Source organism: Candidatus Zixiibacteriota bacterium, from assembly GCA_029860345.1.
Taxonomy (GTDB): Bacteria; Zixibacteria; MSB-5A5; order GN15; family FEB-12; genus JAJRTA01.
In genome coordinates this window covers 173015-396040 of sequence record JAOUBJ010000002.1, presented here as the reverse complement: position 1 = coordinate 396040, position 223026 = coordinate 173015, and the positions used below count along the sequence as shown (strand labels likewise).

Sequence of the window (223026 nt, the reverse complement as noted above, 5' to 3'; positions counted from 1 at the left end):
GGAACACTTCGTGCATTTCATACAGGCGTACAATAACACGCCCCGAAAATGTCTGGACTTTTGGACCCCGGCAGAGGTATTTTGGAAGGAACTGTTGCACTTCAAATGTGAATTCACCTTCCCGCCTTCGCGGGAATGACACCCATAAATGGGTTTCTCGCGCTTCGCGCGCAAGAATCACGGCTGACCGTGTCATAGTGAGCGGAGTCGAACCACAGGCAAGCCTGTTTTTTGCGCTTCGCGCGCTTTTGGGTCAACGCGTGGCATAGCCACAAGAACACGGCTTGACCGTGCACCCTTCGACTGCGCTCAGGGTGACATGGGCGGGTGATAAAGAGTGCTACCCGAACACGCGCGAAGCGCGATGAAACTGGCTTTCCTGGCCTTCGACTGCGTTCAGGATTAGGTGATGAGTCGTTTTTCTTGTGATGGTCGAGTCTTCAGACTCGGCCACCACAGCCCACGCGATCTGAAGATCACGCGGGCACAAGTCACTGCCTTGATAGTCTGGTGGGCAGGACCCTTGTGATCCTGCCACGGTCAAGCCACCCATGAGCGGGTATCATGCGCTTGGCGCCTCTCGGATGTGTCGGGCGAGGTCGCCCGACACCACGCAAGCCAAACCTTTCCGTTCACCCTTCGACTCCGCTCAGGGTGAGGTGGTGGCGTGGATACCCTGCGAGGTCATACAATGTCGTCAAGTACTGTTTCACCTACAAGTCAATCGTCAGTGACTTATTCCTCGCCTTGATCGCTTCGAAGGTCACCTTGGCTTTGCCCTTGCCTCTGACAATCCACTGCACATCACGCCTACCGAAAGATGGCACACTGGTGAAAATCATGTGCGGCCGATGCTCCAGCGACGAGACTCGGTTGAGGAACCTATCCTCGATGATACCACCGGAGACAACTTCGACACCGTCGATCCTGAGGATGTCCTTACGATATATCTTGTGCCTTACGGCAGTGCTCGACAAGGTCGGGATTGCATTTCTGTTCGACGCCCGAACGCGCACACGTTTGAGACCGCCACCCAGATCCGTGACATCCAACAGCTCCAGTGAAACCACCGGTGCGTGCCGTGCCGTGAAGATCACCATCGAGGCATTACGGTGGACCATTTCAAGCATCAGAAACGGTGGTGGCATACGCGTCGTGAATGTTCGCCATCCACCTATTTCAACTTCGCCGAATTGCGGATGATCGAATTTCTTCCAGGGCGTGTACATTTCCCCCTGGGTCAAGTTATCGCTGAACAATTGCCGTTCTTCGGCGGGCGTACCGCCATAATACTGCGAGTCATCTTCATCTTCGGACTTTTTGGGTTCCTGTTTGCGGTAGCGCTCCTGCTCACTCATAAACAGTTCACCGACAAAGCCAAAGATGCCGTTGTTCGAAAACATCCATTCGTCGAAATCGCCGTGTGTGGTGTACATGTCCTGTCCACCGATTATATAATCATAACCGGGTGTGATTTTCTCACCTTCCTTGCCGAGAAAATCATACACTTTCACATCAGAGGGTGGATAAAAGCCAGCCAGCTTGGAGCCGGGTCCACGCACCCACATGCCGCCTGAGTTGTGAAAAGCAAAATTGAAGCAGATGTTCGGCTTGGTAATAATAAAGTCAGATGTCGCCTTGGTCGGCTTTGATGACATCGGGAAATCCCCGGCGCCGGACTGCACGTAGGGCGGCTGCCACTTGAATCCGTAGTTGCGATTCATGTCGAGATAGCCGGGGCCGTCCTCGTTGAGTCGACCATCACCGTCGTTGTCGATCCCTTCACTTCCCAGGCGTCGCCACTGGCCGATCTCACCCGGCTCGACACGCACCATTACGCGCGGATCATCCGGATGGGTCTTGTAGCCACCGAATGGATCGGCCACGCGCATTCGAAGTATCTCACCGTCACCGTCCAGGTCTTCCGATGAATCTTCATCAGCCAGGCCGTCACGGTCGTCATCATAAGGTACCATGGCAGTGCGACCCTTGTTGTAGTGGCCGGCGTCGGTGAAGAATCGCCAGCGTTGGTCCACATTGACCACCGGTATAATGTAGAAGGCGCGGCTGTCGACAAGTTCTTTGATCGACTCATTCGAGTCATAGCTTTCCAAGAGATACCAGGCCAGATAGAGACAGACTTCGGCGGCCTGAACCTCGTTACCGTGAATGGTACCGTCGACGTAGACACCCGGTTTCTCCGTGTCTTTGCCTGTCTTGTTGTTGTTGATAGTAAGCAAATGAATGTCGCGGCCTTCTTCACTGGTGCCGATAATCCGGAGTTCGGTGAGGTTCGGGTAGGCTGCATTGAGCTGTTCCAGGCTGCGAGTCATCTCCGGACCGTCGAAGTAATGATCAAACGACAGGGTCAGTTTACCCGCTTTGGTGGCCGATGCGGTGGAGGCAACAAGCAGGGCCAGAGTAAGAAAGATTCTAAAAGCAATCATCGTGTGGCCTCCTTAAGGGTTACGACCTTTTTGTCGGCGCCGGCCGAGAAACTGTGTGCTTCGATTGTGACTTCGCTTCCGTCTTTTGCCTTGACCAGCCAGCTGACTTTTTCCACACCGCCGGAGCCGCCCAGCAGACCCAACGGTCGACGGGGTCGCCCTTCCAGGAAATCAACCGGCCGGCCGCTGATCTTCGCGACTGCCGGTGCCGGGCGTTGGCAGCGTTTACCCTGATGGGTCGGATATGGCAAAAAGCCTTCGTTGGCGATCCACGCCTCGACATGCCAAACATCTGCGCTTCGCCGCGTCGTCTTGACTTTCTTGATGGTAAGCTGTGGCGTGAGCTTGGCAAGGTCACGGATGAATGGCAGTTGCTTGTTGATCATTTCGTCAGCGGTCTCTGAAGGCGGCGTGATATCCGACATCGGAATCATGCCGCCGATCTCGACTTCACCCAGGGTCGGGTGACTGTACGGCTGCCAGGCCACGAACGCATCCGGATTAAACGCAAACAGCGCTTCGTCTTTCTCGTCGGCGCCGCCTTCGTCATCGTCTTTTTGGGACTTGCGCATCATCTTGGCCATCCGCTTAGGGTTCATCATGCCGCCCTCAAGGCCCTTGATGACCATCGCCGCCGTGTATTGCTCGGGAGCATCCTGAGCCTTGAGAAAGGCGGCTATCTTTTCCTCACCGAGCGCAACCACCTCTTCGGTGGACATACCTTCCAACTGGTCCAAGGTCAGGCTGGAGTCATCCGCTTTCTTTTCTTCCTTCTTGGGTTCCGGCAAAGTCCAGAAGTTGAGGCTGAAACTCGGAACACCATACTGATAGTAGGCCCACTCCTCAAAACATCCATCGGAGAAGCCGGGGGCGTCAAGGGCCTTGCCATCGAGCTCGTTTTCTTTGAGGAAATCGTTGAATCGTTTGCTGATCTCTTTCCAATAGCCTAAGTCGTTCTTATCCGGGTTGACCTTGGCGCCGGCATCGAGCCACTGGAGCAGCATATCTTCGGTCAGTTCTTTATATCCCGTGAAGTCGCGGGCCATCGGCAGGAGCACTTTCATGGGGAATTCTTTTTCGGGATCAACGCCCATCCGCTTGGCCCATCGTTTCGGCAGTTTGAACTTGTCACCGCCGGCTTCGGCGCGACGGTTGCTCTCCGGCACATTTTTTAGGCTGTTGGTTCGTCCCAAGGTCAGCGTCATCGCGATTTCAGAATGGTCAAAACAGTATCGCAACAGTGCCCGCGACTCTGCTTCGCTGGCCGACCAGGGGCCGTCGGTTTTGGTGTAGTGCTTGAAATTGTGTGGGAAGTTGTGACCGGGATTGACGCCGCCGGGTCCGTCTTCGTTCAGTTTGCCGTCGCCATCGCTGTCGACACCTTCTCTGAAGAGGCGATACATGCCCACCTCACCCTTGGCGTTGTCGACCTCGCGCATGAAGAGCGGATTATCGGTTACCTCGACATAAGTGCCTTCCGGGTGAGCCTGTCGCATCGATGTGATATAGCCGTCGCCGTTGAGGTCCTCGGGTCCGTCTTCGTCGGTGGCGTCATCTTTGTCGGCGTTGAAGGGACGTTCGTTCACTTGAGCATCGGCCAGCGGTTTGCTGAAATATCGCGCATAGCCGTCCGGGTTGCCGCAGGCCAGAATATACCAGCGATGCGTCGCGAGTTCATCGTTCCAGTCGGTTAACAACAGTCGCGCCAACTCAAGGGCCGCTGAACTGGCCATCGGACTGTTGCCTTCCATATTCGCTACCACCAGGATGGCCGGAAGTTTGCTGTCGTTGGCGCCCAATTCGAGCATGTATAGCTCACGGTTGCCGGGTGTGCGCGTCAACTCAGCCAGCGCGGCGCTACTCTTGTGCTGGTTGGCCAACTCTTTGAGGGTCTGGTTGATTTCTTTGGGGGTACGGTAAGCTGCCTCCGCTGAAGTTACGCCGCCGATTGCGATGGAGACCAAAAGCGTGAGGGCTACCGTCGTGGCCAGGAGTCGTGTCATCGTTTCCTCCGGTCTGAGATGCGAGGGTCTTTTCTTCCTTTTTCAGAAGTAGCCAAGGTACGGCAATGCACCGGTCCAATCAAGCCGATTTTTGTTTTGGTTGGCTGGCTGAGAATCTATAAAAACATTGACAGTGTAAGTCCACAACCGTAAGCTGGGAGAAGCATGAGTACGATGCGGACCGCTCTGCGTTAATCACCACTGTCCGAAATCCTCTGCTTTGCTGGATGTGGTGTCCCAAGTTGGCCCAATACTGAGGTCTCAGATGAGTTTTAAGCCGGGAGATTTCTTCATCGGTGTCATCGATTTCTTTTCGGTCATTTTGCCCGGTGCGATTCTGACGATTTATCTGCTGTATATAAGTGAATACCCGGGGCCAGAGATCATCATGTTGAAAAACGGTGACAGCCTGAATTGGCTGACGCTTGGGCTTGCCTCGTACTTTCTCGGCCACCTGCTCTTTGCCTTGAGCAGCCACCTGGATTGGTTCTATGATCGCTACTATGTTCGTAACAGACCAAGTGGTAAGTACCTTCTCAACTGTGCTGAGTCGTACAAGATCGACGATTTCGCAAAGGAGCAGCGCGCACCGCTGAGTCCGGCGGAGACGCGGGAAACGTCGAAGAATAGGCATAAGCGCATCACTAACCTGTTTAAGTGGGCCAGCGTCAACATAGCCATCAATGAGCCGGCCTCAGCCTCTGAGGTTAATAGGCTGCAGGCAGACTCCAAGTTCTTCCGATCGGTTGCCGGCTTGATCATTCTCGTGTTACTACTCGAATTGACTACTTCCTGCGTGAATTGTTGCCTTGACCGGGATTTGGGGCAACTCGGGCTGTTTTGCAGCCTCCCCACGATCTCCTTGACAGTTCTTGTGCTGTTCTTCTGTGGGTGGCGTTACATGGAGCTTCGCATGAAGGCTGTCGAACTGTGTTACCGTTATTACATAGCGCTGCGAAAGCGGCGAGGGTCTGGTTCCGACTCCTCACCTTCCGGCTGACCGGCTGGACGCATCTGTTTTCGCGGGGCCGATGCAAGTTTGTTGTGTTGAACCCTGGGGCTGACGCAGCGTGAAGTTTTTACTGTTGCCCGCGTCGTTGCAACCACCTATCTTGCAATTGTAACGACTGTCGGGTCGACGCGAGCCGCTTGACTGTTTGTGAATGACGATCGAGTCGACACGAGTCACTTGAGAGTTTTAGATGCCCCCGTAGCTCATCTGGATAGAGCATCTGCCTTCTAAGCAGAGGGTAGCAGGTTCGAGTCCTGCCGGGGGTATTTAATTTGTGCCGCCACCTATCCCACCACCAAACCCCTTGCATAAACCCTGCTACAGCGTATATTACCTGCAGACCCTACCTCACACGCGACCTTCACCGCTTCGGTGGTTGCAGGCTTCGAAGACAAGACAGAATCTGGAAACCCGATCAAAAGTTCCACGTAAAGTCACACATAAAGTCAATTATCGAGTGAAGCGGTCGAAGCCCGGGACCCCGCCAAGAACAAACCTCACATAAGGAGGTCGCATGTCGCGAGTCGTTATTGCTATCATTGTTTTGGCATCCGTAGTCGCCGGGCTTGCCGGAAGCAGTCCGGCCCAAACCTATCTCGACTGGCCGCTGGATCCGGACAGTTCTACGCACATTGTCTCCGGTTTCTACGGCGCCTGGCAAGCCATGTGGCGGGCCGAGTGGGGCCGAAACGTGAACTACTTCCACCCCGCAATAGACATACCGGGCGATACCATGGAAACGGTCTATGCCGTTGAGTCGGGTTACATCAAAGCAGTGTTTACAATCTTCGACAGTGATGCGCATTGGCGTATTGTCATCGCCGACTCGGCCGGAACTGAGGAATGTGAAGGCTGGTTGTATGCGCATTTATTCGAGTGGTCCATGCCCAGTTGGATCGGTCAGTGGGTGGACGCCGGTGATTCTATCGGCGTGCTGGCCACCTGGCCGAATCCGAACACATTGGTCCATCTGCACTTCTCCCGAGTCAGATACTCAGGCGATGCCGATGCCTGGCATGACGGTTTTTGGGACTACGAGTTTATGGATAATCCAATGAGCTACCTGGGACCGGCCGGGGACACCGATCCGCCATTCATGCAAAACGCAATCGGTGATCAACTCTTTGCCATCTGCACCGATCAGACCAGCGACTACTTTGATGTCGGCCAGCCGATCTCCGGTGATGTTGATATTATATGCGCTGCCTACGATTACTGCGGCATCTATCAGTGGAAGAACTCCCCCTACCGGATAGAATACAAGATCGAAGGCGACTCAGTCATACCGTGGACACTTGCGTTCGAATTCTCTGGCTCCATCGACTCGTACAACGGCGAGATGGAAGCACTCAGCCACACCGTGTTCAAATACGACAGCCAGTGCCCCACCGGTTACAGCGACAGCATGTTTCAATTCTATATAATGACCAACTCCGACGGTGACGCCTTGCTGGAAGCATCGGACACTTCCGGCTGCTGGCCTACGACGCTGTTTCACAACGGTGACTACACGATCAGTGCCCGGCTGACCGACTACGACGGCAACTCGTTCGTTGACTCCATGTCCGTAACGGTCGAGAACCTATATGATCTGACAGGCAGTATCGGTCTCAGCGACGGTGGTCCGCGACTGTCGGGGTCACTGATCACGATTGAGCCGGATGGTTTGAGCGACACCACCGATGCCGCCGGTGCGTTCCATTTCCCTGCCGTTGGTGGCGGCTCACAACTGCTCACCATAACACGGCCGGTTTATGAAACGGTCGACACCGTCTTTCTGATGACGCAGGACAGTTTGCTCGACGTTACGGTGCTTCTGGGTGCCTTTGTTTGCGGCGATATCGACGGCAACGGCAGCACGGTGGTCGACATTGCCGACCTGGTATTCTTGGTCGACTACATGTTCGCAGGCGGTTCCACACCCTGGGCGATGCCGGCAGTCGATGTCGACGGCTCTGGCGGGGTGGACATTGCCGACCTGGTGTACGTGGTGGATTTCATGTTTAGCGGTGGACCCGCTCCGGTGTGTCGGTGATCGTGCTGGAGGGACACTGATCTACCTGCAGCGCGAAAGGTAGCAGGTTAGTCAGCCGCTGGATATCTATGTTGTAAAATGGCTCTCGGCCATTGACAATCGATACGCATTGCGCTACATTGGGTCCATACATCTGAGTTAGGCATCTCTGGCTACGAATATTGTTCTCGATGATGGGTTGCGTGTCGGTGAATAATCGACCGATTCGCGAAGTACTAATCGTATGGATGTTTATTCGATTTTCGTAGGAGGATGAAGGCAATGACAAAGAAGATAGGTATCTTGTTACTGGTCACGGTTCTGATGGTAACAGCCGTACCCCAAAAGGTGGAAGCAAAGGGTGTTCTGAATGCTTTGCATCTACTGATGAGATTACTGGGACAATGGCCAGGCGGCAAACCTGTTGGTGACTTTGCCGGTCGTACTTCATTGGCCAGACGGATTCGGGAGGCCAGACTTGAGATAGGTGTTGCCAAGAAGCAGATACAACAAGAACCGATCATCATCAAATCATCGGAGGATCACCAAAGAACCGAGATACTGGACAGGTTGGACAGGTTGGAAGCGGCCATGGGCGAACTCTATCAGCATGTCTTCGACGGTTCTCTCTCAAATGACGAGTTGTTGGAAATCTGCAAGTCAAACCTTGAAGATCGCATCAGGCCGCTGGATCAAGAGTTGGATTCATTAGCGGGACACTTGATGAGAATCGAGAGTACCGAGAACTTCATCCTTACCGAAGTAAGGGGTCTCAAGAGCGAGAGCCTAGAGACAGCGGAGCGCGTTAATGGCATGGAAGATCAGCTAGTCACTGTGCTCGTTACTCAAGCCAATCTGGATAAAAAGGACAGAGTGATTATCAAGGAGATTGGTTACTTGAAGCAGGAGCTTAGCGCCGTGAACAAAGACATTCGGCGTATCGACAACGAAAACGTGATAAGAGACGATTGGATTAGAAAACTTTTGTTCAGAACCAGAACTCTTGGACTAGTAGGGATGCAGTACCAGCTTTTCAAGTTCTCTGAGTCAGGCTGGAATGATCGTTATGAGTCTCTTCCCTTCGACATTCAATCGGCTGGACCTTTTCATTCAACGCGAGTCTCCGCCGGCATCTGGTTCAAGCAGGTGATATACATTGAGGGCGGCCTAGATTATATCCCCTATCAACGTCAGAGGATCAGGCAGGATGGCCAGGGGACTCACTACGATCTCTATATGGAGGGACTCGGCTGGTCGGCTGTAGGACTGATCTCGGTGACCCTGATTCATCCAATCAAACTCGAGTTTGGTGGCGGCATCACCCGGAATAATTTCGAAATCAGTTATAGGGCAGTCGACAAATACACGCAATTGATGTCTCAGAAAGAACATCTGCACCGGCGCACCGAGGACCCACTGGTGATAGCCGGGCTACGTATAGGCGGCGATCACCTGTCTGTTATTGCGAGAGTTGACGCCGTTGTCATTGATGAAAAGGTCAGAGGGTACTTCGCACGTTTCGGACTCCAAGCCGTTCCATAACCAAGGAATGGTGGACCCGCTCCGGTGTGTCGGTGATCGTGCCGGCCGGCCGGGACGAATGATCTGTCGCTGACCAACTTCGTTGTTGACTTACCTATCTCCGTTTGCCTATACTACCGGCAGAAGGAGGAGACACCATGTTCAAATGCATCACTGTACTAATCTTGACCCTAATGTTCAGTTCACAGGTTTCGGCTGAAATCATGCTGAAGAAAAGTCTCTTGAGCGGTTGGAAATACTCTGTCGACGGCGGAGAGTATCAGAAGGTCGGCATGTCCGGCGGTGATTTGAGGTACGAACTGGGCGGTAACGACGAAGCCATGGCCTACATGGATAAATACGAGAGCGCCAATACCTGGGCGGCCGTAACCGGCATCCCCGGCGGATTCCTTGTCGGCTGGCCACTGGGCGGATACATCGGCAGCGGCGGAGAATGGAAGGACAGCTACACCACAATGGTCGCCATCGGCGCCCCCTTGAGTATCATATCGATGGTGCTGGAAAGCTCGGCGGGTCGGAATCTCAAGAAAGCGGTCGGCTTGCACAACGACGCTGAAACGCAGTCGCTGGGACTCAAGCTGAATCTACAACCTCACACAGAAGGGCTGCTTCTGTCGCTGAAATACGAGTTCTGACGAGTCTCCCGTCCCTGTCTGGGAGATACGCACTATTCATAACGTCGGAACGCAGGCTGATGCATGATGGACGGTGGTGGCTGCGCATGCCCCCGGAGCTTTAGCGTCCCCCCCCCTATGAACCGAATTATCATCATTGGATCAAGTTGCGCCGGGAAGACGACGCTGGCGCGCAAGCTCTCAGCGAAGCTAAACATGCCGCATATCGAGCTGGATCAGTTGTTCTGGCTGCCCGAATGGAAACAGCGACCGCAAGACGAGTTCCGCTCGCTGGTTAGCGACGCAATAGCCGCTGAACGATGGATCAGTTGCGGCAATTTCACCGAGCTGCGCGAAATCCTTTGGAATCGCGCCACCCACGCTGTATGGATGAACTACTCCTTCCCGCTGGTTTTTTCACGCGCAATCAGGCGAACGGTCAGGCGTTGTTTCGTCAAAGAGGAACTGTTCTCGGGCAACTACGAATCTTTCCGGCAATCGTTTTTGAGTCGTGATTCGATCCTGTGGTGGGTGCTGACAACATTTCGAAGAAGGCGTCGGCAGTATCGGCAACTGTTCGACGACAATGTACACCCCAGCTTGAAACTGATCGAGTTACACCACCCCCGCGACGCTGAGAAACTACTTGAGAATCTCGACTCTGGATGATATCAGACAGTCAATTGATAGTAGCATAGAAAAGACCACTGCCGGCCAGTTTTTGCGGCGGCCGTCAGTGGTCTGTCAATCTCTAATGATGCGTTGAATTGCGGGCGGCTACTTGTGAGAGCCAACTCTCTGGCCGGGTTGGACCATGACAAACTCGCGACCTTCCTCGGTCCTAATCTGTTTGAACACTTCGCAGCTCAGACAGCTTGCCTTTTTCTCAGCGAAAGAGCCCTGTACTACTCCCCCACACAGGGTACCGGCCACCGCCCAGCAAAACCGCCCGCCGTTTTTGCCGCCATTGAGTCCGTCACTGGTTCGATCAGTGGCCGCCGTGCATATACCCATTTCGGTAGCCTTACTACCCCCTGGCTCGCGCCCACATGCTTTCAATTCCCAACAGTTCTTCTTCATAAGGTTGCTCCTCCGCTGTCGTACAATGGTTGATCTTGTGTACTCTATCGGTCGGTCGGTGGTCTGCTTTAGCGCGTTGGGCGGGCGTAAACGGGAGTGTGGCGATCTACTATGTTGTCGTTATCGGGATTCTTTTCCTACCTGATAGGTAGCCGTCAGTCGCCGACGTTGTATTCCAGGGTCACCATGCACTAAGATAGAACTTGCAATCGATTTGCATGATCGGTAGATTTCGCCAACGCAATTGAACCAGACAACGACAACTGTCACCCCGAGCGGAGTCGAGGGGTGCTCAAAATATTCGTCTTGTAGGTCAGGACCCCTTGCGGTCCTGACAAGAGTACCCACCCGCCCATAAATGGGTCTCTCGCGCAAAGCCTCTGGGTGGGGTACCAATGAGTAGGGCAGCATCCCTGTGATGCTGCCACCGCGCGTCGCGAAAGATAGGCTAACATGACCGACGACAAAGAGAACAACAAGCCCGACACTCCGCCGACTAACAGCGGTGGCGCATCTGAGAGTCAACCACTCCGAAAGATATCGGATGAAGAGTTGCAGACCATCCTGGAGGAACATAAGAAGTGGGTGGAAAGCAGCGAAAAGGAAGGTAGCCGAGCTGATCTATCTCATTGCGACCTGAGCCACAATCATTGGGAGTTGACGACCATACCAGTCGACCGCCCAGGTGGTCTGCTGACACTTGGACCGACGTTGAACAAGGCCATTATGGTGGGCACCAAACTCTGCGGGGTTGACCTTCCAGGTGCACGTCTGAAACATGCCAATCTCATAGACGCCGACCTGAGTCATTCCCAACTTGCGCGGGTCGAATTAGAGGGCGCCAGCGCCATACGATTACAACTACAACACTCCACGATGCGTGCGGCGTTGCTTCTGGGAACAGATCTATCTGGGGCTAACCTTTCGGACGCAGACCTGACAGACGCGGATCTGAACCTGGCGAATCTTACTGGTGCCACCGTCGCACGAGCGAACTTCGAAAAAGCTAATTTGCAGAAGACGAACCTAACCAAAGTGGAGGGGCTAAACCAATCCAAACTTCACGACTGCAACCTCTGCGGGGCGACCGGGCTGAAAGGGACCGAATTCGCACGAGCCGATATCACCGGCGCGAAACTTCCAGAGGACCTGAAGGAATTCAAGTCGCTGGCAGTGGTCGAAGAGATTTCCAAGAACGCGCGCAAGATATTTCTGGCTATGCTACTGGGATGTGCATACGCCTGGCTAACGATCCTAACTACTACCGATGCCAGACTAATCCTGAACTCCGTTTCATCGCCGTTGCCAATCATCGGCGCAGAAATTCGCATCGCCTATTTCTATTACGCAGCACCTGTCATCCTCCTCGGATTGTACATCTATCTACATCTTTACTTGCAGCGATTGTGGGAGGGGCTATCCAAACTCCCGGCCATTTTCGAGGACGGCAAACGGCTTGACGAACGCGCCTACCCCTGGCTTCTCAACGGCTTAGTGCGGAGGCACTTCGACAAGCTGAAAGGTGGGCGCTCTGGCATCGAGAAAACGGAGGAACTTGTGTCTCTCTTTCTGGCTTGGTGGGTCGTGCCGCTGACCTTTGGTTTGTTCTGGTATTGGTATCTCGTGCGCCACCATTGGCCGGGAACTGGCTTGCATATCGTTCTCATCAGTCTTTCGATAGCTTGTGCCATCCTATTCTATCGCAAGCATGCTGATAGCCTCCGCGGATCGGTTCGACCAGCTTTTCACTGGAAGCGCTTTTACCGCACGCGTACTTTCCAATCTATGTCGGTTGTTGCTCTGTGTGCCGTAGTTTCATACGGCGCTATTGAGGGACTGTACTTCGAGATGGAGCCTGACCGATGGTATGGTGATACGCCTAGTTGGGCGCGTGCTGATTTGCGTGAGGCTCAGCTTTCGACCATACCACCTAGCTACTGGTCCATGGATTCGGCGATCCGGGATGATGCGGTCAGGGGTGCGAATCTCAGGGGAGCCGATCTGCGGTACGCTCATATGCAAGGTAGCTTTCTGGTTAACGCTGACTTGAAGTACGCGAACCTGGAGGGAAGTAACTTGTGGTTGAGCAACCTGAGTAATGCCAACCTTGACAGTGCCAATCTCACTGGAGTTGACTTAACTGATGCAGAACTGCCTGGGGCAACGCTTCGTTTTGCAAAACTAAGTGACGCCGAACTCGACTATGCCAACCTGAGCGACGCCACGATGATGGGTGACACCCTAATCAGAGCCGTCCTGAAAGCCACCAATCTGACCGACGCAGATGTGCGCAATTCGAATTTCGATTCGGCGAGACTGACCGACGCAATCCTAATCAGAGCCGATCTACGACATTCCAGGTTTGTGGGTACCGTATTCGACGGTGCTTATCTTCGCGGCACGAAGCTGGCGGCAACCAATCTGACACGGACCTCGGGCCTGACCCAGGTGCAGATATATCAGGCCTGCTGCGACACACTTATTACCAAACTACCACCGGGGTTGACCATCAAGCAATGCCAAAAGTAAAGCAGCATCCCTGTGATGCTGCCGCCGCGTTAGCAGGTAAGAACAGCGCAAGGCGCTGTGTCGGGACCACAAGGGGTCCTGACCTACAGTAAGACTGTCACTCACGGCGGGTCCGAAGACGGACCCACCCTACTGAACTACGGGTAAGAGAAGATGAGATTGCCGGACTCGCCCTTCGACTGCGCTCAGGGTGACAGGGTGGGCCGGATGTGTTCGCGGACATGCCATTGGCGGCGGGTCCGAAGACGGACCCACCCTACAAGACAAACCAAGCTGACGCCGGAACAACAGACGGATAGGTCCCTCGTCGCATAGCATCTTTCGGAGACAAATGTGGCCCATTTATCCTCGCTTGGCCCGGCTCCTAATAGTATCTTCGGATACTGCCGATACTCAAAGGTACAGATTGCTCTGTGAACCTGTTGCAGCAGGAGGACCGAAAATGCGCGATCGAAGAAAACAAAAACGAAGCAGTACTAAAGACTTTCTTAAGGTCATCAATCTGGATACAGGAATACGTCTGGGCGGGCTGGCCAATGTGTCGGACGACGGCGCTATGATTGTCGGCGAGGAAGCTGTCGCGGTGGGCAAAGCCAGTCGTTGTAGAATTGATCTGGATAGACCTATACTGGGCAGATCAGAGATACAGATCGATGTCAAAACCCGCTGGTGCCGCAAAAACCTTGAGAGAGGTTGGTGGGAATCGGGGCACACTCTCAAATGCGCCACCAACGAAGACACCGAAGCGCTTTCATACCTGATTCTGAGATTCTCCATGGGCGAATGGGATGTCCCCGGAACCGGCAAGATCAAAACGGTACCACTACCGAACCGACGCCGGCACGCCCGGTTTGAAACCACCGACTTCTTTCCCGTGCGCGACCAAAACGGTCTCAAACATATCGGCGGGCTGGCCAATTTGACACCGATGGGCGCCATGCTTACGTCGATTGAACCGATCAAAGAAGGGCGCATACTCCACTGCCGAGTAGACCTTCCCCAGCGCATATTCCAACGCGATTACCTCTTTTTCGAAGCCGAATGCCGATGGTGCAAACAGAATCCGGAAAAAGGCTGGTATGAGTCAGGCTACAAGCTGACCAAAATCTCCGAACAAGACGCCGTGATCATTATGCACCTGGTGATGCACCATCTGGAAGTACAGACAACCGAAGAGCAAGTCGACGTTGTCGGATAAGTAGCACAGCAGTGTATATCTTACTGCAGACCTGCCACGGCCGGTAGGTTTGAACAAAAACCCGCCCCACGGAAACGCGCACGTGCATCTACTCGCAATGTAGCGCACGAGGACGTACACCACGCACATTAATCATGACGTAGACCCACCCGCTCACAAATGGGTCTCTGGCGCAAAGCCTTTGGAGGGGTAGCGAGTAAGAGAAGATGAGATTGCCGCGTCGGTTCCACCTGGCCCGAGGTCTCCTCGCAATGGCCGAGATTGGATTCCTGCCTTCGCAGGAATGACAGAGAGTAAAGCCGGGAAAAACGTTGCCAAAGGGCGTAATTGTTTTATATTTGCATAGTTACGCGCGCTGATTAACATCCGGCGTGAACCGGTATTCACCGGAGTGTACCGGTGAACCCCGGAGTGAACCGGTGAATACCGGCGTGTACCGGCTGGAATCAGGTTGGGATGCCCCCGCCGGAATTCGAAAATACGAACCGCTGACGCTCGACAAATGAACAAACGTCGGCATGACTACGTGAAGAAAACGACCATCGAAGATACAGCCAAGACGGAGAGCCTACCATGACCCAGCGCTTCAGCTACAGAATTTTATGTCTTAGTTTCACGGCCTGCCTTGTCATCGGACTTGCAGCCACGACCCTGGCCGAACGGGCCACCGTTCTCGAAGCCGATATGGTCAGCCAAAACTGGTTGTCCTATATCGTCAACCAGAAAGGCGATTGGGCCGGTAACTCTGCTCCGGAAATCTCGCGGATGGAAGAAATCATGGAGAACGATACGTTGGTCGGATACCTCTATCACATTAAACCGACCGGCTACATCGTGGTGCCGCTTCTGAAAGAACTGGCGCCGGTGAAAGTGACCTCAGAAGAAAACGGTATCGATATCACCGAGCAGGGCGGCATGGCGGCCTTGATTCGCGAGGGACTTATAGATGCGGTGCGAGCCTTCGATTATCTGTATGGCAATCTCGATGCATCGTTGCCACCGACGGGCGAGGTATCTTTTGGCCGTGAGTATCGCGCCCAATGGGATCGCTACGCTGTAACAGCGGATGAGTTTGAGAGTTCGCTCAAGAACGGCAGTCGCGACACGTTGGTCTCGGTCGGTCCTCTGTTGACCAGCCGCTGGCATCAGGGATACCCTTACAACATGTACTGCCCGCAGGGTGATGGTGGTCAGTGTGTAGTCGGTTGCGTGGCCACGGCGACCGCGATGATACTTGATTACCACGAATGGCCGCCGTTTGGAGTGGACTCGGTTAGATACTTCTGGAACGGTGATCAAAGTTGCAATGGAAACTCGCCCGGCGAATGGCTGGTCGCTCATGTCGATGATCAATACGATTGGCCGAATATCCCGGACCATGCACCAAGTTACGCTCTAGATGAAGTCAAGGCGGCCGTGGCGGAATTGAACGTTGAGGTTGCCATAGCCTACTGGATGCATTTTGGGAAGTGCGGTTCGGGATCGTATGTTACGCATGGCCACCGGGTTTTTCCTGAAGTGTTCCGGTATCGGGATTCGGTGGTGCAGACAGATCGTCCCGGCATCACCGCTCAGGAATGGTTTGAAGCCTGTCATGAGGACATCGATCTGGGACGACCGATCACATACCGAATAACCTCGCACAACATTGTGCTGGATGGTTATCGAGTGGTCGACGGCATTAATCAGCAGCACTTCAACTACGGCTGGAACTCAAGCCACACCACCTGGTACACGGTCGACTATGTCTACTGTCCGTGGGAGGGATGCAGCCCCGGGGATCAAATGATGCTGACCAAGATCATTCCGGATCGAAGCGTCATGTTCACGGTCGACACATCGATCGGATGGTTGCCGCTGACCGTGGAGTTCTCCGGCAGTTCGGACCTTGAAGTTGATAACTGGATATATGATTTCGGCGATGGCGACACCTCGCGCGCCCAGCAAACATCGGTACACACTTATGACACGCCCGGCTGCTATGATGTCTGCCTGGAAATACAGGCCGGCGCCGACACTTGCTCGCTGGTACGTCCACAGTTGGTGATTGCCATTGCCGACACGATCACAGCTGAGAGTGCCGGAGGTGCTCCCGACTCGACCGCTGTACTCATCATCAACGCCCGGAACTCCGCTCCCTTGAAAGAACTTCGGATTCCCGTCGAGTATGCCGGTGAGGCGAACCTGACCTACGACTCCTGTTCGACGATTGGATGTCGTACCGAGTATTTTGAGATTGTGGATCAGATTCAGTTTAGCCCGGCCGGCAAACGCATGACGATGAGGCTGCTGACCACCAATAACGATGCCCAACCCGACCTCAGCCCCGGCGCCGGACCTGTTTTGAAGCTCTTTTTCTCGGTCGAGGCGGCAGCCGTTCCGGGTCAGTCGGTATCTATTGAGTTGGATGGTTACAACACGTATCTACCGGGATATTTCGGCCGGATACTCGACTATCAACCAGAAACATCAACAGGTTCGATCGATGTGGTCAGTTGCTGCACGGGTCATCGAGGCAACATCGACGGCGACCCGGCCAATGAAGTTACTATCAGTGATCTCATCTATCTGGTCGATTACATGTTTTCAGGAGGTCCAGCACCGAGTTGCCCGAAGGCGGCCGACATTAACGGAAGTCTCAATCTTGATGTGTCGGATCTGATTTTCCTGGTGGATTATATGTTCACCGGCGGCTATCCCCCGCTCCCTTGTTGGTAGCGATTAGACCATAGACAGATTTCACACAAGACGACCACCCGGTACACCCTTCGGGTGGTCGTTCTGTGTTGATACCATCACGACAGCAATTGGCCGATGAACCAGTCGCAAGTAGGTCAGGAGCCCTGTGCTCCTGACTTTTTCACTCACCGAATTCTCCATCAAAGCAGGGTCTTTTGAGCACACCCCAGTCTTGGGAGTATACTCCAATGTCTTGGAACTTGCCAAAGGACGAGTGTTCCCACTCTGATGGGCTGTCCACCAATCCATGCTTGACAGCATTATAATGAATGTAATCGATATGGTTGTTCATATCCTCTTGATCGCGGATCATGTGGTCCCAATAACGATGCTGCCACACACGACCCGATGACAAACCCATTTTCTTGCGGAACAACATACCAAAACTCATTTTGGCTCGTTGCATGATCTTGGTGAAATCCCCCTGAAGAGGATCAAGAACTAAGTGGAAGTGATCCGGTAATATTGCATAGGCATTGACTTCAAAGTGAGTCTGTTTTCTCACATTGTGTACTGCTGTCCAGAGCAAATCAACATGTTCCGCAAGGATCGGCCGACGCTGGTATGTGACACAGGTGATAAAACAGATACTGTGAGTGCTGTGAAATCGTCTCAGGATGGACATGGATTAAGATATCTGGAGCGATTGTGCAACGCAACAGGTTTTGTCAGGAGGACAGGCCTCCTGACCTACATAAGACTCAGTATGGACATGCGCCTGAATATCCGTTGCCGACTTGGCGAGCAGAATATCTTGTCAGGAGGACAGGCCTCCTGACCTACATAAGACTCAGTATGGACATGCGCCTGGATATCCGTTGCCGTCTTGGCGAGCAGAATATCTTGTCAGGAGGACAGGCCTCCTGACCTACTTCGGAACTGTTGGTAGCGATTAGACCATAGACAGATTTCACACAAGACGACCACCCGGTACTCCCTTCGGGTGGTCGTTCTGTGTTGATACCATCACGACAGCAATTGGCCGATGAACCAGTCGATCAGCCCGGTCGACTTAAACAGCACATAGAAACAAAGAACCTGAAATAACAGGACGAGAACACGGACCAGCGGCGCTTCCTCGTTTGCCAGCACGTCATAGCCCGCTTTGCGCAACATGTTGAGAGGCAGCAAAGGTAGGTAGGCACTCACCTGCAAAAGCCAGAAGACCGGGTTAAACAACTGTATTTTCTGCTGCCACAGGCGGGTTCGGTATTTCACGATACCGGTATCGAGGACCTTCATCGGCGCGCCATCGTCGAGATTGTAATCCCTGATCACCTTATCTCGGAAAATCGCTCGGATCAGATTGATCCTGATCTTCTTGCCGCCTTCCGCCGGCGCATTCCTGGTGAGCATCGAGCCCAGTTTTACTCGCTTGAGTGAGTCAACGGTCATAGCCGCCAGAGGCTCCATCTTTCCGCGAACGATCTCCGCCGCCGGGTTGGAAAAGCGGTTGGTGAAGTCAAGGTATTCCGAATACAAGCGTCGAAACTCGAGCAATACAGCCAGCCGTTCTTTGATTTCAAAATAGGTCACAGCTTTGTTGTCATGTCCTCTGTTAATGCATAACCGATTTGTGCAAGGCCAGGGGCAACGTACACGTTAGTGTTATAATCGTCCACCATGTTGAACCACTCCATTCTGTATGTATCGACACCCCAAGGCAGCTTTTTTACCGTGGCAGGCAGGCCATGGTCCGGGTCCCGACGACCCCGGATGGACTCTACATCTTCGGATGCAACAACCAGGCGATTTACACGTCACTACCAATAGTGATGACAAAGAGACACCCAATCCCACCGATGGTTTAGCGGCATGTCCCCGAATCGGTTCTTGACCATCGCTCTGCTGTCGGTATCGCTTATCGCCCTGGAACTTTCTTGGACCAGGATTCTGTCGGCCGAATTCTTCTACACTTTTGCCTTTCTGGTGTTATCGCTGGCCATACTCGGACTCGGACTCGGTGCGTTGGTTCTCAGGTTGTGCAGGTTTTTCAACCACTCCGGCTGGATCGGCGTGTCGCTTTGGTTGAGCGGGTTGATGATACTGATCGGACCGGTGGTCGTGTTTCAGCTTGGATTGGACTTCTCCACTTTGTTCTCCTCGGGTGCTACGATGGTCAAGATGCTGGCCGCTGTAGTTACACTAAGCTCCCCGTTTTTCTTTGCCGGCATCGGGTTGGCACTAATGTTCAAACAGAACCACCGGGACATGCCCAGGCTGTACATGGCCGATCTGTGCGGCGCAGGCGGTGGCGTCATCGTTGCAATCGTGCTCATGAATCACTTTGGTACGCCCGCCGCTTCGGTCCTGATAGCAGTTCCGATACTGGTAGCTTCGATGATTGCCGCCGAAAGGTGGATGAAACTCGTGCCGCTCGTTCTTTGCGCCCTGACAATCGCTTTAGCTCCTAGATCCGCATCGTGGCTGGAAGCCGAGCGTCGTGAGCGCGGACCGGTGATCTACAAACACTGGGACGCCATGGCCAAGGTGAAAGTCTTCGGCTTCAGCCCGGAGTACCGGGGTATCGAGATCGACAACGTGGCCAACACGCCGGTGATTCAATTCGACGGTGACTACTCCATTGCCGACACGGCCGACCTCGACTGGGGTATTAATGTAAGCTATCTGATAGACAAGTTCGATTCATGCACTTTCCTGTCGTTGGGCGCAGGCGGTGGTGGCGATGTGTTGCAGGCGTTACTTGAGGGTGCTGCCGAGATTCATGCCGTCGAAGTCAATCCGCATCTCAACCGGATGATGCTCTTCGGCGACTCATCGGGTTACATCGACATCGAACCGACCGTACCGGATTCGCCGGCCGATGATACCACCGCCGTCGCCACTATTCCCCCCGGCGCGGATTTTCGCGACTCGACCGGGAGCATCGTGACGATGGACGAGTTCTCCGGTTACATCTATCATCATCCGAAGGTCAAGGTCGTTACCGAAGACGCCCGCACATATATTCGGCGGTTCAACGGGAAGTTTGATATTATATACTCGCTGGCCTCGAACAGTTGGGCGGCGCTGGGGTCGGGTTCATTCGCATTGGCCGAAAACTATCTGTACACGACCGAAGCGTTCAAGGATTATTGGTCAGCATTGTCCGATTCAGGTTTCATGTCGATGGAACATCAGGTTTACATGCCGCGCATCGTGTGCGAGTTGATGCAGGCGCTGGAGGAGCTTGGTGTTGCAGACCCAATGTCACACTTTGCCGTCTATGATCTCACCAGTCGACGACGCAAGTTACTCTTGATATCGAAGCGACCGCTAAGCGAGGAGATTCGGAACCTGGCCTACGGCGAGCTGTCCGACTCAACATACGACCTCATACACCTTGTCTACCCGGCGCCGGATTCTATACAGGACAATCTTTACAACCAGATCGTCCTGAACGGCTGGCGGTCCCTTGCCGACACCCTGCCGATTGACATTTCGCCCTGCACCGACAATCGTCCGTTCGTGGCGCAGATGGGTAGATGGGACAATCTCGATTTTGAGCGTGCTAACAAACTGGGCAAGTGGGCGGAGTTCTACGGTTTCCCAATGTCAAAACTAATCATCTTGTTCATAATGGCGGCGGTGTTAATCGTTATCGTGCCGCTCAACATTCTCCCCTACTTCAAGAAAGGTGAGAAACTGAAAGCCGTGCCATGGTTGTATTTCTTCGCAATCGGGATGGCCTTCATGATGCTGGAGATCGTGCTGATCCAGAAGTATGCGCTGTTTATCGGTGCATCGGTCTATAGCATCGCGACCGTTCTGCTGACACTGTTGCTTGCCTCCGGGATCGGCAGCCGGTACTCGCGCAGGTTTGGTGATGCCGTGCCGTTCATTGGGATCGCGGTCTGGTTGCTGCTGGACATCTTTGTGCACGGATTTGTCACGGGTGCACTTATTGATCTTGCGATGCCGGCACGCGCGGCGGTGACGGCTGGCTTGGTGTTCCCGCTCGGTTTCTTCATGGGGATGCCGTTTCCCAAAGGAACCTTCCGGGTGGGTGCGTTGGTCGACTGGGGCTTTGCGGTCAACGGTGCGGCGTCGGTATTGGGTTCGATGGTGGTGTTACTTGTGGCCTTTGCTTACGGCTTCACTGTCGCGCTGATACTCGGTGGATTGTGCTACCTGGGCGCGTTGGGTTTGATGTCGTTGAGGAAGGCGTGGTAGAGGGCTTGAATCGAACCGAGCGGACAGTTCCCATGTAATGGATACTAGAAGACCGGCCGCCGATCAAAGCAGCCGGCCTCCCGGCGCAAGTTTAAGAAATCACTTTGGAAAGGCGATCCATGCTATGGACAGGGGAAGCTGTGACATCCAACCTGCGTACAATCACATAGGCCGTTGCTGATAGAACAGCGACCGGTGCACCAAAATACCGGATTGTCACCCGGGTAGTTCCTGCAGTGGCCACCACAACAGTCAAAGAAGCCCATGGGCTCCTGCTGCGTCACGCAATCTCCGTCGCCGCTTCCGCAATTGTTTCCACAATCCTCTGCGGCCGACAGGTACTCTCCCGGCATGTGCGGCATTACGAAGCCGAGAACAGCCATGCCGAAAAAGATGCCCAGAACTGTCAACGTGCGTTTCATATTTCACCTCCTTTCTCCTGTGGGTATTCTTGCGCCGTTTGACAGGTCATATTCAAGGACTATATCTCTCAAGCCAATCTGCGCCGAGCCCTGGGGGCGGGTCCTTCCGCCGCCGTGAACTTGAGGGCCGACCACCTGCAACAGCGGCCGGCCTCCCGGCGCAAGTTTAGAGTATCCTTCTGTCAATACTCTCTATGCTACTGGCAGAAATTGTGACAGCCCATCTGAACGCAGTTGCAGAAGACGCCGCTTACGGAGCATTGTCCGTAACACAAAAAGTGTGGGTCCTCGCCTTCATATTGGTTGCAGTGTCCACCGCAACATGCAGCTACAACTCTGGGACCCGGGAATGGGGGCAGCGGATCGCAAGTACCGTCACCGGGACCACACCAAAGACCGCAATCCTCGGCAGCCGACAGGTACTCTCCCGACATGTGCGGCATTACGAAGCCGAGCACGGCCATGCCGAGAAAGATGCCAAGCACCTTCATGGACAATCTCATATTCTCACCTCCTTTCTCCTGTGAGTATTCTCGCGCCGTAGTACAGGTCTCGTTAACATGCTATTTCCAATAACCGTTCTGTTCCAAGCGGGAGATCGGGTCCTTCTGTCGCCGGGGATCAACGGGCCGACCGCTCCGGTGAGCGGCCGGCCTCCCGGCGCAAGTTTAGGAGTGTACTCTACGAAAGCGAACTAGCCACCGCAGTTATTATGGCATGCTACCTGAGTACAGTTACAGTAGTCTCCCGTCACGGAGCACTGGCCGGCACAAATCCACACGGGATCATCCCCCGGATAACTGCTGCAGTATCCACCGCAGCATGTGTAGACAAATCTATGGCCGGGCGGGGGCAACGAGTCACAAGTCCCGCCACCCCCACTGCATCCGAGACCGCAATCGTCAGTGGCCATCACGCTCCCTCCCGGCATATACGGCAGTAAGAAGCCGCATACCACCATGCCAAGAAAGAACCCAAACACCTTCACCACTGTTCTCATGTTCTCACCTCCTTTCTCCTGTGGGTATTCTTGCGCCGTAGTACAGGTCTCGTTAACATGCTATTTCCAATAACCGTTCCGTTCCAAGCGGGAGATCGGGTCCTTCTGTCGCCGGTGATCAACGGGCCGACCGCTCCGGTGAGCGGCCGGCCTCCCGGCGCATGTTTACAACAGCATAAAGGCTAACAAACGTATGCTATGGACAACGGGTGTGACATCCGGTTTGCGTACAGTCACAAAGTTGGCCGGTGGTGGAGCACGAGCCGGTACAATACCAAACCGGATCGTCGCCCGGATAACCACCGCACCACCCAGCGCAGCATGCGAAAATGGAGTAGGGCTCCAGTAGGTCGTTGCATATACCGGGAGAACTGCACCCGATACCGCAATCCTCTGCAGCCGCTAAGTATTCTCCCGGCATGTGCGGTACCAAGAAACCCAGAACCGCCATGCCAAGAAAGATGCCGAGAACTTTCGTTGAGAGTCTCATGTTTCACCTCCTTCCACCTGTTAGGATTCATGCGCCGCATTACAGGTATTGTTCAACTTCCTTGTCAAATGCCGTCCTGCACCAAGCAGATGTACGGCTGTTTCCGTCATTACAGTCCAGCCACTAACAGATGGGCAGGCTGTGGCACCCGATCTGCGTGCAGTCGCAAACATTGTTGCCGATACTGCAACGTCCCCAACATTCAAACACCATGTAATCACCTTCATATCCCTGGCACCCTCCAGCGCAGCAAGACAGGTAGCCAAGAGGCTCCTGCATCGGTTCACATGTGCCTCCTCCTCCCCTAATGCACTCTACTTCTTCACAGCCACAACCGGCATAGATGTCCCCACCGGGCAGGTGCGGCAACAAGAAGCCACATACGGCCATCCCCAAAAAGAGGCCCAGAACCTTCAAGGATAGTTTCATGACCTCACTTCCTTTCTCCGGTTAGTATCAATGCGCCGGGGTTACAGTGGTCGCCGATGAAATTACCGCCACTTCTCGCCACAAGTGACCCCGATAGGCCGCCGAGCACCTTCTCTAATGATGTCAACTCAAGGATGTATGAATCTGACGCAAAACTCAAAAACGGGTCTCTGACCGCCCGAGAACATGGCCTCTGTCTGCCTGCGAGTCTAATAGCCGACCGCTCGCACGAGCGGCCGGCTGCCCAGCGCAAGTTTGTTAAAACGGTTTTCTTACTCGACCTAATCTACGGACAGATGGGCAGACTATGACAACCGATTTGGTTGCAGTCGCACAGCTTATCGTTGATGCTACAGCGACCCCAACACTCGAACACCGGATCATCGCCTTGATATCCCGAACAATGTCCTCCACAGCAGGCCAGGAAGGTCATGGGCGGAAGCGGCAAGTCATCACACGAGCCTCCTCCTCCGGCGCACTCTATGCCGCAATCTTCCCCGGCCAAGGCGTTACCATCGGTCATGTGGGGCAGCAAGAAGCCGCATACGGCCATGCCGACAAAGATACCGAGTACCTTCAATGTTAGTCTCATATTTTCACCTCCTCTCTCCTGTGCATTTTCATGCGCTGGGTTACAGGTATTCTTCGACGTATTCATCCGTGATAATCCCCGAAAACCCGCAGCTAACAAACTGGATGGTCGCGTCCTCGCCGATGCCGATCATGGTTGGCACCATGTCGATAGCTAACTCTTTCTGCAATTCTTCTGAGACACGAAAGACCGGCAGCACATAGTTGGCCAGGTCATCCTCCGGCTTCACGGATAAGAGCAGAATCTGGTAGCCCTCTGAGGCCAGCAGTTCACTCCCTTCGAGGAACTTGATAAACTGCTTACAGGGTCCGCAAGTCTGGGACACGAAGCCGAGCACGGTTTTTCGTCCCACTAGCACCGACTGCAAGTCCATCGGTTCTCCATCCTGGTGATAAGCCGTGATCGACGGCATTGTCTGACCGATCTCCAGGTTTGTGGAGTTTCGCAGACTGGCCGGCAGCACCTCGGCGCCCCTGCTTCCAGCTCCGGTGTACTTGATCGACAAAGTCATACCGGTAAAGACACCGGCTGTCATGATGACAAAGATGCCCACCCACTTGAGAATGGATTTGCCCGCTTTGGTTTCACCCATCTTGATGTCCTCCTTCCGCTCGATTGGCACAATGACAAAACCAATATATCAGTGATTGTCAGGAGCTTAGAAAGCGGCTCTGCCACAGTTTGGCAGTGAAGGGTGAGAAATCTGTCTTTTTTTTATCTGCACACTATAACCCTGGTCGTGCGTCGGCTGGTTTCGTTTGGCCGGAGCCTGTGAATACCCGTCTGCACTGCAATCACACCCATAAATGGACTTCATGGACGTCGGGCTGCCGTAGACATTCAGGCTGTGTCATAATGCGGTTTCGCAGGGTCCTGAGCCTGCCGAAGGCGTGATTGTGACCCGACACCTAACTCCATACCGGACCGCGGCGGCGGGTCACACGAATCCGCTGGCGTCCGTCGCGGCGCACAGGACCCACCGCAACATGGAAGAGGGACTTTTTCAACAAGCCCCAAGGGGATGGGCCACCCGACCCAAGGCACTTCTTGAGGATGTCGCAGGCCGCGAAGCGGCAATAGGGTGATTTATCACCCTTCGAATGGGCTCAGGGTGACACTTGTCTGGTGCATGGTGTACGTCCTCGTGCGCCAGGTTTGAGACATGGACAAGCCGTGCCGGTCGCCTTTCGGATCAGGGAATCCGAACTCCGCTGCCGTGTTCTGGTGGACGGTCCGTAGGCCAGGGGACGATTCTGCCACAGCTTGTCAGTGAGCGATGGGCTCAGCCGCTCTTTGGTCGGTGTTCTTAGTCCGGAGGCACAGGGCCGCAATTGGAGGACGGTTGGGTTCTCCCTGTCTGCCACTTAAATCTCTTGGATGCGATCCGGGAACGGACAGTTGCGGAGATCCACCGCGCCTGAGACACAAAGATGGACTGCCACCCGTTCCTACTTGTGCACGTTTTTCAGGAAGGCCTCGACCTCGGGGACGCCACCCTGAAAGATCAGGTAGCCGTTGTAGGGTTCCCGCTCAGTAATTTCCGCAGCAATCGGCGCCAGCATGATCTTTCGGACTTCGTCCAGATCACTGGTTTGTCCCAGTGCCCAGCCAAGTTTGACGTAGGCCACTTCCGGCAACATGTTTTCGGTCGGGATGATCCCCTTGGCCATCAGATCACGCCCGGTGTCATAGACGAACATGTGCACATATCCCCACAAAGTCTGCACCGTCATGTAAATGGCGACACCGGCTTTGGTCGCCCGTTCGATAGCCGGGTAAACCGGTTTGTTGACATGCCCAAGCCCGGTCCCCGCGATGACGATTCCCTTGTAGCCGTTTTCCACCAGCGAGTCGATAATGTCCGGCATCATGTTCGGATAGTAGTAGACCATCGCGACTTTCTCTTCAAACAGCGCCGTGATCTTGACCTTGCGGTCGGTGCGACGGCGGTTGTAGTTGTCGGTCAGCGGTGTGATCTTATCGCGGTCGATCATAGCCAACGGAGTGGCTCCAATAGTCCGGAAAGTCGAACGATAGGACGAATGCATTTTACGCACTCGCGTGCCGCGATGCAAGAGGCCGTACTCATCGGACGTGGGGCCGAACATGCAGACCATCACTTCGGCGATATCAGACGTAGCGGCGGCCGTGGTGGCATGGATAAGATTCAGGGCGGCATCCGATGACGGCCGGTCCGAAGACCTTTGCGATCCCACCACCACGATCGGAACCGGCGAGTTTTGAATCATGAAGGCCAGGGCCCCGGCCGTGTGGTGCATAGTGTCGGTGCCGTGCCCAATGACGATGCCGTCGATGCCATTCGCAATCTCCTTGCCGATAGCGTTGGCAAGTTCTATATACTGCTGCGGACCCATATTCTCTGAGAACACGGCGAATAGTTTCTCGGTGGTCAGGTTGCAGATATCGGCCAGTTCGGGGACGGCGCCGTAGAGTTCGCCCGGTGAGAAGGCAGGTATCACAGCGCCGGTACGATAGTCAAGCCGCGAGGCAATGGTACCACCGGTGCCGAACAGTTTGACGTGCGGTTTACCCGGTGCTGTTGGGAACTCTTTTTCAGGTATCTTGTAATGGGCCTCTTTGTAGCCATGTTCGCTCATGTCGGTGATGGTGTCGACATTGATTCCGACGTTGTATCCTGTGGCCAGTTTGAGCACGATGTGCCGGTCATCATCGTTTTCCGAGCGCGGCAGAATGATCCCACTGAAATCGCCGCGACTGGTCTTGATATGGGCTTCGCTCCATACCCTCACGCCGAACTCTTTGAGTGACGACAATGCTGCCCCTTTGTATCCTTTGAACAGATCAGCCACCGCTCACCTCCTTGTCAACAATCCGGCGAAGCTCGGCCAAAGGCATATTGCCGAGGGCAAGTTTGCGAAGGTTTCCCATGATCCAGTCGGCGCAGGCGTTGGGCGCAGAACTGGTGCAAACATCCTTGAACTTCTCTTTCAGAGCAGGTACATGCTCGAGCACCTCCTGCACTTGGACGGGTCGGTAGCCGATTGTTGTGAGCACCGACTCAAACACCATGTTGGGATGCTCATAGACGACCGGTAACAGAGCAGGAAGAATGTCTTTGTCCAAGCCGCGATCTTTTACGAATCGGGCAAGTCCGTAGACCTTGCTGTTACTGAATCCCACTGTCCACGGCTTACGACCTTCAAGCACCTTGAGTGCATGTCCCAGTAGGGTGCCGACAAACCGAGCCGACAGATCACACTCGCCGACGATCCTCTCGATAACCGGCACCAGGTTACGAGTGAGCAGGTAATGATGGGTATCCGCCGGGATATTCCATTCGTTCAGTTGCCTCATACGGTCACAGATTTCGCAAGGGAGATCCATGCCGAGTCTTTCAATGGCATCGTCGGAGATCGGTATCGGTGCGCTGTCCGTATCGGGGTACATCCGATCAGCGCCCGGCAAGACACGCTCGAAGAGAGTTGTACCGTCAGGCAAGGCCTTTCTGGTTTCGTTCGGTACTCCGACAAAGGCCAGGCGGCATCGTTCGTCGATTGTTTCGACGGCCGTTTCAATGTCTTCGGGCGCTCCCCACACGAGCAGTTGAGCATCACCATCCTCGGCCTTCAACAGCCGCCGCACCGCGTCCAGGTCGGTACCCGACATCACTAACTCGTCGCGCACATGCTCCGAGACCAGGAGATTCGGTTTTTCCAGACAGGCAATCACCTTCAGCCGGTCGCTCAGTTCATCGGCAAATACTTTTCCCGGTTGCGTGAAGAACGACAGGGCGCCTGCCCAGCCCGCGAGATTGACTGCGACAAACCGATGATCATGCGGCAGGTCCGGTTTGGATGCATAAAAGCCGCTCAACAATCGCGGCGGGACGTCTGTGACCGCCAGTTTCCATTCGTTCGCGTCGACACGACCGGTAAGTCCGGCTGCGATTTCAAGCAGCGCTTTCTGACGAAAGGCCTCGTTGTGTGTCAGTTCAGGTATCCAGGCGATGTGCGCCACGCCCTTGATCTCAACGCGCGTACCACCGGTGATACTGACATTGACATCCTGCCGCGCAGCGCCCATTCCCGAACGCACAAGCCCGGAGCTGCGCGTGAGGAATCTCAGATAATGTCCGGCTTCGGCGGCTTCGTCGGGTGTGAGCATGTCGGGATAGGTAACCGTCTCAATCAACGGCATTCCCAACCTGTCGGTGGTATAGACCCGCCAATGTCCGACATCGGATACTTCGCGGCAGGAATCCTCCTCCAGGCTCAATTGGATGATTCGCACCTTCTTGTTAGTCAGGGGGATCTCTCCTTCGATCCCGATAATTCCGGTGCGCTGAAAGCCGGTGGGGATACTTCCGTCGAGATACTGCTTGCGAGTGATGTGCAATTCACCGACGATGTTGGTCTTGAGCATTAGGGCGATGCGTATGGCAATATCAAGAGCCTGCTGATCGATTCGAAAGGGCGGCGTGTCGTCGACTTCATAGGTGCAGGCGGTGGCGTTCTTCAAATGGTAGACGATGTTCTTCTTCGTCCGGAACTCCATCAGCGCTGTTCCGTCATACTCACCCAGTTCCGAAAGGGTCGGACGCATGTGCCTGACTACTTCGGCGTCGTAATCCGCCTTATCGTTGTACAGACCGGCGGGACAACGACAGAACAGCTTTCGATCCGTCAACAACTGCTGGTGGATTTCCAGCCCGCACATGAAGCCAAGGTCGGCGTATGTTTCGGCCGTAGCTTCAGAGCGAGATACGTAACCAAGATGCTGTTTTGTCTCTTCGTAGTTTGTGCTCAAATCCGGACTCTAATTCGCTTGCTTCAGGCGTCAAACATCGGCGCTGAAGGTAACTGAAAACGGGTTTCCTGACAAGTGATTCCTATTCCGGACCGACCGGCACCGGTATCCCAGAGAGCACCACTGCCTTCAGCCCATGCCCCCGCACAAGACCGGGAGCGGGAATTCTCCCTTGACTAAACATGGTGGTGTATGTATACTTTAATGAATCTACGGATCGAGACCATATAGAAATCAAGCAAAGGCATCAGCTATGAAAAAGTGGATGTTCCTATTTGTGCTGCCGCTAATGTTGGCTGGTTCTGTCCAGGCCGAACCGGCGTGCGGTGATTTTGACCTCAGCGGGGTTATTGACATTTCCGACATTGTCTACCTGGTCGACTTCATGTTTTCCGGTGGACCACCGTTGCCCTTCCCTGGCACGGCCGACTGTGACGGCGCCGGAGGGGACATTGACATCTCCACGCTGATCTGCTGGGTCGAATGCTGGTTCGTGTTTGAGGGCATCTGTACTCCGCAGTGTAGTTTTGTGGAGTTCAACGACCACTCTGAAAACAGCGGTCAATGCCTGGACAGCATGGGGGCCGACAGCGGTCCGGCCCGGGATCGTGGTATGTATATAGTGGCGGTCGGCAACGAGATTCATGTTTATCATCCGGAGGCGTACTACCAATGCTGTCTCGGCTATAATGTTCAGTACTATCGGTACGGCAATCATTTCATCGGATACGAGGCCGACACCAACGAACTCTGTGATTGTTACTGTCCTTTCGATCTGGAATCGACCATTCACAATCTCTCGCCGGGCGAGTATATAGTGACGCTGATCGACATAGACGGGAATCTGGAGGGTGTCGACACGGCGGTGGTTGCTACGGGAGCTATCTACTTCGACGTTGGCGAATGCGTTCCTGATCCCAAAGGTCCACCGGAATGGGGTGATCCGATCATCTACTATCTTTGGCAATCCGGCGTCTTGACCATGGTTCACGAAAACGCCTGGTTCAACTGCGCCGCTGATTTGATGCTGGATTTGGAGATTGTCGGCGACACCCTGCGCTTTCACGAGCGGAATGTGAACGGGGATTTCCCGGTGCCGTGCATGTGCTATTATGAACTGACTTCAATCGTGGAGGGCCTGCCCCCCGGATCGTATGTGGCCGAGGTCTACAACCAGGACTATCCCTGGGAGGAAAGTCTGCTGTTGGACCGGCGAAATATCCACCTTCCGGCCGGAGATTCGAGCATGTCTGAGTTCGGCGACAGCGGCTGTTTAAGTCGAGGCGGCGGTCGTTCTGTTGTGAACTATGAGTACAATGGTGACACCCTGAACCTGCAACACTTCGACGCTACTTTCAATTGCGGCGCCGTTATTGAAGTCGGTTTCAACGCTGTCGGGGACACTCTTCGGTTTTACGAGATCAACATCTCGGAAGAATATATGGCTTGCGACTGTTCTTTCGATGTTACGGGTCGCGTGTACAACATAGCGCCCGGTAGCTATGTGGCCGAAGTGTATGCACGGAATGAGCCCGATGATCCTCTACTACTCGTCGACCGGCAGACGATTGTGTTGGAGTAGTCAAGCCGTCGGCCTCGAGTTCAATTGCCATGATCTGAGGCTTGCACAACCTGTTCCAAGACCGCCTTTGCCCGGTCATACCGATCTTGCGAAAACGAGGCGAGATTTTCTGCAACAGCCTGGGTGTCGCCAGACAATAGCTCCAGCGCCGCAGCACAAGAAACTGCTCTGCGTTTTTTCGACATTCGGCTACCCTCCGTCTCTGATCTTCGACTCTCTACAAAAATGTCAGACGCCGGCCACTATTGCGATTCGGAACCGGCTTCCTGTTTGGTTTTGAGTAACTCCCTGGGTTCAGCATCGCGGACATACGTGTCCATCCAGTCGGTCATTTCCCACAACATGTGCATGACCGATTCACGACCTCGATAGCCGTGACTCTCGTGCGGCAGCATCACCAACCGCGCCGTGGCGCCGTGGCCCTTGAGAGCGGAGTAGTAGCGCCGGCTCTGAAGCGGGTAGGTCCCAGAGTTGTTGTCGGCCTCGCCGTGAATCAGCAGTATGGGTTCGTTCACTTTTTCGGCGTGCATGAACGGTGACATGGCGAAATATATTTCCGGTGATTCCCAAAGGCTGCGTTCTTCAGCCTGGAATCCGAACGGCGTCAGGGTTCGATTGTAGGCGCCGCTGCGAGCGATGCCGGCGCGATAAATATCGGAGTGGGCCAGTAGGTTAGCCGTCATGAAGGCGCCGTAGGAGTGTCCACCTATGGCGATGCGATCGGGATCGGCAACGCCGCGACGCACGACTTCATCGACAGCCGCCTGGGCGCTTGATACCAGTTGTTCCACGAACGTATCGTTCGGTTCTTCGTCACCTTGCCCGACTATCGGCATAGCCGGATCATCGAGCACGGCATATCCATGCACCAGCCACATAAGGGGCGAATACCAACCGACTCGCACAAACCGATACGGTGAGTCGGTCACCTGTCCGGCCGCGTCGGCGCTCTTGTACTCCTGCGGGTAGGCCCACATCAGCATCGGCAGGGGACCATCCTCGGGTTTGTAGTCGGGCGGCAGGTAGAGCGTACCGGTGAGGTTTACGCCATCCTCACGTTGATATCGAATCAACTCCTTCTGTACGCCGACTAACTGCGGCGTGGGATGCGGAAAATCCGTTACCGGTTCAAGCGAGCCTTTTTTCAGGTTCCGAAGGTAATAGTTGGGTGGCTCGGTGATCGATTCGCGCCGGGTCAACAATTGGCGTTTCTTGACATCGATCAGACGAACCGGGCTTTCATAATTCGGTTCCTCTGAACGAAAGAGCCGTTTGTGCTCATCGGTCTTAAGGTCCCACTCATCGAGAAACGGGCGATCTCCCTCAGGTGAGGCGCCGCTTGAAGTCAGAAAGAGAGTCCGCCCCTTGTCGGCGGTCAGCAATACCGAAGTGCCCCGTTCGGTCCTGCGATGCATCGGTGAACCGGGGTCGTTGTAACGATCTTCCCAGGATCTATCTTCGAGCAACCTCGGCTTCTTCGATGGGTCTCCCGGTTCAACCAACCAGGTTTTGATATTACGGGTCTGCCACCACCACCCGGAGACCAAGGCCAATTCGTCGCTGGCCCATTCAACATTATCGTAACGCAGCGGCATCGTAATCAACGAGGTTGGATCGGCGTCGAACGGTGCCGCGAGCATGAACACCTGGTCGCGTTCGTCAGCTTCGGCGCCGGCATCGCCGCCGTCGAGAGCCTCAGCCCAGCAGAGTGTGGCGTCGGCATCAGCACGCCAGACAACTTCGCGTCGGCCGGTGCGTGTCGAGCCGAAGGCCATCGGAATATTGTCGGCCAATGGAGCATCCGCAACCTGGTAAACCACGTTACCATCTGAGTCCCACACTTCGGTTCTGACCGGGAAGCGGTAGGCCGGAACCGTATACGAGAAAGGTCGATGGATCGTCGAGACCAGGATCAGTTTGCCGTCGGGCGAGGGTCCGAAGCTCTTGATGATACCGGATGGACCTATCTGGGTTTGGTTGCCTTCGAGATCGACTTTGACCAACTGGGAACTGAGGTAGTGCTCGAACAGTTGGGCATCGAACTCGTTCTTGAGGAGGTCCTGGTAGGTTCGGGCGGGAGCCTTGCGTCCCAGGTTTTCCTGCACGATTGGTCCGCTCGGCGTCAGTGGCTCCTGCGGCGCGCTGCCACGACCAGGCGTAATCGTTCTTGCTATCAGGGTCTTGTTGTCGGATAACCACCGGATCGGGCTGCCGTAGGCAGCATTCAACGGCGCAACCGGCAGGCGGCGCGCCTGGCCGGTGACCACATCAGCTATCCAGAGTTCCAGCCCTTCAGCGCTACCGTTGACAAACGCGATCTTATTACCATCGGGCGACCAGCGAGAGTTGGTGACCTTGGCTCCAGCCGGTAATCCGGAGACCGGGAGCACGGAACCATCGGATATCTTCCTGAACGACAATTCATAGAAATAATAGCCTCGACTGGGGCCGTTGGTGCGCGGGTTGATTCGCAGACCGCCGATGCGCAATTCCGGCTGCGATACTTCTTCTATAGAGACCAGCGGCGGGTATTTCAGTTGCAGCATCCACTCATTGGTCGGGCTGATCGAAACCGAGGGTGTACGCGCTGCTTCGGCCAGGTCGGCGATGCTCTTGGGCGGCATCTGGTAAGTTTCGCTTTCGACCGAAAAACCGGGCGACGCGCCGACCAGCAGGGAAAGCATAAAGATTAACGATACTAAGTTGCGGGTGTGACTTGCTTTAGCAAACATCGGGACCTCCGAAACGCTTGAGGTTTTTCTTTCGGGCGTTACTATAGTCTTTCGCAGCCGACATGACAAGCTGTTTTGTCGCACAGGTCAATGGGTATGGAAACAGTTTGGTGAAATGGAGATAACGCCCTATATTTGGGTGATATAGGTACTACAGGCAACGACAACAGGAGAGAGTATAATGATTCCGAAATCAACTGTTGGTATAGGGTTTGTGTTATTGGCTGTCATCATAGCCCTGAGCTTGCCCCCGCTGGCGATAGGCCAGGGAATCTCCGGCGAACCGATCTGGACCTTTGACGGCGAGTGGGCGACCAAACATGTCGAGACGGCCGATCTCAACGGCGACGGCACTTTCGATGTTATCGGCGGTGAGTACTCCAGCGACTATTATGGCTACCCGCATCAAGTGGTGGCTATCGACGGCAAGACCAACGACACCCTTTGGATATATTGGTTGCAGGACGGCGTGCGCTCGATGACTATCGGCGACGTCAACAACGACAACGTGATGGATGTAATCGCCGGCGCTTCGTACAACTCCGGCAACACGCCGGACGGTGATGTCCACGCCATCAACGGTGCTACCGGCACCGCCCTGTGGGTCTTTCCTATCGACGCCACTATCCAGGACGTAACCACCGCCGATTTGGACGGGGATGTCTACCTCGATGTCGTCGCGGCTTCGTTCGATGATTCCGTGTACGCCATCGACGGCGAGACCGGGGCCAGGCTTTGGGCCAGGTATGTCGATGGCCTTTGGATCAACGCCGTGGCCACCGGCGACGTAACCGGTGACAACATCGACGACGTTGCATTTGCCAATGAATACTTGACCGGCTACGACAACTACTGTGGCGTGATCAACGGCGCCACCGGCGCCTTCATCTGGGATTCCACGGTTGCTTACGTGGTTTTGGACGCCATGATTGAGGACATCGATGATGATGGTACGCCGGAGGCTATTTTCACCGGAATCGACGGCGCCGACCAGGGGCACCTGTACGTTCGCAATGCCGCCGACGGAATTCTCGAATGGAGCTACGACTTCGGCGCCATTGACCACACCAACGGTCAGATTGATTTGTACACTTACGACATCGACAACGACACCGATCTCGATCTGGTAATCGGAAACTTTCTCGGCTGGCGCCGGGTCATAGCGCTGGACGGCACGGAACCATCACTGATGTTCGAATCGGATAGTCTTGAGAGCTTTCCGCGTGACCTGGCCTTTGCCGATGTTACCGGCGACGGCGACTTGAACATCGTTGCCGCAACGTGGGACCGGGTGTCGGTGGTTTCGGCCGTAGATAGTTCGTTGGTCTGGTACTATGCAGTTTCGGGGACAATGTATTCGGTGGCTGTGGCCGAGTTCGACGGTGATGCCATTGTCGACGTCGCCGCCGGTGGTGGCGCCGAGTTTGTCGGTACACCACCGAATCCCGGTAAGTCCATCTGGGCGCTCCGGTCGGCTGAGTCCCCCATGCTGTGGGAGTACGCCTTCGGTGAGTACGGCAATGCCCTGGCCATCGCTGATCTGAACAACGATGACTGCGAGGACGTACTGGTAGTGGCCTCGCTTGACGATTGGGTGTGGGCCATCGATGGCTGTACCGGTGACACCTTGTGGCACTGGACCGGCACCCAGAACCTATACGCCGTGACAACGGGAGATTTTGACAACAACGGACAGATCGACGTAGCTGTTGCCGGTAACGACGACATGGTAACCGCTCTTTACGGCAACGACGGCAGTGTCATGTGGCAGTTCACCGATCCGGCCGATCAGATTTATCGCAAGAACCTGCAAGCCGCCGACCTTAATGGAGACGGCGACGTCGACGTGATCGCGGGTAGCGACGACGGCACGATCTACGCAATCGCCGGTACGACTCGACTCGATTTGTTGTGGTCACGATCATTCACCGGCGGCGATCCGGAAGAAATCGAGATTGCCGAAATGAACGGCAACGGGCTACCCGACGTGGTGGCGATTGTAGGCGGCAAGATGGTTGTCCTGGAGGATTCCACCGGTAACACTCTTTGGGAATACGCTATCGGCACCCAGTATGCCGCCCACTGCGAAGTCCTGGATGCCGACGACAACGGCGTGCTTGATGTCGCTATCGGTATCAAGAAAATGGGCGCCACGATGGGTAAAGTAATCATGGTCAGCGGTGTCACGCACGACGAAATGTGGTCCAGCGGACCGCTGGAACCGTCATCCGACTACGCCATGTCGTCCGGACTGGTCAACTGGGACAAAGCCGGTGATGTCTTGATCGGCACCAACTACAATGACCGCAAGGTTTACGCATTCGACGGCACCAACGGCGCCGAGCTGTGGTCGTTCACGGCCGGTGATGAGATCAACTGCGTAATCGGCTACGACCTCAACGGCGACGGCCAGGACGATGCACTGATCGGCTCCGATGACGGGAATGTTCGGGCCATAGACGGCGCTACCGGTGATGCCTATTACGAACGCAGTTGCGCCGGAGATGTGATGCATGTCGGTGTCGGTGATATCAATGGCGACGGCGCCGGGAATATGGCCTGTGTCACTTTCGGCTCGTCCGGCGTCGTGTACGCATTCAACTCGATGTATGACGCCGGATGCTGTCTGGGTTATATTGGCAATATCGATGGCGACTTAGGCGATGTGATCGACATTTCTGATTTGGTCTACATGGTCGACTTCATGTTCAACGCCGGTCCGCCCCCGCCGTGCTGGGAGGAGGCGGAGTTGCAGCCGCCGTTCGGTGATGAAGCACTGTCGATTTCAGATTTGGTATACTTGGTGGATTTCATGTTCACGGGCGGACCGCCGCCGCCTGATTGTCCGTAAGTGAATTGTGGAGGGAGTTGTGAAGCGTTATCTGCTCGTTTTGTTCGTGTCAACGTCGCTGTTGTGCGGTGTTGGCTATGGTCAGGATCAACTGATCACACTTGACACCGTGGTGGGACTGATCACCGACAGCGCTGTGGTTAACGGCGGGGGGTTGACATTTTATATTCGTACTGCCAATCTCGAAGAGCATGATTTCATTGGAATCACCAATGGTTTCAGAATATACTCACCCGACGATTTGACCTGGACCGGAACCTCGGCGACTCTACTTGCAAGCATCGACTGGGACTCCAACTTTATGGTATTCGTGGCCAACCCTGTCGACGCTGATGGTATTGATGCCGACACCGTAGGATTCGGTGGGGCTGCCTTGGGAGTTCCGCCTTCCATCGGGATGCCCGCGCATTTCGATGACACCACCTACTCGATTTCAATCGGCCCCATAGTTGCAAGCGGACCAGCACAACATATATGCATCGACTCCTCCTACTTTCCCCCAAGCGGCACTTGGCAATGGGCTGCCGGGGGTGGAGTGGGAACAAGGTTTCCCACCTGGGATGGTCCCCACTGTTTTGTAGTGGTCGATACCATGGACTCCGATGAGGATGGTATACCGGATGCGACAGATAACTGCGTCGATCTCTTCAATCCTGATCAAATCGATTCGGACGACGACGAACTCGGTGACATTTGCGACGATTGCACCGATGTCGACGGAGATGGCTTTGGTGATCCCGGTTTTGTTAATACTTGCCCCGATGACAATTGCCCGGCCGTCCATAACCCGGATCAAGACGATACCGACTCGGATGGCGTTGGTGATGCGTGCGATGAATGCACGGACACCGACGGCGATGGTTTCGGCGATCCCGGCCACCCGGCGAACACTTGTCCTGATGACAATTGTCCTGAAGTTCACAACCCCAATCAGCTGGACACTGACAGCGACGGCCTCGGAGATTTGTGTGACGCCTGCATCGATACCGATGGCGATGGTTTCGGCAACCCAGAATATTCAGGCAACACCTGCCCGGAGGATAACTGTCCGCACGTGCACAACCCCGCTCAGACTGATAATAATTCAGATGGCGTAGGCGACGCATGCACTTTTGCGGGCGGATTTCTGGGTGAGTACACAGTCTTGGAGTATGACTCCGGCAACGAATACTCTCAGAGAATCAGATGGCTTTTTGATGGTGCCGATTACCACATGTGGTTGGACACCAGTTATGTCGTGTCTACCTGTTTTTGCGTGGTCCACGGCTCTTTCACATTTGGTGAGAACCTCACCCTCTCAGAGGATGTTTCGTTACCCGATGATGCCGCCGGATGCCCATCGTGCAATCCTGACCTTAATCCAGAGGGAATCTTCACTCATTCCTGGGAAGATCAGGCGCACCTGCTGACCAGAGACGATGGTGTGTATCAGAAAACGATATCGCTGTACGTGGATTGTTGCGTGCAAAGAGGTGACTTCACCCATGATGGCGGGCCGGTAGATATTTCAGACCTTATTGCCCTGGTCAGCTACATGTTCGATGGTGGCCCGCCGGCTGTATGTAGGCAGGAAATGAACATAAACGGCGTTGATGAAATCATCGACATCGCTGATTTGGTTTTCATGGTTTCTTTCATGTTTGACGGCGGCCCGCCCCCGCCGGCGTGTCAGTGAGGGCCTGCGCGAAGTGCGCCTCACGGCATGCGCAAGGCTGTGGTGAAAGTAGAGGGACCCTATCGATGATCAAACAGCTTGACAAAAAGGCCAATAGCAGGTAGTTTGCCAACGTAGGTCTTCATATACGTCGTTTACGCCACCGAGGATGCCGCAGCACACGGCGCAAATAGCAGGAAGGGTTGGTGTTGTCATGAATAGAGCTTTTTTCGTTCTGGGAGCGGTCGTTTTGGTCCTGGCAGTTAGCGCAATCGGATTAGATCAAGACAACCAGATACAGACTCTTCGCCCCGATAGAATGGTTATTACACCCTCGCTATCTAATGCACAGGACACCTGCTCCATCTGGCATCACTGGATCAACGACACCATCCTCGGATATAGCCACGGCTACGATAGCGCCCATCGCACCGTGTCGTATTTCGATCCTGCCGAATGTGGCTCCCCCACCTATCCATTCGCCATCAGTGCCGTCTCGTTGGGCTTTCTCGATCCACCCAACTTCGTCGATGCCCGCCCGTACCAATGGCCGCTAACAGTGGACATCGTTGTGTATCAGGGATTCTCCAACGACCCGACCTGCATCGGTCCGGGTCCCGAGTTGTATCGGCATCAGGTGGTTGTAGATTCGGCCGGATTCAACTTTCCCAATACGGGCACGGTGACGCTGCCGGAACCATACTGTATCACTTCGCAGGTTTACGTGGGTGTTGAGTATCCCGGAATCGGACCCGGCCCATATCCATCGATCATGTACGATGTCAGCTCAACTGTAGATACGTGTGACGTCTTTTACTTCCACCCGCTTTCAGGTATTTGGCAGAGTTGGTATGCCTACTGGGTGATGGTTCCCGGCTATCCGTTCATCTGGTTGCATGGTGAAACCGTTTCAACCAGTTGTTGTGACGATACCGATGATGACGGCTACTGTGACGAAGACGACAACTGCCCTTCGGTGGCCAACCCGACTCAGGCCGACACCGACAGCGACGATTATGGCGACTTGTGCGACAACTGTCCCAATGATGCCAACAACGATCAAGCCGACGGTGACGGTGACGATGTCGGCGACGTCTGTGATAATTGCCCTGACGATCCAAACCCGGCTCAGGATGACGCCGATGGCGATGGTATCGGTGATCTCTGCGATAACTGTCCGTTAGATTTCAACGTGTCGCAAGCCGACGGTGATCTGGACGGCGTGGGTGATGTCTGCGATCCCTGTCCCGGCGATACTATTAATGACGATGATGAAGATGGTATCTGCGGGTATGATGACAACTGCCCTTATGTTTTCAATCCCGGGCAGGAAGATGCCGACACCGACGGCCAGGGTGATGCCTGCGAAACAATTGACGTTTGCACCGGTGATCGTGGAAACATCAATGGAGACATGGGCGACATCGTAGACATTGCCGATCTGGTCTATTTGGTCGATTACATGTTCAATGGCGGACCGCCGCCGCCGGTGATGGAAGAGGCCGACGTCGACGGCAGTACTGTTCTGGATATCGCCGACCTGGTCTACCTGGTCGACTACATGTTTAGCGGCGGTCCACCGCCTGTCCCCTGTCCTTGATGCCGGCACCGAGGGGATTGCTGAGTCAAATTTCAATAACCGTGCCAAGCCCATTCCGGACGGCACGATCGTAGGCGAGCTTGGCGGTGGCAGTATCCTGCACGGCCAATCCATTAGACTTGAATAGTGTAATCTCGGCGTTGTTTTCCCTGCCAATCCTTTGATCAGTGATGATCTCGCCCAGTTCGGCGTAGACATGCTCAGGCAGGAGCCTCCCCTGTTCCAACGGGATCAGCAACTCGCCTGATTCCTTCATGGCCGCTGTTCTGGAATCGACCACGAACTTCGAATTGACAATCGCCGCTGTGTCCAGTTCGCGCGCTTCCGGACCGTGCGCACCGACAGCGTTGATATGCGTTCCCTGATGAATACCTCTACCATCGAACAACGGCGTCGAAGATGTCGTCGCGGCAGATACGATGTCGGCCTCCAGCGCCTGCTCCGCAGAATCGACACAGGTAATTGGTATTCTCAGCTCCGCCTCAAGTTCTGTGCGGAATCCTGCGGCAGCCTGGTCACTGAGGTCATGCACCAGAGCTCGTGACAGGTGTCTCACCGCCGCAATTGCGCGCAGTTGCATCTTACCCTGAACGCCCGCTCCGATCACGGATGCGATCATACCATCTTCATCGCGGGCCAGGTATTTGGTGGCCAGCCCGCTGGCCGCGCCGGTGCGGATCGCCGTAAGATAGGCGCCGTCCATTAACGCAATCACCTCGCCGGTTTCCGGGTCCTGCAATAGCAGCGCACCGGTCGTCGACGTTAGTCCCCGCTCAGGGTTGTTCTTGAACACACTGACAACTTTGCAGGCCAGCGCGCCCGCAGCCGCAAGATAGCCGGGCATGTAGAACGAAGTGCCGCCGGGCGTCGTGATCGTCATCCGCTGGGGCATGATGGCTTGCCCGCTCGACAGCTCGACGAACGCCTGCTCGATTACAGCCAACACATCCGGCATCGTTAGAGCCGCTTTCACGTCCTCGTGGCTTAATACCAACACGATGTAGTCCTGCCTCTGTGTCCCGATTGTAGACCAAAACGATCACTCATGGTGGGTAACTTGCAAATTCCCGACAATTTCTTACCTTCCGGCGTTCATTAGTGTTCGAACCTTGACGATAGGATGGATGATGAGTCTTGTCAAGCTGCAACAATTGGCCAAGAAACGCTCAGTCGAGTTCGTTGACCTGAAGATATCCGACCTTCCCGGGCTGTGGCACCACATCACAGTTCCGGTTTCATCGCTGAACCGGAATCTGTTCTCATCGGGCGTCGGCGTTGACGGCTCCTCTCTGCCGGGGTTCTCGGCGATCGAGCGAGGTGACATGATCGCCCTGCCTGAAGCTACTACCGCATTTATGGACCCGTTCTTTGAGCGCCCGACGCTCTCGATGATCTGCGATATCAAGGACGTTGGAGAAAAGATCATGCCCTACAGCCGTAACCCCCGAAGGGTTGCACGTGACGCCGAGAAATACCTATCCAAGATAAAACCCGGGCTGCGTTCCATTGTTGGGCCGGAGTTTGAGTTCTACGTTTTTGACAAAGTCAATTTCTTCCAGGGTCCGGAGCGCGCTTTCTACTTTCTGGACTCCAAAGAAGCCGAGTGGACGTCCGAACAGGATGACGAAAATCTCGGATACAAGATTCCCTACAAGAAGGGCTACCACGTCGCACCGCCGATGGATCGAACGTTTAACCTGCGATCCCAGATTTGCGCTATGCTCACCGAGGTCGGGGTTGACATCAAGTACCACCATCATGAAGTCGGCGGCGGCGGGCAGCATGAGATCGAGACGACGTTTGTGCCGATGATGAAGATGGCCGACCAGTCGATGTTGGTGAAGTACTTCGTCAAAAACCAATGCTTCCGGGAGGGCAAGTCGGCTACTTTTATGCCCAAGCCGCTTTTCAATGAACCGGGATCGGGTTTGCACGTGCACCAGTATCTGGCCGACAAGAACGGGTCGGTGTTTTTCGACAAGAAAGGACCGGCCAATTTTTCGAAAATCGGTCTCCATTATATAGGTGGCGTACTGAAGCATGTCGACTCGATCCTTGCTTTTTCAAATCCCTCGACGAATTCGTTCAAACGGCTTGTGCCGGGATTCGAGGCGCCTGTGGCCGGGACGTACTCGGTCGGCAACCGGACAGCTTGCATTCGCATACCCGGTTATCAACGGAATCCCAAAACCATGCGGTTTGAGTTCCGGCCCGGAGATGGCACCATGAATCCCTATCTTGGATTTGCAGCGATGCTAATGGCCGGTATCGACGGCATCAAAAACAAAATTGATCCCGGACTGCCGCTTGACAAAAACCTGGATGAGCTTCCACCCGATGAATTGTCACAGATACCTCAATTGCCGACCTCGTTGAACAAAGCACTCAATGCCCTTGAGTCCGACTATGATTATCTTATGCCTGGCGGCGTTTTTACCGAGGACCTGCTGGCCAACTGGACCAAGATCAAGCGTGCCGAGGTCGGTGAGATCCGTGTGCGCCCCACACCATACGAATTTCAGTTGTACTACGATATCTAGGTGCTTGCCGGGATACCTCATTCGACCCATTGCGTGGTCCCGACGTGAGGTTTTTTGAAGAAATCAGTCGAGTGTGTTGCATTGCAGGTGCTGTCAGGCGACTCGCCTGACGGCAAGCGGGTTGGCTGGCAGGTGTCGGGCGGGGTCGCCCAACACCACCCACAACAAATCAGCCATGAATGGCTTCTATGGGTTGCGCGACCCATGGCCTCACAATAAGGCATTACAACCTCACCCTGAGGCTTCACAACCTCACCCTGAGGCTTCACAACCTCACCCTGAGCGGAGTCGAAGGGTGAATCCGTCCTTATCCGATGTGTGGCAGAACCGCAAAAAGGACTTTGTCCTACAGGTCCAGAGACTGGATTCCTGTTTTCGCTGGAATGACAGATGCTGGTAGAATCAGATTGCCGCGCTTCTCCGCCAGTGGCGGATGGTTCGTAATGACGAGGGCACGGACGTCTTGACCGCTCCCCTGAAGACTCAGCCACATCGTGAAGACTCCCCGGCCTGCTCTCTATTGCTTGGTGAGACTATACTTGACCACAAAGCGACCTTCGTTTGGCGGGCACCAGGTCTCGGTTGAGGTCATGTTTATTTCGTAGGCGCCACCTGCGTTCCGAACGATGGTGGTCAAGTACTCTGTAGTGTCGGAGTCAACGCAATCACAACCGGTGGTACCTCCCTGAGACCAGTTGTTGATTTTGACCAACTCCACACCCAGGCTCGGCCAGATCTTACCGCTCCAACTTGTAAAGAAATGGTCCTCGTTGGCTGAGACATATCCGTCGGCGTCGACAGTCCAGTAAAGGCGAGTGTCGTTGATAAGGAGCGTGTCTTTGTTGTTGAGTTGGCAGTCGCCGGCGCGAACGATCCGGATCGAGCCCTGCCAGGTACCTTGGAATTGAGTCAGATTGACCGGTGGATCACCTTCGGGAGTCGTCGCTTTTTCACACGACCATCCAGCCGCGGACAATACTATCGCAATGATCAAAGCAATCTTGGGATTAACAGTCTTCAACATCTCATTACTCCTTGTCTTCGTAACGAAGATAAGATCATCGACATCATGTGTCAAGCCGGAGGGACATACTAACGACCGACTAAGGTCTCATACAACTCGCGCGCGATCAACCGATGGCCCTCCCTGGTGGGGTGACAATGATCGATAAACAGTGACTCGCCGCCGTTATCGGTAAAGATCGTCGGCATATCGATCACCTCAACGCCTGGATTCTGTCGGCCAAGGCTGTCGATCTGGTTTAGATAGGTGCGCTTCACCCTTAGCGACAGATAATCTGCTTGTAAGGCGGAATCGAGATGAGCCATCGCCTCAGCTGTGTCTGGTGCCGAGGACAGTCCGGCGGCAAGTAGGTTGATACCGATGTTGAACAGAAAAACCGATCCCAACGCCTGTGATACTTCGGTTGACGGAGCAACCGATTCTTGAACGTATGCCTGTCTGGCCACTCGCAAGCAATGATCGGCACTATCGTATTCACCACGCTCCCAGTGAGCAACACCAAGGTTGTTGAGCGAGATTGCGGAGTTTGGATCGGCCTTTAGTTTCTTTCGGTAGTAGGCAACAGCCGAGTCGGGGGCCAGCTTGTCCCTGTAGGCCGAGGCATAGATCAATCGTGTTATCCTGTTGGGCTCACCATACCAGGCGGGCATTCGGTTGCGTTCCAGGCAGTATCGAATCGGTCGGTTCAAACTGGCGGCCAATGTCGGCGCTACTATAAGGTGTCCCACTGAGTCTTTTACCGTGGTGAACATTTTGAACTGAAGTCCGGCCGGCCACATGAGTGGCACCGGTGGTTTGACCACGATGAGCATACAACCCAGGCGTCGGCATTGCTTCGCTATCTGTGTCAGGTTCTCGCCAAATCGCCGCGGTGACACCCTGACCTTAAACTCCCGTCCATCGTATGAAGTGGCCTGTCTGTCCCCACCGACAATAGCGCGCACCATTCGAAAGAGAGCCAGGCACGATAGCTGTTGTCGCAGCCATTTTAAGCGCTGCGTTTCCAACAGTTCTTGATCGGTACAAAAACCGGAAATCGAGGCGTCGTTGTTTCCACAATATAGAATGACCACATCCGGTTCCAGTATCTCGCCATGCATTGCCAGGTAGCGCCTGAGTTGTTCGCTGGAGTAACCGGCCACTGAGGCGTTGACAAGTTCGATCCTTCGATCTGACCCTAATGAGTCCTGAAGAAGCCGCTGCAGCTGGACCCCGAAACTGTGATCATAGGACTTAAGACCCAATCCCAAAGGGGATGAATCGCCCAATATGAGTATACGCCATGTATTGGCTGGCTTGGGAATAGCTACTTCTGGTCCAATGGTGTGGCTTGAGTTGGTGCGAATGTACTGGTTGTTCAGATCGGGCTTCAGCCGCCACAACAGTTCCGGGTCGGGCTCATGCCAATCGAAGACATTGGCGAAGAAGCCTTGCTGCCAACCGCTTGGGATATCTGCACGATCAGCCTGTTCACTGACATTCTCTTCAACCTGCCGAGCCGCCAGTTCGGCCAGCGCCAGCAACAGGACAAACGACACAACCGAGAAGATCAGCTTCTTCCACATACCTTAAGGTAGGGTTTGTGGGCTTGGCGGTCAAGAATGGTGCGCGGGCACCATACTGTCCGAGTGTCATTGCAACGAGACTTTCAAGGGCGAGGAGTCGACCTCCCACTGTCCCTTACCGATGTTGCGTGTTCCTTTGAACACGAGCAACGAGTACTTACCGTAATGCGGAATCAACTGTCCAAGTCTCGGTAGCGATGCGAAGTCGGTTGTGATGATCACCATACACCGGTCGTGCCCCTCCCAGTTCTGACCAGTCAGCACCAACGTGTGTCCTTTGCGCGGGTACTCGGTTCCCTGGATAGTCGCGGTCTGACTGGTGAGGACAACCTTGTTCTTCAGATACTCGGGCAGTTCAGCCGGGTTGAGTACAATCTGAGCGCAGGTTTGGTCGGCGTTCGCAAAGGCGCTCATCGTCTGAACGGCAACACTGTCATCTTCGATGTTCGTGCCAAATTCTGCGAACAATACGACCACGTCTATGCGGCTATCCGGTGTGAAGTATTGACGATCATCTTTCCCCATAACCGATGAGACAATGGGTTCGACTTCTTCCGGGTAGAGTTTTCGGAAAAGATGGAAGTCGGGATCAATTTCGAGGGCCGAAGAACTGCCCTGAATGACCGCGCTAAAGTCGGTCGAGGCACCTGTCAATGCGAAGGACGTATCCATTGCAACGTCGGGTCCGGACAAGCGGACTGGTATTTTGATCCTGTAAATTTGCTCCGCTGACTGCGATACCACGGCGGATACATTGTCGTCACTTTTCCTTGCCCCGCCCAGCGCGATCGTAGGCGCCCCCGCCCGGTCGATCCACTGCGGGATGATGTGAGAGAGGTCCGCTCCGCTTGTTTCTTCAAAGGCGGCGATCCACTCTTCCCAGCCGATCTTCTGTTCGATGTGACGCCTGTAGACAAGCTTCCACGCCTCGAAAAACGGCTCTGTGCCGATCTCTTCTTCAATCATGTGGAAAACCATCATCGCCTTGCCGTAGCCGATACTGCGCGTGTCGGGACTCGAACGCGAGGTGAACTCGCGCAGAGGAAAATCGTTCTCACTATTAACGTAGCTGACGAACTGCTTGAGGATATCTTTGCGATAACTCTTGGCCGCATCTTCCGATTGCATCAGCTTGTAGCGATAATCTGCTCCGTACACGGTCAACCCTTCGCACCAGTTGCCGCGGTCGTAATCGACATAGACCGAATTCCCCCACCAGTTGTGAAGTACCTCGTGTCCCAACGACGTCTTGACAATGAACGGCATCTGTAACACGCGCTGACCGAGCAGTGTCCAGGCCGGCATGCCGTAACCGGTCGGGAAGAAATTCTCGGCGACGGTGAACCGCTGGTACGGGTATGGACCGATCAACTCGGTGTACATTTCAATATAATCTGCCGTAGCCGGGAGATACTCTTCGAACAGTCCGGTGTCGGCCTCAAAGAAGTAGCACCAGACTTCCACGCTGTCGACCATGACGGACTTAAGCACATACGGCGCGGCCATGAACATGCATCCGTCGGACTTGAACGGATTCTCCCAGGTCTGAATCTTGCGACCGTCACGAGACTCCGATGTAACCTGGTTGCCATCGCTGATCGATTCCCAGGTGTCGGGGATATCGGCGGTGAGTTTGAAACTGACAAGGTCTTCATCACCCGTCGGATAGAAATACGATCCGCCGCTGAGATAGGCACCTTTGTCGAGAATTGTTCCCGTTACCTCTCCCCCGACTCGTTCACGGGAGAAGCGCATGTTACTTGGGTCTTCGTTGAATTCCGAAGTGTAACGCAGTGAGAATTCGACCGAGGCATCTTTGTCACGCTCGAATCGAACCACGTGCACTTTCTCATCCATCTCTCGCTCGCGTATCTCTTCAGCCAATTTATCGGTTAAAGGCGCATCGGCCACACTGGAGGCAAAGAAACTGGTCACCGGTGTTCCATCGAGCGCGAACGATTCGATCTCTGCTGAGTTGCGCAGGTAGAACAGGTTTGTTCCTTGGGTTACCTTCATCACGCCATTGTCGGCGATTGTCGCGCTATGTGCGGGGACATCGAGCTTGATCTGAATGTGGTGGCTTTCAAACTGGACCAGCGACGCACTGACTGCGTGTACCAGAGCACTGCCCGGCAGTAGGCTGGCGGCTGCAATGAACGAAAGAACTAAGCCTCTTGGCATTTTGGACTCCTGTGTGGCAAGCCACTTTTTTCTGTGATGGTACTTACTTGCGCCTGTCTTGCTATCTCAGCCCACGAGAGGCTGGTTTGCATATCAACAGCCGAGGTCGGAGTGGCAGGCCACTTTCCTTAGCTACAATACTTCTCAAAACCACACCGAGTTCTCCTGCTTCCAAAAAACTGATTTATCAGTCAGTGCCGGAGGCCGGAGTGGCGAACCCTTTTCTTTGGTTGTTCTACCTCTTGAGACCACACCGAGTTCTCGTGCTTCCAAAAAACTGATTTATCAGTCAGTGCCGGAGGCCGGAGTGGCAGGCCACTTTCTTTGCCTACAATACTCCTCGAAACCGCACCGACTCTTCCGAATTTCAAAAGACCTGATTTATCAGTGCCGGAGGCCGGACTTGAACCGGCACGGTTCTAACGAACCAAGGGATTTTAAGTCCCTGGTGTCTACCAATTCCACCACTCCGGCAAACCTTCGTACGATAAGCACTTAACCAGGATTCCGCAACCTGCTTTTTAGGCCCGGTGTCCATAGAGTGTCCATAGTTGAGCCAAATCAAGGCAAACAGGGGTTAATACATATGTATAAGTAATCGCTGTATTCCCCTGACGTACATCAAGTTTCGTTGTGGCGCAGTCACTTGCGATTTTTGCGATTTTCCATTTTAAGTCCAAAGTGATCCAAGTCAGCCCAAATCGGTCCAAGCCAAGGCAAACGATCTTCGACGCTCCCCGGGACGTGAAGTCCCTGGTGTCTTCCATTTCCACCACTCCGTCAAACGTGCATACGATACGCGCTTAACTGAGAGCCCGCAACCTTGAAACTGTTGTCGGTTGAGCGAAGATGCCTCAGGAGCTTAGCCCAAACCCCTAACAGTCCGCGGAGATTCTACGGACTGCACGGTTGAATGCATGCGAAGACTCGCAGCATCATTCCTACCAAATCAAGTACGAAAGCGACGCATCTGTACCCGCCGATCACGCGAGGCGATCCGCGGGACAGCAAGGAACTCAGCCACTTCACTTCGGTCCGAAGCGGACCTCAACGCCAGATACAGCGTTGTCGGGCTTACCATCACTGAGTTGCAGCTTACCTGTTCCCCTCGTTTTCTGAGCACTCACCAAGATAAACCCATTGTTGGTTATCTTGCTGTCCGCCCACAACTGCAGGATCTCAGAGATATTGACGCGTGCCTTATATCCTTTCTTCGCAGAAACAGGAATAGCAATACCAACATCATCGTGGAAGTCGCCGCCGGCTTTGGTCAACCCCGATGACCACTTGACATTCTCAGACCAGGCCTCCTTCATGGGAAACAGAGTTACTACGAAATGCTCAGCACTGTCAGTGGGAGTGGCAAACTGCACTTCGATAACGGCATAGTTGATATCCATTCCCAAAACCGTACTGTCCAGCTCAAACTTTACCAAACTGCGCGTATCGGTGCTGTCAGTGTTCGTGATAAATGCGGCCTTAGTAACCTCAAGATTTCCTTTGTACGACGCCTCAGCACTACCGCCAGTCATTAGCGTCGCTACCATTAGTATACAGAATAATCTGATTCTCATGACAATCATCCTCTCTCACTACTTTATGAGCATCATCTTCTTGCTGCTTACGTCGAAGTCGGTTTCAATGCGGTAGAAGTACACGCCTGAAGCCACCGGCTTGCCGCCACCACTTCGACCGTTCCAAACTACTGAATGCCAGCCTGCAGGCATGACACCATCCTTAAGTGTAATCACTTTCTGTCCCAAAAGATTGTAGACAACCAAGTGTACGTCGGTTGTCTTTGGCAGATCGAACCGAATAGTCGTAGAGGGGTTGAAAGGGTTAGGGTAGTTTGGATATAATTCAAATCGCATCGGTAAGTTTGCCAGTTCGCCGGTCACCTGAGCTTTACCCGCCGGTGCATGGGGGTCAGTCTCCAGACAAGCGCTGTCCGACACTATGTAAGTACCGGCCAGACGGTACAGGGTTGTATCTTCATGTGGACACGTAACCCAGTAGTTGCCATGTGCCAGAAGATTGGGCCCACTTGTTGGCCCATCGACGGCATACGACGGTTCGTCATCAGTGTGGATCGAGTTGTTACCGTGTGTCCCCTGCGTCGTGTCATAATCACCCAAGTTCCACTCGTCACTCTCGCCTTGAAAGATGCAAAACCCCGCGTAAATCCCGGCTGCATCGTAATTGTGGATAGCGGTCTCTCGCAATTTCACGTCGTAAGTGAGTGAGGCCAGGATTCCATAGTCTGATCTGGTGGAATCGGTGGGTGATGCAATGACACAATTGTTGATTTCAGCGCTGGTTGCATCCAGGTATATGTGTCGGGTGAAACTACCGGTGATCTCCAGGTCGGTCAGATGTGCAGCACTGTCCGAAGTGGCCCAGACATGTACACCGGTTGCGCCCGGTCCAACAATGACACAATCCTCAAGAGTCATTTTGCTCCGCTTAAGGTATATACCTTCCTCACACGCGATCACCGAGTCGTCAACCAGACTCGGTTGGCAGGAGTCCACATATATCCCGTAACCGGTCGTCATGTCTTTCACAGTTGTGTTCTTGATCAGAAGATCGGAGTTCTCTGTCCGAATACCGTAGACGTCACTGTTAGAGATGACACAGTTTAGAATCGTATCGGTACTGCTTCCTTTGTCGTAGACACCGGCATAGGCATACTTGATGTCGACATAGTTCATTGAGATACTGCCGCTATCAACAACTATACCATACCAATCTCCAGCGGTACCGTCGAGTGAACTAAAGACAATGTGATTGGAACTGGTGCCTTCTATACTCAGGTGACCTTGTACCGTCAACTCTACTTTCGTAGTATCACCACCTGCGCGCCCAAAGTCGTCATCATGTGAAAGTACTACCGTGCCTGCCTTAACGGTGAGGGTATCGCCTCCTGAGATAGTAAGATCCCCGTACAAGTAGACAGTATCGCGCCAGGTAATGTTGGTATCGATTACACCCATCCAGGGCTGGCGGTAGCAGCCGGTCATGTATGTGTCATGACGGTACAGCGGCCATTCTTGCTTGGGGTTGGCATAATCCAATTGCAGGCATCGCACACTAGCGGACCTGTGCATGTCGGTCCCGACTGTCCACCTGCATTCGTCGGACGTGATAATCCAGGTCTTGTTCCCATCCGGAACCACTGCCGTCCCCATAACTGGTGTGTGGAGGTATTGGCCTCCGCTCATAAACGGAGCCTGCTGCGAACGGAAATCGAAGACTACCCTGAGACTATTGCCGAACAACGGATCTCCGTCGATATTGTGTCCGTATAGATAATGACCTCCGACGCAGCTATACAGCATATCCATGTCACTGTCTCCATCGAGATTGCAGTATGTAACATGACTCATGCTATGTTCTGTCAGGTCATTTTGTTGAAAATGGTTGAATGATTTCAGGAATTCTTGATTATCCAACAGTGTTTGTTGCCCGCCTGCAGAGTCAAAATACATCCAACAATCTGCATATGATGCATACTCCACCTCAAGATTGTTGATAGCTGTTGCGTTGGGAAACCCATTGCCGGTGACATCGGCGAGTGAGTAGCCATCAAAGCCACAAGTATCATTGTTGCGGGGCAAAAACGGCCTAGTTGGGCTGCCGTATAAAAGTGTATCCTTCGTCGTGAAACCGGAGTCTGCGTCATATGCAACAACTACCAAGTGTCCAAGCGTGCTATCTGGAAAGACATCGGGAACCAGTAGCTCCAACCTGCCATCGATGTTAATATCACCCATTTTCGTGTTGCGGTTTCCAGAAAAATCCGTGTTGATATAACGAGATGTATCGCACAGAGCGTCGAAAATCTCCAGACCGCCGTCACTAACGAAGGCCAGCTCTGGAAACCCATCTCCGTCAAGATCACCCACGCTTGGCGATGTTTTCGGCGCGTAACCGGCCGTAGCCTTCGGAAAACCGGATACAGCATTGCCCTGGTTATCGAAACAATGCAACGAATCGCCGGTGACCAGGATAACATCCAATGAACCGTCCATGTCCAGGTCCGAGATAACAGGGGAACACAAGTGCCGAGCTGAGAACGTCTTGGTGGACCAGCCTGTCAAGGCGCTACCGTCGCCGTCAACGACAGTAATTGAGTACTCTGAGGGGCTGTAAAGAATGTCCATTGCTCCGTCTCCATCTAAATCGCCCAGGGCCGGTGAGACGATACCGTTTGTTTGAGATGGGACGATGTCACAGTATTTGGGAAAGCCTGTTTCCGCGACTCCCGTGCCCAGGTCAAGGCAGTAGAGCGAATCAGTCTTGTAAAAGAGAACTTCCAGACTCGCATCGGCATCAACATTGGCCGCTGTTGGATACGCGTAAAATGGTGGAGGAATTTGTGTTGGTGATGTCGTTAGGTCGGTTACCGAGTATTCCGGCCTTGGACACAGTACAATACCCGGAACTGAAATCGTGTCAACGTAGCCATCGGAACCAGACATGACCAGCATCAGTTGGTATGGTTCGTTGGCCTCCGCACTCAGCGGCACTACAAAACTTAGTGTATCCTCATACACAGAGCTTCTGGCCACGTCTTCGAACAGGGTGGTGGCATCAATGAAATCCAAGGTGAGGTCTGGAGAAATGAGCGTGACTCTCACACTATCAAGGTCTTTGACGTCACACTTCCAACCAAACACCAATGTCAACGAATCGCCCGCCCAATAGGGACGTTTAACGGCCTCGAGAGTATCCAACAGCGTCAAGCGCTGATGACTCAGCCGGTAAGCGTTGTAAGTGCCCCTTACGGTCATGGCCTGATAGACATTGGGGTATCCATATCCAAATCCACCGATCACCTCCGGGGGAGCATTGACCAAAAGTGGCTCAATGGGTGTACACGATGCTGCTAAGCGGTTAGTTATTGAATCGATGGTCCAGTCAATAGTATCGTTGTGCAGGTCATAGGACATCATTAGGCCATAGATTCCGGCCATCATTGGACTGGCGGCGGAAGAACCTCCAAAACCGCCGTACCCAGATTGCATCCTGGTGGTCCAATAGACGTCGCTGGCCGGTAGTGCGAAGGCAACATCGTGACCAGTCGAGTAACTTGCGACAAGCAGAGAGTTGGAATCAGGTACCGTGTCAGCAAAGCCGAAGCCGGCCACACAGGTCGGCGCACCACTGCAACATGCCAAGCCCACATAGTTGCCGCCAGATTTGCAGTAAGTACCGTTCGAATCAGCCAATTCCTCGAGAAAGTCATTAAATAGTTTGTCTTCGCTTCTTTCTCTACATACCCGGCTCTTGTTTAGGATACGCACGCCTTCGCGAATCAGCATCTCGGGCACGCTGTCAGCATCCTGATGCCTCGACCAGCCAGCCAATCGACAATCGGGGCAAGCTCCGCGTCCCCCCTTAAAATTGTCCACAGCAGCGGCGACTCCCGCCGAGGGAGTCTCATGGAAATGCCCAACGGTTTCCGCCTCTTTGATGTCGTCTAAACTATAGTATCCACCTATCAGATTGTCTATGAAGCCATCGCTGTCGTTGTCCAGGCCGTCGAAATCGCCGTAGACACCGTTTGAGTCCAATGTGTCCCACCACGGCTCCAATGTCCCGTTGCTGTTAAGATCCTCACCTGGATGAACCCAGAGATTCGGTTTGAGGTCCTCGTGTGACCATTGATAGGGATCGCCGGCATAGATTGCGATGATAATCGAAGTGTCACCTGTTTCGATCATGTGAGCTGAGTCGAGGTTGAGGAAACGAAAGAGGAACTCCTGGTTGTCTTTATAATCTGGATCATCGGGTGGCCAGCTGGTTTCCTCGCACACACATCCGGTGTCGTAATAATCTACTGTTTCAATTGCTCCCAGCGCCAGCATAGTGTCTTCGAGATTCCCCAGTTCCGGTCGCCCGGAGTGGAAAGCAGTATACCATTGGGCCATATTGCAATTCTGGAGAACTGAATACCATTTTTTGAGAGAATCACAGTTGTAGTCATTCAGTAGATCATAAACATCAGAATCAAGTGAGTCGTGCTCCAATACGTCGCCGGTGTCGGTATCAAATGGCGGTATGGAAGCGAATTTGATAAAAAACCGGTCGTTGACCCGTGTTTCCTCCCCAAGAACACTTGCACTTATGACAGCCAACAGAGCGATGGCTATCATCCACACAATGGCTAAACCTCTTCTGATCTGCATTCGATTCCTCCTCCGAAAAATGCGGTTCGACGGATACCTTGCAACATTACCGATCAAATTGCACATCTTCCCACCCTGCTCTACCGCCCAAAGGGGTCTACAGTGGACCTTTTTGGCAACAGCCGGGGCCCTGGTTGAGAATATGGTTAGTATTTCAACATATGCCATCAGCCAGTCCGTGTCAAGTCACAAATCTCATTTGTCCATTTTTTTTGCCTGACTTTTGCTTCCAAGATGCTTATTCTAGCTGTGGCAATAAATTCACTCAATAAACCTATCCACCAACCTTTTATCATCGCGGAGTAATTATGCGAATGAACACGAGCAGTAGCAGCAACCTCACCGGCAAAGCCGAAAAGCGAGGAGGGTGGTTTTACTTCCGTTGGGAACGGTGGCAACCGCGCAAAAAGTACTGGAAGCTAATCGGCGCCGGTATCGCTGCAGTTTACACGATTTACCGGATGTGGTTATCGTAGCCGCCATAGACACAGTTAACTCTCCCGGCTGAAGCCCTGCCACGCGTTGGCAGGGCTTTTTGTTCGGCAGAAACCGTGGTTTCATCTGCGGCGTTGCACGACCACCGTAAACACCGGATCAGGTTTAAGCTCAAGCTGAGACTGCCGCAGCCCATCCGGATTATCCGGATACATTCCAAGCGGAGTCCTCTCTGGACAGGGCCGAATGTGAACTACACCACAATCAAGTACTCACCTGATTGCGTCACGCTGTGGGAGAGTGTTCTGAACTTCCCCACCGGTTACCAGCATGCCAGCGATCTGGTTGTTGATGAGTTCGGCAATACCTATGTGACCGGGCACATAGTCTACTTGAAAAGATGTCTGATATCATAATATAATACACCATCTGCCACAGTGTGTCAAGTCACAAATCTCATTTGTCCATTTTTTTTGCTTGACAACTTTTCAACATGGTTTATAATGCTCCTGCAAGACTCAGGATGATACAACTAAGCAGGGATGATGTCGGGTAGACTTTTGTGTTCGGAGCTGGTGAATCACATGAGGGGACCGTTATGACTAAGAGGATGTTTAACATGAGAATGCCAAAGAGCGTATGGCGTGCATTGGGTATTATTTTTACACTACAGTTAGGGGTAGCCGCAAGTGCTCAGAACGTGGAGCTGGACTGGACACGTCAGTATCCCGTTTACAACGGTGCCTTGGATTGGGCCCGTGCTCTGGCCCTGGACGCAGACGGCAACCTGTACGTGACAGGCGTGGTGGCCGGCGCATCAAGTGATGATCTGGCCACAGTGAAGTATTCGCCCACGGGACACCGGTTCTGGATCGCGGATTACGACGGGCCGGGTGGCGACGACGACGATGTGGTAGATATTGAGGTGGGTCCATCTGGAAACGTGTTCATACTGTGCACTGTTTCCGGAGTCGAACACAGCGCCGATTATGCCACAATCAAGTACTCTCCTGACGGCGATACTGTCTGGACGAGGCTTTTGAACCTCCCCACCAATTACCAGAATCATGCCAGCGACCTGGCTGTCGATGCACTCGGCAATGCATATGTCACCGGGCACATAGGCCAGAACGATGGATTCCTGACAGCCAAGTATCTTCCTAACGGAGACACTGCCTGGGCGAGGATTTACAGTCCCGGTGGATTGAATGGACGAGAAGCGATAGCCGTTGACGCCTCGGGGGCGGTCTACGTCGTCGGAGAACAGATCACCATTAAGTACGATGCCGACGGCACCTTGCTGTGGTCGAGAACTCCGGGGGGCTCGTGCATCGTGCTGGACAACGCGCAGTCTGTTATAGTCTGTGGGACCGGTATTGCAAAGCTCTATCCAAATGGGGACACGGCGTGGGTAAACCCATCCTTAGGAACCGCTATACCCAATATAGGTGTCGACAGCGAAGACAATCTAATCATCGCTGGAGGCGCACCGGAAGAGCCCGATCACGACTTTAGAACGGTCAAAATATCCGGGAGTGGCGACACGTTGTGGATTCGCTATTATAAGAGCCCGGAACACTCTATGGACATTCTTCGAGACATGGCTCTGGACAGCGACGGAGGCATCTATATCACTGGTTATGACGGGGAACAAAACTACGGCGATTTTCTCACTATCAAATATGATAGAGACGGCAATGAACGGTGGACCCAACGATACGACGGACCGGAGAGTGATACTGACCTTTCGGAGGCCATTGTCGTAGACAATACCGGGGCTGTTTACGTAACCGGCTTATCAGTTTACCCCAGCGCCTCTTATACGAGTGACTTCATAACTTTGAAGTACCTTCAGGACTACTGCTGCACCGGCATAGCAGGGAACATAGACGACGATCCAGCCGATCAAATGGATATAGCTGACCTGGTCTACCTGGTCGACTTCATGTTCTCAGGTGGCCCCGAACCGGATTGCTACGATGAAGCCGATGTAGACGGCAGTATGGGACTATTGGACATTGCCGACTTGGTTTATGTTGTGGACTACATGTTCACGGGAGGCCCCGAACCCGTTGCTTGTCCGTACTGATTCTATTGCTCACCACCCAATGCCGGTACTGTGGCCGGTGGTGTTGGATCTAGAGACTTATCACCTTGCTATCATACCCCCTCTCCGCTATCCGCATTAAGTCTCCGGCAACCCATTGAGTGATCAAGAATGACTCTATTTGCCTGACAGCAGCTAACTCGCATGCGCCGATGCACCGGTGTCCATACAGTGTCCATAGTAGGGCCAAATCGAGGCAATTAGGAGTTAATACATGCGTGTAAGTAAACGTTGTATTCCCCTGGTGTACATCATGTTTCGTTGCAGTACAATCACTTGCGTTTTTTGCGATTTCCCTTTTTAAGTCCCTGGTGTCTACCAATTCCACCACTCCGGCAGTGCTTGTAGGATAGGGGGTCAACCGTGGTCGCGCAAGATCGAATATGGCCCAGGCGGCCACACCGAGCCTGATTGTCTACGAGCCTCACATTTGGCCAAATCAAGGCAACCAAGCGCCCGGAGAATGAAGTGCAGATATCTCAAAATGTACTCACACTTAGACAATAATCGATACCGGTAGGTCCCGCCGATATCACTCCAGACCATCGCGGTGAAAGCGCGTTTAGTTTGCGAAACCGAGGACACGAACGTATGTTGCAAAGATGCCGGACCTAGACCATGGTGTAGGCATTGTGGGAGAAACTGTCTATCCTTAGGAGTTCAGGCAGTTCCAAAACACGGCCAGATGACAAGACGCCGATACGGACGGCTTTTCTGAATTACACTACTGCCGGCAATTCGGTGTGGCGCTATCTGGTTACACGAAAGTGAGCGAAATGACCCGAGTTTTCTTCAGCTATTCACATGATGACGCAGAGCACAAGGCCTGGGTCCTGGGTGCCGCTCAGGATCTGGCAAGTCGCGGTTTGGAAGTTGTTCTTGACCAGACCGACCTGAAGCCCGGTTACGACATTCACAGGTTTGCCGAAGCGGCCGTCGAATCTTCACGCTTCGTCCTGCTGATCTGCACGCCAACCTATGCTCAGAAAGCCAATAATAGAGAGCGCGGAGTCGGCATGGAGACAGCGCTTATCAACTCGGAGATTTATGCCGGGGCGGAGGAGAAGTTCATTGCGCTCCTGCGAAAAGGTGAGTACGAGGAGTCGATTCCGAAGTACATGAAGAGCAAGCTATTCGTCGATGTCAGGGACGATCAGGACAAGGAGGCCTGGGAAGGTCTTTGCAAGCACCTTATTGGGAACGGCCCGGTTGCCGAAATCGGAACACTCGTTTATGAAGCGCTATTCAGCTACGACAAGACCCATATTCATGACCAGCCGCGGCTGCCAGAACTGAAACGGTTCACGCAGTTCGTTGAGACCGGCCAGAACGACGACAAGCGCTGGTACGTCGTCCGTCGCGACCCGATCAAGAATGACGTAGCGACAATCCTTTTTCAGGACCCCAAAGAGGCAAGCTAACGTAACGATCCGGATGGAAGCCAGTTCGATCACTCTGCAGGGGCTCTGGCATGGGCTGTTGTGCAGCCACCACAAATGCCTCCCAACCCGCCAACTAGTCCGGACTATCCTGCCTGGCAATCAGAGGGAGCGTGACCGTGAAAGTTGAGCCTTCGCCGACTACACTCGCAACCTCGATTTGCCCGCCGTGCTTCTGAACCATACTGTGCGCGGTCACCAGACCAGCGCCCATCTTTACCCGTGATGTGTCGGTCGAGAAACTGATATCGAACAACTTCTCCAATCGTTCCGGTGGAATCCCAACGCCCGTGTCCGTAATGTCGATTACTACCCGGTCCCCTGCTTGATGGGTCCTGACGGTGATTGAGCCGGACTCGACAATTGCCTGTGCGGCATTGCTGATGAGATTGATAAATACCTGGTTCAGAAGTCCGGGATAGCACCCTATCAGCGGCAGGTCGCCAAACCGTTTGACCACATTGGCATGCCCGAGTTCCTTGTGTCCCAGGAGAGTCAAACTGCTCTCAATACCTTCATGAATGTCGACAACCTGGTATTCGGCCTCGTCAAGTCTGGAGAAGTTTTTCAAACTTTGAATTATGCTCGCAATACGCTGACTGGCTGTCATCGTAATCTCGGTGCTTTTATTAAGCGTGTTTATACACAATTCGAACTCCGGATCGACTTGCAGGTCTGAATGCGAGGTTCCACCGGCAAGTTTGTCTTTCAGTTTCTTCAGAGCTCGTTTGGAAGTGTCCATGGACCCGATAACAGTTCCAATCGGGTTGTTTATCTCGTGCGCCAGACCTGCCACCAGTTTTCCCAGGCTGGCCATCTTCTCTTTCATAAGCAGCTCTTCTTGAGCTTCTTTGAGGCGCACCAAGGCCGCCTCAAGGGCTGCGTTTTGTTCTCTCAGACGTTTAGCTTGTTGCTCGGTCTTGGCCCTTGCCTGGCGTATCGACAGCGCCATGTGATTGAACGACTGACCGAGACTGCCGATTTCGTCATTCCCGGAGACATCGAGATGAACGTCGAGATTGCCTTCGGAGACATGCTCGGTAGCTGTGGCGAGTTGCTGAAGTGGGCGGGCGATCAAGCGGGTCATGCTCACCGCAATCAGGGCTGAAAGGGCCATCGATACGAGCAGTAGGAATCCAAAGACCTTTCGGGTGGAATGATGACGTTCCTCGGCCCGGCTGACCGCGTTGGAAGACGCCTCGGTGATATGGTCGACCAGTTCCTCCAGATGCTCTCGAATGTTTTCGTGGAGCATGGCCCCGGTTCCGGCGATGAGTGCTCTGGCAGCTTCATTGTCATCTTGTCGTGAGAGTTGTATCCATTCCTGAAAGACAGATTGGTACTCATCCCAATCCGAATCGAACATCTCATAGAGAGAATCTTCGGTGGCCGACACCAGTCCACTCTCGCGCGATCGGCCTCGGAGTGATTCGTATCTATCCAGGTAGTCGCCGATCTGATCGATCTGCAAACTGATTAGCCTTTCGAGCGACGATTTTGCCGACGCATCGGTTGTGAGGGTGTGCTGGAGGGCAAGCGTGCGGTAGTTACTGATACCCCGACTCAGCTCGGCAATGGCCACAGATCGCGGCAACCAGTTGATCGCCACTTCGTCGAACGACTCCGTCAGAAGGGTCATGCGGTGAAAGATGAATCCGGCGGCCGTCGTTACCACGGCCAGAACCAGCGCGAATGCAACTAGCTGCTTGGACTTGAGACTTAGGTCCCTGAAACGCATATTCTCACTGACGAGAACGGAGTGGACACGACAGGGCGGATAGGCCTTGTCCTACTCATCGCACTGAGTCGTCGGCCCACTGTTGACACCCAATCGATCCCATTCTACTCTTCTTCAATGACCAGCAGGAGCTTAACGCGGTCGTCCACCAACTCCTGGTTTACGTATCCAATCGCCCCAGGTGTGCCGATAATCTTCTCGAGCATCTCCTCCTCGGACTCAGCCACCTCGGGAGGGTCGCCGTCGCCGGTTAGGAGCTTTTTCATCCACAGAGATTTCATGCGAGAAGGCCTCTTTCCGATGAACTCGTAGAACGCCTTTCGGGTCGCGCCGCGCTCACCCAGATCCCACACCATGATCTTGGTGTCGTCGTCCCATGTCTGCACATCACACCTGTACACATCGAAGAGCATCTCCTTGTCGAGACTCTCAATCGGAACCGATGTATTGGCAATCACGGCTATCTGTGCCTTGCCAACGGCGAACGTCGCAAGAACACAGAAGAAGGCGACTACACTACGATACTTATACCAGTAGGTCTTCATGGCTAGAACATCACCGACACGGCTGCTGCAAAAAACCTAAGCTCATCCAATTCACTCACGTACTTCGGTGTTACCGTTCCGTCGTATTTGCCGTATTGGAGTTTGAGTACGATTCTGTCGTTGATGGAATATGTGGCCCCGGCGACCAGAAAAGTGGATTCGGCGTTGGTTCTGAATGTCACTATCGTCGTATCGGCCGGGCTGACCGAGTCGTCGATCTCCCGTCGTGCGTTCCCTTCATTGCCGTCCGTGTATTGCAGGTTTCCGTAAACAAACAGTTGCTCGCTGAAGTGATAGCCCAGGGTACCATAAAGATAGGTCATGTCCAGATCAAAATCTTCCTTGTCCTCCTCAACGGTCACATAGATCGCCTCGCTCTCCCAGTATATGTCACGCCACTGAAACGAGAGGTCGCCGCCAAGCCTGAGCCTGAGAGCACTTTCGAAACGCGACACATCCTCGCCAAGAGGATCGGCCAGCGGCGCCAGCATATTGGTTTGATCGCGCGTGATCGATACACCGATCTTTACGTCTTCGCGGACATTAAGACCAACCCTCCCGCCTACCAAAAAGCTGTTGGTGGTATCAGCGCCGCGCACAAAATGTTCGCGCCCGCCGGCGCTGTCGATGTCGGGACTGTTACCCAGGTAGGCCGCGAACTCGAGTTTATCCGGCCCCAGAGGAAGATAGCCGTCCACCTGCACGAAAGCTCGTTGCGGCGCCATCGCCTCGATGTTTATGATCTCGCTAAATGAAGATTCGTACGGAAAGGGACGGAGGATATATGGCAGAAGCGGCATCTTCGTCTTGATAGCATTCAAGTTGTTGAATATCGGAATCTGCAATCCGAATCGAAAGCTGAGACGGTCGTTTGGTTTGTATCTCAGCCAGGCTTCTTCGAGATTCATATCTCCCCAGTTACGCGCCGATGAATACGTATTGAGGAACTCGAAATTGACATGCGTTCGCCATCGATCTCCGATATCCTTACTAAGTATCAGATTGAGTTGTTGCACGAGAAACGAGTTCTCATTGTGTCCGGGGGGAATATTGATGTGACCGAGTTTAGTTTGAAAGTAGCCGAATATCTTGATAGGTTGTTCGTCCGCTGATGCGCTGATCGGCAGGAGGAGCGCAATTGCTACGACGAAACCGAGAAGACACTGTCTTGGTTTGGACATTTTTCACTTTCTTCGTTTGGACAGACTTTGCTGCACACTAGCGGATTTACCGGCGGCTGTCAAGAAAAACTGGTGGGGGGCAAGAACCAATGATATCGCGAATGTACACAGATCAGACATGATCAGAACGGATACCCGCTGTAAGGGGAGTGTTGAAAAAGGCCTCCAGTCTGTTGCGGTGGGTCTTGTCCGCCGCGGAGGACGTCAGCGAATCCGTGTGACCGGCCGTTGATTGACAAGGAGTGGTATACACAAAGAAGCCCGGCGATGCTGGTGCACCGCCGGGCGTAGAAAAGCTGTGTGGTAAGATCAGAAAGTCTGGGTGACACGGGCGATGGCCAAACGTCCAAGTTCCGGTCCGCCGACAAACTCGATATGCTTTTCATCCAGGACATTCTGAATGGTAAGCGAAAGATTAGTAGCCTCAAAGAGCTTCACGCCCACATTCAGATCGAACAAGTAGTACGACTCGACGGTCGACCCGAAGAAGGGACTGTCCATGTCGAATTCATCCACCCACCGGAAGCGCGTCTGAGCATTCAGACCATGCTCCGGATGCGCCCATCGAAGCGACAAACCAACCTTATGCCTGGGAGCGTTCAGGTTGATGTCGTGTACCTGGTCCTCATTCTTCTCAAAGAAGTTCTTGGAGACATAAGAGTAAACACCGCCAAGGTCCCAGTTCCGGTGAAGATGACAGGCAAAGGCGAAATCCGCGCCGTAAAACGAAACGTCGCCAAAGTTGCGATAGGTTACCATCACCGCATCCGGCACATAAGCCTGCTCCGGACTGGCCGTACCAAATGGAATCCCGGCTGCGCCACCGACGAACATGGCGGTCAGTTCATCGACCGGGCCGTTGCCGTTGGCGTCAAGATTATCCAGCGCCGCCTGGGTGGCTGGGTCGGCTGCGGCATAGTTGGCCGCGAACTCTGGTCCCAGATAAGCAGCCAGGGTGGCCGGGTCCATGAAGATGTTCGGTGTTTCAACAGTTAAAGGGCCGATGAAATTGTCTTTGTTGGTGCGGTAGGCATCGACTGAGAAACTGAACCGGTTACCGACGTTACCCTTGTAGCCCAGCTCGAATGTCTGCGTAATGGTCGGTTCCAGCCGCTCAATGTCGGCAATATCGTCGACCGTCGACGGCACGAAGGTCCCGATGTCCGGGTCCAGCGTCATCAGAGTGTTGTTCACGCCGGTCACCACGGGCGGTGTCACAGAGGCAACCGCGGTCTGCAATCCGGCCGGGACTGCGGCCAGCACGGCTCCACGGCCGACTGTCCACATGACATTGGTGAACGCCGGATCGTTGAATGCTATGTAGTCGGACGATGTAAGACCGGCCAGCGGCGCAAAGGGCGAACGGAACGAAGGACCGGCATCGGTCATCCGCCAGGTGAAACCTGTCTCGGGCACACCCTGCACCCGCAAGTCGATATTCGGCTCATAGCCCAACACTCCTGAGAAACTCGCGCCGATGCCAAACACGTCCGGCTTTTGTAGGATGTCCAAAAAGAGGTTGTTGTTGTCCGGCGTACTGTAAGCACGATTGTAGGTCGCGCGGAAGTTCTGACCGGGTTTCGGCTGGTAGACCAGGGCCGCACGCGGTGAAAAAACCATATCCTTAAGTCTGTTGTTGTCATCGACACGAGCAGCGGCGATCAGCTTGAACTGGTCGTTCAATTTCATGTCGGATTGCAGATAGGCGCCCAATTCATCGATGCTGTCATCGTCCTCATGACGACCATTGATAGTCGCCTCGGTGTTGGGGCGTGTATAGATGGCATCCAAACCGTAAGTGAGGTTGACTCGTTCGGACGGCGAGTAGCGATGCTGCAACTGAGCCACCCAAAGCCGAGACTTATCGACGATCAGGCGACCGCTGGTCAAAAGATAGGTATCCCCGGCATCGCTCATGTTTACGAATCCCTGAACAAACAGGTCTTTGTATTTCATGCGAGCCTGGTAATAGTTGTAGGTCCAGTCAATGGCCTGTCCGGCACCGAGACCTGTAAGTTCGATACTGCTGGCCCGATTGAAGCCTGAGTTGAGTCTGAGCGAGAGGTCTTCATTGACGAGGAAGTCAACGCGGGCGTCGGCGGCGATTCTTTCGATATCAAAATCGCGGCTGTTGACAATTGAATCGCCGATTGTTTCCTCGCCGGAGGTAGTCAGCCGAACCAACTGGATTTTCTCGGGCTCTGACGGCTCAAACGATTCCCAGTCGTTACCCTGATAGTACTGACCGGAAATCTTGTAACCGATGCGGTTTTGGTAACTACCGGCGTGGCGAAAAGAGCCGATGCCCAAACTGCGTTCACCGCGGCCGAGACTAACAGTGGTTCCCTGCGACTCAAAGGGCGACTTGGTCACCATGTGCATCACGCCGTTGGATGTGTTAGGTCCATACAGAGCAGAACCCGGACCGGAGACTATTTCAATACGCTCAATGTCCTCGTTGGGCGTTGAAATAAAGTTATAGGCGTTAAACCTCAGGGAGGGCACTCTGGCCAGGCGATCATCGACCAGCACCAGAAGAGCACCGGAGAAAATATTGTTGAAACCGCGCACGACCGCGTTCGACTGGTTGAGACCGGTGGAGGCAACATCGACCGCCGGCAGACCCTTAATATGTTCGGTCGGTGTCAGGGTGGTCCGCTCCTGGATTTCTTCTGACTTGACCACACTCACCGAAGCAGGCGCGTCCACAGTTTTCTCCGGAGTACGAGAGGCCGTCACCGAAACCACACCAAAATTCAACAGAGCAGGCTTCAAGGCAGCGTCCAACGTTTCAGACGCAGACTCGGAATCAAGATTCACCGTGTACGACGTGGTGACGAAGCCCATGAAAGTTACTTTGACCGTGTACTCACCGGCAGGTAAGTTCTTGAGTTCGAAAGCACCGCTTTCAGAGGTGGCTTGTTGGACCCAATCGACCGTCTCATCAGTAGGTATCGCGGTAACAGTCGCTCCCAATAAACCATCACCACTTGTGACATCCGAGACGTTGCCGCTTATGGTTCCACCGCTTATGGTTGCGGCCGCGCACAACACGATCAGTGTCAGACCTAGAACCAGCTTGCTTACGGGCCAGAGCATTTGACGATCTAACATTTCGGGTTCTCCTTTGTTGCCGAGCCTGTGAAGAACTCGGGTCTCCGTCAGGCACCGCGGTGAAAAAACCTGCTTGCCGACCCCGAAGTTTAGATCGAGGGTCAGCTCTTTTGATGTGGAACATCAAATATCTGGCCGGTCTTCGGCCATGTCAACAAAATTCCTACAAAGTTGCCCCTGATTGGCCTTTCATTGTGTGACGAAAGGCACCACTGGGGAGTGGTGAATGAGTCCAGATTCTCGTCATTGCGCACGATCCCCGCCGCAGGCGGAGCGGAGAAGCGCGGCAATCTCATGCCTGGACTCACCTCGGCATGACGGACTCGTATGTTGCGGTGTGCACCACGCAAATGGCAAGCCACTAGCGCCTGCCCAAAAGAAAGCCGGGACCACACTCGATAGTGTGTATCCCGGCTTCACAGATAGATTCGCTGTTGCTCTAACAGGAGGGTGGCGCCGGTCCGCTGTTGAACATGTAATCAACCAAATAGACCAGATCGGCAATGTCGATGGGCGGTGTACCGCTGCCATCCACGTCACCTTCATCAAAACATGGCGGTGCCGGTCCTCCGCTGAACATGAAGTCGACCAGGTATACCAGATCGCCAATATCGACAGGCGTGCCGCCGCCTGAGTTGTCGACGTCGCCACGATTGGCACAACATGTCATGTTGGCCAGTGCGGCGTTTACATCAGGCCGGGGTCCGATGTTCTGTGAAACAGGATAGGTTCCCGCCTGCTGTGGCGAACCGGTCGAGACCAACAGGCTCCGCATCGTGGCCGGACTGATCGGGACTCCGGCCGATGCCTGCTGGTTGACGCCCTCAATGATCGCAACTGCCGAAGCAACAATCGGCGAAGCGCTTGAGGTACCGCTGAAGTCGTGCGTGTACCAGTAGTTCTTGCCATCGGCTGAATACAGGTTGCCATAACCGGTCGTGTAGACCCGTTCGCCCCAGCCCTGGAGGTTAACGCGCGAACCCCAGTTGGAGAACCACAATCGTGACCGGTCAACGTCAGAGCCGCCAAATGCACCCGGTGCGGCTCCCGCTCCGACAATAATGGCCCCGGAGTTGTTGGCAGGCAAGAACGGCCAGTGACCGCCGTTCAGTGTCGAGTAAACCGGGTTGTCGAGGTCTTCGCGTCCGTTGCCGGCTGCTTCCACGACATGAATCCCGTTGCCAACAGCCGTGACTATGATGTTGTACCACGACAACCACCACTCGACCGGAATCAAACCGTCCTGGGTACCGGGCGGGCTTCCGGTGTAATTCGGCCCTTGCATCTGTTGCTCGATCAACCAGACGTCACCCGCGCTGGTCGCACTCAACATCCAGGTCATAGCAACGCCAAGTTGCCACGCGCCGTTCAGGTAGGTTGGCGATACGGCCATGGAGGACGCATAGACCGCGCCGACAGTACCCAGACCGTTGTTCATACTGGCCATTTCGCCCAGTACCGCGGTACCATGATTGTCATCGCTAAACGGATCTGAGGGTGTGTATGAGGGATTATAGGTGTACCAAACAGAGGGGAGATCAAGGTGGTTGAGATTCCAGGAGTACTCGAAGTCGACGATCCTTATCGGTCCTGCCGCGGGCGGCCACCCGGTTCCGCCGGTAGTGGCCCAGGCCGTGGAGGCACCTATGCCGGTGGTAGCGTTATTGAGATATCCCTGGTTGCTCTGATAGTTGGGCGGGAGAACAGGCAACGGCGCGGGCAAAGGCATCGCCACAGCAATTTCCACTTCCGCGAGTGAGTTGAGCTGGTCCAGCCATTCTTCGGTTCGGATGCCATCCGGAACGGTGAGGATGAAGTAGTTATTCAGGTCGGCAATGTCACGGTCCAGGTTTTTCTCGGCGTTGTTGACCAAGTCGTCCATCTCTTCCTCCGGAAGCGAGACCATCCGTTTCCAACTTCCCCCGGCATCAGCGATGGTTTTGATAGCGCTCTGAGCCGGCGCCGATTTGAGCGCCCGGTTGCCCCTGTCAATCGGCGTGTTGTCCGCCGATAGACCGATGTCCATCTCATCGATGAATTTCACCTCGACATGACCGCGATCATAGCCTGAGCCAATGCTCGCTTTGTCCGGCTTGGTCGGAATCGTTCGTTCCTTGAACGCATCCGCCGTCCCGACAATCAACAGACAGCAGGACAATGCTACCGTAGTCAACTGAGTCAGCTTCTTCATTTTGAAGGTCTCCTTTTTCACGCACAAGGTGGCGGCGGTGGTCCACCCGTGAACATGTAATCTACCAAGTACACTAGATCGGATATATCGATCGGTGGTGATCCGCTGCCGTCAACATCACCTTCCTCGAAACAGGGAGGTTCGGGACCACCACTAAACATGAAATCGACCAAATAGACCAGGTCGGAGATGTCGATCACATCCCCGGGATCATCATCTACATTGCCGGCGATGCCAACGCAACAGCCGCCACTGCCGGTGGTGAAGTTTTGCCAGTAACCATGATTGAGTCCATAGTTGGGAGAGCTTCCACTCCCTACCGTCAGCTGTCCGGCGGTGCCTTTCAGGGCGTAGTTGGTGGAACTGCCGTCGGTACCACCTGAGGCAATTACCTGCCAGTTTATCTGCTCGTTGGCTCGCGCCGTGATTGCGGCGCGGGCAGTCTCAAGCATTTGATCAACTTCGGCTATCTGAGCGTCATTTGTCTTGAGGGGCCTTTTGGAACCGGACTTTTCGGCCAGAGAATGCGATGCGAAGACCAGAAGTATGGCCAAGGATCCGAGAATGAATCTTGATTTCGACATTGTTCAATTCTCCTTCGATGTTACGGTTTGGCAGCCAGTTCGGTGGACTTGCCGGTTGTGGAACGCTGTTGTGCCAAAATGTCTTTCAGCAAAACTTTCATCTGGGCCATCTCCGCCTTCAGGTCTTCTATTTCATTAGTCTTGGTTTCCAACTTTTGGTTCGCTCGGTAAAGCTCTTTTATTGCAGCCAGGGCGACACCCGAAGGATCGAGTGTTGCGATTGTTTCGTCGTTGTCACCTATCTTGAAGATGGAGTAGAAATCCTGGGCCATCGGTCCGATGTGCTGAATGGACGCATCCTGCTCCTTGTAGCTCCAGCGATAAATCGGCAACTGCGAAATACGTTCGAGCATTTCCCTGCCTTCAACCGCCTGGACAATACGCTTTTTGTTGCGGTCGGAACCGGCCAGCCATTGCGACCCGCCGGCCGGAAGATAGACTCCCGTGCCAACACCGGTGGCCGGATCGAAGAGCGAATCACAAGAGGTAAGGAAGTAGAAGCCGCCGGTGGCTCTGGCGTTGAAGGTCCGAGCGCCGCTTGAATAGTAAGGAGTGGAGTTGATCTGGCCTGGCTCTATGCAACAATCAGCCCAGACGAACGAGCATGAATCAACCGATTTTGCCTTGATCCCGGCCGCGAAGCAGAAGTCGGCTGAGGCTTCGTTTTCAAAACCGCCCGGAACGGTGGAGTTGATCCCAGGTCCGGTCACGTTGCTTGTTCCACCACCCACGGCATCGCCCTCAGCCCCGGCAATGTTGCCGGCGCCGCCGAGAACGGCCGAGAAGTTGCCGGTGACGGTATTACCTGCGCCGCCTCCGATTGTTGCCGCCGGACCAGTGGCAATATTGCCTGCTCCTCCACCGATGAAGGTGGTGTCCCCCTGGGACTGGTTGTTGTGTCCTCCAGCGATTGTCGCCACGGCGCCGAAGGCGGAGTTTAGCTGGCCGCCACCGATGGCCGCCGTCCAATTGTTGGCATGGTTCTCGAGTCCGCCCGCCACTACCGAGGCATGACCATCGGCCACGTTGTGGTTGCCGCCGCCGACAAAGGTGAACTCATTGATGGCCTGGTTGTCCGAGCCGCCGCCGACCGTTGCCCAGGTGAAGGCTTCGTTATTCAGACCGCCGGCAATCGTGCCATACGGGTCGGGCACATAGTTGTTTTGTCCGCCACCGATGGTCTGGTGATTGTTGAATTGCGTGATGTTGCCCTCACCGCCGCCGATTGTCGAGTAGGTTCCACCGGCTTCGTTGCCAATGCCGCCGCCAATGGTGGCGTATTGCGTCCAAACTATGTTGGTGTCGCCACCGCCGATAGTAGCAAAATCGGCCGCTGCTGCGTTGCTCCTGCCGCCCGAAATAGTCGTGTAAATGGCATTGATCTCAATACCGTCGTTGGAGCCGGCCTTGTTACTGCCGCCGCCGCCAATAGTACCGTAATCGTCCCACACTTCGTTGTTGGTGATTGGGTTCGTGGGGTCCGATCTTCCGCCGCCCGATATTGTCGCCATTTGAGCTACTGCGTTATTGTATTGACCTCCTCCGACCGTTGATCCGTCTCCATTGGACAGATTACCCAAGCCACCACCGATTGTACCCGTTTGCTGAAGAACAGTGTTGCGAAGGCCGCCTGAGATTGTCGCTCCGGATATACAACTCTGAATCCTGTTACCGAAGCCACCACTGATAGTGGAGTAGAGCCCGTCATTTGTGTTCAAGAAGCCACCAGCGAGGACCGATGCGTAGCCGCACCAGCAGTTGGTGTCACTGGAGATGGAGTTTCGAAAGCCACCGCCAAGGAAAGAAAAGTGACCGGCCGAGAGATTTCTAAAACCACCGACAGTTGCTGAATAGGCGCACCACGAAGTGTTCCCGAAGCCGCCCCCAACCACTGTTAGGACGCCGTGAGCGTGGTTCCCCCATCCACCGCCAATAAACGCACCCCATCCGGTGGTCGAAGCATCCGGCGGTGAGGGCCCGCCGCCCGGTGGATTGAAGATATCTGATGTATCCGGTATTGTGTCGGCATCGACTTGGGCGTCGGCCAGGTTGCCAAGGCCCCCGGTGATCGATGAATAGTCCGACAAAACCGTGTTACTATCGCCAGCCAGTAAACTGTAAAGACCTTCATCGACATTGTTGGGGCCGGGTGAGAACCCCTCCACCCCGGCCGCGGTTAGCGCCCACGGCACCGAGACTACACGAGTGTAGGGAAGAGATTCGCCGCCGACGTTGACGCCCAACCAGCGTTGGTCATTGGCAAAATCGACGCCGGTGAACGGTGTTATCGAGCCCAGCAGGACATCAAAGAGTCCATCGGTAACAACGACATTTGGATGCACCTCGGTCCATGAGCAAGCGGACCCCAGTGAATCGGCACAAATACTGAACACGACCTGCACGGTAGTGTCCACCGGATCACCTGACGGGTTGGTCAGACGACCCTGGTAGTTTATCACCTGAGGTACGTCGGCTACTACGGTTGCAGAGATCGCGGTGATGGCGACGACTAAGACCATTAGATTCAAAAACTGCTTCATAGTTAATTCCTCGATGCACTTCCTTGTTGGGCACTCGCTACCGACTCTCCGCCGGACGGTGTGCCGTTCTCATTTGATGTTACGAGTTGTTCAATCAGGCTGGACAATTGAGTTACCTGATCCTGTAGTGTATTCAAGCGATCGTTTGAACTCGTCTCGGATTGGGCGAGATCAGATTTTAACTGGACGTTCTCGGCCTTGAGTTCTTTGACCGCCTCAATCAGCAGAGCTACCAGCCGGGCGTAGTCGACCGAACGCGCATCGGAGCCGTTTTCTTCGTAGGCTACCACTTCTGGTATGACTTCGCCCACTTCTTCTGCAATAAGGCCGATGTCATGCTTACCGTCGGCTTTCCAATCGTACTCGACACCGCGAAGCTTGCCCACCGTGACGAGTGCGTTGTTGATCGGCGATATGTTTTTCTTCCAGCGTCGTGAACTGTAGGTTCCCCAGGCGTCGGCGACCGGATCGGTAGCCGAGTTGCGGGCCACTTCCAGTATGTTGGCCGGATTGGAAACGCCGATGCCGACGCTGCCGTCTAAGGTCAGGTCGTAGTCACCGTCCCAACTGAGATCACCGACAAACAGTTTACTGCCCCGGGTTGGACCACCGGGTAGTTGTTTGGTGGTGATAACCACCGCTGAGTCGCCGACCGAATCAGTCAGGGCCATGCAGGCGCCATCAGGATCGACCAGGAAGCGGACTCCGTCCAGCCCTGATGATCCGATGTTTGAAACCACCAACTGACCGTTACGGTTCAAAGGCTGCCCGCCGCCGCCGGTAGTACCGGTGCCGATATCGATTGATACACCATCCAAACCTGACGAGCCGATGTTGGATATGGTCAGGTGCCCACGCGCATCAAGCTGACCCACCGGATCAACGGTGCGAACAGTGCCGAGATCAACAGACACACCGTCCTCACCTGAGGAACCGATGTTGGAAACGACGAGTCCACCGCCGGATGCCGTGTCTCCCCCGCCACCACCGACACCGAGTTCCGCCCGGACGCCGTCGAGACCGGATGACCCGATGTTCGAGACGGTCAGATGGCCGTGGGCGGAGCTTGTCGCAGCCAGGACTTCCACAAGATCATGCTTGTTCATGCGCAACGTCGTGCTGTCGGCGCCGACGTCGATGGACACACCATCTTCGCCGGAGGAACCGATATTGGAAACGGTCAGATGAGAACCGGAGGCATCGGCCGATATGATCCCTGCTTTCGTAATCCCAAAGCCGGGGTCGGAGTAGACTACGGCCGATGAACTTCCGCCGGTGTCGGAACGGGCTTCCAACCAGGTGGAAGTACCATCGGTGTTGTTCTTGGCAAAGGACATAGACGTACCCGAACTATCGACCAGCCTTTCGTAACCGGGCGTTGTGTCCGGAAGAGCGGCACCCACGACCCTGAAAGGAGAGTGCACTCGCACACCGGTAGCGCGGCCCCTGACGTAGTTGCGATCAGCAACTTCATCTTCGTTGGCGTTTTCATAGAATCGCACCACCTCTTTGACCTTGCTGCCCACCACGACGATTTCCTTGGGTTTGCTGGTGCGAGGACGACCGCCGTCATCGATTAAGCCGTAATAGGTCATTCGTGTTTCCAAATCACCGGACGAGTCTCGGCCTGCCTTCAATTCCACCGAAACGCCGTCTTCGCCTGACGAGCCGATGTTGGAAATCACGAGTTGACCGTTGCGGTTGGCGCTTCCTCCCTGATCACTGCTGCTGGCACTCAGTTCCACCGAAACGCCGTCGTCGCCCGAGGAGCCAATATTGGAAATGACCAATTGGCCGTTGCGGTTCAGCTCCGTGCCTGATTCCGTGCTGATGGTGCTGAGATCAACCGAGACACCATCCAAGCCGCTGGAACCGATATTCGATACCGTCAAACGCCCTCTGGCATCATACGAACCGGGGGCGCCCGTCCGATCAGTCCCGAGTTCGACTGAGACGCCGTCATCACCGGAAGAGCCGATGTTGTTCAGGACTATGTCTTCCTTGCCATACGAAGCGGTAGTGTCATCGTTGGGGTCCGTGAGGACCATTCCGGATGTCGAGACATCGGCAAAGCCGTTGGACTTGAGATAAAGATGAACGGTCTCAGCCTTGGTGTTGGACACGCCAAAAAACGCGACGGTATCTCCGAGCCCGCCAGGGTCCATGATTTCAAGACTGGCCGGACCGGTCACCACATCACCCAACAAACGTTCGGCCACGCGCGCAAATGGTGCAGGCAACAGTCGTGTGCGCGGGGAGATAGATTCGCTATCGAGTGTGATGTCAAGGTAGAGAGCTTTGGTTGTGTCCCCGCCGCCGACACCGAAAACGTCGAGCGGGATCGGCACCGATGCGCCGAGCATGACGCTGCCCAATCCACCTTCGGTTTCTACCGTTTGCGATTCGCTCCAAAGCATGGCACCGCTGCTGCCGGTGTCATTCCAGATTGAAAACCCGAACAAATGAGGACCATCCGGGATTGGCTGACCATTGTTGCCGGTCCCCTGGAACTGATAGCTCAGCCCATCCAAGGTCCGGAAGTGTGGCGCCACCGATAACATCGGCGGCAAAACGGCTTGTGCTGCCAGGGCAGAGCACAGAACCACGATCGTCAAAAAGACCATTCTCATGATAACTACTCCTGCAAGTGGGGGTCTTGCGGTTTGAACGCGTTGATTGGAACTACTCCATTTTCTCATACATTGAGTTCATCCACCGATTTAGTCTCTGTTTAAGGCCAATGGTTCGGCAAAAACTCCTGCGGCGGAGCGGTTTGACAAAGAAAAATAGGATTATTGTGCGTTCTCGAAGAAAAGATAACAGGAAGTTGTTTAATTGTCAACAAAATAGGTCCACGTAGCCCTCTCTACTCCCCGAATTTGACTCCGAATCCCGATATCTGGGGACGGTGCGACCGGCTGAGGGCTCAGCGTGACCTATCGCATGGAAACCAGTCGACTGGTTCAGATATTCAAAGGGTCTGTGGAGGTGGTTTTGGTTCCGGGGCGAAGCCGGTTTACGGTGTGGATCAGGTCCCGGGGTCGGAATGGTTTGCCAATGATAGCCTGGAACCCATAGTCTCGATAGCTTGCCAAAATAGGATCGTTCGAGTAGCCGCTACAGACAATGGCCGGGATGTTTGGATCGATCCGCCTTAATCGGTCGACGGTTTCAATACCGCCCAGACCACCCGGTACGGTTAGATCCAGAATCACGATGGTAAACGGTCGACCTTCGGCACGAGCATTGACAAACAGATCGATAGCTTGCTCGCCATCGACGGCTGTATCGACCTCAAAACCCTTGCGCTGGAGAGACCTCAAAGCCACTTCGCGTACACAGGCTTCATCGTCCATGACCAGAATTCTCCCGCCGGCGTTTCGAGCTGGAGGGGGGTCTTTTGGCTCTTTTTCGGCCATGGCGCTGGTGGCGGGCAGATAGACAAGGAACTCCGCCCCACAACCCGGGCTTGATTGAACCTCGATGTGTCCCCCATGGTTTCTGACAATCGAATAGGTGGTGGCCAATCCCAGACCGCTGCCACGCGGCTTGGTGGTGAAGAAAGGATCGAAAATTCGTCGCTGGACCGCCTCCTCAATACCCACTCCCTGGTCTCGGACGGAGATGCAGATGTATTCACACGGCGAGAGGGGCAACGAGGAATCTGCATCGACCGAGTGGTTTGAAGCATTTAGGAAAATGGTTCCTCCGGTCGGCATAGCCTGATCGGCGTTAATGATCAGGTTGTTGATCACCTGGTTGACCTGGCCGATATCGACTTCGGCGTTAAGCAGGTCATCCTGCATCGACAGTTCACAACGAACATTGGACCCATGCAGAGCAAAGCGCGATGACTGTTCGATGACCTCCTTGATTGAGGCGGTCCTTTTGACCGGTGCTCCACCTTTTGCGAAAGTAAGTAGCTGGTGGGTCAGATCGGTTGCCCGGGCCACAGCCTGATCGGCATCGCTGAGACAGAGTCCGGTTTCGCTGTCGGGATCGACATCGCTCAAAGCCAGTTGGAGGTTTCCGGCCACACCGGTCAGGACGTTATTGAAATCGTGAGCTATTCCCCCGGCCAGAACGCCAATCGAGTCGAGTTTTTCGTTGTTGGCAAGTTCCGCCTCCATCCTCTTGCGATCGGTGACATCACGAATCACCGCTTGCGCTCCGATGATTTGACCGTCTTTGCGTATCGGAACCGCGTTCACTTCGACATAGGCCATCGTGCCATCCTGCCTGATGAACGGACACTGGGTGCCCTCGACCATCTCGCCTGCGGCCGTCATTCGGAAGGTCTCGCGAAGAGACACCAACCCGGACTCAGGAATAAAATCTGATATCGGTTTATCGATAACCTGGTCGGGGCTGTACCCAAATACTCTTTGAATAGAAGGCGACACGTATTTGATCGTCGAATCGAGTTCTGCGGTTATGACGACATCAAAGAGCCGTTCGGTGATGCGGCGGAATTTCTCCTCACTTTCGCGCAAGGCTTCTTCGGCAGCCATGCGATCAGTCACATCCTGCGCCATCGACAAGACTGCCGTAACTCGTCCATCGGCGTCACGCACCGGCGTATTGTGCCACAAGCACGAAATGAGTTCTCCGCCTTTGCGAACATTATTGTCTTTGGTGGAATAGGATGACGGCTTCCCGGCAATCAGTTCCTGAGCGACACCATCAACCAGTGGCCGTGCCGCGTCAGGTACCACGAGATCAAAAAACGGCTTACCCATGGCCTCGTCACTTGAGTAGCCGAATATCTGTTCGGCCGCTCTGTTCCATTCAATCACTTTCTTGTCGTAGTCCCACAGGATGTAGGCGATGGGCATTTGGCTCACGCTCAACTGCAACTGGTTTGTGATCCGCTGGAACTCTTCTTCGGCTCGCCTGCGTTCAGTGATATCAGCCAGTACACCATTCCAGAGGATGCCTTGCTCACCCAGTGAGCTCGGGTTGGAACTTCCTTTAAGCCAGGCAATCCTCTTATCCGGCCTGACGACTCGGAATTCGAATTCCCAAGTCGTCATGGTTCTTGCAGACTCGGCAATAGACTCAAGCAGCGCCTGATGGTCATCGGGATGAATGAGGTCGAACATCCGGTTCGCGTCATCCATCAGGAGCCGGGCCGGTACGCCCGCCATCGATTCCAGGACATCGCTCATAAACGGGAATGAGAACTGCCCCTCTTTATCCATCATGAACTGATAAACCGCTCCGGGCATGCTGTTGGCAATATCGCTGAAACGCTCTTCACTTTTGCGCAACGCTTCTTCGGCGCGGACACGCTGCGTGATATCCAGCACCAGGGAGGCCACGCCACAAACCTTGCCGTCTCTGTCCAAAAGCGGCGTATTGTTCCAGTCACAAACGATAATCCGGCCGTTCTTGGTGGAGTTTTCGTTTTCACTGTGGTAGCCACCTTTGTTTTGCAAAAGGTTCGTCCAGACGGTGTTGACATGGTCTCGCGCTGACTCAGGCACTATCAGACCGGCGGCATGCCTGCCCATAGCTTCACACTTGGTGTAGCCGAAGACTTGCTCTGCGGCGTGATTCCATTCCGTAACTTCAAAATCCAGATTCCATTCAATGGCCGCGACGGGAGTGTTCTGCAGGTGTGACATCAGTCTGCGTTCAGATTCTATCAGGTCGCTCTCGCCCTGTTTGCGCTGGGTAATGTCTGTCATTACCGACAGTGCTTTGATCGGGACTCCGTTCTCCGTTTGTACAGTCACCGAGTCAAAGAACCAGACGGTTTTTCCATCGGCGGCAGTCATTCGATATTCGAGAGAGTGATTCTCGCCTCGTGAAATGGCCTCTGCGCAGATCTGGATTTTGTCCATGTCGTCCGGATGCAGCAGACCGGACCAGAAACCGACCGGACCCTCGGGATGGTTGAACCAGTCTTCGACCGGGTAACCCAGTAGTTCCTGAACCCGACCGCCCACGTAGTAGATGTCGAAAGGGTCGCCTTCGAGGATTATGGCATCGACGTTCGCCAGCAGCGAGTCCAGCTGCTCGCGCCGATCTTCTGACTTCGCTTCCAACTCCTTCCGCCTGGAAATATCTTTGGTAATACCGACCACTGAGATCGGATTGCCTGAAGTATCCAATATGGCGCTTAAAGACATTTCCCCCGGGAAACTGCTGCCGTCTTTGCGCAACATCCTGAATTCCACATCCCGAACCGGGCCATGCTCCAGAACCTGTTTGAGGCTTCTCTTGGCCGTGTCGATCGCATCCGAGTGAAACAGATTCCTCGCCTTCACTCCCAGCATCTCGGCCCGGGATGAATAGCCGTGGATAATTGCCGTCTGTACGTTGCAGTCGAGAATCATACCATTCAGATCGCAAACAGTGATGGCGTCCGGAGATGACGCAAGAACACTTCGCAGCTTCTCCTCGCTCTCAACCGCCTTTTTGACCATGGGGTTGCCGATCCGGAAGAAGATTAGCGAGCCTAAACATATCAGGGCTACAGCCAGGGCCATGGCAAGGCCGCCTGTTCGGATGAATGGATCGCGGATTTCGGCCAGGTCGATCTGAGCCACCACGCCCAGGTTGTAGACGGCAACCGGTTCATAGGCTGCCAGCACCTGCTCACCCCGATGGTCCAGTCCAACAACGATTCCGGAGTTACCCGAAACCGCGCGCCGCATAGGCTCTGCGTTTGGTGAAGAAAACGGAACCGGGAGACGAGGTTCCTCCAAATCATCGTGTCGGTGCCTGAGCAGAAAAACGATTTGATCACCCTGTAGTCGGGCCAGCATTAACTCACCCGTTTCGCCAATGCCACGAAAACGCCCGTGGGCATCCTCCAACTGGCTGAGTGTTGCCTCAAGAGCGGAATCGGCCAATTCGGCTTCGGCTGGTATGTGCTGACTTGCCGGATCAAGGCGATGGTGTGTCTGGTGGTCCTTTAGGTCATAACGGGCGATCGCTTCCATAAGCCGGGCCTGACATTGAACCGTTTCCACCAAGCGTTCCCGCTGTTGCTCAAAAGCTGTCTGGTAGAGCACGTACATTGTCGTGCCCACCACGACAAACGCAGCCACTGTCATGATGGCCGCCAGCAGTAACAACCGCATTCTTCCGCTGATTAACATGGGCTTAACAACCTCTATTGCTCCCACACAGGCCGATTGGATCGGCGCCGGCTCATCGCACCATGGTTGACAGGTGGAGCCTTAACCAAGATATCTCACACTGTGATGCTTCATTATAGTATCGACAAAACCAGAGATACGTTGACCCCAGCGCCTGCACGTTACTCTGGATGTTCTCACAGAGGGTCGTCCACACCGACTCTGGGCGGGTTGAAAAAGGTCTGGGGCGCGGGAGGTGTTGGGCAACCCCGCCCGACAGCACCGTCACCGTGTAGCACGTCAGCCGGCGACTCAAAGGGCTTATTGACAAGCCCCTTTGGGTGGGCCTCTCCGTGTCGGGAAGACTCAGCCCGGGAAGTTCAGGTTGCGATTATTCGGCAGGCGTCATCGTTCTGCGCAGGAGGTGCCTTGAGAAAAACAGGAAAAACAGCGATGATGGTTCAGTAGTATCCTCCGGTCCATACTCTCGCGTAGCGTTGGACCCAGATCAAAGCGAGCATCGTCGTCCACCAAGGTGCAGGCGTAAACGGACATGCGGCCGTCGATTTTAAGAACCATTTTGCTGAAGGCACACATGAAACCTGTGCGCTCCTCGGCGGTTTTGTGGGTAGTCATACAGTTCTCGGTAATACCGGGAACATCCACGTGGGCCTTGGGCGGGTGTAGTTCGGGGAAGGTAACGATGTTGATATCATCGGGAAGGTTGACCGACTTGAAATACTTGCGAAATGCGCCGTCGACGTCAGCCGCATCTTCGTTTTCATCAGCGTGCCTGGCTATCGAGACGGCGAAACCGATTTCGTGCAGTTGAGACAGAGTCTGTAAAGCCAGGTCAAAGCTACCTTTCCCTCTTTCGGAATCGTGTCGATCAGGATCGGGGTGATCGAGACTGACGCGGAATTTCAGAGGGTTCGGCCATTGACTTAGAGAGCGCAGATCATCCAGACGATTCCTGATCGGCCGCGTACCGTTGGTGAGCACCAAAGTGGGGCGATGTTGTAAAGTCATACGAAGAATGGGGATCATGTCACGGTTCATGAACGGTTCCCCACCGGTGAACGAGAACCTCCGGACGCCGAGATCAAGGGCTTCATCGATCAGCGGGGCAATGTCGGCGGTAGCAATGGTCTGGATTCGATGAACATCCGGTCCCGAACCTTCCAGACAAAAAGAACAACCGAGATTGCACACCGTCCCGGTGTGAAACCACAGTTCTTCCAGCGTGTGCGGCAGAATGTACCCGACAGAATCCGTGGTCGGCTTGGCATCCAGGTCTGTTGCTCCAGGTTGTCGGTTCAATGTCGTCTCCTGTCCGGCCGTGGTGTTACTCAAAGCAAACCGCATCACGGCATGCGGTTCACACTAATTACTCCCGTCGCCGCGAATTGTTTGAGGTCATCAAGATCGTCCAGATCGCGCAATTCGGGCAGCAGGCGTACCGCCAGCCCGAGTTGTCCACAGATGGTCAGTGTTTCACTCAGAACCGATGGAGTCCCCCACGCGACCGCCTGAAAAAGTCCAGCCTTAACCTCTCGCATACCGATCAAATAGTAGCCGCCGTCAACAGTGGGGCCGATCACACAGTCGTGATCATCGAGCGCATCTGATGCCTGTTGGATTATGTCACCATCGATTTCGGGGATGTCGGTACCGATCAGAATGGCTTTATTGATGTTGGGCAGGCTGAGCAAGAGTGCCAGGGCTTGATTCATTCGCACGCCGAGATCACCTTCCGACTGAGACCAGTAAGCATCAAGCTCCGGGTGATCGTTCTTGAACTGATCTCGCAGGTTGGACGGTGTAACAAAGACGGCACGCCCGAAATGGGCCTCTTTCAGGTCACTCACTACGGCAATTGCCCGGCTGAGCAGATCGTTATAGACACGCAGGGCTTCATCGGCGCCGATGTCGGCCGCCAGACGGGTCTTTACCTGACCACGTTGGGGGTACTTAGCCATCAAGCCGACTGCACACTTAGCCATGGAGTTCCCTGATTGATACCACGCTGTAATAGCTGTAGCCGAATGCAAAAGTCAACAAGAACGGCACCGATGCCGCCAGACCGGCATCTACGGCACAACCCACCGCGCACACCGCGTACATGGCCAGCATAGTCTCTACCCACACCGTGTGATCGAACGGTACTTTGTACTCAGCCGGTAGTTTGGTCCGGTCTTGTTCTCGGCATCCACTTTTGGGCGTGCGGACGAAGTGTCGACGGCGTCCGAACACTGCCCCCATGATGGCCAGTGAATTGTTTACCGAAAGGCCGATGCCCAGCGATGTAAGTAGCGGCAGAATGAGTTTGGACCAACCGTTTCCGGCCGGGCTGCCGCGCCTGTAGGCCAGCCCATAGAAGATCGACATCGACCCGGCGCCGGCCAAGAATATGGGCAGGTCTATCATCAACAGCTTCCAGGCACCTCCTTCAATGCGAAAGTACAAAGCCGGCACCAACATGATCGACAACAGCATCAAAGCAACGGCTACCGATTTTTGGGTGAGATGAAACGAGGATGCTATCTTTGATCGCATCGGCAGCTGAGAACGCCAAATAGCCGGCAGCAGTTTCAGACCGGTCTCCATGGCGCCTCTCGCCCATCGATGCTGTTGTGTTTTGAAGGCGCGGATGGAGCTGGGCAACTCTGTAGGCACTTCGACATCATCGACAAACAAGAACCGATAGCCGGCCAGCTGGGCGCGGTAGGAAAGATCGAGGTCTTCGGTGAGGGTATCGAATTGCCACCCACCGGCCTGGTCGATGGCCTCCCGCCGCCAGATTCCGGCCGTGCCGTTGAAGTTCATGGGCAGGTCGCCACGGGAACGTGCTGCTTGCTCCACATAGAAATGGGCATCGAGAAACAAAGCCTGCGCCCGACACAGCAGCGATTGGTTACGATTGAGAAAACCCCAGCGCGCTTGCACCAAGCCTACCGACGGATCTTTCAGGTACGGCATCAGCCGCCTAAGAAAGTCCGGATGCGGCACATTGTCGGCGTCGAACACGGCTATGAATTCGCCCTTGGCTGAAGCCAGTCCTTGTTGCAAAGCTCCTGCCTTGAAGCCGTGGCGATTGGTGCGTTTGATTTGCTTGATCCTGATTCCCTTTTTGACGAGCCTGGCCGCTTCTTGCTTAATCAGCGAGGAAGTAACATCATCGGAGTCATCCAGCACCTGGATTTCGAGTTTGTCGGTCGGCCAATCGAATCGTGCCACCGCCTGCATCAAGCGGACCACCACCGCCTTTTCATTGTATACCGGTAGTTGGACGGTTACCATCGGACGAATCTGGGTCTCCTCGGGTCGCCTATGTGGATTGTCACGCTTGCGCATGTACAGAAAGACAAGCCAGTAAATCTGGATGCCGTAGAAAGCGATGTAGAACAGCAGAAAGAAGTAGAAGCCCACAAACATCTCACGCATCGAGCATGCTCCTTCTGCGCTTGCGCACGGCGAAGAGAATCAGCAAGGCATAAAAAGGTATGTACTCGACCAACCCGGTCCAGATGATCGGCGTCCACTCACCGGTAGCGTAAAAACCAATGTGAACATGGTATGATAACAGGACGCTGCCCGACAAGAACACAAAAGCGGGCGAGAGATTTCGCAACAGGAACGGATACATCCATACAAAGTACCACGGAAACAGCGTTGTGGTCAATACAATATAACCGGCCATGGCGCCAAACATACGTTGCAGGAGGTCAAGCCGTCGAATGAACAAATAGACCAACCAGAGTACAAGCAATCCGGCGGCCAGGTGGCGCGCCCATGAAAGACCCAACACGTACTTGAAAACAAAGAATAATGAGGCGTTGAATTGCCAGCTGCTCAGATACTCGAACAGCGAACCCAGAAACGCCCACCGGCCGTCGATTGCAAACGGCAGATACGATGCCACTATGAAGGCGAGATAGACCGCGATAAACCGTATGCGTTGGCGCCCTCTGAACTCCATGAGTATGTAAGGCACAAACAGCAACCCGTAGAACTTCACCAGAGTCGCCAGGGCCAACATGATGGCGGTAGTGCCCGCACGTTTATCGTGAGCAGCGATGAGCGTTGTCACCAGAAACGGCATGGCCAGAATATCTATGTGCGCCGACATGTAGAATTCGATCAGTACCAGCGGTGCGAACAGCCAAAGCAGAATGTGAGAGCGGCTGATCCCATGTTGCCGAAACCATACCAGCAAAACCAGCAATGTCAACAGTTCAAAGAAAGCACTGATGAGCTTGAAGCCCCAGGCAGAGTCGCCCGATAGCTGGTAGGCGGCGATGAAGACATACTGGGCCAACGGAGGATAGATGGTTGGCAGCCAGGCATGGTTGATTTTGGGATGGATTACCGTGTCGACAAGATGCGCAACCTCACCGGCACGCGGGGAGTACAGGTAAGGATTGACGCCGTGCGACGCGACCTTACCGTCCCACACGTAGCGATAAACATCGTCTGAAAACCAAAAACTATCCCCCGGTCCGAAGAACATGACCGCTCTGATAACCACGGCGAACACGAGAACGATGTAGAACAACGGCCGATCCCGCTTGTCGAAGTCAAACTTGCGTCCAATCGCGAATAACGCTATCGACAAAGCGAACATCACCTGCGCAATGATCACAAACTTGAGAACTCGTGGCGACTCATTGTCGGGATAGAACATCAGGGCGGCGGCCACGATCAGGAGCACCATGCAAACTATCAAAAGCAGATTGCGGTTCATCTGGTGACAGCCTCGCGCAGGAAAATCCACAGGAACTTCACCCCGGCCCGAATGGAACCGGAAACTGTACCCGAGATTTTGGAGACACCAATGCGTGGACGGTACGACACCGGTACCTCAAGGCAGCTGAGTTTCTGTTTGACCGCCTTCACCTGCATTTCGGTGGTCCAGCCGAAATTACGATCACGCATCCCCAGTCTCTGATAGGCCTCAAACCGAATTGCCCGGAAGGGACCTATGTCGGTGAATCGAATCCCCCACCTGATGCGGATCAGCCACGACGTCAACCAGTTCCCGAATGCGGCTACCGGCGGTAGTGAACGATGGTCTTTCAAGGTCATCATCCGCGATCCGATCACCATGTCGGCCTCACCTTCGACAATTGGATTGATGATGTCGATGGCTTCCTGCGGGTAGTCACTGTAATCGCCGTCGATGAACAACAGAATATCGGTATCCCCGGGCACGGCCGCCACCGCCTTGAGACAAGCCGCTCCATAGCCACGTTCCGGTTCCGTCACCACCTTCGCCCCGGCATCTTGAGCAATTTGCGCGGTTCTATCGGTGCAACCATTGTCGCACACAATTATACAGCCGACCATGTCCGGCAAATCCGCAATGACCTTGCCGATGGATGCTTCTTCGTTCAAAGCAGGAATGATCGCGACTACCTTGAGACCCTCCCGCATTGTGCAGCTACTCCAGATCGTTCAGCGACCAATCGTAGTCATTGTACGTAATGTCGAACGTCACCCGGCTGTCCTCGCCGCCCGGTGGTAATTCAAGATGCATCAACAAGAAATTGAGCGAAGCGTTTTCCTTCTTTGAGGTGCCGGGGAACCTGTCCGCATCGTAATACCGTTCTGCAAAATCATCACCGAACCAATCAAAGATGGCCGACACTTGCGCCCTACTCTCCTTAAAATCAAATGAGTTGTGCAATGACGACGACGCAAACCGTCGTGATGAAAATTCCAACTGGGCATCGACAGAATCTGGATAGTACGGCGCATTCAGCAACGGCGGACAACCAATCGAGGCGCAGTTGACGGCGACGTGAATCCGGGGTTCGTCGAACTTCTTGCGCAGTATCTCGTGCTCGATATCGTTCAGCGTCAGTTTATCTGAAGCCACTGTCCAATGCGTTTTATCCCAGACGCCGTCGATATCTTTGATGGACTCTACCGGATAGGCGTCTATGACAGAGCGCAGCGTAAGAATGTTGTAGGCGTTAATGTAGAAAGCCAGTTTCTGCGTAGCGGTTGCCTGACTCAAGTCGGCCGAGGCAAGGGTCTCAACCAGCGTGTCCAGGCCCGCCCGTTCTTCCTTTAGCGAAGCGTAAGCTATCCGTTCGTCGATCACGAACTCGGAAAGAAGTTTGGCGTAGGATCGGTAAGTGAAGTCGTAGGGCTTGAGTTCGACATCGGTGCGCGCTTCCTGACCACCACAGGCAGCCAGTATCAACAGCGGCAGGATTGGAACCAGTTTTTTCATCCGTATCTCCTTCGCGGTAACCGGATCACAGATCGGTCACGTTCTGATTGCTTTGTCGGCTAAGCGGGCTGACATCCCATTTGTTCTCCAGTTTCAGAACCCCCCGCGGGCATACATGGGCACATATCCCGCAACCGACACAGGCGGCTCGTTTGAAACTTTGATTGTTCTGTGCGTACATACGAACGTCGATGCCCATTTCACAGTAGGTGCTGCAATTGCCGCATGAGATGCACATGTCGTCCTTGACCGTGATGCGAAAACGTCCGAACTTCTGAATCAACCCCATGAAGGCCGCCAACGGACAGAAAAAACGACACCAGACGCGGCTGCCCAACAGCGGATACAACCCGACGCCCAACACTCCGGACAGAAGGGCCACGACCACAAAGCCGTAGATGCCTTGTATCTTGAAGACGACTGCCGAAAATGTCGCGAAACGCGGCGCCATCTCGCCCGACGCATCCACGTGCCCCAGGCTCCAGTTGACAATCACCAAAGCGGTGGTGACAAAGGCGAACAGCATGATTCCGTGGATCGATAGTTGCTCGAATGTCCATGCGCGTGGTGATTTGCTCGACAGATGCCTGAAGGGATCGCCGGCAGTCTCGGCCAGTCCGCCGCACCCACACACCCAGCTACAGTACCAACGCTTGCCATACATATAAGTCAAAAGCGGCACCAGAAGCACGAAACCGAGAAAAGCGTACAACACCAAAGGCAGAGGATACTCCAAAATGTACGATGGATAGAAGTAGTCTATTTTGAGCGGCCAGAAGAGATTCAGAATAAAGCCGCGTTGTCCGAACAGTTCCATGAGCATCGGGATTGAGAAGGCGAATACTACCTGAAAAAACATGACACTGATCGTTCGCCTGCGCTGATACCTACTATTGCCATATCGCTTGAGGAAGAACAGCCCGCCGACCGTCACAGCCAGCGTGTAAAGAATGCCGTAAATAGTCCAACGGCTGCCCAGGCCGAGCGCTGTAGCCAACGGATCGAACAAGCTGGTGAAATACATTACGACATAGAACGCAAACAGGATCAGCGATGCCACCCAGGCCGCTGTGCCGCGTGAGGAAACGGATTTTTTGTAGGTGGAAAGCAATCCGGCTTGCATCAGGCCCCCTGCCCAATCGCCGGTGGCTCAAAGTTCGGCATGAACTCTTCGTCAAAAAGCGCTTCTTCCAATCGACCAAGGACCCAATCCAGCGAGCGTTTCTCCTGGATCCAGCCAACCAAAACACGATGATCCCAACGTCGACCGATCATGTTGAAACCGGCCACACAGTTGTCCGGTCGATAGGTGACACGCATCGAGAAGCATGTACCCGGCTCGCGGTGATACCAGTTCTGTTCGCCGTCCAGATCGAAATTCACCAATCCGGCCGTTGTGTATTCAAGATCGAAAAACTTAGCGGAATTGTACAGGGTGCCACGCTTGTAGACTTTCCGTGATCCACACATGTTGGCCCCGGCGATCAGACCCTGGTCGCGCGAAGTGTACCAAAGTTGCTCGGGGCGACGAACGCCGTTGAACCAAACCACCGACGCACAATCCCCGGCCGCCCAGACGTCGGGTGCGCTGGTAGTGAGTTGATCGTCGACCACGATCCCGCCGGAGTCGTCGAGCACCACACCGGAATCTTTCAGCCAGTTGGTTTGCGGCATAACTCCAATGGTGAAGACGACCATATCACAATCGATGATATCTCCCTTGTTCGTTTTCAGCCCGACCACCCGTCCGTTCCTCCCAATGATCTCCTCGCACTCGGTCTTTAGACGTAACTTGCATCCGTGGCTTTCCAAATGCTGCTGGACCATCTCCCCCTCGCTCTGATCCAAAGCTATCGGCCAATACCAGTTTTCGCGGATAACCATCGTGACATCAAGCCCGGCCTGCAACAAAACCTCGGCCACCTCGACACCGATCAACCCGCCGCCGACAATCACAGCCCGTCTGGAGGTGGCAGCTTTCTCGCGCATCCACTCGAGATTCTGCCACGTCACAAAATTGCCGACACCGTCCAGGTCTGCACCCGGCCAGTCCAACATACGTGGTACCGAACCGGCGGCGATCAATAGCCGATCGTAGGAAAACAGGCGACCGTCGTCCAGGACCAGCTTTCTTTCATCGACAAGGAGCGAAGTTACTCGCGCTCTGACCCGATGGAATCGCATCCGGGTATAGTGATCCGGCCCGAAGGGACGAACATCCGCTTCGCTCATCTGGCCGCAATGAACATACATCAGAGCGGTACGCGCGAAGAAGTAATCGGACTCACTTGAGATTACGATGATGTCAGCGCTGTCGTCACGGCGCCTGATCGCGCCCGCAGCGTTGATTCCGGCCACGCCGTTGCCGATGATGACGTAACGAGTTGGATTAGATTTGGTCAAGCGTCACTCCTGAAGGCTTTGAGCCGAATCTATCGGCCAGGCATAAGTCTGTTCAGCCTAAGACATCGTTCACCAATTACAACCGCAGGCCAAAAACAAAGTTCACGGAACGAATCCAATAACCGTAAAAGTTTGACTAATATGCAGGCACATGTCTACAATAATAATCTTGACCGACTGAGTTAGATTTTCACATATTCGTTCAGCAGGCAAAGAGCGACCGTGTTTTGACATCTTGGTGTGGGAAGACTCGTCTTGGACAGAACTAGCTTTGTCTATCACAAGTAAGGAGAAAGGATACCCTGAAATGTCAAGAGACCTGACTGACACTTTAGTGCATTGTGTCCGGAGGATTCTGGTACGGCTGCGATCCGGATTGCTGTTTGTCATTGTACTCGGCACCGTTTGTGTTGTTCTGAGTTCGGATGCCAGTGCGGGTAAGTTAGCCGGGCAATACAAGGAGATGAATCCGCAAGACTTCACCGCAAGCGTGCAGCATGGACCTGTAACGAGGAATACACGTCATATTGTCTCGGCCAACGCACCGTGTAATTTCAAAGATAAAGGACACTGGAAGTGGGATGGTGAGATAACGGAGCTAGAGAAGAATCCTGCTGGAGGTGACGTTGTTTGGTTCGAGTTCGTTGCGCTCCATGAAACTAGCCCACATGCTGGGGAAGCAACTCCGAATCTCAACCCGTTGGCTTGGATCCCGATCGTAATCGCGGGGAGTCCTTCCTATACTAAAGGACTCAACGCGATCGGACCTGTTATCTCAACGGCAATACATATTGGCGGGGAGCATTACGACGAAGGGGTTTTGCATGGAAACGTATGGGTGGCAAACAACAACTTAGACATCCACTGGTTTGTGATCAGCATCGCGGGCAACCACTCCAAAGATAGCAAGCATTCCTATAAGGGCGGCGGCGGGATCGATCCTGAGGAACCGGTCGACAGCGCCTTTGGCGCAGCATCTTGGTGCGTTCGTCCATCAACCGGTGACTTGGTAATGGGAATGTCAATAATGAATGTTACGCTCGGCGAGATTTCTGCGGCTCACTGGCGGGTGGGTTCGCCAGATGCACCCGGCCCTGTCATCTATAGTGTGGACGCCGAGTTGTTTGAGGCTGTTGATACCACCGGTGTGAGTCTCTCGATATCTGACGGCAGCTTTCCTCTGGAGTATGTCGACAGCTTGGTCGCGGAGAGAACCTACCTGGAGATAGAAACACCCGATGGCTTCCTAAGAGGACAGATGCTCATTGGGGTGGAAGACCCGCCTCCTCCGGAATGGACAATAATATGGGTGGTTGTGGTTCTTGCGGGAATACTATTGCTGCTGGTGGCCCTGTACATTTGGCGCCGGAGGATAGCCGTGAGGGCTGCCGGATAGTCCCATGCGGCAGCACACTCCGATGTACTCAACGCGCAAACGACGCGTATGGCGCATCCTTCGACTCCGCTCAGGATGACCCGGTCAAGCCGCGTTTCTTGGCGCATCGCGCCCTTGTCACATTTTAAGGCAGGTCGATGCGCCTGGTCCGAAGGGTGACAGCCTATCGGGACGACACAAGGCCGCCCCCTACGCGGGACAACGGGGCGCACGAGGATGCTCACCACGCACGACAATCCGAATGTGACAAACAGTGCGCCCCTCACGGACAGTCCGGCGGTGGCGGGCCGCCGGTGAACATATAGTCGACCAGGTAAACCAAATCTGAAATGTCGACACGCTTGAAAATATCAGCATCAACATTCGCTTCATAACCACACGGAGGCTGGACTCCCTGTGCGAACATATAGTCGACCAGGTAAACCAGATCGGCTATGTCAATAGCATCTGATGAATCGTCATCAACGTTGCCCCTGATGCCGCGACAGCAAGTGGTGTAGGCCACCAGCCCATCGACGCCCAGGGCCAGGTACTCTGTTTGTGAGCGGGCAAAGACCGGTTCGTGGCCGGTGTATCCGTCAAGGGAGAGGATCGTTTGTTGGCCGGGAGAGGCATTGCCTTCGATGTGCAGGTATATCGTCAACACTTCTCCGGTACCGGGCGACAGGTCGTGCTGGCTCCAATGGACCGTAGTTTGCATTTTGATCGTCGTTCGTTTTCCCGCTGGTGAGTAGTGAATCTGCGATTGGCTACCAAAGTACTCGGTGCGGCATCCGGCCGTGGAGAAAGAATCGTAAACCAAGCCCACAGCGCCCGCGTATTCGAGTGGAATTGTGAGCCTGTTGAGCGGGATCGTATTGGTGGCAAAGATATGCACCTCCACCGTCGAGTCGGTCGCTGTTACTGTCACGGTGTCGGTGACGAGTGTATCGGCCAACACCACGATTGCGGCGGTGTCGGTGTAGCCGTGCATCTGTCCATCGATGTCGGCGGTAACGGTAACGTCATAGATGCCGCGTTCGGTGTAGGTATGCATGGGAGCGACGACAAAACCGGAGTCACCGTCACCGAACTCCCAGACCCAGGCGTCCACGCTGCCGGGGGACCACCCATTGAAGGCTACATCGAGCGGCGCCTGCCCGAAACTTGAATCGGCAAAGAACCAGACCGGTGTCTCATCGTGTATCCATTGTATGGCCGAGTTGATAACATTATCTTCACCCGCCGCCACTCCCTCCTGTGTCAACCAGACATCAACGTCGATCAGCGGTAGCGGGTCGTGGGTCAAATAGTGTCCGGGATTACTGGCCAAGTATGCGTCGCCGATGGAGTGTTGCATCGTGTAACCGTTGCCGGGCGAAAACTGTGTGGCAGCATTGAAGGCCGCCGCCGTCGGCTTGCCGAAAGTGCGTGCTTCCGGATGTAGCGACAGGGCCAACGGGGTCTGATCACCCGCGCTTACTCCGCCCGGACCGCACAGAAGAGCTATCGGTCGGTCATAGTAGGTATTGGGATCGGCGTTGATTGCATAGTTGATCGGCGGGAAAATCACGCACAACGAATCCCTGATGTTGGGTTCGCAACGCTGGCCAAAGCCGACCGTCTCGGTGTAGCTGTTGAAAAGGAGCTCCATCGCAGGGTACGCCTCGAATATGCTCCCCCCATAGTTGAACCGACAATCGATAATCAGGCCGATGGTCTCATGGTGGAACATAAGCGAATCGATAGCATTGAAGAATTCCACGCCGGACGGTTCCAGCCAGACCAAGCTGGTAACATATCCGATATGCGTTCCTTGGATCATACCCCATGAGACCGGATGGTTCCAATCGGGCGTCGGTATACCGGTCGGCAGAATCATCTCCGTGCCGTAGCAGACCATGTTCTCCCCGGCCAGTAAACCGGTCGGCAAGTGCATCGTATCCCCGCTCTCATACTTTACTATGTCGATGGTGTCATATAAGTGCCAGTTGGCACCGCACGAGATCATCACCGAATGGGCGAACGAAAGAGTCGAACTGCCCCACCAACCTTCGTCGTAAATCGGGAGTTGTGCTTCCAGCAATTGCGGATAAAGCTCCGTCCAGGGTATTCCATCATAGCCCAGCACGAGATCACCAGTCACCAGCCCGAGCGGGTGATTCTCAATCACCTGGTATACCAGTAGCGTACTGTCGGAAAGCGGCGTGAGGGCAGCCCCGAAGTGATGGTTGCGATTCCATCCGACGATTGACATCAGAGGCACTCCCGGCAGTCTGGCGGTATTGGCCACCACGTTGTGCTGACAATAGGTGTGACTCTCCATTAACGCAATGCCGCTGTGGTTTAACATGGCCCCAAACCGACCCTTGCTGGGATTGGAGATCACTTCCATGATGTTCGTGGTGTAGACTGAGTCCCAGTCCAGTGTCATGTCCTGAAAGCATGGCCAGATAGTGTCGATGCGTTTCCAGAACCGCTGGTAGACATCAAACTGCTCTTCCATAGGATCACCCGGACCCCAGGTTGAATCTATCACGGCTGCCCAATCATCGGTCGAATAATGACCCGGCTGTTTGGCCACGTAGTTCGGCGGGGCTACATCCGGTTCAAACTGAAGTTTCAGCCATGGCAGAGCCTCAAGCTGGCTCGGTGAGGGTTGTCCGGAGCCGGCTTCAGCAGCGGCCTTGTCGGTTGCAGTCTTGGCGTTGCCCAGTGTTGTTGCGACGACGATTGCGAAACAAAGAAGTTTCGCAGTCATGGCGATGACCCGTTCACGCATTTTGTACCTCCTCGTGCGTTGAAGGGCATCTGAGGTATGGGCTACACAACGAAGATACGATAGTCTTGATTGTCTGACAATCCGAATGTGACGAACGGTGAAACTTCAGGGACAAGCGGGAATCGGTGGGCAGCGGACGTTTTCGTCTGTTCCTGCTTCGACTAGGCTCACCCTTCGACTGCGCTCAGGGTGACATAGAACGTAACGCTGGATGACACGGTCGTAGCGCACGGGGACGTACACCACGCACAAGAGATGACTCCGATGCGCTTCCCGCGGAGCCCTGTCATGCCGAGCGGAGTCGAGGCATGAGCCATGGTCATGGGATTCACCCTTCGACTGCGCTCAGGGTGACATAAGACATAACGCTGGGTGACAAGGTCGTGGCGCACGAGGACGTACACCACGCACAGATATAGCTACCAGTAAAACTTCAGGGACAAGCGGGAATCGGTGGGCCACCGGTGAACATGAAGTCGACCAGGTAAACCAAATCGGAAATATCAATACCGCCGCTGGCATCAATATCACCTTGAGTGTTGCATGGAGGAGCCGGTCCGCCTGAGAACATGAAGTCGACCAGGTAGACCAAATCCGAGATGTCCGGCTCTCCACCGCTGTCGTCAACATCACCACGAACCTGACAACACTCCGGACCGATCACCACAGTTAGCTCCGGTGACCAATCGGAGACCTCTTCCCAGCTATCCTTGACGCGCACTTTGATGCCGCAAGTATCAAAGGTCGGCCAACTGTGCGAGGCCAGACAGTTTTCCCCAGAACCAACCGGTCCCAGCCAACCCGAGACATTGCCATCGCCCCAATCCCACTGGTAGAGCAGTTGATCGTTGTCGCCGTCGGACGTGCTGGCGCGGAACTCATACACCACATCAACCAGACCCTGCGACTCGCCGACAGGTGCGTTGGGATCGGTCGGCGCAACGTTGGCCGGCATACCGTTGGTGATTCTGAGCCGTATCTCATAAGTGTTGTCTTCGGCCGGTTCCATAGTGAGAATCAAACCCATCGGCGGGACCACTCGATTGCCGCAGTCGACGACCAGATCGGCAAACTCCTGTGAATTGTCCGGCGCATCGGCGTAGATGCGGTATCCGCCACCGAAAAAAGTGCTGGGATAGAGTGCGAAATTGTAACCGAATACGAGCCGGTCATACGCTTTGGGATTGCGGTCCCCGACCAACGTGCAATAGAGAAAGTTGTAGCTCCCTGAGTTGTAAACCGTTGCAAGCGCGGCCCGCGCTTGAGGACAAGTCGTTCAGCCGCCGGAGCCGGATTGCTCCACCCAGGCGGTGTGGGTAAATCCCAGCGCCGTGCTGTTAGCGCTTATTTGCCCCGGTCGCACCTGAGCGGCAGCGTCGGTATAATGTGCGTCGAACAGGTATCCGTAAGGTGGGTAAGAATCCTTCTCGATAAAATCGGCGTTAAACAATACGGCCTGAGCCATAACGTTGCTGGGCGACACCGTGAATCCGGACTCACCGGGATTGAACACAACCGTCTGCTCCCAGGCTTCATAGTCTTTGATTTCGACATCTTCGACCAGTGCGAAGTCAAGCAGACCGAAACCATAGGCAGCGCCGTTGCCGTCGGCCCAGCGCGAAACCGGCTCGACGATGAACACTCTTATTGTACCGGAATAGTCATCGGCCACCAAACGCGGCGGCGCGGCGAGCGATGCCAGCAGCAGAACGGCCAGACCAACGATGATTGTCTTCATAGATGTGTCCTTACCTCGACTGTCCTTTCACGTAACGGGCGTGATTACACACCAAATATATCCGTTTTCAATTCTAAGTCAAGGTGGGAGTTGTTCCGGTTGCAAATCGGGCCAATCTGTGCTATGTTTCTCCCACTGCAAAAAGGCAACTTGCTATTAGTCGAATTCGCTTCCGGGAGGAACCACGTTACACCGAACGATTCCAACTGTTCTCCTTTGCGCCACCTTGAGTTGCTTGATGTCCTGTGCTACCGTGACTAAACGCATGCCTAATGAACTGGAAGGAATGCACGACTTCCTCACCCAAGATGACTCCGGCACGTGCAAGAAGTACCATTACAATTTCGAACGCCAGGCCCCGCGGCTTTATGAGGACAACCAGGTGGACTCGGTTTTGGATGTGATCGACTACATTCGTTCAGAATGTGGTCCGGCGGGTAGCCTCGAAGTCACACGGATGCTGGTATTGACCGATCATGGGTTTTTCAACGATTCTCTTGTCGGTTCCTCAACAATACCAAATATGCTGTGGTACAGAAGCGAACAAGATTATATGGCCGGATGGCTATGGTGGAGTGTGCTTTATGGTCACAATCAGCCCACAGATAATACTCACGACAGCTTCATCAGCTTCAGGAGTGATCTGGCTGAAAAGATTTCGCTGAAACCGGAGGCCTCTGTAACCGAACAATCGTTGGGACAGTTCTACGCCGGTGAGTTTGACTCCGCCTTCGCCAACATCCAGGCGGACGGAATGCAAGGGACGGCGCTACGCAAAGAGTATGATGACTTTGTAGTCCAGACGAAGAAACGTTTTCCGGGTCGCGGGCATTTTGGAATCGTCCTTGGAAGTTGGCGACCGCAAGGGAAGAACAGCATACTGGGATACCATCCGGTAATCGGACTACAAATGGGTGGCGAGGGACATAGATGGCGCAGTGATCTCGTGTTGAACTACCGGTTCCTGTCGGCCAAAAACAAGTATCAGGTCGATAGCCTGGGCCACATTGTGGAGACGGATCGATTTGGCAGTTGGCTGGTCGGTCTCGATCTCGGTCTTAAGTTCATAGACCATGGCAGATTCAGCACCGACTGCTTTGTCGGCGTGGGTTACAACGCCATCAGAAGTGTGAAAAAGGCGGGTGACCCGGAGACGGTCAAAGTGCACTCATCCTTTGCCGCCAGTGCTGGGCTGCGGCAACGTGTGTTCTTGAGCCGACGTACAGGCTGGTACCTGGGCGCGCAGATCAGGCACAATTTCGTGGACTACTCTAATGCCGGCGGGACTGACCTGTCGGGCCACACCATCACAATCTCGGTGGTCACAGGTTGGAGTCTGAACGCGACCTTGAATCAGTTCTTGTCCAAACTCAATTACAAAGGAAGCTGGCGAAAGTAACAATGCCCCATAGGAGGATTCTGATCTGAAACCCGCCCACCTACATCTTGTCCCAGCTCCAGATGGCGTAGCGGCTGGCTTGATCCAGGGGGTGCCCGCACTCTTTGAGAGTTAGCAGGATGTTACCACGATGATGACTCTCGTGGGCGATGAAGTAACTGAGCATCGAGATCACACCCTTCTTAAGACAACGGCGCCGGGGAACCTGAGCCAGACAATCGTGCAGAAACGCCTCTACCCTCTCGCATGAATCTTCGAAGTTTTCTTTCAGCTTCGTGCGGTCCGGTTCTTCGTGGGTCTCGAACTTGTAGAGGTCCTTCGATAAATCACGCGCCCGGCTTTCAAGCTGCCACACCCGGTTGTTGTGCATGTGGGCAAACTGACGGACGACGTTGCGGCCGCCCCGTTTGGAGAGTGTGCATTTCATGCCGTCGCCTGAGATGTTGTCTATCAGGAACAGATTGATTCGGTTGTTGGTGCGCCAGGCTTCAAGCAGTTGTTCGATCATAGCAATATTGCCCTGTTTGTGAGAGACCCATCCGCTTGCTGCGGGTTTCTTTGTATCTTTTTAAGCAGTCTGCCGGCGTGTCAGTTTCCCCAACACGTGCCTTCCAATCAGATATCCCAAGAATATCTCCAGCGCACCGATAACGACATCGAAGTAATCCGTTTCGAACAAACCACTAACGTCATTATCAATAAGAGTCAGGAATTCCTGATTGCTGATCGATATATCCAGCGACATAACGAAGGCATTAGACCAAAACAACCAAAGTAAATAAACAGCAAAAACAAAAAGACAATCCCAATACCAGTACTTCTTGTTGATTCCAATGAACCGGAAAAAGATGTACCCACATGTACCCCACGCTAATGATTCCAACAATAAATCCACTGCGCCAAAAATAATCAGTTCCAGTAGTATTGACATAATTAGTTACCTTCTCGTTTTCCCTTCATATACCTAACGGCCATCCAAGTAATGCGTGGTTTGGCCTGGACGGGCTTTGTTGTCCATTTGGTAGCCGGGGCATATGTACAATCTATCTTCCGGTCTTCTATTGGTCAAGCTGGAAACCCTGTCCGGCAGGTGCATACCTTTTGAGATATGGAAGTGGTAAATATGTGATTGGACAGTCAGAATTTTTCCGTACCATATACTGCACAAATGAGCAGGCCGACCGATAGGATATAGAGTCGACAGGCAAGCCTGTCTCTGGCGACAAGTTCTGTAGGTCGAAACCCCTGGTCCGAAGGACTGTCCTGAGCGCAGTCGAAGGGCAGGTTTCGACAGCAGATGTCTATCATTTGTGTCCGTGTGATCTTCAGATCGCGCGGGTGAACAGCAGTTGTTTCTGTGACTGAGTCTGAAGACTCAGCCACCACAACGAAACAGGCAAGCCTGTCTCTGGCGCTACGCGCCCCCTGTGCATACAAGGAGGCGAAGCCTCAGAAACACGGCTTGACCGTAGAAGCACGGTTTGCCCGTAGAAACACGGCTTGACCGTAGAAACACGGCTTGACCGTAGAAACCCGGCTTGCCCGTAGAAGCACGGCTTGCCTGTAGAAGCACGGCTTGACCGTAGAAACACGGCTTGACCGTGTCACCCTGAGCGCAGTCGAAGGGTGAGACATTGAACGATCGGTCTTGTACGGCAGGTCTCTCTTCTTCTTGGAGACCTGCCAACAAAAGCGGGTTCACGCCGCGGCGCGCAGGCGAAGACGGACCCGCCCTACAAAATGAAATAAACAAGGTGCAAGGCACCAGAAAGTAGTTTGCTACTCTGTGAACACTGACAACTCCACCCACACGTCATTCCCGGCCACCTCTTCGTCATCCCCGGCCACCTCTTCGTCAGTCCCGGCCACCTCTTCGTCAGTCCCGGCCACCTCTTCGTCAGTCCCGTCCACCTCTTCGTCAGTCCCGTCCACCTCTTGTCATTCCCGCGAAGGCGGGAATCCAGTCTGTTCCTCCGTCGGTTCAAAAAAGAAGATGGACCCCCGCCTTCGCGGGGGTGACAGAAAAGGCGGGGGTGACAGAAAAAGCGGGGGTGATGGTGATTTATCACAGCGTGATTTATTACCACGTGATTTATCACAGCGTGATTTATCACAACTGCGACAGTTGATAATCCAAAAATGGCCCGAGGCTGTTTTGTCGAAAGACGGATTGTCGGAGCCGATTTTCCACACCGGTATCTCACGCCTTGATGCGCTTTTCCCCCGGCAGGGTATCCCCTATGGTCAACTGATCGAGATCACCGGCGCTGTCGGCTGTGGCAAGACAAGTTTGCTTTTTATGATGCTGGCCACTCTGACCAAATCGGGGACTGTGGCCTACATTGATCTTTCCGGTTCGTTCTTTCCGGCCGCGGCGGCCTCGTGTGGAGTTGATATTGAAAAACTTTCCGTCGTCAAGCCGGACAATTTCGTTATGGGCCTGCGTAGCGCGGAGTTGCTTTTGTCACATCAGATGGTCGATAGTGTCGTCGTTGACCTGACTTGTGCTCACCCTTCGACTGCGCTCAGGGTGACAGGCAAGCCTGTTTCTCGCGCTTTGCGCGCTGTGAAAACCACGAATCTTTCTTGTAAGGCGGGTCCGTCTTCGCCTGCGCGCCGCGGCGTGAACCCGCCACCATCGTCCAATCTGTTGCATCGGCTAAGGCAACAAGTCTCTCGTTCAAAAGCGTTGGTGATCTTTTTAACCGACAACTCAAGCGATTCAAGACAGTTCCTTCCGGCCAGCATGGTGGCCTTGCGGCTGGAAGTGTCGCGTCTGGTGACAACCAAAGACTCTTACTCCGCAACATTATCTCAACGCGTGGGGTCGGGGCTTGACCCCGACCGATCAGAAGGTGCGACACAAGGCCGCACCCTACGCGAAGAAAACACTGCCTGCTCACGAATAAATGTCACCGTCACCAAAAGCAGAATATCCGCAGAAGGTGCCCACGCCGAGGTATTGCTGAATGAATAACAAACGTATCGCCTGTATACTGATCGACACCTTTTCACTGGAGATGTTTTACCAAAAAGAACCATCGCTGGCCGCACAACCGTTCGTGCTCATCGAAGGCAGGCACAAAACAGCGCCGATTGCCGCCATGAACCAGCCGGCCCTGGAATATGGCGTACTCATAGGCAGTACCGCTCCACAGGCGCACGTAATCTGCCCCGACTTGATCGTCAAAGTGCGCAACACCGAGAAGGAAACAGATGAATCACAGAAATTGTTAAACGCGCTTCGCACAGTCGGCCCCTTTGTGGAGGACGGCATTTACACAAAAGGCATCTCCGGTGCGCTTGGTATCTTTTTGGAGGTAAGCGGGCTTATACTACTTTATCAAAATGAAACTACTATCGCTGAAAAGATAATCGTTGTTGTCAAGGCACTCGGTTATCCGGTAAAGGTAGGTATCGGTGACAACAAATTCATCGCCAGGGTTGCCGCAGAAACAACCGAGATCGACCATCACACTATTGTAAAGCAAAACGGTGGTGACACGTTTATACGGAATCTGGATATTTCACAACTGCAGCTATCCTCGGACACTCTCGAATCATTACGCAATTTGGGTCTCAAAACGATTGGACGGCTGGCTGAGTTTCCATCGAATGAAATGGCTCAGCGCTTCGGACATGAAGGGGCAACATTGTCGCATCTGTCGCGCGGCGATGATCGACAACAGTTTGTGCGTATCCATCCGGGGATGGATATTTCGAACAAGGTGCATCTCACCTATCGCATCTACAACACAGCCGCCATTGTAAATCACACCGAAAAACTACTGGCTCCCCTGTTGGCCCATCTGAAAGAATCAGGGCAAGGTTTAAGTCGGCTCACACTGACCCTGTTTCTGGACAACCGTCGCGAAGAAACCGTGATTGTATCGACTGAAAAACCAACTCTCTCCCTTACGAAACTCACACGACAATTACATTCCCAACTGGAACGTTTGCAACTCACCTCCGGTGTCACCGACCTGATCGTACTTATCCCACAAAATGCAACCGCACCGCTTCCTTCACGACAGCTTGGTTTCGATCATCGGCATAAACATCGAAAGGACGGCCCCCCTGGTAAGAACACTGTCTTGCCAAACCGCAACCTGTATACCGTAACCCTTAACCCGGCGCTGCTTCCGGAACAGAATTATTGCCTCTCCCCCATTGATGACACCAGGCGCAGCAAGCGCTCAGGCTCTGTCTCCACAGACAATTGTTCCGCCTTGGCCACGGTTGCATACTGTAATCATAACATTGGCGGGCTGCGACTTTTTCCGACACCGATAGAAACTGAAGCGATCATTCGCAACGGTAGACTGTCGGCCATTAAACATGGTCACGGTGCCATACAAAAGGTCGACCGATGGTTCGGTCCCTGGCGGCTTTCCGGAGGTTGGTGGCAGAGTGGTTTTGACCGTCTCTACTATGAGCTACACACCGACGACCGGCGTCAGTATCTTTTCTTTTTTGATCGCACATGTTCACAATGGTTTTTGCAAGGTGTTTTCGACTAGTGCACACAAGTGTGTTACTGTGCGTGGTGTACGTCCTCATACGCCACGCGGATTTGTCTGTGCTGTCAGGTGACTCGCCTGACAGCCTTTGGACTATACAACAAGTGTGTTACTGTGCGTGGTGTACGTCCTCATGCGCCACGGTACCAGTAGGGCAGGATCCCTGTGATCCTGCCGAAGTTGGCGGATTCGAAGACGGACCCGCCCACGAGTCATGGGTGGCCCATAGCTTGCTGTGGGGTTTTTGGTTTGTCGAGACCCGTCCTTCGACTGCGCTCAGGACGACCCTTCGGGCCAGGGGTTTCGACCTACAAAACCGTGCGCGTTGCAACCTCATGCTTCGACTGCGCTCAGCATGACACTACAACGCCGCCAAGCGCGAAAAAGTGATTTATCACCTATGAACTACGTTGAACTACACGCCCACACCAATTTCTCCTTCCTTGATGGCGCCGTACACCCGGAAGACCTTGTCGTGCGCGCCGCTGAGTTGGGCTATGGCTCCCTGGCCATCACCGACCACAACGGTTTATATGGTATCGTCAGATTCCACCAGGCTGCTGTCGCACATGGGATCAAACCGATTTTCGGCGCCGAGATCACACTCACCCACGGACACCATCTTGTGCTGTTGGTCAAGAACTCAGTCGGCTATGCCAACCTATCGCAATTGCTCTCAGAAGCCCATTTGCAAAACAAAAAGAACGAAGCAACAATCACTCGCGACATTTTGGCGCGACACTCTGAAGGATTGATCGCGCTCTCCGGTTGTATCCTGGGAGAAATACCGACGGCCCTATTGAACGATGATTATACCGAAGCACGACGTATAGCCGCACAATATCGCGACCTGTTCGGGCTGAACAATTTCTACCTGGAACTACAACACCATAATCTACCAACACATGAAACCCTGTGCGACCAACTGACACAACTCGGACACACTTTGTCGATTCCAACCGTGGCGACCAACAATGTCCATCACGCCACTCGCGACGGACGCCGCTTGCAGGATGTGCTTACCTGTATCAAGAACCACACCACGCTCGACGCGGCCAATGACTTGCTGTATCCCAATGCCGAAAGATACCTGAAAGCACCATCGCAAATGGTACGGCTGTTCCGACGCTACCCCGAGGCAATCGCCAACAGCGTTGCTATCGCCGAGCGCTGCAACTTTTCTCTGGAAGAGTTGAACACGACGTTACCCGACTTTGAAGTGCCGCCGCATGAAACTACACACAGCTATCTCAGACGCCTCACTTACCTGGGCGCCGACCGCCGCTACGACCAGATGACGCCGCAGGTATTCACACAACTGGAACATGAACTGCACATAATTGAGAAACTCCAATTGTCCGGATACTTTTTGATCGTCTGGGACATCGCTCGTTTCTGCAATGAGAACGGTATTCTCTGCCAGGGACGCGGCTCGGCGGCCAACTCGGCCGTTTGCTATTGTCTTGAGATAACCGCGGTCGATCCGATCAAGCTAAAACTTTTGTTCGAGCGATTCGTCTCCGAGGAGCGCACCGAACCACCCGATATCGATATCGACATCGCCAACAACCGGCGTGAAGAAGTCATCCAGTATGTTTACAACAAGTACGGTCGTCGTCATGCCGCTATGGTCTGTGAAGTAATCAGCTATCGTGGACGCTCGGCGGTGCGCGATGTCGGCAAGGCGCTCGGGTTCTCTCTGGACGAAGTCGACAAGCTGGCCAAGCTGCTGGATCATTTTTCGAGCGGCGATGATATGGATGAACAGATTATCGACGCCGGTTTCAACCGCCGCGACCGTCGCGTACAACTCCTGGTGCATCTCTGCGCCGAGATCGCCCGCTTCCCGCGTCACCTGGGTATCCATGTCGGCGGTATGATTATTACCAAACAACCGTTGTGGGAGGTGGTGCCGATCGAGAATGCCACCATGCCGGAGCGGTCCGTTATCCAATGGGACAAAGACGATGCCGAGGCAACCCGCTGCGTGAAGATCGATCTACTCGGACTGGGCATGCTTTCGCTTTTGGACGAAGCGTTCACACTGATCAAAGAGCAACGCGGCGTCACTATAGACCCGGCCAAACTGTCCTACGATGATCCACGGGTGTACGATCTGATTTGCGCCGCCGACACGGTTGGAGTGTTTCAGGTGGAATCGCGCGCCCAGATGAACCCCCTGCCCCGCCACAAACCGCGAAGGTTCTATGACCTGGTCGTCGAGGTCGCCCTGATCCGACCGGGACCTATCCAGGGTGACATGGTGCATCCCTATCTCAGGCGACGCAACGGCGAGGAAGCAATCACCTACCCGCATCCCTGCCTCGAACCGATTCTCGAACGGACTTTGGGTATCCCCCTGTTTCAGGAACAGGGGATGCAGGTTGCTGTGGCCGCGGCCGGATTCACACCCAGCGAGGCGGATGAACTGCGCCGCGCCATGGGGCACAAACGTTCGCACGAAAAGATGCGAGCCTTGGGTGAACGGTTGATCAACGGCATGAAAAACAAAGGTATCCCCCACGAAGCCGCCCTGCGCATTTTCGATCAACTGTCCGCCTTTGCCGATTTCGGATTCGCCGAATCGCACGCTGCCTCGTTCGCTCTTTTGGTTTATGTCTCGGCTTATCTCAAAGTGTACTACCCGCAGGAATTCTATTGTTCGCTTTTGAACTCGCAACCGATGGGCTTCTACAATCCGTCGACCGTGGTCTACGAGGCGCAACGACGCGGTTTGGAATTCTTGCCGGTCGATGTTGCGATAAGCCGATGGGATTGTACCGTGGAAGGCAAATCGATTCGCCTCGGGTTTTGCCAGGTGAAGAGTTTGGGCGAGGCGGCCAGGGATCTGATCGAGCGGGAGCTTGACGCCGGGCCGTTTGCCTCGATCGAGGATTTTATGCACCGCACCAAACTCAACCAGGGCGCGCTGGAACAACTGGCTATGACCGGCGCTTTTGATTGTTTCGGATACAGCCGCCGTCAGGCGCTTTGGCAAATACTCTCACTGGTGCACCAGGAACAGGGCGCTTTGTCGATGGATACCGATGAGCGGGGTGACAAACTGCTTGATGAGATGACCACGATGGAAACATTGGTCGCCGACTTCAAGGGACTGGACTTGTCGACCCTGCCGCATCTGATGAGCATGATGCGTCCATCGCTTAAAGCGCGCGGTATTGCTTCGGCGGCTGATCTTTTTGAGATGTCGACAAGGAAGATCGTTCGAACGGCCGGGGTGGTAATAATCCGTCAACGTCCGATGACGGCCAAGGGGTTTATGTTCATCACACTTGAGGACGAGACCGGGTTTGCCAATATCGTGGTCAAGCCGAACATGCTGACTCGTTTCCGCAAGGTGATTGTGCGTTCGCGGGCACTTTTGGTAAAAGGAACACTTGAAAAAAAGGACGGCGTAGCCAACGTGATCGGCGTCCACTTCGAACCAATGACCTTGAACGGTGAAAGAATCAAGTTAAAGAGCAGGGACTTTCGGTGACATCGAGTAAAACGCCTTGTCATTCCGGGCTTTGACCCGGAATCCAGTCTTCGCACAGACAACTGGATGCCGGATCAAGTCCGGCATGACAGAAACCGACAAGTCTGCTGATATCTCATCATCTCGAAACCCGGACTAAAGTCCGGGTCACCCCCCCACCAAAACAACGGCAGCACCATAGAGATGCTGCCGTCCAATCATCCATCAGTCTTCGAGGACAGGAGTGCCCTCACTCCTGCCGCGTGTGGCAGGTCTGCCGGGTGCCCCACAGCTTGCTGTGGGATCTCCGGATGTCGAAACCCGCCTCCGGCCGTCCTTCGGACCAGGGGTTTCGACCTACATAAGAATCCGGTCGGCTACTCACCCTTCGGGAAAGTGATCATGCCGAACGTCGCGCCGCCCGGGTCCTGAACGACACAAAAACGACCAACACCCGGAATGTCCGCCGGTCCGTGCATGACCTGGCCGCCCAGTTCCGGCGCTTTGGCCGCAGCCGCATCAACATCGTCTACGGTAACATATGACATCCAGTGCGCTGGTACTTGTTCCGGGACTTCCGGCGGCATCGTCATCATGCCACCGGCATCTTTGTCACCGACTTTCATCAGCGTGTATTTCATGCCGGGCATGCCTGAGTCGGTCGGGCTCCAGCCCAACAACTCGGAGTAGAACTTGGAAGCGCCTTCGGTGTCGCGGGTCATCAATTCGTTCCAACAGAACATACCGGCGGTAGGTTTTCCTTCTGACATTAATTACTCCTTTCAAATTGCCAAGCCGAAACCGACTGAGCTTCGACCTACACGATTGGTTAGTGATGTCAGCAAGTATACGTACAGGGGAGCAGGAAGTCTATCACATTTTTTGCACCAGCATTCAGGTGCTGTTGGGCGACCCCGCCCGATAGCTACCGTGCTACACCGAGAAAGGCAGGCACGTCGCCTGACTGCACCTAACAACTGTTAAGGCCGGGTACCCGATTCATAGCCCGCACACTCAGGTTGACCGAAGGCTTCGCAGGTCGTAACTTGTGCGCAGAAGTAGGGCAGAACCGTTTCTGGTTCTGCTGTTCCTCCATGGCGGATTCACGCCGCGGCGCGCAGGCTAAGACGGACCCGCCCTACTTGGACCGCCGATGGTGAAACCGCTGAGATGGTTTCATTGTACGAGATCAAAGATTGGATTCCTGCTTTCGCAGGAATGACACACGTCAAGAAGGAACGTTTTATGGTAACACTGATGCGATGGATTGACCGCAAGTTCAACTTTGATTTCCCGGTCGGGATGCTCCCCTGCATAGTTGAACGATTGCGTGGCATGCCGTTCAGGTTGGAAGAGATGACGCAATCACTGTCGGAGGAAGCTCTGGGGCGGCATATTGACAACGGCTGGTCGATCAAAGAGCACATCGGGCATCTGTCCGATGTACATCCGTTGTGGGACGCACGCCTTGAGCAGCTATTGTCGGGTGTCGACGAATTGGTCGCGGCTGACATGTCAAACCGCAAAACACAAGAAGCCGATCACAACGCGCGTGCGCTGCCGGACCTGTTGGCCGACTTCGGTCGGTTGCGTTTGAACTTTGTGGCCCGGCTGGAGCGGTTATCGGATGACGATGCCGCCCGCTCGGCCATGCATCCGCGGTTGAGTCAACCGATGCGAATCGTCGACCTCGCCTTCTTCGCCGCCGAACATGACGACCAGCATGCCGCCCTGATCACACAGTTAATCAAAGCCCTGCCCGGTGGAACGAAGTGACCATGGCGACGGTTATCAAATGGCGTGACCGAGCCTTCACGTTTGAAGCTCCCGCGGGATTGTTCCCCGGCTTTGTCGAGCGACTGCGCGGTACTCCGGTCCGTCTGGAAACTCTGGTGCACTTTTGTCCTAAGACTTCAATGACCAGAAGACCGGTCGGTGGCTGGTGCCTCAACGAGCAGCTCGGCCACCTGATCAATGCCGATGTCGTGTTCAACCGGCGCCTTGACATGTACCTGGAAGCAGCCCAGCCGGAGAGTCTCATCGACGTAATCAAAGCGTTGAAAGAGGTTGCTGATTACCGCGACGATGCGACGACTGAATTGTTAACCGAGTTCCGACGGCAGCGCGAGGCCTTCGTGCGCAGGTTGGAAAAACTCGACGAGGCCCAGGTGCTGAAGTCCATCGAACTTCCCGACATTAAGATGACCATGCGGCTTTTGGACCTGGCCTGGTTCATCGGTGAACACGACGACCAACATCTGGCGGAAACAACAAGACTGATTCGAAGCCTATCGTGAGTCGCCGGGCAAACTGGTGTCACTTGCAATACCGTCGCCGGGTTGGTACTCTTCCATCAATTTGCTGTCCGGATGACCACCAAACCAGATGTTCCAGGTGGTGTTGAGAAACGGCATTGGTTGCACCATACGTCCGGCGTACTGACCGGCGATCCCCCATAGTACGCAACCGCAACCGAACCCGGCCTGACCCAGATTGACCGGATACCATATTGTCTCGGTCTCGTAATCATAGAGGACAAACAGATCGTCATACAGCCACCCGCTGGCCGACAGAGTGAGGACATTACCGTCTATCTCGCGGCCGTACACGACGGCCTGCCCGGCTATCGGTCAGTAGGTGGCGGCAACGAAGATGCTGTCGAAAAAGTCGTCATCGACGATTTCACGCGACAGCATGTCCTTGAGCTTATAGGCTCGGCTCTCACCCAGCAGAGTGATACCAAGCATGGGAAAGTCCTCGTCCGGTTCCGGATAATCGCCGTCACCGGGCGAGGAAAACACCGGGTCTATGATCGGTTCCAACGAGAACGGCCCGTAACCACCATGGAAATCGTGCACATCCATACCGTAATAATGTACACCGTATGAAATGTCCCATGGCTTGCCGGTATTGTCGACTATGACCACCGTGTCGTACACGTCGATTCGTGCCGGTGCACACGCCGGGGGCGGCGAACCGTTGCGCATCATGAAGTCGACCAGGAACACCAAATCGGCAATGTCGATACGTCCGCTGGCGTCCAGATCGGCTTCGTTGGTGCAGAATGGATGGGCTCCTCCTGTGAAAACAAAGTCGACCAGAAAGACCAGGTCTGCAATGTCGACGCTCTCGGCAGTATCCCCATCGACATTCCCCGTTGATCCCCCACAACAGGGATACTCCACAACGAACACATCGGTATGCTCCGCTCCGGCCTGCCAGTCTCCGCCCTCCGGCGCCAGCATCTGCAGGTAATCGAAAGTTACCAACGATTCCGGCTGATCAGCCGCCCATTGCGCATAGCTCCATCGTTCGCCCGAGTACCAGGCCCATCTGCCTTCAACGACAACATCGGAGCCACCTATCCAAGCCGTATCCTCGGAGGCCAGCAAAGCTAAGACCAAATCCTGCTCGGCCTGAGATGTGATGGCCGCAAGCTGTCCCCCCAGCGCGAGGGCCGAGTCGCGCGCTACGAGCCATGAAATCGGTTCATCGGTGCGAACTACCTGGTAGTTGGATTCGGACGCGGACGCCGACTGGCAGGCAGAGGCTGCCCAGCAGAACACGGCCAACGACAAGATAGCCACGAACACCCCGGAAGACCCTGCCAATGAAGATTTATCTTTCCCACCCAAAGTAGCTCGGTCGCTCATGATGCACGTTCCTTGTTGCTGGTGAGCGTATACTCTGTTGCTACAGTTGGTACGTTATCATGCAACCATTGGTTGGCGGTTCGACTGATGGGACGAGCAGCTGGTGTCTTCTCAAATGTTGGGAATGGCACCGGCAAGTTCGGTGAGGTCGGCCAGCTCTGCGTCCGGTCGGATGGTGTCATCGCCTGTCCTGCCGTCGCGGTTGATCCACGCTGAGAACATCCCGATTCCCAACGCCCCTGAGATATCCGTTCTGAGATTGTCACCGACCATGACCGCAGCATCGACCGTCAGACCCAATCGTTTCAACGTCAGGTCGAATACTTGTCGATCAGGTTTGCCGATGCCGATTTCACCTGATACTGTAACCACTTCGAAGTGGTGTCGCAATCCGGACAGGTCCAGCTTCTCGTTTTGAAGACCGACTTCGCCGTTGGTAAGTAGAGCCAGGCGGTACGATTCCTTGAGGTGATTCAGAACAGTTTCAATCTCCGGAAATGGACCGGCTCGCCTTCTTCGTTCGGTTGGAAAGGTCGCCGCCAGATGTTCGGCAAGACCTTCTTCTTCGATCCCCTGTCGTTTCAGCGCCGAACGCCAGGCATGAAGGCGATACTCAGGCAACCATTCGCTTAGCTGTCGAGCTTCATCACTGTTTGCCACAGGCGTGGCCCATAGTCCTTCATACGAGGCTATGCCTACCCGTTCGCAGTATGGGTGTAGGTCCGATGCGCGCCATATTTCGCGAGCCGTACTTCGCATGGTCACCACCAGTTCATCCGGCGCTTTGTCATAGCGCTCAGCCACCGGCGTCAGCGTTGCGCTTAGTGCTCTGAGGACATCTCGCACACTGGGAATCAGCGTGTCGTCCAGATCGAAAATCACAGCTTTGGTTTTCACTTTTCTCTCAGTTGAAGTTGTTGGGGATGGCGAGATATCCTATGTGAACGAACAGATCGGCGGCACATCATCCGAACATCTCGCTGACACTTTCGCGGTTGTAAATACGTTTCATAGCATCACCGAATAGCGGCGCCACCGACACCGTCTCAATTTTGTCTGAAAAGGTCACCGGCTGATTCTCAATACTATCAGTAATCAATAGCTTGGTGATGGGGCTTTCGTGAATTCGCTCGATGGACCCAGCCCCCAGTACACCATGAGCCACCATCGCATACACGCCGCGCGCGCCATGCTTGATAAGCTGCTCCGCCACAGCCGTCAATGTGCCGCCGGATATAGTGAAGTCATCCACGATCAAGGCGGTCTTGTCCCGGACATCGCCGATGACCGCCATCACCGCGGCCGTCTCATCGTGGGCGGTCCGTTCTTTGTCGGCGATGGTCAACGAGACCCCGAGATGCCGGGCGTACTTGCGCGCCTGCTTAACGAAACCTGAGTCCGGAGAGACAACCACCAAATTGTCCAGCCCGAGTTTTTCCACGCGGTCACACAGCGCCGGTAGCGCGTACAGATTGTCGACAGGGACACGAAAGAACCCTTGAATCTGCGGGGCGTGCAGGTCCATCGTCACAACCCGATCGACGCCGGCCGCTTCGATTGCATCGGCCACGACGCGCGCTCGGATCGAAACGCGCGGCTCGTCTTTTTTGTCACCTTTGCCGTAGCTGAAATACGGTATCACCGCCGTCACCGACTCGGCACTGGCCCGTTTGAAGGCATCTATCCAGAACAGCAGTTCAACCAGGTTATCATTGGCCGGGAAAACCGTTGACTGTACGATGAAGACATCTCGTCCGCGCACGTTTTCAAGTATGCGCACAAAAGTGTTACCTTCGGAGAACTGAATCGCTTCACCATTCCCCATCGGCACGCCGAGCCAGGTGCAGATCGCCCTGGTGAGCTTACGACTGCCGCTGCCCGCAAAGATCATCATGTTATCACCATTCATGTTCATTCTACTGCCCTTAGATACACCTCCGGCCGGATGCCCCGCGACCAGATGCAATGATCATCGACCCAGAGGTATCTTCCATTTAAGTTCACCTACCTGTCCCTCACTCTCACGAATAAACGCTATGTGGTCAACGACAAACCTCCAGTTGTAGGTCTCAAAAGCCAGTTCGCTCATAGCCTGCCGAAGATTCTCTCTGTCTACATCCTCGTAGGCAAGACTAATGTGGGGCACCCATACTTCGGGAGCGTACAACAGGCTTAGGTCATCGCATGCCCCTGCGACCGTTTGCCAAAGCTGTTTATGCAGACCGGATAGAGCCTCATTTCGGACAACCACCATGTACACCACCGGATTCTCGCCGGTGAACAGCCCCAGCCCGGCTGTGCTTGCTGGAAAGGGAGCTATATCCGTGGATAGCTGCCGGACCAAATCTTCCAACCGCTCGAAGTCATAATGTTCGGCAATATTCCAGGAAAAGTGCGGGTACGGCGTAACTCGAATCCCGTTCAGTCCGCACCGTTGTTCAAGGCGATCCCAGATCGCTTCGACCTGTTCGTAGAATGGATCCGGCAACAATGTGACCAGTCCGTGCATCGTGCCCGCTCCTATTCCTTCTGTGCCATAATCGCAAAGTACTTCTGAACATGCTTTACCATGTGCTCCTCGGTCCCCGGTTCCGGGTTTGACAGATGATAATGGTGTCGCGGGTCCTCCCAGACACCGTCAATTCTGAATCCAAGTTCACAAAGACCGTTGAACACATCGGATAGGTGATGGCGGAACTCTCTTCCATCAGCCTCCACCATCTCGCCACCGAAATAGATGCCCTTGACAACGTAACCGTCATCGCACACAGTTGTATCATCCACAACCTGCGTTGCTGCCAGGCAATGGCCGACTCGATAGCAACCGCCCGGTTTCAGAACGCGACTAACCTCACGGTAGACTTCGCGAACATCAGGCACGAATACGATTGAGATCGCTTGATAGACCAGGTCGAATGAAACGTCCTCGAACGCTGACAAATCACGCATGTCCCCCTGGATTGTCGTGGCATGGTAGCCGTGATGGGAAGCCGCTTCCCGATCGGCGGCCAACTGCTCATCGGTCAAATCAAGTATTGTCACATCGGCACCCAGCAATCCGAACACAGCCGACTGCTGACCGCCACCGGTAGCCAGACAAAGAACTTTCTTCCCTGCAACCGCTTCCAACACTCGGCGTGGATACACATACATGTACGGCCTTGGCAGTACTTCGATACGCCCTTCAACGAAGTCCTCCAGCAGGTCCCTTTTCAGGTCCAGCCAGGGAGTTGTGTATTGGTCGTTGTCGCCGGCCCAACTCTTCCACAACGCCTTGTTAACCTGGGCTATGTCATCGCGCTCGTTCACGGTGTCAGTCCTTCGGCGTTTCATAATAAAAGCGACTCTTGGCGCACTCTTCATAGCTGTCGGATAAGAGCTTGCCTTCAACGCCCACATTATCATAGGGATGCTCACACAGATGGATGACCGGTAACCAGTGCGTATGTCCGACACATTGGGTGAACGCCTGAGACAGAGTTGCTGCCAGTTTCTGTTTGACGGATCGTTTCAATCGCGGGCTGTACAGCAGAAAGTGCAGATACGGTCGCGTGTCTCCGCCGTCCCACAGCGTGCCGCCTGCGGATGCCGTGCCCGGTTCGTATTCGCGAAAATGAACGCCGAATATCTCAGCCGGAAAGCCGGAGGCTGCCGCGAAGGCTTCCGTCAGCTTGTCGGCCAGTTGCACCTTCGTCTCCCTGTCGACCTTCGGCATTGCTATCTCAAGACAAGGCATATTGATCACTCCATTCAATGGTTGGGTGCAATATACAGGCTGTCGTAACAAATGGAAGTGAAATGATCGAGGCCGTTGCCCAGGCTACGGATATTTCCTGATCCGATGTACCAGTATATGGTGCTTGGCCAGTTTCCCCAGCTCTGAAGCCAGCCGTTCCGACAGGTGGACATTTCGCAACGCTTCCTGGGCCACATCGTAACCATCGCTGTAAGTTGCTTCGATTATAGCCAGGTCGGCATCTTTAACCAATGCTTCCAGGTCGGCATTGCTGCCGGTGTCACCGCTGATCGCTACTGTCTCGTCGGCGGACGATATTCGGTAGCCATTGGCCGGGATTGGCGCCATTACGCCGGAGCCAGAGACGCTTCCACAGTGGATGACATCGAATGCTTCGATAGTCATACCTGCGCAGCCAAATGTCTCGCGGTCGCCAAGTTCGTGGATGTTCACACGAAAGGGAATTGAGTCGGGGTAACTGCGGTGGAAGTTTTCGACGATTCCGAGCATCTCCGTACAGTTCTTTGGTGCGATCACTTCAAGCGGTTGGTCACGTCCCACCATACGCAGGTATCCCAAAAGCGAGTGCAAACCTCCGACATGATCGAAGTGGCCGTGTGTGATAACAACTCCCGTAACGCCTCGTGGATTCAGCCCTTCGGTCAGCATATCACGCAGTGTTCCATCGCCGACATCCACCAGCAAACCGCCGCTTCCGCTATCTATCCAGATTTGCTGTGCCACCCCCGCGGCGGTAAAGAGGACTTGTACCGAGAGGTCGTTCCCGCGCCAGTGGGTATCGGGGTTGTCTGACATCCTGTTCATACCCCCTACACCTTAACTGTCAGCCAGCGTCCCCGCCGGTAATAAATGTAGAAAACTACCGAGATAAGGGCGCCGGCAATACTGATCGTCCACCATATAGCTCTTTGATCAAATCCCAAAATGTTGGTAAACAAAAGAATAGGACCAACCTGAAACACCCAGGCGTGAATGATGTCCATGACCATAGCCGGGGTGTTGAGTCCGACGCCGAGATGAATCTCCTCGATCATCATATAGCCGCCGAAGAACGGCAGGCCGAGCGCCATGATTTTCAGCATGGTGACTCCGTAACTGATGGTCACTTCGTTTTCGAAGAACATTTGCATAATAGGACGGGCAAACAGAAACGATACGGCGCCGAAAAACACCATGGTGCCGATCCCCAACAGCACCGCCTGGTCGGCCGTTTTCTTGGCCCGCTTTAGCTTTCCGCCACCCATGTTGTGGCCTATCAAGGCCGACAAACCCAGACCGATGCCCACAAGGATCATGATACCGAAATGGGTAACCTGGTTGCCTACCCCATAGGCCGCGACCACCTCGGTGCCGAACACCGCGATCAACGGCGTGATCACCAGCCGGGCGCTGGAGAACGACATCGACCCCAGCCAGGCCGGAATACCTATTTTAAGCATCTTCCACATCGACTCAAATGACACCGGGACTCTGCCGCTCAGGGTCAGCCTCACATTGGTGTGACCCCCATACATCAAAAACAGACCGACGGCAAAAGTAATGGAGTATGCGATTACCGAAGCCCACGCTGCACCCTCAATACCCATCGCCGGCAGTCCGAACCAACCGAACATCATAATCGGATCGAGCACCATGTTGAGTCCGTTGGAGGCCACCATGAGGATCATCGCCATGGCCGGGTTGGCCACCGAGCGCATGGCGGTGTAACATGAAAAAGTGGCATACATGATGCCCATCCCCAGAAACATGATCCGCCCATAGACGGTCCCGGCTGCGAGCGCTTCCCCTCGTGCACCCAGAAGATAGAGCATGTAATGAACCGTGAAAAAGCCGACAACACCAAAGATCAACCCAAAAAAGAGCTTGAGCAACAGCGTTTCCTTGATCGCTTTCTCGGTACGGTGATACGCTTGTTCACCATAGCGCCGCGAAATAATCGCCACCGAGCCGGGTCCGACCAATTGGTTGAACGAAAAAAAGAACCAGAGTATGGTGGCAAAAAAAGTGACCGCCGCCACCCCTGTCTCTTTTATGGGTAACTTGGAAACCCAATAGGTGTCCACCAACGAATAAACGTTCTGGCTCAAAAAACCGAACATCGACGGCAACCCCATTTTGAGGATGGACCCTATTATGGAGCCTTCGGTGTAATCGGCCCGCTTCTTCTTTGCGGTGTCGGTCAGGTTGACTTTTGTCACGGAGGCAAAGGTAGTCAATAGGCAGCAGCTGTCAAAGCGATATCGCTCAGACGGCTGAAAACGTGATGTGAGTGCGCTCTGATTGGTGGTCGGCGGAGGTCGATCGAACTAAGGCGTGTTGTGCGCGACCTTCTGCTCGGACATTAGCTGAAGCATAACATAAGTCAAAAGATCCTGGTCTTGTTCCGAGATATTTCTTAGCCTGTATCCAGATTCATACCAACCGCGGGTAGTGTCTTTCTTGCACCAAACGCATTCAGCGTCAAAAACGAATTCATCGCAATCGAGAATAACTCGGGGCAATTCAACACGGCACTTTGCAGTTGTTGATATCTCGACTGGTTCCCTGGTGATTATCATGGCGCCTTCCGGCGTCAGGTTGGCCAGTCCACCGATGTGTTCATCTGTTTCCCGATTGAAGACCATCAGCAGGTCCTCGGTTTCGTATCTGGGGTATTTTCGCGTTTCGGACATAATTACCCTCCTGGGGGCTTAAAGTCACAGAGCATCCTACCATATCAAAATCGGCAGAAAGTCGTATTCCTAAAGGGACGAATCGACCCACAATCGCCATGAATTGCGACGCGCTGCAATTACGCTAACCGACTGCACTAAAATATGTTACAAGCCTAAGCCGAACAATGACTTTAGGTCATGCAAAGTACCCGGCGGTACAGGTAAGTTAATTTGAAGAAGCGAACCGGGGCTGTGCCAGCATCTGGTTGCAGTCGGGATAATCGCAGCAGGTATTACACACTCGCTTGTGTGAATCGAAGCCGAGCAGTTCGATCTCCGGGGCCAGGTAGCCGTCACGCACCGGTTCTTTGCGAAGAAGATCAGTGCTGAGATACTTCTTGTTGCTGTCGGCAAAAAGCGTGACTACGATCGTTTCGGGCGACATTCGTTCCTGCACTTTGAGCGCCGCGATGAAATTCGCCCCGGACGAGATACCCACGGCCAGCCCTAACTGCGCAGCCAGTTTCTGAGCCATGATAATGGCATCACCGTCGTGAACGTCTATGATCTCATCGAGAAAATCCAAATCCAGAATCGAGGGAATGAATTCATCTGAGATGCCTTGAATTCGATGCTGTCCAATCTTGTGACCGGTGCGCAAAGTAGGTGATTCAGCCGGTTCCATCGGGTGAGCTTTGATATCTTCCGATTGCGCCTTCAGGAAACTGCCCACCCCCATAATACTGCCACCCGTCCCCACGCCGGCCACGAAGGCGTCCGGTTTAAGCTGCATGAAATGAAGTTGCCACCATAGTTCCGGACCGGTCGTCTCAGCGTGCGCTTCGATATTGTCCTTGTTTGAAAACTGACAGGGAAGAAAACTGTCCGGATTCTCTTGGGCCAGCTTCTCGGCCATCTCAATACTCCCCAGAAAGCCACCCTCCTGCCGGGTGACCGGACGAATAACAGCGCCAAGGCTTTCGATCAAGGCCACCCTCTCACGGCTCATCCAATCGGGCATGAAAATCGTCACCGGATGGCCCAGCGCCCGACCGATTCCCGCAAACGATATTCCGGTATTGCCAGAGGTCGCTTCGATGATCGTCTGTCCCTTTCGCAGCTTCCCCTTCTCATAGGCTCGCTTGAGAATATGCAACGCCATCCTGTCCTTGATGCTGCCGGTCATGTTCATGTGCTCGGCCTTGACAAAAAGGCGACGACGGCTGCCTTTGAACTCGAAGGAAATCTCCAGAAGTGGAGTGTTGCCTACCAGATGGCTGAGCGACTGGAATCTACAGTCAGTCTCCGTTTTCATCTGTCAATCCTTCGTTTCACGGCAGCTAAGATAAAAAGAATTGACCATCTGTCAACTAGAACCGCCGATCTACGGTTGGAATAGCGCCGGACTGTCACCCCGAGCGGAGTCGAGGGGTGCACACGCCATACACTCTTTGCTTTGGGTGGCCGACTCAAACCTTGTTTGGGTCGGGTTACTGCCGGATTCACCCCCAAGCAAGGCTTGAGGGTGCCACTCTAACACATTTGGTGCGTGGTGTACGTCCTCGTGCGCCACGCGGGGCGGTGTCGGGTCACACCCACGCCTTCGGCGAGTCCAAGACCCGACACAACGGTACAGGGTGCAGACGGGGCCAGCTGCCACCCCCGGAAAGGATTCGCCGTAGCAGGTTTGCGCGTTTAGGGTTATGGCAGATTGGGTTCGTTTTGGGTACTTTTGTTTTTTGTGCTAAGTGACCTCCTCGTGCTTTGCGAATCTGGGACCTTACCCTTACCGAGACGGTCATGGTTTTGCGCAGGAATTGCCGGGAAATAGCAAGCACAGTCACCCCGAGCGGAGTCGAGGGGCGCTTACCACTAATACTTGACAGAAGAGACCACAACATCTTATAGTACAACCCTGTAGTACGAACGACATTGGGATGCGACTTTGCAACTAATCCAAGGGAGTTCTACATAAGTGGCAGATAGAGGACCTAATAAGGCAATTGTGGGCGGGGCTCGCGCAGCGGTGCTTTGGCAGAGTCACTTGGGATAGGCTTGAGGGGAAAAGTAGGTCGAAACCCCTGTGGTTTCGACATCCCGCGCTTCGCGGGATTCTTTGCTCTGGTGACCTCAATTGTCGAAACCTCGTCCTTCGACTGCGCTCAGGACGACCCCTTCGGGACAGGAGTCCTGACCTACGATATAGAAGAGGCCACAAGAGAAGACGAGATTGCCGCGTCGCTTCGCTCCTGGCAATGACGACCGCCAGCCCGCTCCCACATTTCCCCCACAACTTTGGTGTAGAATGTATCTGCAGACTGTTCTGAAAAGGATAGGTCTATGGCGGCGAGTAAGAGACAAATTGCGTCCAACAGGCGGAATGCTCAAAAATCGACCGGGCCGGTCACGCCCGAAGGGAAGTTGGTGGCCAGTCGAAACGCAATCAAGCACGGGCTTCATGCCTGTGATGCGATTCTCAAATCGGCTCACCTGACCGAGGATAGAGAACAGTATGAAGTACTAGTTGACTCGCTGGTGGAGGAGCTTAAACCGGTAGGTATCCTTCAGGAACATCTCGTGCTGAAAATCATCAACGCGATGTGGCGTTATCGACGTGTTATCAATGCCGAAACCTCACGTATCAACCGTCAGTTGGAAGATGCCGCCGATGATATCGAACGTGGCAACTTTTTCGGATTCCAGGGCGATGCCGATGAGATCGATGATGAAACTGTCGCGCAACATAACGCGAATCTTGTCGGTTCCAAGTCTGTGCCGGGGGAGTCGTTTCGCAAGAGTCTGATGTTCTATGAGATGCGTCTTGATCGGCAATTGACGCGGGCGATTCGGCTGCTGCAACGGTTGCAGGAGAAGATGGATTCCGGGTCAAAGCCCGGAATGACAGAGACGGAGAAGATGGATTCCGGTGCAGGTCACCCCTCGACTCCGCTCGGGGTGAAAAGTGATGAGGGGGACCCTTCGACTGCGCTCAGGGTGACATCCATGAATCGTCCTTATGGGTTACGGGGGTGGCCGGGGCCACAGGAGTCCTGAACTGGCGTAGGCGAAGGCTGGTTTCTGGCCTTCGCCAGAATGACTAAGTAGAGAGAAGATGGACTCTGGCCTTCGCCAGAATGACTAAGTAGAGAGAAGATGGATTCCCACCTTCGCAGATAACTAAACTGGGTTCATGCTTCGACTCCGCTCAGCATGAGGTTGTGCCGCCTTGCCTGACCGACAATGACATTGCCTTTTCTGGCTTTTCCCCTATATTAACAGGATGAAGAACAGTCGCCCGAGACACTGTTTCGAGTAGCTCGGGGAGTTTGGTTTTGCTGCGCGATATTAAGCTGAGAGGTGCCTGTGCGTGTAGTTGCCAAGACAATAGCACTACTGATCGTCGGGGGAGCGCTGATGGCGTGGGCACAAGTGCCTACCACCATAGACGATTTCTTCTTGCCGGGATCACAGCCGGGTGAGACTGGCAATCTTGAAACACCGGACAAATGCGATAACTGTCACGGCGGTTATGACCCGACCGTAGAACAGGCCTTCGTCTGGCGCGGCAGCATGATGTCGCAAGCTATGCGAGACCCGCTGTTTCTGGCCACGATGACGATCGCCAATCAGGATGCTCCGGAAAGCGGCGATCTGTGTATTCGCTGTCACACACCTCAAGGTTGGCTGGAGGGTCGCTCGATACCCACCGATGGATCGGCTCTTACTGCAAGCGACCGGGAAGGAGTTACATGCGATTTCTGCCACAAGCTGGTGACACCGTCGCCGGTGGGCGTGAATCCGTACCCCAACGATTCCGCCTATAACGCAGAAACATTCGCCGCAGATCAAAACTACCTGGCCACCATGAGTACCATCCCGACGCATGCTGCCAACGGCATGTACATCACAGATTCCGACAATTCCAAACGCGGCCCGTATGTCGAGGCTGAGGCACGGCATCAGTATCTTTACTCTCCCCTGCATCCTTCGTCGGCATTATGCGGAACCTGCCACGATGTCAGTAATCCTGCCTTCACGCGGGACAGTAGTGGCGCTTACGTTCCCAACACTTTCGGTTCACCCGCACCTGATTTTGATCCACGCAGTATGTTCCCGGTTGAGCGCACCTACAGCGAATGGCTACACAGCGCCTACAACACGCCCGAAGGAGTCTATGCCCCACAGTTCGGCGGTAACAAAGACACGGTGAGGACGTGCCAGGATTGTCATCTTAAAGATGTCACCGGCGTTGGCTGCAACAAGAACGGCGCGCCGGAGCGCGACGATCTCCCGCTGCATGACATGACCGGCGGCAATACTTTCGTGCCTCTCATCATTGAGTCTGTCTTTCCCGGTGAGACAGACCCGGCGGCATTGGATGCTGGTATTGCGCGAGCGCGGGGTATGCTTCAGAAAGCAGCCAGTATGCAACTGACAGTTACGGAATCAGGCGACAGTCTCGCCTTGACAGTTCGTGTTGTGAATGAAACCGGTCACAAACTGCCATCGGGCTATCCGGAAGGGAGACGTATCTGGCTCAACATCCAGGTCTTCGACAGCAGCGACCAGTTGATCTATGAGTCAGGCGCCTACGACAGCACCACGGCAGTTCTGACCCACGATGCCGCGGCCAAAGTTTACGAGATCAAACCGGGTATCTCAAACAGTCTAAGCGGCATCATCGGCTTGCCCGCAGGTCCGTCATTTCACTTTGTGCTGAATGACACCGTGTATAGCGACAACCGCATTCCACCGCGCGGGTTTACCAATGTCGACTACACCACAATACAATCTCCTCCGGTAGCCTATAGTTATGCCGATGGACAATTCTGGGACGACACCGACTATATGATTTCTCCAGGCGCAGTCAGGATATTCGCGAAGCTTCTGTATCAGACTACGAGCAAGGAATACATCGAGTTCCTGCGCGACGAGAACGTGACCGATGACTGGGGTGATACTCTGTACAGCCTCTGGTCGACGTTTGGTATGTCGGCGCCGGAGGTCATGCTGTTCGATAGCTTGCTGGTCACACCGCCGAGTGAGACTTGCTGCGAAGACAGGCGTGGTAACGTGGACGGCATCATCGACGGCAATGTCGACATCGACATCGGCGATCTGGTTTGGTTAGTCGACTACATGTTCACAGGAGGGCCGGTTCCGCCGTGCACCGAAGAGGCCAACATCGACGGTAGTTGTTGTGCCGTCGGGACGGCTGAAAGCCTGTCCGACATTGATATCGCCGACCTGGTCACTCTTGTAGACTTCATGTTCACCGGTGGTCCACCGCCTGTGGATTGTCCGTAGATGCGGCACGAGAACCCGGTAGCGCCAGGGTCGCATCTCTGCGCCGAAGGTCCGCCGCAGGAGGGGTGCCCCATCCGCTTGCGGTGGGAGATTTGGGTGGTGTTTGCACGGGAGGCGTCGGGCGGGGTCGCCCAACGCCACCAAAGAAAAGCGACTTAATCAACCTGCCCCAAAGTCCGGGCCACGCCCATTGGCGGGTTCACGCCGCGGCGCGCAGGCGAAGACGGACCCGCCCTACGAAGACTAAAAATCCATATTGGCTGGCTCGAAATGCTCAAGTCCATGAGCGCAGCAGGGACACTTGCCCGGTGGCTCGGTGCCTTCATGAATGTATCCGCAGACCGAACATTTCCACTTGATCGGCTCGTCGCGCTTGTACACCGTCCCGGTCTTGACCATCTCAAGAAGCTTTCGGTACCGGTCTCGATGGTGGGCTTCGATCTTGGCGATCAGTTTGAATAGCGCCGCCGCTTTCTTGTTGCCCTCTTCGGCTGCTTCCTTGGCGAAAGTCGGATACATCTCGACTGTCTCGTAATGTTCACCCTCGGCGGCTGCCTGCAGGTTGGCGGCAGTGTCGCCGATTCCGTCGAGCAGGGCGAATTCGTCTTTGGCGTGACGCATCTCGTTGGCCGCTGTTTCTTCAAAAATCTTGGCGATATAGTGGTAGCCCTCTTTCTTGGCTACTTTCGCCCAGAATTGGTACTTGTTACGGGCCTGCGATTCACCGGCGAAGGCGGCTTTTAAGTTTTCCTCTGTCTTGCTCATTGTATTCCTCTCTGTCTATTGGCGACTGCTTCATGTTTTCAGTTTTTGGCGGGTTCACGCCGCGGCGCGCAGGCGAAGACGGACCCGCCCTACAGGATCAGGGTCTTTGGCGGGTTCGAGGCCCACCCTGCCGGACTATCGAGTAAACGTCATTGCCGAGTCGGTAAATATCCATAAACTGCTGTCGGATATGTGCCCTACCAAAGCATCGAACCTGAGTGTGGTTGCGTCGGTCATTTGAACAATTGCCGTCTTGAGCAAAAGGTCATGGTGATCCATCAGATGATATCCATGCACCTGCCCGTCGGGTTCTATCTGATCAAACCGGCGGTTCAAAGCACCATCGGTGACCGGCGTGAATTTGTAAGTTCCGGCTGGAAGAGCATGTACCGACGTCCCCATCGATATCACCTGCCTGGCGGCTTCCTGGTTGTGCCAGACCAAGGCCAAATGCGGATCCTCCGGGTAAGGACGAGGTGAATCCGGATTGAACCAGATTCCCTGGGCGGTCCCGGCAACATCCTGGGCGATCCATCCACATGGATAGTTGTCTCCGTGGACGGTGTCGCGCTGCATGATGGCGTAGAGTGATTCTTTGACGGCGCCGGGTGCATAATACTCAAGCGGACAGACGGCGTGGAGGTAGTTGCTGTTTGTCCAGGTCCCGGCCGCCGCCGCGGTAGCATGAGTCACACGGGTGTCATAGACTCCGATGTCCAGCGCTCCTTGACGAGGATTTCCTCCCGCTGTTCCGAGAATCGTGCCGGCCGAAAGGACTGTGTCGGCCGGTTTGCGCCACATTCGATAGGTCTCTCCCCCGGTTGTATATTCCTGCAATAAGGTAAAACCGGCGAAACCGGTAACATCGCCAAAAACCGATTGTTCGAGAGATGAAGCATGAGAGAACTCAAGTGTTACGCCAGACTGCAACTCAAAGCCAATTCGGTAATCGGTGATGTTGGCGCCAACGTGTTCAAAGGCGTTGATTTCAGTTAGCCGCAGATTTCCGGGGCAATATAAAGTCACCACGTGGGATCTGTAAGCGCCAGGGTCGGTGGGCAGGTACATGTAACAGTGGTCGGTAGGGAAAACGTGTCCACTGGGATTGAGATTGCCCAAGGGGACAAAACCGGTAACGGAGTCAATGGACAGTGGTGATACGGTGAGCAGAGTGTCGGCCGCGATGGTGTCGCCCGGGTTGGTTGAGTTGGTTGGAGATGTGTCCTCATCGCCGCATCTAATCAGGATCACACTCAACGACACCAACATCAGAGTGATAGTATCTCGACTTAGACCTGTTCTACAATACTTCACACTACTACCTGCCTGCCTCGCTCATTAAGACTTTTTGCCGCTCGACGGCGCTCAGGGTGACACGATCAAGCCGCCCATAAACGGGTTTCATGCGCATCGCGTGTCTGAATAGTCTGCGACCGGCTATATGGTGAACTTGCCGTTCTTGTAGATCACCTTGCCGTCGGCGGTGATCTGGCTGTTCTTCTTCAGATCGCAAACCATGTCCCAGTGTAAGGCACTTTGGTTCTTGCCGCCGGCCTCAGGGATACCCTGGCCAACCGCCAGGTGACAAGTGCCGCCAATCTTTTCATCAAAAAGAATGTTCTTCGAGAACCGTTTGATCTGGTAGTTGGTCCCGATGGCAAACTCGCCGAGGAAGCGCGCACCTTTATCCATGTTGAGCATGGCGGTCAAGTAGGCCTGGTTTTTTCCGGCCGACTCGGCGATCACTTTGCCTTTCTTGAACTCAAGCCGTACATCTTCGACTTCGCGTCCGCCGTAAACGGCCGGGAAGCTGTAGTGGATGTACCCCTCGGCAGTGTTCTCAATCGGGCTGGTAAACACTTCGCCATCCGGGAAATTTTCGGTCCCGGCACAGTTGATCCATTTGCGACCTTTGACGTCGAGTCTCAGGTCGGTGTCTTTGGCCTGCACATGAATCTTGCCGCATCGGTTGAGAATCTTAATCAAACGGGCCTGCTCTTTGGCCACTTTCTTCCAATGGGCCACCGGGTCCTTGGCAGTTATATGCCCTGCGCCATAGACGAAATCTTCGTAATCCGACAGCGACATCTCGGCTTCCTGCGCGTCGGCCAAAGTGGGAAACTGCGTACCCACCCAGCGCAGTTCACCGGCGGCAAACCGCTTGAAGAATGTCTGCATGATCGACTTGGAGGACAGGCGGTAAAGCGCCTGACGTTTGGGGTCGACTCCGGACATGTTCCGCGTGTTTTCCGAACCCCAGATGCCTACATAAGCATCAATCTTCTTGATCTCCATACTGGCCATCGGCGGCAGATACTTCAACTGCGCATCGCTGCCCAATTTCATCAAGGTCTCTTCGTTGTCCGACACTCTGATCTGAGTGATCGGGTGCGCGCCCACTTTGACTGCTTCTTTGAACACAGCCTTGATTAAGGGCAGCCCGGCCGTTTCACCGACGATTTTGACCAACTGTCCCTTTTTCAAGGCGATAGAATAGTGTACCAGTACTTTCGCCAGTTTTTCAATGCGCGGATCCATCTACAATCTCCAGTTCACAATCAGGTTCTATTTGCGTTGAGAACGATACACGAAAACGGGGTTACCCGTTTACATGCTTCCTTCCAGTTTCAACAGTTTCTTTTTCAGCGGTAGACCGCCACCGTAACCACCCAGACCGTTGGATGCCACTACTCGGTGGCACGGAATTACCAGCGGCAGGTTGTTTTTTGCATTGGCACTGCCGACGGCGCGAGCCGCACCAGGGCTGCCTATTGCATGGGCAATCTCACCATAGGTGCAGGTCTTGCCGTAAGGAATCCGTGACACCTGCTTGAGCGCCTTCTTCTGGAAGCTGGTGCCGATGATTTCCAGGGGCAGATCGAATTCGGCCAGTTTACCATCAAGGTAGGCAGTGATTTGCTTTTCGGCCTTCCGATTGATCTTGCCGCCCTGAGCCAGCGTGTGATCACCGAACAGGGTTGCGATTCTGTCTTCGTAGTACTTGCGGGACTCACTTGGCAGTGTGATCAAGACCAATTGTCCGGCGGTGGCAGCGGTACGCACAGTGCCTACACTTGTTTTGAACGAGTTTAGATACAACCTCTTCATGACGACCTCCGAAAAAGCAAACTTCCACACACAAGTCTGTGGGCGGCAGATGTCCTCATCGGCTCCTGTTTCGACTGCGCTTACCCTTCGACTGCGCTCAGGGTGACATGCGCCTGACTCTGAGGACGTACACCAGGCACAAGTTTTCGGTCCAGCCCAATCACAAGTTGTGCGTTCACTTCTTTTTCATCCTCCCTTGTTTTGATCCAGCCCCAACAACTGGGGTAACTGCCTAATGTCTTCGATATAGTGATCCGGTCGAGATGCAACCAGTTGATCGCTCTTGCCGTATGGAGATGCCACCGCCGTAACGGCCATCGGCACCGCCCTGGCTGCCAGGACGTCGTTGATGGTGTCGCCGACTACCATAGACTCGGACGGATGAGCGTTCAAGCGCTTAAGAGCAATGTGAAATATGGCCGGGTCCGGTTTGAATCGAACAGCTTCGTCCCCTCCGACCGATACATCGAAATAGTTCTGCCACCCCAGTTTCTCCACGATGCCATCGACATGCACTTTGATCTTGGTGGTAGCCACTGCCAACTTGAAATCAGTTTCATGCAACTGCGCCAACAGTTCCTCAACATGAGGCAAAGCTGTGGTCGAGGCCACCACTGTCTCGGCCGCCTTCACTTTGAAGTGCGCGTAGAGTTCTTGATATGGGGCCTCGGTGAAATCGGGATACATCTGTTCAAGTGGAAAGCCGATATAGGGCTTGATGACTTCGGGAGGTTGCTCAGTCTCGCCCATTCGGATGAGCGAATAGTTAACCGCTTCGACGACTCCATCGGATGAATCAATGAGGGTACCGTCGAGATCAAAGATCAGATGTTTGTACATATCAAAACAGCTTGTCTACTTTGCCGAGCAGTTGCGTCAACTGGACCTCGTACACGTTTTCAACCGATCCCAGGTTGACCGTTGCCACCAAGATAGAGTATCGCCCGGCCAGGGTCAACGGCCAATCTCCCCGCAGACTGATACCCAGCGGACCATCACGCACATCCGGAACGCCATCGACCACCAGCAATCCGTCGGCGATCACCACCTCCTCCGCGGGTAATCCGACGATGAGTCCGGTGCGACGACGGCCGCCGTCATCGACAAAGCGCACAATATCGAATCGCTCCGGGAAACTGTGCAGTATGGGCAGGTCGACAAAAGCTATATTGACCGTGTAGTCCAGCCTGTCCGCCTTGAGAATGTCGCCGGTGGCGAATCTGGGGTTGAGCCGGTTGTTCTGCATGGTATAGATTTCCGGTCTGTTGCGCCATCCAAAATTGAGCATCGCTGCCGGCGACACGACCTGATAAACCAAGCCGACTAACAGCATGATAATCATCGAGCGAGCGGAGCGATTCAACGAGGGACGTTTCAGCTTGACCGTGCGAGCCAGGTCCACAAAGGTGAAGGCATAGAAAAGAATGGGTAGCCACAATATCAGGAACTCGGCATACCAAGGCAAAGGAACAAAAAACACGGCCACATATAAAACCGATGCCAGCAGTGCAATCAGATAAATGAACAGCCCGAATGAGAACTCCCGCCAATAGAAATGGCCCAGCCCCGGTAAGAGGAGATTCAACAACCAGGCAAGAATGAGACTACTTGGGAACCGCATACGCTTTTATCATACGGGATTGTTCACGGAATGGACATTCTTTTTTGCCGAGGTTGCCGTCAATCAGGATAAACCGATAGACTTAAGTAGCTTAGTCCCGTTGGTCCTTTTCGGAGTCGAAAACGGCCCCTCGGATACTTGTTGCGATTTGTATAGCGCTTTGTTAAACATTTGAAAGGCAATGAATTGCCGGGAATCGACCGTCTCAATTAAACACGGCGGCAACCAAACCGGCGTGATAAGCGTATAAAGTTCAAAGAGATACACATCGTCCTCAACCGGCGTCTATCTTGACAAAGCACAACATAGTGTTATTTTGGTGTCGAGTTGAAGCGAGCACCCTGTTTTGGAGGTTTTGATGATTCGTTATAGCGTCATTTTGTTCGGAATTACGGTTTTCGCCCTCGTAGCTATTTGGCAGATTGGGTCCATCGAAGCCTCTCAGTCAAGTAACGACGAATCGGTGCTGTGGGCAGATACATCTCATATCAAAATAGAGTCCGGCAGCGACAATCCCAAGGAGTCACCCCGAAAAAAACGAGACAGCTTTCTCAAAGAAGTGAAAAAGCTCTCATCGACTGCCTTCAACATCCGGAATCAGTACATGGAAGAGGTCGACACCGACGAGATTATCAAGGCCGGGATTCGTGGCATGATGACCGACCTGGACAGGTACTCTGTCTTGCTGGAGCAGTCGTCGTATGAAGCCCTGATGGAATCCACTCACGGCAAGTACGAAGGTCTGGGTATGCAGATCGATTCTCGTGAGAACCGAATCATCATCATCACTCCCATCGAAGGGACGCCGGCCTACCGCAAAGGTCTGCGGGCCGGTGACATAATTTGGGAAATCGACGGCAAGTCCACCGAAGGGATGAAAACATCCGATGGCGCCAAACTGATGCGTGGTCAGGCCGGGACATCGGTCATTTTGACGATTAAGAGGGCGGGCATCGCCGACATGATGGAGTTTGAAGTTGATCGGGCCGTGATTGAATTGAAGTCGGTGCCCTACGCCGGAGTGATTCCAGGGACCACTATCGGGTATGTTCGTCTGTCGCGGTTTGCCGAAGAGACATCGCATGAATTGAGAGAAGCATTAGCCGACCTGAGCGATCAGAACGTCTCAGGTTTGATCTTCGACCTGCGCAGCAACGGCGGCGGGCTTCTGGATCAGGCCAAAGAAACGGCCGAACTGTTCCTGCAGGAAGGCCGTGAGATCGTTTACACCAAAGGTCGTTATGAATCCAGCGAACGGCATTTCTACTCCGAACGAGCGCCACTCTTCGCCGACAAACCGCTGGTGGTTCTGGTCAACGAAGGTACCGCCTCGGCCAGTGAGATTGTTGCCGGGGCCGTGCAGGACTGGGATCGCGGGCTGATTGTAGGCGCGCCGACCTACGGCAAGGGGCTGGTTCAGCAAATATTCCAGATTGCCAACGACGGCTCGATGGCCCTCAAGCTCACCACAGCCAAATACTATGTGCCGTCGGGACGCTGCATTCAGAAGCCGGAGAAACAGGCCAAGCGCGGTTCGCATGCCGACCAGATGCTGGCTGAGGAAGCTGAGAAAGAAGGCGATACGCTGGCCGTTACCGAAGAAGAAGATGTTTTCTATACCAACGGCGGTCGGATCGTCTATGGCGGTGGGGGGATCATTCCGGACACCGAGATTGAGTCGGACCTGTACAAACCGATCGAGATAAACCTGGAACGTAAGTCTTTGTTCTTTGATTTCGCCATCAAGTATGTGGCCGAGCATCCTGACATCAAACCGGGATTTGAAGTCACCGACGCGATGGTCAGTCAGTTTCGTGATTTCACGGTGGAAAACGAGTTCGAGTATAAGACCTCGCTGCAGGTTGCTTTGGAGGACCTTCGCGAAACGGTGGCGGAAGAAGAGTCAGAAGAATTGTTTGCGGGCAGCCTGGCCGACATGGACAAGCTGGTTGAGCAGGAAAAGAGTGAAGATTTCGAACGGTCCAGAGAGTACATCAAACGCTCGATCAAACGAGAGATTCTCTCCTCAATTGTGGGTCAGCGTGGTGTCTATGATGAACTGATTCTCAAAACCGACAAGACGGTGCTCAAAGCGGTTGAAATCCTCTCGACCCCGGGCCAGTATTCGGATATGATCAAACGCGGTCAGACCAAGGCCGAGCTTAACTGAGTCCGAACAACGTAGATACTTCCAAAGAGCGCCCTGGTGGGCGCTCTTTTTTTTTATGCGCAGGTAGGTCGAGACCCCTGGTCCGAAGGACCGCCGCAGGCGGGTTTCGACATCCGATGCAAGATAGTAGCTCGGGACCCGCCACCGTGTATCGTGACCCGCGCTATTGGGTGGCACCCTCAAAGCTTCTTTGGGGGTGACTCTTGCTCGTCTCCCGGCCCAGACAAGGTTTGAGGCGGCCACCAAGCGCTCGGCATGAAGCTGCAAATGTAGGCACTCTTGAAAAATCCTATAGCAAGCTGTGGGCCATCTCGTCACCCCGAGCGGAGTCGAGGGGTGAACAGCCTCAAATCTCGCTTTGAAAATAAGACATCCTCTGCTGAAACTTCCATAAGTGCCGCCCGTAGAACCATGTAAGCCCCGCAGGTGACAAGAATTAGTTGACATTGAACAAGCATTGGTGTTAGATCGTCAATAGACACAAAGACAGATAGAGTGTTCACCTCATTCGCGGGGTCAGTATGCCTTCACCGCAAACTTTAACCAGAACCATAACGTTGGTTGCGCTGGCCGTTGTTATCGCTGCCGGCAGCACTTTTTCACAGGAATTCACGCTTTGGGGCAACCTTGAACCGGGCCAGTACGGTGTCGGTTTCGAGACCCTCGAACAGTACGACCGGTCACGCACGTTCCGCAGTCCCACCGACTATTTCGGTAACCCGCAGGATGGTCAGACAGCTCGGCCGATCCAGGCCTGTATTTGGTACCCGGCTCAGGCGTCGGACGGCCAGCTACCCATGGTCTACGGCGAGTATGCTTTCCCGTATCCGTCCGACGGCGAGTTTTTCAATCTGGCCTCGGCCATGCATAATCGTGAACTCCGCACGGTAGGCATGTTTTTGCGCGGCAATGCCAACATGCTGAAGGCGATGGACCTTACCCTGATGGGGGTACGAGATGCCGCGTGGGCCGATGGCTCTTTCCCGGTGATTGTATTCCATCCCGGATTTCGTGGCGCCTACTGTCAGAACGTTGTTCTGTGCGAGTATCTGGCCAGTCACGGTTTCGTCGTGATAACGACGCACCCGCTGGGGACCACGGTCAACGACGCCGCAGCCGATCTACGCGATCTGGAAACCAGTGTGCGTGATAAAGAATTCGCGGTCAGCCTGCTCACTCAGCGCCCGGGCGCCGATCTCAGCCGTATCGGTACGCTCGGATTTGCCACCGGCGGACTGGGTGCGTTGATCCATCAGATGCGCAACCCGGGTATAGCTGCGGTGGCTATCATGCAGGGAGACTTTGCGCCCGATGCAGCAAGCGACCAGGGATTGGTCAATCCGTCCATGGATCCGTTGGCGGCCGGCAGACCACTTTTGCATATCCACGTCGGGAGCACTCCGGAAGATTTTCACGACTACATTGACACGCTCCAATATGCGCATCACCATCTGATTCAGCTTGACGGACCCACCGCCCTGGACATGACTTCGTATGGTCTATTGGCCTTGACCGTGCGCGACAGCACCGGACCGCCGCCTGCGGTTACGCGTAATACTTACGAGGCAGCTTGCACCGCTCTCAACAGTTTTTTCAAAGCGCACGTGGACGGCAACGAGAAGGCGGACGATCCGGAGCATGGTCCCAAGTTTATCCAAAGCACGATGGATAGATTCAGCAAGATGGAGAACCCGCCCACGGTGTCCCATCGCCCCGGCGATCCTGTGCCGCCCACCGCCGTGCAGTTCACCCGGATTGTTCGGGAGAATGGTCCCGATGTGGCTGCTGAATTGGTCGAGAAGTTTGACCTCTGCAATCCGGAGCATCCTATACTGCCGGGGCCGAATTTCACGGGCCTCGGCTACGAGTATCTGCAATCCGGCCGGACCGAGCCTGCTTTGAAAGTATTCAAAATGGGTGTCACGGCCTATCCCAACTCGGCAAACGCCTGGGACAGCTATGGTGAGGCCAACTCGGCAAACGGCGAGTTGCATCAGGCTGTCACCTGCTATGAGAAAGCGCTGTCACTTTTAGATTCCGACCCTCGGATTACTCCGGGGTTGCGAGATGCAATAAACACCAATGCGCCTCAGATCATCGCACGCCTAAAAGAACGCATCGCCGAGCAGGATGCCAACCAATAGCACCGGCTTGGTTATGATTACGAGAATAAAGAGTAATATCCGAGATACCCTGGAGAAACACCATGAGTGAGCAAAACTCAGACTTCACCCGGAGGAAATTCATTGCGACCTCTGTCGGCTGCCTGGCCGCCGCGTCTCTGGCCGGCGTCGCGCCCGGTGTAGCCACCGCCGAGGACAAAAAGAGCACAGCGACCAAAGGCAAAATGGTCGAACGCAAACTGGGCAAGACCGGCTTGACCCTGCCGATAGTTTCGATGGGTGCCGGCGCCGCCAACGACCCCGGACTGGTGGTTGCCTGCTACGAAGCCGGGATGCGCCACTTCGACACCGCCGTGTCGTATGCATACGGGCGCAACGAGCAGATGGTCGGACAGGCATTGGCTAAGATGGGCGTGCGCAAGCAGTCCGTCATCGCCACCAAACTGCACACCACCGCCCAACGAGCCTCGATCACCTCGCCTGCCCAATCGAAAAAGATGATGGCCTCCACAATGGAGGCATCGCTCAAGCGTCTCAAGACAGACTACGTTGACATCCTGTACATCCATGACGTTCGCGACGCCGCCACCTGCACCGACGAAGCTATCATGGAAGGCTTAGCGGAGATCAAAAAGCAGGGCAAGGCGCGGTTCATAGGTATCTCCACCCATTCCGACATGGCCAATGTAGTCAACGCCACCACCGACGCAGGTATCTATGATGTTGTTCTGACATCGATCAACTTTACCATGGTCAACGACACCGCTCTCTTGAATGCCATCAAGAAAGCGGCCGACAAAGGGCTCGGTGTTATCGGCATGAAGACACAAGCCGGTGGCGGTAACTTCCCCAACCCGGACACACAGCGGGACTATTCGGGCGAAGTGATCAACTCGGCTGCCTTTAAGTGGGCCATGCGCAACGAGAACATCTGCACCGCTATCACCGGTATCAGCAATCATGACCACATGCGGTTCAACACCGGCTATGCAGCCGATCTCGATATGACAGCCGAGGAATCGAAGTTCCTCGCCGACAACAGTATTATTCTCAGCATGGGTTTCTGTAGTCAATGCCGCCAATGCCTGGCCAGTTGTCCAAAGAACAGTGAGATACCTGATCTGATGCGGACACACATGTATGCCACGCAATATGCCGACTTCGCCAAGGCGAAGAGAACTCTCAAGACAATCCCAAACGGATTGGGACTGGATGCCTGCGCTTCTTGTCCATCGTGCACGGCGTCATGCGCGAACTCGGTGGACATTCCGAAAAAGATCGAGCAGTTGAAAGAGATTTACGCGTAGGGAATTGACGACACCATCGTTGATAATTCAAAGGCAGGAGTCTCAGGCTCCTGCCTGTTTTGTGTGGGCGGTCCGCATTCTGTCATGCCGGACTTGATCCGGCATCCAGTCTTTGACTTGAGTGGTGTTGGGCGACCCCGCCCGTCACAGGCAGACCTTCTTCGCCCGTTTTACACGGAAGATGGATTCCCGCCTGCGCGGGAATGACGGAGGGACGCGGGAATGACGGAGGGACGCGGGTATGACATAGCGCCTGACCGACGTCCTCCTCTGCACCAGATTCATGCTTCGACTTTGTGTGGTCGGCAAGTGGAAGCCACTTGTGGCCGTCCTCGTCTGCCCCAGATATAGTGCCTGGCAGATGTCCACATCTGCCGTGGTTTCATGGTTCGACTCCGCTCACCATGACACGGTCAAGCCGCCCATTTATGGGTCATTCATGCCTTAACGCTGTCACCGGGTCGACTCGGGCGGCGCGACCGGATGGGTACAGACCGGCCAGCACGGCGACTACAACACCAACGGTCAATGCAGCCAGAATCAACCAGAGCGGCATGGCAAACAACTCGACCGGGTCGACACCCTCACGTTCCATTATCGTCCGCGCGATATATGACGCCAGCCGTGCAATCAACCAGCCGAAAACAATTCCCGCCCCGGCGCCGACCAAACCGATGACACCGGATTCGACCAGGAACAACAGCCGGATATCGCGCTCGTCGGCACCGAGCGATTTGAGCACACCGATCTCGCGGGTGCGTTCCATGATCGACATAACCATAGTGTTGACAATGCCCAACGACGCGGTCGTGAGTGCGATCAATCCAATCATGGCCAAGGCCATGTTGAAGTAAATAAAGATGCGTCTAATCTCTGCAAACTCTTCAGCGTAGCTAAAGGCTTCAAAACCCATCGCCTCGACTGAATCGCGCACCGGCTCGTAGGCTGCGGTAGGTTCCAGATCGAGAGTAACGCGGGGGTAGCTTCGGGCAGAGGCGTTATTGTCATCAAGAAAAGCACCGCGTCTGATGGCCGAGATCAGTTCGATCGGATCGGCGGTCAAGCCACCGGCATCCAGTTTGAGCGCAGTGGCCAACGGAATAATCAAAGGTTCTATACTGGTGCGGCCGTGGCGGCGCTCCTTGAGGACGCCACTTATCGTCAGTGTGTCGCTGATCGTTTCCTGGGCGTTCATATAACCGTCGAAAAACCGCTGGGCGGCGGCGCTGAACTCCTGCCGGGCCAATCGTTCAACGAATTCGCCGTTCATGAGTGAATCGAATCTCAAGCCGCGCAGCCGCTCTCTGACTTTGCCGCCTTTGTCGTAGAAAATATGGGCCAGCCCACTGTCGAGACTCGACAGGGAGATCGACAGCACAATCGGTAGGCCGATTGCCGAATCGGCATGTTCGATGCCGACCTGTTCGAGCAGTTCTTCGGTCACGAGAGCTTGATCTGTCGAGTCGGACTCGATTGAATGGCCGGCCACCAACTGCGAGAGCAGCTTCGTTTGCAAGGCGGCGACCGGCAGAGTTTGTGCTTTGGTTTGGGCTGAACTATCCCCTATTTGTACCGTTAATCCAAACGCCTCCAGCGGATAGGCAAGCTTGACGCCCGGGACTTTCGATAGCCTGGTTACAACGGTTTGGTCCAGCACCACTTTGGACGTGTCGCCGTTGGACTCGGTTTGACGCTGCGGATAGACGATGACCGTGGAGAGCAGCCCCAGTTTTTCAAACTGCTCGGTGACCAGTTTCTGATTGCCGGCCCCGAACGAAAGCATCGACACAAAAGCTGCTATGGCGATCACTACACCCGAGACAGTCAAAAACGACCGGAGTTTCATCCGCCACAGATTGCCCAGCGAGATAGCCAACCTGTCATAAGTCGTCATGCTGTCTCCCCCGCCTCCGACTCAGGCGGCACGACGCGGCCGTACTGCATTCGGTATATCTGGTGGGCATGCTTCCTGGCCAGTTCGAGATCGTGCGTGACCATGACCACGGTCAACCCATCTTTGTTAAGTTCGGTCAGGAGGGCAACGATATCGCGGCTGTTTTCAAAATCGAGATTGCCGGTCGGTTCGTCGGCAAAGAGTAGTTGCGGTTGCTTGACCAGAGCGCGCGCGATAGCCACGCGCTGCTGTTCGCCACCGGAAAGATCGGCCGGTCGGTGGTCCAGCCGGTCACTCAAACCGAGCCGTTCGAGTATCTCGGTGGCTTTTTGTTGCCGAGCACGGCGTGGCGTATCGTCGAAATACAGAGCCAGTTCGACATTGCCAAGAGCTGTGCGATGTCCGATCAGGTTGAATGTTTGAAAGACCATGCCCACTCGTTGAGCACGATACTCCGACAGTTCGCGGCGGTTGAGAGATTCCAGGGTGGCTTTGTCGACCACGACCGAACCCGATGTCGGCGTGTCCAGCCCGGCCATCAGATTCAAAACTGTCGACTTGCCGGAACCTGAGGCGCCGACAATACCGACGAATTCGCCGCGATTAATCGAAATGTTCACGTTGTCCACAGCCCGTACTTCGTGCGGGCCGGGTCGATAGTAGCGACAGAGGTCGACGGTGCGGACGAACACAGTGTTGCTCGATTTGGTAGTGTCGTTGGACATTATAGTATATTACGGGAGTTGCGACAAAACGGCTACAATAAATGATGCCAGGACTTCACCCTTCGACTCCGCTCAGGGTGAGGTGGCAAGGCGCGGTCTTGTAGGTCAGGTCCTTTCCGGACCTGACACCATGTCAGGACCACAAGGGTCGTGACCTACTATCTGCGCGTAATGCTATTCGGAGGGCTGGGTAGTGCAAAAGATGCGGCAATTGCCCTGGTCGAGCTGAGCAAACGGTTGAAATAGGGACTCCTTGACAACTCAAAGCGCTTCTGGTATGTTTGTGAGGTTCAAGAGGACATGTTAGGAACTTGCGACAGTCAAAACATTGAAAGTTTTTTGTCAATGTGGAGATGACCTTGTCGATCATTCGGACATGGCTATTCGAGTTCAGACGCGATAGATGCAGGCCAAACAGCCACGAGCCTCGAGGGTGAGCCGTACCCGTGGAGCAAGCAACAACCTTGGTTTATGTTACAGCATGGCCTTAAAGTGGCAAGCAAACGAAGAACGCTGGGAGATGTGTAATGAACAACCCGAAGAACAAGCAAGGCGCCACTGATCCCGAAAGCCCGAAGGGCTCAACGAAATGGCAGGAGAATCTTCTGCCTTTTCTCCAGCGCGTGGTACTACTGCTAATCCTTGCCTTCCTGGTGGTTTCCGCCATTGAAACGTACACCCTGAAGAAACACATATACAACAACAATGCGCAATCACTGCCGGAGTCACTCGCGGCGCTCGACAGTCTTTTCACGAAAGGTCGGCAACTCCAATCGGCCGAGGCCATGAACTGGTACACGCGCGTGGCCCTTGAAGAACAGGCATTAACGAAGCGATACGACCAGGCACGCTCGGTCCTTTTGTTCAGCATCTATACGCGATTCCTGGGTTTTTATACGGGCATGATCCTTGCCCTGGTGGGGACGTTATTCGTACTTGGCAAAATCGAAGATTCCGGCTCAGAAATCGAAGTCGAGGGAGCTTTTGGTAAGGCCATGGCGCAAGGCTCTCCGGGTATTATCATGGCTGTGCTTGGAACCGTGCTTATGCTCACGACAATTGTCAAGGAGTTTGAGATACAGGTCACCGACCTGCCGCTCTTTGTCGGTGACCAGAGCATCGTTATTGAAGAAGCTGATTCCGTACCTATTATCCGCCCGCCGGCGGCCCTGTCAAAGGATGGTGAATAAAGGAGAATCGTGATGGTTTTACTTAAGCAGTCCAAATCTACGACTCATTGTCTTGTGGCTATCATAGTTCTGTTGGCATCGGTAATTGCAGACGCCGACCATGCAAGAGGAGATTCGTGTACCAAAAGCGCCAATGAAGCGTGGGAAGGTGAGCAATACAAACAGACTGTGGAGTTGTTGGCAGATTGTCGAGCAGACGAATTCGGACGAAATCTGGACGTCGATTACATGCTTGCCACGAGCTATTGTAGATTACCCGACACCAAGGACCTTGGCATCGAGTGGTTTAAGTGGATTCTTGACAGGTACGCGCTCGACAACACAACAAAAGAGATAATCGAAAGTGAGATGGAGGAGTGTGGAAAAAGCACTCAGGGCCGATTCAGAGGTCGACACGTCCGCAAGATAATTGCACACATTGCGGGTGGCCGCGCCGCAGGGATCGACTATAGAGGAAAGACATTCTTCAAGCCGGGCGTATCTCCGCTTCGTGGATCGCCACCCGAGTTTGTCGACCCAAGATCGCTCGAAGAGCTTCGAGATCGGATTGTGCCGCTTCGGGACTCCGCCGATGCACTCAAGCGATTGAATGCCGTTCTGGGAGACAGCCAGGACGCGGCCGGGAGCTTCAAAACCGAACATTTTCTGGTGAAGGCAATTGGAATGGGGCATATTAGCGAGTCCCATGTCGCCCAAGTCTTCGAACATGCGTATGTCACCTTGCTCCGACAATTCCAGGTCTCTGAGTTGGATAGCTACATAAACATCTATCTCGCGACCGGCCCCGATATGGTGGTACAACTGGCCCGGGACTTGCACGGTCTCAGAGTGGGCAATGGAACACTCGGTTACTCCTTCCGAGATGACCTTTGCCTGGTGGCATCGGTGGGGTACGAGACAGAATACCTTGGGACAGTTGTGCACGAACTGTTTCACTTGATGCTTCGTTCCAGCTTTGGCGACGTTCCCCCCTGGTTGGACGAAGGACTTGCTTCACTGTTTGAAGTTTCTGAGTATGATGGCCGGGATGTGATCAGAGGTGGACGAAACGAGTGGCGTGAAAATGTGTTGAACGATGGGTGGGAGGACCGTCCCCCCCTCAATGCTCTGGTGCGCATGAACTGGGATCGATTCGACGCCAGAGGAGCGGCCGAACAAGCATCCATTGCGTCATTGAACCAGGCGTATGCGCGGTATTTTCTGATGTATCTTCAGGAAAGAGGAAAGCTGAGGTCGACCTATCAAGCGATACTCCGCCAGACACCTGATTCGTTGAGGCCCAATGAATCATCAGGAGATTTGGTGGCCCGTGTATTGTCGGAGTCGCTAGACCAATCTGTTGACGAGGCTCAGCAAGACTTTGAACAATGGTACAACACAGAAATCCGAGATCGCTGAATACTGATAACCACTCGTTTTAGTTTCTCTCCGTATCATTGGCCACACGTCTGACGTCGTCATAGACCACATCAAGCGGTACGCCCGCACGCCGGGCGGCATCGCGGCAATCATCGTATTCCGGCGCATAGTTTCTCACTCGTTCACCCATCCGGCACACCTTGACCCGAATATCGCCGTAGCTTGTGGACACCGTGATGATCTCGCGCTCCAGCTTTCGACGCTCCATCCTTTGAACGCGCACACCCAGCGAGGTTGTCTGGGCCAGAACGATCTCGATCAAACGGTCGGCATCGTCGGCCGCCGCCAATACTGACAGCATAGTGGCCGGGCGGTTTTTCTTCATCTGAATGGGCGTGAACCAGACATCGAGAGCGCCGGCATCCAATAGTTGCTCGAAAACATAGCCCAGATGCTCACCGGTCATATCGTCGATGTTGCACTCAACCAGCGTTGCCTGATCGGTTTCAAGAGGGGCGGAAGAAGGTGTCCGACGCCCACAGATTACGCGCAGCAAATTCGGTATTTCCAAATCGCGACTGCCTGCGCCGTAACCGGTATTCTCAATGAACATTGGCGGCATCGGTCCGAACTCCCGGACCAACGTTTTGAGTATGGCCGCACCGGTCGGGGTGGTCAATTCTGACCTGATGCCGGTAGAAAAAGTCGGTACACCCTGCAAAATCTCAAGCGTGGCCGGTGCCGGCACCGGAATCTTGCCGTGCTCACACTTCACAAAACCGGTGCCGACGTGGATTGGTGAAGCACTCACCTGGTCGACCCCCAACAACTCAAGCCCTGTCACCGATCCTACAATGTCAATGATGGCATCCAGAGCGCCTACTTCGTGGAAGTGGATCTTGTCGGGCGTGGTATTGTGAACTTTGGCTTCAGCAGCGGCTAATGTCTGAAATATATCCGCGCTGCCGGTCTTAACGTTTTCGGTGAGATCACTTTTCTCGATGATCTCGGTAATATCTCTCAGATGTCGATGAACTTTTTGTTCCTCGGTAATAACCTCGATCTTGGTGCCCGAAATGCCGTTCTTGACCACTTTGTTCGCTTCAAGTTTGAAGCCTGTCACCTTGAGCTTGGCCAATTGGGCCGAGAGTTGGTCCAGACTCAGGCCGGCATCGACCAGGGCACCGAGAATCATGTCTCCGGCCACACCGGCGAAACAGTCGAAGTGGATCGATTTCACTTTTTGACACCCATCAGGTTAGTGACTGCCGCGAAATACCCGGCGCCGAATCCGTTGTCGATATTGACCACCGCGATGCCCGGCGAACAACTATTCAGCATTGACAATAGGGCGGCCAGTCCGTTGAAACTGGCCCCGTAGCCAATCGATGTCGGCACAGCAACCACCGGGCAATCGACCATCCCGCCCACCACTGAGGCCAACGCACCCTCCATACCAGCCACTACCACGACAACATTGGCCTTAAACAGAGTTTCCTTATTGTGTAGCAGGCGATGAATACCGGCAACGCCGATGTCGTAAAGCCGATCAACCGGGTTGCCCATGGCCTCAGCGGTCACGGCGGCCTCATCGGCCACCGGGATATCTGAGGTCCCGGCGCTTACTACCGCGATCTTCTTCTCGGTGCGCGGCTTAGGCAAGGGGCCGGTCAGAATAATCCCGGCCGATTCTTCATACCGAGCCTTCGGATGAGCCGTTTTGACCGCCGCGTACAGATCGGGCTCGGCTTTGGTGGCCATGACAATGCGATCACCGGTGGACAGCTTGTCGATAATCTGGATTACTTGTTCGGTGGTCTTCCCTTTGCAAAAAATCACTTCGGGAAAACCGCGCCTAAGATCGCGGTGGGTGTCAAGCTTGGCAAAGCCAATGTCTTCATAGGGCAGACCTTTTAGCTGCTCCAAAGCCTGATCTATGTCCAAACGCTGGTCCCGGATGCTCTCCAGAAGGTGGCGCAGCTTATTCTTGTCCATGTCGCTCTTTCGGCAAAGATTCGTTCAGGCTGCCGCTCCGAAAACCGAGCAGATCAACCGCTACGTAGCCATATCCGAATGACTTGAATTTCTCAGTGATTTCGCCCGCTCTGGCGCCTGCAAACAGCCTGCCGATATCCTCGACCGGAACTTCGATGCGCGCGACCTCGTCGTGGTCGCGCACGCGCAGGACCGAAAAGCCCAGTGTGCGCAGGTAGTTTTCACCTTGTTCGATACGGGTCAGCTTTTCTTTGGTGATGGGTGAGCCATACGGAATGCGCGACGACAGACATGGCGCCGCCGGCTTGTCCCAGGTGGTCAGGTTTATCTGCCTGGACAGGGCGCGGATATCTTCTTTGGTCAACCGAGCCTCTTTGAGCGGGCTGCTGACTGAGAATTCATCGACCGCCCTGAAGCCCGGACGGTAATCACTGAGGTCGTCAAAATTCGATCCTTCGACCACATTGGCCACACCGAGTTCTTCGGCCAGTTCCGTTAGCCGACCAAACAGCGTTTTCTTGCAATGGTAGCAGCGATCCGGCGGATTGGCCACGAATTCAGGGTCGCACATTTCATCGGTTCGTACAACCAGGTGACGAACGCCGAAGGCTAAAGCAGATGCAGAAGCGATCTCCAGTTCCGACGAAGCCAGTGTGTCTGACTCTGCGGTCACGGCAATGACCTGACTACCGAGCACTTCGGACGCGACTTTTAAGAGGAATGTGCTGTCCACGCCGCCGGAAAAGGCGACAATTACCGACCCATGATCGGCCAAAATCGATTTCAGTCTTTCCAGCTTGTCCATCAACTCACTACTGATCTGGTTGCTCGGTCTATCGGTTCGCTGTTGCGTCATGTCGTTTTTTCCTCAGGTTTTTCGTTCACAGCCTCAAGATACCGGATGAGGCATCTGCGGGCAAGTCCGTATAAGAGCGAGGCAGGGATAGCCGGTACTGCCCAAAAGACGTTGCCCGGTCCGCTTTATTTGTTTGACGGCTTTCCGGCCGTCCGGTTGTCTTTTTTGCGATTAACGGCGTCAGAGTGTGATAAACGGTGATCGCCGTCCGGGGTTTTCGTTGCCTACGGTGGTTGGGCTTCGAATTCTGTGTGGAATGGTTTTCAGGTTGGTCTGAAAAACCACGCCAGGAGGGCTTTTTTCTTAAAACAAAGCGACCCGTAAGTCTGTTTATATGGTAGGAACTTAACGGAGCTTCGCGTCACCGGTTGCCCAAAAGGGCGTGGGGGGCGTGACGTGAGTTCCTGATCGTGGTTGGGAAAGATGAATCTTAGCGAAATTAGAGTAGTTAAAGGGGGAAATTTTAGGCTTTTTTTGATTGACAAGGGTTGGCCGTATAGCGCACCCTTATATGTGCGAAAACTTACTTGTGGATATTTACGACCGCATGGATGTTGGACATATTTTCAAAGGAGGAAGAACACATAAGGAAGTAGCTAATTGTCCGTAACAGGAGCGTACGGAATATTAGAATCACACACAATACAATAGGAGCAATGTAATGAGACTGAAACTAATCCCGATTACCGTTCTTTTGCTGTTTCTGTCGGGCAGTCTTGTGTTCGGATCGGTGGTCGGCAAGATCACTGGTGAGATCACAGACGGCGATAGTGATCAGCCCGTTGTTGGTGCAACGGTAGCGGTGCAGGGCACCGACCTGGGAGGGGTCGCCGATCAGGACGGTGTCTATACTATTCACAACGTACCAGTGGGAGCTTACACACTGGTAATCACCGCCGTTGGTTTTGCCAATGTGGAAATCAGCAATGTCGAAGTGTCGGCCGATCTGGCCAGCTACCACGACATGGCTATGAGTTCCAAAGCGGCTGATCTCGGCACTACGATCAAAGTAACTGCCGAACGTCCGATGGTGATCAAAGACAAAACCACCACAGTGAACATCATCAAACGTGATGAACTACTATCTATGCCGACCCGTGGCATGGAGCAGGTAGTGGGTATTCAAAACAGTGTGGTGCGGGCCAACTCCGGCAGTTTCACTACTCGCAACAGAGGTCAGCGTCCGGGCGCCGAGTCGGCAACCGGTCAGGAACTGAACTTGCGCGGTGGCCGGCCCTCTGAAGTGGCCTACTACGTTGACGGATTCTCCCAGCAGGACCCGCTGACCGGTGCTTCAACGGCCAAGATCAACCAGAACGCCATTAAGGAAATCTCGGTCACTTCGGGCGCCTTCTCGGCTGAGTATGGCCATGTTTCCTCAGGCATCGTCAACGTCGTCACCAACTCCGGTTCCTCCGACTACCACGGCAACGTGGAAGTGGTGACCGACAACGTCCTGAGTGAAAACTACGATCACAACTACTACACCGCCGACATTGGCGGCCCCGTGCCTGGCTTGGAGAATGCCTTCTTCTTCCTCTCGGGCGAGCGCCGTTTCCTGCGCGACAGGACACCGTCCTCTATGACTAAGGACATGCACGAAGCGCAGGGCATGGAATTCGGACTTGACACTCTGTACGAAGACGATCCGCAACGGCTGCCGGCCAACAGCCACAGCGGTTGGTCCTACCAGGGTAAGATCGACTATCGCATGGGACCTAACACCAAGTTGCAGTTTTCGGGCACCGGCTCACAGGACTTCTGGCGCGAGTACCGTCAGCAGTGGGCCCTCAATACCGAACACATGCCGCGATTTGAAGACAAGAACATCGGCCTGAATGCCAAGATCGTGCACACTTTGAATGCCAATACGTTTTTCAATCTGAGCGGATCTTACTTCATGACCGAACGTCTTCGTGGAGACGGCGTCGTGTTCGACGACTATGAAGCTTACGAGCGCCAGTATATCTGGGATGACGGATGGGTCTCCGACGTTAGCAACCCTGAATACGATGAGTACGATCTATTCTGGATTACCGACGAGGACCTCAACGTCTTTTCACGTCCTGACACCACGATCACCGGTACCGACACCGTGATCACTATTGACACGACGGTTGTAAACCGAGATTCATACTACGGCGGATATCTGCATCGCAAGTCGGCCTATATCGGTGTCAAAGGTGACTGGAACAGCCAGGTTGATGAGCGCAACACTCTGAAGTTCGGTTTCGATTTCCAGCGGCACACACTCCGCTATTTCCGGAATCTCGACGCCACCAAGGGTTTTCATGAAAACCGCGTCAATCGCTACGGTTTTGACAGCCTGGGCAATGAGTCGGATGATGAAGGTATCTTCAACGATACTAAACATCCGATCAACCTGGGCACCTATATTCAGGATCGTTTTGAATGGCGTGGCGTTATTATCAACGCCGGTCTGCGCTTTGACTACTTCGATTACAAAACGAAGCGCATCAAAGACTCCATCAATCCTATGATTCTGGGAGATGATGAGAAGAAGATCGACGAAGAAGACCTGGAGGACAGCGAGAAGTTCTATCGGGTGTCGCCGAGGTTGGGAGTCTCCTTCCCGGTCTCAGACGTGACACAGATGTACATGAACTTCGGCAAGTTCTACCAGCGCCCTGACCTGGACAAGCTGTATGTCGGTTACGATTTCTGGGGTGAGCGAGTGGGAGCCGGTTCTTACTTCCCATTTGCCAATCCAGGCCTCAAGCCGGAGAAAACGACTCAGTACGAAGTTGGTGTGACGCATCAACTGGCGGAGAATCTGGCCTTTACTATCGGCGCTTACTACAAGGATATCCAGGACCTGACCCAGATTCATACCGTGGACAGTGTCGGCGGAAATCTCCAGACTTACTCGATCTTCGACAACATCGACTATGGCACAATCAAGGGACTTGATGTGTCGATGACGATGCGTCGGACACGCAATGTGCGTCTGGACCTGAAATACACTCTCAGCTATGCCACCGGTACCGGTTCTTATGCTCAAACCGGGTACGTCATCAACTGGTCGAACCCGAAGGGCACGCCTAAGACCACCAACCCGTTGGCTTACGATCAGCGTCACAACTTCACGGGTCTCTTCGATATGCGCCTGGGTCGCCAGGAGGGTCCGCAGGTCGGTGATGTTTTCCCGCTTGAGAACACCAATCTGAACTTCATCCTCTATGCCGGCAGCGGCACCCCGTACACTCCGCTGTTGATCGATGATGAAGTCACGGAAGCTGCTTTCAAACCTACGCCTCGCGCTGGAGTCAACTCGGCCACCAAGCCTTGGATCTTCCAGCTTGACGTTAAGCTCGAACGTTCGTTCAGGATAGGCAATTACGACTTGATCCCATACGTCTGGGTCAAGAACCTGTTCGACCGCGAAAACGTCATAGGTGTATACGAAGGCACCGGAGAACCGGGAACGACAGGATATCTCGGGACACCGGCCGGCCAGACGGCTGCCGCCTCCGGAGATTATCAAGAGAGATATGAGTTGAAGCAATTCAACGCCACCAACTGGTCCAATCCGCGTATGGTCTTTGTTGGCATGCGTGCGTCCTTTTAACGAATGAGGTATTGGACAATGAAAACAAAACTACTAGCATTTTTGCTGATGTTCATTGTGGCACTGCCGTTGTCCGCGGCTCCGCCATACAAGAAACAAACGCCTGGTTATATGTCGGCATCGGTTGACAATGATACTTATATCAATGTAAACCGGATACTGATGTTCGTCACAAACCATGGTAATTTCGGGCGCGACCTCTCGGGCGTCTTTGGGCTTGATGCCGGGACGTTCTTCCCCTACAGCACCAACGAGGCCATTCAAAGCGGTCTCAGCGCCAATTACTGTCTGTATGCAAGTGGACTTTGGATTGGCGGTAAGGTTCAGGGGCAAACACGCGTCGCCATATCGGAGTATAGCTCCGAATATGTACCCGGCCCGATGCAAAACGGCACCTTCTCGCCCGATAAAGCGGAATACAAGGTGTACAAGTTGTATCGAGACAGCCTGGCCGACAACCCGAACCAGGACTACCTGAACTGGCCTTATGATCAGGGCGCACCGGCCACTACGGACGGTGATGGCAATCAGATCCCCGACATGATCGGTGATCAGATGCTTTGGTCGGTCTGCAACGATGCCGACCCCGACGAACACAATAACGATGCCGGCGAAACAGAACCGCTGGGATTGGAGATTCGTCAGACCACCTTCGGCTTTGACCGTCAAGGTGCCTTGGGTAACATCATCTTCGTTCGGTACCGCGTCTACAACAAAGGCGCGAACACTATCAATAATTGTTACATTTCGCTCTGGTCCGACCCGGATTTGGGTGAATACACAGACGACTTCGTGGGTTGCGACACCAACCTGTCACTCGGTTACGTGTACAACTCGGATGACGACGACGCCGGATTCTACGAGGACAAGGCTCCTTGTACCGGTTACGACTTCTTCCAGGGTCCTCTCATTGAAACCGGTAACAATGCCGACACCGGCCGCATGTGGGGTGAGTTGTGGCCCGGCTATACCAACATGGGTATGGTTTCGTTCAATAAGTACATCAACGGTACCGACCCGAACGACTTCAACGAGACCTACAACTACCAGCAGGGTCTCGACGCCAGTGGCGAACCTTATGTGTACGCCGGCGACACTCTGCTTTATATGCACAGCGGTGACCCGGTGGAAGGAACCGGTGACTTAGACATCGATCCGGCCGACCGTCGCTGGATGCAGTCGACTGGTCCTATCACCTTCGCGCCCGGCGATTCGACCGAGATTCTCGCGGCGATCATTGTCGGTCAGGGTGGCAACCGCTTCGAGTCGATTACCGTCACCAAGGAACTTGACGATTTCGCGCAGCGGGTATACGAGAACAACTTCAACCCGCCACGCCCACCGGCCAAACCGATTGTAGCGCCTACCCATTGGCCGGAAGAAATCGTCCTGACCTGGGACGACATTTCCGAACGTGAACCGGGCGATTTCGCCTTTGAAGGTTACTCGGTCTGGCAGGGTGATGGTCCTACCGGCCCATGGACGCTGTTGAAGACCTTCGACCTGGCCTCAACTACTGAGTTGGCCTTGATCGACTCCGTTCGTGATCCCGATGCCGGTCTGGTTATTCCGTGGATCAGAAGAGCCCTGACCAACCAGGGACTGGAGTATAAGTACCACATTACTGAGGACAAGGTCAACGGTGGCCCCTTGAGAGAGCAGAAGACCTACTATTTCCGGGTGACTGCTTTCTCTTTCAGTTTCTGGCAGTTCTTCGAGAACGGCGACAGCGCCCGTGTCCCCAATGCGGACAGATTGCTCGAAAGCCAGACTGTAATGGCTATCATTCCGCAACCGCCGCCGGCCGGAGAGCATACCGACTTCGGGCCGGTGGATACTCTTCCTGTGGTCCACACAACGGGACCGTCTCAGGGTAGAGTATATCCAATCGTTACCGATCCCAGAAATCTCACCGGGCATACCTACCAGGTGGTCTTTGACACCCTGGCTGACGGTACCCCCTTCTGGAACCTGGTGGATGCTACCTTGGGCGAGGTGGTCATGGACAGCATGTTTGACCAGTCCGGCGCTCCGGGTTTGCGCATCGTTGACGGCATGTACCTCGATGTTCTGGGTGCAGCGGTCGACTTCCTGAGTTTCCAGGTGGTGGCGAACGGCGCCGGTGACCTCGACCCGCCGGTGGCCGGCGCACTTGATTTCGGCGGCTTCCCGACCGGCGTCGATGCCGACGGCGTAGCCCTCCGACCTGATGAGACTCAGCAGGTCGGCGACGGTATGTGGGGCTTCCACACGGCTGACAACGGCGGTTCGTCCGGCGGCGGAGAGCGGGGTGGTTATTCCGCCTTCCTGTCTCGCGCCACTCGTGACGGCGCCAATTTTGATGTCATCGGCTCTTTCGACTATGAAATGCGCTTCACCGGCGACAACGCCACGCCGGGCACCGGCGGCAGTTACGCCATTGAAGCCTTCAATGATGACAATGTCTTTTGGGTACCGTTTGAATTGTGGAACATCGGTATGGACACACCCGATGACCCCAGTGACGACGTCCGCCTGTTCCCGCTTATAATCGACGATGGCGATGACAACACCTATAACCTCGAATCATGGGGAACTGCCGCCAACGGTGGCGGTGATCTTGAGCACTCGGTGTCGGGCGCTGACAACGATCCGTTCACCGATTGGGTCTATTGGTATACCCCGACCGACATGTCACCGGGTGAAGCCGGATACCTGGAAAACGAAGCCGATTTTCTCGGTGCGAAAACGTACAATTTCTTGGCTGACGAAGTCCTGGCTCGGACCGTCCTGGTCAGTTGGAACGGTGGCGATGCGCCGCCATTCACGCAGGATCTGCCCGAACAAGGCACTGTGTTCCGCTTAACGACAACCAAGCCGAACACACCTCTGGATACCTTCACGTTCGTCGCTTCGGCGCCGACGATGGTTGCAGCGGAATCCGAACTGGATAACATCAAGGTCGTGCCGAACCCGTTCTACCTGTTCGGTCCCTACGATCAGGCGGTTGGCGCTTACGAAATCAGGTTCCATAACCTGCCGGCTGAGTGCACAATCACCATATACAATTTGGCTGGTGAGTATATCCAGACCCTGGAGAAGGACGACGCAGCTACCAACTTCGCCACGTGGGACGCTCTGACACAGAACGAACTACCTGTGGCGTCGGGTATCTACCTGTGGGTGGTCGATGCACCCGGGTTCGGACAAAAGATCGGTAAAATGGCAGTCTTCACAGAAGTCGAAGTTCTGAAGACTTACTAGGCGAAAGGACACAAACTGATGAAAACGAAATATATTCTGCTTGTGCTGGTTATCCTCGCCGTAAGCCTCACTTCGGCTTATGCGGGAAACTCCAGGCGGATGGGAACGGCAGGAGCAGTTGAGCTTCTGATACCTATTGGCTCACGCGGCACCGCTATGGGCGGTGCGGTGGTGGCCAATGTGTCCGGACTTGAATCCGTATTCTGGAATCCGGCCGGGCTGGCATCGCTTGAGGGGACTGAGGTGATGTTTACGCATCAACCCTACCTGGCGGATGTCGACGTAAACTTTGGCGGTGTGGCCACTTTTATCGACGGATTCGGCACCATTGGTCTGTCGGCCAAAGTGGTTTCAATCGGCGACATGGAGGAAACGACCGAAGACTTCCCGAACGGTACCGGGCGGGTCTTCTCCCCCACACTGGCCGTTCTGGGCTTTTCATACGCCAAGGTTCTGACCTCCAACGTATCGCTGGGCCTTACAGGTATGTATATCCGAGAGGACATTTTTGAAGTCCAGGCATCGGGTATGGCTTTTGATATCGGGTTTATGTACGATCCACGCTGGCGTGGATTCACTCTGGGCCTGGCTATCAAGAACTACGGTCCGCAGATGTCATTCTCGGGACGTGGCTTCGATGTCGACCTGGAGGGCCGTCCCGGATCGGCTGAGTCCAAACCGTTTGAGCTTCCCAGCTCACTCAATATGGGCATGGCCTACGATTTCCTGGATGACGGACCAAACCTGGCCACGGCCTCGGCTAACTTCCGTTCAAACAACTTCTCTGATGACTACTATCAGGGTGGTGTGGAGTATGTGTACGACGGCAAGTACTCACTGCGGGCCGGATACAACTACGCCGAACAGGATGAGTGGCTGTATGGTGCTTCGGTGGGCGCAGGCGTCAAGTTTGCTTTGGGCAATACCGATTTGGCTATTGAGTATTGCTGGACTCAAACTGAAGTCTTCGATGCCAACCAATACTGGACATTGAAAGCCAACTTCTAAAAACGGCTTCGATAAAGCAGGAAAACCGGGTGCTTCGTGCATCCGGTTTTTTTTGTGTGTTGTATCAGGATCAGCCCGTCTGTTTGCTTTCGGCGATGAGAACACCTGTCAGAACGATCAGTCCACCCACCAGGAATGTTCCGGTCAACTGTTCACCCAGCCAGAGGGCCGCAATAAGGGTGGCCAGTACCGGCTGCACATTATGGAAGATGGCTATGCGCGACGCCTCCATGTATTTCAGCACCCAGTACCATAGCACATAGACCACCAACGACAAGCCCACGGCCATGTAGACAACGGCGGCCCATGCTTCGAGCGTAGCGACACTATAGTCGAAGCGAAGGGCATGATAGAGACCAAATGGAAAGTAGAGCGCCGACCCGGAAGCAAGGGCGTATGCCGTTATACGTAGCGCGCCGTATCTGCGCACCAACCGCTTGCCGATAATCGTGTAGTATGCCCAAGCCACCACCGACACCAAAATGATCAGATCACCAACCAAATACTGTCGCCTTACCTCGATATCGCCCGACAGCATGATTGTGGCAACGCCGGCCAAAGCGGCAATCACACCGATCAGTCGACGGTGGGTGTAGCGTTCACGCAGGTGGATCATGGCCAGTATGAAGATAAACATCGGTGTGGTGGCAAAAATGAAAGCGCCATGTCCGGCGGCGGTCATCGATTGCCCCAGCAGAAAGAGAGTCTGGTTGAGCGGTATTATGAGAACACCCAACAGGAAGACATGCTTGTAGTCTCGTTTGTCAATCGGCCTGTCGTGCTTCTTCAGGCGCGTCAGTAAGAGCAACAAGGAAGATGACAGCACGAATCGGTAGAAGGCAAAGGTGAACGGCTCAATAATGGCCAGGCCGTATTTGGCAATGGGATAGGCGAACGATGCCACAGCCTGCAAGATGCCAATAGCAGCAATAAGACGAACTGTGGAAGGTCTTGAAGCGCCGTTGATCCGATCACCCGCTTTCGAAATTAACAAACACCTATAACAAGCCGCGATGCAAACCGCCATCGACGGGGATACTGGCGCCCGTTATGTAGGCGGCTCTATCGCTGGCCAGAAAGGTGATCAGAGCCGCCAATTCGTCGGGTTGGCCCAGGCGACCGCTGGGTGCATTGTCGGCAAACTGCTGAAAGACGTCATGCCTGGACAAATTCTGTTCGGCGGCGATAGAATCGGCCAGGCTACTCAGCCGTTCAGTTGCTGTGTAGCCGGGGCAAACGGTGTTAAAGGTTACACCGTGCCCGGCATAGTTGTTGGAGAGAGTCTTGCACAAACCGGTCACTGCGGACCGGTAACTGTTCGACAGTATCAAATTGTCGATAGGCTGCAAAACGGCAACCGAGGTGATATAAATCACGCGGCCCCACTCATTCTTGATCATCGACGGCAAGGCGGCGCGGGTAAGGTGGGTGGCAGAACCAAGCAGCAAATCGTGGGCTTCATTCCACTGCTTAGCCGACATGTCAAGAAACTGACCCGGAGGAGGTCCGCCGGTGTTGCACACCAGTATGTCAACATCGCCGACACCAGCGACAACACGTTCGACATCGTCGGGCTTTGACATGTCCCCGATCAAGGTATGCGGTTTAACCGTAGTGGCCTCGGCAATTGTCTCCGCTGCCTTGTCAAGTCGGGCCTGATCGCGCCCGTTGATATAGACTGTGGCTCCCTCCAGGGCAAGCTGCTGTGCCGCCGCTGCGCCGAGACCGGTTGAAGCGCCGGTGACGAGCACACGTCTGTCGTTCAGGTTGAGATCCATCGTTATTTTACCGCGGCCAGGGCATCCGGCAATGCCGCCGCAGTTTTGCATCCACGTTCAAAATCGACGATCCGAAATCGTTCGTTGGGCGAATGCGTGTTATCGTCGTGTTGGGCAAAACCGATCAAGAGAGTATCCAAACCGAGCGTCTGTTTGAAATCGTTTACTATCGGAATAGACCCACCCTCCATCATGAAGACCGGCTCCTTGCCGAAGCCCTTCTTGATAGCCGCTGTCGCTCCATCGAGCCAGCGACTGTCGGTGGGGACAACCACCGCCTTGGCGCCACCCTGTTTGGAGACCGACACCTCGACCGAGCGAGGCGCGATCTTCTTCAGGTATTTTTCAATTTTATCACAAATATCATGGGGGTCTTGCCCCGGAACCAGCCGCATGGTTACTTTGCACGAGGCGAGTGAGGGGATAATCGTCTTGTGTCCTTCCCCCTGGTAGCCGCTGGTGATACCATTGATTTCGCAGGTCGGTCTCGCCCAGGTTCTCTCAAAAGGTGTGAATCCACTCTCACCGCCGAGAGCCTTGACCCCGATCGATTTCATGTGAGCAGCCTGGTTAAAGGGGAGCTTTTTGAACTGGGCTTTCATCCACTTGTTCGGCGGTTTGACTCCGGTGTAGAACCCGGGAATGCTGACCCGACCATTTTTGTCGTGCAACTGCGCCACCATATTACACAGCACGGTCGCCGGATTGGCAACTGCGCCGCCGAATGATCCGGAATGCAGATCGCGATTGGGTCCCTTCACAAACACTTCCACCGCCGCAATGCCGCGCAGTCCAAATGTCACTGCCGGTAGTGTCTTGGAAAACTGAGCGGTGTCGGAGACGACCACGATATCCGCTCTGAGCATCTTCTTGTGTTTCTTCAAGAAGGCCGGTAGATGTGAGGGATGGGTTTCCTCTTCGCCTTCGATGACCATCTTGACATTCACCGGCAGCGTACCGGTCGCTTTCAGTACTGCTTCGACTCCTTTGATCTGAGCGAAGGTCTGCCCTTTGTCATCGACCGCACCGCGGGCATAGATATATCCCGCGCGAATCTCCGGTTTGAATGGGGACGACTTCCACAGGTTGAGCGGTTCCACCGGTTGCACGTCGTAGTGACCATAGTAGAGCACGGTCGGGAGTTTCTTGTCGACAATATACTCGGCATAGACAATGGAGTGTCCGGCGGTGGGATAGACTCTGGCCTTGAATCCGATGCCGCTCAGGTGCTTCTTCAACCAGTCGGCACAGGCCACCAGTTCTTTTTTGTATTCGGACCGGGCCGAAACCGAAGCAAAGCGCAACCAGGCAAACAGGTCGTCCATGCGCTTCTTCTCTGTTTTTTTCAAATAATCAAATGGTGTCATTTTTTACTCCTTTAGGACTCCTCAACACACTTCGGGGAATATAGGCAGAACCGACCGACCTGTAAAGCGCGGCGATAACGATTTCCCCTTGCAAATTGTAATCTAATAGTCTTTGCGGTTGAACATAAACACAGTGACGTACATCAGCACCAGGGCAAAGGCTACCGATGTGTAAAACGGCATCCAGTCCACGGGATTGCCGCCGGCCAGGCGCAGAGTTGCCTCGGAAATCTCAATGGTCTTGGGAACTACGTAGTAGAAGACATCGACCAGCTTCCCCCAGAACGGGGAGTCGATGAGCTCACTAAAAGCATCATGCCAGGACAGTATCTGTTGCAGTATCCACATCAGAAACACCGCCAGAATACTCATCGGCGCCGAAGAACTCCAAACACCAGCGAAAGTGGTTACGACCAGCCAGATGAAGAAGGCTAGAAGATTCGAAAGCACGATGTAACCAAGGCCGGTATCGACAGCGCCAAAGGCCCACGCCCCCACCGAGCCGACCAGGATCATGATCAGGACCATCAAGCCGCCGTACACCATCCATACCGCGGCCATCTTGGTTAGAAGGTGTTGTCGTCTCGACAGAGGTTTCGATAGGTAAAAGTCAACTCGCCCCTTGGATAACATGTTTGGAATCAGTCCGGCCGTCACCAGGACCGACAAAAAGACCATGTAGTACATGAACTTATTGTAGAGCCAGAGGCGCGGTGACCACAGCTCGTTCATGGCCTGCATATTCAGACCCTCGGTCTGAAACTGCATTTCGACTGAGCGTGTTACCAGAATGGCCAACAGCCCCAGCAAGGCGACACCTGAGTAGACCCAGACCATTTTACGGTCAACCATCTCTGAAACAGTATCAGCCAGAATGCCTCTCATGGCTGGTTCTCCTGGTCGCTGGTGATTGTCTCCAGAAATGACTGCTCGAGGCTGACCTTGACCGGTGTGACCGCGGAGATGGGAATCTTTTTCATCCTCAGCATGTCGATGATGTGGTTTATGTATTCTTTTTTAGTCAACTCGACAGTCATGCTGCGAGCCGTTACGACGACAACTTTACCGATCTCCTCAGGAATCTCGATCAACCGACTGCCCATGTCGGCCTCAATGTCATACTGACTCTTGCGGCTGGTCAGTTCTTCGACTGTCCCCACCCTGACCAGACGTCCGCGCGACAATATGGCCACTCGGTCGGCGACCGACTCAACTTCCGAAAGCAGGTGGCTGTTCAGCACGATTGACTTGCCGCCGGCACGAATCCTTTCGAGCACTTTGCGCAGTTCTATTTTTCCCAGGGGATCGACGCCATCGGTAGGTTCATCCAACAGCAGCACCTCCGGGTCGGAAATCATAGCCTGGGCCAGCCCGATGCGTTGCCCCATACCTTTGGAGTAGTTTCTGATTTTGGTGTCGGCCCATTTGGTCATGCCGACCAGTTCCAGAAGCTCATCGGCGCGATGCTTGAACTCCAACGGCGGTATGCCATACATCCGGGCTGTGAATTCAAGCAGACCCATCCCGGTCAGGTGAAACGGAAAACGATGGTTTTCAGGCAGGTATCCGATCTGACTGCGCGACCGTGCCTCGACAGAGGGGCGACCGAAAATCTTGGCACCACCTGAAGTGGCTGCCGTAAGGCTCAACAAAACCCGGAATAGTGTTGTCTTGCCTGCGCCGTTGGGACCCAGCAGACCGAAAATCTCCCCCATGCCGATATTCAGGGTGAGGTTGTCGATGGCCACAATATCCCCTTTGCGCATGCCGGTGCGATATATTTTGGTCAGATCCTGTACTTCGATGACGGCCATTTATAAAATCATCCGCTGTTTCATACCATCAATACGCCTGTCAATCTAAGAGGTTGCTGTCTGGAAAGCAAGTCTGTGATTCCGGTAGTTGGCGCCCCTCATTCTTACCGCCCCGACCGCCGCCGGCGGAGTAGGGCGGCAATCTCATGCCTCGACTCCGCTCGGCATGACACGTGTGCAATGAATTGAGATTGCCACGGCACGCCAGGCGTGCCTCGCAACGACGTAGACCAAAGTTTATCGACAAGCCCATCGGACGGGGTGGCCACGACGTTAAGTCTTCACAACCCCACCCTGAGCGGACAGACTGTGTCGCAATCGTTTGCTCCATCGGTTCCTGCGTTTGCCGAAGGCGAGCGTGTGAACCGGTGGTTCTTGAGGTTGCTCTCTCACAACACGATGCCGAGAATCGCAGGGTCACAATCCCGACTGCGTCGAGATCAGGACCCTGCGAAACCCTATTGTGACACAGCCTGGGAGTCGAAGGGTGAGTCCGTCCGTGACTGACCTGAGGTTATGTGTCGGATCACAATTACGGCTTTGGCGTGCTTAAGACCCAACACAACGTAATCAGGTTGTATAAAAGTGAGATTTAGCCAGCGACCGGGATCGAACCGATGACCTGCTGATTACAAATCAGCTGCTCTACCAACTGAGCTACGCTGGCTGACCTTGGCGTGGATCAAGAAAATGATTTGTGGCCGGTTGTCAAGTATACACTATGGCCGGAACGGAAGACCAGCTTTACACTTTACGCTTATAACGGACCCCCTGCGGCGTATCCTCAAGGACAATCCCCTGGGCCAGCAAGTCGTCGCGAATCTTGTCGGCCATCGCGAAGTCTTTGCTCTGGCGCGCCTCTTGACGTTTTTGGATCAATATTTCGATCTCGCCATCAACCGCTTCGGCTGTTTGAGTGAAGTTCAACACGGTATCAAATCGTCGAATCGTCTTAAGCGCCTGGTCACGTTCGGCCACGGTCAACTTGTCTTCGGCCTTCAACCGGTTGACATCGCGAATAAAGTCAAAGACAGCCCCAAGCGCTCCTGAGATGTTCAGATCGTCATCCAGAGAGTCCTCGAAAGCAGTGGTGGCCTTGGCAATAAACTCAGCCGCTTTACCGCCCGAATCACTACCGGGGTAGTCGGTGAGATTATTGACAAAATCGTTGTAACGTTCCAGCGCTTTGGTCGCGGCATCCAATCCGTCGAAGGTAAAGTTGAGTTGCTGGCGGTAATGCGTGGCCAGTAGCAGGTAGCGTACCGCCACCGGCGTGTAGCCCTTGTCCAGCACATCGCGCAAGGTGTAGTAATTGCCGAGCGACTTTGACATCTTGCGCCCATCAACAATCAGATATTCACAGTGCATCCAGTAATCGACAAACTTCTCCCCGGTCGCTCCTTCTGTCTGAGCGATTTCGTTTTCATGGTGCGGGAACATGTTGTCAACACCGCCGGTGTGAATGTCGAAGTGGTTTCCGAGATACTTGGTCGACATGGCCGAACATTCGATATGCCAACCGGGCCGACCCTTGCCAAGTTCCGTCTCCCAGAAAACGTCGCCATCGGCCTCATCCCACGCTTTCCACAGCGCAAAGTCGGAAACCGAGTCTTTCTCGTATTCGTCCGCCGCTACCCGCGCCCCGGCCTTCAACCCTTTCATGTCCAGATTGGCCAACTTACCGTAGGCTGGGAACGCGGATATCTTAAAGTAGTGGTTGCCGTCGATTTCATAGGCCAAGCCGTTTTCGGTGAGCATCTTTATGATAGTTACCATCTCGGGAATATGATCGGTCGCGGCCGGATAGTGCTCTGCGCGCTCGATGCCCAGAGTGTCCAGGTCCTCGAAGAACGCCTTGATATAGCGATCGGTGTACTCTTTTAGCGTGATCCCTTCCGCTTGCGAATCGCGGATGGTTTTGTCATCGATATCGGTCAGGTTCATCACCTGGGTGACGTCGTAACCCTTGTACTTCAGATAACGCCTCAGCAAATCCTCAAACATGTACGCTCGGAAGTTACCGATATGGGCAAAGTCATAGACAGTCGGTCCACATGTGTACATGCGCACCTTGCCCTCTTCTATCGGTGTGAATTCTTCTTTAGTGCGCGTAAAACTGTTTTTGAACCTGAGGGCCATCTTCGGTTATCCTTCCGTGAACGACTGCACTGTCTTCTTGTCGAGTTTCTTGATCACTTCGGCGATTAGCTTCACCGTATTATCATAATCGGTCCGGTTCATGATTCCATTATGGGCATGAATATACCTGACCGGTGCACCCATATAAATGGTAGGCACACCCAAACGGGACAGATGCACCGGACCGCCGTCACCGGCGCCGCGTTCCATCACGGTGAGATGGAAGGGGATTTTCTTATCTTCGGCCGTCTTGACCACCAGGTCTCTCAGACCGAGGTTGGGAATCATGCGAGCATCATACATCAATACCGATGGTCCACCGCCCAGTTTTTCTCGCTTGGAAAAGGGTTCCGGCGGCAGGTCCTGGGCCACGCCGACATCGACACAGAAACAAACGTCGGGATCGATCAAATGGGCCAACGTCTGGGCGCCGCGCAGACCGACTTCCTCCTGCACCGTGCCCCCGGCAAAAATGGTGTTGGGATGTTTGGCACGTTGAAACTTGCGCACGACATCAAGGGCAACAGCGCAACCCATCCGGTTATCGAATGCTTTGCTGAGATACTGTTTGCGATTACCCATGACAGTAAACTCGCTGTCCGGTACTATCGGATCGCCTTCTTTGATGCCCAGTTTGGTGCGAACATTGAAACCCTGCTGAACGCCGACGTCGAGGATCATATCGGAGACCTTCATGACTTTGGCCCGCTCATCAGCCTCCAGAAGATGCGGCGGCTTGGAACCTACCACGCCGACCACCGGGCCTTTGGCCGTAATTACACGCATGCGCTGGCCCAAGGCGACATGCGGCCACCAGCCACCCAGAGGGAGGAATTTGATGTAGCCGGCCTTGGTGATTTCCTTGACCATAAAACCGATCTCATCCATGTGGCCGATCACCATAATGCGGGGGTCATCTGAGTTGCCCCGCTTGCGACCGACCACGGAGCCGGTCTTATCGCGAAGAATTTCGTCGACATTGCCTTCCAGTTCACGAGTCATGATCTTGCGGATCTCGTGCTCATACCCGGGGACACCGTTGGCTTCGGTGAGTTCTTTCAGAAGTTCTTCAGTGCGATCCATATCAAATCCTTGTAGTGTGTTGGCTGCGTCTCAGATTATCTGGACGGAATTGACAATTATACACGGACTCTACGGGTATGTCCATCGAAAAGTTTGTGGTGATGGTGCCGGGCAGGTCAATAATCGAAATGGTGCTCCAGGTCCGTGAGCGCCAAAACCTGCCGGGTCTCACCGAAAGGGTCATCCGGATAGTCGCGTCCTTCCTGAAACCTCAGGATAGCCGGCATCCCGATTTGGTTGGGACCGGAGATATCTTCAAGGTATCGATCTCCTATATAAACACACTCGCTCGGCGAGAAGCCGGCCAGATTGGCCGCCTTGTAGAAAATATCCGGGTGCGGTTTTCTAAGTCCAAAGGTCGAACTGAACAGCTTGAATGTCAGAAGCGAATCCAGCCCGAAACGCTTAAGCTCCTCCAGATGGATACGTTCCGGAAAGACAGTGTTGGAGACCAAGCCGACAACGCCATACCGGGCCATGATCCTGGTAAGTATCTCACAGGTGTCCTCGTACACATAGAGATACTGTCTGACCGGTTCGTAGTATGCATCGAATAACCTGTCCGCCGAGCCTTCATCGCCGTCTAAACCAAGCGATTCCAGGAGTTTCCCGATAACTTGCGGTACCGTCCATTCGACCAGCGTCTCGGCTGCAACGGCGCGGTGTTCTTGTCTGATCTGCCGGTATGCTGCGTAGAACGCTTCATCGTCGGGAACGTTCTGATTGGTGCGAAGAATGACCCTCCTGACAGCCGCCATGCAATCGACACTGACCTCCTCCCAGGTAGTTGATGGATAGTCGATCAGTGTTGAGCCAAGATCGAAAATGACAGCTTTGGGCGTGAGCTTATTCATTCTATCGATTTCTGTTGCCTAAAGCTGAGTCGAGGGCCATCTGCATCAATTGTGGAAAGTCAATTCCGTCGGCTTTGGCTGCCATCGGCACTAGCGACAGGTCGGTCATCCCGGGAACGCTGTTGAGTTCCAGACAGTAGAAGATACCGTCTCCTGAGAGCATGAAGTCCACACGCGCCAGCCCGGCGCATCCGATGACGCCAAAGAGTCTAGCCGCCGCCGCCTGCACACCCTCCGCTATAGATTGAGGTATCTCGGCCGGGCAGATATACTTCGATCCACCCTCGGTGTACTTGGCTTCATAGTCGTAAAGACCGCTCTTGGGGATTATCTCCACAACCGGGAAGGTGCGACCGTCCAGAAGCGCAACAGTGATCTCGCGCCCGTCGATATACTGCTCGACCAGAATGTCGGGAGACTCGGCCAGGGCCAGCTTCAACGCATCCTGTATCTCGTCGGGATGCTCCACTTTGGTAAGTCCAACAGTGGACCCGCTGTCGTTCGGTTTAACTATGATCGGCAGGTTGAATCGTTCGACTATCCCAGCGGCGAGACCATCCGGGACCCTGCCCTCCGGCATACGAAACTGCTCCCACTTCGGAGTTGGGATACTCTCGTTTTCGCAGAGCCGTTTTGTGATTGCTTTGTCCATAGACACGGCGCAAGCGGCCATGTTCGATCCGGTGAACTTTATCGAAGCCAGTTCCAGCAGGTTCTGTATGGAACCGTTCTCCCCCGTCCCACCGTGCAACGCGATGAAGGCAACGTCGACATCCCGCACGTCTTTGTGGTCCAGGCGCTGGGGAAACGATAGCGAGGTGGCTTCAGTGGCAGGAGCCATGTCGGATTTGCTGTCGTATCCCAGAAAGGACCCATCGGCTGCAAGCAGAGATTGACCCGAGGCCGGATCGACAGCCACCACCGAGTGACCAAGTTGCGCCAGGGCGTCGTGGACAGCCTTGCCGGACGTGAGCGATACTTTGCGTTCGCTGGAATTACCACCGGCTAACAACAGCACCTTCATGCGGGTTTCTCTTCCTTCCGTCTTGCGCGTACCTTGCGAATGACCCAAAAAACAATCAGCGCCGCCAACAGTGACAAGACTATCTGATTGTAGGTGCGAATATAATACTCTATCGTTTCCAGGTTCTCAACAAGTTTGAAGGCGGCAATGAACAACAGGGCGCAAAATATCAGATAAGATATCGTGGAGAAGACAACCATCCGACCAGCCGGATAGCGACTGATGCCGGCGGCCACAGCCAGTACGGCGCGCATTCCCACCATGAAACGTGACACTACCAGAACCAAAGCGCCCCATCGTTGAAACCGCGTGTCCATACGATCTATATCGGCCACTGAAAAGTATTTGAAATTCTTGCGGATGAAGTATCCCCGACCATACCGTCGGCCCAGACCGTACATGACCATCACCGAACCCATCCCTCCCAATATGATGACGAGCAGACTGATTACCATGTCCAGCCGACCGAGCGCCACCAATCCACCGGCGGCGACTATAAACGAATCGCCGGGAAACGGTGAGAACAGGTTCTCGGTGAAGCAGGCGACAAAAATCGCCAGGTAAACCCAGAAGGTTCCGTAGGTGAAGACCTGATCGAGAAACTCGTTGATCTGTAAGGGACTGTCAGTCATCGGATGCTATCAAACAGACGGCTTCGGCGACCATACCTTCCTCGCGCCCCACGAAACCGAGTTCCTCGGTGGTAGTTGCTTTGATATTGACACGTGACATTTCTATCGACAAAGTCTTTGCTATCCGCTGGCGCATGGTTGGCACATGGGGCGCCATCCTGGGTCGTTCGGCCATGATAGTCGCATCGATATTGACGATGGTCTTGTATCCTGCCGCGCGCACCAATCGTCCCACCTGCTGCAAAAGATCGAGCGAGACGACATCTTTATATGCTCTGTCCGATGGCGGGAAATGCTGACCGATGTCACCCAGACCGGCCGCGCCGAGAAGGGCGTCCATAATCGCATGCAACAACACATCGGCGTCGCTGTGGCCGTCCAAACCCATGTGGTGCTCTATCTCAACGCCACCGATGACCAACCGTCGTCCTGCTGTCAGCCGATGCACGTCGTAACCGTGTCCAACTCTCCATTCAGCCATCGCCGCGCTCCCGGATTATCATCCTGATGAGTTCAAGATCATCGTGGGTGGTCACTTTGAAATTAGGCGCGGAGGGAGCGACTACTTTCACCTTGAATCCGGACGCCTCGCACAGGGCGGCATCATCGGTGTAGCTTTCTGCGTTTCCTTCTGCAATTGCCTTTTCGCAGGCCGCCTTGAACAAATCGTATTGAAACACCTGCGGTGTTTGGGCCAGATACAATAACGAACGGTCCAGCGTGGCCAGTATAAATCCATCCTGGACACGTTTCACCGTATCGGGAACAGGAGCGGCCAACATGGCCGCCCTTTCCTGCTGCGCGGTTTGGACCACTCGGTCGATATCGGACGGCAGCACCAAAGGTCGGGCGCCATCATGGATTGCAACAAAACCGGTTGATAACGACAAGGACTTGACTCCGTTCCAGACCGATTCGAACCGGGTGGAGCCGCCCACCACGATTTTGAGAACCTTACCGAAATCGTAGGGGTCGACTACCCGCTCGCTGGTGTACAACAAATGCTCTTCGGATACGACCACGACGATCTGATCGATGCTGGAAGCGGTCTCGAACCGACTGACCGTTTCGGCCAACATGGGACGTCCGGACAGCTCCCGGAATTGCTTGGGGACGGTGCCGGCCATCCGGGTCGAGCTTCCGGCGGCGACGATGACAGCGCAGGTTTTCATAAGTTGGCAATATACGTCGTCGGTGAGCGGTTAGGCAACTGTTGAAACGGGGTGGTGCGTTGATATTGTCATTGCTTGGCTTTTCTGTCACCTGCGCGCCGGCGGGGGTCCATCTCGGCCCGCTTCCCGTAGGTTTACCCGTCGGCAAAACTCGCAAACCCACCGCGACAATAGGCTTCCGGAGCAACACTTTATGTTGCTCTCTCAGAGTTGAGGGCCTACATTAGAGCAATATGTGAAATGGCAACTTCAGAAGGGAGAAGGATATGGCAAAGAGCGTAGCTGACTTGCCGAAGTCGAAGGCACTTGGCGCTCGCCTGATTCATGCAGCATTGAGCGTCTTGTGCGAAAACGATAGAGAACTTAAGAGCAGGCAAGTGCTAGCTGAGGTAGAGAATCAGATGGACCTTGACGACTGGGCCAAGGAGCGCTATCAGAAGTCTGGATACATAAGATGGCAATCTATTCTTCACTTCTACAGTATTGGTTGCGTTAAAGCAGGTTTCATTGTGAAGAAAAAGGGCGTTTGGTATCTGACAGATGAAGGATACATTGCTGCCCAGTTGAGTGAGTTTGCTCTATATACTACCGTAAAGGAAGGATATAGCAAGTGGAAGGCCGAGCGGGATCAGTCCGGTACAGCCGACGATTCCGACGAAGAAGAAAGCGGAGACTCCATTGATCCAGCTATAACTGTGGATCGAGTTCAGCACCTTGCAGCCGACGGTATTAAGGAGTTCATAGCCGCAAAGAACGCTTATGAGTTCCAGGACCTTGTCGCAGCTCTTCTGAGAGGAATGGGCTACTACACCCCGTTCGTTGCACCCCGAGGCAAAGACGGCGGTGTGGATATATTGGCATACAGGGATCCATTCGGAATTGAGTCGCCAAGAATAAAAGTGCAGGTCAAGCATCGACAGGATTCCGCTTCAGTCCAGGAAATCAGACAACTAATGGGTATTCTACAGAAGGATGGGGATGTTGGAATATTCGTTTCAACTGGCGGTTACACTTCGGATGCTAAGTCGACCGCCACGGGGTCCCATATTCACGTGCAGTTGATCGATTTAGACGGCTTCATAAACCTATGGACAGATTTCTATCCAAAGCTGACCGATGAAGACAAGAGCCTGTTGCCGCTTACATCTGTGTATCTGGTCGCTCCCACGGACTGACAGACAGCAGGGTCACACCTTCACCTGCTGTGAAGCCAGGACCCTGCTGAACGTTCTAAGCATTGATCCGGACCATACAGCCCTCAGCCCCCAGTAGGTTGGAACCCCCTTGTGGGTTCCGACTTCGCAGTCTCAAGAGCAGTCTCAAGAGTCGGAACCGCTAAGAGGGTTCCGACCTACGGGACTGTCCCGCACCCCCAAACCGAGTTTGAGGGTGCCATCCGGCCCTCGATTCCGCTCGGGGTGACATGGTAGGGCAGGACCCTGTGATCCTGCTAATCCCGGCGGCATCGAAGGACTGTCCGACCTACTAAAATGAAGATGGATGCCGGATCAAGTCGGGTATGACATGTCGTTGCCATGGGGCGTCAAACTGTCAATTTTATCTGGACATTTTTCGAAAATCAGGTATATAATAAGTACACAGGAAAGGAGGTGGTCGGATGAATTATGACAAATGTGAGGTGACTGATACTTAGTCGCCCTAACCGCGCTGGTTGGAGCGCTAAGTAAATACCAACAGTTTACCGACCTGGCGGTTTCTACCAAGCCGCCAGGTTTTTTGTGCCATAGAATATTGACAAGTCAATGATTGCGACCACATTATAAAGCATGACCTTCCGCAAAATAGTCCTCCCGTTTATCACTTCCTTCCTGTTTGCCGGGAGTTTCGTGGCCGGCAAGTATACCAATATCGACCTGGGACCGCTGACTACGACACTTTTGCGGTATCTGATCGCCCTGCTCTTTCTGGCCTGCCTGTTGTTCAAATACGGCCGGGACTCGCTCAAAGTCCGCCGGAAAGACCTGTGGCAGATGTTTCTGCTGGGCGCTTTCGGAGTGGTTGGCTACCACTATTTCTTCTTCTCCAGCCTGCTTTACACCGATGCGGCCAACTCAGCGATAATCAACGCCACCAATCCGATCTACACCGGCACGCTGGCCGCTTTGTTTCTCGGAGAACGACTATCCCTGCGCAATTATCTGGGTGTTCTGGTCGCTATGGCCGGTGTTCTGTTTCTTTTGGTGCGAGGCGACTTGAGCGTGCTCACCAGGTTCGATTTCAATCGAGGAGAAATCCTGATGTTGCTCGGGGTGTTCTGCTGGGTGATCTATTCACTGATGATCAAAGGGCTATCGAAAACCTACTCGGGCTTTACTCTAACCTGGTACGCAGCAGTCTTCGGCGTCGTTCAGTTGTTGGTACTGGTCTTCTTGGAGCAGCCGGTCCAGCAGGTGCAACAGTTGTCGACCGCCTCGGTTTTGTCGCTGTTATATATGGGTATCCTCGCCTCCGGCGTGGGGTATTATCTGTTTGTGCTGTCGATCCAGGAAATAGGCCCCACCAGAACAGCCGGCTCGGTTTACAGCACGGTACCGGTCTTTGTCGCCGGGTTGGCCCTTATGTTCTTCGGTGAGCAGATCACCTGGATCATGGGAGCGAGCAGCCTGGCCATCATTGTCGGCCTGCGCTTTGCCCTGGTTGACAGGCCGATCAACTCCGGTCCTCGGCCCTGACCAATCGAACTCCTGAGTACAACCTGCTCCGATTAACGCTGTTCCTGCCGATAACTGTAAGGACACATGCGAATGAAGGGAATAGCGCGATGGCCATAATCAAGGGTTCACAACTCAAATCGGATCAGCCGACCGACGGCACGCCCGAGCAATCGATTTATGTTTCTAACTCCAAGATCGACAAAGAGGGCGAGGCCTGGACACGGCAAGCAGTCTGGCTGAGGCAGGAACACTTAAACAAACTCAAAGTGATTGCACATTTTCAAAACAAAACTATCGAGCAATTGCTTGACGGCGCGCTGGGTGACTTTGTCAACCGGATATGGGATAATACAATGGCCCGTGAGAAGTTGGTTGGAGACGGCACCGGTAAAGTCAAAACGCCCAATGAGCCCGGCCAATAAACCCAGCAGACCGAGCGGGTGGCGTCACAATCCGGACTATTGTGCCACTCTTGAACAGACAGCCTCGACCAGATCAATTCCCCCTGGATAAAAGCCGATAAAACCACTGTAGCTGCGGTGCGCCAAGACGCACCAGTAAGTGCAACCAGCAACTCCTGACCGGAGGTCCTTGATGTTGAAATCTGTGTTCGCCGTTATTGTATGCCTGGTCGTCCTCAGTCCACCAGCCGATCAATGTCGGGCCGAGGTTAACCTCGGAATATCAATCGATGAGGAAGGCGTTAAGGGATTCTACCTGGCCATCGGAGAGCATTTCGAAGTCGAGGCGCGCCGTGTCACCGCAGTCAAGAAAGCAGAGATCCCCGACGAAGAAATGCCGGTCGTCTTCTTTCTGGCCAAAAGATGCTACGTATCACCGAGTATCATAATCCGACACCGCCAGGCTGGTCTGAGTTGGATGGATATCTGTCTCAAGTATGGCCTCACTGCCGAGATATTCTGGGTCGATCTCAAGCAGACCCCCGGCCCCCCCTATGGCAAGGCGTGGGGACATTTCAAGAAGAAAAAGAAGAACAAGTGGGGCTCGATTCGCTTTACCGATATCGAGATCGTGAACTTCGTTAACCTGAAGTTCGTCAGTGAGCACTATGGTCACTCACCGGATGAAGTTGTCAAGATGCGGGGTAAGGGAACCAGCTTTGTGAAGATCCACGGCAACGTCAAGAAGGCCAAGTCCAAAAAGAAGGACCACGCCGGTCCGCCGCCGCCCAAGAAAGCCGGTAAACTCAAAGGCAAGCCGAAAAAGCGGTAAACGCTCGTTATCATCGAATTATCTACAACCGTCGGGCCGAAAGGCCGGGCGGTTTTTTTTATGCGATCTTGTTCAAAAACAGGACTAAAGCCGGGCCTGATCACACCGATCTGCACCTACAGGGCAGGTAATCGGCCGGGGCTCCCGCAGAACATGGAGTATGTCGACCAATTAAGAGCCTGATTGGTCGTGGTTATCCGACGCCCAACTCAAAAGGTGGTTAGTACGGTGATTGGCCGCCCGTTGAAGCGGCGGCAGTCTATTGAACAATAAGTTGTACCAACGTTACCAAACGGAAGGGGTCCCCATGAACGTTCTTGGAAACATGCGAATCAGGAGCAAACTGGGATTAATGCTGCTCTTGCCTCTGCTCGCACTTCTTTACATGTCGGTCAGCGAGCTGTCGTCGAGGTGGTCACTGAGCACGGAGATGGACAACCTGCGCTCGATGTCCGGTGTGGCGGTCAGCGCCAGCGCTTTGGTTCATGAACTTCAGAAAGAGCGCGGAGCGACAGCCGGTTTCATCGGCAGCAAAGGCAGCAAGTTCGGCAAGGAGCTCAACAGTCAGCGACGGGATACCGATTCAAAGCTGGCTGCATGGGAAAAAACATTGGCCGGTTTTGAGTCTGATCTGCTGCCACCTGGGGCGAGAAGCAAGCTGACCTCAGCGGTAAACGACCTTGCGAAACTCACCAATATCCGAAACCAGACGGACCAACAGAGTATTGCCGCCAAAGACGCCATTGGTTTCTACACCCGCACCAACGGTGAGTTCATTGACATGATCGGCGGCATGGTGGCCAAAACGTCCGATGCCGATTTCTCTCGGCAGCTTTCGGCTTATGCCAATTATCTGCTCGGCAAAGAACGAGCCGGGATCGAGCGGGCAGTCATGTCTAATACCTTTGCGGTGGGTCAATTCGACGAAGGTGTCTTTGCCAGATTCGTAAAACTGATCGCCCAACAGGACAGCTACATGCGTGTGTTCAATGCTCTGGCGATCAAAGAGCATCAGAACTTCTACAGTACCACCATGCGCGGCAAGAGTGTCGATGAGGTTGCACGGATGCGTCAGATCGCCATTGACAAGTCTGCCGATGGCGATTTCGGCGTCGATGCTACGTATTGGTTTCAGACAATTACGGCCAAGATCAACCAGTTGAAACAAGTCGAGGATTTCCTGGCCGCTGAACTCGATGCGCAGGCGGAAACACTGAGCAATAGTTCAAGCAGGACCTTTTGGCTGACTGCAACTATGGTTGGCTGTGTCCTGTTGGTCACCATTTTACTTGGCATTACCGTCGCAAGATCAATCTACGTACCTCTCAACAAAGTTGTGAAACTGACGGAAAAGATGAACAATGAATTCGCCGGATTTGAAACCGTTGTTGAAGCAATTGCTGCAAACGACCTGACCCAGCAACTGAATCAGACAGAAATGGAACAAATCGGCATAAACACAAAAGATGAGGTGGGTGAACTCGTGGCGTCGGTGGAAGCTACATTAGGGGCGAAGGATCGCATGGGCAGTTCGCTGACCAAAATGTTGGAGAATCTCAACAGCATGGTTTTGCAATTGACCGACAATGCCCGCGAATTGGGCAGCGCCGCCACCGAGATCGCATCAACGTCAGAAGAAATGTCGCGCGGTTCAACCGACCAGGCCCAGCAAGTAGCGCAGGTTTCTACCGCTATCGAACAAATGAGCGCCACTATTGTCGAGTCATCCAGAAACGCCGGTGAGGCCACCGAGGCTTCTCGCGGCGCCTCCGATACCGCCACCAGCGGAGGGCAATTGGTTAACGAGACGATTCAGGGAATGCAAAAGATTTCCGATGTCGTTCGTGAATCGTCCGAGTCGATCGGCAGACTGGCCAAGTCGGCAGATCAGATCGGCGAGATCGTCGGTGTTATTGATGACATCGCCGACCAGACCAACCTGCTGGCGCTGAATGCAGCAATCGAAGCAGCCCGCGCCGGCGAACAGGGCCGCGGTTTTGCCGTGGTGGCCGACGAAGTTCGCAAACTGGCCGAACGAACCGGCAAGGCAACCGGCGAGATCACCGACATGATCAAGGGTATCCAAACCGAAACTGAAGAGGCGGTTCAGTCGATGGAGACCGGTGTAACGGAAGTCGACAAGGGGCGTGAACTGGCCGACAACGCCGGCAACAGTCTGACTGAGATCGTCAACATGTCACAGCGTGTGATGGACATGATTCAGCAGATAGCCACCGCGACCGACGAACAGTCCACCGCCGCCGAGGAGATATCCAAGAACGTGGAAAACGTTGCATCGGTGACCAAAGAGACGGCTACCGGCGCCGAGCAGGCGGCCGCAGCTGCCGAACAGATGAATAAGAACGCCGAGGGTCTCCAACAGATCGTGGCGCAGTTCAAAGTGACGAGCGCGTCTTAAGATCGATATTTCGCTGTCCGCATCGCCGGGTGTAGACACCATGGCGAATAATGCTTGGTGGATCATTACGTCTTCGCTATATTACAGCGACCGCCAGAACGCAGAAGGACTCCGTGAAGCATTGGTCTATTTCGTGCATAGTTTCATGCATGGTTTTGTACAGTACCGGTTCGGTTGCAGCCGGGGTTATCCACGTACCTTCCGATCAGCCGACAATCCAGTCCGGCATTGATACCGCAACCGAAGGCGACACGGTGTTAGTTGCGCCGGGGACATATTTAGAGAATATTGACTTCGACGGCAAAATGCTTGTCGTTACAAGTTCAGGGGGCGCAGGCGCGACAACTATCCTTGCTTCAAATACGAGCATGGCGGTCGTGTCTTTTATTGGGGGGGAGCCCAAGGGCACGGAGATTTCCGGTTTCACCATCACAGGCAGCGGAGCTTGTGGCGTTTTCTGTGACGGTTCATCGCCGACAATCAAAGAAAACATTATCACGGGCAATACAAGCAGCAGGGACAATGATTCCCCCGGTATTGACCTGGACAACACTACCGGCGTCCTGATCAAGGGAAATGTGATACACTCCAATAACGCGAACACGTATGGGGCGGCGATACACCTGGAGTATAACAACCATGACGATACCATTTGCTACAATGTAATGTACGGGAACACAGGCGTCGGAGAAATCAGAGCTTTGGGCATAGCTTACGGCACCTTGATATACAACAATACAATCTCAGTAACAGTGCACAGTGGAATTCTTAATCAAAGCAGCGGCAGCCTAGATGCCCGAAACAACATCGTATTCTTTGCCCCAGCGTGGGCAATGAAAGGTGAATTCGTAGCCGAATACAACTGCACTTTCAACAACGCAAATGACTACGAATTCCCACCAGGTGCGGGCAACATCTATCAGCCGGCCCTGTTTGCAGATACTGCCAATCATGATTACCAACTTCTCCCAGCATCACCCTGCATCGATGCCGGTGATCCCGACCCTCAGTACAACGATTCGGACGGCACCAGAAACGACATGGGGGCGCTCCCGGCCGATTACAACTATCCAATCCCGGTGGGGCTCCATCTTTCGGCAGTGGATAGTATGCATGTCCTGAATCACACGCCAACCTTCTACTGGTCTTTTTTTGACACGATAGGCATGCAGGCGGCTTACGAGATCGAGGTTGGTACGGACGTGGATTGGGTAGTAGCCGAGATGTGGGCGTCGGGAGAAGTCTATTCTGCCGATAGTGCTGTGGTTTACGCCGGCGCACCGTTAATGGATGGTATCACCTACTTTTACCGACTGAGAGTGAATAATGGATCGGTATGGGGCGATTGGGTCGGGAATTTCCTGAGAATGAATAGCAGGCCAACCGTACCAGGTTTGGCCTGGCCAACGACATCGACTCCTTTGCGAAGAGAAGGCATAAGCTTGTTTGTGGACAATTCATTCGACGCCGAACTGGATACTCTGCTCTACGATTTTGAAGTATACAGAAATTCTGAGTTGACAGACCTTGCAGCCTTTGATTACGGCGTGGCAGAACAAACGGATCGTACTCAATCGAGAAATCTACCCGAGCTGTCGAGTGGCGTTTATTACTGGTGGCGGGCAAGGGTCACCGATCAACTTGAATACTCCGATTGGTCAATGCCGGTGTCATTCACAATGCCGGCCGGCCCTGTCTTCAACGTCCCAGCCGATGTCCCGACAATTCAGACAGCTATCGATATTGCGACCGACGGCGACACGGTATTAGTTGCGCCCGGAGTTTATCACGAGAATCTGGTTTTCTCACAGTTCTCAATCAGCGTGATAGGTGCGCTCGGCGCCGATTCTACTTTTCTTGAACCGGCCGTCCCGGACAGTACACATATTTTCTTCGGATCGGGTGACGGTGCCGGGACCGAATTGGCCGGGTTCACGATTTCAGGCAGTACCGCTAAGTACGGACTGTACGTGAACAATGGCTGCAAGACCTTGATACATGACAATGTCTTCCACGGTTACGCGGGAAGTCGCAACTTGATTCGGAGTGCCGGAGACAGCGCCTACAGCAGGATTTTTCACAACGTGTTCTGGGGAAACGGTGGAACCGCTTGCATCGGCCTGCTTGGTCTCGGTGGGGCGGCGGTGGACGTCATCAACAACACTTTTGACGGGAATAGCGGAGGGATTTACACTTTTGGCGGCATGGCCATAAATAATATTGTCACCAACACTCAGAGTACGGCCATTTCCGGGTTCTACCCAGTCGACTACAATTGTGTATGGAACAACAACCCGGACTACGACTGGGGTCAGCCTGTAGGTTATAGCAATCTGTCGGCGGACCCTATGTACGTCGATGCCGCCGCGCATGACTATCGATTGTTGCCGGGCTCACCCTGCGTGGATATGGGCAGTCCCGACCCGCTTCTCAACGACCCCGATGGCTCCAACAGCGATATCGGGACCTTTTCATACCAACACACGATCTACCCGGTGGCGACTACCATCGATTTTGCCCCAGAGCTTGACGATAACCGAGTCGGTTCGGAAACGCCGGAGATTATGTGGACCTATCTCGATACGGCGGTCACCGCTCAAACGCAATACCATCTTCAAATCGGCCATGATGACGATTGGAGCGAGGCCGAACTTTGGGACACCGGCCCCGTAACATCATCCGTCACTAATGTCCTGTACGACGGCGCCGTTTTGGAAACACACCACCGGTACTTCTTGAGAATACGAGTGCACAATGGCCTTGACTGGGGTGACTGGCGGCATAAATCGTTCGTGGTCTGGACCTGGATTAACTCCTTGATCCGAGTGCCGACGGACTTTCCGAACATAGGCGCGGCAATGTTCGTGGCTCAGCATGAGGATACAATTCTGCTGGCTCCGGGTACTTATTCCGGCGATGAGAACCGGGGATTTAACCTGGTCGCGCGACATATCACTTTTCTATCGGAAGCCGGGCCGGACAGCACGGTGATCCAGTTGGACGGTGGTTGTTTCCTGACGGCAGGTTCCGATACCCTTCCGGATGTTCAGCCTCTCGGTATTCCACACGGGGCAGGTCTTGCAACGATTAAGGAAATATGCTTTGAAAACGGAAACCCGTCGCTCAAGTATAATGGTTACTGGGTCTGGGGATCCATCAGTGCGCACCAGTGCCTCTTTCGACAGAATCCAATGGCGATGTTGGTTGAATATCCGGGTGCTGGAGGAGCCTTCGAGTGTCGGTTCGACAGTAACGGCACGGCTATACTGCTGGACGGCTTTCCGGAGTTCTTCCAGGCCTCCAACTCTGTGTTCGTCGGTAACACAATGGGGATTGTCTGCGAGAGCGTAAACAACTTCTTCACCGACAACATATTCGCGCATAACTCAGTGGGTTTCCAGTCCTTCGGATGGGGCACCGTTTTTCTCCATCGTAATGTTTTCTATGCCAACGGCGCCAGTGTCTGTGGATCACCGGATATGAGCTGTAACATCGTCTACGGTCATCCAACCGATTACTGCGCCGCTGCAGAACAGATTGGTCTGAACGGCAACATATCCGCGGACCCGCTCTTTTGTGATACAACATTAGCCATAACAGACGTCTACGCTCTCTCTCCCCTGTTGCCTGAAAACAACTCGTGCCAGGAGAATGTGGCGAATGTGGTTCAGGGTTGTTTCGACTGCGGCGACGTTGACGGATCGACCGGGCCGGCCGACATCGCCGACTTGGTCTACCTGGTCGATTACATGTTCACCGGCGGACCAGCGCCACCGGACATTAGCGCCGCCAACATGGACGGGTTCGGAACCGTTGACATCGCCGATCTCGTTCATTTGGTTGATTTCATGTTCACCGGCGGCCCACCGCCGGTGTGCCTCTGATGCCGCAGACCGATCACGCTCCTACAGGCATAATTCACCGAATCAGCATGGCATCGCCGTAACTGAAGAAGCGCATGCGTTGCTGGATCGCTTCGTCGTAGGCAGCCATGATCCGTTCGCGCCCGGCAAAGGCGCTGACCAAAATCAACAGCGACGACTTGGGTAGGTGGAAGTTGGTGATCAGATGATCGATTGTGTTGAAACGATGACCCGGCTTGATATACAGATCGACCATGCCTGAAAATGGCTGGATCTGACCGCGCAAAGTCTGAGCCGATTCCAAGGTGCGCACACTGGTGGTCCCGACGGCCACTATCTTGCCGCCTCGCTTGCGAACCTTGTTGATTGAGGATGCGGCTTGGGGCGACAACGTGGCCATCTCCGGATCGACAACGTGCTCATCGATGTTATCGACTTTCACCGGTTTGAACGTACCCGGCCCGACATGCAGACAAACATCAATCAGGCTGACTCCCTTACTCTTCAGCACGTCAAGCAAGGAACGAGTGAAATGAAATCCGGCCGTCGGTGCGGCCACGGCGCCAGTATTGTAACTGTCTGCAAAAACCGTCTGGTAGCGACGCAGATCGGAAGGCTGGTCGTCGCGTTTTATATAGTGCGGCAACGGTACATGACCAAACTTGTGAATGATTCTGTCTCGCTGTCTTTCACCGGCAAATGAAACCAGCCACCGGCCGCCGCCAATATCGGCATCCAGCCGCACCTGCGTGGGTCCAAACTGGATCATCTCCCCTTCCCGTACTCGTCGCGAAGGAGATACCAAAGCGATCCATTCAAGTGGCCGATCCGGCTCTACAGTTCGGACCAAAAACAGCTCGACCTTGGCGCCGGTCGGTCGGCGTCCGAACAATCGGGCTTTGAAGACTTTAGTGCTGTTGACGACCAGCGCGTCACCGGGGTTGAGGTAATCGGCGATGCTTTTGAAGGACTTTACACAGGTACCCGAAGTCTGTCGGTCGAGGACCATCAGACGAGACTGATCGCGGCGACGGGATGGAGTCTGTGCAATCAACTCGGGAGGGAGGTTGTAGTCGTAGAGCGAAATGTCTGATGGTTGTTTGATCATTTGGCTGAACTCAAGCTGACGCGCCGCAGTCCATTGTCGGTGTGGTGACCGACGCCTTTCCACGCGATCTGAAGATCACTTGGGCACAACGGCGCGTAACCGTCTCACACCATGTTGGAACGGAAATCAGCACAATAGATTCACCCTTCGACTCCGCTCAGGGTGAGGTTATTTACGCGCGAAGCGAGAGAGCGTGATTCATCACCCCCAAAGCGACTTTGAGGGTGCCACCCAAGTCCGTCGGGTCGCGCACACCAACGCCAGGTCACACATACCTCTCACGCGGACTGGCAAGTGCTGACGCAACTGTGTATACCGCGTAGGGGGCGGCCTGGTGTCGCCCCTCCGCAAGCCAAATGTGTCCGGCGGACACATGGCCCGCCGCTACGCGATAGAAACAGTGGCTTGTGACACAGTCGCGTATCGCCCACTGCACAAGGTACGCTTGGAATCGCTGGTCCGTCACTGGTTGGCTACTCGTTTCTATTCTCTTCCGGCTCCAACAGTCGCGATTGCCACACAGCCAGCAAAGCCTGCTGGTCGTCGCTGAGTGGTTCTTCCGATATGTGTCCGCTCAGCCAAGCCGTCAAAGCGGCCAAAGCCGTCGTGGTATCCCCGACCGTAAGTGTTCGTCCGGTACTCTCCATGATCCGGTCGCGAAGTTTTACTGTCTCATAAATCAGAATAGCCAGCGTCGGGCTGGGATTGTCCTGATGGGCGAACGGTTCGAACAGCTTCTTGAGTTCCTCTTCGTTCATGAGCACTTTCCGCGTAGGGACGACCGCGACCTCGAAGAAGCCCGAGTCAAAACATAGACTGCTGCCCGTCCGTTGGAGGATTGACACCGAGGTGTTTCATCGCCTCGGGTGAGGCCATCCGCCCGCGCCGTGTGCGCTGGATGAAGCCTATTTTCAACAAGTACGGTTCGACCATATCGACCAGCGTATCGACCTCTTCGTTCAAGGTAGCACCGAGGGCCTCGATTCCGACCGGGCCACCTTTGTAGTATTCGACGATGACCTGGAGGAGTTTTCGATCGAGATTGTCCAGGCCAAGGGCATCGACCCCTTCGGCATCTAGCGCTTTGACCGCGATGGCGTCGCCGATGGCGCCGTCGGACTTAACCGCGGCATAGTCTCTGACTCGCCGCAAGAGGCGGTTGGCAATGCGGGGTGTACCTCGTGATCGTTGGGCAATAGTCAGGGCGGCATCAGCAGTAATCTCGGTCTCAAGCAGCCCTGCCGAACGAACGACAATCTGGGCCAGGTCTTCCGGCGGGTAAAAGTCAATGTGGTAGTACAAGCCGAACCGATCTCGCAACGGCGAGGACAACATCCCGGCCCGAGTGGTGGCGCCTATCAGCGTGAACCGCTTCAAAGGGACGTTGATCACCTTGGCGAAAGCGCCTTTGTCGACCACAAAATCAACTTTGAAATCCTCCATGGCCGGATACATGAACTCCTCGATAACCGATGACAATCGATGGATTTCATCTATGAACAGGATGTCCCCTTCTTTTAAGTTGGTCAGAATGCCCATCAGATCACCGGTGCGCTGCAAGGCCGGGCCGGAAGTAGCGAACAGTTTGGAACTCATCTCGTTGGCGATAATGTGGGCCAGCGTGGTCTTGCCCAAGCCGGGCGGGCCGTAGAAAAGAATGTGTTCCGCCGCTTCTTTGCGCTGTAGCGCGGCATCAAGTGTTACTTTAAGTTTTCCGCGTAATTCTCTTTGGCCAATATACTCTGCCAGAGACTTAGGTCTCAATGAAAGCTGCGCCTGGTCCTCATCGTTGACAATCTGCTCACCTGCGATTATCCGTTCACGTTCCATCATCCACCTACCTCAGCCGTATGCTGTGACTTGAAGATGGAACTTATCAACTCCTCGGCGTTCTTGATCTTTGGGTTATCTTCAAGCGCCTTCTCTATCATCTGCTGCGCCTCGCCTGCTTTGTACTGTAGCTGGAGAAGCACTTCGGTTGCCTCATCGGCAAAGGGCGGGGTCGGTGTTGATGCCCTGGCCAGTGGCTCGTCCTTTTTGGATAGGGCGAATTTGGCTGTCTTACCATGGAGCTCGGCGATGATTTTCTCGGCCAGTCTGGCCCCGACCCCCGGCAAACGATTGAGCCGGGCCGCGTCTTTGGTTTCAATGGCCGTTGCGATATCCCGAATGGGCATGACCAGGGATTTAAGCGCCTTTTTGACACCCAACCCCGGCACTTGAATGTAGAGCGAGAAAAACTCGCGGTCGAAGGCATCATCGAACCCAACCAGGCGCGGGTAATGACTGGACTTTTTATCGCCGGCTTCGATGTAATAGATAGTCTCGAAGGTTATCTCCTCCCCCACGGCGGGTCCCTCTTTGAGCCGTTCGGCCAGGGCCGAGGGCACCAGGACTTCATAGGAAACGCCGTTATTATCCACCAGTGCGCGCGTCTCGTCTATGGTGCTGAGTTTACCGCGTATCCGCCTGATCATACGGTCACCATTGGGTTGTCGTGCATCAAAGCTCGGCAATGGCAGAGAGCTACGGCCAGCGCATCGGCCACATCGGGCGGTTCCGGAATTTCTGAGAGACCTAAGGTGGAAGCAATCATCAGCTGCATCTGACGCTTGGAGGCGCGTCCGTTGCCGGTGAGAGACTTTTTGATACGGGTGGAGGCGTAGGGAAAGACCGGCAGCCCGGCCTCGGCAGATTTGAGAAAAATCACGCCGCGTGCATGGCCCATGATTATGGCCGTTTTGGGGTGACCGTAATGAGAGTAAAGTTCTTCGACGGCCACCGCCTCGGGCTGGAACTGGCTTATGATACTCTCGGTTTCGCGCGCGATATGTTGCAAGCGCTCGGCCATCGGGGCTTTGTTTCCCGCCCGTATGACTCCGGCCTCGACGACAGAGATAGAATCATCCTCGCCGCTCAAGATACCGTAACCGGTAATATTCAATCCGGGATCGACACCGAGTATCCGCATAGTGCCGATAGATAGGCGTTTGCAGGGCAGATATCAATTAAAATATGGGCGTGTTGTCACAATGTGAAACTCCCGGCAGGCAACTTTTCCCTTGGAATTGCGAATCTAATTTGAGTGATTATGCCCTGTATACCGAAACGTAGCGCCCATGACTAAAGCAACCAAACTGTTCAACCGTAACTTCGTCCTCCTTTGGCAGGGGCAGTTTGTCTCGCAGATGGGCAACCAGGCGTTCTCCATCGCCTTGATGTTCTGGATCAAGCACGAAACCGGCTCCGCGACTTTGATGGGCCTTATCATGATGGTCTCGCAGATACCGGCGGTGATACTTAGTCCCATCGCAGGTGCTTTCGCCGACCGCCATTCACGCAAGTCGATTATCATTGTGAGCGACATGGTGCGCGGTGTGACTGTGCTGGCGCTGGCCGCGTTGATTTTCTTTGCGCCCGACGAGTCCGACATGATCCTGGCCGCTCTCTTCGTAGTGGCGATAATAGCCTCGTCGATGGGCGCGTTTTTCCGGCCGGCCATCTCGGCAGCTATCCCGGACCTGGTACCCACCGAACGAGTAGCCGCAGCGAACTCGATGAACCAGTCATCGATGCAGGCTTCGATGTTAGCCGGACAGTCGGTGGGTGGTGTGCTTTTTCGAATCATGGGTGCGCCCTTGCTGTTTATGATCGATGGCGTCACCTACCTGATCTCGGCGGTCAGTGAGATGTTCATCAGTATTCCTCAGAAAGCGCCGAAGCCCTCAACCGGCTCAGCCTTCCAACGCTTCAAAGTGGACACCATCGAAGGGATGCGCTTCGCCTGGAAACATCCGGGCCGCAGATCACTCACCCTGGCCGCTGCCTTTATCAATTTCTTTCTGGTACCGTTTCTTATCCTGCTTCCCTTCTATGTCGAGGACACGCTGGGCGTCACGGTCGATTGGTATGGGTTCATGATTGCAGCGTTGGGCCTGGGTTCGCTTATTGGCTATCTCGGCGCAGGGACAATTAAGGTCAAAGGTCGCACACGCAGTTGGATGATGATCGGTTCACTGATTCTTATGTCACTTGCTTTCGCTGCCCTGGGACTGACGAAGTCTCCACCGGCGGCGGTGGTTCTGATGTTTTTGGCCGGTGCTGTCAACGGCTATATCAACATTAATATCGCCACGATCATGCAGTTGACGACACCCTCCGAGATTCGCGGTCGCGTGTTCGGATTGTTGGGTACAATGTCGGCCGGTCTGACTCCGATTTCTATGGGCCTGACCGGATTCGTGACCGACCTGCTCGATCAAAACATTCCCTTGGTCATGATATCTTGCGGACTGATCACGGCGATCCTATCGATCGCGGTGTCTTTTGGCCGCGAGTTCCGCCAGTTCTTGACCTGCGATGTGGAGGAGGCCACTGATGAAAATCCTGGCCCTTGAGCCATACTACGGCGGGAGTCACAAGGCGTTTCTCGATGGCTGGGTGCGTCATAGCCGCCATGATTGGACCGTGCTCGGGCTGCCGGCCAGTAAGTGGAAATGGCGCATGCGGCATTCGGCTATCACTTTCTCTGAGCAGATCGCCACCCGGCTGAGTGGCGGCGAGTCGTGGGACCTGCTGTTCTGCTCTGACATGCTCAACCTGGCCGAATTCAAAGGACTGGTCGACCAACGAATTGCACGGTTGCCGTCGGTGGCCTACTTTCATGAGAACCAACTGACCTATCCGGATAGGTATCCCAAAGAGTGGGACCGACATTTTGCTATTACGAATTTCACTACCTGTCTGGCCGCCGACGCTGTCTGGTTTAACTCCATGTTCCACCGACAGCAGTTCCTGGAGGCGCTACCAAAGTTTCTGCGCCGCATGCCCGACCACCGTCCGCTTGAGGCCGCCGAATCTATCCGGCCCAAGATGTCGGTACACCCGCCGGGCGTCGAACAGCTACCGCCCCGTCCTGTGCGACCCGAAGGCCCGATGCGCATCCTGTGGGCGGCCCGATGGGAGCATGACAAAGGACCGGAAGTCTTCTTTGAAGCGTTGAGATTGCTGAAACAACGCGGAGGCGAGTTTCGCATGAACGTCGTCGGCGAACAGTTTGAAGAATCACCCGAAGTCTTCACCCGTGCGAAAGACGAATTCTGCGATGAGATCGATCGCTGGGGATGGCAGGAGTCGCGCGATGAGTACATCGCCGCCATGCATGAGTCCGATCTGATCGTGTCGACCGCCGATCATGAGTTTTTCGGCATCAGCGTGGTCGAGGCAATCGCAGCCGGCGCTTCTCCCCTCTTGCCTGAACGGTTGTCTTATCCGGAGATACTCAGATTGGCCGAAGACAAGACCATGCAAGAGTTCTTCTACGATGGCAGCGCACGACAGTTGGCCGACATGTTGGCCGCGCGCGCTGAGCAGATTGCACGTGACTCTTCGTGGCAATCAAGTTCGGAAAAACTCAAGGATTGCATCGGACGGTTTCTCTGGGGTAACCTGGTCGGAGACATGGACGATGGCCTCGACAAAGTGGTCACCCGGTTGTGACAAGAGAGCCGAGTGATTAGCGAGATACATTTCCCCGTCGGGCCGGGCGACACAAGGCCGCCCGTCGGGTGGCACTCTCAAAGCTGCTTTGGGTGTGTTTCCTCCCTCGCCCCAAACAGAGTTTGTGGCGGCCACCCATCTCCCGCTGAGCGGTGATAGCATGCGATATCGGCTGCAACAGGTAGCAAGCCGTCACTCGTGTCTATTCAGTGCCGACCAGTCCGGCGCGAAACCTGCCCGCCAACCACCGCACAGCCATCGCCAGTCCGTAACAGGCGCCTGCAATCAGAATAATCGTAGCACCAGCCGGGAAGTCTGATTGGTAGCTGACGGCCAGACCCGAGAGAGTGAAGAAAACGCAGCAGGCTATGGCACCAAACATCATTTGTCGAAACGTCCGCGATAAACATCCAGCCACCGCCGCCGGCAGCGTCAACAAGGCTATCACCAAAACGATGCCAACCACGGTGACCAGTAGTACCACTGTCAGTGCTGTCAGGCAAAGAAGCAACATGTAATACCAATGGACCCGCATTCCACGAGCGCGCGCAAAGTCCGGATCAAAACAAACGGCAAGAACCTGGCGGTAGTAAAGGTAGGTGAGTACGACGATCAAAATGTCGAGCGCGATTAAGATGCTGAGGTCGGTGTCGGAGACCATCAGGATGTTTCCAAAGAGGTAACTCATGAGTTCCTGGTTGTAGCCGGGAGTCTGTGAAATGAACAGTATGCCGACTGCCATTCCGACCGCCCACACGGCCCCGATAACGGTATCTTCCCGCTGACGAGCACGAACTGTCACCCAACCGATAATCAACGCTGCCAGCAGAGCGGATACTATCGCGCCGTAGAGCGGCGAGAGTACGTCCCACTGACGGACGGCAATCAGGTATCCGGCAACACCCATGCCACCGAGGACACTGTGGGCAATGCCGCCGGCTACATAGGTGATCCGCCGCGCCACCACGAAACTGCCAATCACCCCGCAGGCAAGCGCGGCCAGTAGGCCGGCGCTCACTGCGTTGCGCATGAAGGGATAATCGAACACTGCTTGCAGAAAGTCGGGCATCTCAATCACCTACCTCATAATGCCGGTCGTGGCGGACAATGCGCAGGTCCCTTCCGCGATACCATTCACCCATCTTCTCGGCGCTGACCTCGCCGGTGGGATGAATCTCGACTGTCCGATTGACACATACCACGTGTTTCACGAAGCGGCTGACAAAAGCAGGATCGTGCGACACCATCACAACGGTCAAGGAGCCACGAAGACGTTCCAGTAGTTTATAGAATTCCCGTTGCAGTACTTGATCGATGTTGGCCGTGGGTTCGTCCAGGATCAGCAGGTCCGGTTGACAGACCAAGGCTCTCGCGATGAACATCCGGCGCTGTTGGCCTCCTGAAAGTTCGGAGAACAGAAGCTGCGACTGCTCGGACAAGCCTACTTGTTCGATAGCGCGTTCGGCCGCCCTTTGATCCGCTCGACCGTGGCGCCCCCGCCATCCCTTGCCGCCCAGCCTGCCCATCAGAACGACATCCATGACCGTTACCGGAAAACGTTGGTCCAGCGACACATGTTGCGGCATGTAGCCGATACGCTCCCGGACCGTTTTCGGCGCTTGCCCGAAGAGCTGCACCTTACCGACCGAAGGCGCCAGCAGGCCGAGGATGAGTTTCAACAAAGTTGTCTTACCGCCGCCATTGGGTCCCACAATCCAGCAAAACTCATTGGAGGATACTGTTAGATCGACCCGATCCAACACCAACCGATCGCCATAAGAAAACGAGAGATTCTCAATAGCTATGGCCCGACCATCGTTAGTCATTGACTTCTCCGCCGCCGAGGATTCGCGAGAGCTTGGCCGCAATATCCATCATATTCGCAAGGTAATCTCCCGACAACGGATCCAGTTCTATCACCTCACCGCCGATGGCCTCGGCTATCGTTTCCGCCGATCTGCGGGTAAACTGCCGCTGCACAATTACAGCTTTTACTCCTGCGGCTCTGGCTTGATCTATTAACCTGGTCAATTGGGCCGGTCCCGGCTCTTTGCCGTCGACTTCAACCGCCACTTGGGTGAGGCCGTAAGCCTGGGCAAAGTGACCGTAGGCCGGATGAAAAACAAAAAAGCTCTTACCCTTTGCCGGTTCCAACTTCCGCCTGATGGCTGCATCCAGGCTGTCCAGATCGTTGAGCAGTGCATTGAGACTGTCCTGGAGATCACGCCGTTGCATAGGAAGTAAACCATGTAGGCTCGTATGAACCGTTTTTGCCATTGTCTTCACCTTAATCGGGTCCAACCAAACATGCGGATCGGGGCCACGATGATCGTGACCGTGGCCAGAGTGATCGTGCAGGTGTTCAGTAACCTGGTCGTATGATCGCAAGCCGGCGCGCATGTCCACCACTGTCAGATCATCATGCATAGTTTGAATCTTCGGCAACAAAGCCGCCTCGAAAGGCACCCCCGTGTGGAAATACAAGTCGGCCTTTTGGAGTTTGACCATCTGCTGAGGAGTCGGTCCATAAGTGGCCGGCGACTGACCGGGGCCGACCAACACATGGACGTCGACATACCGACCGCCAACCCGCTTAACGATATAAGCCTGTGGCTCGATACTTACCACGACCCGAACCGGCTCAGTTTCGGTTGAACGCATTTCGAGTTGCGGGGCGGCGGTCACCAGTAGTGGCAGCACAAAAACAGCGATCAGCAGGGTCTTAAGGGTAGCACCCATTTGTGCAGACTTCATACGTCAACCCCCTACCGATGACCGTTTGCTCCGAGTCACCCGGTGTGCCGATTTACGCCGTGGTTGCTTGGCACAGACCAGGTGGAACTCATGACACTGTCGACACTCCCTGACCGTGTGGTCCTCGGCAAAAGTGTCCCAGTGTTTCTTCTGCTGAGCCGACAGCACACCGGTCCCTTTGCACAGCGGGCATGAACTTTCGAGCGCGGCGATAACAGCGTTCCTGATGAAACTTGAACGATTCGGGATGCCTGACATAGCCTTTCGCAAGGACTCATCGACTTTGAAACTGATCATCTCGGACTTGCCGGTAGTAGCCATAGTGAACTCTTCCTTTGTAACCCGTTGCCGCGTGCCTGGCCTTCAGGCAGCGTTTATTCGCACCCAGAGTATTACTTTGTATTACCCGTATGTCAAGGATATTTTACCTTTTCTTTCATGCCATCCGTGTTCTACGCCCTCTCAACATGACGCATGTACTTCAAATTGTCTTGACCGGCGGTGCGGTCAGTGCTATCCTAAAATAGATGCATAAGAATATTTTGACAATCGCGCTGGTATTGATCACGTTGACTGTGTACTCTCAGGCGCTCGGACTCGAACGGCCGCCGGTGGTGGCCGGGGCCTTTTATCCGGCCGACAGCACCAGCCTGGACTCGATGGTGCGGGATCATTTGCGGAGCGTGCGCGCCAGGCAGGATATTGACGGCGCCATTGTCGCTATGATCGTTCCGCACGCCGGACTGATTTACTCCGGCGCAATTGCGGCGCATTGCTACAAACTTCTCGAAGGTTCTGAGGTCAACAAGGTCGTTCTCTGCGGCCCGTCGCACCGGTATCCCTTTCAGGGGGCCTCAGTTTACGGCGCCGGCATAGAGTGGCGTACGCCGTTGGGACTGGTTTCGTGCGACGACGAACTTTGTGAGGCCGTGGTGAGGCATGATGGTGTCAACGTGGTCCCCGCCGCTCACAATCGCGAACACTCGCTGGAAGTCCAGCTACCATACCTGCAAACGGTCCTGCCGGGCGTCAGGATTGTCCCCATAGCGATCGGCCACCAAACGGAACGAGGAATCGGCACACTGGCCACCGCGCTTGAGAGTCTTGAGTATGATACTCAGACCATCATGGTGGCATCGACCGACTGGCAACACTACAGGCCGGTATCGGTGGGCGCACCGATGGACTCTTTGGGCATTGACTGCCTGCTTGATCTGGACCCCACTCGGTTAGCTTCTCTTTTGGCATCCGGAGAAGTCGAGATGTGTGGTGGCGGCGCGGCCGTGGCTGTCACCCGGGCGGCCATGGCCAAAGGAGCTAACCGTGCGCAACTGTTGCGGTATGGAGATTCCGGTGAACAGACCGGTGACAAAAAGTCGGTGGTCGGCTATGCCGCGATTGTGCTCTACCGGCAGCACGACAGTACAGAAAGGGCCGCATCCACAAGCAGCGATCAGGAGGAGCCATCCGTGAACCAAGAGGAACCATACCGGCTGAGTGACACGCACAAAAAGCGGTTGTTACAGATCGCTCGTCAGTCCATCGCGAGCTTCTTAAAGAGCGGCAAACTGCCAGCCTTCGAGGTACCGGACATCCTGGCTGAGCCGGGTGCTGCCTTCGTCACGCTTGAGAAGCAAGCGACGCTCCGTGGTTGTATCGGCTTTACTCACGCCGTCCAGCCGTTGTATCGCACGGTAGCGGAGTGTGCGGTTAAAGCGGCCATCCAGGATGATCGATTCTCTCCGGTGACAGCCGAGGAATTGCCCGATTTGCATATAGAGATTTCAGTTCTGACACCTATGGAAGAAGTCAAGTCGCTGGATGAGATCAAAATCGGCCGCGACGGGTTGATGATCGAACTGGGGCAGCGTCGAGGCTTGTTGCTTCCGCAGGTTGCGGTCGACAAGGGTTGGAACCGGACGGCTTTCCTTGAGAAGACCTGTTGGAAAGCCGGGCTTCCCGAAGAGGCCTACAAATCGCCGGAAGCGGTAATCTACCGATACCAGGCTCTGATCTTCGGCGAGTAAGGTCTGAGATTCAACCAAGACTCTCTTCGTGCAACAAGCGATCTATGGTTTTGGGCAGTTCTTCCTCCCGCTGTATCCCGTTTCTCTTGATGATGCGCGCCGGCGTTCCGACCACCGAACAGTTCGATGGAATGTCGCGCATTACCACGAAAGTGTTGGCGCCGATCTTGACATTGTCGCCCACTTCAATAGGTCCCAGCAGAGTCGCCCCGGTGCCTATGAATACATTGCTGCCTACCGTTGGATGCCTTTTGCCATGATGTTTGCCGGTGCCGCCGAGGGTTACGTTGTGAAAAAGAACGCAGTTGTCACCAATCACCGTGGTTTCGCCGATCACCACCCCGGCGCCGTGATCGACAAAAAAACCGCGCCCAATGGTCGCGCCTGGATGGATTTCAAGCCCGGTCACAAACCGCGACACTTGAGATAGCAGGCGCGGGACAAAGGGTATTCTCAGTTTCCACAATAAGTGGATCAACCTATGGGCCAGGGTAGCCTGGAATCCAGGATATAGCAGAAACTCGATGTTTCTGACGGCCGGATCGTTGCGATAGATCGCTCTGATGTCATCCAGAATAATGGACATTTAATCGTGCTGTCTCTCTGAGGGGTTTCCGTCGCCTTAAGACTATTCCAGATGCTCAAAGAGGGCGGTTGACAGATAGCGTTCGCCGGTGTCTGCGGTCACCGTGACGACGGTTTTGCCTTCACCCAATTTGGCCGCAACTTGCAGTGCAGCCCAAACGATAGCGCCTGAGGATATCCCGACCAGTATCCCTTCCTTGGCCGCCAGCGCGCGTGACGTGGAGAGAGCATCTTCGTTCTTGACCCTGACGACCTCGTCTACTACAGCGGCGTCATAATTCTTCGGAACAAACCCGGCGCCAATTCCCTGAATAGGGTGCGGACCGGGATCGCCGCCCGACAGCACCGGTGATGCGTCCGGCTCAACCGCAACCACCTGACAGCCATACTTGTCTTTCAATACCGCACCGGCGCCGGAAACGGTACCACCCGTCCCCACACCGGCCACGAAGGCATCCAGAGTCAGGCCGTCCAGATCGTTGATAATCTCTACTCCCGTTGTACGCTTGTGCACATCCGGGTTGGCCGGATTGCTGAATTGCTCCGGCTGGAAGAAACCTTCCTGTTCGGCCAGTTCGGCCGCTTTGGAGATAGCTCCCTTCATCCCTTCCGGGCCGGGAGTCAGAACGATTTTGGCTCCGAACATCTTCAGAATAGCCCGTCGTTCCACACTCATTGTCTCCGGCATGGTGAACACGCACGAATACCCTTTGGCCGCGGCGACCATAGCCAGAGCAATGCCGGTATTACCGGATGTCGGTTCGACGATAGTCACACCCGACTTGAGCTGACCGTCCTTTTCGGCGGCTTCAATCATGGAGACGCCAATCCTGTCTTTGACCGAACCGCACGGGTTGAAACTCTCCAGCTTGACATATAGCGTAGCCGAACCCGGCGACGTCAGCCGATTGATCCGGACAATGGGTGTCCGACCAACGGCCTCGGCAATGTTGTCAAATCGCATGTTTAATCTCCTTGGGCAATGATGTTCACTTCATTCTATAAGGGGCCGTGGCTGTCGATAGTTCCCCGCCATCATCGCGACATCATCGCGGTGAGCGTTTGGTAAGGTCATCGACGAACCTGGGCTGTCTGTGATGGTCGACCGGACGCCGCCATTATATGCCAATTGGCATCGATTTGCAACAGTCCGAACAACTATTGAGTTATCGACCGATAAGCCCGGGACTTTTGAGAAAACTAAGACACGGCCGATCCTATTTACTGTTGACAAATCGGTTTCAAAGTCTCATACTATTGCCATCAGGGGTGGCAGGCCGGCCCCGGGGGGAGCCAAAACGGCCGATCGGCGACGACGCACTTTTAACATTGCGCTTTACTGCTATGAAATTTCCGCCCGCACAATCTTCAGCAAGACAAAATAGAGGAGTATGCAATGGCTCAATGGACCCGACGAGACTTCGTAAAAACCGGTGCCATGGGACTGGCAATGGCCGGCGTGCCCATGTTTTTCAAGGGTAATCCGCTGGCGGCGTTCGCTGCGTTGCCACCGGGAGAGGGCGGCATCAACGCCTACCTGGAACATTTCACGGTTACCGAAGCCCAGATCCGTGAAGTTATGGCGGCTGCAATGGCCCATGGCGGTGATTATTGCGATGTATACTTCCAGCATGCTATCAGCAACACGGTGATCCTCGAAGATAATCTGGTCAGCCGGGCCTACTCCAACGTGGGAATGGGTGTCGGCATCAGAGTGATTGAGGACGACCGCATCGGCTATTCGTTCACCGAGGAGATTACGCCCAAGGCGATGAAACTGGCTGCTCGCACGGCGGCTAACATTGCGGGACAAGGGCAGTCTACACCGCCTTCGGATTTCTCTTTCGCCGGTATGCCGGATTATTATCCCATCGGCGTGTCATGGGAGAAAGTGGGCATCGACCAGAAAATCCCCCACCTGCAGACGCTGAACGAAAAGGTCTTCGCCCAGGACAAACGGGTTATCAAGTCGCAAGTGTACTTCCTGGACAATACCAGCTACATGATGGTGGCCACGTCCGACGGTCGGATTGCCTGTGACTATCAACCGATGACGCGGGTATTTGTAAGCTGCACAGCCGAGCAGAACGGTCAGCGCGAGCAAAGCGGGTACAACCTCGGTGGGCGTCATGGAATTGACTATTTCACTCCGGAACGGCTCGACCGGCTGGCTTCGACGGCGGTGCGACGCACCGTGGACCTTTTCGATGCCGTTAAGCCGGAGGCCGGCGAGATGCCGGTGGTGATGGCTCCCGGGTTTTCCGGTATTTTCCTCCACGAGGCAATCGGCCACGGCATGGAGGCGGACTTCAACCGCAAAGAGGTGTCCATCTACGCCGACAAAATCGGAAAACCGGTGGCCGAGAGTTTTGTCTCTATCGTTGACGATGGGACCAACCCGAATATGCGCGGCTCGATCAACGTCGATGACGAAGGCAACCAATCGGAAAAGACCTATATGGTACGCGACGGGATTCTCGAAAGCTATTTGCATGACCGCATAAGTTCCAAACACTATAAGCTCAAGCCCACCGGCAACGGGCGGCGACAGTCGTTCAGACACCAGCCGATGCCGCGGATGCGCAATACCTACATGCTGCCGGGACCACACAAGCCGGAGGAGATTGTCGAATCGGTCAAGAACGGCATCTACGCGGAAGCGTTCACCAACGGTGAGGTCTACATCGGAGCCGGAGATTATACTTTCTACGTCAAATCCGGTTACTTGATCGAGAACGGCAAGAAGACACGACCGATCAAAGATATCAATATCATTGGTAACGGCCCCGATAGTCTGACCAAGGTGACAATGGTCGCCGATGACATGGAGCTGATGGAGGGCGGCGGCACCTGTGGCAAGAACGGTCAGTCGGCGGCGGTGTCGTTCGGACTGCCTACTATCAAAGTGTCGTCGATCACAGTTGGTGGAGTCTCCTCCTGATGGACATATCAGACATGCAAAGCAAAGAAGGTTTAGACCATGAATAAAACAGAGACGTATGAACTGGCCGGCTGGATCGTTGCTCAAGCCAAAAAGGCCGGTGCCGATGAGGCTTCAGTGAATATCTCCAAGAGTCGGGATATCGAAATAGACTGTCGGGAGCGAAAAGTAGAGAAGCTGAAAGAGTCGACACAGAACTCGTTGAGCCTTTCTATCTATGCCAATAGCCGTTACTCCAATCATTCCACCAATGACCTGAGCAGGGCAGCCTTAGGCACCTTTGTCTCGGAAGCGGTGGCCATGACCAAGTATCTCTCCGAAGACCCTTTTCGGACTTTGCCCGAAGCCAAGTATTATCAAGGCCGCGAGACTCGCGACCTGCACATTTTTGATCCGTCCTATGAAGGACTTTCTTCAGACGCGCGTGTAGCCCTGGCGCGCGAAGTGGAGGATGCCGCGTTGGCCGAGAGCGATAAGATTATCTCGACCACGGCCAGTTTTTCCGACAGCTTCTTTGAAACCGTAAAAGTTCATAGCAACGGTTTCGAAGGGGACCGTATCGGTACTTCTTTTTCAATCGGCGCCGACGCGACGGTAAGAGGCAATGGCGATGCCCGACCTGAAGACTGGGATTGGCGCACGGTGCGTTTTCGCAAGGATCTACCGGCGGGTGAGGTGATCGGTAAACAGGCGGTTCAAAGAGCGCTTCGCAAAATCGGTCAGACCAAACTGGATTCCGGCCGCTACGACATGATTGTCGAGAATCGCGCCGGCAGTCGCCTGCTGGGGGCGCTGATCGGCCCCATGAACGCCAGGTCCCTCCAGCAAAAGCGCTCTTTCCTCGAAGGGAAACTCGGTCAAAAGATAGGCTCCGAGAAACTGACCATAATCGACGATCCCTTTATCGACTATGGTATGGGCTCCAGGTTGTACGATGGCGAAGGGATGGCCACCCGCAAAAGAGTCATGATAGACAAGGGTGTGCTTAAGTCCTACTATGTCGACACTTACTACGGCAAGAAACTCGGCATGGAACCTACCACCGGATCCACCAGCAATCTTGTGTTCGACTATGGAGACCAATCGCTTGACGAGATGGTGAAGGGCCTGCAACGAGGTATCCTGGTGACCAATTTTATCGGTGGCAATTCCAACGGAACCACCGGTGATTTTTCCTTCGGGATCATGGGTATTCTCATTGAAAACGGCGAGCCGGTAAAAGCTGTCAACGAGATGAATATCTCCGGCAATTCAACCGAGCTATGGAATCAGTTAGTTGCTTTGGGCAACGATGCCTACCCGTTCTCATCGTGGCGGCGGCCCAGCCTGTACTTCAAGGATGTTCAATTCGCCGGCGTTTGATTTCCTGGCGCTGGAATTGAAAACGATAAACACCGGACGGGTCACTGACTCGTCCGGTTTTCTTTGGCCGGCATTACCCGGAGGTTTGTTGGTCAACTCTCGTCGTCGTCATTGCCAGGGACGACGCAGCTGTCTCGGCCGGCAGTAATCGTGTCAGCAGCAACTGGACCCGGTCGTCCCGTCGCAGCTGGGTTCGGTACCGCGTATGGCTCCATAGATTATAGCCGCGGCACAGCCGACACCGGCGCCAACGGAGAGAGCGCCTTCTGAGCAGTTTTTGGCACAGGCACCGCATTCCATACAAGCATCGCGGTCATCGATTCGGGCGCGTTTGTCCACCATGACGAATACGGCATGAGGACACACTTCAAGGCACCGGCGACAACCGTTGCATTTGCTTTCATCCAACTCAAGCGTAACGACATTTGTCAGATATCGCAGTCCAGGCATCCGAATCTCCTACGCATTATTGTATTCACACCGACATCCTCACACAAAACGGGCCGCCACCCACAGTCCCAGACCCAGAACGGCGCCACCAAGCTGCAACGGTACGGCCACCCGCATCTCGCGGCGCACGCCGGACAGCGAAGTATAAGTAGAGGAACCGGTGAAATTCATCCCGATAAAACTTGCGACTGCCGGGATCAGAAGCGTCCAAGCGACTATATCGAAAACTCCCGGGACCGATTCAGTATATTTCCACAGTCCGAGGGCGGTCAGCAAAAGCATCAATAGACCGGCCATAGCACCCTTGAGGGCAAATGACCGACCGGGCAGCCACGGCAATAACACAGGCATCAGCGCAACACCGGCCAGGTAGCCGGACAGCGCCAACAGAACCGTTATCGGACCGACCACCAACATGCGATCAAGTGAGAACAAGTCGCGACCCAACCCTGATAGTATAAAAAACACTGCCGCTGCCGCCAGAAGGTATCCAAGTGACATCATCAGTTCCACCGGGATCAACACCAGCCGGTCCTGCCACGCAAAGTGAACAACGCGCATCTCATCGCTTGCCTTCATTCCGTTATCCAGAAACTGAGGCAGGTCACTTGCTCGTATGGGTCCATAGGTCACTCTGAAACCGATGCGATCTTTGACCTCGTGCGCACTTACACCGGGCCCGCCGAGCTGCGGCAGGATGAGTCGGCGGTGCGCCACGATCTCCTTCAGCCGTGTCATCTGGACCTGTTTCACGATCTCCTCGGTACCGAATGTCCCCTTCCCCGCCGCGCACCAGACGTTGATACCTTTGGTGTCCAGCACCAGGAGCCAGCCATTGCGACCGTGCAACTCAGCGCGCAAAGAGTCGAAACTCATTTTGTAATTGGCCGTAACGAAGACTTCGGAGGATTCATCAGGCCGCCCCACAGCATACAGCCCCGGAGCGATCAGATAGCTCATCCGTCCCATACCCCAGCGTGCTTTCCAGCGACCCAGTAGGTCGGTAAGCTTCAGCTTGGTCGGTACGCGCGGAATCTCCCCTACCGGCGTGGTTACGCAACCATCAGCTACTTTGGCGGTCAGACCCATCGGCGGTGGGCTACAGCATGATGGCGATGCGTCAAGCGTGTTCAACAAGGGCGGTGTGGTAGGGTCGGGATTGACTTCCGGGATGTTGTGCTCGTTGTGGGTTGAATCATCGTTCATGCTAACCGCTCATCAGTCTGTTCGCCGGTTCTCTGTTTTGTGTCATGGTTATCATTACCACACTGTCCGTCATTATGCCCACAGCAACAAGTAAAACCCTACGCCGATTAACAGCACACCTGCGCCGTACTTGATAGCCGGCGCGAATCTTTGTAACACCGAAGTCAGTTTGCCGAAACCATAACCCAGCCCAACCAGACCGGCCGCCAACGGCAGGCTGTAGCCAATAGCGAAGGCGCCAAGCAACAACGCACCCCACCACGTTTGTCCCTGTAGTGTGACGACGCCAAGAACCACCGGCAGGACCGGGTTGCATCCGACCGAGCAAGCGGTCGTGCCGCCGCCTAATGCCAAACCGTAGACTATAGCCTTGGTCGGCCCGGCTGATGATTGTAGAGCCACGCCCGAACCAAACGAAGGCAGAGCAAACGGCACCAGGTCAAGACTTACCACTCCGAAAAAGATCATCACCAGTCCGGCGAATACTTTCCAGTACACTCCCATAGCAGTTCCAATTGTCTGACTGACAAATCCTGTAATCGCTCCCAGCCCGGCCAGCGCAGCAATGGTTCCGATCATGAAGAATCCGCCACTGAGCAAAATGCTGCGACGGTTCTGTCCACCGCCTTCGGCGCCCGAGTAGCCGGCGATAGCAGCCAGCACCGGGAGACCGCAACAACTGCCCACCGCGCCAACCATCCCCAACAAAAATGCCGCCAACAAGACAGTGATGTCCAAAGTGGGCGTCTCGAGAACCTGCAGAATCCACTCCTGCATTAGTTAGCTCCTGCCGGGGGAGCACAGCCGGGACTGCCGGGCGCACACCCTGGCACCGGGGTGCTCGCTACCACGAAAGCACGAAGGAGTTTTAGCTCCGATATTTCATCGGGTGCAAGAAACGTGTAGGCGCCCTTACTTCCCAACGCGGCGAGGGTGGGGAACGACTCCACCCGGCCCAGTTGTACAAGTCCCACATAACCGGGCGAACCAGGAACGAAAGCGACCGGTTTGACCGTTTTCCCCTGGGCCCTGAGATTGTCTACCACCCTTTCAAGCTCGGCCGCAGCATTCTGTGCAGCATCGTTGTCCGATCCGGTTAGAAGCACGAAGGCTACCTCCACATCAGAAACCACGCCGGTCAAGACAGCAACAGCAACCGGAGAGATAGTACTATCCCCTCCGAGGCCGAATAGGCTGGGTGCACAGCCGCTGTTGGCCGTTGAACAGGGGGCAGCCGCCCCGGTTGGATCCGCAGGTTCGGTGGAATCTGAATTGTCGCGGATGATCGAATAACCGGCGGCCGCCACAGCCGCAACAAGCACCACACTTGCTACCAGAGTTTTCCCCCAGGAGCGGCCGGGCGGTTTGCCTGTGCCGTCTGTACAGCAACTGCTATCCGACGCCGTGCAATCACATGCCAAACTGGTGAGTGGTTTTTCTCCTTCGGTATCACCCTCTTGCCGATGTTCTGACTCTGTCATTCGTAGTAATCTCCTCAAAAAAACTTAGAAGTCGCTCAATAGCTCCGGCATCAATCGAACAATCCATCTTCTGACCGTTGCGCCTGACCTGAATAAGACCTGCCTGCTTGAGTTCCTTCAGGTGGTGGGACACCGTCGAAGCTGCAAGGTTCATACCCTTACTGATTTCACTTACACAGGCGCGCACCTCAGCATCGCTCTGACACGACACACCGGGGCCGCAATAGTCAATCAAGCGCAGCAAGAGCTGCAGCCTGTTGGTGTTCGACAAAGCTGCGAAAACCTGGGCCAGATCGGCTATCTGTTTTGTTCGATATTTCGACATCTATCGAATATATGGAACGACCGTGGCTTGTCAAGCCAATTCACTATGAAACTGGAGTTTTTTGTGCGGTTTCTACGTTTGGAGAGAATTTCGGCCAAAGAAAAAGGGGATGGCGAGCTATCACCATCCCCTTGTCAGATCAAAACGCCGGGTTACTTCATCAGCGTCATCTTTTTCGTTTGCGAGAAATTGGCTGAGTTGAGGCGGTACAGATAGACACCCGAAGCTACTCGCGTGCCTGAGTCATCGGCGCCGTTCCACTCAACCTCGTGCCAACCGTCTATCAGAGCGCCGTCGACCAGCGTGGCTACTCTCTGACCTACCAGATTGTAGACGACCAGTTCGACATGCTCGCTGACCGGCAGATTGAATCTGATCGTAGTCGACGGGTTGAACGGGTTCGGATAGTTCTGGGACAGACTGTAATCATCAGGCAGCGCCTCCGGAGAGCCGTCGGCATTGCCGGTCAAGCGTCCCAGTTGCACGATAGCACCGTGGCCCTGGTACTCAAGGTCCGGATACACGCGGTCGCCGTTGACCAGCACCGACAGTTTGTCCCCTTTCTCGGGGAGATTCTCGGTAGCTTCGTCAATCGATACCGATCCGTAAACCGGGGTGAGCATGAGCTTGGAGCCATCATAGACTCCGACGCCGCAGGCGGCACCGTCAGTGGTAACCAACTCAATGGTCGCGCCCGCAGCTAACTGGCGGTTGTCAACCTGAAGTGAACTACCGTAGACAGACATCCATTCGTTAGACAATCCAACATTGCTCTGGCCCGTGGCGTTATGATCGTTGCCGCCAACTGCGATCGGGTCGGAGCCGTTATATGTCAACATGTCGGCCGTCGTCGACTTGATCCAGTAACCAAACTGGGGCGCCATCTCGATCAAGTTGCTGACATACAACTTGCCGGGGATGTAGACCTGAGCCTCGCCGTCCCAGCCATAGGCAACGATTAAGTTTGCCAGTATCGAACTTAGCGCATCTTCTACCGGCAGGATTTCCTCCGGCCAATAACTGACCAGATTCCAGCCGCCGTAAATCGAGATGGCATCACCCGCCGGGATCTGGCCGCCACAGATCTCGAAAAAGACCGGGCTGTTCAAACGGAACCAGTATCCGAAGTGGTAGTCGACCTGCTGCAGGTTTGAGTACGGCGCCAGGCTGGGAACATAAGTCAGACCGCCTCGGTCAAACGAGAGGATGACATCGACCGAGCTTTCAAAACCGGCAATCAGGTTAGCGACATCGTCGCTGTAAGCTACATTCCACGATATCAGATGCCACCCGGCATCCAGATCGAACTGCAAACAGGTTTCGGTGCTGAACTCACACAGTAGCACGACGTCGCCGTTCTCATTCCAGATCAGCGGCGGATCAACGAAGACCTCATCACCATTGACAGTGAGAGAAATCTCGTCACCGGGGTCGGCGCCTTCATCCACTTCGGCCGTGAAAATGTCATCGGCGTATATGACCAGCAATCCGTAGGAGCCGTCTCCGGCGACCGATCCGATACCACACAGAACACCATCCGGATCATAAGCACGAATGACATCGCCTGGATTGAGCGGGAAGCCGTCAAGCATCGGTTCCGGACAATATATACTGATCCAGCGGTCGGTCGGGGTCACGCCGCCGACACTGACGGTGTGCGTAACTGTGCTTGTGCGACCGCAATCGTCGGTAACACTCAGTGTCACCACGTACTCACCCGGTTCGGCGTAGTTGTGCATCGGTTCGGCTTCCTCACTGGCGCCACCGTCTCCGAAGTCCCAATGGAACATCAAGGGTTCGGCACCAACGGAGCAATTCGAAAACGCGATTTGCATTGGTACACCGGTAGGGTTGGAGTCGAAACAGGCAATCGGCGCTTCGAGGAAGATAATCTCAACAACAACCGCGCAGGTGACGGTGCCGCATTCGTTGCCGGCCGTCACCACGAGGGTGTACGAACCATCAACCTCAGCGTCAAAGCAGAGCACGCCGTTGTTCCATGTCCCGCCGTCAACCTCGACGGTCGTGGCGTTGGCGATGGCCAGGTCGAAGCAGACTTGCTCCGGGCCACAGAGAACGATATCCATCGGCTCCGGACACTCTATCATCGGCGGATCAGTAACCCTTACTGTAACCGTGACATCACACGTTGTCTCACCGCAGTCACTGGTAGCAACAACGTGGAAGACGTGCGAGCCTGTTGCTTCAGCCGTGAAACACAACTGACCGTCGGCCCAGGTGGCGCCTTCGACCGTAACGCTGGTGGCGCCTCCGATTTCCAGTGGCACACAAATCTGGTCTCCGGCACATACAACATGGTCAAAGGGACCGGACGGACAGTCGATCACCGGCAAGGGAGTCACTTCGAGATTAACCATTACGTGACAAGTGGCCTCGCCACAGTCGTTGGTGGCCGTAACATCGAATTGAAGAGTACCGGTCGCGTTCGCCGTGAAACACAACTGGCCGTCTGCCCAGGTGGCTCCGCCATCAACCACGACATTGGTGGCGTTATCGATAGCCAAAGAAATGCAGACCTGATCTCCAGCGCAACCGTAAGCATCAACCGGGACGTCCGGACAGGCAATGGTGGGTGCGCCACCGGCTGCGACATTAACTGTTACATCGCACGTTGCCTCACCACAATCGTTGGTGGCTACAACGTGGAAGGCCATAGGACCGGTCGCGTCAGCCATGAAACACAACTGACCATTGGCCCAGGTGGCGCCTTCGACTGTGACGTTGGTAGCTCCCACTATCTCCAGCGGGACGCAGACCTCGGTACCGAGGCAAGCTGATACATCAATAGGTCCATCGGGACACGTGATAGTAGGTGGGTCAACGATTGTCACGTTGACGGTTACATCGCAGAACACTTCGCCGCACACGTTGGACGCTATGATATGGATCTGGTCAGGCCCGGCGACCTCAGCAATATAACAGAGTTGACCGTTCGACCAGGTACCTCCTTCGACCGAGACTTCGGCGCCGCCGGTGATTTCAAGAGGAATACAGACTTCGTCACCGGCACAGGCGGTCACGTCCCAGGCGGCAGTAGGACAATCGATCACGGGCCGGTCAATCACCACAACTCGCACAGTGACATGACAAGTCTCTTCGCCGCAATCGTTCGTCGCGGTAATATCAAACTGGAACGTACCGGTAGCGTTGGGAGTGAAGCATAGCTGGTTGTCGGCCCATGTCGCACCTTCAACCGACACATTGGTAGCATTGTCGATAGGAAGTGATATGCAAGCCTGATCTCCCGCACAAACCGACACGTCGATAATGGCCTGCGGACAGTCGATAGTCGGCCCAGCTCCCGCTGAGACAATGACCTCGACATCACAGGTCGCTTCGCCACAGTCGTTGGTGGCTACAACGTGGAACATCATGGGACCGGTAGCTTCGGCTGTAAAACACAATTGTCCATTGGCCCATGTCGCACCCTCGACTGTGACATTGGTAGCTCCAACTATCTCCAGCGGTACGCAAGCCTCCGTGCCCAGACAGACACTGACATCGATCGGCGCACTGGGACATGTAATCACAGGCGGGTCAGTAATCGTTACATTTACTGTAAAGTCGCAACGATCATCGGTGCATTCGTTGTCGGCAATCACTGTGAAGTTATGAGGTCCGGACTGATCCGCGGTGAAGCAGAGTTGTCCATCGGCCCAGCTTGCACCCTCGACAGTAACGCTGGTAGCACCGGTGATTTCCAACGGCACGCAAACTTCGTCACCGGCGCAAGCCGTAACGTCGAACGGTACGCTGGGGCAGGTGATCGCGGGCGGGTCGGTGATGGTTACGTTGACCGTAACGTCGCATTCGTCCTGTCCGCACTGGTTAGTGGCCACTACTGTAAAGGACATCGGACCAGACGCCCCAGCAGTGAAACACAGCTGTCCGTTCGCCCAGGTGGCGCCGTTGACAGAAACATCATCCGCGCCTGCGATGTCAAGAGGAATACAGACTTGATCACCGGCACAGGCCGTAACGTCGAACGGTACGCTGGGGCACGTTATCGCCGGCGGGTCGGTGAGAGTGACATTTACCGTTACATCGCAGATTGCCTCACCGCAATCGTTAGAGGCGACAACGTGGAAGTTGAGCGGACCCGACGCACTTGGCGTGAAGCAAAGCTGACCGCCCGACCATGTCGCTCCTTCGACAGTAACACTGGTAGCGCCGGTTATTTCCAAAGGCACGCACACTTCGTCACCGGCACAGGCATCCACACCAAAGGGGACACTGGGGCACGTAATCGCGGGAGCTTCACAATCGCCTAAGATTGTGAAACAGTGGGGGCCGTCCCAATTGGGGAATACATCCGGACCAGCCCACTTCCAGACGCCCGAGGGCGGATAGAAAGCAGAGTCGAGACAGATGTTCTTGCCATTGGCGCCGGCGTCGATGGGACCGATGTCTATGGTGTAGGCAATGTCGTCGAAGAAAGGCGTAAGACCGGTCGAGAAGAATCGGAAGCCAGCGAAACCGAGGGTATCGGCGTCGCAGCCGGTGATGGAAAACGGGTTGATGAAGAACCCGCCGTCGAATTGGGCCTTGCCGAGGGTGCCGGTAGTGTCGCCTACAGTTGTGCCCCAGCAAGCGCCATCAGGTGAAAACACTCGGAAACCATTGGCTACACCGCCGTGCGTATCGGCATCACCCTTCACCCGCAGATGAAAGGTCGCGCTTCCACCGGCAGGAAGCGTCCCGTCGGGATTCAAACCATCGACATGATCGAGGCAGATAGCCGGGGGATCACATGGCTCACCGCCGCCGCCGCCGAAATCATGTACCAGATTGAAGTCACCGCACGGACCGGGCAACGGCGTACCATTGGTGTTGACCCAACAGCCGAAGGCCGTGTCCGGATTCATCGGCAAGACTGCGTCGGCCGAGGCATCATACAGGGCAAAAGTAAAATTCTCCCCCGCGTTCATGCCTTCATCCACACCTCCGGTCAGCAGATCATCGCCGTAGATTGGAAGGTTGATGTAGGCCAGTCCGCCGTTAATGACGATACTTGTGGCTCCGGCACAATTGCCGTCGGCATCGAAGGCAGCGATGCAATCGGCCGCATCGGCCGGTACGCCGCCTATAGTAGCCTGTCCGACAAACACGCCGGACTCGGCTGTAGGTGTGAAGGTGAACGGTCCGCAGGTTTCCTGCGCGTTTACCGCCGTACACATCACCACCACGATTAGCAGAGTTGTCCAGAGTGGCGGGTTAGCAGTTTTCATCGTAGCTCCTCCTTTGAAGACCCGGGGTCGACACTTCGTCTCGACCTAATGTCCAATTCACAGGTGCGGGCAGGCCCGGTCGGCCTGCCCGGCAACTGACTATTTCTTGCTATCTCCACAGCTCCTATTTCAGCAGGAGCATCTTCTTGGTTTCGTTGTATGCATCCGTCGTTAAACGGTAGAAGTATACACCCGAAGCGACCGGCACCCCGGATTGATCGACACCACGCCACTGGACTTCGTGCAGCCCGGCCTGGTAGGCACCAGTCACCAACGTGGCGACCTTTTGACCTACAATGTTGTAGACCGACAGTTCCACCTGTGACGGCACCGGCAAACCGAACCGGATGGTCGTGGCCGGGTTGAACGGGTTTGGATAGTTCTGCGACAATGTATATTCGTCGGGTATCTCACCAACCAAACGGGCGCTGGATGCGAAGTTAAACACCACCGGCTCTTGAAGAGGTGCACCGTTGGTGTTCACCCATCCAGTTAGTTCGACGCCATGTTCGACAATCTCACCAGTGGACGCATCCAGCAGCATGAGGTGATAACTCTCATCTGAGTTCATGCCTTCATCGAGGCTCGGCGTTGTCTGGTCATCACCATAGATCGGCATGGAGAAATAAGCCGCATCATTGTGACGGAACAAGCGCGCCGCACCCACACAATTGCCTGCCTCGTCGAAGGCGGCTATCAAATCGCCTTCCTCGGCTGCGTGATCGTTAACGGTTACACTGCCGGACAATGCCGCCGACAGGTTGGTGGGTGTGAATGCGAACGGTCCCAGCTGGCCGGATCGATCCTCGTTTAGCGAGAGATCCGATACCGTGGGTCGTTCACTGACACCGGCAACATCGCACTCTTCATACTGGAAGCCTGGCCAGGCAGCGTTGACCTTGACCCAATAGCCGAAGCCGTTCCTGATCTGAGTCAGAGTGTTCAGGAAGGGTGGGCCGTTGGGATCGAAGTACTGTGAACCACCGTCGAAACCTGTGACGTAAACCAGAGCACCGGCATTGATCAGGTCGGCAAAGGCGGCTGCCGGCGTGACCGTAGCCTGCGGCCAATAGGCAATCAGGTTCCAACCGTTGTCCAGATCGAGCTTGAAATTACACGGATACGTACAAATGCCATCCACGGCCAGCAGGATGTCGTCACAAACCTTCACCCAGTAACCATACCCCGGACGAATCTGGTGCAGGGTATTCAGGAAAGGCGGGCCGTTGGGATCGTAGTAATGTGAACCGCCGTCAAAATCAGTGACGTAGACCAGACAGCCACCCAGCGATGCAAACACCGAGGCTGGATCATCGGCACCGAACAGTATGTCAAATGATATGAGGTTCCATCCGGACCTGAGTTGGATGGCATCCGAGAAAGTCGTCTGGAAGTCATAAACATTGGCGACATCGCCGCACGGACCCGGTATCGGTGTACCGTTGGTGTTAAGCCAACAATCAAAGAATCCACAGTAATCGATGATGGCGTCGGCGGAACAATCGTATATTTTCAGCGTGAAGTTTTCACCGGCGTTCATCCCCTCATCGACACCCGGCGTCAGATCGTCATCACCGTAAATCGGCAGGATGATATAAGCCAAACCGGCATTGATGGTCACTTCCACCGCACCGGCACAGTTGCCGTCCTCGTCGAAAGCAGCTACATAGTCGCCGGCTTCGGCTGGTATTCCTTCAATTGTAGCCTGGCCACGGAAGACACCGGACTGTGCAGTCGGCGTAAAACTGAACGGTGAAACACAGTCACCACAGCCCGCACCCGCGAGAGAACCGTCAAAGTAGATCACGTCCAGCGGATCGCCGAGGTCGTCAACCAGTTCACTGGTCGCCTCGAATGCAATCGGGCAGGGGGCTTCGCTGAGGTTGGTGAAGCAGAGGTTAAGCAGGGCCTCGCCGTCCGGAAGGGTCAACGGGTTAGCAAAATCCTCCCATATAATGTGCAGTTCACCGGGCAAACAGTTGGTGGTCGCACCCACGAGATACCCCGGGTCAATCACGTCGCAGTCCATGCACGCATCATCGAATGTAAGATGCAATTCGACTCCGGCGACTGCGTTGAACGACTGCACCAAGATCGGGACACAACCGTTGCCGCATCCATCTACCACCACGTCGGGTACGGTAAGAACGATCCTTGGCGGTGGAGGTGTTTCGTAAATGGTGAAGCGACCACTGGCATCACAGGTTGATCCATCGTCGCAGCAGACACGTACCAAAGCGAATTCGGTCGGCGAATTCGGTACTGTCCAGTTGAACGGACTTCCAGGGACTCCGGAAGCAACCGCATTCCAGTTGGCGCCACCATCGGTGGAGACTTCGATGGTGTACGAGCAATCGCAGTCTGTCTCCCAGGTAATGGGCCAGGTGCTGCCTATCTCCAGAGAATCACCGGCAATCGGTGAAGTTACCGCAAGTGTGCAAGGTTGTTGCTCACCGGAAATCTCATAGCAGTGCGGGCCGTCCCAGTTCGGGAAGATATCAATACCGGCCCACTTCCACACGCCCGACGGCGGATAGAAAGCTGAGTCCAGACAGATGTTCTTGCCCGCGTCACCGGCGCCAATCGGACCGATGACCAAGGTGTAGGCTATGTCGTTAAACAGCGGCGGCAGGCCGGTTGAGAAGAACCGGAAACCACCAAAACCGATCGTGTCGGCGTCCATCCCGGTAATGCTGAAGTCATTGATGAAGAAGCCACCGTCGAACTGGGTCTTGCCCAACGTCCCGGTAGTGTCACCAATCGTAAGACTCCAAGTAGCGCCATCGGGCGAGAACACGCGGAAGCCGTTGGCTACGCCGCCATGCTCGTCGGCATCACCTTTGACGCGCAGATGGAACCTGGCCGAGCCACCGGCTATCAGTTTGTTGGCGGCATCGAGGCCATCGACATGATCGAGACAGATGGCAGGTGGAACGCACCCACCCTGCGGGGCCTGAATAGTGAAAGGCGCGTCGCTGACATCGCATTCAGCATCCGGGGCGCAACAGCAACCTCGAATCAGGCAATTTGTGGACGGATTATCGGTGACGGTCCAGTTGAAACTACTACCCACCTGGTTGGTGGCAATGTTCGTCCAGGTGGCACCACCATCAAAGGAGATGTCGATAGTAGCCGGGCAGTCGAAGCTGTCGGCAGGAGTAGCGTCGACGAGTGTCCAATTGATTTCGACAACATCGCCGACCGTCCATGTCTCGCCACCATTAGGTGAGATGACGGTAGCAACACAAGGTGCTCCTGGAGTGCAGGACAACGAACCATCGTTGTAGCTCGCAGCCAGCGGATCACCCAGTTCATCGACTAATTCACTGGTGGCAGTGAAACCAATCGGACAGGCTGACTCCGACAGTGCGTCAAAGCAGATCGAAACCAGAGTCTCGCCATCCGGCAGGGTCAGCGGGTTGGCAAAGTCTTCCCATATAATGTGCACAGCGCCTTCTTCACAATTGACCGTCGCACCGGTCAGGTAGCCTAAGTCGAAATCCGAACAGGTCATGCAGCCGGCATCATAATCGAAATGCAACTCAACACCTGCCACACCGTTGAAACCCTCAACCGTGACAGGAATACAGGCATAGTCGCAATTGTCCGCAACCATCTCAGGAAGGGTCAACACAATGTCGCTCGGTGGTGGGCCCTGGATAGTGAAGAAGTTGTCACTCACATCACAGATCCACTGCGGCCCATTGCAGCACACCCGGATCAAACAGGTCGCCGATGGGCGATCCGGAACCACCCAGTCATAGGTGCCGCCGGGTGCACCCGGATCGATAGTAATCCAGGTGGTGCCGCCATCGGTAGTGAATTCGATAAAGGCATCACACTCGCAGGCCGCCCCGGGGGGACCGTCGGTGTACGTCCACTGTATCTGCACCGTTTCGCCAACGGTCAAGACCTCTCCCCCATTGGGGTTAACCACGGTCGTGACACACTCAGGCACCGGTGTGCAGTTCAGCGAACCATCATTGTAACTCGCGGCCAGCGGATCACCCAGCTCATCAACCAACTCACTGGTGGCATCAAAGCCAACGGGACAAGCAGCCTCAGAGAGTCCAGTGAAGCAGACCGAAGCCAGCGTCTCGCCATCGGGAAGGCTCAGCGGGTTGGCGAAATCTTCCCATATAATATGAACTGCGCCTTCCTCACAATTGACCGTCGCACCGGCCAGATAGCCAACATCAATGTCGGCGCACAGCATGCACGATGCATCGTAGTTAAGATGCAATTCGACACCGGCCACACCGGCGAACGATTCCACGGTGATCGGTATGCAAGCAGAATCGCAGTTGTCGGCTGTCATGTTCGGCAGCGTCAGCATGATATCGCTGGGCGGAGGTGGCTCACAGTTCAGCGAACCATCGTTGTAACTCGCGGCCAGCGGATCACCCAATTCATCTACCAACTCACTGGTGGCATCAAAGCCAACGGAACAAGCAGCCTCAGAGAGTCCGGTGAAGCAGACCGAAGCCAGCGTCTCGCCATCGGGAAGGCTCAGCGGGTTGGCGAAATCTTCCCATATTATATGAACTGCGCCTTCCTCACAATTGACCGTCGCACCGGCCAGATAGCCAACATCAATGTCGGCGCACAGCATGCACGATGCATCGTAGTTAAGATGCAATTCGACACCGGCCACGCCCTCGAACGATTCAACGGTGATCGGTATGCAGGCAGAATCGCAGTTGTCGGCGGTCATGTTCGGCAGCGTCAGCATGATATCGCTGGGCGGAGGTGGCTCACAGTTCAGCGAACCATCGTTGTAACTCGCGACCAGCGGATCGCCGACTTCATCAACCAACTCGCAGGTTTCATCAAAACCCACTGCACACACCGCTTCGGAAAGTCCGGTAAAACATACCGAGGCAATGGTCGCACCATCGGGTAATGTGAGCGGGTTGGCGAAATCTTCCCAGATTATATGTGCTCCGCCGGCATCGCAGTTGACCGTAGCGCCTGCGAGTACGCCGGGATCAATTCCGATGCAAGTCATGCAGGCGGGGTCGTAGTTCAGATGCAATTCGACACCGGCCACACCTGTGAAAGCGTCAGCCGTGATCGGTATGCATACCGAGTCGCAGTTGTCGCCGGTCATGACGGGTATGGAGAGTACGATATTCGTAGGCGGAGGGGCAACTATGCTGAACAAGCCGTCACTGGCGCCCGACGCAGAAGCATCCGTGCAAAGGACGCGTACCTTGACAGTGTTGGATTCATAAGCGTCGGTAACCGTCCAATCAAACTGGCCGCTGTTGGCCATCGGACCGGCAAGGTATCCCCAACTGGTTCCGCCATCGACGGAGATTTGAATGTTCATGTCACAGGGACAGTCGGAGGTCCACTGAATGCTGACCAAATCACCGTGCGTCCAGGTGTCGCCGTTGGACGGAGACGTTACGACGATTGTGCACGGTATGGCCTCAATTGTAAATGGTCCGCTCTCAGCACAATGACCGGATGCTTGACAGCACACTTTTACAACAACATTCGAAGACTGTTCATCCGGGGCTGTCCAGCCGTGGCTACCATCATTTGGAGTTCCACTCACAATGGTAGTAAAACCGCCACCATCGACCGAATAAGAAATGTCTACGAAATCACAATCGAGACAGTCGGCAGTGGTCCAGGTGATGTTCATGCCATCACCGACCGTCACCGTCTCCCCTCCATTGGGAAAGGTAACATCGACCACGCACTCGGCAGCCGCGCCGACAGTAAAGCAGTGAGGACCATCCCAATCCGGGAACACATCTACCCCGGCCCATTTCCACACGCCGGATGGCGGGTAGAAAGCCGAATCGAGACATATCTGTTTGCCGGCGTCTCCGGCCGGAATGGGACCTATCTCAATCGTGTAGGCCACATCATCAAAGCCGATCGGAAGACCGGCGCCGAAAAACCTGAATCCGGCAAAACCGAGCGTGTCTGCGTTTGAGCCGGTGATCGAGAATGGATTTATGAAAAAACCACCGTCGAACTGAGTCTTACCCAGTGTGCCGGTAGTATCACCAACGGAGGTTGTCCAGGTGGCACCATCGGGAGAATATACTTTGAAACCGTTGGCCACACCGCCGTGAGCATCGGCATCGCCGGTAAGCCTGAGATAGAATATCACCGGTACACCGGTGTTCATGTGCGTGGCGTCGGCCAAACCGTCGGTGTGGTCCAACGAAATCGATTGGGCGCCAACCAGACCATACGCTCCCATAAACAACAGTGTCACAAAGACGATACAGCGAATCCTCATCTGCGTTACCTCCAACAAGAGTATTGTGTAATTATTATATTTTTCATAAAGTTGATCCGACCCTGTCGGTCGAACATCCATCGATCAGATTTGTACGAGTTTCTTTTCATACCAGCGAGTACAGTCGGTTCGCTCCATCCGCTGTTTCACGGTACCAACAGCGGGTTTTCCGCAGACCGAAACTGAATTACCTTTCGTCGTGTCCTAATATATCCGTCAACAACATAATTGTCCATTACCACTTTCGCGTATGTTGCCTTTCTTTTCATACCCGGTCGACTCTCCATTGAGCTCAGCGACCGGTCGGTTCGTAGCTTGGGTGAGGTCACTCGATGTTCGGCGACCTCACCCGGGTTTTTATCACTTCAGCATCAACATCTTGTGCGAATCGATAAATTCGTTCGCATGCAGTCGATACAAGTAGATTCCACTCGATACAGCTCGCCCGGACTCGTCGCGTCCATCCCAGTGAGCTGTGTGCGTTCCGGATGTCAGACTCGAAGACACCAGAACTCGCACTTGCTGACCCAGCATATTGTAAACAGCCAGTGTTACATCACTCTGCTGGGGCAGATAGAAATCGATGTCCGTGTCCGGGTTGAATGGATTCGGGTAGTTCTGACCCAACCAGAAACCATCGGGCACCAAACCATCACCATCGGACAGGAACACGCGAGAGTTTCTGCCGGTAAGCACAAATGGTGTTCCCGATTCATCTACTACCTCAGCGGAAGTGATATCGATCTCCGTGAACTCACCGGATGAATTGACAACCGCGAACTCGATTTGTGCAATCTGTTTCTCCGCGTCGTGCTCGATCACGTTATCCAGGTCTTCCCACACGAGGTGCAATCTGGAGCCGTCGTCATTCAGCGTAATACCGGACAATTGTTCAGAGTTAAATCCTGTAAAGGCGAGGTGGTCGCTGTCGTACTCCAGATGTAGTTCCAACCCCGCGATCCTACCGCTGCCCAAGGCCAGAGGAATCGCCACCACGTTCGACACGGGATGTGCATCCTCCAGTTTCAGCGCCAATGCTCCTGCTGTCGCCTGCAGATTATCATCCTGTCGGGACGATGCGAACGGTGCCGAAGGTGTCCAGGTGTTGTTGACGTCACCCTTGCGGACTCCGACAAAGCTCGAATCAGTCTGGTCGAAATTGGTCAGTAGGGCGTTGATCTCATCCGGCACCGGACACCAGTCGGTCGTGGTGACATTATAACTTGAGTCCACAAACTGCCAGTTCCCGCACGGCAGCGTGTCCAGAACAGCGAGGAAGCGGCGGATTTTAATAATATCACTCACGCTAACGTTACAGTCGCAGGTAACATCTGCCGCTATCAGTTGATAGCCACTGGTGAACGGTTCCAGAACGGCCAGGTGTCTACGAATTTTGATGACGTCGCCAACCGACACGCCCGGATCGTTGTTACCGTGCACCGGTTTGACGGTGTAGTTCCCGGGCGCGAGCCCGCAGAACTCATAATGTCCGGCCGCATCGGTTGCAGTGGTTCCACCCGGTGACAGAACAACCGTAACATCCGGCATCTTCTTCACCATATCGTAATAGACCACATTGCCCGAGATACAACGGTCCGACTCCTCAACCGTTACCGTTCCGCAGCAGTAACCAAGACCCCCAATTGGGTCTCCGAACGGGTCGACTACTTCGTTGCCCTGCGCCCAGCAGACGTCGCAGACATCACCGGTGTTGCCCAATACGTCGAAGAGTATCACTGCTATGACATCTCCGTCGGGAACGGTAATCGGATTGGCGAAATCATCCCACACTATATGCACCTCGCCGCTGCCGCAGTTGACGGTCGGCGCGGTCAGATAGTCTGACACGACTTCCGTGCAAGACATGCAACTGGGTGGATAGTCGATATGGAACTCAAGCCCACCGATCGGCATTGTCTGCATACCATTGGCAACAATGCGAACGCCCGCAACGCCGCCGGTTCCGGCCTGGGTGTCTACAAGCTCAAAGCCCGGATCGCAACTGGGCGGTCCGCACTCACCAACGTAGTCCTGATCGGGTATCGAGGTGCGCACGTTGACATAGTTACGGCTCGGTGGCGTGAACGAACAGTCCTGCAAGACCGGCGTGACAATACCGGACCAGCCGCACGGTACGGCACAGCGGTAGAACCCGGTGGGATCGGTAATAACCTCACCGCAAGGCAGCCCGTTCATGCTTACGCCGGGCATTGGTGCACCGGTGGCATCGCGAACCCAACCCGAAAGAGTGAAGGTCGCGGGTATAGCGAGGAAGTTCTGTCCGGTCTGGTCATCTCGAACATCAGAGTATGTACGACCGGTCGGGCTGAATCCCCAGCATTCCAGAACAGGTGTAATCGTCCCGCTCCAGCCGCAGGGTATCGTTCCCTGGTAGAAGCCGTCGGGATTGGTGTAGACTTCGCCGGGGAATCCGGTCATGTGCACATCCGGAATGCCGGCACCGGCCGAGTTGATCACCTGTCCACTGATAGTGTACTGTGCCACCGAGCCTTCATAGTGCTGGTTGGGTATGTGGGATGTCACATTGACATAGTCACGATGGGTAGGCAGGAATTCAAGGCATGCCTTGGAGGGCGTCGCCCGTCCGCTCCAGCCTGCGGGGACCGCTTGCTCGTAATATCCATCGGCGTCGGTTACGACCACCCCGACATCGGAGAAGTCCACCGAGACTCCCTGTATGTAGCCGCCGCCCGGATCGTTAATCCGACCGGCTATCAGGTACGCCGCCGGTTGCACATTGATTGTGATTTCGCAAATGTTGTCGACCTCGTCCGGCTCGGCAACGGCATCGGTGGCATCGTGAAAAAGTCTAATCGTATGATTGCCGGTCGTGGTAAAGGTCCAGGGATAGTCCGCTACCCATCGATAGTCACCTGGGTTTATTGGCGTACTAAACCAGGTCATCACCGAATCGCCATCAATGTACATATTGTGATATACATTCACTTCGGTGGCGGCATTTCCGATGTTGGCCACCCCGAAATCAATATAGGCAGTCTGTCCCACCGTCACCGGCCCCTGAGTGGATCCACCCGGCACGTCGGACACGACTATCGGTCCATCCCATCCGTCGATCTGGTAACAGGCCACGTTCGGATCGAAACATTCGACCACCAGGGTTGCTACCTCGCAACTGTTGTCGTTTTCGTTGCCTTCGGTGATTGCACCTGTGTAATCAACCTCCAAAGTGAGTGTGTGTGTGCCGGTATCCGGGAAGAACAACGGATGATCGGTCGCCCAGATATAGAATCCATTGTCGTGTGGCGGGTCCTTAAACCAAGCTGCCGCAACCACTCCATCCACCAACAGTCGCACATAATACCGATCAGCGGTGGGTGATCCGCCTGAGTTGCCCACCGCCCAGTCGATGAATGCCGTATCGCAGACTCGAACCGAGTCGGCCTGAGTATTCGTACCCCGAACGTCGGAGACCACCAGCGGTCCGTCCCATCCGGGATCGTAGCAGTGCAGGTTCGGTGGGACGTAAGGCTTATTCCAGTAGTAGGTGAAGCAGCAGGAGTTGTCTTGTTCGTTCTCCTCGGCGATCAAACCGGTGTGATCGGCGATGATACAAATCTCGTGGAATCCTGTGTCCAAAGTTTGCGCGTAATCGTTGATCCAGGCCCACCAGTTCAGGCCGAGATTATCGGTGAACCACTGAGTGACATAATCGCCGTCAATGTACAGAGCGGTGTAGAACCGTCCGGCAACATCGGCGCTGCCGTTGTTGATTACCGACCAGTCGATATAAGCCGGCTCGCCACCGGTCAGACTGTCGGCCGTGTTGGTCCCGGTAACCGAAGACGCTACTATGGCCGAATCCCAACCGGCTGGTTGATAGCAAGTCAGGTTCGGCAACAGCACTTCCCAATGAACGTAGAACTCGATATAGTTCAACAGCCCCGAGTCTGAAGCATAGATGTCATCGATCCAGACACCGAACCAGCCGGCGGCACTGTCACCGTCAAAGAAATGCGTATTGCGCCAGTTGAGGTAAATGTCTGAGTCATCTTCGGCGTCATCATCGAAACCGCCATCGGTGCGACCGCCGAGATTATCATATATCATTAGTTCGCGGTCGGCGGCACCGGTGAACAGATGGATCTCATAGTCACCACAGTAAAACGTCAGCGGATCGCCGGTGTCATCGATCCTGAGTCGGTATTCGAGATTAGTCACGACCGCTCCGGCGGGCGCATTTCCCATCGTGTCGATAACCCGCCGCCAGTGCCAACCCTGGTCGGGGATCAGGCTGTTGACCGAGCCGCTCGTGATCAAGAATGGGTTGGCCAGCGCCTGAGAGGCAGGGCTCATCGCATCGCTGGAAAGTTCGTCGCGCGGCACGCCGCGCGCCTGCGCTCGGCGCAACTCTTCTTCCACTGTGGGAGAAAGCTGCTCTTTTTCAAGGTACATCTTCATCTTCGAGACGCCGATCATCGATACCCGTCCGTCGTCATCGACCACAACTTCGGCGTCATAGTCTTCAGGGTTGACAGGGCTCTTCTCCGTGTAGGGCTTCGCCTGGACATGTTGCACAGGCTCGAATGGCGCCGACTGGATGACATCGTTGGGGGTCAGATCGAATGTCCAGACCGGTTGCGTGGTTCGTCCCTCTAAAGTCTTTGGAACCACAGCGGGACCATCATCCGCATTGCCTGCCGGTAGTGATCCGGCCATGGCTAACAATACAACGGCCATCAGGACCGCAGCCCATGATCGATAGCTTTTCATAGCACTCTCTCCAATCAACACTCTTCTTCTGTCTGTCATCTCGGTCTATCGCACAAATCAACCTGGTCGGTGGACGCAGCAATTGGCGCCCACCGACCGGTATGTTCAAAACCAGTTTACTTCATCAGCGTCATCTTTCGAGTCTGTGTAAACGACCCGGCTTCGAGACGGTAGAAGTACACACCGGAACCAACCAGGACACCGGTCTCGTCACGACCGTCCCAGGTCACTTGATGATTTCCGGACCCAAACGCCTGATCGATCAGGCAGGCCACCCGCTGTCCCATGACATTGTAAATGCACAATGAGACGTGCGATGCCTGAGGCAGACCGAAATCAATATGCGTCTCAGGGTTGAACGGGTTGGGATAGTTGGCGCTGAGATAGAAACTCTCAGGCATCATTCCGGCGTCAGAACCATCCGGCGACGGGCTGGCGACAACAATCGTGCCTGCCTGCCAATCGGCAAAGTACGGATCACCGCTCTCATCGACGATCTCACCGCGAATACCGATTTCAGCCGGGACATTCAAGCCTTCGGCCACACGGAAGGTGAGAGTAAACAGCGATGTTTCATCCGAAGCTTGGACCGGATCGTTAATGTCTTCCCAGACCAGATGGATCTCTTCTCCGCGAGTGTTTGCAGTGAAGTTCTTCAAAGACGACGAAGAAACATCAATAAGCGACAACTCGGTGAACGAATAATCCAAATGTAGTTCCAGACCGGCCAGTTTCCCGGCCGAACCGGCGTTAATTGCAACCTTCACCAGATCACCCGCCTTGGCATCAAGCACGTCGCGAACAACGACCACTGCTCCACCTGCGGCATGGCCAGGCTGTACCGTCCTGGCTACAACCGGTGGTGCCGGACCTGGCGACCAGGTGTTGTTAACGTCACCGTAGCGGACACCTACGAAACTGGAATCGGTCCAGTCATAAGTCAGACCGCCCGTGATCATCTGAGGGGCTGCAAACCAGTTGGCGTTGGTTATGGCGAAACTGGAATCGATGAAGACCCAGTTACCGCACGGCAAGCCTTCCAACTGGGCGAGATACCTGCGAATCTTGATGATATCAGACACACTAACCGTACCGCCGCAGTTAACATCGGCCGCCAGCAGTTTGTATGGTGAATCCAGAAGTTCGATAAAGGCCAGGTGACGACGTATCTTGACAACGTCACCGATACTGACACCGCCGTCGTCGTCCGGACGTGATGGTGTCACCTGATAGTTGCCGGTTGGAAGAGGGCCAAATCCATACCAACCAGAGCCATCAGAAAACGTAGTAGCCACGGCGTTACCGGACAGATCGACGGTCACATCCGGGATATGCTTGACCATATCGTAGTAGACCATGTAACCGGAGATATTGTATGTGGTCGCTGCACATTCGCTACAACCGCTCACCGGATCGGAGGGTGGTCCCTCGGCGCAATCGTTGAGGGCGGTTACTTCATACTCGTAGCAGGCATCAAAGCCGATGTAGTCGTCGAATGTGGTGGCCGGGGGGATCGAGGCATGACCGGCGCCATTGCGATAGATACGATAGCCGGTGGCCCCTGCCACGGCCGACCATCGGAGTTTGATGGTATCACAAACAGTGGTGGTAGCCTGCAGGCCGAGCACCTGGGCCGGACCGGCACCCGCGGTACAGCATGCTTCCGGAGACTTATCGGACTCTCCGCACGTATTAACGGCCGTGACGACATAGCATCGCTCGGCGGCGCCAGGGGAGTTGTCCTGGTATGCCGTACCGCCTACCGCGACCAGAATAGCTCCATCGCGATAGACGCGATACTGAGTCGCCCCTGCTGATGCCGGCCAGGTAAGTTGTATGTAGCCGCATCCGGGGGAGCAGGTCAGACTGTTCGGCGGGGCCGGTATGAATAGCGCCGTGCAGCAAGCCTCAGGCGAATGAGCCGACGGGCCGCAAGCATTCTCGGCTGTTACTGTGTAGCAATGTTCGCCCGTTGTCGGGCTGGTGTCCGTCCAACTGGTGCCGCTGGTCGACGAGTACGGAGTGCCATCGCGGAATATCCGATAGGAGGTCGCACCTGCCGACGCCGACCAACTCAGGGCGATAGCGCCACATCGTGGCTCGCAATTCAGAGCCGTCAAGGGCGGTGGGGGCTGCAGAGCTGTACAACAAGCTCGCGGAGAATCGCCGGACTCGCCGCAGGTGTTGACCGCGGTCACATGGTAGCAACGCTGGCCGGTTCCGGGATTGGTGTCCTGATAGCCGGAGCCTTGTACGCTGGTATAGAAGGAACCGTCGCGGTACACACGATAACTGGTAGCACCGGCTGACGGTGACCAGTCGAGATTGATAACGCCGCAGCCCGGTGAGCATGTCAGTCCGGTGAGAGCGGGCGGCGTGGTTAGCGCCGTACAGCAAGATGTTTGTGTAGCCGGTGCCAGGCCACAAGCGTTCGATGCCCTGACCGAGTAACACCGCTCGGACGCGCCGGGACTGTTGTCACGATATGAGGTCCCGGCAATTGTCGTTAACAGCGCACCATCACGGTACAGCCGATAGGCAGTGGCGCCGGACGCCTGGTTCCAGCTGACATCGATATAGCCGCACCCGGCTGTGCAAGACAGCCCGGTTACTGAGGCCGGTACGGACAAGGCCGTGCGGCAGACCTGACTGGATTGACTGGACAGGTCACAATCGTTTTGGCCGGCGACCCGGTAACAGCGCTGCGATGCGCCTGGGCTATTATCGCGGTAGCTGGTGCCCCCGACAGTCGTCAACAGTGCGCCGTCTCGATATACGCGGTACGAAGTTGCATTCGTAGCAGCGTTCCAACTCAGATCGATATAGCCACAACCGGCTGTACCGGTTAATCCGGTCGGCGTGGCCACCTGCGGGCAGGTCACGGTGATGGTCGTGTTCGTCCAGCAGGAGCGGTTCCAGTCATGGTCGTCAGACTGGATAGCCGCAGCAATATAGTAATTACCTGGAGGAACGGACACAGGACAAGTGAGCGTCCGCGATGTGTTCCAGTATGAGAACGGTCCCAGTGCCGAGTGAGTGGTGGCCCCCACGTAATAGGAACCGGTATAGCTTTGCTGACTCGGCGTCAGGTACCAGCCGATGGCAGGCGTCATAGTGGTAGTACCGAGGTTTTCAATGATGAAATTGTTCATCGAGAAATTGTTCCCGGCCACGACCGACGAGTTAAAAGTCGACCAGACGACCGGAATACCACTTGAGCCACCACCACCTGCTGTGCGGTACAGTTCGACACCCAGGTCGTTAATGGCGTTGATATTGCTTGGATAGGCGGCCCGAATCGACTGCGGATCATCCACCAACGGCAGCCAGAACTCGGTATCGAGCGCACCACACGGCGGATAGTTCATCACCGAGTGATATGTCGCTGCCGGGTCGGCGGTAAACTGATGCTCACGACCGAAACAGTGGCCAGCTTCATGAATCACAGTGGAACGGAAGTACCAGATAGAACAGTTGGCGTAGCCGACCGACCAGGTCAGGGTCCAACTCTTGTCGACGTTCAAAATAATATCGGACTCGTAAATCTTCTCGCCGGTGTTGATGTTGTTACCGAGCGAGTTGAACATGACAGCAATTCCGAGGACACTTGACGGCAGCGAGAAACCGTACACCGCCTGGAATGTCGTCCAGTCGGTAAAAGCAAAGTCGTTGCGACCCTGGTGACCGAACTGGTTGTCCGAGGTGGTGAACTTCCGGAATAGATCGGCATACATGTTCCAGTCGGAGAGGCAGTATTCAAAATTCTGACCCCACTCCGCCCCTGAGTAGTAAATCGGGGGGATATTGAAATTCGATGTCCGATCGGGCGGACCCCACAAGAAAGCATACTTGTCCTGGGGAATCACGACGAGTTCATCGAAGTCCTCCGGTCCCGCCTCCAAGATCACTTCGTTCATCGGTTCGGGGGCGGCTTCGGGAGTACGGGGATCGCTGTCTGTCTTGTCTACCTCGTATGAAACCGAGTAGTCATCCGACAGAATCGGGACCGACTTGGGGATTTGGTCACCGGAGAAAACCAAGTGAGCGATGTCTTCCGAAATCTCGACTTCGTTGGTGATTTCCAGACTTTTGTCGGCTTCAGCAAACGGTAGCGCCCGTTTAATTTCCGCAACGAACTCCTCAATCGAGAAGCCGTTCCCTTTATCGACCCCACCCGAGAAGAATGTACGATCAACCAGGCGGCCCGTACCATCGGTTACCAAACCTTCGTCGGACACACGATAGTCACCGGCTGTGGCGCCCACCAAAGGCGAGATACCTTTGATCCAGTCGCCGTCGATGAAGAACACGGCCTGCTCACCCAGTTCGTATGATGGGATACCCGGGACGGCAACCCACTTGTCGCCGATAGTACCACCGGCAAAGCTGAGCACTATCGTCTCACCCTGAGACTTGTTTCCGAACAGCGCTTGTGGATCGTGTGCGATGTGATCGAGTCTGATCGTGTAATCGGTGGCGATCATTGACTCGTCGTAACCCGACCAGCGGGTTTGAACGTCGGTAATAGTACCGACCATTATCATCTCTGCATTGGCCAGCGTTTGCTCGTAACTGACCGGTTCGACCGAGATAGCCATGACCGTACCAATTGGAAGCAGTACCGCCAAAGTCGTGATCAGTGTGAACGTTACGATTGCCCTCATGGTCGTCTCTCCTTAGGTTTGCCGCGGTGAAGCGGTATTCCGTTTGTTATTTGTGAAGTTATTTTTCATCGGGATTGGGTGGCTTTGTTGAGTCATGTCTCGGCACGACGGTTCCCTGCGACGGGACCGGAGACACGCCCGGAGCGAGCGGTGTCGCCCGGGGTATTTGCGACCCGGTGTGAACGGCGGCATCGGCAGTGGATCGATCTTTGACTGCCTCGGAGTTCAAGGTGGGATCAGTCTGCGCTATGGGCAGGGCGCGTCTGATTTCGTCAATGAAATCGTCAAGGGTGAACCCACTCGGTCTGTCATCCGATTCAGAAAAGAAACTGCGCCTGAGAATCATACCGGTAGGACCTACCACCAAACCGCCGGGCTCGGCGGTTGCGGACACTCGATAGTCGCCGGCCGATAGCCCGACCAGCGGTGAGATGGTGCCCATTTGCTCCTGGTCAATAAACAGGATAAGTTTTTCAGCCTGATCAAAGATGGGAACGCCGGGGATGAGCATCCTTCGACCTTCAATCTCTCCGCCTCCAAAGCTCAGCTTGAATGTGCCCGCCTCAATCTGACTCTCCAGCGATCCGTCGCGGTCGAACAGAACTTGATCGATCAACAGGCTGTAATCGGTGACAACCATACTCTCACCGTTGCCGGGCGGGCGTACATCGATGCCCCCGATACTTGCTACTATAATGAGGTCAGCCTGAGCCAGTACTTGCTCGGCGGACATTGGCGCAACTCGCGTTGACCCGGCCGATGTTACTATAATGAGAGAGAATAGACCCAGGAAAACCAAACAGCGGGCAACAGATGCGCCACAGGGAACGGCATGCACTTCATGCGACTCATTCCCATTACATCGCCTACCGGCAACTCGGCCGATGCGGCCGAGCGCGTTTTTCGGAGTCCTCCACTCCACCTGGCAAACCTCTTTGGCTATGCGCTCAATTCTGTAAAACTCTCGACGCCGACTTTGCCTCGTGTCAATCAAGACACCTTGTCAGTGATTCCTGCCTCGGTCACACCGACAAAAGCAAAAGCGCCGAATGTCATTTGGTCAGACTATGAAGTATCTACGTCATCGCATTCCGGACTATTTGTATCTATTTCTACGTATCACAACGTATTCACGTTAAGGCGCTGTACTATCATCAGGCAATCGAACCTTTGCGCTCTGGTGGCCGACACGGTCACGACCTTTCGGTATTCATTGATGCGTATCTCTAAGGTCTGAAACTCTGCGAATCAAGCTCACGCCATGCGCGATGAACCCGACCCCAGGGACCAGGCCAGCATCCCTGCCAAACTGCCCAGTTAACTTCCATTAGATAAGATAACGCTTACTCAATAATGGGTCAAGGGAAAACCCTTTCGTAGAGCCGGTTTTACCGCTTTCGTCACAATCACGAAACATGAAATGCGATGCCTGATTGTCGCAAAGAGAATCGCATTGGGCCGCATGACTTCGCCTTCAAGTTATGGAACAGCCCGACACATTTTGGAAAAGTCACCCGAAGGGGACTTGTATACAATGTGGCAAGTCTACAGACAAAACTGTTGCGGCAGGTCTTGTCGCACTGAAAGCATGATCAAGACCTAAACCAACGTTGCATGAGGTTGGTGACGAGTTGGTTGGCGGTGCTGTCAGGCGACTCGCCTGACGGCCATGAAATCAAGGATGAGATTGACCTGGCTACCACGGAAACCGGAGTGCAAGCGCGCGAAGCGCGAAAGTCAGGTTTACCAGTGTCGGGCGGGGTCGCCCAACACCACGCAACAGCACGCAAAAGAGACTTGTTTCTTGTGCGATGGATACTCAGATTGACGACTGCCGATCACGAGTCCGCACGCCGCCTTACCGCCAACAGAATGGCCGCAACAACAGAACCTAACACAAAACCGATAGCAGTGTTGACGGCCAGGATTCCGACGGCTGTGATCAGGACTACCACCAGTTTATCCCTGCCACGCTGATCTGCAATCGGCAGCGCAAGTTCAAGTCCGGCAAATATCAAGAGCAGGCCCAGGATAGAACCGGGGTAAAAGGGCAGACTGTCCAACACCATCGCACTCAGAAAAACACCAATCAGCAGTTTGCATATCCCCAGCATTACCACCGAGCCGCCGGTGCGGGCGCCGAAGTGATACTGAGCAGCCAACCCGCCGCTACCATGACACATCGGCATCCCCCCCAAAGCGCAGCCGATCAGGTTCATGAGCCCGACCGACATGGCCATCTGCCGCGTACCTACCCGCTGCTTTTTGAAGAGGTCTCCGGACAACGCGCAAACTGCCAGCACCGAGTTCAACAGCGTCAGCGGCAACTGAGGCAGGGCCGCCAGCCACAAACCACTTTGAAACTCGGCAGCTTTCGGCCACACAAGGTCAAGGCCTGGCCGTGTGAACTTCAGTAAGTCTGATGTACCGGATGCAGATATTATCATTATCACGCCTCCAATGCCAAAAAGCACCAAGGCCGAAGGAAAACGCCGCACCGGACGAAGAGCCAACACCAACAAGCCCAGAACGAGCGCGACTGCCGCGCCGTCCGGCCCGGACCAACCGCTGGCTGACACCATATCAAGTCCCCGCATACCCAACTTGAGACCTATTCCAAGTTGTATCCCGCGAATAACCGAGGTGGGAACATAGCGCTCTATTTTTTCGATCAGGTTGGTCATGCCCAGCAAGAAGACCACCGCGCCGACCACGAGTCCGGCCGCGGCGATCTCACCGGGGAGGAGATGCTCGGCAATAGCGACGGCCGCAATAGCCTTCATAGGTTGCACCGGGATCGGCAAACCAAACATGATGCCCGTCGTGATGTTGAACAGTCCGGCGAAGATCAGAACCATGGCCGGATTAAGACCACTGACCATGACCAGAGCCGCCGTCAATGGTATGAACGTTCCCAGGTCGCCGAGTCCGCCTGAGAACTCAAGCAGCGTAAAACGCATTTGTCGGACATGGGAACGACAGCGCTGTCCAAACGTCAGGGCCGTCGTATCGACCATGGTCAGCCGCTCAGAATCTGATTCCAAGGGATCACTTCAATCTTGGGCGACTCGATATCGTCGACATCGCTTTGGATGATCAGACCGTCGGTATCAAGCAGCGCCGACAGCGCCGCCGATGAACGCTTGTTCGAAAACTCAGCGATGATCTCACCGCTATCCATCTTGAACATCCCCGGCCAGATCAGCATGCGGCCGCTCTTGCGAACTGAATTCGGGCTTAGCCGCGCCGGAACCGGGTTAATCGCGAAGTCACTACGGCCGCACATCTTCTTGAGCGCCGGCAAAACCAACACGGCGCAGGTCACGGCGGTCGACAGTGGATTGCCCGGTAGGCCGAACAGAAACTGATGGTTGCGTTTGGCAAAATAAAACGGTTTTCCCGGCTTGATACGGACCTTGTGCAAAAGCGATTGAAACCCGGCCGCCTCGGCTGCTGCGATTACCAGGTCACGTTCTCCGGCCGAAACACCGCCCGATGTTATTATGACATCAGCCGTGCTTTCAAACAGACGCCGAAGTTGTTCCTCACTGTCACCCACCGTTGCATCCAACTGGACCGCGCGGCTGAATGGTGACACCATGGGTTCAAGGGTATATAGATTTGAGTTGTAGAGCTGACCCGGCTTCAACGCCGTACCGGGTGCTACCAGCTCGTTACCGGTGGAGGCGATATGCACCGACGGCCGTTCATGCACAGACAGTTCGGCCAATCCGATACTGGCCAGAATACCAATGTCCAGTTGACCCAGCCGGTCACCGGAGGCAAATAGTTTTTGCCCTCGCTCGATATCCTCTCCCGGTTCACGCACATTGGTGCGCGATCCTACAGGGATGAAAAACGATACATGGCAGTTGTCATACTTGGTGTCTTCAAACCGAACCACCGAATCATAGCCTTCCGGTACCGGCGCACCGGTCATGATCTTGACCGCAACACCGTCTGCATACTCGGCCTTCCTGGCGTCACCGGCGAAGGCGGTGTCTTTGTAGGGCAAAGTCAGCGGCTTGGATTCGCTGCAGGCCGAAAGCCAGTTCGACCGCACGGCAAAACCATCCATGGCGGCGTTGCGGAAAGATACCACGTCGATCCCGGATTCTATGTCTTCAGCCAGAACATGACCCACCACATCGCGGATTGAACACTTGACAGATTTACGCGCCGATACGTTTTCTGAAATCAGATCGGTGGCTTGGGCGAAACTTATCACTTGTCGGTCAAATCCTGTTGGCAGTCGGTTATGGCGCCGGCGATCAGCTTGAGCGGATGCGCGATGATCGGCAGGAGAAACTGAATAATCTCCCCCACCGCTTTAGGTGAGCCGGGCATATTTATAATGTAGGACTTCCCGGCCACCCCGGAAACGGCACGGGAGAAAGATGCATACGGCGACTTCTCACGGCTGAATGCTCGGATTGCTTCGTCCAGGCCCGGCGTCGGTTTGTCAAGCAGCGATAGCGTCACCTCCGGGGTGTTGTCGCGACTGGTACACCCGGTGCCGCCGGAGGTCAGGATAAGACTGATACCGCGCGCGATGTAATCACCAAGCGCATCACGAATAGCTTCCGGTGAGTCCGAGATAAGCAAAGATTGTTCGAGGTTGAAATCCGTACCTTTGATAGCCTCCTCAATCACCGGCAGGCACCCGTCCTCCCTCTCACCCGAGGCGGCCCGATCCGACATTATGATGACGCCCACTGAAAAACTCATCTTACTCCCATGCCAGCGAGTCGCCGACCTGAATCTCACCGCCCTTGAGTACGCGTGCAAAAACACCCTCGCGCGGCATGATGCAGTCGCCGACGATTCGACGGATGTGGCAACCGTGATGGCACTCTTTGCCGATCTGCGTTATCTCAAGCTCGGCCACCTTGCCGATTCTCAGTTTCCGGCCGACTTTGACGTCGTTAAAGTCAAGACCGGTAGTGGTCACGTTCTCGGCGAAAACGCCCGGATTGAGTTGAACCAGATTACCGTCCAGCTTGGCGAACGACTCGATCGGCAACAAAGATACCTGGCGCCCGGAACCGGCGTGAGCGTCACCATCAATACCGTGGTTCATTACCAGCCGGACGCTGCGAACATTCTGTTTCTTGGTACCGGTCTCTTTTGACACGGAGATACTATGGATCTTCGCGGATGAAGTCACCACTGCGTCCTCCGGTTTTCTTCAGCAGTCTGAGACCTGAGATAACAATATCTTTCTGCACTGCTTTCAACATGTCATAGACGGTTAAGGCAGCCACGCTGCACGCAGTGAGCGCTTCCATCTCAACGCCCGTGCGGGCCAGACAGGTGGCGGTGGCGGTGATCGTGATTGTGTTGCCTGAATCATTAAGCTTGAATTCCACATCGACATGGTCCAGCCCTACCGGATGACAAAGCGGAATCAACTCCGATGTCCGCTTGGCTGCCTGGATACCGGCCAATTTGGCCACGGTGAGAACATCTCCTTTGGCCGCTCGGTTCTCACGAACCAGTTCGAGCGTTTCGGCGTTAAGCAAAACGATGACCTCAGCCGTGGCGGTGCGATGCGTGACTTCCTTATCGACCACGTCGACCATGCGCGCCCTGCCGTCGTTGTCGGTATGGCTGAGTTTGTTCATATCATCCGCCCATCCTGATGAACGACGGCAACTGTTCGGCTTGAGCACAACCGAGATACTTTTTCGAACGAACCAATGTCGCAATTGCCTCGCCTGATGACCCGGGATCATTTTCGAGTAGATCGAAGAGATTGGTCGACTGCCCGGAGAAGAGGCAACCATATAGGTTACCATCGGAGGCCAAGCGCAATCGGTCGCAATCTCTGCAGAAAGGATGGCTTACCGGATTGATGAACCCAACCCGGATATTCAACCGTGGAGATTCATAGTAACGAGCCGCGGCGGCTGGGTCCGAGTAAACAGGTTTGAGTTCATATGGCAGCCGAGCGCGAATCTCATCGCCTGCGATGTATCTACGATCACGGTTGGGCTCCGACCGCGATGGCATGAATTCGATGAAGCGTATGTCGACGCCGCGTTGATCGGCAAATGCTACCATGTTGGCCGCATCTTCATCGTTCACTCCCCGCATGAGCACGCAGTTGAGCTTGACCGTTCCAATATATTTCAGCGCGGCATCAATACCTGAGATCACTTGCTGGAACGCATCTTTGCCGGTGATCCTTTTGAAGCGCTCCCGCTCAGACGTATCCAGGCTGATGTTTATGCTGTCCAACCCAGCCGCAGCCAGCTCCCGGGCATGTTGATGGAGCAACAGCCCGTTACTGGTGAGAGCGATATGATGTGAGTCGCCGAGGCTACGGGTAAATGCAATCAACCGAGGTAACTGCTTGTACAACGTTGGTTCACCGCCGGTGAACCGGACTTTACGGACGCCCAGTTGATGTAACAGTTCAATGGATCTTTCGAACATCTCGGGCGGTTGGCTGCCGACCTCTTTGTGTGTCGACTGAGAGTCGGGACGACAATAGAAGCAGTTCAGATTACAACTGTCCAGCAACGACACACGCAGGTAGCGGACCCTCCCTCGGTTAAGCACTGGCTCCCTCCGCGGTCGGTGTGAGGAATCTGTCGACTATGAACCCAACCAACCCGTCCACGTCGTCCAACTCGTACCGGGGCACCGTTACGCCGTCGAGTTCGGGACCGTAGACAGTGACAATATTGGTCGGTAGCACAGGAGAGTCTGGCTTTCGGTTTCGTGACAGGAAGACTTTCGGGCGCTCGGCGGAACGATCACCCTCCACCAGACAGATGTCAAACATGGTGGCCATGGCTCTCATAAGTTTCTCTCTGTGTTCGGTCGACGAATCGGAGAATAAGGCCACTTCCGAATCGCTCACGGCCAACGTCATTCCGGCGCCTGCCTGTCGGTGGCGATGGGTATCTTTTCCCGGCTGGTCAAAAAGGTGATTGTGGGCGGTATGTTTGACCGTCGCCACACTGTGGTTGAGTTTGACCAGTCGATGCACTAAGGCCTCAACAAGGGTGGTCTTGCCGGAGTTCCGGCCGCCGACGATTCCCAACTCAACCATTGTTATCTCCAATCGCCATCAGGTCACCGGGCCGATTGATATTGCGCCACTGGCGTCGGTCAACCGGCAACATATCATGATCAAGTCCGGCAATGATCTTTCGCATGCACCTCTCTCCGGCTCTCCCCTGCGATACAAGATATGGCAGAGCCGACCGGTGATAAATACCGCAAAGGGGCTGGATTCCGTTGGTTTCCAGCAAACCGAAATACTGTTCGCCATGGTATGATTTGATCAGACGCCCGAAAATCTCTGAATCCAGGTCATACAGATCGGCGGCCGTGACAAAACAGCACTCCTGCCGGCAATCTTCCAAAGCCGCTACCACCCCAGCCAACGGTCCGTCGGCGTGGGGCCAATCATATATAATCTCGTTTTCGAATTGTCCGAATTTCCCGGGCTGCTTAGCCACCAGCTTGACCTCGGAAAAGACAGGGCGACATGTCTGGACCGTTCGGCTCAAAAACGACAATCCGTCGCATTCCATGAGTAGTTTATCTTGTCCCATGCGACGGCTTTGTCCACCGGCAAGTATGTAAACAGTGTCGATCATCTTTGCAAAAAACCTCCACCGGTCGGCGGAGGTTGAATACCTGCTGAGTCTCCTTTGCCAAACCGGGCAGGCCGGGCGATTGCTCCCCCGACCGTAGAGTCCCTGTCGACCGCGTGGGTCCTACAGGGTTCGGAGCATGTTGTGTCTGAGCCAAGTGGCGCCATCAACAACACTATATTGTCTTAAACCAATTAACCTATTTTGAATAAACGAGGCAAGTCCGAAATTTGTTTCGTAACGAAAAATCAATTCGTCCGAAGACTGTGGGAGTACGCCGTCGCTAGTCGGCAGTTGGTGCAGAAGGCACTCGATCCAGTTCGCCCCGAACCGCTTGGGCCAGCGCAGCCCGAGTGTAGGGCTTTTTGACATAGAGGCCGGCACCCAACAGTTGTGCTCGTTCAACCCGGTCGGTTGCCGAAAAGCCGCTCACTATGATAGCTTTTTGACCTGGATGCGTCCTCGTGATTTCGCTGTAGGTGTCCAAACCATCAAACCCAGGTTCCATTATCATGTCAAGCACGATGAGGTCCGCGCTGTGGTCATTCATGTAGCGGACAGCCGCCGTTCCATGTTCGGCTTCAACGACGTTGTAACCCAAACTGGAAAGCATGTCGCTGGCTAACTGACGCTGCTCGGGGGAGTCATCCACGATCAGTATGGTCTCGCTACCGCCGCCGACTTTCCTGTCCGATCCACCAACCAGCACCGTATCCTCCGAAATCGGGAAGTACAAGATGAACTCCGTTCCCTCGCCCTCTTTGGAGAGAACGTCATAGTAGCCGTTGTGATCCTTGACCACACCATATACAACCGAGAGACCCAGGCCGCTGCCGCTGGAGTCCATTTTCTTCCTGGAATAGTACGGCTCGAATATTTTTGGCAAGTCAGCTTCGGAGATTCCGGTACCAGTGTCGCGTACGCGCAGCAACACATAGTTTCCTGCCACGATCCGATCATGCCCGCTTACCAACCGGCTCAACCTTTGAACCTCCGTCTGAATCGCCAACTCACCGCCGTCCGAGATAGCGTCATAGGCATTGACGATCAGGTTCATGATCACTTTGGCCAAGTGGGGCGCTGATCCGGAAATCGTAGCGGCTTGATCGGTCAGATTGACGTCAAGGGAGATTTCCTGTCGGCGCTGTGTGAGTTGAGCGAACCCGGGTGATTCGATGTAGTCTCTTACCACATGGTTCAGATCGGTCGGCTGCATTTCATAGCGACCCCTTCGAGCCAGCGTCAACAAGTCCTGGACCACATCGGCGGCATCACGAGCGGAACTGCCCATACGCTTCACCTGCTTGCGCACTGGACTGTCCTCGGGGAGCCTCATCAGTATGAGCTCGGGGTATCCGACCAACGGCCCGAGCATATTATTCAGATCATGGGCCACGCCACCGGCCAGAATACCCAGCGATTCCATGCGCTCGGCCCGATCCAGTTTTTCGCGAAGCTCCCCCTCTTGTTGCTCTGCCTTCTTGCGTTCACTAATATCGCGGGCAAAGGCACAGTTGTATTCCTTGCCCATGTATTCCATGAAATTCACCGTAACTTCGACCGGAATGTCCCGACCATCCTTCGCTCGATGAAAGGTTTCCAGAGTGAACGAACGATGTTTCTTGATATCGCTCCAATGCTGTTCCCAAACCTCTATTGGGTAGTTCGGATCGATGTCGTGCAGTGTCTTCGAGATCAGTTCCTCTCTGCTGTATCCAAGTGACTGACAAGCTGCTTCATTGACATAAACCAGGCGCGCATTCGAGTCCATCCAAAAACTGGGTTCAGCGGCATGATCCACAGAAAACTGTGTAAACTGCAACGCTTCTTCCGTTTTCCTCCGCTCGGCCAGCTCGTTTTGCAGCTCTTTGGTGCGACTCTGAACCTGCTCAAAGGCGCTACGCAACGCCTTCTGCATGGCATTGAAAGCCCTCCCCAAGGAGAGAAAGTCCTTGTGGACAATCGGTACTTCAATAGATGACACCATGTCGCCCTCGCGTATTCTCTCAGAAGCAGCTTCGAATAGTCTAATCGGCCGGACGATTCTTCGCGACAACCACGAGCCCACAAATAAAATCAGGCCCAAGACCAATACAGAACCAATTAGCATGGCCGAGACACTAGAGTACACCTGGTTGTACATAGACTCCTGTGAAACGGCGATCCAGATATCCCCTACCAATTGATCCCGGAACATGATCGGTGCTGTAGCTATGCAGAGATTGGCTTCGTGCAACACCACAACGGTGTCGGCCGGTGGGCAGGCGTCGATCAGGTGCGGCGGCACATCGTCATGAAGAACACGGTAAACCGCCACGTCCCCCGGACCACAGATGCAAAGGCCGACGACATCTTCATCGGCAAAGGCGCCTCTGACCACATCCGCCACGAACGAACTGTCCTGAAACTCAAGTCCCGGCCCCACACTTTCCGACATTATGTCGCTCAGGCTTTTAGCCTTCCGTTCCAGACTGTCGTGCAGTTGCCCGATCAGTTGATTGGTTGTCAGAAAGGCAAGTGAAACCAGGGCAACCGACACTAACGCCAGCACCAGCAGAATTATCTGAGTGCGAATCGACAGCGACTTCATCTCAGTCTTTTCCCCCCACGATTTCGCACAGTTTCAGAAGATGAGCGCTGAACTTACTTCCTTCCTGACGAGATGACTTGAGGTTTACGACTATCAACTGACCCTTCTTCGCAACCTTCACACCTACCGACAAGCCGTCATATACATAGGCCGGATTGAATGAAAACGAACGCACGTGATGAGTCTTGATCTCTCTCGATAGCGGCGCAATTCGCTCATCACCGATATCGGTTACCAGCACCAAGTTGTAATGCGCGTCGCTCATGGCTTCCAGAGTCGGGGCAATCTGATCAAATGGAACAGCCTCGTATTGGACTGCAACTCCATTGACCCTCAGCACCGGATTATCTTTGAAGAATGTCTCTGCCAATCGATACTGCTCGTAAGAACGCACTCGACCGCGATCATACACGACCGATATGTTCACAGCCTCAACCTCTTCCGGATCGAAGTTTTCGTCGTAGGTGACGATTTTCAAGAACAGGGGAATGCCGAGATTGGGATCAATTCCGCTGTCATGTTTTCCCAACGCACCGACGGCGACCAACTTTATCAACCAGCAGCATAACAGGGTTCTTAGAACCATTTACAACTCCCCAGCGACCTTTAGTACATCCTGACGGGTAGGTGACCAGGTTACCAGCCCACCGACGTTGACAACTCCGCATAAACCGAACGACCCGGGCGCCTGATGTTAACCGTCGGCGCATAGTCGTAGTTAAGTGGAACACTGTACTCTTCGTCGAGGATGTTTTTGACTCCGAGTGCAGCGTCGAAGAAACCCGCCACTTTCTTGAAACTGAGATTGGCATCAATCACAAATCGCTCGTCAAGGAAAGAACCGTCCCAACATTTGAGAGTGCTGACATAGTTCACTTTTGATGAGACCGAGAAACGGCCCGGTACGACCTGATATGTGAGTCCGAAATTTCCAAGCCACTTGGGCGAATTGAATGCCAGTACATCCTCATCGGCTCCTTTCACAGTTGCCTTCTGGTAGGTAACATTGGCGAATCCGCCAAGACCGTAGATGGGGCTACGATGTAGCGACAATTCTACGCTTTGGGTTGACATCTCGCCGAGGTTGCGAAACTGTGACACTTCCTCAAGATAGTCGCCGCCGGGATGTGCCGGATCAGTATCGTCAATCACTGTTTGCACAATCAAATCAGTCATTTGGGACAAGTTGCCGGCCATTTGGGCGCTGAAGCCAAAAGGAAACTCGTGCGACAAGATCAACTCGTAACTGGTGATCAATTGTGGCTCCAAATCCTCGTTGGCTATAAAGAGGAAGCCATCGTCGAAAGTGATTTCATAAAAGCTGGGCGATCTAAAGCCTCGACTGGCTACCAGCTTAACAGTGCTTTGATAATTCGGCCTGAAGATAATGGCCGCCTTTGGCATCACTTTTCCGGTCGTGTATGTATAGTGGTTGAAATGTAATCCCCCAACGAGCTTCAGCTTATCGGAAAGCTGGTGTTCGTCCTGAGCATACACATTGTAAACCTGCCCTTCGTTTTGCGCGTTGTCTTTGGGTATGTAGTCGTAGACAATATTGTCACCGGTAGCATCAGCCTCCCCCGACTCGTGTCTTATCTTATGAAACTGAACTTCGGCGCCCAACACAGCCGTGTTCTTTTCGCTGAAATCCACATTGGCTCTGGTTTCGAGTCCATAACTTTCGTTCAATTCCGAATCTTTCCAGATCGGCCCCGGCAGATAGTCCGGCTCGGCTTCCCATTCGTAGTAATTGTACAGGATTTTATCCCACCAACTGTAGTGGTTGTAAGAGAGCCTCGTTGTGAGTTCAAAGCCAGTGGACACTGTCCCACTGTAGGCAAGATCGACAGAATAGCGTTGTTCCCAAACTGAGTTCTCCGGCCGGTTGAACAGAGCACCGTAGAAACCATGTGGAATACCGTTGTCCGTACGCGCGAACCGGAATCCCAGGCTTAGCTCACGCCACTTGATCTTGCCGGTGGTGGAGAGGTCTTCCATGGTATTCATGTGTTGAGCAACACCGCCAGTGAAAGAGTTTGAGTCGAGATAGTATTGATAGTAGCCATCATCATCCAAAGCAAGATCGTCCTCTGCCAGGACACTTAGCTCCTTGAAATACAGATCGCTGCCCTTGCGGTCGAGCCAGGAGCCGGTAACAAAAACCGAAAGATCGTTATCGAACTGATGGAGTAAGCGCGCACTATTGCCAGTATGCTCGGTGTCCCAGAAGTAGCTACTATTAACCACCAGCGAGTTCTCCTCCGGTACGGCAGTGATCAGGTTGATGATACCGAAGAAGGCATTGCTTCCATAAAGTGACGACGCCGGTCCCTTGATAAACTCAATACGGTCGATATTGCCTATAGTCACACTTGACACATCGATACTATGGGTCCCTCCATACTGTTCGGTGGTTGGACGCCCGTCTATCAACAGCATTATCTGTGAGTTCCAATCACCGAAATTCGACACCCCGCGCACACCGATCTGCGAGTGAGAGTATCCTTCAGTGATGTGCACGCCCGGCACCAATGACAGGGCCTCGGCAATAGATCGACAGGCGTAGTCTTCGATCATATCGCGTGTAACGATGAATACGTTGGCCGGCGCTTCCTCAAGCGTCTCTTCATGTTTGGACGCCGACAAGACGACGTCCAATAAAGTCTGCAGATCCAGGTCTGCGATGTCTCTTTCCTCTCCAGCCGTGACCGGAATCGGAGCAAACGCAACGACTATAACTGCTGTCAGCAGCAAAGTCGCTCCCCAGGAAAGCTCAGAATTGGTCGTAGTCATAGCAAGTCTCCTCAGGTTACCATGTAATTGGTAGTATACCCATTCCTACCAGTTTATTATCGGCAGCGTTACCCAACATACTGACCGATCTGCAGGTCCTTTAGAGCACTCAAATCAGGATTATGTTACCCGGATTTCTACCCGATTCCTATCCCCGGTAATTGGCGACTCAGGAGAGGTTGTGAGGGAATTCCGGTCTTCGTAGGTCAGTCCGCCGCGGCGGATTGCGCTCCTGACGATTTGGCGCGTCCACGCCGCGGCGCGCAGGCGAAGACGGACCCGCCCTACTTTCCAAGGGTCACGGACCTACTACTGGGTGGCACCCTCAAAGTCGCTTTGGGGGTGATTCCTGTTATCTGCCCCAAACACAAGGTTTGAGGCAGCCACCCGGTCGACTGCCCGTCGGCGCGCGAAGCGCAAAGAACAGACTTGTCGGCTCGACGATCTCAGACCTGGCTGCCCAATACTTGCTCTACTTCGGCCAGAATTTCACCAGACTTGACCAGCTCCTGCATGCGAGTATGATCCGGATAGAGTGGCCGGTCGATGTCGAGATAGGCTACATGTCGACGCACGACTTCATGTGCTTTCCGAACTCCCGCACCAAACTTGTAGTCACGGAAATCCAGAGCTTGCGCAGCAGCCATGAATTCAATGCCGAGCACACCGTAAGCGTTGTCGAGAATCTGAAAGTTTTTGATAGCGGTGTTCATTCCCATCGACACGAAATCCTCCTGATCGGCGGCCGCCGGGATCGATTGGATTGATGCCGGAGCAGACAGCATGCGTTGTTCGACGATCAGCGAATCAGCCGTGTACTGGCTCAGCATCAAACCAGAGAACATCCCGGCTCCCTTTGTCAGAAAAGCGGGTAGTCCCACACTCAGGGCCGGGTTGTTCAGGCGGTTCATGCGCCGTTCGGACATAACGCTGACCATCGTTACACAGGCGCCGGCCATATCCATAGGTACGGATACCGGGGTGCCCTGGAAATTGGCCCCGGATAGTTGCAGGTTCTCATCCGGGAAAAAGACCGGGTTATCTCCGACGCCGTTCAGTTCGATCTCGACCTGCGAGCGGGCATAAGCCAAGGCATCATGCGCGGCGCCGATCACCTGGGGTGTCGAACGCATCGAATAGGCATCCTGCACCTTGCACTTAACTCTGCCCTCGGCCAGGTCACCCCCGGCAACATAAGTGCCTATAGCTTGAGCACTGCGCACGGCTCCGGCGAACCCTCGGGCCTGATGGAGTTTCACACTGTACGGTTTCATGTTGGCCTTAAGAGCCTCCAGCGACATGGCCGCGGCAATCTCCGCCTGCCTCAGCCAGCGATCAGCATCGTACAAGAAGATCGCACTCATGGCGGTGAGCAGATTGGAGCCGTTGATGACTGCCAGACCGTCGCGCGCCTTCAATCCCGGGACAGAAATCCCGGCTTTGTCCATTGCATCTTTGCCGTCAAGCAGTTCACCTTGAAAGTATGCTTTCCCTTCGCCCAGCATCAAGAGCGCCACTTGCGACATTGGTGCCAGGTCGCCCGAAGCCCCGACCGACCCTTTCTGACAGACATAAGGTGTCACCCCTTTGTTCAGCATCTCAACCAGAGTCTGGGTGATCTCCGGGCGCACACCCGACATGCCGTGCGCATGAACATTGATCCGACCGACCATGGCGCCGCGGATATATTCGACCGGAGCCGGGTCGCCGATACCGGCGGCATGATTGTAGATCAGATACTTCTGAAACTGCTGCACCTGTTCGTCGTCGAGCACTACTTCGGAAAACTCGCCGATTCCGGTGTTGATCCCGTACATGATTTCACCGGCAGCCATCTTATCCTCGACCATGGCCCGGCATTCCTGGATCTTTTCCAGCGACTGCGGATGCAGTTTGACCGCTTCTCCGTGTCGAGCCACGGCGACAACGTCTTCTATTGTCAGATGGGAACCATCAAGCTCTATAGCCATCTACTTAACTCCAATTGCTAAACGTGTTAGGGAATAACGGATACTTCCAGTCGGCCTGTGGGAGGCCGGCTTAGGTATCCTGAAGACCGGAAGCAGATTCAGGTGTATAGCGCGTCATCACCTTGGTCCGGGGCCGGACCTGAGGCTCATAGATATTTGGGATAGACTCGCTATACATTCTCAGACTTCCTTCTACACCCTGAAGATACTTTGAAAAAAGCGATTGTCAATCGGTTTCGGGACGCCCTTATTACAGGTCTTATGGCTCATAAATCACCCTCGGATTTTTTGTTCGATCAAACGTTTGTCGCCTTTGACACTGAGACCACCGGCCTGTGGGCGCAGGCACATCGGATTGTGGAAATAGGGGCCATCAGGTTCCGCCTGAGCTCCGAATCGACCGAGGTCTTCTCCATGCTGGTCAATCCTCAGCGACCCATGCCCGAGGAGGTTATTGAAATCCACGGGATCACCGATGACATGGTCGCGGAGGCGCCTACGATCGACAAAGTGCTACCCGACTTTGTCAGATTCTGCGGCGATTCCATTCTCGTGGCCCACAACGCACCCTTCGACATTTCGTTTGTTGTTTGTGAGTTGGAGCGCACCGGCCTGGAGTTTGGCAAAAACCTCATCCTGGACACAGTGGACATCTACCGTCGACTCTACCCCGGTCTGCCGGCCTATTCGCTGCTTCAGTTGGCCCGACAGTTTAATCTGGCCAGAACTCAAGACCACCGGGCAGTGGCCGATGCCGCCCTGGTGCAAGGGCTGTTCCAAAACGCTGTCGAGCGCTTTCCCGAATTGAACCACCTTGATGACCTGAGGAATACTTTTGAAGTACTGTCGATGTACGATTGGAAATCGACCCCCGCCACAATTCCGCCCGGTCTGGAAGACCTGGTCTTGGCCTGCGATGAAAACCGCCGGGTGCGGATTGTCTATCAGGGGTCCGGGCGACCGCCGTCGTCGAGAGTGATTCAACCAAGATCGCTGCACTCACTTGGCAGTCGTTCCTACGTCACCGCATTCTGCGAACAGGCCGAAGCCGAGCGCACGTTCAGGCTTGATCGCATACAGAGTTGCGAGTTGCTTGAGGAGTAGTTAATCTCTGTCTTCAGTAGGGTGGGTCCGTCTTCGCCTGCGCGCCGCAACGTGAACCCGCCAATTCTGTCACCCCGAGCGGAGTTGAGGGGGCGGGTTGGGTGGCACCCTCAAAGCTTCTTTGGGGGTGGTTTCTCGATATATACCGTCCCAAGCAAGGCTTGAGACGGCCACCCACCGGTCAAGCCGGCTCCTTTGCGCTTGGCGCATGACAACATCGCAGGGATGCTGCCCTCCTTCTGAAATCCTGTGCGCGGCAGATGTCCACATCTGCCGTTCCGTGTTCATACCATCAGGGTGGCGCATGAGGACATACACCACCCACCGAGCTAAAACCTAAAACTCTGTTTTACCCGAGAACCGGAACGATCCCAGATGAACAGCAGGCACCGTCATGCAACCAACCCCACTCCACCATGAGTCAATGCACTCGGTCTCTTTGGACATGGCCACGGTCGATTTGAAGGCGCGCATGAACGAATCGGTAAACCTCAGGTTCTTCAGACCGCCCACGATTTCGCCGTTTTCTATCAGAAAAGTGCCATCGCGGGTCATCCCGGTCAGCACCATGTTGCGGGTATCGATCAACCCGTTTATGTAGTGAAATCGTGTAACCAAAATGCCGCGCTTGACGGCTGAGATCATTTTCTCACGCTTCACTTTACCGGGCGCCATAAATATGTTCAACGCAAAAGCACCTTCGGCGGCATCATCGGCAGTGATAGCATGACCGGTTGATTTCTTGCCACCCTTCTTGGCCCAGGCACGATCGTAGACGACACCTTTGGCCACACCCTTCTCAATGAAGGGAACCTTCTTCTTGGGCACGCCTTCAAAATCAAATGGAAACGCAGCCGACCGGGTGTCGAGCGCGTTGTCGTAGAGAGTGACCTTGTCCGATGTGATCTTGCGACCTATGCGACCGGAGAGGAACGATGTTTTCTGCACGAACGGTTTGGCGCCCAGACCGACATAGTTGATCCATTCCAACATCTCCCCCACCGCCGGTGGTTCAAGGATCACTTCGTACTCACCCGGCTCTGTTTGGCGCGGGTTTTGGGACTGGTCGCACTTGCCCACGGCGATCCTGGCCAGAGTTGTGAAGTCAATATCCGAGACCCGACGCGAGGTGCCGGCGGCATAGCCCGACGATGTGTCGGACATGGCGATCATATTGATCGAGGCCGAACTGATTGGTTGGTATGCTTCCACACCATGTGAGTTAATCACGGCGATTTCACCGCACTCCGTCGATAACGATCCGGCCATGGTGAATTTCTTGCGATTCGACTCAGCGATGACCTTCTTGACCGCTTTGGCCCGGTCATTGGGACTGAAGCGGGCCGTGGCTTCGTCGAATGTCTCAAGCGCCTTGTACTTGGCCGGCTTTGGCAGGCCCGGGAAGATGGGGTTCTCACGCTGCTGTCTGGCGATTTCGATAGAATCCGCAAGCGTCTTCCTCAGATCAGCCAGCACCAGAGAATTACACGAAGCCACACCGACTCGCTTTCCCAGAACGGTGCGGAACAGTACGCGGTTGTTACTCTCGTAAACATTCTGATGAATGTATGAATTGGCATAGCGCGTCAACCCCGAGTCGTTGCCCACAAAGACGACTTCGGTTTCATCGGCGGTGGAGTGGGCCATCACTTGCCTGAGCCGGGCAATTAGTTTTTCTCTTCCGATCATTTACTCACCCCCACTTTGACGTTTCTAAACCTGGCCGGTGCTGCGCCATGTGCGACATGGGCCGACTGCATCGGTTCGCCCTTGCCGCAGTTGGGCAGACCCCAAACATGCCAGTGGTTCTTGTTACAAATCGCATCGCACGAATTCCAAAACTCCGGCGTGATCCCGGTGTAGGTGGGGTTCTTGAACATGCGACCCAGTTTGCCGTTCTTGATCTCCCAGGCGCACTCACCGCCGAACTGAAAGTTAAGCCGCTTGTCATCGATTGACCAACTCTTATTGATATCAAAGAAGACACCGTTCTTGGTATCGGCGATCAGATCATCGAGCTCCCAACTGCC

At 54.5% G+C, this 223026-nt stretch carries 162 protein-coding genes and 3 tRNA genes (1 of these 165 running past the window's edge); 48 read left to right on the top strand and 117 right to left on the bottom strand.

Annotated features, from left to right (window positions below):
• Positions 1 to 713: 713 nt before the first annotated feature.
• Positions 714 to 2447, bottom strand: coding sequence for a M14 family metallopeptidase (locus OEV49_03680; protein ID MDH3890160.1), 1734 nt, complete (start codon positions 2445 to 2447; stop codon positions 714 to 716).
• Positions 2444 to 4450, bottom strand: a complete 2007-nt coding sequence (locus tag OEV49_03675; protein ID MDH3890159.1) for a M14 family zinc carboxypeptidase — start codon at positions 4448 to 4450, stop codon at positions 2444 to 2446. The genes OEV49_03680 and OEV49_03675 overlap by 4 nt, the downstream gene beginning before the upstream one ends.
• A gap of 265 nt (positions 4451 to 4715) precedes the next feature.
• Between OEV49_03675 and OEV49_03670 the strand changes: the two genes are divergently transcribed.
• The 6 genes from OEV49_03670 to OEV49_03645 all read left to right on the top strand — a co-directional run bounded on the left by OEV49_03670 (position 4716) and on the right by OEV49_03645 (position 10301).
• Positions 4716 to 5450, top strand: a complete 735-nt coding sequence (locus tag OEV49_03670) for a hypothetical protein (GenBank protein ID MDH3890158.1) — start codon at positions 4716 to 4718, stop codon at positions 5448 to 5450.
• Between the two features lie 204 nt (positions 5451 to 5654).
• A tRNA-Arg gene (locus OEV49_03665) sits at positions 5655 to 5728 on the top strand.
• A 248-nt stretch (positions 5729 to 5976) separates the two neighbouring features.
• Positions 5977 to 7497 (top strand): hypothetical protein, encoded by a 1521-nt coding sequence (locus OEV49_03660; GenBank protein ID MDH3890157.1) that lies wholly within the window; start codon positions 5977 to 5979, stop codon positions 7495 to 7497.
• A 261-nt stretch (positions 7498 to 7758) separates the two neighbouring features.
• Positions 7759 to 9018: a hypothetical protein gene (locus OEV49_03655; protein MDH3890156.1), complete on the top strand. Its 1260-nt coding sequence runs from the start codon at positions 7759 to 7761 to the stop codon at positions 9016 to 9018.
• A 137-nt stretch (positions 9019 to 9155) separates the two neighbouring features.
• Entirely contained in the window at positions 9156 to 9653 is a 498-nt protein-coding gene (locus OEV49_03650) for a hypothetical protein (GenBank protein MDH3890155.1), read from the top strand.
• Positions 9654 to 9770: 117 nt separating this feature from the next.
• Positions 9771 to 10301, top strand: a complete 531-nt coding sequence (locus OEV49_03645) for an adenylate kinase (GenBank protein ID MDH3890154.1) — start codon at positions 9771 to 9773, stop codon at positions 10299 to 10301.
• A 108-nt stretch (positions 10302 to 10409) separates the two neighbouring features.
• Here the strand turns inward: OEV49_03645 and OEV49_03640 are convergent, their stop codons facing one another.
• Positions 10410 to 10712, bottom strand: a complete 303-nt coding sequence (locus OEV49_03640) for a hypothetical protein (GenBank protein ID MDH3890153.1) — start codon at positions 10710 to 10712, stop codon at positions 10410 to 10412.
• A 453-nt stretch (positions 10713 to 11165) separates the two neighbouring features.
• Here OEV49_03640 and OEV49_03635 point away from each other — a divergent pair, with 453 nt between their 5' ends.
• The 3 genes from OEV49_03635 to OEV49_03625 all read left to right on the top strand — a co-directional run bounded on the left by OEV49_03635 (position 11166) and on the right by OEV49_03625 (position 17157).
• The gene (locus OEV49_03635; protein MDH3890152.1) at positions 11166 to 13241 is read left to right on the top strand and encodes a pentapeptide repeat-containing protein; all 2076 of its coding nucleotides are present in this window, start codon (positions 11166 to 11168) and stop codon (positions 13239 to 13241) included.
• Between the two features lie 442 nt (positions 13242 to 13683).
• On the top strand, positions 13684 to 14439 hold the full coding sequence (locus OEV49_03630) for a PilZ domain-containing protein (protein MDH3890151.1): 756 nt from the start codon (positions 13684 to 13686) through the stop codon (positions 14437 to 14439).
• A 573-nt stretch (positions 14440 to 15012) separates the two neighbouring features.
• Positions 15013 to 17157, top strand: a complete 2145-nt coding sequence (locus tag OEV49_03625; GenBank protein MDH3890150.1) for a C10 family peptidase — start codon at positions 15013 to 15015, stop codon at positions 17155 to 17157.
• A gap of 142 nt (positions 17158 to 17299) precedes the next feature.
• Here the strand turns inward: OEV49_03625 and OEV49_03620 are convergent, their stop codons facing one another.
• Positions 17300 to 17803, bottom strand: a complete 504-nt coding sequence (locus OEV49_03620; protein ID MDH3890149.1) for a transposase — start codon at positions 17801 to 17803, stop codon at positions 17300 to 17302.
• A gap of 341 nt (positions 17804 to 18144) precedes the next feature.
• Entirely contained in the window at positions 18145 to 18714 is a 570-nt protein-coding gene (locus tag OEV49_03615; GenBank protein ID MDH3890148.1) for a hypothetical protein, read from the bottom strand.
• Between the two features lie 279 nt (positions 18715 to 18993).
• On the opposite strand from OEV49_03615, the gene OEV49_03610 reads away from it, so the two are divergent.
• Entirely contained in the window at positions 18994 to 21351 is a 2358-nt protein-coding gene (locus OEV49_03610; GenBank protein MDH3890147.1) for a hypothetical protein, read from the top strand.
• Positions 21352 to 21473: 122 nt separating this feature from the next.
• Here the strand turns inward: OEV49_03610 and OEV49_03605 are convergent, their stop codons facing one another.
• The 9 genes from OEV49_03605 to gatE form a co-directional block, all read right to left on the bottom strand.
• Positions 21474 to 21773 carry a hypothetical protein gene (locus tag OEV49_03605; protein MDH3890146.1) on the bottom strand — a complete coding sequence of 100 codons (300 nt, stop codon included), beginning with the start codon at positions 21771 to 21773 and terminating at the stop codon, positions 21474 to 21476.
• A gap of 197 nt (positions 21774 to 21970) precedes the next feature.
• Complete coding sequence (locus tag OEV49_03600; protein ID MDH3890145.1) at positions 21971 to 22276, bottom strand: hypothetical protein; 306 nt, start codon at positions 22274 to 22276, stop codon at positions 21971 to 21973.
• 191 nt (positions 22277 to 22467) lie between these two features.
• Positions 22468 to 22773, bottom strand: coding sequence for a hypothetical protein (locus tag OEV49_03595; GenBank protein ID MDH3890144.1), 306 nt, complete (start codon positions 22771 to 22773; stop codon positions 22468 to 22470).
• A gap of 196 nt (positions 22774 to 22969) precedes the next feature.
• Entirely contained in the window at positions 22970 to 23263 is a 294-nt protein-coding gene (locus tag OEV49_03590) for a hypothetical protein (GenBank protein MDH3890143.1), read from the bottom strand.
• Positions 23264 to 23386: 123 nt separating this feature from the next.
• A complete protein-coding gene (locus OEV49_03585) occupies positions 23387 to 23692 on the bottom strand; it encodes a hypothetical protein (protein MDH3890142.1) in 306 nt (101 codons plus the stop codon).
• A 286-nt stretch (positions 23693 to 23978) separates the two neighbouring features.
• The gene (locus tag OEV49_03580; protein MDH3890141.1) at positions 23979 to 24284 is read right to left on the bottom strand and encodes a hypothetical protein; all 306 of its coding nucleotides are present in this window, start codon (positions 24282 to 24284) and stop codon (positions 23979 to 23981) included.
• A 40-nt stretch (positions 24285 to 24324) separates the two neighbouring features.
• Positions 24325 to 24876 (bottom strand): redoxin family protein, encoded by a 552-nt coding sequence (locus OEV49_03575; GenBank protein ID MDH3890140.1) that lies wholly within the window; start codon positions 24874 to 24876, stop codon positions 24325 to 24327.
• Positions 24877 to 25732: 856 nt separating this feature from the next.
• Positions 25733 to 27115 (bottom strand): Glu-tRNA(Gln) amidotransferase subunit GatD, encoded by a 1383-nt coding sequence (gene gatD / locus OEV49_03570; protein MDH3890139.1) that lies wholly within the window; start codon positions 27113 to 27115, stop codon positions 25733 to 25735.
• Positions 27108 to 29072 (bottom strand): Glu-tRNA(Gln) amidotransferase subunit GatE, encoded by a 1965-nt coding sequence (gene gatE, locus OEV49_03565; GenBank protein ID MDH3890138.1) that lies wholly within the window; start codon positions 29070 to 29072, stop codon positions 27108 to 27110. Before gatE ends, gatD begins: the two co-directional genes overlap by 8 nt.
• A 253-nt stretch (positions 29073 to 29325) precedes the next feature.
• Between gatE and OEV49_03560 the strand changes: the two genes are divergently transcribed.
• A complete protein-coding gene (locus OEV49_03560; protein MDH3890137.1) occupies positions 29326 to 30654 on the top strand; it encodes a hypothetical protein in 1329 nt (442 codons plus the stop codon).
• Positions 30655 to 30674: 20 nt separating this feature from the next.
• Here OEV49_03560 and OEV49_03555 read toward each other — a convergent pair whose 3' ends face one another.
• Both OEV49_03555 and OEV49_03550 read right to left on the bottom strand, forming a co-directional pair.
• Complete coding sequence (locus OEV49_03555; protein MDH3890136.1) at positions 30675 to 30839, bottom strand: hypothetical protein; 165 nt, start codon at positions 30837 to 30839, stop codon at positions 30675 to 30677.
• A 57-nt stretch (positions 30840 to 30896) separates the two neighbouring features.
• Positions 30897 to 33386 (bottom strand): prolyl oligopeptidase family serine peptidase, encoded by a 2490-nt coding sequence (locus tag OEV49_03550; GenBank protein ID MDH3890135.1) that lies wholly within the window; start codon positions 33384 to 33386, stop codon positions 30897 to 30899.
• 181 nt (positions 33387 to 33567) lie between these two features.
• Between OEV49_03550 and OEV49_03545 the strand changes: the two genes are divergently transcribed.
• The 3 genes from OEV49_03545 (at position 33568) to OEV49_03535 (ending at position 39491) form a co-directional block, all read left to right on the top strand.
• Positions 33568 to 36237: a PQQ-binding-like beta-propeller repeat protein gene (locus tag OEV49_03545; protein ID MDH3890134.1), complete on the top strand. Its 2670-nt coding sequence runs from the start codon at positions 33568 to 33570 to the stop codon at positions 36235 to 36237.
• Positions 36238 to 36256: 19 nt separating this feature from the next.
• Positions 36257 to 37912 carry a thrombospondin type 3 repeat-containing protein gene (locus OEV49_03540; GenBank protein MDH3890133.1) on the top strand — a complete coding sequence of 552 codons (1656 nt, stop codon included), beginning with the start codon at positions 36257 to 36259 and terminating at the stop codon, positions 37910 to 37912.
• Between the two features lie 193 nt (positions 37913 to 38105).
• On the top strand, positions 38106 to 39491 hold the full coding sequence (locus OEV49_03535) for a thrombospondin type 3 repeat-containing protein (GenBank protein ID MDH3890132.1): 1386 nt from the start codon (positions 38106 to 38108) through the stop codon (positions 39489 to 39491).
• A gap of 25 nt (positions 39492 to 39516) precedes the next feature.
• Here OEV49_03535 and OEV49_03530 read toward each other — a convergent pair whose 3' ends face one another.
• The gene (locus tag OEV49_03530; protein ID MDH3890131.1) at positions 39517 to 40488 is read right to left on the bottom strand and encodes an ornithine cyclodeaminase family protein; all 972 of its coding nucleotides are present in this window, start codon (positions 40486 to 40488) and stop codon (positions 39517 to 39519) included.
• Positions 40489 to 40618: 130 nt separating this feature from the next.
• On the opposite strand from OEV49_03530, the gene glnA reads away from it, so the two are divergent.
• The gene (glnA, locus tag OEV49_03525; GenBank protein ID MDH3890130.1) at positions 40619 to 42031 is read left to right on the top strand and encodes a type I glutamate--ammonia ligase; all 1413 of its coding nucleotides are present in this window, start codon (positions 40619 to 40621) and stop codon (positions 42029 to 42031) included.
• Between the two features lie 517 nt (positions 42032 to 42548).
• On the opposite strand, the gene OEV49_03520 is transcribed toward glnA, so the two are convergent.
• From OEV49_03520 to OEV49_03495, 6 genes are all read right to left on the bottom strand, one after another.
• Positions 42549 to 43055, bottom strand: coding sequence for a hypothetical protein (locus tag OEV49_03520; GenBank protein ID MDH3890129.1), 507 nt, complete (start codon positions 43053 to 43055; stop codon positions 42549 to 42551).
• A 68-nt stretch (positions 43056 to 43123) separates the two neighbouring features.
• Positions 43124 to 44620, bottom strand: coding sequence for a hypothetical protein (locus OEV49_03515; GenBank protein ID MDH3890128.1), 1497 nt, complete (start codon positions 44618 to 44620; stop codon positions 43124 to 43126).
• Between the two features lie 66 nt (positions 44621 to 44686).
• Positions 44687 to 46801: a M1 family aminopeptidase gene (locus OEV49_03510; GenBank protein ID MDH3890127.1), complete on the bottom strand. Its 2115-nt coding sequence runs from the start codon at positions 46799 to 46801 to the stop codon at positions 44687 to 44689.
• Between the two features lie 388 nt (positions 46802 to 47189).
• A tRNA-Leu gene (locus OEV49_03505) sits at positions 47190 to 47275 on the bottom strand.
• Between the two features lie 551 nt (positions 47276 to 47826).
• On the bottom strand, positions 47827 to 48375 hold the full coding sequence (locus OEV49_03500; protein MDH3890126.1) for a DNRLRE domain-containing protein: 549 nt from the start codon (positions 48373 to 48375) through the stop codon (positions 47827 to 47829).
• 18 nt (positions 48376 to 48393) lie between these two features.
• On the bottom strand, positions 48394 to 52992 hold the full coding sequence (locus OEV49_03495) for a right-handed parallel beta-helix repeat-containing protein (protein MDH3890125.1): 4599 nt from the start codon (positions 52990 to 52992) through the stop codon (positions 48394 to 48396).
• 308 nt (positions 52993 to 53300) lie between these two features.
• Here OEV49_03495 and OEV49_03490 point away from each other — a divergent pair, with 308 nt between their 5' ends.
• The 4 genes from OEV49_03490 (at position 53301) to OEV49_03475 (ending at position 56955) form a co-directional block, all read left to right on the top strand.
• Positions 53301 to 53468 carry a hypothetical protein gene (locus tag OEV49_03490; protein MDH3890124.1) on the top strand — a complete coding sequence of 56 codons (168 nt, stop codon included), beginning with the start codon at positions 53301 to 53303 and terminating at the stop codon, positions 53466 to 53468.
• A gap of 207 nt (positions 53469 to 53675) precedes the next feature.
• Positions 53676 to 53843 carry a hypothetical protein gene (locus tag OEV49_03485; GenBank protein MDH3890123.1) on the top strand — a complete coding sequence of 56 codons (168 nt, stop codon included), beginning with the start codon at positions 53676 to 53678 and terminating at the stop codon, positions 53841 to 53843.
• Positions 53844 to 54046: 203 nt separating this feature from the next.
• Positions 54047 to 55516, top strand: coding sequence for a hypothetical protein (locus OEV49_03480; protein MDH3890122.1), 1470 nt, complete (start codon positions 54047 to 54049; stop codon positions 55514 to 55516).
• Between the two features lie 794 nt (positions 55517 to 56310).
• Complete coding sequence (locus OEV49_03475) at positions 56311 to 56955, top strand: toll/interleukin-1 receptor domain-containing protein (protein MDH3890121.1); 645 nt, start codon at positions 56311 to 56313, stop codon at positions 56953 to 56955.
• A gap of 94 nt (positions 56956 to 57049) precedes the next feature.
• On the opposite strand, the gene OEV49_03470 is transcribed toward OEV49_03475, so the two are convergent.
• From OEV49_03470 to OEV49_03390, 17 genes are all read right to left on the bottom strand, one after another.
• Positions 57050 to 58711, bottom strand: coding sequence for an ATP-binding protein (locus OEV49_03470; GenBank protein ID MDH3890120.1), 1662 nt, complete (start codon positions 58709 to 58711; stop codon positions 57050 to 57052).
• A gap of 104 nt (positions 58712 to 58815) precedes the next feature.
• Entirely contained in the window at positions 58816 to 59256 is a 441-nt protein-coding gene (locus OEV49_03465; protein ID MDH3890119.1) for a hypothetical protein, read from the bottom strand.
• A gap of 2 nt (positions 59257 to 59258) precedes the next feature.
• Positions 59259 to 60437, bottom strand: a complete 1179-nt coding sequence (locus OEV49_03460; GenBank protein ID MDH3890118.1) for a hypothetical protein — start codon at positions 60435 to 60437, stop codon at positions 59259 to 59261.
• 309 nt (positions 60438 to 60746) lie between these two features.
• Positions 60747 to 63551, bottom strand: coding sequence for a TonB-dependent receptor (locus OEV49_03455; protein MDH3890117.1), 2805 nt, complete (start codon positions 63549 to 63551; stop codon positions 60747 to 60749).
• A gap of 439 nt (positions 63552 to 63990) precedes the next feature.
• Entirely contained in the window at positions 63991 to 65742 is a 1752-nt protein-coding gene (locus tag OEV49_03450; protein MDH3890116.1) for a S8 family serine peptidase, read from the bottom strand.
• Between the two features lie 17 nt (positions 65743 to 65759).
• On the bottom strand, positions 65760 to 66326 hold the full coding sequence (locus OEV49_03445; GenBank protein ID MDH3890115.1) for a hypothetical protein: 567 nt from the start codon (positions 66324 to 66326) through the stop codon (positions 65760 to 65762).
• Positions 66327 to 66346: 20 nt separating this feature from the next.
• A complete protein-coding gene (locus OEV49_03440) occupies positions 66347 to 68866 on the bottom strand; it encodes a tail fiber domain-containing protein (protein MDH3890114.1) in 2520 nt (839 codons plus the stop codon).
• A 2-nt stretch (positions 68867 to 68868) separates the two neighbouring features.
• The gene (locus tag OEV49_03435; protein ID MDH3890113.1) at positions 68869 to 71496 is read right to left on the bottom strand and encodes a tail fiber domain-containing protein; all 2628 of its coding nucleotides are present in this window, start codon (positions 71494 to 71496) and stop codon (positions 68869 to 68871) included.
• A gap of 333 nt (positions 71497 to 71829) precedes the next feature.
• Positions 71830 to 75957, bottom strand: coding sequence for a PAS domain S-box protein (locus OEV49_03430; protein ID MDH3890112.1), 4128 nt, complete (start codon positions 75955 to 75957; stop codon positions 71830 to 71832).
• A gap of 402 nt (positions 75958 to 76359) precedes the next feature.
• The gene (locus tag OEV49_03425) at positions 76360 to 77274 is read right to left on the bottom strand and encodes a radical SAM protein (GenBank protein MDH3890111.1); all 915 of its coding nucleotides are present in this window, start codon (positions 77272 to 77274) and stop codon (positions 76360 to 76362) included.
• Between the two features lie 44 nt (positions 77275 to 77318).
• Positions 77319 to 77957, bottom strand: coding sequence for a TIGR04282 family arsenosugar biosynthesis glycosyltransferase (locus tag OEV49_03420; GenBank protein MDH3890110.1), 639 nt, complete (start codon positions 77955 to 77957; stop codon positions 77319 to 77321).
• Positions 77950 to 79398, bottom strand: coding sequence for a glycosyltransferase (locus OEV49_03415; protein ID MDH3890109.1), 1449 nt, complete (start codon positions 79396 to 79398; stop codon positions 77950 to 77952). The genes OEV49_03420 and OEV49_03415 overlap by 8 nt, the downstream gene beginning before the upstream one ends.
• A complete protein-coding gene (locus tag OEV49_03410; protein MDH3890108.1) occupies positions 79391 to 80698 on the bottom strand; it encodes a DUF2029 domain-containing protein in 1308 nt (435 codons plus the stop codon). The genes OEV49_03415 and OEV49_03410 overlap by 8 nt, the downstream gene beginning before the upstream one ends.
• A complete protein-coding gene (locus tag OEV49_03405) occupies positions 80695 to 81387 on the bottom strand; it encodes a glycosyltransferase family 2 protein (protein MDH3890107.1) in 693 nt (230 codons plus the stop codon). Before OEV49_03405 ends, OEV49_03410 begins: the two co-directional genes overlap by 4 nt.
• Before the next feature lie 7 nt (positions 81388 to 81394).
• The gene (locus tag OEV49_03400; protein MDH3890106.1) at positions 81395 to 82192 is read right to left on the bottom strand and encodes a DUF547 domain-containing protein; all 798 of its coding nucleotides are present in this window, start codon (positions 82190 to 82192) and stop codon (positions 81395 to 81397) included.
• A gap of 25 nt (positions 82193 to 82217) precedes the next feature.
• On the bottom strand, positions 82218 to 83315 hold the full coding sequence (locus tag OEV49_03395; GenBank protein MDH3890105.1) for a 4Fe-4S binding protein: 1098 nt from the start codon (positions 83313 to 83315) through the stop codon (positions 82218 to 82220).
• Positions 83315 to 84595, bottom strand: a complete 1281-nt coding sequence (locus OEV49_03390; GenBank protein ID MDH3890104.1) for an NAD(P)/FAD-dependent oxidoreductase — start codon at positions 84593 to 84595, stop codon at positions 83315 to 83317. The genes OEV49_03395 and OEV49_03390 overlap by 1 nt, the downstream gene beginning before the upstream one ends.
• Before the next feature lie 307 nt (positions 84596 to 84902).
• Here OEV49_03390 and OEV49_03385 point away from each other — a divergent pair, with 307 nt between their 5' ends.
• On the top strand, positions 84903 to 85991 hold the full coding sequence (locus OEV49_03385; protein MDH3890103.1) for a hypothetical protein: 1089 nt from the start codon (positions 84903 to 84905) through the stop codon (positions 85989 to 85991).
• Between the two features lie 262 nt (positions 85992 to 86253).
• On the opposite strand, the gene OEV49_03380 is transcribed toward OEV49_03385, so the two are convergent.
• The 3 genes from OEV49_03380 to OEV49_03370 form a co-directional block, all read right to left on the bottom strand.
• Complete coding sequence (locus OEV49_03380) at positions 86254 to 88752, bottom strand: PKD domain-containing protein (protein MDH3890102.1); 2499 nt, start codon at positions 88750 to 88752, stop codon at positions 86254 to 86256.
• A 433-nt stretch (positions 88753 to 89185) separates the two neighbouring features.
• Positions 89186 to 89953 carry a PKD domain-containing protein gene (locus OEV49_03375; protein MDH3890101.1) on the bottom strand — a complete coding sequence of 256 codons (768 nt, stop codon included), beginning with the start codon at positions 89951 to 89953 and terminating at the stop codon, positions 89186 to 89188.
• Between the two features lie 75 nt (positions 89954 to 90028).
• Complete coding sequence (locus tag OEV49_03370; GenBank protein MDH3890100.1) at positions 90029 to 90490, bottom strand: hypothetical protein; 462 nt, start codon at positions 90488 to 90490, stop codon at positions 90029 to 90031.
• A gap of 265 nt (positions 90491 to 90755) precedes the next feature.
• Here OEV49_03370 and OEV49_03365 point away from each other — a divergent pair, with 265 nt between their 5' ends.
• Positions 90756 to 91889, top strand: coding sequence for a hypothetical protein (locus OEV49_03365; GenBank protein ID MDH3890099.1), 1134 nt, complete (start codon positions 90756 to 90758; stop codon positions 91887 to 91889).
• Positions 91890 to 91929: 40 nt separating this feature from the next.
• Here OEV49_03365 and OEV49_03360 read toward each other — a convergent pair whose 3' ends face one another.
• From OEV49_03360 to OEV49_03350, 3 genes are all read right to left on the bottom strand, one after another.
• Positions 91930 to 92397, bottom strand: coding sequence for a hypothetical protein (locus OEV49_03360; protein MDH3890098.1), 468 nt, complete (start codon positions 92395 to 92397; stop codon positions 91930 to 91932).
• 60 nt (positions 92398 to 92457) lie between these two features.
• Entirely contained in the window at positions 92458 to 92820 is a 363-nt protein-coding gene (locus tag OEV49_03355) for a hypothetical protein (protein ID MDH3890097.1), read from the bottom strand.
• Between the two features lie 848 nt (positions 92821 to 93668).
• Positions 93669 to 93821 carry a hypothetical protein gene (locus OEV49_03350; protein MDH3890096.1) on the bottom strand — a complete coding sequence of 51 codons (153 nt, stop codon included), beginning with the start codon at positions 93819 to 93821 and terminating at the stop codon, positions 93669 to 93671.
• A gap of 223 nt (positions 93822 to 94044) precedes the next feature.
• Between OEV49_03350 and OEV49_03345 the strand changes: the two genes are divergently transcribed.
• The 3 genes from OEV49_03345 to OEV49_03335 all read left to right on the top strand — a co-directional run bounded on the left by OEV49_03345 (position 94045) and on the right by OEV49_03335 (position 99908).
• The gene (locus OEV49_03345) at positions 94045 to 94866 is read left to right on the top strand and encodes a DNA recombination/repair protein RecA (protein MDH3890095.1); all 822 of its coding nucleotides are present in this window, start codon (positions 94045 to 94047) and stop codon (positions 94864 to 94866) included.
• Positions 94859 to 96409 (top strand): DNA polymerase Y family protein, encoded by a 1551-nt coding sequence (locus OEV49_03340; protein ID MDH3890094.1) that lies wholly within the window; start codon positions 94859 to 94861, stop codon positions 96407 to 96409. Before OEV49_03345 ends, OEV49_03340 begins: the two co-directional genes overlap by 8 nt.
• A gap of 400 nt (positions 96410 to 96809) precedes the next feature.
• Entirely contained in the window at positions 96810 to 99908 is a 3099-nt protein-coding gene (locus OEV49_03335; GenBank protein ID MDH3890093.1) for an error-prone DNA polymerase, read from the top strand.
• Positions 99909 to 100264: 356 nt separating this feature from the next.
• Here the strand turns inward: OEV49_03335 and OEV49_03330 are convergent, their stop codons facing one another.
• Positions 100265 to 100657 (bottom strand): VOC family protein, encoded by a 393-nt coding sequence (locus tag OEV49_03330; GenBank protein ID MDH3890092.1) that lies wholly within the window; start codon positions 100655 to 100657, stop codon positions 100265 to 100267.
• 400 nt (positions 100658 to 101057) lie between these two features.
• Here OEV49_03330 and OEV49_03325 point away from each other — a divergent pair, with 400 nt between their 5' ends.
• Both OEV49_03325 and OEV49_03320 read left to right on the top strand, forming a co-directional pair.
• Entirely contained in the window at positions 101058 to 101663 is a 606-nt protein-coding gene (locus OEV49_03325) for a DinB family protein (protein ID MDH3890091.1), read from the top strand.
• 2 nt (positions 101664 to 101665) lie between these two features.
• Positions 101666 to 102184: a DinB family protein gene (locus OEV49_03320; GenBank protein ID MDH3890090.1), complete on the top strand. Its 519-nt coding sequence runs from the start codon at positions 101666 to 101668 to the stop codon at positions 102182 to 102184.
• Here the strand turns inward: OEV49_03320 and OEV49_03315 are convergent.
• The 11 genes from OEV49_03315 to OEV49_03265 form a co-directional block, all read right to left on the bottom strand.
• Positions 102176 to 102514 (bottom strand): DUF3179 domain-containing protein, encoded by a 339-nt coding sequence (locus tag OEV49_03315; protein MDH3890089.1) that lies wholly within the window; start codon positions 102512 to 102514, stop codon positions 102176 to 102178. The two genes, OEV49_03320 and OEV49_03315, sit on opposite strands and share 9 nt — an antisense overlap.
• A gap of 3 nt (positions 102515 to 102517) precedes the next feature.
• Positions 102518 to 103540, bottom strand: a complete 1023-nt coding sequence (locus OEV49_03310; GenBank protein MDH3890088.1) for a hypothetical protein — start codon at positions 103538 to 103540, stop codon at positions 102518 to 102520.
• Between the two features lie 111 nt (positions 103541 to 103651).
• A complete protein-coding gene (locus tag OEV49_03305; protein ID MDH3890087.1) occupies positions 103652 to 104437 on the bottom strand; it encodes an HAD family hydrolase in 786 nt (261 codons plus the stop codon).
• Between the two features lie 67 nt (positions 104438 to 104504).
• Entirely contained in the window at positions 104505 to 105449 is a 945-nt protein-coding gene (locus tag OEV49_03300; GenBank protein ID MDH3890086.1) for a ribose-phosphate pyrophosphokinase, read from the bottom strand.
• Between the two features lie 60 nt (positions 105450 to 105509).
• Positions 105510 to 106049 (bottom strand): 2'-5' RNA ligase family protein, encoded by a 540-nt coding sequence (locus OEV49_03295; protein ID MDH3890085.1) that lies wholly within the window; start codon positions 106047 to 106049, stop codon positions 105510 to 105512.
• Between the two features lie 11 nt (positions 106050 to 106060).
• Positions 106061 to 106873, bottom strand: a complete 813-nt coding sequence (locus tag OEV49_03290; protein ID MDH3890084.1) for a class I SAM-dependent methyltransferase — start codon at positions 106871 to 106873, stop codon at positions 106061 to 106063.
• Entirely contained in the window at positions 106854 to 107255 is a 402-nt protein-coding gene (locus tag OEV49_03285; protein MDH3890083.1) for a hypothetical protein, read from the bottom strand. The genes OEV49_03290 and OEV49_03285 overlap by 20 nt, the downstream gene beginning before the upstream one ends.
• Before the next feature lie 105 nt (positions 107256 to 107360).
• A complete protein-coding gene (locus OEV49_03280; GenBank protein ID MDH3890082.1) occupies positions 107361 to 108101 on the bottom strand; it encodes a ribonuclease Z in 741 nt (246 codons plus the stop codon).
• Between the two features lie 5 nt (positions 108102 to 108106).
• Positions 108107 to 109495 (bottom strand): MATE family efflux transporter, encoded by a 1389-nt coding sequence (locus OEV49_03275; protein MDH3890081.1) that lies wholly within the window; start codon positions 109493 to 109495, stop codon positions 108107 to 108109.
• A gap of 108 nt (positions 109496 to 109603) precedes the next feature.
• On the bottom strand, positions 109604 to 109969 hold the full coding sequence (locus OEV49_03270; GenBank protein ID MDH3890080.1) for a PilZ domain-containing protein: 366 nt from the start codon (positions 109967 to 109969) through the stop codon (positions 109604 to 109606).
• 208 nt (positions 109970 to 110177) lie between these two features.
• Positions 110178 to 111266, bottom strand: a complete 1089-nt coding sequence (locus OEV49_03265; GenBank protein ID MDH3890079.1) for a cysteine synthase family protein — start codon at positions 111264 to 111266, stop codon at positions 110178 to 110180.
• A gap of 1025 nt (positions 111267 to 112291) precedes the next feature.
• Here OEV49_03265 and OEV49_03260 point away from each other — a divergent pair.
• Complete coding sequence (locus OEV49_03260) at positions 112292 to 113005, top strand: hypothetical protein (protein MDH3890078.1); 714 nt, start codon at positions 112292 to 112294, stop codon at positions 113003 to 113005.
• Between the two features lie 309 nt (positions 113006 to 113314).
• Positions 113315 to 115258, top strand: a complete 1944-nt coding sequence (locus tag OEV49_03255; protein MDH3890077.1) for a multiheme c-type cytochrome — start codon at positions 113315 to 113317, stop codon at positions 115256 to 115258.
• A 243-nt stretch (positions 115259 to 115501) separates the two neighbouring features.
• Here the strand turns inward: OEV49_03255 and OEV49_03250 are convergent, their stop codons facing one another.
• From OEV49_03250 to OEV49_03225, 6 genes are all read right to left on the bottom strand, one after another.
• A complete protein-coding gene (locus OEV49_03250) occupies positions 115502 to 116023 on the bottom strand; it encodes a rubrerythrin family protein (protein MDH3890076.1) in 522 nt (173 codons plus the stop codon).
• A gap of 135 nt (positions 116024 to 116158) precedes the next feature.
• A complete protein-coding gene (locus OEV49_03245) occupies positions 116159 to 117337 on the bottom strand; it encodes a hypothetical protein (GenBank protein ID MDH3890075.1) in 1179 nt (392 codons plus the stop codon).
• A 123-nt stretch (positions 117338 to 117460) separates the two neighbouring features.
• Complete coding sequence (locus OEV49_03240; GenBank protein MDH3890074.1) at positions 117461 to 118561, bottom strand: aminopeptidase; 1101 nt, start codon at positions 118559 to 118561, stop codon at positions 117461 to 117463.
• A gap of 69 nt (positions 118562 to 118630) precedes the next feature.
• A complete protein-coding gene (locus OEV49_03235; protein MDH3890073.1) occupies positions 118631 to 119131 on the bottom strand; it encodes a methylated-DNA--[protein]-cysteine S-methyltransferase in 501 nt (166 codons plus the stop codon).
• 186 nt (positions 119132 to 119317) lie between these two features.
• Positions 119318 to 119971: an HAD family hydrolase gene (locus tag OEV49_03230; GenBank protein MDH3890072.1), complete on the bottom strand. Its 654-nt coding sequence runs from the start codon at positions 119969 to 119971 to the stop codon at positions 119318 to 119320.
• A 1-nt stretch (position 119972) separates the two neighbouring features.
• Complete coding sequence (locus OEV49_03225; protein ID MDH3890071.1) at positions 119973 to 120752, bottom strand: hypothetical protein; 780 nt, start codon at positions 120750 to 120752, stop codon at positions 119973 to 119975.
• A 358-nt stretch (positions 120753 to 121110) separates the two neighbouring features.
• Here OEV49_03225 and OEV49_03220 point away from each other — a divergent pair, with 358 nt between their 5' ends.
• From OEV49_03220 to OEV49_03210, 3 genes are all read left to right on the top strand, one after another.
• Positions 121111 to 122922 carry a S41 family peptidase gene (locus tag OEV49_03220; protein MDH3890070.1) on the top strand — a complete coding sequence of 604 codons (1812 nt, stop codon included), beginning with the start codon at positions 121111 to 121113 and terminating at the stop codon, positions 122920 to 122922.
• Positions 122923 to 123443: 521 nt separating this feature from the next.
• Complete coding sequence (locus tag OEV49_03215) at positions 123444 to 125066, top strand: dienelactone hydrolase family protein (GenBank protein ID MDH3890069.1); 1623 nt, start codon at positions 123444 to 123446, stop codon at positions 125064 to 125066.
• A 62-nt stretch (positions 125067 to 125128) separates the two neighbouring features.
• Entirely contained in the window at positions 125129 to 126352 is a 1224-nt protein-coding gene (locus OEV49_03210; protein ID MDH3890068.1) for an aldo/keto reductase, read from the top strand.
• 433 nt (positions 126353 to 126785) lie between these two features.
• Here the strand turns inward: OEV49_03210 and OEV49_03205 are convergent, their stop codons facing one another.
• Positions 126786 to 128246 (bottom strand): ABC transporter permease, encoded by a 1461-nt coding sequence (locus OEV49_03205; protein ID MDH3890067.1) that lies wholly within the window; start codon positions 128244 to 128246, stop codon positions 126786 to 126788.
• Entirely contained in the window at positions 128243 to 128971 is a 729-nt protein-coding gene (locus OEV49_03200) for an ABC transporter ATP-binding protein (GenBank protein ID MDH3890066.1), read from the bottom strand. Before OEV49_03200 ends, OEV49_03205 begins: the two co-directional genes overlap by 4 nt.
• A 527-nt stretch (positions 128972 to 129498) precedes the next feature.
• Here OEV49_03200 and OEV49_03195 point away from each other — a divergent pair.
• Both OEV49_03195 and OEV49_03190 read left to right on the top strand, forming a co-directional pair.
• Entirely contained in the window at positions 129499 to 130161 is a 663-nt protein-coding gene (locus tag OEV49_03195) for a hypothetical protein (protein MDH3890065.1), read from the top strand.
• A 12-nt stretch (positions 130162 to 130173) separates the two neighbouring features.
• Complete coding sequence (locus tag OEV49_03190) at positions 130174 to 131559, top strand: DUF1570 domain-containing protein (GenBank protein MDH3890064.1); 1386 nt, start codon at positions 130174 to 130176, stop codon at positions 131557 to 131559.
• Positions 131560 to 131578: 19 nt separating this feature from the next.
• Here OEV49_03190 and larC read toward each other — a convergent pair whose 3' ends face one another.
• Genes larC through larE form a run of 3 tightly spaced genes read right to left on the bottom strand, consistent with a single transcriptional unit; the run spans position 131579 to position 134371 of the window.
• Positions 131579 to 132760, bottom strand: a complete 1182-nt coding sequence (gene larC / locus OEV49_03185; GenBank protein ID MDH3890063.1) for a nickel pincer cofactor biosynthesis protein LarC — start codon at positions 132758 to 132760, stop codon at positions 131579 to 131581.
• A complete protein-coding gene (gene larB, locus OEV49_03180; GenBank protein ID MDH3890062.1) occupies positions 132757 to 133515 on the bottom strand; it encodes a nickel pincer cofactor biosynthesis protein LarB in 759 nt (252 codons plus the stop codon). Before larB ends, larC begins: the two co-directional genes overlap by 4 nt.
• Positions 133502 to 134371, bottom strand: coding sequence for an ATP-dependent sacrificial sulfur transferase LarE (larE, locus tag OEV49_03175; protein MDH3890061.1), 870 nt, complete (start codon positions 134369 to 134371; stop codon positions 133502 to 133504). Before larE ends, larB begins: the two co-directional genes overlap by 14 nt.
• Before the next feature lie 661 nt (positions 134372 to 135032).
• Between larE and OEV49_03170 the strand changes: the two genes are divergently transcribed.
• From OEV49_03170 to OEV49_03160, 3 genes are read left to right on the top strand one after another with little or no spacing between them, the layout of a single operon-like run.
• Positions 135033 to 137960 carry a TonB-dependent receptor gene (locus OEV49_03170; GenBank protein ID MDH3890060.1) on the top strand — a complete coding sequence of 976 codons (2928 nt, stop codon included), beginning with the start codon at positions 135033 to 135035 and terminating at the stop codon, positions 137958 to 137960.
• A gap of 18 nt (positions 137961 to 137978) precedes the next feature.
• Complete coding sequence (locus tag OEV49_03165) at positions 137979 to 141203, top strand: hypothetical protein (protein MDH3890059.1); 3225 nt, start codon at positions 137979 to 137981, stop codon at positions 141201 to 141203.
• An 18-nt stretch (positions 141204 to 141221) separates the two neighbouring features.
• Complete coding sequence (locus tag OEV49_03160; protein MDH3890058.1) at positions 141222 to 142211, top strand: PorV/PorQ family protein; 990 nt, start codon at positions 141222 to 141224, stop codon at positions 142209 to 142211.
• Between the two features lie 70 nt (positions 142212 to 142281).
• Here the strand turns inward: OEV49_03160 and OEV49_03155 are convergent, their stop codons facing one another.
• The 13 genes from OEV49_03155 to ispD form a co-directional block, all read right to left on the bottom strand.
• A complete protein-coding gene (locus OEV49_03155; GenBank protein ID MDH3890057.1) occupies positions 142282 to 143205 on the bottom strand; it encodes a DMT family transporter in 924 nt (307 codons plus the stop codon).
• 4 nt (positions 143206 to 143209) lie between these two features.
• Positions 143210 to 143989, bottom strand: a complete 780-nt coding sequence (locus OEV49_03150) for an SDR family oxidoreductase (GenBank protein MDH3890056.1) — start codon at positions 143987 to 143989, stop codon at positions 143210 to 143212.
• Between the two features lie 2 nt (positions 143990 to 143991).
• On the bottom strand, positions 143992 to 145356 hold the full coding sequence (locus OEV49_03145) for a dipeptidase (GenBank protein MDH3890055.1): 1365 nt from the start codon (positions 145354 to 145356) through the stop codon (positions 143992 to 143994).
• 102 nt (positions 145357 to 145458) lie between these two features.
• Positions 145459 to 146241, bottom strand: a complete 783-nt coding sequence (locus OEV49_03140) for a hypothetical protein (GenBank protein MDH3890054.1) — start codon at positions 146239 to 146241, stop codon at positions 145459 to 145461.
• Positions 146238 to 147170, bottom strand: coding sequence for an ABC transporter ATP-binding protein (locus OEV49_03135; GenBank protein MDH3890053.1), 933 nt, complete (start codon positions 147168 to 147170; stop codon positions 146238 to 146240). Before OEV49_03135 ends, OEV49_03140 begins: the two co-directional genes overlap by 4 nt.
• Before the next feature lie 594 nt (positions 147171 to 147764).
• A tRNA-Thr gene (locus tag OEV49_03130) sits at positions 147765 to 147837 on the bottom strand.
• Between the two features lie 77 nt (positions 147838 to 147914).
• Positions 147915 to 149309: a cysteine--tRNA ligase gene (gene cysS / locus OEV49_03125; protein MDH3890052.1), complete on the bottom strand. Its 1395-nt coding sequence runs from the start codon at positions 149307 to 149309 to the stop codon at positions 147915 to 147917.
• A 6-nt stretch (positions 149310 to 149315) separates the two neighbouring features.
• Positions 149316 to 150392, bottom strand: a complete 1077-nt coding sequence (locus tag OEV49_03120) for a M42 family metallopeptidase (GenBank protein ID MDH3890051.1) — start codon at positions 150390 to 150392, stop codon at positions 149316 to 149318.
• Positions 150393 to 150508: 116 nt separating this feature from the next.
• Positions 150509 to 151246, bottom strand: a complete 738-nt coding sequence (locus OEV49_03115; protein ID MDH3890050.1) for an HAD family hydrolase — start codon at positions 151244 to 151246, stop codon at positions 150509 to 150511.
• Position 151247: 1 nt separating this feature from the next.
• Positions 151248 to 152270 (bottom strand): D-alanine--D-alanine ligase, encoded by a 1023-nt coding sequence (locus OEV49_03110; protein ID MDH3890049.1) that lies wholly within the window; start codon positions 152268 to 152270, stop codon positions 151248 to 151250.
• Entirely contained in the window at positions 152267 to 152902 is a 636-nt protein-coding gene (locus OEV49_03105) for a DedA family protein (protein MDH3890048.1), read from the bottom strand. The genes OEV49_03110 and OEV49_03105 overlap by 4 nt, the downstream gene beginning before the upstream one ends.
• Positions 152895 to 153383, bottom strand: coding sequence for a 2-C-methyl-D-erythritol 2,4-cyclodiphosphate synthase (gene ispF / locus OEV49_03100; protein MDH3890047.1), 489 nt, complete (start codon positions 153381 to 153383; stop codon positions 152895 to 152897). The genes OEV49_03105 and ispF overlap by 8 nt, the downstream gene beginning before the upstream one ends.
• Positions 153376 to 154074, bottom strand: a complete 699-nt coding sequence (gene ispD, locus OEV49_03095; GenBank protein MDH3890046.1) for a 2-C-methyl-D-erythritol 4-phosphate cytidylyltransferase — start codon at positions 154072 to 154074, stop codon at positions 153376 to 153378. Before ispD ends, ispF begins: the two co-directional genes overlap by 8 nt.
• Positions 154075 to 154340: 266 nt before the next feature.
• On the opposite strand from ispD, the gene OEV49_03090 reads away from it, so the two are divergent.
• From OEV49_03090 to OEV49_03065, 6 genes are all read left to right on the top strand, one after another.
• Complete coding sequence (locus tag OEV49_03090; protein MDH3890045.1) at positions 154341 to 155249, top strand: Mrr restriction system protein; 909 nt, start codon at positions 154341 to 154343, stop codon at positions 155247 to 155249.
• Between the two features lie 612 nt (positions 155250 to 155861).
• Positions 155862 to 156767 carry a DMT family transporter gene (locus OEV49_03085; protein ID MDH3890044.1) on the top strand — a complete coding sequence of 302 codons (906 nt, stop codon included), beginning with the start codon at positions 155862 to 155864 and terminating at the stop codon, positions 156765 to 156767.
• Positions 156768 to 156856: 89 nt separating this feature from the next.
• Positions 156857 to 157171, top strand: a complete 315-nt coding sequence (locus OEV49_03080; protein MDH3890043.1) for a trafficking protein particle complex II-specific subunit 120 — start codon at positions 156857 to 156859, stop codon at positions 157169 to 157171.
• A gap of 172 nt (positions 157172 to 157343) precedes the next feature.
• Entirely contained in the window at positions 157344 to 157982 is a 639-nt protein-coding gene (locus OEV49_03075; protein MDH3890042.1) for a hypothetical protein, read from the top strand.
• A 307-nt stretch (positions 157983 to 158289) separates the two neighbouring features.
• A complete protein-coding gene (locus OEV49_03070; GenBank protein MDH3890041.1) occupies positions 158290 to 160401 on the top strand; it encodes a methyl-accepting chemotaxis protein in 2112 nt (703 codons plus the stop codon).
• Between the two features lie 113 nt (positions 160402 to 160514).
• Complete coding sequence (locus tag OEV49_03065) at positions 160515 to 164285, top strand: right-handed parallel beta-helix repeat-containing protein (GenBank protein MDH3890040.1); 3771 nt, start codon at positions 160515 to 160517, stop codon at positions 164283 to 164285.
• A 34-nt stretch (positions 164286 to 164319) separates the two neighbouring features.
• On the opposite strand, the gene queA is transcribed toward OEV49_03065, so the two are convergent.
• From queA to ruvC, 5 genes are all read right to left on the bottom strand, one after another.
• Complete coding sequence (queA, locus tag OEV49_03060; protein MDH3890039.1) at positions 164320 to 165372, bottom strand: tRNA preQ1(34) S-adenosylmethionine ribosyltransferase-isomerase QueA; 1053 nt, start codon at positions 165370 to 165372, stop codon at positions 164320 to 164322.
• A 473-nt stretch (positions 165373 to 165845) separates the two neighbouring features.
• Positions 165846 to 166130 carry a hypothetical protein gene (locus OEV49_03055; GenBank protein ID MDH3890038.1) on the bottom strand — a complete coding sequence of 95 codons (285 nt, stop codon included), beginning with the start codon at positions 166128 to 166130 and terminating at the stop codon, positions 165846 to 165848.
• Positions 166131 to 166176: 46 nt separating this feature from the next.
• Entirely contained in the window at positions 166177 to 167205 is a 1029-nt protein-coding gene (gene ruvB, locus OEV49_03050; protein ID MDH3890037.1) for a Holliday junction branch migration DNA helicase RuvB, read from the bottom strand.
• Positions 167202 to 167849 (bottom strand): helix-hairpin-helix domain-containing protein, encoded by a 648-nt coding sequence (locus tag OEV49_03045; protein ID MDH3890036.1) that lies wholly within the window; start codon positions 167847 to 167849, stop codon positions 167202 to 167204. The genes ruvB and OEV49_03045 overlap by 4 nt, the downstream gene beginning before the upstream one ends.
• Complete coding sequence (ruvC, locus tag OEV49_03040) at positions 167846 to 168343, bottom strand: crossover junction endodeoxyribonuclease RuvC (protein MDH3890035.1); 498 nt, start codon at positions 168341 to 168343, stop codon at positions 167846 to 167848. Before ruvC ends, OEV49_03045 begins: the two co-directional genes overlap by 4 nt.
• Before the next feature lie 148 nt (positions 168344 to 168491).
• Between ruvC and OEV49_03035 the strand changes: the two genes are divergently transcribed.
• Both OEV49_03035 and OEV49_03030 read left to right on the top strand, forming a co-directional pair.
• Complete coding sequence (locus OEV49_03035) at positions 168492 to 169769, top strand: MFS transporter (protein MDH3890034.1); 1278 nt, start codon at positions 168492 to 168494, stop codon at positions 169767 to 169769.
• Entirely contained in the window at positions 169750 to 170871 is a 1122-nt protein-coding gene (locus tag OEV49_03030) for a DUF3524 domain-containing protein (protein ID MDH3890033.1), read from the top strand. Before OEV49_03035 ends, OEV49_03030 begins: the two co-directional genes overlap by 20 nt.
• A gap of 202 nt (positions 170872 to 171073) precedes the next feature.
• On the opposite strand, the gene OEV49_03025 is transcribed toward OEV49_03030, so the two are convergent.
• From OEV49_03025 to OEV49_03010, 4 genes are read right to left on the bottom strand one after another with little or no spacing between them, the layout of a single operon-like run.
• The gene (locus OEV49_03025; GenBank protein ID MDH3890032.1) at positions 171074 to 171940 is read right to left on the bottom strand and encodes a metal ABC transporter permease; all 867 of its coding nucleotides are present in this window, start codon (positions 171938 to 171940) and stop codon (positions 171074 to 171076) included.
• 1 nt (position 171941) lies between these two features.
• Positions 171942 to 172697: an ABC transporter ATP-binding protein gene (locus tag OEV49_03020; GenBank protein ID MDH3890031.1), complete on the bottom strand. Its 756-nt coding sequence runs from the start codon at positions 172695 to 172697 to the stop codon at positions 171942 to 171944.
• Entirely contained in the window at positions 172690 to 173625 is a 936-nt protein-coding gene (locus tag OEV49_03015) for a zinc ABC transporter substrate-binding protein (GenBank protein ID MDH3890030.1), read from the bottom strand. Before OEV49_03015 ends, OEV49_03020 begins: the two co-directional genes overlap by 8 nt.
• A 3-nt stretch (positions 173626 to 173628) precedes the next feature.
• Positions 173629 to 173946 (bottom strand): CopG family transcriptional regulator, encoded by a 318-nt coding sequence (locus OEV49_03010; GenBank protein MDH3890029.1) that lies wholly within the window; start codon positions 173944 to 173946, stop codon positions 173629 to 173631.
• 206 nt (positions 173947 to 174152) lie between these two features.
• Between OEV49_03010 and amrB the strand changes: the two genes are divergently transcribed.
• Positions 174153 to 175652 carry an AmmeMemoRadiSam system protein B gene (amrB, locus tag OEV49_03005; protein ID MDH3890028.1) on the top strand — a complete coding sequence of 500 codons (1500 nt, stop codon included), beginning with the start codon at positions 174153 to 174155 and terminating at the stop codon, positions 175650 to 175652.
• A gap of 10 nt (positions 175653 to 175662) precedes the next feature.
• Here amrB and cysE read toward each other — a convergent pair whose 3' ends face one another.
• Positions 175663 to 176238 carry a serine O-acetyltransferase gene (cysE, locus tag OEV49_03000; protein ID MDH3890027.1) on the bottom strand — a complete coding sequence of 192 codons (576 nt, stop codon included), beginning with the start codon at positions 176236 to 176238 and terminating at the stop codon, positions 175663 to 175665.
• A gap of 42 nt (positions 176239 to 176280) precedes the next feature.
• Positions 176281 to 177201, bottom strand: coding sequence for a cysteine synthase A (gene cysK / locus OEV49_02995; protein MDH3890026.1), 921 nt, complete (start codon positions 177199 to 177201; stop codon positions 176281 to 176283).
• A gap of 432 nt (positions 177202 to 177633) precedes the next feature.
• Between cysK and OEV49_02990 the strand changes: the two genes are divergently transcribed.
• Positions 177634 to 179178, top strand: coding sequence for a TldD/PmbA family protein (locus tag OEV49_02990; protein MDH3890025.1), 1545 nt, complete (start codon positions 177634 to 177636; stop codon positions 179176 to 179178).
• Positions 179179 to 179217: 39 nt separating this feature from the next.
• A complete protein-coding gene (locus OEV49_02985; protein MDH3890024.1) occupies positions 179218 to 180540 on the top strand; it encodes a TldD/PmbA family protein in 1323 nt (440 codons plus the stop codon).
• A gap of 153 nt (positions 180541 to 180693) precedes the next feature.
• On the opposite strand, the gene hgcB is transcribed toward OEV49_02985, so the two are convergent.
• From hgcB to OEV49_02875, 22 genes are all read right to left on the bottom strand, one after another.
• A complete protein-coding gene (hgcB, locus tag OEV49_02980) occupies positions 180694 to 180990 on the bottom strand; it encodes a mercury methylation ferredoxin HgcB (protein MDH3890023.1) in 297 nt (98 codons plus the stop codon).
• Positions 180991 to 181029: 39 nt separating this feature from the next.
• The gene (hgcA, locus tag OEV49_02975; GenBank protein ID MDH3890022.1) at positions 181030 to 182196 is read right to left on the bottom strand and encodes a mercury methylation corrinoid protein HgcA; all 1167 of its coding nucleotides are present in this window, start codon (positions 182194 to 182196) and stop codon (positions 181030 to 181032) included.
• A gap of 72 nt (positions 182197 to 182268) precedes the next feature.
• Positions 182269 to 182973 (bottom strand): hypothetical protein, encoded by a 705-nt coding sequence (locus tag OEV49_02970; protein MDH3890021.1) that lies wholly within the window; start codon positions 182971 to 182973, stop codon positions 182269 to 182271.
• Positions 182973 to 183677: a hypothetical protein gene (locus OEV49_02965; GenBank protein MDH3890020.1), complete on the bottom strand. Its 705-nt coding sequence runs from the start codon at positions 183675 to 183677 to the stop codon at positions 182973 to 182975. The genes OEV49_02970 and OEV49_02965 overlap by 1 nt, the downstream gene beginning before the upstream one ends.
• The gene (locus tag OEV49_02960; GenBank protein ID MDH3890019.1) at positions 183646 to 184002 is read right to left on the bottom strand and encodes a metalloregulator ArsR/SmtB family transcription factor; all 357 of its coding nucleotides are present in this window, start codon (positions 184000 to 184002) and stop codon (positions 183646 to 183648) included. Before OEV49_02960 ends, OEV49_02965 begins: the two co-directional genes overlap by 32 nt.
• 152 nt (positions 184003 to 184154) lie before the next feature.
• Positions 184155 to 189251 carry a PKD domain-containing protein gene (locus OEV49_02955; protein MDH3890018.1) on the bottom strand — a complete coding sequence of 1699 codons (5097 nt, stop codon included), beginning with the start codon at positions 189249 to 189251 and terminating at the stop codon, positions 184155 to 184157.
• A 124-nt stretch (positions 189252 to 189375) separates the two neighbouring features.
• Positions 189376 to 195513, bottom strand: a complete 6138-nt coding sequence (locus OEV49_02950; GenBank protein MDH3890017.1) for a T9SS type A sorting domain-containing protein — start codon at positions 195511 to 195513, stop codon at positions 189376 to 189378.
• A 360-nt stretch (positions 195514 to 195873) separates the two neighbouring features.
• Positions 195874 to 200265, bottom strand: coding sequence for a T9SS type A sorting domain-containing protein (locus OEV49_02945; GenBank protein ID MDH3890016.1), 4392 nt, complete (start codon positions 200263 to 200265; stop codon positions 195874 to 195876).
• 116 nt (positions 200266 to 200381) lie between these two features.
• Positions 200382 to 204929 carry a T9SS type A sorting domain-containing protein gene (locus OEV49_02940; GenBank protein MDH3890015.1) on the bottom strand — a complete coding sequence of 1516 codons (4548 nt, stop codon included), beginning with the start codon at positions 204927 to 204929 and terminating at the stop codon, positions 200382 to 200384.
• Positions 204930 to 204987: 58 nt separating this feature from the next.
• On the bottom strand, positions 204988 to 205662 hold the full coding sequence (locus OEV49_02935; protein MDH3890014.1) for a hypothetical protein: 675 nt from the start codon (positions 205660 to 205662) through the stop codon (positions 204988 to 204990).
• Between the two features lie 1105 nt (positions 205663 to 206767).
• Positions 206768 to 207973, bottom strand: coding sequence for a putative sulfate/molybdate transporter (locus OEV49_02930; protein MDH3890013.1), 1206 nt, complete (start codon positions 207971 to 207973; stop codon positions 206768 to 206770).
• Entirely contained in the window at positions 207949 to 209157 is a 1209-nt protein-coding gene (locus tag OEV49_02925) for a molybdopterin molybdotransferase MoeA (protein MDH3890012.1), read from the bottom strand. Before OEV49_02925 ends, OEV49_02930 begins: the two co-directional genes overlap by 25 nt.
• On the bottom strand, positions 209154 to 209657 hold the full coding sequence (locus OEV49_02920; protein MDH3890011.1) for a MogA/MoaB family molybdenum cofactor biosynthesis protein: 504 nt from the start codon (positions 209655 to 209657) through the stop codon (positions 209154 to 209156). Before OEV49_02920 ends, OEV49_02925 begins: the two co-directional genes overlap by 4 nt.
• A gap of 1 nt (position 209658) precedes the next feature.
• The gene (locus tag OEV49_02915; protein MDH3890010.1) at positions 209659 to 210096 is read right to left on the bottom strand and encodes an MOSC domain-containing protein; all 438 of its coding nucleotides are present in this window, start codon (positions 210094 to 210096) and stop codon (positions 209659 to 209661) included.
• On the bottom strand, positions 210071 to 210553 hold the full coding sequence (gene moaC / locus OEV49_02910) for a cyclic pyranopterin monophosphate synthase MoaC (GenBank protein ID MDH3890009.1): 483 nt from the start codon (positions 210551 to 210553) through the stop codon (positions 210071 to 210073). Before moaC ends, OEV49_02915 begins: the two co-directional genes overlap by 26 nt.
• 1 nt (position 210554) lies before the next feature.
• A complete protein-coding gene (locus OEV49_02905) occupies positions 210555 to 211493 on the bottom strand; it encodes a radical SAM protein (protein MDH3890008.1) in 939 nt (312 codons plus the stop codon).
• A complete protein-coding gene (gene mobB / locus OEV49_02900) occupies positions 211486 to 211989 on the bottom strand; it encodes a molybdopterin-guanine dinucleotide biosynthesis protein B (protein ID MDH3890007.1) in 504 nt (167 codons plus the stop codon). Before mobB ends, OEV49_02905 begins: the two co-directional genes overlap by 8 nt.
• On the bottom strand, positions 211982 to 212542 hold the full coding sequence (locus OEV49_02895; GenBank protein ID MDH3890006.1) for a molybdenum cofactor guanylyltransferase: 561 nt from the start codon (positions 212540 to 212542) through the stop codon (positions 211982 to 211984). The genes mobB and OEV49_02895 overlap by 8 nt, the downstream gene beginning before the upstream one ends.
• A 280-nt stretch (positions 212543 to 212822) precedes the next feature.
• On the bottom strand, positions 212823 to 215129 hold the full coding sequence (locus tag OEV49_02890; protein ID MDH3890005.1) for a response regulator: 2307 nt from the start codon (positions 215127 to 215129) through the stop codon (positions 212823 to 212825).
• A 1-nt stretch (position 215130) separates the two neighbouring features.
• Positions 215131 to 215715: a hypothetical protein gene (locus tag OEV49_02885; protein ID MDH3890004.1), complete on the bottom strand. Its 585-nt coding sequence runs from the start codon at positions 215713 to 215715 to the stop codon at positions 215131 to 215133.
• A gap of 50 nt (positions 215716 to 215765) precedes the next feature.
• A complete protein-coding gene (locus OEV49_02880) occupies positions 215766 to 217922 on the bottom strand; it encodes a TonB-dependent receptor (GenBank protein MDH3890003.1) in 2157 nt (718 codons plus the stop codon).
• 446 nt (positions 217923 to 218368) lie between these two features.
• Positions 218369 to 219892 carry an aromatic amino acid ammonia-lyase gene (locus OEV49_02875; GenBank protein MDH3890002.1) on the bottom strand — a complete coding sequence of 508 codons (1524 nt, stop codon included), beginning with the start codon at positions 219890 to 219892 and terminating at the stop codon, positions 218369 to 218371.
• Positions 219893 to 220102: 210 nt separating this feature from the next.
• Here OEV49_02875 and OEV49_02870 point away from each other — a divergent pair, with 210 nt between their 5' ends.
• Positions 220103 to 220996 carry an exonuclease domain-containing protein gene (locus OEV49_02870; protein MDH3890001.1) on the top strand — a complete coding sequence of 298 codons (894 nt, stop codon included), beginning with the start codon at positions 220103 to 220105 and terminating at the stop codon, positions 220994 to 220996.
• Positions 220997 to 221332: 336 nt separating this feature from the next.
• Here the strand turns inward: OEV49_02870 and OEV49_02865 are convergent, their stop codons facing one another.
• A complete protein-coding gene (locus OEV49_02865) occupies positions 221333 to 222685 on the bottom strand; it encodes a TldD/PmbA family protein (GenBank protein MDH3890000.1) in 1353 nt (450 codons plus the stop codon).
• Positions 222682 to 223026, bottom strand: the final stretch of a protein-coding gene (locus OEV49_02860) for a TldD/PmbA family protein (protein ID MDH3889999.1). 1098 nt of this gene lie beyond the right edge of the window; 345 of the gene's 1443 nt are visible here — the last part of the coding sequence; its start codon lies off the right edge, out of view — the gene reads right to left on this strand; it ends in the stop codon at positions 222682 to 222684. Before OEV49_02860 ends, OEV49_02865 begins: the two co-directional genes overlap by 4 nt.

Bases quoted from the DNA above. Each gene is read 5' to 3' on its own strand.
- OEV49_03295 (MDH3890085.1), bottom strand. From the start codon at position 106,049: ATGCACGGACTGGTCACATTGTTGCCGGATCCATTCTACGAACAGGTC.
- OEV49_03560 (MDH3890137.1), top strand. From the start codon at position 29,326: ATGAAAAAGTGGATGTTCCTATTTGTGCTGCCGCTAATGTTGGCTGGT.
- OEV49_03165 (MDH3890059.1), top strand. From the start codon at position 137,979: ATGAAAACAAAACTACTAGCATTTTTGCTGATGTTCATTGTGGCACTG.
- OEV49_02895 (MDH3890006.1), bottom strand. From the start codon at position 212,542: ATGATCGACACTGTTTACATACTTGCCGGTGGACAAAGCCGTCGCATG.
- OEV49_03480 (MDH3890122.1), top strand. From the start codon at position 54,047: ATGAGAATGCCAAAGAGCGTATGGCGTGCATTGGGTATTATTTTTACA.
- OEV49_03520 (MDH3890129.1), bottom strand. From the start codon at position 43,055: ATGTTGAAGACTGTTAATCCCAAGATTGCTTTGATCATTGCGATAGTA.
- ruvB (MDH3890037.1), bottom strand. From the start codon at position 167,205: ATGATGGAACGTGAACGGATAATCGCAGGTGAGCAGATTGTCAACGAT.
- OEV49_03655 (MDH3890156.1), top strand. From the start codon at position 7,759: ATGACAAAGAAGATAGGTATCTTGTTACTGGTCACGGTTCTGATGGTA.
- OEV49_03365 (MDH3890099.1), top strand. From the start codon at position 90,756: ATGCCTAATGAACTGGAAGGAATGCACGACTTCCTCACCCAAGATGAC.
- OEV49_03070 (MDH3890041.1), top strand. From the start codon at position 158,290: ATGAACGTTCTTGGAAACATGCGAATCAGGAGCAAACTGGGATTAATG.
- OEV49_03455 (MDH3890117.1), bottom strand. From the start codon at position 63,551: ATGTTAGATCGTCAAATGCTCTGGCCCGTAAGCAAGCTGGTTCTAGGT.
- hgcB (MDH3890023.1), bottom strand. From the start codon at position 180,990: ATGCCTGGACTGCGATATCTGACAAATGTCGTTACGCTTGAGTTGGAT.
- OEV49_03075 (MDH3890042.1), top strand. From the start codon at position 157,344: ATGTTGAAATCTGTGTTCGCCGTTATTGTATGCCTGGTCGTCCTCAGT.
- OEV49_03240 (MDH3890074.1), bottom strand. From the start codon at position 118,561: ATGGATCCGCGCATTGAAAAACTGGCGAAAGTACTGGTACACTATTCT.
- OEV49_03140 (MDH3890054.1), bottom strand. From the start codon at position 146,241: ATGAGAGGCATTCTGGCTGATACTGTTTCAGAGATGGTTGACCGTAAA.
- OEV49_03620 (MDH3890149.1), bottom strand. From the start codon at position 17,803: ATGTCCATCCTGAGACGATTTCACAGCACTCACAGTATCTGTTTTATC.
- OEV49_03410 (MDH3890108.1), bottom strand. From the start codon at position 80,698: ATGAACCGCAATCTGCTTTTGATAGTTTGCATGGTGCTCCTGATCGTG.
- OEV49_03625 (MDH3890150.1), top strand. From the start codon at position 15,013: ATGACCCAGCGCTTCAGCTACAGAATTTTATGTCTTAGTTTCACGGCC.
- OEV49_03450 (MDH3890116.1), bottom strand. From the start codon at position 65,742: ATGAAGAAGCTGACTCAGTTGACTACGGTAGCATTGTCCTGCTGTCTG.
- OEV49_02890 (MDH3890005.1), bottom strand. From the start codon at position 215,129: ATGAAGTCGCTGTCGATTCGCACTCAGATAATTCTGCTGGTGCTGGCG.
- OEV49_03670 (MDH3890158.1), top strand. From the start codon at position 4,716: ATGAGTTTTAAGCCGGGAGATTTCTTCATCGGTGTCATCGATTTCTTT.
- OEV49_03440 (MDH3890114.1), bottom strand. From the start codon at position 68,866: ATGAAGCAGTTTTTGAATCTAATGGTCTTAGTCGTCGCCATCACCGCG.
- OEV49_03145 (MDH3890055.1), bottom strand. From the start codon at position 145,356: ATGACACCATTTGATTATTTGAAAAAAACAGAGAAGAAGCGCATGGAC.
- OEV49_03460 (MDH3890118.1), bottom strand. From the start codon at position 60,437: ATGTCCAAACCAAGACAGTGTCTTCTCGGTTTCGTCGTAGCAATTGCG.
- larE (MDH3890061.1), bottom strand. From the start codon at position 134,371: ATGACGCAACAGCGAACCGATAGACCGAGCAACCAGATCAGTAGTGAG.
- OEV49_03010 (MDH3890029.1), bottom strand. From the start codon at position 173,946: ATGGCTACTACCGGCAAGTCCGAGATGATCAGTTTCAAAGTCGATGAG.
- OEV49_03250 (MDH3890076.1), bottom strand. From the start codon at position 116,023: ATGAGCAAGACAGAGGAAAACTTAAAAGCCGCCTTCGCCGGTGAATCG.
- OEV49_03490 (MDH3890124.1), top strand. From the start codon at position 53,301: ATGCGAATGAACACGAGCAGTAGCAGCAACCTCACCGGCAAAGCCGAA.
- OEV49_03355 (MDH3890097.1), bottom strand. From the start codon at position 92,820: ATGTCAATACTACTGGAACTGATTATTTTTGGCGCAGTGGATTTATTG.
- OEV49_02950 (MDH3890017.1), bottom strand. From the start codon at position 195,513: ATGAGGATTCGCTGTATCGTCTTTGTGACACTGTTGTTTATGGGAGCG.
- amrB (MDH3890028.1), top strand. From the start codon at position 174,153: ATGCATAAGAATATTTTGACAATCGCGCTGGTATTGATCACGTTGACT.
- queA (MDH3890039.1), bottom strand. From the start codon at position 165,372: ATGATCAAACAACCATCAGACATTTCGCTCTACGACTACAACCTCCCT.
- OEV49_03205 (MDH3890067.1), bottom strand. From the start codon at position 128,246: ATGACGACTTATGACAGGTTGGCTATCTCGCTGGGCAATCTGTGGCGG.
- OEV49_03090 (MDH3890045.1), top strand. From the start codon at position 154,341: ATGGCAAAGAGCGTAGCTGACTTGCCGAAGTCGAAGGCACTTGGCGCT.
- OEV49_02935 (MDH3890014.1), bottom strand. From the start codon at position 205,662: ATGTCCGCCGAGCAAGTACTGGCTCAGGCTGACCTCATTATAGTAGCA.
- OEV49_03610 (MDH3890147.1), top strand. From the start codon at position 18,994: ATGTCCCCGAATCGGTTCTTGACCATCGCTCTGCTGTCGGTATCGCTT.
- ispD (MDH3890046.1), bottom strand. From the start codon at position 154,074: ATGAAAACCTGCGCTGTCATCGTCGCCGCCGGAAGCTCGACCCGGATG.
- OEV49_03335 (MDH3890093.1), top strand. From the start codon at position 96,810: ATGAACTACGTTGAACTACACGCCCACACCAATTTCTCCTTCCTTGAT.
- OEV49_02920 (MDH3890011.1), bottom strand. From the start codon at position 209,657: ATGAGTTTTTCAGTGGGCGTCATCATAATGTCGGATCGGGCCGCCTCG.
- OEV49_03320 (MDH3890090.1), top strand. From the start codon at position 101,666: ATGGCGACGGTTATCAAATGGCGTGACCGAGCCTTCACGTTTGAAGCT.
- OEV49_03170 (MDH3890060.1), top strand. From the start codon at position 135,033: ATGAGACTGAAACTAATCCCGATTACCGTTCTTTTGCTGTTTCTGTCG.
- mobB (MDH3890007.1), bottom strand. From the start codon at position 211,989: ATGGTTGAGTTGGGAATCGTCGGCGGCCGGAACTCCGGCAAGACCACC.
- OEV49_03055 (MDH3890038.1), bottom strand. From the start codon at position 166,130: ATGAACGAAGAGGAACTCAAGAAGCTGTTCGAACCGTTCGCCCATCAG.
- OEV49_03210 (MDH3890068.1), top strand. From the start codon at position 125,129: ATGAGTGAGCAAAACTCAGACTTCACCCGGAGGAAATTCATTGCGACC.
- OEV49_03510 (MDH3890127.1), bottom strand. From the start codon at position 46,801: ATGCCAAGAGGCTTAGTTCTTTCGTTCATTGCAGCCGCCAGCCTACTG.
- OEV49_02960 (MDH3890019.1), bottom strand. From the start codon at position 184,002: ATGTCGAAATATCGAACAAAACAGATAGCCGATCTGGCCCAGGTTTTC.
- OEV49_03225 (MDH3890071.1), bottom strand. From the start codon at position 120,752: ATGCGGTTCCCAAGTAGTCTCATTCTTGCCTGGTTGTTGAATCTCCTC.
- OEV49_03135 (MDH3890053.1), bottom strand. From the start codon at position 147,170: ATGGCCGTCATCGAAGTACAGGATCTGACCAAAATATATCGCACCGGC.
- OEV49_02945 (MDH3890016.1), bottom strand. From the start codon at position 200,265: ATGAAAAGCTATCGATCATGGGCTGCGGTCCTGATGGCCGTTGTATTG.
- OEV49_03035 (MDH3890034.1), top strand. From the start codon at position 168,492: ATGACTAAAGCAACCAAACTGTTCAACCGTAACTTCGTCCTCCTTTGG.
- OEV49_03675 (MDH3890159.1), bottom strand. From the start codon at position 4,450: ATGACACGACTCCTGGCCACGACGGTAGCCCTCACGCTTTTGGTCTCC.
- OEV49_03640 (MDH3890153.1), bottom strand. From the start codon at position 10,712: ATGAAGAAGAACTGTTGGGAATTGAAAGCATGTGGGCGCGAGCCAGGG.
- OEV49_03680 (MDH3890160.1), bottom strand. From the start codon at position 2,447: ATGATTGCTTTTAGAATCTTTCTTACTCTGGCCCTGCTTGTTGCCTCC.
- OEV49_03360 (MDH3890098.1), bottom strand. From the start codon at position 92,397: ATGATCGAACAACTGCTTGAAGCCTGGCGCACCAACAACCGAATCAAT.
- OEV49_03310 (MDH3890088.1), bottom strand. From the start codon at position 103,540: ATGAGCGACCGAGCTACTTTGGGTGGGAAAGATAAATCTTCATTGGCA.
- OEV49_03030 (MDH3890033.1), top strand. From the start codon at position 169,750: ATGAAAATCCTGGCCCTTGAGCCATACTACGGCGGGAGTCACAAGGCG.
- OEV49_03160 (MDH3890058.1), top strand. From the start codon at position 141,222: ATGAAAACGAAATATATTCTGCTTGTGCTGGTTATCCTCGCCGTAAGC.
- OEV49_03405 (MDH3890107.1), bottom strand. From the start codon at position 81,387: ATGCGGGAGGGTCTCAAGGTAGTCGCGATCATTCCTGCTTTGAACGAA.
- OEV49_03105 (MDH3890048.1), bottom strand. From the start codon at position 152,902: ATGACTGACAGTCCCTTACAGATCAACGAGTTTCTCGATCAGGTCTTC.
- cysS (MDH3890052.1), bottom strand. From the start codon at position 149,309: ATGGCCCTCAGGTTCAAAAACAGTTTTACGCGCACTAAAGAAGAATTC.
- OEV49_03660 (MDH3890157.1), top strand. From the start codon at position 5,977: ATGTCGCGAGTCGTTATTGCTATCATTGTTTTGGCATCCGTAGTCGCC.
- OEV49_03300 (MDH3890086.1), bottom strand. From the start codon at position 105,449: ATGAATGGTGATAACATGATGATCTTTGCGGGCAGCGGCAGTCGTAAG.
- OEV49_03575 (MDH3890140.1), bottom strand. From the start codon at position 24,876: ATGGGTGAAACCAAAGCGGGCAAATCCATTCTCAAGTGGGTGGGCATC.
- OEV49_02990 (MDH3890025.1), top strand. From the start codon at position 177,634: ATGGCTCAATGGACCCGACGAGACTTCGTAAAAACCGGTGCCATGGGA.
- OEV49_03215 (MDH3890069.1), top strand. From the start codon at position 123,444: ATGCCTTCACCGCAAACTTTAACCAGAACCATAACGTTGGTTGCGCTG.
- OEV49_02865 (MDH3890000.1), bottom strand. From the start codon at position 222,685: ATGATCGGAAGAGAAAAACTAATTGCCCGGCTCAGGCAAGTGATGGCC.
- OEV49_02880 (MDH3890003.1), bottom strand. From the start codon at position 217,922: ATGACTACGACCAATTCTGAGCTTTCCTGGGGAGCGACTTTGCTGCTG.
- OEV49_03370 (MDH3890100.1), bottom strand. From the start codon at position 90,490: ATGAAGACAATCATCGTTGGTCTGGCCGTTCTGCTGCTGGCATCGCTC.
- OEV49_03220 (MDH3890070.1), top strand. From the start codon at position 121,111: ATGATTCGTTATAGCGTCATTTTGTTCGGAATTACGGTTTTCGCCCTC.
- glnA (MDH3890130.1), top strand. From the start codon at position 40,619: ATGAGTCTTGTCAAGCTGCAACAATTGGCCAAGAAACGCTCAGTCGAG.
- OEV49_03385 (MDH3890103.1), top strand. From the start codon at position 84,903: ATGTCAAGAGACCTGACTGACACTTTAGTGCATTGTGTCCGGAGGATT.
- OEV49_03265 (MDH3890079.1), bottom strand. From the start codon at position 111,266: ATGAAAACGGAGACTGACTGTAGATTCCAGTCGCTCAGCCATCTGGTA.
- OEV49_03555 (MDH3890136.1), bottom strand. From the start codon at position 30,839: ATGTCGAAAAAACGCAGAGCAGTTTCTTGTGCTGCGGCGCTGGAGCTA.
- OEV49_03580 (MDH3890141.1), bottom strand. From the start codon at position 24,284: ATGAGACTAACATTGAAGGTACTCGGTATCTTTGTCGGCATGGCCGTA.
- OEV49_03190 (MDH3890064.1), top strand. From the start codon at position 130,174: ATGGTTTTACTTAAGCAGTCCAAATCTACGACTCATTGTCTTGTGGCT.
- ispF (MDH3890047.1), bottom strand. From the start codon at position 153,383: ATGGCTGAATGGAGAGTTGGACACGGTTACGACGTGCATCGGCTGACA.
- OEV49_03285 (MDH3890083.1), bottom strand. From the start codon at position 107,255: ATGCCGAAGGTCGACAGGGAGACGAAGGTGCAACTGGCCGACAAGCTG.
- OEV49_03150 (MDH3890056.1), bottom strand. From the start codon at position 143,989: ATGGATCTCAACCTGAACGACAGACGTGTGCTCGTCACCGGCGCTTCA.
- OEV49_03595 (MDH3890144.1), bottom strand. From the start codon at position 22,773: ATGAGAACAGTGGTGAAGGTGTTTGGGTTCTTTCTTGGCATGGTGGTA.
- OEV49_03195 (MDH3890065.1), top strand. From the start codon at position 129,499: ATGAACAACCCGAAGAACAAGCAAGGCGCCACTGATCCCGAAAGCCCG.
- OEV49_03550 (MDH3890135.1), bottom strand. From the start codon at position 33,386: ATGTTTGCTAAAGCAAGTCACACCCGCAACTTAGTATCGTTAATCTTT.
- OEV49_02940 (MDH3890015.1), bottom strand. From the start codon at position 204,929: ATGAGGGCAATCGTAACGTTCACACTGATCACGACTTTGGCGGTACTG.
- OEV49_03545 (MDH3890134.1), top strand. From the start codon at position 33,568: ATGATTCCGAAATCAACTGTTGGTATAGGGTTTGTGTTATTGGCTGTC.
- OEV49_03085 (MDH3890044.1), top strand. From the start codon at position 155,862: ATGACCTTCCGCAAAATAGTCCTCCCGTTTATCACTTCCTTCCTGTTT.
- OEV49_03415 (MDH3890109.1), bottom strand. From the start codon at position 79,398: ATGCGTGAGATGTTTGTGGGCTTCTACTTCTTTCTGCTGTTCTACATC.
- OEV49_03430 (MDH3890112.1), bottom strand. From the start codon at position 75,957: ATGCGGTTGTTACTGCTGGCGGCCATCATGACAGTGGCTGCGTTTGTC.
- OEV49_03025 (MDH3890032.1), bottom strand. From the start codon at position 171,940: ATGCCCGACTTTCTGCAAGCAGTGTTCGATTATCCCTTCATGCGCAAC.
- OEV49_03465 (MDH3890119.1), bottom strand. From the start codon at position 59,256: ATGAAGACCTACTGGTATAAGTATCGTAGTGTAGTCGCCTTCTTCTGT.
- OEV49_03650 (MDH3890155.1), top strand. From the start codon at position 9,156: ATGTTCAAATGCATCACTGTACTAATCTTGACCCTAATGTTCAGTTCA.
- OEV49_03020 (MDH3890031.1), bottom strand. From the start codon at position 172,697: ATGACTAACGATGGTCGGGCCATAGCTATTGAGAATCTCTCGTTTTCT.
- OEV49_03380 (MDH3890102.1), bottom strand. From the start codon at position 88,752: ATGCGTGAACGGGTCATCGCCATGACTGCGAAACTTCTTTGTTTCGCA.
- OEV49_03330 (MDH3890092.1), bottom strand. From the start codon at position 100,657: ATGTCAGAAGGAAAACCTACCGCCGGTATGTTCTGTTGGAACGAATTG.
- OEV49_03630 (MDH3890151.1), top strand. From the start codon at position 13,684: ATGCGCGATCGAAGAAAACAAAAACGAAGCAGTACTAAAGACTTTCTT.
- OEV49_03645 (MDH3890154.1), top strand. From the start codon at position 9,771: ATGAACCGAATTATCATCATTGGATCAAGTTGCGCCGGGAAGACGACG.
- larB (MDH3890062.1), bottom strand. From the start codon at position 133,515: ATGGACAAGAATAAGCTGCGCCACCTTCTGGAGAGCATCCGGGACCAG.
- OEV49_03635 (MDH3890152.1), top strand. From the start codon at position 11,166: ATGACCGACGACAAAGAGAACAACAAGCCCGACACTCCGCCGACTAAC.
- hgcA (MDH3890022.1), bottom strand. From the start codon at position 182,196: ATGAACGATGATTCAACCCACAACGAGCACAACATCCCGGAAGTCAAT.
- OEV49_03495 (MDH3890125.1), bottom strand. From the start codon at position 52,992: ATGCAGATCAGAAGAGGTTTAGCCATTGTGTGGATGATAGCCATCGCT.
- OEV49_02875 (MDH3890002.1), bottom strand. From the start codon at position 219,892: ATGGCTATAGAGCTTGATGGTTCCCATCTGACAATAGAAGACGTTGTC.
- OEV49_03515 (MDH3890128.1), bottom strand. From the start codon at position 44,620: ATGTGGAAGAAGCTGATCTTCTCGGTTGTGTCGTTTGTCCTGTTGCTG.
- OEV49_03045 (MDH3890036.1), bottom strand. From the start codon at position 167,849: ATGATCAGGCGGATACGCGGTAAACTCAGCACCATAGACGAGACGCGC.
- OEV49_03535 (MDH3890132.1), top strand. From the start codon at position 38,106: ATGAATAGAGCTTTTTTCGTTCTGGGAGCGGTCGTTTTGGTCCTGGCA.
- OEV49_03400 (MDH3890106.1), bottom strand. From the start codon at position 82,192: ATGAAAAAACTGGTTCCAATCCTGCCGCTGTTGATACTGGCTGCCTGT.
- OEV49_03270 (MDH3890080.1), bottom strand. From the start codon at position 109,969: ATGTCCGAAACGCGAAAATACCCCAGATACGAAACCGAGGACCTGCTG.
- OEV49_02885 (MDH3890004.1), bottom strand. From the start codon at position 215,715: ATGGTTCTAAGAACCCTGTTATGCTGCTGGTTGATAAAGTTGGTCGCC.
- OEV49_03120 (MDH3890051.1), bottom strand. From the start codon at position 150,392: ATGGATCGCACTGAAGAACTTCTGAAAGAACTCACCGAAGCCAACGGT.
- OEV49_03605 (MDH3890146.1), bottom strand. From the start codon at position 21,773: ATGAAACGCACGTTGACAGTTCTGGGCATCTTTTTCGGCATGGCTGTT.
- OEV49_03340 (MDH3890094.1), top strand. From the start codon at position 94,859: ATGAATAACAAACGTATCGCCTGTATACTGATCGACACCTTTTCACTG.
- OEV49_03585 (MDH3890142.1), bottom strand. From the start codon at position 23,692: ATGAAACTATCCTTGAAGGTTCTGGGCCTCTTTTTGGGGATGGCCGTA.
- OEV49_03435 (MDH3890113.1), bottom strand. From the start codon at position 71,496: ATGAGAATGGTCTTTTTGACGATCGTGGTTCTGTGCTCTGCCCTGGCA.
- OEV49_03015 (MDH3890030.1), bottom strand. From the start codon at position 173,625: ATGAAGTCTGCACAAATGGGTGCTACCCTTAAGACCCTGCTGATCGCT.
- OEV49_03200 (MDH3890066.1), bottom strand. From the start codon at position 128,971: ATGTCCAACGACACTACCAAATCGAGCAACACTGTGTTCGTCCGCACC.
- OEV49_02965 (MDH3890020.1), bottom strand. From the start codon at position 183,677: ATGACAGAGTCAGAACATCGGCAAGAGGGTGATACCGAAGGAGAAAAA.
- OEV49_02985 (MDH3890024.1), top strand. From the start codon at position 179,218: ATGAATAAAACAGAGACGTATGAACTGGCCGGCTGGATCGTTGCTCAA.
- OEV49_03445 (MDH3890115.1), bottom strand. From the start codon at position 66,326: ATGTCGAAATCAAGATTCATTCTCGGATCCTTGGCCATACTTCTGGTC.
- OEV49_03235 (MDH3890073.1), bottom strand. From the start codon at position 119,131: ATGAAGAGGTTGTATCTAAACTCGTTCAAAACAAGTGTAGGCACTGTG.
- OEV49_03115 (MDH3890050.1), bottom strand. From the start codon at position 151,246: ATGAATAAGCTCACGCCCAAAGCTGTCATTTTCGATCTTGGCTCAACA.
- cysE (MDH3890027.1), bottom strand. From the start codon at position 176,238: ATGTCCATTATTCTGGATGACATCAGAGCGATCTATCGCAACGATCCG.
- cysK (MDH3890026.1), bottom strand. From the start codon at position 177,201: ATGCGATTTGACAACATTGCCGAGGCCGTTGGTCGGACACCCATTGTC.
- OEV49_03470 (MDH3890120.1), bottom strand. From the start codon at position 58,711: ATGCGTTTCAGGGACCTAAGTCTCAAGTCCAAGCAGCTAGTTGCATTC.
- OEV49_03280 (MDH3890082.1), bottom strand. From the start codon at position 108,101: ATGAACAGGATGTCAGACAACCCCGATACCCACTGGCGCGGGAACGAC.
- ruvC (MDH3890035.1), bottom strand. From the start codon at position 168,343: ATGCGGATACTCGGTGTCGATCCCGGATTGAATATTACCGGTTACGGT.
- OEV49_03080 (MDH3890043.1), top strand. From the start codon at position 156,857: ATGGCCATAATCAAGGGTTCACAACTCAAATCGGATCAGCCGACCGAC.
- OEV49_03590 (MDH3890143.1), bottom strand. From the start codon at position 23,263: ATGAGACTCTCAACGAAAGTTCTCGGCATCTTTCTTGGCATGGCGGTT.
- OEV49_03260 (MDH3890078.1), top strand. From the start codon at position 112,292: ATGGCGGCGAGTAAGAGACAAATTGCGTCCAACAGGCGGAATGCTCAA.
- OEV49_03110 (MDH3890049.1), bottom strand. From the start codon at position 152,270: ATGAAGGTGCTGTTGTTAGCCGGTGGTAATTCCAGCGAACGCAAAGTA.
- OEV49_03475 (MDH3890121.1), top strand. From the start codon at position 56,311: ATGACCCGAGTTTTCTTCAGCTATTCACATGATGACGCAGAGCACAAG.
- OEV49_03230 (MDH3890072.1), bottom strand. From the start codon at position 119,971: ATGTACAAACATCTGATCTTTGATCTCGACGGTACCCTCATTGATTCA.
- OEV49_03600 (MDH3890145.1), bottom strand. From the start codon at position 22,276: ATGAGATTGTCCATGAAGGTGCTTGGCATCTTTCTCGGCATGGCCGTG.
- OEV49_03420 (MDH3890110.1), bottom strand. From the start codon at position 77,957: ATGGCTAAGTGTGCAGTCGGCTTGATGGCTAAGTACCCCCAACGTGGT.
- OEV49_02955 (MDH3890018.1), bottom strand. From the start codon at position 189,251: ATGAAAACTGCTAACCCGCCACTCTGGACAACTCTGCTAATCGTGGTG.
- OEV49_03500 (MDH3890126.1), bottom strand. From the start codon at position 48,375: ATGAGAATCAGATTATTCTGTATACTAATGGTAGCGACGCTAATGACT.
- OEV49_03395 (MDH3890105.1), bottom strand. From the start codon at position 83,315: ATGCAAGCCGGATTGCTTTCCACCTACAAAAAATCCGTTTCCTCACGC.
- OEV49_03290 (MDH3890084.1), bottom strand. From the start codon at position 106,873: ATGAAACGCCGAAGGACTGACACCGTGAACGAGCGCGATGACATAGCC.
- OEV49_02970 (MDH3890021.1), bottom strand. From the start codon at position 182,973: ATGCAGGAGTGGATTCTGCAGGTTCTCGAGACGCCCACTTTGGACATC.
- OEV49_03325 (MDH3890091.1), top strand. From the start codon at position 101,058: ATGGTTTCATTGTACGAGATCAAAGATTGGATTCCTGCTTTCGCAGGA.
- moaC (MDH3890009.1), bottom strand. From the start codon at position 210,553: ATGAACAAACTCAGCCATACCGACAACGACGGCAGGGCGCGCATGGTC.